We start from the raw sequence: 229277 nt of genomic DNA, 5'->3' as shown, positions 1-229277 counted from the left end.
AGCACCCGCGGTTTCGACACCCGCTGCGTCGAGCAACGCCCCACCCCGCGCCCGCCCGGCACTGTCGACGGGATCCTGGCGTTCGCCGCCGACCTGGCCACCGCCGCGGGCCGCCCCGACGCGGTCGGCCTGGCCGTGCCGGGCATCGTCGACGACGAGCACGGCGTGGCCCGCTACTCCACCAACCTCGGCTGGCGCGACCTGCCGTTGCGCGACATCGCCACCGACCGCCTCGGCCTGCCCGTCGCGGTCACCCACGACGTGCGCGCGGGCGCCATCGCCGAACACGAGTACGGCGCCGCGCGCGGCGTGGACGACTTCCTGTTCCTGCCGATCGGCACCGGCATCGCCGGAACCGTGTTCACCGGCGGCACGCCCTACCGCGGCGCCGGCGGCATGGCCGGCGAGATCGGCCACGCGCCCGTCCCGGTCGGCGACGAACCCTGCGCGTGCGGGCAACGCGGCTGCCTGGAGACCTACGCCTCCGCCGCCGCGATCGCCCGCCGCTACGGCGACCCCGCCCTCACCGCCGCCGACGTCGTCGCCCGCGCCGCCACCGACCCGCACGCCCAGCGGGTCCTCACCGACGCGATCACCGCACTGGGCCACGCGCTCACCACATACACGATGCTGCTCGACCCCACCCTGATCGTGCTCGGCGGCGGACTGGCCCAAGCGGGCGAAACCCTCCTCGGCCCGCTGCGCACCCACCTGACTGACCGGCTCACCTGGCGCACGGCGCCGCACCTGGCCCCCGCCCAGCTCGGCGCCGCCGCCGGCCGCCTCGGCGCCGCCATCCGCGCGTGGAGCCTGCTGTGACCGGCATCCTGACCGTGACCCTCAACGCCGCCCTCGACGTCACCTACCGCGTCGAGGCCCTGCGTCCCGGCCACGCCCACCGCGTGCACGACGTGCACACCCGCCCCGGCGGCAAAGGCGTCAACGTCGCCGACGTGCTCACGCAGCTCGGCGAACCCGTCACCGCCACCGGGTTCGCCGGACCCGGCCTCGCCGCCGAACTGCCCGGGTTCGTGCCGGTCACCGGCCAGAGCCGCCGCACCGTCACCATCGTCGCCCCCGACACCGGCGCGACCCTGCTCAACGAACCCGGGCCGGTGATCAGCCCAGGGGAGTGGCAGGCGTTGCTCACCCGCTTCGACCACCTCGCCGCGCACGCCCGCGTGGTGGTGCTGTCCGGCAGCCTCCCGCCTGGCCTGGCAAGCGACGCCTACGCGCAGCTGATCACCCGCAGCCCCGCGCCGGTCATCCTCGACACCGACGGCGACCCGCTGCGCCACGGCCTGGCCGCGCGTCCCGCGCTGGTCAAACCCAACCTCGACGAACTGACCCGGCTGCTGGGCCGCGCACCCGACCTGCCGTCCGACTGCACGACACTGGGCGTCGCGGTCGCCGCCACCCTCGGCGCCGACGGCGCTGTGCTGGCCACCCCCGAGGGCACCTGGCGCGCCCGCCCACCCGGGCCGCTGACCGGCAACGCCACCGGCGCCGGCGACGCGTTCACCGCCGCGCTGGCCCGCGGCATGGCCCACCACCGCCCGTGGCCCGCCGTCCTGGCCGACGCGGTCGCCCTGTCCGCGGCCGCCGTCCTGAGCCCCGCCGCCGGCTCCTACGACCCGGCGGCCTACCACCGATTCACCACAGCAGTGACCGTGGAGGAGAGCTGATGCTGGTACCGACATCCGCGATCGTCGAAGAGGCGATCCGCACCGGGACAGGTGTCGGCGCGTTCAACGTCATCACCCTCGAACACGCCGAAGGCATCGTCACCGGTGCGGAAACCGCGGGCAAACCCGTCCTGCTGCAGATCAGCCAGAACTGCGTCCGCTTCCACGGCGGCAGGCTGCTGCCCATCGCCCGCGCCGCCGCCGCGGTCGCCGCCGAGTCGTCCGTGCCCGTCGCACTGCACCTGGACCACATCGAGGACGAACTGCTGCTGCGGCAAGCCGCCGACGCCGGATTCGCCTCCGTCATGGTCGACGCCTCCACACTGCCCTACGCCGAGAACGTCGACGCCACCCGCCACGCCGTCGCGTGGGCCCACCGCGCCGGACTGTGGGTCGAGGCCGAACTCGGCGAAGTCGGCGGCAAAGACGGCGCCCACGCCCCCGGTGTGCGCACCGACCCCCACGACGCCGCCACATTCGTCGCCGACACCGGCGTCGACGCTCTCGCCGTCGCCGTCGGCAGCTCTCACGCCATGACCACCCGCACCGCCGCACTCGACCTGGACCTGATCGCCCGGCTGCGCGGCGCCGTGCCCGTGCCGCTGGTGCTGCACGGCTCCTCCGGCGTCCCCGACGACCAACTCCGCGCCGCCGTGCGGCACGGCATGGTGAAAATCAACATCGGCACCGCGTTGAACGTCGCCTTCACCGGCACCATCCGCGACGCCGACCTGCGCTCCTCCGATCCCCGCAAATACCTCGCGCCCGCCCGGGACGCGATCGCGCACACCGTCGCGCACCTGCTCGGCGTCCTCGCCGGCGACTGAGGCCCACGCCGCCTTACCCATCGAGGTCAGGCGAACCACGAGGTCAGATGTCGCCCTCCCACAGACCGGCCGGGTCCGCCAGCACCGGCACTGGTGTGCCGGTACTGGCGGGGAGGAAGGCCAGTCGCGCGGCCGAGGCGGTGCTCACACCGTCGGCGACGAGGTCGCGATGCCGCGCCCGGAGGCTCGGTCAGGCGTCGGGGCGGTCGACCTGACCGCGCCAGCCGCCGGTCTCGGCGCCGTCGCGGTTTTCGATGAAGTCCTTGAACCGCTTCATGTCGCCCTTGACGCGGCGGTCGAGAATGCCGAGCTTGTCGGCGACGTTCTCCACGAACCCGTCGGGGTCGATGTCCATCTGCGCGGTCACCCGGGTCTTGTTCGCGTCAAGGCGGTGGAAGGTGACCACACCGGCGTGGGTGGGGCCGTCGTCGGAGCGCCACGCGACGCGCTCATCGGGCAGTTGTTCGGTGATGGTCGCGTCGAACTCGCGGGTCGCGCCGGCGACCGTGATCTTCCAGTGGGTGTGGGTGTCGTCGAGCTGCCTGATCTCGTCCACGCCGTCCATGAAGCGCGGGAACTCGGCGAACTGGGTCCACTGGTTGTAGGCGGTGGTGACGTCGACGTCCACGTCGACGGACTCGGTGATCGTGCTCATCGTGGGTTGTTGCCTTTCCTGTGCGGAGGGAACTGGCGGGTCAGGCGCGAGTGGGTGTGCGGCGGGTCGCGGCCAGGCCGCCGGTGATCAGGCCCAGCGCGATCATGCCGACGGCCAGGCCGAGATGCAGCCAGTTGTCGGCGGTGTTGACCGGCACGAAGTTCGCGGCCGAGTCGTGGTCGATGACCAGCCCGTAGAGCCAGAGCACGAGGTAGACCACGCCACCGCCGACCAGGAAGGCGCGGGCGCCGCGAGGTGTGCGGGCCAGTACGAGACCGGCGATGCCGAACAGCAGGTGCACGATGTTGTGCAGGATCGACACCGCGAACACGCCGAGCAGCATCGCGCCCGAGTGGTGCCCGGCGAAGGAGAGCTGGTCGATGCCGGTGGTCAGGCCGGGGATGAACCCGGCGATCCCGACCAGCAGGAACACCACTCCGACCACGGCGGCGGTCACCTGCCCGGGGCTGCGGGTGATGGTGGGTGTCGGTGAGCGAGTCATGGTCGTGCCTCCCGATCGATGCTCCAGAAAGACAAAAGGTGACGGGCCCTGGCTGGACGCCGGGTCGCGTAGCTCAGCGATACCCCGAGAATCGATGACAAAACGATTCATCCCCGCTGGATTTCGCTCAACGGCCGCTCATCGGCCTTCGAGGAACAGTGAAGGCGGTACTGGACGGGACTGCATGATCACCCGAACCACGCTCGGCTCGCCCGGACTCACCGTCAGCGCGATGGGCCTGGGGTGCATGGGGATGAGCGAGAGCTACGGCCCCGCCGACTGGGACGGCGGCCTGGCCACCATCGACCGGGCTCTGGAGCTGGGCGTCACGTTCCTGGACACCGCCGACGCCTACGGCACCGGGCACAACGAAGTGCTGGTGGGCCGAGCCATCCACGGCCGCCGGGACCAGGTGCAGCTGGCCACCAAGTTCGGCATTGACCGCAGCGCCGGTGACCGGGCACGCCGCATCCGCGGTGCCCGGGACTACGTGCTGCGCGCCTGCGACGCCTCGCTGTTGCGGCTGGGCGTCGAGGTGATCGACCTGTACTACGCCCACCGCCCGCCCCAGGACGTGGAGATCGAGGAGACCGTCGGGGCGATGGCCGAACTGGTCGAGGCGGGCAAGGTCCGTCATCTGGGCCTGTCCGAGGTCGACGGCGGACTGCTGCGCCGGGCGCACGCGGTGCACCCGATCACCGCGGTGCAGAGCGAGTACTCGCTGTGGACCCGTGACGTCGAGACTCTCACCCCGGTGATGGCCGAGCTGGAGGTCGGGCTGGTGCCGTACTCGCCGCTGGGGCGGGGGTTCCTGACCGGCACCCTGGACCGCTCCACGCTGGGCGAGAAGGACTTCCGGCGCACCAACCCCCGCTTCGCCGGCGAGGCCAACGAGAAGATCGCGCGGACCGTGCGCGAGGTGGCCGACCGGCTGGGCGCCACCCCGGCCCAGGTGGCGCTGGCCTGGGTGTACGCCCAAGCCGAGCAGCTCGGGGTGGCGGTGGCGAGCATTCCGGGCACCCGCAGCCCGGCCCGGCTGGAGCAGAACGCGGCCGCGCTGGAGCTCACCCTGGACGCCGAGGCGCTGGCCGCCCTGGACCCGCTGAGCGACCAGGTGACGGGCGAGCGCTACACCCCCGCGCACACCGCTGAGGGCGCCCGGGGGTAGCCGGTGACCTCGCCGTAGGGGAGACCAGCACCCGGTACCCGTCCGCGCCCAACGCGACCACGCCGACCGAACGCCCGGACACAGCCGCCCCGGCCAGGGGAGCGAGGCGGGTGTCGAGCTGGCGGCTCACGCGTGAGTTTCGCTGGATCGAAGCAGCCCCGGATCCCCGGCAGCGACCGCCCGCCGCCGCGACGGCCACCACGCCCGGTCACCCAGCAACGCCAGCAACGCGGGCAGGATCAGGATCCGGACCACCGCCGCGTCCAGCAGCACCGCGAAGGCCAGCCCGAACCCGATCTGCTTCATCTCCAACTGGTCGATGAACACGAAACTGGCGAACACCGACACCATCACCACCGCCGCACTGGTCACCATGCCCGCCGAACCGGTGATCCCGTCGACCACCGCCTCCCGCGTGGACAGACCACGGTCCCGGGCCTCCTTGATCCGGCTGAGCACGAACACCTGGTAATCCATGGACAAACCGAACAGGATCACGAAGAAGATCAACGGCAGGTGCGCGCCGACGAACCCGGCCGAGGTGAACCCGAGCAGCCCCTCGGCCCACGTGTTCTGGAACACCGCCACGATGACCCCGAACGCGGCACCGGCCGACAGGATGTTCAACCCGGTGCCGACCACCGCCAGCACCACCGACCCGAACGCCACCAGGAGCGTCAGGAACGTCAGCAGCAGCACGAAACCCAGCACCCACGGCAACTGCTCGGACTGGTTGCCGACATAGTCGACGTTGCGCGCCACCCCACCCGACACCGCGTACTCGGCCCCCGGCACCCGCCCGACCGTGTCCGCCAACAACCCGCTCCGCAACCGCCGCAACGACGCCGCACCCTCCTGCGAACTGGCCGCCGCGGCGATCGGCAACTCCAGCGTGGCTACCGCGCCATCCGCGGAAACCCGAGGCCGCGCCGCACCGGCGAGATCCCCGCGCGCCCGGTCGGCCAGCGACACCAACGCCTCCCGCACCGCACCGGCCTGCGCCGCCGGCGCACGCACCACGACCAGATGCGCCACACCCTCCGCCGGGAACCGCGCCACCAGCCGGTCATAGGCCTGCATCTGCGGAATGGCACGGGAAAACGTCTCGTTGCCCTCCACCTTCAGCCGCAACCCGGCCGCCGGCAACGCCATCAGCACCAACCCCGTCACCCCGACCAGCAACGTCACCGCAGGCCGCCGCACGACCGCCCGGATCATCCTCGGCCACACCCGACCCGCACCCGGCCGAGCCCACCGCCGCGCCAGCCGCCCAGGATCCGCCCGCCGCCCGAACACCGCCAGCAACGCGGGCAACACCGTCAGCGAACTGGCCACCGACACCAGCACCACGATGATCGACCCCGTCGCAATGGACGAGAACACGATGTCCCCAGCGAGATACAACCCGGCCACCGCCACCAACACCGCCACACCCGACACCACCACCGTGCGGCCCGCCGTCGCCGCCGCCAACTCGACCGCGGCCCGATGCGTCAACTCGCCACCCGCACGCGCCCGTTCCTCCCGGGCACGCTTGAGGTAGAACAACGAGTAGTCCACACCCACCGCCAGCCCGATCATCAGGATCACGTTGGCCACCGCGCCACCAGCGTCCGGGAACACGTGCGACGCCACCGTGTACAACCCCATCGACGCCCCGACCGACGACAACGCCAGCAACAACGGAACCCCGGCGGCCACGATCGACCCGAACACGACGAACAAGATCAGCAACGTCACCGGCAGCGTGATCATCTCCGCGTGCAGCAGCCCGTCCGCCAACTGCTTGTTCACCCCACGCGAGTTCGACGCGTTACCCGTCTGCTCCACCCGCAACCCCGGGTGAGCCGCCGCGACCGCCTGGACCTCGCTCTCGATCGCCGGGAGGTCGACCTTGGCCCGCGTGATGTCCCCGGCCATGGTGATCGCCACCAACAGCGTGCTGCCGTCCGCCGAACGCCGCGGCGACGCCACCTCGGCCACCCCGGGCAAGGCCCGCACCCGGCCGGTGACCTCCGCCGCCGCCACCCGCGCCGCGGGCTGCTCCGCCGGGCTGATCAGGACACGTTCCACCGGCGACGGCAACATGCCCGCGTCCATCGCCATCGCCTCGGCCCGCCCGGCCTCCCCGACGAGGAAATCCCGATTGTCCGGCGCCCTGCCACCGACCCACGCACTCACCCCGAGACACAACGCGACGAAAACCACCCACCCGGTGATCGCCCGCCAAGGGTGGCGTGCGCTCCACCGCGCAGCCCGCACGGTCAACGGTGGTGACGTCATGGTCCCGCTCCTCGTGATCAACAACGTGTGACCACGAGCCTGTCGCGTCCCCACACCAAGATCACTGGTACGCGCAGGGCACTTGACCGTAGGGACAGCCCTACCTCGACCGCCCGGAAACCCCCGACTCGGCGGGCACCGGAATCCGCCGCACCACCAGCACCGCACACAACCCGATCAACACCAGGAAACCCGCGTCGAACGTGCCCGTCGCGTCCCTGAGCGCCCCCAACGTCCACACCGCCGCGAACCCACCCAGATTGGCCCAGAAATTCCCGAACCCGCTCACCGCACCCGCCACCTCCCGCCCCAGATGCTGGATCGGGATCGCGAACAACGGCCCGAAATACACCTGGATGACCACCGCGTTCACCGCCACCATCGCCACGATCACCGGCAACGACTCGGCCAGCATCAACCCCGCCAACGACGCGGCCACCACCGTCAACGACACCCCCACCACCGCCAGCGGCCGCCCGGTCCGATCGGCGACATACCCGCCGATGATGTTCGACGGCGCCGTCAACGCCGCCGCCACAGCCACCAACACCCCCGCGGTCTGGATCGAATAACCCTTCTCCACCACCACGAAGCTCGGCAGCCACATCACCACCCCATGCGTGGCCGCCAACCGCACGAACTGGATCACCGACGTCACCACCACCACCGGATGCCGCCACAACCGCGGCAACTCCCGCAACGGCAACCGACGCCCCACATCCCGCGCCCGCCCCGCACCACCCACCAGCCAATACCCCACCAACGCCACCACACCCAACCCCGCGCACACCGCGAACACACCCCGCCACCCCAACGGACCCACCAACAACGGACCCACCACATTCAACACAATGCTCGACGAAAACCCGCCCGCCACATACAACCCCATCGCCGTCGCCTGCTTGCCCGACGAAAACTCACGACTGACCAAAATCAAACCCGGCGCGAACGCCAACGACCGCAACACCCCCGACACCGCCTGATTCACCACCAACCACCCGAACGAATCAATCACCGCGAACCCACACGCCAACACGTTCACACCCAACAACCCCGTCAGGAACAACACCCGCGGATCAACCCGATCCGCCAACACCCCCACCGGGATCTGCATCAACGCGTACGTGAACGTCGACGCCGCCGCCACCGCCCCACCCTGCGCGAAACTCAACCCCACATCCTGCCGGATCAACGGCAGGAACAACGCGATACCACCCGTCACCAACGCCTGCGAACTCTGACACACCACGATCAACGCGACCGTGACGCCCCGACGGACGATCATCCCGCCAGCCTGCCCCACCCCACCACACCACGTCGAGCACCGATCGACGAGTCCGGACCGATGAGTTCCCCCGCGCCGACACGTCACGAGTCACATGCTCATCATCACCGGATACGTCACCATCGACCCCACCCGACGCGACACCCAGATCACCGCACACCACGACCTCATCCGCCGCGCCCGCCACGCACCCGGCTGCCTCGACGCCGCCATCACCCCAGACCCGACCGACCCCACCCGCATCTACATCCACGAACGCTGGGAAACCCGCGAACACCTCACCACCTGGCGCGACACCTGCGACGCACCCACCACCGGCATCCCCATCAACGCCGAACACGTCCGCGAATACACCGTCACCCACGAACGCCCCGTGTTCTAACCGTTCCAAAGGGACTGAGCGGGAATGAGTCCTGGTGTCGGGACCCATGCTCAGCCGAACGCCCCGAACGGTCTTGGGCGTTCTGGTCGGCCGCGTTCCTGCCGCGTTCAGCGCCGACGGATCGTGTCCGTGGTCCGGGTACGCGGGGGCGGTGTTCCTCGTGCCCGTGGCCATCGGGTCGGGCCTGGGCGATCCGATGCCCGCCAGCATCGCTCTGGTGCTGGCGGGGCGGTGCCGTCCGTCGCCTGATCCGATGGCCGAGGGCGCGCCTGCCGATCGCCACCGAGGCCGCGTGATGGCGGCTTACGTGGCGATGACGAGTGGTGAGGGGCTTTCGCCAGTGCTCGGCACCCCATATCGAGGTGTAGGCGGGATCAACGGCGATCACGCCGATACCGGCCTCCGCGCACATGCTGACCAGTCGTGCGCGGAGTCGGCCGGTGGGAATGCCCGAGATGAGCTGCCTGATTTTCTTCTTCCGGCCGTGTTTCTCACGGGTTGTGGAGTCGGTGAAGTCGAGGTCTTCGATCGCGATGGCCCGCATGTTGGTGTTCTTGGCCCAGTGCAGAAGCCTGGTCAGGGCGTGGCGGAGTTGGGCGTCACGATGGTTGGCGGTGCCGGTCAGCGCGTAGTCGAAGCGGCGCGGGGCGCCCATTGGGGTTACCGTGCTCGTCCAGCAGCCACGCGGCCAGGTGGTCGGCGTTGGTGTCCACGCCGATCACGCCCCCAGCCTGCAGCACGTCCAAGGGGATGACTGGCAGGTCTTTGCGTGTCCAGGACGCGTCCAGGCAGCTTGATACTGACCTCACCGTCGAGAGTGACGCGGACCGTCTCGTTGCCGTACCGCTTGCCAGACTCGCCATCCGCGGTCAAGAACCAGCGCGCCGCTTCCCACTCGGCCCGCCACGCAGCCTCAGTCCGGTTCGCGGCAGCCAGGTTGTGCCGCTGGTTGAGCAGCCGACGGCCACCCCGCACGACAGAGACCTGGCCCGCATCACGTTGCGCCGATACGTGTTCGTAATCGGTCTCAAGAATCGCCAGTCGCCGCGTCTTGTGGAACCACTCTCGTTCACAGCGGTATCCGCCGGGCTCGCTCCGGGTACCTTTCTGCCCGATGGGCAGCGACAGGCGGTGACGAATCGTGCGGATACCAGCGTCCAGCGACTGCAGATGCCGCCATTGCGCACGGCGCGACAGCCCCCACTGGTCGTGGGTGTTGGAGGTGATCGACCCGGCCCAGCGAGACGATGCCTCGGCGGTCAGCCCCCGTTTACGCTCGGCCCACGTCTCCGCGGAGTGCTCCAGGCCATCCCGGCACCTACGGGCCAAGTCACCGGACGCCAATCGTCCCAGATGCCCACCCACCAGCCGCAGAACCTTCTCGTCCCGAAGTGTCAACCCCTTGAGCCGGTCACGGATCGACACGCCTGACGGCCCATCAGCGACGAACGGACGGGCGATCCGCCGCAGCGGCTGCCCGCGGGTGTCAGCCATCCTCAGCGGCCGCCAACGCCTTGCGCGCACGGTTCTTCGCCGACCGGCGTCCATAGCGGCGGGCGCAGAACGAGGTGTCAGCATCTCGGCCGTGTCCCGCACCAGATCGTCGACTCACACCACCCGATGACCGGCCTTTACCACGTCGCCAGCCAGGCAGTCTGATGCTCAAGGTCCACCGTGCTTGTCGCCATCGACGGTCCCGTCGCGACCGAACAACGCCGGAATCAACAACAACACCGCACCGCAGAACAACGCGATGTCCGCGACATTCCCCACGAACCACCCGTTGTAGTCGATGAAGTCCACCACATGCCCCCGCGCGAACCCCGGCGCACGAAACAACCGATCCAACAGATGCGTGACCGCCCCACCCAACAACAACGACAACGCCACCGCCTGCACCACCGACGCCGGCTTCAACGCGAACCGCACCAACACCACCACCGCGACCGCCGTGATGATCGTGAAAATCCACGTCGACCCCGCACCGATCGAGAACGCCGCACCCGAGTTGTACAACAACCGCAACTGCAGCAACTCACCCAACACCGGCACCGGCGCACGACCACGCAACGCCGACTCGGCCCAGAACTTCGACCCCTGGTCCAACGCGACCACCAACACGGCCACGGCGAACACCACCGGCACACGCGCCACGAACGGACGGGAAGCTGACGTATCCATCACCACCACCCTATGCGCCCCACCCACCACCCACGACACAGGGGAGTGCACACCCCCGCAACAAAACGAGTCGACCACCACACACCACCGGGCTATAACCAACCCGTGCTCCGCAAATACCCCCGAACCCACCACCTCGAATCATCCCGGCTGCAACCAGGCGACGAAGACATGAAAGCCGTCGCCTTCACCCACATCCGCGGCCGGCACCTCGTCGTGGAGGAAAAACTCGACGGAGCCAACACCGCCATCAGCTTCAGCCCCGACGGCGACCTCCTGCTGCAAAGCCGAGGCCACTACCTCACCGGCGGCCCCCGAGAACGACAGTTCACCCCACTCAAAGCCTGGGCACCCACCATCCACCACGCCCTGCACAACCGAATAGGAACCCGATACGTCGTCTACGGCGAATGGCTCTACGCCAAACACACCGTCTTCTACGACGCCCTCCCGCACTATTTCTGCGAATTCGACATCCTCGACACCCACACCGGACACTTCCTGTCCACCCCACGACGCGCGGAACTCCTCGACGGCCTGCCCATCCACTCCGTGCCCGTCCTACACACCGGCCCACTCGACACCCGCACCGACCTGCTCGCCCTCGTCGGCCCCTCCACCTGCCGCACACCCCACTGGCGCGACACCCTCGAAGCCCACGGGAGTGACACCGCCATCGCCGAAACCGACACCCACGAACACATGGAAGGCCTCTACATCAAAGCCGAAGAACACGGCACCGTCACCGAACGCTACAAATGGGTCCGGCCCACCTTCCTCACCGCCGTCCTCGACTCCGGCACCCACTGGATGAACCGGCCCATCCTGCCCAACCAACTGCGCGACCCGGCGGTGATGTATGGAACCCTTTGACCGGCTCTGCCCGGCCGCACCCACCTGGACCCTCGACTGGCCCGCCATCCGCGACACCTTCTGGTGGATCCGCCGCATGACCGGCGTCCCCCAAGACCCCCAGCACCACGCCGAAGGCGACGTCGAAACCCACACCCACATGGCCTGCCAAGCCATGGTCGACAACCCCGACTGGCGCGCCCTCCCACGCCACGACCAAACCCGCCTCTTCGCCACCGTCCTGCTGCACGACGTCGCCAAACCCGACTGCACCCACCACACCGACGACGGCCACATCACCGCACACGGCCACTCCCGCCGCGGCGACCTGCTCACCCGCCGCATCCTCTGGGAACTCGACACCCCACCCGCATGGCGCGAACACGTCGCCGCACTCGTCCGCCACCACCAAATCCCGTTCTGGGCACTGGAACGCCCCGACCTGCAACACATCGCGTTCCGCGTCAGCCTGCTCGCCCGCAACACCGACCTCGCCACGCTCGCCACCGCCGACATCACCGGCCGCGTCTGCCACGACACCGACGACATCCTCGACAACATCGCCCTCTACCGCGACTACTGCGCCGAAACCGCGTGCCTCGACACATCCCGCGCGTTCCCCTCCGACCACGCCCGGTTCCTCTACTTCCGCACACCCCACCGCGACCCGGACTACAACGCCTACGACGACACCCGCCTCACCGTCACCGTCATGTCCGGCCTCCCCGGCGTCGGCAAAGACACCTGGATCACCACCCACCGCCCCAACCTGCCCGTGATCAGCCTGGACGCCCTCCGCACCACCATGCGCGTCAAACCCACCGACAACCAACGGCCCGTCATCAGCGCAGCCCAAGAACAGGCACGCAGACACCTCCGCGCCGGGGAATCGTTCGTGTGGAACGGAACAAACGTGTCCAGGCAGATCCGGCAACAATCCATCGGACTCGCCGCAGCCTACAAAGCACGGGTGGAAGTGATCGCACTGGAGGCACCGCTCACAGTGATCAAAAACCGCAACGCGGCCCGCCCACAACCCGTGCCCACCGCGGTCATCGACCGCCTCGTGAACAAATGGGAAGCCCCCGACCCAACCGAAGCACACACCGTGCACTGGCTGAGCACGCAGTAGGGGAGACCTACTCCGGCTTGCCGGTCAGCAACGCCAGCACCTTGTCCACCTTCGCGTCGAGGTGATCGAACTTGCCGTCCAGCTGAACCAGCTTCTCGGTGTGTTGGCGCTGACCGCCTTCGAGTCGCACCAGCTTTTCGGTGTGTTGGCGCTGACCGCCTTCGAGTCGCACCAGCTTTTCGGTGTGTTGGCGCTGACCTTCTGCCAGCGAGACCAGCTTCTCAGTGTGCTCGCGCTGACCCTCTTCCAGCGAGATCAGCTTGGCAGTCTGTTGCTCCTGCACCTTCTCCACGCGCACCAACCGGTTCGTGTGCTCCTGCTGGCCTTCCTCCAATCGGTTCAGGCGACCCACTGCGAGGTCCTGCGCGGTCTGAATCTCGTCCAAACGGTTCGTGTGACGCATTTGCGTCGCCGCTACCGTGTTGATGTAACTCCGGACGTCCAGGACATTCTTGTTCGTCGTGGTCAACAGGTGGTAGCAGCCGTCGAGATCAGCGCGCATCTGACCGAAACGAGGCTCTTGTATCTCAGGTGAGGACATGGCGGCGAGCCTATCGCAACAGCAGCCCGCTGAAACGTTTCAGGCGGCAGTCCCGCCAAGGACCACACGACCGTGTTGACCTGCGGTAATCCGGAAAAACGTACTCCCGGGGGAGTACCCACAACTACCACCCACAGCCAGACGCGAACACCCACCCCGAACCACCACAGTGACCCCATGACCACCTCCACCATTCCGGCCAAACACCACCCCCAACCCAGCTATGTTCGCGACACCACCCACCGCGAGCCAACCATGGACACCCGTGCATAACCACACCATCCGACCCCGAGACACACTGCTCGGCCTCGGCCTGCTCGCACTCGTCCTCACCTGGGGCTACCTCACACCCGACGACCGCCCCCTCGACACCCAAGGCGCACTCCTCGCCACCGCCGCCACCCTCCCCATCATCGCCCGCCGACGCTGGCCCATCACCATCCTCGCCACCCACGCCACCCTGTCCATCTCCTACCACACCCTCGACTACCCCCACGACGCACTCATGCCACCGGCACTCGTCGCCCTCTACACCGTCGCCACCACCCACCACCGCCTCCACGCCCTCATCGCCAACGGACTCACCTGCACCCTCATCCTCTGCGTCCGCGCCATCGACGACAACGGACTCGGCATCGACGCACTCGGCACCCTCGGCTGGCTCACCACCGCCATCGTCCTCGGCGAAACCACACGCCAACGCAACACCACCCACGCCAAAGAAACCCGCCAACAAGTGACCGACGAACGGCTCCGCATCGCCCGCGACCTCCACGACCTGCTCGCCCACACCATCACCACCATCCGCGTCCAAGCCGGAGTCGCCGCACACCTCGTCACCGACACCACCCAACCCCTCGACCGCACCACCATCGCCACCACACTCGACACCATCACCCACGCCTGCGACACCGCCCGCGCCGAACTCCGCGCCACCGTCGAAGTCCTCCGCGACCCCATGCCCGTCCTGCCCAACATCACCGACCTCGGCACCGTCGTCCGCGCCACCGGCATCGACATCACCTTCGAACACCACGGCACCCCACACCCACTCCCACCCGACGTCGAAGTCGCCGCCTACCGCATCGTCCAGGAAAGCCTCACCAACATCGTCAAACACTCCAACGCCACCACCGCAGCCGTCCGCATCGACCACACACCCACCGCCCTCACCGTCACCATCACCGACAACGGCACGAACACAGGCACAACCACCGGCGGACACGGCATTCCCGGCATGACCGAACGCGCCCACGGCGTCGGCGGACACCTCCACATCCAGACCGACAACGGCTTCACCGTCACCGCCCACCTACCCACAGGAACACCATGACCACCCGCATCGTCCTCGCCGACGACCAGACACTCGTCCGCAGCGCCTTCGCCCTGCTCATCGCCTCCGCACCCGACATCGACGTCGTCGCCGAAGCCGCCACCGGACACCAAGCCATCACCGCCACCGCCACCACCACACCCGACGTCGTCCTGATGGACCTCCGCATGCCCGACCTCGACGGCATCGACGCCACCCGCCACATCACCAGACACCACCCCGACACCCGCGTCCTCGTCCTCACCACCTACGACACCGACGAAAACGTCGCCGCCGCCCTCCGCGCCGGCGCCAGCGGTTTCGTCGTCAAAGACATCCGCCCCGCCGACCTGCTCGACGCCATCCGCACAGTCGCAGCGGGGGAGCAGCTGCTCTCACCAGGCCCCACCGCCACCCTGATCGCCCGCTTCCTCCGCGCACCCGACCGCGCACCCGTGACGAAACACCTCCAGGTGCTGACCAGCCGCGAACGCGAAGTCCTCACCCTCATCGCCCAAGGGCTGTCCAACCACGAAATCGCCGAAGCACTCGTGCTGAGCCCACTCACGGTCAAGACACACGTCAGCCGGATCCTGACGAAACTCAACGCCCGCGACCGCGTGCACCTGGTGATCGCCGGCTACGAATCCGGACTCGTCGTCCCCGGCTCATAACTCCGCAAACCGACAGCCGCAGAGGGCGACCTCGCGCCGGGCACCAGACTCAGGAATCGCGGGCCGTCTCCGGATCCAACCCCGACAACGCCCGGTAGGTGCGATTGCCCGCCGCGGCCGCCCGCCGCTCCCGCCCGGTCGCCTCGATGTAGTTCTGACTCGTGTTCAGATTCGCATGGCCCAGCAACGCCATGATCTCCGCGGCGTTCGCGCCGTCCTCAGCCAGCCGCGTCGCGAACGTGTGCCGCAGCGCGTGCAGATTCGCACCCGTCGGCACCTGGTCACGGATCCCCGCCCACCGGTAACTGGTCTTCACCAAGTAGTCCAAGGCGCCCCGGCCGATCGGCTTGCCCCGGTAGTCCAGCAGCAGAGCCGAAGTCGAGCCGAACCGCTGATGCGGGAACCGCACCGCGCAGGAGCCGAGGTACGCGTCGATCACCCGTTCCAGCGGCGCCTCGATCGGGATGGACCGCTCCCTGCTTCCCTTGCCCTGCACGTGCAGCCGCTGCTCACCAGGCCTGCCGACGATCGAACACCGTTGCAGCGCACGGACTTCCGCCGAGCGCAGCCCGGCGACCAACCCCAGCGCGATCACCAGGACATCCCGTTCCGGCCACGGATCGCGTGCCTTGCGAGCCCCGGCGGCGGCCGCGGCGATGAGCTTCTCCGGGGTGTCCTCGCCGCGCAGCGGCTTGGGGGAGGGAAGTGGCGCCTTCGGCCGGACGACCGCGCCCATCGGATTGCCCTCCAGCAGACCGTCGGCCACGCAGAAGTTGAGGAACTGGTTCCACGTCGACCACGCGCGGGCCACGGAACTCTTGGCGTGTCCATCGGCGAACTCACCGAACGCTGTTCGGAGCGCCTGCACGGTCAGGTCCTCGACGGTGAGCTGTTCGACGGCCCTGCCGGTGGTGTCGGACAGCAGGGTAGTGATGCCGGTCAGGTCGCGGCGGTAGGCGGCAGTGGTGTGCGGGGAGTCCTTACGGGGTTTGCGGGCGAGGAAGAACGCGGTCTGGGCGTCGAGCAACAGCTGCACGTGATCTTGATACCGGTAACCACCGACAATCCGCATTTCTACACACGTTGAATTCATGCATAACAGTCATTATGCATGAAACCGGACAGAACCCCGCTCAGGAACGCCCGGCGACCTTGCCTAGAAACGTCACGGTGACGTTTAACGGTGAACAGGTGAGCCGTTCGAGTCAGGGGCGAAGACCGCCTCAGGGCCACCTGGCTGACTGGCTGGCTGATTGGCTGACGCCCGGACGTCACCTGAACCCAGCGAGCCATGATGACCGACTGTCAGATGATGAGCTTCGCACCGAGTGTCACCGAGACGACAACCCGGTTGGCGGACAGGTCGACGACCACGCCGATACAGCTGAAAACGACGCCTGACGACCTCTCTCGGCGATCTTCACCTCGATATCGCCAAGTTCGATAATCTACATTATGTCAAGTAACGGGTTTGGGGTCGCTCTCCCGGACGCCTCAGTCCTGCAAGCTTGCGGGCACCTGTTCTTCGCGCGCCACGTCGTGTCGGGGTGTGCCGCCGCTGACAGTTCGCTTGTTGTCATGGCGAGGGTCGCGGCTCCTGGTTCGGTACGGCGGCAGCCGCGTACGCCGAGCACCGTCCGGATTACGCGCAGGACGCGGTGCGGGTGGGCGCTGGAGCGCGCGCCGGGCGTGCGAGTGCGGGATCTTGGTGCTGGGACGGGCAAGTTGAGTTCACGCTTCCGTTGTTGACCGGTGTGGTGCGTGTCGTTCGGTTGTGAGGCCACTTCCCCACTGCTGGTCAGGCGTCGTCGTCGAGTTGTTCGGTGGCGAGGTCGAGTGAGGCTTTTTGCAGGAGGGCGGGGATGTCGGCGTCGGGGCAGTCTCGTTCGTAGGCGGTGGCGACTTCGACGAAGGCTTTGACGCATCCGTTGACCATCTGCTGGGCGCGTCGGCTGAGTTCTTCGGCGACTTCCTGGGCGACTTGGCGGACGACGGTGTCGCATTCGCCGGGGACGTCGCTGATGTCGATGTGGAGGTCGAGTACTCCTTGACGGAGGACGGTGAGGGCTTCTTTGATGTCGGCGATGGCGGTGCCGTGGGCGGCTCCGTGTGCGACGGTCAGGATGCCGACTCCGGCTTGCATCGCTTCGGTCCTGCTGATCACGGGGACAGCATCGCATGTGTTGGGGGCGGGGACCTGGTGTTGGGGCCATATGGGCGCCGGTGAGTCTACTCCGTGGTAACTTACTGGCGGTAACGTTGAGGAGGGTGTGATGACCCTGGTTCGCCGTGTCGACTCCTTCAGTCATGACGGGCTCACGTTCGATGTGCGGGACACGGGCCCGGCGGATGGTGCTGTGGTCGTTTTGCTGCATGGGTTTCCGCAGACCGGGACGTCGTGGGCGGCGACGGCGGCGTTGCTGAACCAGCGGGGTTTCCGCACGGTGGTGCCCGATCAGCGGGGCTACTCCCCTGGCGCGCGTCCGCGGGGCAGGTTCGCGTATCGGATGAGTCGTCTGGTGGGTGACACGGCGGCGTTGGTGCGGGCGGTGGGTGCGGGGCCGGTGCATCTGGTCGGGCATGACTGGGGTGCGGCGGTGGCGTGGTCGACGGCGGCGCGGCGGCCGGAGTTGGTGCGGTCGTTGACGTCGGTGTCGGTGCCGCATGGGTTGGCGTTCGTGCGGGCGATGGTGTCGAGTGATCAGTTGCTGCGGTCGTATTACATGGTGTTGTTCCAGGTTCCGTGGGTGCCTGAGTGGTGTATGCGGACGTTTCCGGGGGTGTTGGCGCGGTCGTTGGGCAGGACGGGGATGACGGCGGCGCAGGTGGAGCGGGTGGTGGCGGAGGTTGTGCGTGGTGGGGCGTTGACGGGTGCGTTCAACTGGTATCGGGCGATGATGGTGCAGAGCCCGAGGTATGTGGGTGCCCGGGTGCAGGCGCCGACGACGCATGTGTGGAGTGATGGGGATCTGGCGTTGTCGCGGCGGAGTGCGGAGTTGGCTGGGGATTATGTGCGTGGGGCGTATCGGCTGGAGGTGTTGGGCGGGGTGAGTCACTGGGTGCCGGAGGAGGTGCCGGAGGTGTTGGCGGACATCATTCAGCGGACCGCGGATGCGGGGTCTTCCGGCGCGGTGTAGTCGCCCGCCGGGGTGGCGCGCACCCTGTGTACGGGTCAGGGTGTGCGGGTTTTCCAGGCGCTGACGCCGAGGGTGGTGGTGTTGCCGAGGTCGACGCCGCCGTGGGGTTCGACGGTTTGCGGGGCGGCGTCTGGGGTGGGCGCGATGACGAGGTAGGCGCCGAGGGTGGCTTTGCGGTCGGTTTCGGTGACGCGGTTGCGCCACAGCAGTGCGGCGTGGGCGGTGCCGCCGGGCTGGAGGGTGACCGGGTGGGGTGGGGTGTCGAAGCTGTCGACGACTGCGACGCCGTTGGTGCCGTGGCCGATGGTGGTCTCGATCGGGGCGAGGTTGGTGTCCAGGACGCGGCGGATGTCGGGGTAGCCGTTGATCTGGGCGGGGGCGCCGGTGTTGTTGGTCAGTTGGATGTCGAGACTGCGCAGGCCCATGGCGGCGTCGGTGGCTCCGAGGGTGATGACCAGGCCGGGAGGGGGCGGGGTGGGTGTGGTGCTGGGTGGGAGGGGCGGCAGCGGTTGGGGCTGGGGTGTCGTGCAGGCGGTGAGGGTGAGCAGGGCCGTGAGGGTGGTCAGGAGTCGCACATGATCATCCTTTCAGGCGATACTGTCCGTTTACATGTGACCACCGTTCGTAGGTTCTAATCACAGGCATGTCACTCCATACTCGCGTTCGGTGCGGCGGCCGCGATCTTCCTCCCTGCCCAGGCCGTCGGCCCCCTGTGGAGGTGTGTCGATGAAGCTCCGGATCGGTTTCGTCGCCGCTGTGCTGGTGGCACCGTTGGTGGTGTCCGGCACGACGTCGGCGGCTCAACCCGACCGCACGCCGTACTACTGGCAGGTGCCCGACGCCGACGAGCGTGTGCTGGCGGATTTGGGTTTCGACGTCGAGCACGGTGTGGGTGGCGCGGTTCAGGTGGTGGGTGACGAGCGGATCGCGGCGCGGCTGCGTGGCATGGGTTACCGGCCGTCGAAGTTCGACACGGTGTACAAGGAGGTCCTGCCCCGTACGCAGGGTGTGGGGGTGCAGTCGTTCTACGGCGGGTATCACACCTCCGCGGAGCACGCCAAGCACGTGACGGATGTGGCGGCGGCGTATCCGGCGTTGACGCAGGTGTATGACATCGGTGACAGTTGGCGTAAGACCAAGGGCCAGGGTGGGCACGACATCCGGGCGATCTGCATCACCAAGAAGCAGGCCGGGGATTGCGCGTTGAGCCCGAATTCGGCCAAGCCGCGGTTCGCGATGATCGCGCAGTTGCACGCGCGGGAGTTGGCCACGGGTGAGGTGGCGTGGCGGTGGATCGACCACTTGACCAAGGGGTACGGCTCGGACGCCGAGGTGACGTCCATTTTGGACACGACGGAGTTGTGGGTGGTGCCGATCGCCAACCCTGACGGGGTCGACATCGTCGCTTCGGGTGGGAACTCGCCGTTGATGCAGCGCAAGAACGCCAACAACCCGACGGGGTGTTCGGGTGCGACGGGTGGCGTGGACCTGAACCGGAACTCGACGTTCAAGTGGGGCAAGGCGGGTACGAGCCGCTGCGGGGAGACCTATCAGGGTCCGTCGGCGGGGTCGGAGCCGGAGACGCGGGCGTTGGAGGCGTGGTTCAGGCAGTTGTTCCCGGATCAGCGTGGCCCGGGTGACACGGATCCGGCGCCGGTGACGACCAAGGGTGTGATGATCACGGTGCACAGCTACGGCAACCTGATCATGCCGCCGTGGGGGTGGACGTGGAACGCGAACCCGAACGCGGCGGGGTTGAGGGCGTTGGGGCAGAAGATGGCGGCGTTCAACGGGTACACGGTTGTCGCTGAGGGTGACACGACCGGGACGACCGACGACTTCACCTACGGCAATCTGGGTATCGCGAGTTACACGTTCGAGTTGGGGACGGGCAGCGGCAGCTGTGGCGGGTTCTTCCCGCAGTACTCCTGTGTGGACAGTTTGTTCTGGCCGCGCAACAAGGGTGCGTTCCTGACTGCGGCGAAGGCGGCGAAGGCGCCGTACGCGAGTTGAGCGGAATTGACCTCGAGCTGGGTTGAGGTTGCACGCTGGGCGGTATGAGGACACACGCGATTCGGCAGTACGAGTTCGGCCCGGCAGAGGTGTTGCGGTTCGAGGAGGTGCCTGCCCCGGTCGCCGGCCGGGGTCAGGTGCGGGTGCGGGTGGCGGCGGCGGGTGTGCACCTGCTGGACACGTCCATCCGCAGTGGGCAGTCCGGTGGGCCGATGCCGTTGCCGCGGCTGCCGGTGACGCCTGGCCGGGAGGTGGCCGGTGTGGTGGACGCGGTGGGCGACGGTGTCGATGCGGGGTGGTTGGGCAAGCGGGTGGTGGCGCATCTGGGGATGACCAGCGGTGGGTACGCGGAGTTGGTGTTGGTCAACGCGGAGTCGTTGCATGAGCTGCCTGGTGAGGTGGAGTTCGACAAGGCGGTGGCGATGATCGGCACTGGCCGTACGACGTTGGCGGTGCTGGAGTTGGCGGATCTGACCGAGCGTGACGTGGTGTTGGTGCCTGCGGCGGCGGGTGGGATGGGTGCGTTGCTGGTGCAGGCGGCGCGGAACGCGGGGGCGTTCGTGGCGGCGTTGGCTGGTGGTGCGGAGAAGGTCGCGCGGGTGCGGGATCTGGGTGCGGATGTGGTGCTGGATTACCGGGTTGAGGGGTGGGTGGGCCGGTTGACGGAGGCGTTGGCCGGTCGGGAGTTGACGGTGTTCTTCGACAGTGTGGGTGGTGAGACCGGCCGGGCGGGGTTCGATCTGCTGGGGCTGGGTGGCCGGATGATGATGTTCGGGTACTCCGCGGGTGAGCCGACCCGGTTCGCCGCGGCGGAGGTGATCGGCCGTGGGTTGACGGTTTCGGCGGCGTTCCGGGCGCGGATCCTCAACCGGCCGGGTGGGTTGCGTGGGCTGGAGACGGAGTCGTTGGCGGCGTTGGCCAAGGGTGAGCTGGTGCCGTTCACGCAGACCTTCCCGTTGGCGCAGGCGGCGGCCGCGCACCGGGCGTTGGAGACACGCGGCACGGTGGGCAAGGTGGTGTTGGTGTCGTGATGGGATGATGTCGCGCATGTCTTCCGCTGAGTTTCAGTCGTTGTCGATCGAGGTCGGGCAGGGCCCGTCGGGGCCGGTGTTGTCCGTGCGGGGTGAGGTCGACACGGTGACCGCGCCGGAGTTGCAGGCTGGGGTGGAGCAGGCCATGCCCGGGGCCGGGCAGGTGCTCGTGGTGGATTTGAGTGGTGTGACGTTCCTGAGCTCGGCTGGGCTGTCGGTGCTGGTGCAGGCGCACCAGCGGGCCGAGGAAGCCGGGTGTGAGGTGCGGATCGTGACCAACTCGAGCACGGCGCGGGTGTTCCAGCTGACTGGGTTGACCGAGACGTTGCGGTTGTTCGATTCGCCTGACGCGGCTCGGGAGGCCTGAGCCGGTGTCTGTTCCGGTGGTGGTGAGCCGGGAACGGTCGCGGGATGTGGCTGGGGCTCGGGCGGTGCAGGTGGCGGCGTTCGGGCGTGAGCTGGAGGCGTCGCTGCTGGACGCGTTGCGGGAGTGCGACGCGTGGCTGCCGCAGTTGTCGTTCGTGGCGCGGACCGGTGACTGCGACGAGGTTGTCGGGCATGTGGTGTGCACGCGGGCGCATGTGGCCGACACGCCGGTGGTGGCGTTGGGGCCGATCGGGGTGGCGCCGGGCTTGCATCACAAGGGTGTCGGTAGTGCGCTGATGCACACGGTGCTGGGTGCGGCGGACGCGTTGGGTGAGCCGCTGGTGGGGCTGCTCGGTGATCCGGGGTTCTACCAGCGGTTCGGGTTCGTGCTCGCCGACTCGGTCGGGGTCGTGCCGCCGGTGGCGCAGTGGGCGCCGCACTTCCAGGTCCGTGCGCTGGCCGGTTATGACGCGGGCATCCGCGGTGGGTTCCGGTACGCGGCGCCGTTCGACGATCTCTGATCACTCTTCGGCGAGCCACGTCCCGACGAGGAACTGTTCGATCGAGTCGGTGCGTTGGTGCGTGGCGAGCAATGACCAGACCTCGTCGCGGGTGAACCAGCGGGCGTCGTCGAGTTCACGGTGGTCGACGGCGATCCGCGGGCCGGCGGCCTGTGCGCGGTAGCCGATCATCAGCCCGGCGGGGAACGGCCACGCCTGTGATGCCTCGTACCGTAGGTCCGCGAGGCGGACTCCGGCTTCCTCGTGGACTTCGCGGTGCACGGCGGTTTCGAGGTTCTCCCCCACTTCCACGAACCCGGCGAGGGTGGACCAGGCGGTGGGCGCCGCGCCGCGGTGGCGGGCCAGCAGGCAGCGTTCCTGCCAGGTGACGAGGGCGATCACGGCGGGTTCGATCCGGGGGAACAGCAGTTTCCCGCAGGTGCGGCACTGCCGGGTGTGGCCGCCGTCGCGGGCGTCGGTCGGGCCGCCGCAGGCGCCGCAGTGGCGTTGGTTGCGGTGCCAGTGCAGGATGCCGCGGGCGTAGGCGAGGGTGGCGGCCTCGGCCGGGGCGAGGCTGGACACCAGGGCCCGTACGTCGTGGGGTTCGCCGGTGGGGTCGGGCAGGTCGGCGGCGAACACCGCGGTGTCGCCGTCGAGGCCGAGGAACACCGCGTCGGCGGTGGCGGTGGGGTGGGCGTCGGGGAGGAATTTGTCGTGCCAGAAGGCGATCACGCGGGTGGCGGGGTGTGCTCGCCGGGCGGTGATCCAGTCGGTGTCGGCGCGCCGGTCGGGTGCTCGGTCGAGGGCCAGGCCGTTGTAGGCGAGCATGGTGGGCACGCTACCCGCTGTCATGATGGCTTTTATGGCGTTTCTGCAGCTGACCGCGATCGTCGTCGAGGACTATGACGAGGCGATCGCGTTCTTCACCGGGGCGTTGGGGTTCGAGTTGGCGGAGGATTCGCCGTCGCTCACCAATGATGGCCGTGTCAAGCGGTGGGTGGTTGTGCGTCCGCCCGGCGCGCAGACCGGTCTGCTGCTGGCTCGGGCCGACGGGGAACGTCAGGCTGCTGTGGTCGGTAACCAGCACGCGGGCCGGGTCGGGTTTTTCCTGCGTGTGGAGGATTTCGATGTCAGCTACCGGCGGATGTGTGATGCCGGGGTCGAGTTCGTCACCGACCCGCGCTGCGAGCCTTATGGGCGGGTGGTGGTGTTCCGGGATGTCGCGGGTAACCGCTGGGATCTGCTCGGGCCTGCCGGGGATGGCTGACCAGGTCGTGGGTCGTGGTCGCCGCCGTCATGCGTCTGCTGGGCATTCGCCGTGCCGCTCGGACACGACCGGCGCGGCCCGCACGGGTTGTCCGTTGAGCAGCACGAGCCAGGCCCCGCAGACGCAGCGCCGGTAGCGCAGCACGCCTTGGGAGGTGTAGTGGGTCGACACGGTGGGCAGGTCACGGGCGGGCCAGCCGCACGTGTCGCAGGTGGAAGTCACACCCCCACCCTGCTGTAATGAGTCAATGCATTTCAACCCTTACGGCGGGCCGGCGGCGGAGCTCGCCGCCGCGCTGGTGAACATCGACCCGGCACAGGGCGGGCCGGACGAGGTGCGGCGGATCGTGCCGCTGTATCACCGCAGCCCGGAACCGATCACCGCGGCCGCGGCGCCGCTGATCCTGGCGTGGGCGGCGCGCCTGTCGGGGGCGTTCGGGGAGCGGGACCTGGACCGGCAGGTCGACACGGTCAACGCGTTGCTGGCCGATTCGGCGTCACGGCCCTACGTCTCCCGCCACGACGGGTTGGAGCCGCATATCCACTACGCGCACGAGCGCGACGGCATCGTGACGCGGGTGCGGGCGTTCACCGCCGCCGGCCTGGCGCACGTGGTGTGCCAGGACCCGGCGCGGCTGGGGCGCTGTGACAACGAGGGGTGCGACGTGGTGTACGTGGACACCTCACGCAACGGGCGGCGCCGGTTCTGCTCCGCCCGTTGCGCTACGCGTGTGCACGTCGCCGACCACCGGTCACGGGGTGCGCGGGTCGTCTGACAGTTCGGGCGAGTCGGTCAGGTCGACGCCCGGGCCGGGCAGTTGCGGCGGTGCTTGCGGCGCCTCCAGTGGCTGACGCAGTCCCGGGGTGGCGGGCCGCACCTGCAGGGGGCTGGGGACCTCCTTGCGGGCTACCGCTTCCGCGGCGCGCACCGCCTCGGCCACGTGCGGGTCGGGCGCGGTGTCGAACCAGTCCTTGATCTCCTCGTCGTCCTGTTCGGGCTTGGACACCGGGATGTCTTCCTTGGGCGGCTCGTAGCGGAACACCCCGTCGTCGCCGGGTGCGCCGAGCATCTTGGCGAACCCCTCGAGGGCTTTGCCGAAGTCGGTGGGGATCATCCACACCTTGTTCGCGTCGCCCTGCGCCATCTGCGGCAGGGTCTGCAGGTACTGGTAGGCGAGCACCTCCGGCGTGGGCTTGCCCGCCTTGATCGCGGTGAACACCTTCTCGATCGCCTTCGCCTGCCCCTGCGCCTGCAGGTAGCGGGCGGCGCGTTCACCCTGCGCGCGCAGGATCCGCGACTGCCGTTCGGCCTCCGCGGCCAGGATCGCGGCCTGCTTGGCGCCTTCCGCGGACAGGATCTGCGACTGCTTCTGGCCTTCCGCGGTCTTGATCGCCGCTTCCCGCTGCCCCTCGGCGGTGAGGATCATCGCGCGCTTCTCCCGGTCGGCGCGCATCTGCTTCTCCATCGAGTCCTGGATCGACGGCGGCGGGTCGATCGCCTTGAGCTCCACCCGCGCCACCCGGATCCCCCACCGGCCGGTCGCCTCGTCCAGCACACCCCGCAGCTGGTTGTTGATCTCGTCGCGGGAGGTCAGGGTCTCCTCCAGGCTCATCCCGCCGACCAGGTTGCGCAGCGTGGTCGTCGCCAGCTGCTCGACACCGACGATGTAGTTGGAGATCTCGTACACCGCCGCGCGGGAGTCGGTGACCTGGAAGTACACGACGGTGTCGATGGACACCGTCAGGTTGTCCTGGGTGATCACCGGCTGCGGCGGGAAGGACACGACCTGCTCGCGCAGGTCGATGCGGGCGCGGACCCGGTCGACGAACGGGGCGAGGAAGTTCAGCCCGGGTTCGGCGACCTTCGTGAACCGGCCGAGCCGTTCGATCACCGCGGACTGCGCCTGCGGGATCACCAGGATCGACTTGGCCACGATGGTGAGCACGAAGATCACGATGACCGCGACGATAATGATCGTGACGGCGTCCAAAGCGGGTACCTCCACCCTTGCGCGCGCTGATTGATGTTGGTTCTACTCGCTGCCGCGCGACCGCGTCCGTGAAATCGGCGGATGTCGGGTCACGGTTCGGGTGCGACGATGGCGGTGGCGCCGGAAATGGCCATCACGATCACCGGTGTGCCCGGTTCCGGGATGGTGTCGTCGGGGCTGTGCGAGCGGGCCGACCAGATCTCGCCACCGATCTTGACCTGGCCCTGGTGGGAGTCCACGAGTGTCACGGTCAGCGCCCGCGCACCGATCAGGGCCTGCGTGTTGGTCTTGTGGTCGGGGCCGGTGAGCATCTTGCGTTTCAGCACCGGCCGCACTCCGGCGACCAGGGCGATGGTGGCCAGGGCGAACACGATCGTGGAGATCACCAGGCCCGCGCCCAGCGCGGCCGCGGCGGCGCCCCCGAGCGCGCCCAGCCCGATCATCAACAGCCACAGGTCGCCGGACATCACTTCGGCGGAGATCAGGATGAACCCTGCGATCAACCACACCAGCCAGGCCGCCATGGTCACATCCTGTCAGACAAAGCGGGCGCGACCACGCTGATGTCACCCGAAGTGACCCACGAAGTCGATCAGTCGCTCGACCGAGGAGATCAATGGTGTCTCCAGGTCACGGAAACCGCGCACTCCGGCCAGCACCCGCCGCCACCCGTCGGCCGGTTCACCCCACCCCAGCCGCGCGCAGATGCCGTCCTTCCACGACTCGCCACGGGGCACGTCCGGCCACGCCGGGATGCCGACGGCGGCGGGTTTCACCGCCTGCCAGACGTCCACGTACGGGTGACCCAGCACCAGGACCTCGGGGTGGGTGACCGCGGCGACGATCCGGGTTTCCTTGCTGCCCTCGACCAGGTGGTCGACCAGCACACCCAGCCGCCGCCGCGGGCCGGGCCGGAACTGCCGCACCCGGGCGGCGAGGTCGTCGATGCCGTCGAGCGGTTCGACCACGATGCCTTCCACCCGCAGGTCGTGGCCCCAGACGCGTTCGACCAGCTCGGCGTCGTGGATGCCCTCCACCCAGATCCGGCTGGCCTTGGCCACCTTGGCGGGGACGTGGTCGACCTTCACCGACCCGGACGCCGACATCACCGGTTTCTTCGGCGCCCCGACCGGTTTGACCAGGGTCACCGGGGCGCCGTCGACGAGGAACCCCGCGTCGGTCATCGGGAACACGCGGTGGCGGCCGTGCCGGTCCTCCAGGACGACGTTGCCCTGCTCGATCCGCACGACCGCGCCGCAGAACCCGCTGGCCGGATCTTCGACCACCAGGCCTGGCTCGGCGGGCAGCCGCGGGATCCGGCGTTTCGGTTTGCCGGCGAGGATGTCGCCGTAGTCCTGGGATCGCACGGCTGGCCACGCTAGCGGGTCGTGCGGTCCCAGGACCGCACGACAGGCCGTGCTCACGTCGATGGGTCGTCACCCAGCAGGAGGTCGCCCAGCAGGTGCTCACGCAGCCAGTCCACGGCGGCGGTGTCGACGTCGTCCCACTCGTCCCGGTCGGGGGTGTGCCCGCCGGTCAACCGGATCAGCCGCACCGGGCGGCCCAGTCCGGTCAGGATGGCGTGCAGCCGGTCGGACTCGTCGATGGCCACCCGGGTGTCGTTGACGCCGTGCGCCAGCAGCAGCGGCGCCCGGATGCGGGCCGCGTGGGTCAGGGGGCTGGCCTGGGCCAGCCGGGCCCGCTCGGCGGGGTCGTCCACGTCGCCCACCCAGTCCGCGGCGCGCCGACGCCAGGTCGGCGGGAACGCGCGGGTGTTGGTTTCCAGGTCGCTCGGCGCGCAGATCGCCACCCCCGCGCGCCACAGGTCGGGCAGTCTGCTCAGGCAGCTCAGTGTGGCGAACCCGCCGTAGGAGGCGCCGTAGACGCCCAGCCGGTCGCCGTCGATGCCGTCGTGACCGGCCAGGAACCTGGCGCAGGCGGCGAAGTCGCGCAGGTCCCCGCCGCCCCAGTCGCGGTAGATCAGCCGCTGGTAGCGCATGCCGCGGCCGGTGGAACCGCGGACGTTGGGCGCGAGCACCGCGATCCCGGCGCGCACGAGCCGCTGGATCAGCGGGTCGTACACCGGCAGCGCCTGGTCTTCCGGTCCGCCGTGGATGTGCAGCACCGCGGGCACCGGGCCCCTCGCGTCCCGGGGCAGGTAGAGCAGTCCGGTGATGTCCAGGCCGTCGTCGCTGGGGAATCGCACGGTGTCCGGGGTGACGAGGTCGTCGGGCAGGCCGTCGCCGAACCGGGTGAGCTGGCGGACTGCGCCGGTGACGGGGTCGGCGAGGTGGATCTCGGTGGCTCGGTCGGCCCGGCCGACCTGCACCAGCAGTTGGTCCCCGGCTGGTCGCGGCACGAACCCCTCGGAGCCGAACCGCAGCGACACCACCCCCGGGACACGGGCCGCGCCCAGCAGGGTGTGCCCGTCGCCGGTGTGCACCGGCCACAGCACCTGCGGGCCGGTGATCACGGTCTCGATGTCGTACTCGGGTGTGGCCAGCCACTGCGGCGGTTGCCCGGGGACCAGGCGCGCCACCCCCAGGTGATCGCGGCCGTGGGTGGTGCACAGGTAGATGCCGTCGTGCGCCCACCCACCGGGCTGGTACTTCGCCGCCCCCTCGTGCGGGGTGAGGTGCTCGACCTGCCCGGTGCGCACGTCGCAGGCGTACAGGTCGTGGTCGCTGTTCTGGTGGAGTTTGAGCACCAGCAGCCGCCGCGAGTCCGGGGAGAAGAACATCGGCAGGTACCGGTCGTCGCCGCGCAGCAGCATCCGCGTGTCGCCGTCGGCCAGGTCACGGACGTACACGTCGAAACACGTCTCGTCACGGGCGGTGCTGGCGTAGGCCAGCAGCCGCCCGTCGGGACTGTAGGGCTCGCTGGCGGTGGAATACGGGACGCCGATCTCGTGGCGCACGTCCTCGGCGCGCGTGATCCAGTCCACCGCGCCGGTGACGGGGTCGATCTCGGCCAGCTGGTAGTCCTCGGTGCCGGTCAGGTCGGTCTGGGCCAGCAGCCGCTCGCCTCCGGGCCGCCACGCCAGGCGCAGCACCGACCCGTCGACCGGCAGCGGCCGCGCGGGCCCGTCCCAGGTGCGCAGCCACGGCTGGGGACGGCCGGACTCGTCACTGACGTACGCGAACCCGCCCGTGGTGGGCCAGGCGCCGGTGATGGTCACAACTGTCCTCCCAACGCGAGCTGGATCGCCGCGGCGGCCACGATGCCCCGGCGGTACCAGTCCAGGTCGAGGTTCTCGTCCGGGGCGTGGTTGGCCTCGTCGACGTTGGCGAACGGGACGCCGTAGCAGGGCACGCCGAGCACGTCGGTGAGGGTGGCGATCGGCAGGCTGCCGCCCAGCGCGGGCACCAGCAGCGGCGACTCCCCCAGCCCGGCCGCGGCGGCGCGCAGGATCGTGTCGGTGTACGGGGTTTCCGGCAGTGTGGTCGACGGAGCCATGCTGCCGGACACGGTGAACTCCACGTCCAGGTCGTGCTCGGTGGCGTAGCGGGTGACGTGCGCGCGGATCGCGTCGGCGGCCTGCTCGGGGCGCTGGCCGCCGACCAGTCGCGTGTCGCAGCGGGCGACGGCGACCGCCGGGATCACCGTCCGGTGTTCCCCGCCGTCCTCGCAGGTCAGCGAGTTGATGGTGAAGGTGGGGGCGGTCAGCCGGTCGTAGAAGCCCGGCGCGGCGGAGGGGTCCATGCGGGTGGCGCCGATCCCGGCCAGCGCGGCGGCGACGTCGACCGGCAGCGCGTCCAGCGCGGCGCGCTGTCCGGCGGTGAGCGGGGTGACGGTGTCGGCGAACCCGGGGATGGTGAGGGTGCCGTCCGGGCCGCGCATGCTCGCCAACAGGTGCACCAGCGCCCACGCCGGGTTGGGTGCGACGCCGCCCCAGTTGCCGGAGTGCAGCACCCGGTCGGCGCCGCGGACCCGCAGTTCGAACGTGAGGATGCCGCGCACCCCGAGCACGACACAGGCCTGGCCGGTGTCGTGCACCGGCCCGTCGCTCCAGATCGCCAGGTCCGGCCGGTCGAGCCCGCGCACGGCCGTGGCGAGGTTCGGGCTGCCGATCTCCTCCTCGCCGTCGAGCAGGACCGTGACCCGGCACGGCAGGCCCCCGGTGAGCTCGCGCACCGCCCGCAGCCCGAGCAGTTGCGCCAGGTGCTGGCCCTTGTTGTCGCCGGTGCCGCGCCCGTACATGCGGCCGTCGCGGAGGGCGGGTTCGAACGGCGGGCTGGTCCACTGCTCGAGCGGCCCGGCGGGTTGCACGTCGTAGTGGCCGTAGATCAGCACGTGCGGACCGGGCCCGTCGGCGGTGCCGACCAGCGCGGGCCACCCGCCCGTGTCGACCGCCCTGGCGTCCAGACCGGACGCGCGCAGCAGGCCCAGGCCGTGCGCGGCGGCCTCGGCCATGCCCTCGCCGGTGCGGCTGACGCTGGGCACGCGCACCCACCCGGCCAGTTCGGCCACCACGTCGCTCCGGTCGACCCACGAACGCAATCGCTCGATCATGAACCCTCCCAGTCGATTGCACAAAATGAAATCGATGGCAGTAAAGCAAACGGCCAGCGGGGCAAGCAAGGTACAGTGCGTGATCATGGAGGCGACGGCCGACGAACTGAAAGCGCTCGGGCATCCGGTGCGGTGGCGGATCCTGCGGCTGTGCCTGGACCGCGCGCTGACCAACAAGCAGCTGGCGGTGGAGCTGACCCTGGCGCCCGCGACCACCCTGCGGCACGTGCGGGCGCTGGTGAAAACGAACTTCCTCGCCCCGGAGCCGGTCCGCACCGGCGAGCACGGCGCGCTGGAACGCCCCTACCGCGCCACGTCCCGCACCCGCGGCCTGAGCATCCTGCACGACGACACCGGCCTCGGGCAGCGGGTGGAGCTGGCGGTGCTCGGCGCGCACCGCGCGGAACTGATCGCCGCCGGGGTCGACTCCGGGCGGGGCAGCCACCGGGGCGTGCTGCGGCTGCGGCCCGAGTCGGTCGCGTCGCTCAACGACCGCATCCGCGAGGTCATCGCCGAGTACGCCGACGAGGACGACGGGGAACCGTTGTCCTACTTGTGGTCCGTGGCGCTGCGTCCACCCGCCACCGAGGGCCCGGTCACGGCGTGAGATGCGTGGTGTCGCCGAGGCTGACCAGGGCGCGGTTGTGGAAGAAACCGTCCTCGCGCAGCACGGTGATGCTGCCGGAGGTGACCGGGAACGCCACCCGCCCGGCGGCGTCGACGGGCATCCCGATCCACGCCGCGACCACGAAGGTCAGCGCGAACCCGTGCGTCACGATCACCAGGTGCTCGCCCGGTGCGGCCAGGGTCGCGTCCATGGCGGCGTAGACGCGCCGCGCGCAGGACTCCCGCGTCTCGGCGCCGGGGATGCCGAAGTCGTGCCGCAGCCGGTCCCCGGTCGCGGGCGGCGGCACGAACCGGTCGTCGAGCCACCGCTGCGGGCGTCCCTCGGCCTCGCCGTAGGAGATCTCCCGCAGCCGCTCGTCCCGGGTCGGTGTCGTGCCGAGCGCGTGGCCGATCGCGGCGGCGGTCTGCGCGGCGCGGGTCAAGTCCGACGTGAACACCGGGGCCGCACCGGGGATGCGGGCGCGCAGGGCCCGGGCGATCGCGGCCGCGGCGGTGTGCCCGGCGGGGGTGAGTTCGGAGTCGTGCCAGCCGCCCACCACCCGGTCGACGTGATGGGTGGCCTCGGGGTGGGTGACGACGTGGATGGTGCGTGCCCGGGAAATGATCGACATAACGACCCATGGAATCGCACATTCCCGGTACGCACGAGCGGAATTCGTGAGGTTCGCCGGTCACGGCGCCGCTGTCAGTGGGCGGGCACCGACACGCAGACCATCGTGGTGTCCTCGAGGGCCTCCACGATCCCGGGCGCCTGGTGCGGAACGTGCACGAAGTCGCCCGCGCGCACCGTCACGGCGTCGCTGCCGACGCCCACTCGCAGCGCTCCGCTGAGCACCACCCAGACCTCCGCGTAGGGGGCGGGCAGGTCGGCACGTGCCCCCGCGTGGAAGAACGACGTGTAGGCGCTCATCGACTCGCCGGACTCCGCGCCGAACGCGGGCGCGATGAGGATCCGGTCACCGAAGCGGACGGCGTCGTCGCCGATGGCCGAGCTGAACCGGCGGGCCCGTGCGGGCGGGACAGACATGCCGGGATCACTCTCCCCTGGTTGCGGCCGTCGGGCGTCGAAGACCTCCAGGAATCAGCCGGGGGACGGCTTTCCTGGCGGTCGATCACCACCGTAGAACGTCACCTTTGGTTGAGGTCAAGTGCCGCGGCGGCGACCCTCCGCTGGTCGGGGGTGGCCTAGAACGCGGGCCACGGGATCGGGCGGCCGTCCGGGTTCGGCTCGGGGAACCGCGGCACCCGCAGCAGCGCGTCGGCCCGGTCCCGCAGCGCCTGGATCTCCCGGCGCGTCAGGTGCGGCCGCAACTGCCGTTCCAAGTCCCCGTCGAGTTGTCCCCGCAGCCGGGACACCGCCTCGACGGCTTGCTCCGGTATCGGTTCGCCGAGGAAGCCCCACAGCACGGTCCGCAGCTTCGGGTCGGTGTGCAGGCAGATGCCGTGGTCGACGCCGTAGACGTTGCCGTCGGTGCCGTGCAGGACGTGACCGCCCTTGCGGTCGGCGTTGTTGATCACCACGTCGAGCGCCGCCAGCAGCTGCACGCTCGGGTGGTCGGCGTGCGTCAGCACAGCGGGATCGCCGTGCCGGTCATGGGCGCGCAGCACCATCCGCCACCCGTCGGGGACGTCCCCGGGCGCCAGCACGTCGACCAGGTCGTCGCCGTCCTTGGTGTCGATCCACAGCTGGACCATGCCGCGGCCGAACGGGCCCGCGCGCAGCACCGTCGGCGGGATCAGGCCCAGCCCGGCCGCCTCGGACACCAGGTAGGAGGCGACTTCCCGGCCCGCGAGGGTCCCGTCGGGGAAGTCCCACAGCGCGCGTTCGCCGTTGATCGGCTTGTACACGCAGTGCGCGGAGATCCCGTTGTGGCTGATCGCTCCGTAGAGGGTGGCGTTGGACGCGTCGACCATGCGTCCTTCCACGTCGATCTCACCGTGGGTGATCAGTTCGAGTGCGGCTGGGTCACCCGGGTGCACGGTCAGCCTTCTTCGTTTCTGCGGTAGCCGTTCTGGCGTGGGCAGACGTGACCGCTGGGTTCCAGGGGTTCCCCGCACAGCGGGCAGGGTTTGCGGCCGGCGCGCACCACCCGGTCGGCGCGGTCGGCGAAGGCCTTGGCGTGCGCGGGGGTGAGGAACACGCGGACCGCGTCCGGGCCTTCCTCGGTGTCGTCCAGGACGACCGCTTCGTCCACCTCGGCCTCGCTGACCGCGAGCAGTTCGATCACCACCGCGCGGGTCTCGGCGTCCCAGCCCAGCCCCATCGTGCCGACCTTGAACTCCTCCTCGACCGGGACGGTCAGCGGTTCGGAGTCGACGAGGTCGTCGGGGGTGTCCGGGGGGACCTCGGCGCCGAAGCGGCGGCCCACCTCGTCCAGCAGTGACCCGATCCGCTCGGCGAGCACCGCGACCTGTTGTTTCTCCAGTGCGACGCTGATCGTGCGGGCATCCTGGGAGGCCTGCAGGAAGAACGTGCGATCACCGGGCTGCCCGACTGTCCCGGCGATGAACCGGTCGGGCTGACGGAAGACATGAATGACACGAGCCATGGCACCTTCGACCCTAGGGCACGCGCCCGGCAACGAGCAGCCCGGCTCACCCAGTTGACATTGACTGACGACTATCCGCTCATCCGCGCAACCGGGCCAGGATCCTGCCCAGCGCCCGCCGCGCTGAGGCCTTCCACGATGGCGGCCGTGATCTCCCCGGCGCCGACGAACCCCTGCACGCGCGGGGTTCTAGGCAGAGCCCGGTGCGGGGACGCGGCAGCGGACGAACCCGCCGAACTCCCACATCGGTCCGGCGACCGAGCCGTCACGGCGGGTGAGGTACCGGGCGGCCTCGTCCACGCCGTGGTCGTCCTGCACCCGCAGGCCCCGGGCGGCCAGGTACGCGGTCGCCTGCCCGCGGGGGATGCCCCACCGCAGCGGTTCACCCTGCCTGGCCAGGGTCCGCGCCAGCGCGCGCGACCGCGCGGAGGTGGCGGTGCCGTCGACGACTTCCTGCCAGCAGTAGTCGAACACCAGGCAGCTGTCCGCGGCTTGCCAGGCCATCCACCGTAGCGTCGCGTCCACGGCGGGCGGGGCCAGGTAGGGCGCGACGCCCGACCAGACCACCACCGACCGCGCGTGCGGGTCGTAGCCGTGCCCGGCCAGGCGGGTGGCCAGGTCCTCGTGGTTGAAGTCGATCGTCACGTACCGCACCACGCCCGCGGTCACCGCACGCAGCCGAGCTTGTTTGCGGGCGGCGGTGACCGGGTGGTCGACCTCGTACACGGGGATGTCGCCGAGGGTGTCGGTCATCCGGTAGGCGCGGGTGTCGAACCCGGCGCCGAGGATCACCACCTGCCGGGCGCCCGCCGCGATCTCCTCGCACACGACGTCGTCCATGTACTTGGTGCGCACGACCTCGAACCACAACGCGCCGGGCAGCACGCGTTCGATCCCCCACGGCACCAGCCGCCGCAGCACCGGCACCTTGACCAGTGCGCTGATCCTCGGCGCCCACGGGATCATCGCGGCGGCCAGTGTGTCCGGGCCGCGTAACCCCGGGTCGGTCAGCAGGGCGCCCGCGGCCCGCAGCAGGGCGGCGGCCTCGGCGGTGGATCCGGCCACGAGGGTGCCCCGCGCGCGGGCCAGGCCGGACTGTGGTGGTCGGTCGGTCATCCGCGATCCACTCCCCGACGACATTTACGTTTCCGTAGCTGTAAAGATAAAGTCGTGGCCGTCATGCCTGTCAACCCGTCCTCACCCCGCCGGGGCAGACCGCCCAAGACCAGCGACCAGCACGAGCGGCTGCGGCGCCGTGTCCTGCGCGCCACCGCCGCCACCTACGCCGAGTTCGGGTTCCGCGCCGCCACCGTGGCCCGGATCGCCGCACGCGCCGGGGTGTCGAAACCGACCTTCTACACCTGTTTCCCCAGCGTGGAGGCCGCGCTGGAGGCGGTCGTCGCCGACGCGGGCGCCCGCCTGGTCGAGCACCTGCGCCCGATCGCCGCCCACGCCACGGACTTCCGGGCGGGTCTGGCCGCGGGCATCACGGCCTACCTGGACTGGGCCGACCAGGTCGGGGACGGGCTGCGGGTGTTCCACGCCGAGCAGTACGACCCCGCCTCCCCCGCGGGCCGGTTGCGCGCGCAGGCCACCGAGGGGCTGCGGGACCTGCTGCGCCAGGCCGTCACCGGCAGCGGACGGCCCGCGCCGAGCCCGCAGGCACTGGACCTGCTGATCGGCGGCCTGCAGGTGGGCTGCTACCAGTACCAGCACAACCCCGGCCGGGACCGGGACGCCAGCCACGCCGCCATGCTGCGCCTGGCCACCGCCCTGCTCGACACCCGCTCCGGGTGACCCCCGGCCGAGCGAGCGGGCCCGTGCCCCGGTAGGCACCGACCTGCGGGATCCGGTCAGAGGTGAATCCGACTCACGGTCGATGCCCCGGCCGGGGCGCGACCAGTAGGGTCGTGCTGGTGGAGATCGCTTCCTACGGGACCTGGGTATCGCCGATCACCGCGGCGGCGGCCGCGGCAGCGGGCGGAGGCCCGGACTGGGTGGACCTGTACGGCACCGACGTGTGGTGGACCGAGAGCAGACCGGCCGAGAGCGGCCGGGTCGCGTTGATGCGCAAGCCCGCCGACGGCGACGCCCACGAGGTGCTCGACGCGCGGTGGAGCGTGCGCAACCGGCTGCACGAGTACGGCAGCCGCTCGTGGCTGGTGCTGCCCGACCGGGTCGTGTTCACCAACTGGGCCGACCAGCGCGTCTACCAGGCCGGGTGGGACGGCGCCGACCCCGAGCCGATCACCCCCGCACCCGAGCGGGAGCACGGCTGGCGCTACGGCGACCTGCTGGCGGGCCGCGACGGGCAGGTGTGGTGTGTGCGGGAGACCGTGACCGGCGACGCGCCGACCGACATCCGCCGCGACCTCGTCGCCCTGGCGGGCGGGCAGGTGCGGGTGCTGGGTGCGAGCCACCACTTCCTGTCCGGCCCGAAACACAGCCCGGACGGGCGGCACGCGGCGTGGATCGGCTGGGACCACCCGGCGATGCCGTGGGACGCGGCCGAGTTGTGCGTCGCGCCGATCCGGCCCGACGGCACGTTCGGGCCGCACCGGGTCGTGGCGGGCGGGCCGAGGGAGGCGGTGTGCCAGTTCGAGTGGGAGGACAGCGCGTCGCTGCTGGCGCTGACCGACCCGGACGGCTGGTGGAACCTGCACCGGATCGGCATCGACGGCACCTCCCGCAACCTCGCCCCGGCCGACCTGGAACTGGGCGGCCCGTTGTGGCGGATGGGATGCCGCTGGTTCACCCCGCTCGGGTCGGGCCGGTTCGCGGTGCTGCGCTCCGGCGGGCAGTTGGCGATCCTGGACGAACGCAGCCGCACCGTCACCGACGTCGACACCGACCTCACGGCGTGGCGCCCGGACCTGGTCGCGGCCGACGGTGTGCTGTACTCGGCGGCGGGCAGCGCGTCCCTGCCGGTGGCGGTGGTCGGCCTGGACCTGTCGCGGGGCGAGGTGACCACGTATTCGCCGCAGGTCCCGCCGTTCGACCCGGCACTGCTGCCGCAGCCGCGGGAACGCGTGTTCGGCAAGGTCCCGGCGTACGTGTACCCGCCGACCAATCCCGGCTACACGGCGCCCGACGGGGAAAAGCCGCCGTTCGTGGTGTACGTGCACGGCGGCCCGACCGGCAAGTACACGCCGACGGTGAACCTGGACGTCGCCTACCTGACCAGCCGCGGCATCGGTGTGGTCGCGGTGAACTACGGCGGGTCGACCGGCTACGGGCGGGCGTTTCGCGAGTCGCTCAACGAGCAGTGGGGCGTGGTCGACGTGGACGACTGCGCCACGGTCGCGCTGGCACTGGCCGAGGAAGGCGTCGCCGACCCGGCGCGGCTGGCGATCATGGGCGGCAGCGCGGGCGGCTGGACCTCGGCGGCGTCGATCACCAGCACCCGCGTGTACGCGTGCGCCACGATCCTCTACCCGATCCTGGACCTGGCGGGCTGGACCGCCGAGGGCGGCGAGGTGCACGACTTCGAGTCGCGGTACCTGGAAGGCCTGGTGGGGCCGTGGCCGCAGCAGCGGCAGCGCTACGCCGAGCGGTCGCCGATCCACCGGGTCGACCAGCTGGCCGGGCCGGTGCTGCTGATGCAGGGCCTGGAGGACCGGATCTGCCCGCCGGAGCAGGCGGACCGGTTCGTGGCGTCGCTGTCGGGCGGCGGCATCCCGCACGCGTACCTGACCTTCGCCGGTGAGCAGCACGGGTTCCGCAAGGCCGAGACCCAGCGCACGGCCCTGGAGGCGCAGGTGTCGTTCTACGGCCAGGTGTTCGGGTTCACGCCGCCCGACGTGCCCGCCCTAGAGTTGCGCGTGTGAAGATCCACCCCGCCCGGCTGCGGCCGGGCTCTCGTGTCGTCCTGGTCGCCCCCTCGGGCCCGGTCTCCCCGGCGTTGCTGGCGGCGGGGATCAAGCACCTGGAGTCGTGGGGGCTGGCGGTCGAGGTCGCCAAGCACGTCACCGACCGGCACCCGCGGCTGCCCTACCTGGCCGGGACGGACTCCGACCGGGCCGCGGACCTGCAGCAAGCGTGGTGTGACCCGCAGGTGGACGCGGTGTTCTGCGTGCGCGGCGGCTACGGCACGCTGCGCATGACCGATCTGCTGGACTGGGACGCGATGGCCGCGGCGCGGCCGAAGGTGTTCGCCGGGTCGAGCGACATCACCGTGCTGCACGAGGCGTTCGCCCAGCACCTGAACGTGGCGACGCTGTTCGCGCCGATGGTGGGCACCGACGCGTTCGTCAACGACACCGCCGCGCGGGAGCATTTCCGGCGGACGCTGTTCGAGCCGGAATCGGTGCGGGTGCTGACCGGCCCGGACAGCGCGACCATGGTGCACGGCGTCGCCCGGGGCGTGGTGGTCGGCGGCAACGCGAGCCTGCTGGGGTTCTCCCCGCCGCCGCGGGAGGCGATCCTGCTGCTGGAGGACGTCACCGAGGACACCTACCGGCTGGACCGGATCCTCACGGCGCTGCTGCGCGCGGGCTGGTTCACCGGGGTGAACGGGATCGCGCTCGGGTCGTGGACCGACTGCGGTTCCGCGGAGGTGGTGGAGGCGATCCTGCACGACCTGGTGGGGTCGCTGGGGATCCCCACGGTGTGGGAGCTGGGGTTCGGGCACTGCCCGGCGCAGCTGACCGTGCCGCTGGGGGTGCAGGCCGAGTTGGACGCCGACAACGGGACGTTGACGATCCTGGAGCCCGCGCTCGGCCCCGTGACCTGACCGGGTGACCTGACCGATCGGCTGACCGGGCGGTCAGGCCGATCGGACGGCGCGGGTCAGCAGAGCGGTCAGCTGCCGCAGTTCCTCGGCGCTCAGCGCCGCCAGTGGTGTGTTCTCCACCGCGACGCGGACGAGGTCCGCGCGGACGTCGCGCCCTTTGTCGGTCAGGACCAGCACGCGTGCGCGGCGGTCGGCCGGGTCGACGCCGCGTTGCACCAGGCCCCGGTCGGCCAGCTGGTTGGTGAGGAACGTGAGGTTCGGGGCGTTGCAGTACAGCCGCTCGGTCATCACCTTCATCGACGGCGGCGGTTCGGCCGGGTCGATCACCCACAGCGCCTGGAACGTCGCCGGGGTCAGCTGGTGCCGGGCCAGCGCGGGACCGAGCTGGTCGGTGGTCCGCATCCAGATGTCGTGGGTCGCCGCGAGTGCGCCGGTGAGCGCCGCCAGGGATGCCCCTGTGGATGTCGCTGTGGATGTCGCTGTAGATGTCGCTGTGGATGCCGCCGGGGGTTCGGCCATGCCCCCCATCCTACTGGTGTTTCGAGTCTCGAACTATCTGCTACCGTCGAGGTAGTTCGAGACTCGAAGCGTATGGAGGTTGTGGTGGACCACGGCTATGACAGGGTGACCGCGCTGGTCACCGGCGCGTCCAAGGGCCTGGGCCGGGCGTACGCGCTGGAGCTGGCCCGGCGGGGAGCCCGGGTGATCCTGCTGGCCCGCTCGGAGACGGCCCTGCGGCACCTCGCGGCGCAGATCCGCCAGGGGGACGCCGCGGCGGACCCCGAGGTGCTCGTCGGCGACCTGGCCACACCGGAGGGCCCGGGGCGGATCGTGCGGGAGCTGCGCGAGCGCGGTCTGGAGGTCGACCTGCTGGTCAACAACGCGGGCGCGGGCGACGCGGGCCCGTTTCTCACCCGTCCGCTCGACCCGCAGCTGCGGTCGGTCGCGCTGAACGTCGACGGCCTGCTCGCGCTGACCCACGCGCTCGGGGCCGGCCTGGTCGCCCGCGGCCGGGGCGGGATCATCAACGTCTCGTCCACCGCGGCGTTCCAGCCGCTGCCGTACCAGGCCAGCTACGCCGCGACCAAGGCGTTCGTGCTGTCGTTCACCGAGGCGCTGGCCGAGGAACTGCGCGGAACCGGCGTGCACGTGATGGCCGCGCATCCCGGGCCGATCGCGACCGGGTTCTTCGACGGCATCTCGGCCGAGATCGATCCCCGCCGGGCCGACACCCCGGAGATGATCGCCGCCCGAACCCTCGATGACTACGCCCGGCGCCGCGCGGTGTCCTACCCCGGCCGGTGGCTGTACCGGGCGCTGACGTGGCCCGCGCGGCTGCTGCCCCGGCCCGCCGTCGCGCGGATCACGCGCGGGTTCAACCGCAGGCTGCAGCTGCACGAAGTCGTCGACGTAGCCTGATTTCTCATTTCCGTAGTACGTACGGTATTGTTTCCGTACGAGATACGGAAATGGGGTGGGCAGGGTGGCCGTCGAACGCAGCGGCGGCGCGGACGCCGCCAGGACCCTCGCGTTGTTGTGGCGCACGCCGCCGTCGCCGAAGCTCGGCCGCAAGCCGAAGGTGACCGTCGACCAGATCGTCACGGCGGCGGTCGCGGTGGCCGACCGCGAGGGCCTGGGCGCCATGTCGATGGCCCGCGTGGCCCACGAACTGGACGTGGGCACGATGTCGCTGTACACGCACGTGCCCGGCAAGTCGGAACTGGTCGACCTGATGGCCGACTGGGTGCTGCGCGAACGCGATCTCGTGGCGGCGGGGACCTGGCGGGAGCGGATCAAGCACTACGCGGACCGCACTCGCGCGGTCTACCACGCGCACCCGTGGATGCGGGACGTCTCGATGGCACGCCCGCCGCTCGGGCCGGGGTTGATGGCCGGGGAGGAGTTCGTGCTCGCCGCGCTCACCGCCGCCGGACTGCGACCGCACCAAATCCCGATGGCACACAGGGCCATCGAGGAGTTCGTGCACGGCGCCGCCGCGTCCGAAGTGGACGACCAGCGGCTGGCGGCGGCCACCGGCGAGTCCAGTGATTCCTGGTGGCGCGCGCGGCAGACGTTCTGGGACGACTACTTCGACCCGGAGCGGTACCCGGTGATGACGAGCCTGTGGCACGCCGGGGCCTACGAGGTGCAGGGCACGCTCGCCGACGCCGCGCGCACGGCGTTCGACTACGGGCTGGACAGGATGCTGGACGGGATCGAAGGGGGCTTGTGATGACAATCCTGGTGACCGGGGCGACGGGCAACGTCGGGCGGCACGTGGTGCGCGGACTGGCCGAGGCCGGTGCGCGGGTGCGGGCGATGACGCGCGATCCGGCTGCGGCGGTGTTCGGCGAAGGCGTGGAGGTGGCGCGCGGTGATCTCGGCGCGCCGGATGACATCCCGTTCGACGGGGTGGAGAAGCTGTTCCTGTTCGTGCCCTCCCCGGATGTGCGTGACGTCGTGGACGTCGCGGCGAAGGCCGGGGTGCGGCGGATCGTGGTGTTGTCCTCGGGCGCGGTGACCCATGGTTACGACACCACCTATCACCTGCCGGTCGAGCAGGCGGTCGAGGCGTCCGGGGTGGAGTGGACGCACGTGCGGCCGGGTGAGTTCGCGACGAACAAGATCGACCTGTGGGGGCCGTCGATCCGCGCGGACGGCACGATCGTGCACCCGGAGCCGGACGAGTACGGCCAGCCGATTCACGAGCGGGACATCGCCGAGGTGGCGGTGGCGGCGTTGCTGCAAGACGGCCACGCGGGCCGGGCGTACACGCTGACCGGGCCCGCGCAGCTGACCCAGCGCGCGATGGCCGCCGACATCGGTGCGGCGATCGGCCGTGAGCTGACGTTCACGACGGTGTCGCGACAGGAGGCGCTCGAGTATTACGTGAGCGTGGGGTGGCCGGAGGAGTCGGCCCGCTACCTGGTCGGCCTCGGCGGCTACGAAGGCGCTGAGGCCGACGACTTCTCCGACTACCAGTTCACCGTCTCACCGGACTTCGAAGCGGTCACCGGCAGGCCGTACCGCACGTTCGCGCGGTGGGCGCTCGACCACGCCGCCGACTTCACCCCGGCCAGCTGAGCGGGGTCACCGCTCGCGTGGCCGGGACCTCGGACTCGCGGCGGGTGAGCACCAGGGCGGCGTCCTCGGTGATGGCGACGGTGTGTTCGGAGTGGGCGGTGCGGGAGCCGTCGGCCGACCGGATGGTCCAGCCGTCGTCGTCGTAGACGATCCGGTCGGTCGTGCGGGCGAACCAGGGTTCGAGCGCGAGGGTCAGGCCCGGCCGGAGTGTCAGGCCGCGCCCGGCCCGGCCGACGTTGGACACGTGCGGCGCCTCGTGCATGGTGCGGCCGATGCCGTGGCCGCCGAACTCGTCGTTGACCGGGTAGCCGTGGTCGCGGGCGACCGCCGAGATCGCCGCGGAGATGTCACCCAGGCGGTTGCCGGGCCGCGCGGCCGCGATCGCCGCCTCCAGCGCCTCTTCGGTGGCGCGGATGATCCGCAGGTCCTCCTCGGCGGCGGCGCCCACCACGACGGTCCGCGCGGAGTCCGCGACCCAGCCGTCGATACCGACCGCGAGGTCCGCGGTGAGCACGTCGCCGTCACGCAGCGTGTAGTCGTGCGGCAAGCCGTGCAGGACGGCGTCGTTGACCGACAGGCAGATGACGTTGCGGAACGGGCCCCGCCCGAAGGACGGCGCGTAGTCCCAATAGCAGGAGTCCGCGCCGCGCCGGGTGATCATGTCCCGCGCGTGGCGTTCGAGGTCGAGGAGGTTGACGCCCACGTCGGCGAGGTCGGCGACCTCGGTGAGCACCTCGGCGACGAAACGCCCGGCGACGTGCATGCGGCCGATCTCCGCAGGCGTCTTCAGTTCGATCACGACGACCCCTCAGCATTGGTATTTCTATACCGGCACAGTAGCACTGGGCGGTATAGAAATACCAATCCGGGGGTGGTCGGCGTCGCCCGGTGTGCTCAGCCCAGCCGGTAGTCCAAGGTGATCTCGCCGTGCTGGACCCGGCAGGTGCCGGTGAGCGCGGTCAACTCCCCCGTGCCGGTGTTGGGCACGATGAACCCGTACTGCTCGGTGCCGTCCGGACCGCCGCACGCGCCGTGCTGCAGCACGAACGTACCGGTTTTCCCCTCGAGTGACCCGATGACGCGTTCCTGGGCCATGTACCCGGCGCCGTCGGTGGGGCCGTCGCCGGTCTGGCAGGCCAGCATCCGCACGTGCCCGGTGCCGTCCAGCGCGCCGGTGTAGGCCTTGGTGATGGTGGCCTCGCCGAGCGGCGGGCCGTCGGTGGGTTCGTCGTAGGTGACCTGGTCCCAGCCGGTGATCTCGAACTTCGCCGTGATGTGCATGCCGCCATCCTGCGGGTGATACCCGGCATGTGCTGTCAGGTGGGTGGTGGGGATGCGTAGCGCGACTCTGTTGGGCCGGTCGTGTCCATTGGTAGTGAATCCGCTACGGCCCGCGATGGGTTTCTGTCACGATGTGCGACGCGCCCGTGACGGACGCACACGAGGAGGGGAGTCACGATGACCACACCGGATACTGGCAGGCCACCGGACTTCGCGATCGACCCGGACGGCATGCGACGCAAGATCACCTTTCTGCTGGCGCCGGTCGTGCAGAAACTGGACGGGCTCAACGGCAAGTACACGGCGGCGCACGACGAAATCCAGGCCGCGCACGCGAGCCAGTCGGCGGGGTGGTTCGGCGGGGTCGGCAACGGCGATGTCCGCTCGGCGAGCAGTTCGTTCCTCAACACGGTGGAATGGCAACTGCGCCAGTTGGCGTCGGACCAGGCTGAGCTCGCGAGTTCGTTGCTGGGCTACCAGACGGCGTTGCTCCAGATCATTGACCACGCTGTGGAGACCGACCGGGTGATCGCGAACCGGTTCCGGTCGATCGAGAATCAGATCGACGGAATGGGCACTGAACGATGACACTGCCCCCAGGTCACGGGCCGGTGGCCGTGGCCGGCATCGATCCCGCCGTGGACCCGGAACTGGCCACCGCCGCAGCGGAACTCAACTCCTGGATCCAGTACCTGCTAAGCCCGAACGGGCACGACGGGCCGCGGATCTATCGAGCTGTCGGGGTCGATGACAGCGGTTCGGTGCCCCAGGACGCCGAGATGCCGCAGCGGATGCCGAACCTCGACAGCGATCCGCAGTATCGCACCGTGTCGGTGATCGATGGGTACGCGGCCGACCCCGGTGCGCTGCTGCGCCCGGCGGAGGCTGTGGCCGGTATCCAACAGGCGCTGGTGGACGCGACGTACAGCAAACTCGTCGCTGGTTGTTTCACCTGGCGCACGGGAGACCACACGTCGGCAGGGACCAAACCCGACACGGGTGAACCGGTGTCGAACGTCAAGTACAACGAGCGGTATCCCGTCCGGCAGGACTGGGCGGAGATGCGCGACGGGTGGCACGGCTCCGCGCGTTTCGCGGCGTACCGCTACGAACGCGAGTTCATCCCGTACCAGGTGTATACCGAGAACTGCAGCTATGTCATCGCTGAACACCTGGTGCGTTACCGGGCGATCTTCCAGAAGGCGAGCAGTGACATCGCCGCCCTGATGAACGCGCTCACCAAGACCTTCGCACAGCACAACTGGTACGGCGGTGGGGGAATCACCATCGACATCGCCTCTGTCGTGGTCACCGCGCTGGTTGCCGCGGCGACGACCGTGCTCAGTGGCGGCGGCGCTGGTCTGACCTCGGCCGTGGTACTCACCGAAGCCGTGGGAGAGGCGATCAAGACCGCGGAGTCCAAGCAGGAGAACCGGACCACGTCGTTGATCGAGGATCGCGACTATCTGCGGGACTCGGTCAAGCAGTATCTCGACGCGGTCAACCGGATCGAACAGGAGACCGCAGAGGCGATCATAGGGTTGGCGCAGTCGCTGCCCGCCGCGATGGACCGGATCCGCACCGAACGCGAGTACCGGACAGGGCCGGGTGAATCCGGACCGGTGCAGCGGTCGGTCCCGCAGTACCGGGACTTCTTCGACCAGTGAGCGGTCCGGTCATGCACCCGCTTTGACGGTCGTGAGCACCGCCGACGCCACGTCTTTGGCTGCTGAGCACTTGTCGGCGCCAGGTTTGTCGTCGGCGGTGACCCAGAAGTACAGGGAATCCGTGACCGCGATGGCGAAGTTGCAGACCTGCGGGGTGGGGTCGCCGACGTAGGTGGCCTGGAACCCGAGCGCGGGATAGCCATCCACGACGGTGGGTTCCCAGTAGGTCCACATCCCGGTCGAGTGTTCGTGGTATTTCGAGTTCAGGCCAGTGGGCACCCGGGTGGCGTAGGTGACGGTGGTGGCGGTCGGAACACCACCGGGATACCGGTAGAAACAACTCGTGCCCTCACGCGCGGCGTCGACCAGGTCGCCCGCGCTCACACCGAACTGCCTTTGCTGGGCGGCGGTCAGACTGCGGCAGGGGTTCGCCGTGTAGGCGGCCGTCTCCAGTGGTGTGGGTACGCGTGGCGCCCGCGCGCTGTTCGACGTAGTGGGTGTTGTGGTGCTGGTTGTTGTGGGTGGTGGGGTGGTGGTGGTGCTGTTGTCGCAGGCGACGGTCAGGGTTAGTGGTAGTAGTGCCAGGGCCGCGAGGCGCCTCATGTTTCTCCCCCGTCAGTGGACCGTCGCACAGCGTAGCCGACCCAGGGTGATCGACAGGCCCGTTTCGTACAGTCCGCATCGTGGACTGGGACGCGCTCAGCGGATGGCGGGGGCTATTTCAATCGCTGAGGGTCACCGCGTTGCCTTGATCGTTGCCAGGACCGCCGACGCCACCTCTTTGGTTGCCGAGCATTTCGCGGCGCCGGGTGTGTCGTCGGCGGTCACCCAGAAGTAGAGCGTGTCGGTCAGCGCGATGGCGAAGTTGCATGTCCGGGGGTTCGGGTCGGCTGAATCGCTGGCGCCGTATCCCAGCGCGGGGTGGCCGTCGACGGTGTCCGGTGCCCAGTAGTTGAAGAATCCCGCCGCGTGCTGGTTGTACCGGGAGTTGAGCCCGGCTTGGTCCTTGGTCGCGTACGTGACGGAAACAGCGCTGGGCGTGCCGCCGGGATATCGGTAGAAGCAGCTCACGCCTTCTCGGGCGATCTCGGTGACTTCGCCTTTGTCGACGCCGAGTCGCTGGCGTTGGTTGTCGGTGAGACTGCGGCAGGGGTCGGTCGTGAACGCGACCGCGTCGAGCGGTGTGGGTACGCGTGGGGCCTGCGGGCTGTTCGGTGTGGTGCGCGGTGTTGTGGTGCTGGTTGTTGTGGGTGGGGTGGTGGTGGTGCTGTTGTCGCAGGCGATGGTCAGGGTTAGTGGTAGTAGTGCCAGGGCCGCGAGGCGCCTCATGTTTCTCCCCCGTCAGTGGACCGTCGCACAGCGTAGCCGACCTGAGGTGGTCGACAGGCCCGTTTCGCGCAGTCCTCGTCGACAGGGACGGCGCATCAGATAGCGGGGACGGCCGTCGTACCTCGCCGAATGGCGGACCGTTGCGGGGGTGATACCCGGCATGTGCTGTCAGGTGGGTGGTGGGGATGCGTAGCGTGATCGTGCTGGGCTGGTCGTGCCCTTTGGTAGTGAATCCGCTACGGCCCGCGATGGGTTTCTGTCACGATGTGCGACGCGCCCGTGACGGACGCACACGAGGAGGGGACTCACGATGACCACACCAGAGGCAGGCAGGCAAGCTGACTTCGCGCTCGACCCGGTAAGCATGGCGAAGGCCATCGAGTGGTACGTGACGCCTGTCGTCCACGAGCTCACCGCCATCGCCGAGGGATACGCGCACGCGCACGGCGAGATCGCCGCGGCACACGCCAGCCACGCGGCGGGATGGTTCGGCGGCGTCGGCAACAACATCGTCCAGGATGCCAGCGGTTCATTCCTCAACGAGGTTGAATACCAGCTGCGTTGGTTGAAGCAAGACCAAACCGACCTCGTCGAGTCCATGGCGGAGTACAAGGGTGTGCTCCTCGATGTCATCGCACGCTCGCAGCAGAACGAGCAGCGGATCGCGACCAGGTTCCAGTCGATCGAGAATCAGCTGGAAGACATGGGGTACTAGCCATGGTGCTACCACCTGGTCAGCAGCCCAGACCGGTCGCCGGAATCAACGCCGCCACCGACCCCGAACTCGCCGCGGCGGCCGCCGAACTCAACGCCTGGATCGACTACCTGCTGCGCCCCGAGTCGCACGACGGCCCTCGTATCTACCGTGCGACAGGCCCGGATCGCAGCGGTCACGTCCCCACGGACGCCGAGATGCCCCAGCGGATACCGAGTCTGGACCAGGACACCGCGCAGTACGTGACGGTGTCGGTCATCGATGGGTACTCGGCGGATCCCGGCGTGTTCTTCAGGCCCGCGCAGGCCGTCAGCGGTGTCAGCGACACTGTCATCGAGCCGACCTACCGGAAGATCGCGAAGGGCTACTTCACCGGCACCGACCCTCAAGGCAAGACCGCGGGCAAGGCACCGGACGTGGAGTCACCTGTCGACGCCACCCGGTACAAGGAGATGCACCCGGTGCGCATGAACTGGTTCGAGGTCCGCAACAGTTGGCTTGGCCTGGGACGACTCGCGGCGAACGAGTACGAGAACGACGTCATCCGCTACCAGGTCTACACCGAGAACTGTTTCTACGTGTTGGCCGAACACCTCGTGCGATATCGAGCGATCTTCCACAAGGCCAGCGAGGACATGGCCGCGTTGATGAGGGCCATGACGAAGACCTTCGCGCAGCACGACTGGTATCACAGCGGCGGCGGGGGCGTCATCCTCGACTTGTTCTCCGTGGCCGTGACCGGCTTGGTCGCGGGCGTGACGATGGTGATCAGTGGGGGCGCGACCGCCCCCACCGCGGCGAAGCTCCTCCAGGTGGTGGTCGTGGAGGCGATCGGAGAGGCGATGAAAACCGCCAAGGAAGGTGACAAGAAGAACCAACTGCTCATTGAGGACCAGCGTTACCTGCGCGACTCGGCCAAGCAGTATCTCGACGCGGTGACGAAGATCGAGCGTGACACAGCACAGGCCGTCACGGACCTGCATGCGAAGCTGCGCACCAAGCTCGACGAGCTGCGCTCCGGACGGGAGTACAGCACGGTGCCCAACAGCGCGGCGACGTCCATGTCGGTTCCTCGGTATCACACGTATTTCGAGGCTGCCGGCAAGTAGGTCAGTGACCGGTTCGGAGCGTGGACAGGACCGCCGACGCGACATCCTGGGACGTCGAGCACTTCGCGGCGCCCGGTTTGTCGCCGGCGGTCACCCAGAAGTACAGGGTGTCGGTGATACCTACGGCGACGTTGCATTCCCCCGCGGGCACGGCATAGGCGACTGCCGGGTATCCGTTCATGTCGAGGACCTGCCAATGGGGCCACCGGCCCGCGGCTTTCTCGGCGTACCGGGAACTGAGGCCGGTCGGGACCTTCACGGCGTACACCACCGCGACCGACCCTGCTGTGCCGTTGATGTACTCGTACAAGCACGTGTTGCCTTCCTGGGCGACGCCGCTGGTCCGTCCTGGGTTGAGGGCGAACTGTTTCTGCTGCGGGTCGGTGAGGCTTCGGCATGGGGCGGCGGCGAACTCGGTGGCGTCCAGTGGTGTGGGTACGCGGGGCGCCTGCGGGCTGTTCGGCGTGGTGCGCGGTGTTGTGGTGCTGGTTGTTGTGGGTGGTGGGGTGGTGGTGGTGCTGTTGTCGCAGGCGACGGTCAGGGTCAGTAGTAGTGCCAGGGCCGCGAGGCGCCTCATGTTTCTCCCCCGTCAGTGGACCGTCGCTCAGCGTAGCCGACCTGGGGTGATCGACATGCCCGTTTCGCGCACACCGACGGCGGGTCAGTGGATGGCGGGGACGGCCGCGGTGGCGGTGGTGAAGGTGCCGACGAGTTCCCGGGCGCATTCGTCGAGGTCCAGGCTTGGGTTGGCGACGTATTGGCGGGCGATCTCGTCCAGGGCGGCGCGGATGGTCCAGGCCATCAGGCGGGGGGAGAACTGGCGGAACTCGCCGTCGCGTTGGCCTTGGCGCAGGCGTTCTTCCAGGGGTGTGGTGTCCGCGTCGAGGGCGGTCTGGGTGCGGTGGTAGATCAGGATTTCGGCGACTGCGGCGACGTGGTGGGGGTGGGTGCGCATGAAGTCCAGGTGGCACTGGATGTAGGCGCGCAGCATCCCGGCCGAGGTGGTTTCCGCCTGCACCTTCGGCCACATCGCCGCCGCGGCGGCCTGGTTGACGTCCGCCAGCACTTGCTGGATCAGTTCGTCCTTGCCGGTGAAGTGGTAGGAGATCACGCTTTTGGAGATGCCCGCGCGCTCGGCGATCTGGTTCAGCGACGCCTGGGCGTAGCCGAGGGCGGCGATGGTTTCGATGGCGCATTCGACGATCTGCGCGCGCCGGGCCACCTCGATGAACGACGGACCGTCCCGGCCGATCGTGCGGGTCTTCGACTGCATCGCCGCAACCTAACACCCATGATCAACCACCCTGTGTGCGGGCCCGGTCACAGCCCGGCACTGACCGGGCGGCCGGGTTCCCGGCCGGTGGGCCGAGCGGGGTGACCGGGCCTGGACCTCGGGCCGCTCCCCCGCCTCCACCGGACGCCGCCGGAGGCGGGGGTCACGACCGGGTCGTTCGAAGATCATCCGAACGTGTTCGCGGTAGCGGTAGGTGACCGCAGAGACGCGTCAGGCCCGGTCGGCACTGTGCCGACCGGGCCTGACGCGCAGACAGTTCAGTCCGCGATGGGGTCTTTCGGTTCACCCGCCGCCGGTTTCGGTGCCGGGCCGACGTCGACCAGCGCGGGCCGTTTGTGGCCGAACATGTTCAGCGGGTCGATCGTGGTCAGCGCCTTCGCCGCCAGGATGGACACCAGGATCGCGGCGGCCATGAACGGGTAGTTGTACAGCTGGTCCTCACCGGCCGGTGAGTAGGTCAGCACGAGGAACACCGCGAGGCCGACCACCATCGGCAGCCGCTTGGGGTTCCACGGCAACGCCGCGGCGATGACGAAACCCCACGTCAGATACCAGGGCAGGGTCGCTGGGGACAGCAGCGCCACCGCCAGCAGCACGATCGCCATCCGGCGGACCGCGTCGGCGCCGCCGTCGCGCGCCGCCCACCACTGCTTGACGAAGACATACCCGAGGAGCAACGCACCGATGGTGCGGGTGACCAGGACGAACGGGTCCTTGGACACGTTGAACACCAGCGCGGTCAGCCAGTGCAGGAACTCGCCCACCGCGGTCGGCGGCGACATCCAGTTCACGATCATCGCCGGGGCCCGCAACGCCGGGAACCAGCCCAGGTTCACGCCCGCGGCCAGCGTCACCGCGGTGAACGTCACCGCGAAGATCCCGATCGACAGGGCCGCGGCGCGCACGAAGTTCCGCCAGAACGTCGACGTCAGGTGTTTGGCCCACACCCACACCAGGAACGGCAACGCGGGCGCCGCCGAGGCTTTGACCGCCATCGCCAGCGTCGCCAGCACGATCCCCAGCACGTGTTTGCGGTTGAGCACACACAGCGTGCCCGCCGCGAGCAGGCCCACCATCAGGATGTCGTTGTGCGGGCCGCCGAACAGGTGCACCACCGTCATCGGGCTGGCCACCGCGAGCCACAACGCCACCGGCAGCTTCCCGCCGAGGTGCCTGACCAGGCCGGGCAGCGCCCAGATCAGCAGGCCGAGACCGATCGCCAGGGCCAGGCGCATCAGGATCACACCGAGAATCGCGTCACTGCCGGTGATCGACACGACACCCTTGGCGACCAGGATGAACATCGGGCCGTACGGCGCGGGCGTGGTCTGCCAGAACGAGTGCACGTTCTGGGAGATGTCCGGCATGTTCTCCAGCTGCGCCGGGCCGACCATGTACGGGTCGAACCCGTGCAGCGGCAGCATGCCCTGCCCGAGGTAGGAGAACACGTCCCGGGTGAACACCGGCGGCGAGAACAGCAGCGGCGCCATCCAGCACAACGCCGCGGTCAGCACCGCGCGGGCGTTCACGCGCCCGGCCAGCACATGCCGGCCCAGCCGCACCCACGCCCACACCACGAGCGCGAACCCGATGTACAGGACCGCCGTGGCCAGCATCTTGCCGTGGCCGTAGCGCAACCACGACAGGGGGCCGTTGCCCAGGATCGGGTCACGAACGAGGATCCCGGCCGCGCCGACGGCCGTGAGCAGGATCAGAACGGTGCCGAGCGTGCCGAGCGCGATCGTGCGCACCGGCATGCCCGTCGCGGGCTTGCCGGATTCTGCGGTCTTGTCGGTGTCAGCACCCAAAGCGTTGTCCAGGTTCGGCGCCGGATCTGTGGTGGTGGCCATGGCGTCTAGCAGGTTACACACCGTGCCCCGACGTGCGGTGAGGGCCACCCGTGGTTCAGATCACTGCCGGGTCGGTGGTATTGGAGTCGATCATGTCCGTCGGTCATGTCACCGGAGCCACTTCCGGCAACGCCGCCAGCAACGACTGGGTGTACTCGTGCCGCGGCGCCAACAGCACCTGCTCCACCTCACCGACCTCCACCAGCTCACCCCGGTACATCACCGCGACCCGGTCGGCGATGTTCCACGCCAGCCCCAGGTCGTGCGTGATCACCAGCGCCGCCAGCCCCAGCTCCGCCCGCAGCCGCAGCAACAACGCCAGGATCTCGCCCCGCACCGACGCGTCCAGCGACGCCACCGGCTCGTCGGCCACCAGCAACCGCGGCCGCAACGCCAACGCGCCCGCGATCACCACCCGCTGCCGCTGCCCACCGGACAAACGGTGCGGCAACACCGGCATGTACCGCCCCGCCGGGCGCAACTCCGCCGCCTCCAGCGCCGCTGCCACCAACTCCCGCTCATCACCCGGCATCCGGTGAATACGCAAACCCTCCGCGACCGCCTCGTACACCGTGTGCCGCGGGTTCAACGCGCTCGTCGGGTCCTGCAACACCAACTGCGCCTCACGCCGGTACTCCCGCAACCCCCGCGAGCCACGCGGCAGAGGCCTGCCGTCATACAACACCTGCCCGCCGCTGGGCTGCTGCAACCCCAGCACCGTGCGCGCCAGCGTCGTCTTGCCCGACCCCGACTGGCCCACCAACGCCACGATCTCGCCGCGCCCGACCTCCAGCGACACGTCGTTGACCGCCCGCATCCACCCGCCGCCGCGCTGCCGGAAATCCACCCGCAGCGCCTGTGTCCGCAACAACGGCTCCCCCGCCCGCGGCACCACCTTCGGCGGCACCCCCGCCGGGTTCGTCGTCGCCGGCGCATACCGCGACGCCGGGTCACCCACCGTCGGGAACGCCGCCGCCAACGCCTTCGTGTGCGCGTGCTGCGGGTCATGCACCACCGTCGGCGCCGACCCCAACTCCACCACCTGACCCTCGTACATCACCGCCAGCCGCTCACACACCGACCCCAGCACCGACAAGTCATGGCTGATCATCACCAGACCGATGCCCTGCTCGGCCACCAGACGCGTGACCAACGCCAGCACCTGCGCCTGCACGATCACGTCCAACGCCGTCGTCGGCTCGTCCGCGATCACCAGCCGCGGCCCACACGCCAACGCCATCGCGATCATCACCCGCTGCTTCTGCCCACCCGACAGCTCATGCGGATACGCCCGCGCCTTCTCCGGCGGCAACTCCACCTGCGCCAGCAACTGCGCCACCCGCGCCTCGACCTGATCCTCCGGCAACGACGCGTGCAACCGCATCGGCTCCGCGATCTGCGTCCCGACCCGCCGCACCGGGTTCAACGCGTGCATCGCGCCCTGGAACACGATCGACGCCGACGCCCACCGCACCGCCCGCAACCGGCCCCAGCTCATCGCCCGCGTGTCCTCCCCGTCCAGCAGGATCTCCCCGCTGACCTGGGCGTCCTTGGGCAACAACCGCAGCACCGACATCGCCAGCGACGACTTGCCACACCCCGACTCCCCCGCCAACCCGAGCGTCTGCCCTGGCAGCAGCGTCAGATCCACGCCCCGCACGGCCGCATGCCCACCCGCGTAGGTCACCCGCAGGTCACGAAGTTCCAGAACAGGGGTCACCGGCGCTCCCGCAGCTTCGGGTTCAACACAGTCTCCAACGCGCGTCCCACCAACGTGAACGCCAACACCAGCAACACGATCGCGATCCCCGGCGGCAACAGATACCACCACGCCCCGTACGTGATCGCGCCGCTGCTGCCCGCCGAGCGCAGCAACCCGCCCCACGTGATCTCGTTCGTGTCCCCCAACCCCAGAAACCGCAGCGTCGACTCCGCCACGATCGCCGTCCCCACCGCCAACGTCGTGTTCACGAACACCAACGGCAACACCGACGGCAACACGTGCTTGAAGATCACATGCCCGTGCCCACCGCCCAACGCCCGCGACCGCTCGATGTACGGCCGCGCCTCCACCGCCAGCGTCTGCGCCCGCACCAACCGCGCACTCGCCGGCCACGACACCACCCCGATCGCCAGGATGATCGTGCCCGCCCCGCCGTCCAGCACCGCCGACAACGCGATCGCCAGCACCAGCGACGGCATGATCAGGAAGAAATCGGTGAACCGCAGCAGCACCGCCGACAACCAGCCACCGAAATGCCCCGCCAGGATCCCCACCGTCGTGCCGATCACCACCGACAACAACGCCGCGGCCAACCCGACCACCAGCGACAACTGAGTCCCCCACAGCGTCAACGCCAGCACCGACCGGCCGTTCTCGTCCGTGCCCAGCCAGAACTCCCCACTCGGCGACCGCAACCGATCCCCGGTCGCCCGGGTCACATCCAGGTCCGCGTCGTCGATCAGCACCGGCCCCAGCGCCGCGACCAGCACGAACACCGCCAGCACCACCAAGCCCACCAACCCGCCCCGGTTGGCCGCGAACTCCCGCCACGCCCTACCCGCCGCATCCCGCCGACGAGCCCACGCCGGTGACGTCATGACGCACGCACCCTCGGATCCAAAACCCGCAACAGCAGGTCCGCGAACAAATTCATGACCACCACCGCGATCACCAGCACGATGAAGATCCCCTGCAACAACGGCAGATCCTTGGACGCCAACGCCTCCGCGGTCAACTGGCCCAACCCGGGCCACGAATACACCGCCTCCACCGTGATCGCCCCCGACACCACCATCCCCAAATGCAGGAACACCAGCGTCGCCGTCGGCAACAACGCGTTCGGCAACGCGTGCCGCCGCCGCACCAGATCGTCGCGCAACCCCTTCGCCCGCGCCGTGGTCAGATAATCCGAGTTCATCTCCTCCAGCAGCGACGCCCGCATCACCAACTGGTACTGCCCGTACAACGCCAACACCAGCGTGAACACCGGCAACACCATGTGATGCGCCACATCCAGCGCGTGCGGGAAGAACGCCGCCGGACTGTCCGGGCTCTGCATACCGCCCGTCGGGAACACCCCACCAGCGATCATCAACAACACCACACCCAACCACCACGGCGGAATCGACCAGAACACCAACGCCACACCGCTGCTGCCCCTATCCAGCGGGCCGTTGCGGTGCCACCCGGTCTTCGCACCCAGCCACAACCCCAACGCCGCCGCCAGCACCGTCGCCGTGCCCGTCAACAACAACGTCGGACCCAACCGCTCACCGATGATCACCCCCGCGGGCGCGTTGAACGCGTACGACTGCCCGAAATCCCCGTGCACCAACCCCACCAGGTAGTTCCAGAACTGCACCAGCAACGGCTTGTCGAACCCGTGCTGCGCCCGCAACGCCTCCAACTGCGCACCCGACACCGGACGACCCCGCGTCATGATCGACACCGGGTCACCGGGCATCACCCGGAACAAAAAGAACCCCAACACCACGACCATGAGCACACTCATGACCGCGCCACCGACCTTCGCGAGCAGATAGCGAACAACCCCGCCGCCGCGTGACGGCGGCGGGACCTCCGCGATCGACTCCTCGACAGGCGCGAGGGAATCGGTCACCGCCAGCTACCTACTCTCGCTCGTCCGCCGCGCCACGCCGACGCGACCGCCCGACCAGCAACACAACCCCGCCGACGACCACCACACCCGCCACCACCAGGCCGATGATCAACCCGGTGTTGCCGCCGCCGCTGCCACCCGCCGCCGCAGGCGCCGCCGCGTCCGTCGTCCTGCCCGGCGTGGCGCTGTACAGACCCCAATAACCCTGCTGGTTCAGAATCACGCCACCATCGGCCGGCTGCGTCTGGAACGGCGCCCACCGATCCGCCCGGTAAGCCTCCAACGGGTTGTCATACCCCAGGATCACCAACGTCGCCCGGTCGGCCAGCACCTGCTGCATCTTCTTCACGATCTCGACCCGCTTGCCCCGGTCAGTCTCCTGCAACTGCTCGGTGTACAACCGGTCGTACTCCGGATCACACAGGAACGAATCCGGCGTCGCACCCTTACCGTCCGCGTTCGGCCGCGCCCCACACGTCTGCAACGACAACACGTAATCCGGATCCGGGTTCGCGTTCCACCCCGAGAACGCCAGATCGAACGCCGCGCCCGTGGTCGCGTCGTTGACCTTCTGGTCGGACACCATCTGCGGCTCCACCGCGATCCCGATATCCCGCCACCAGTTCGTCAGGTACTTCGACGCCTGCTCGTCCAGGTTCGTGCCCGCGTGCCCCAAAAGCCGCAACCTCAACGGCTTGCCCTGCTTGTCGGCACGCACCCCGTCCGCGCCCTTCGCGTACCCCGCCGCGTCCAGCATCCTGTTCGCCTCAGCCGGATCGAACCGCGTCCGCTCCGGCAGGTGAAACTCCGAGAACCCCGGCGGAATGTACCCCGCGGCCTGCGCCGCGTACCCGCCCCACACCTTGTCCACCAACGTCCTCGAATCGATCGCCAACGCGATCGCCCTCCGCAATTGCGGATCCTTCAACGCCGGATTGCCGTCCCCGATCGGCCTGCCGTCCGCCGACGTCGCACCCGGGTTGATCAGGATCTCGTTGAGCCTACGCCCCGCCCCGGTGTTCAACTTGATGTTCGGGTCCTTCTTCAACGTGTCGTACTGCGCGGGCACCAGGCGGTTCATCACATCGATGTCCCCCTTCACCAACGCCTGCACCTCCGCGTCCACGTTCTTGTAGTACACGAAGTCCAACCCGTCGATCTTCGGCGCGCCCCGCCAGTAGTCCTTGTTGGCCTTCAACTTGATGAACTGGCTCGCCTTGTAGTCCTGCACGATGAACGGACCCGACCCCACCAACGGCAACGGCGGCTCCGCCTTGAAATCGGTCACCTTCTCCCACACGTGCTTGGGCACGATCGGCACGTCCAACGCCAGCATCGTCGACCGCGGCTGCTTGGTCCTGATCACCAACGTCCGGTCATCCGGCGCCGACACCGACTCCCACCCCTGCGTGAAGTTGCCGTTCGCGGTCGCCGCGGCCGTGTCCGACATCATCTTGGAAAACGTGAACGCCGGGTCCTGCGCCGTGATCGGCTGCCCGTCCGACCACTTCGCACCCGAACGGATGGTGAACGTCCACGTCAACTTGTCCGGCGAGGTCTCCCACTTCTCAGCCAACCCCGGCACCGGGTGGTAGTCCTTCGGGTCGTACGTCGTCAAGAACTCGTAGTTCAACCGGGTGAGCTCAGTACCGATCCGGGTGACCGTGATGAACGGGTTCAGCGAATCCAGATCCTGCGTGACCCCCGCCCGCAACACCTTCGCGTCCTGAGCCTGCGCGACACCGGTCACCCACGGTGCCATGACCGCCACCAGCGCAACCACCGCCCCAGCCCCAGCCAAGCGACGTCCGACCAGCACGACGTACCACCTCTCCTCCACAATTGGGAAAGAAGTAACCATTCATCAACCAGAGAAGTCAATGAGTACCGGCAGATACTGCCAAGACGTAACTTAAGCCTCTACGGTGGCCTACGTGCGGATCATGATATCGGCCGACATGGAAGGCGCCACCGGGGTCACCCACACCCAGGACGTCATCCCCGGCACCGAACAATGGCAGCGGATGCGACGCCTCTTCACCTCCGACGTCAACGCCTGCGTCGCAGGCCTCCACGACGGCGGCGCCACCAGCGTCCTGATCAACGAAGCCCACTCATCCCAACGCAACCTACTGCTCGAAGACCTCGACACCCGCGCAACCATGCTCACCGGACGCCACAAACCACTGTCCATGATGCACGGCATCGACTCCCAAATGGACGCCGTCGTCTTCCTCGGCTACCACACCGGCGCGGGCACCGACGGCGTCCTCGCCCACACCTACCTCGAAAACTCCATCACCGGCGTCTGGCTCGACGGCACCCACGCCAGCGAAGGCAGACTCAACGCCGCCATGGCACACGAACACGGCGTCCCGGTGATCCTGGTGACCGGCGACGACAAAACCTGCGACGACGCCCGCGACTACGCACCCCACGCACGACTCGCCGCCGTCAAACAATGCGTCAGCCGCTACGCCGCCATCTGCCTCCCACCCGCCAAAACCGCCGAACTCATCCACACCGAAGCCACCCACGCCATGAACCAAGCAGGCCCCTACGAAGCAACCACCACACCACACCACATCGAAATCGAATTCGACGCCACCCACCTCGCCCACGCCGCCGCGGTCATCCCCACCGTCGACCTCACCGGCGAACGCCGCGTCGCCTTCGACGCCGCCACCATGACCGACGCCATGAAGGCATTCAAAATCGTCACCGCCATCGCCGCAGGAGCCGTGGAGGGAATCTATGGATGACGTCGCACACCTCTGCTCACGCCTGATCCGCATCGACACCACCAACCACGGCGGCGGCCACTCGGCAGGTGAACGCGAAGCCGCCGAACTCGTCGCCGCCGAACTCGCCACCGCGGGCATCGAGTCCAAACTGCTCGAACGCGCCACCCGCCGCAGCAACGTCGTCGCCCGAATCCCCGGCACCCACCCCAGCCTGCCCGCCCTGCTCGTCCAAGGACACCTCGACGTCGTCCCCGCCGACCCCGCCCAATGGACCCGCAACCCCTTCTCCGGCGACATCGCCGACGGCTACGTCTGGGGCCGCGGCGCCACCGACATGAAGGACTTCGTCACCATGGTCCTCACCGTCGTGAGCACCTGGGCCCGCGACAACCGCACACCACGCCGCGACATCGTCCTCGCCTTCGTCGCCGACGAAGAAGACACCGGCGCACACGGCGCCGAATGGCTCGTCGACGAACACCCCGCCCTCTTCGACGGCTGCGGCGCCACCATCAGCGAATCCGGCGGCTACTCCTACCACGTCACCCACGCCGACGGCACACCACGACGCCTCTACCCCATCGGCACCGCCGAACGCGGCACCGCCCACCTCCGCCTCACCGCCACCGGCCGCGCCGGACACGGCTCCCGCCGCAACGACGACAACGCCGTCACCAAACTCATCACCACACTCGAACGCATCGCCCACCACACCTGGCCCGTCCGCCTCACCCCCGCCGTCACCGCATACCTCGAACGCACCGGCCACGCCCTCGGCATCCCCATCGACCTGACCGACATCGACACCACCCTCACCCGCCTCGGCGCAGCCGCACCACTGGTGGAAAACACCGTCCGCAACTCCACCCGCCCCACCGTCCTCAACGCCGGCTACAAGGTCAACGTCATCCCCTCCACCGCCACAGCCGAAATCGACACCCGCACCCTGCCCGGCACCGAACAGGAACTCCTCGCCACCATCGACGCCCTCCTCGAAGACGGCGTCACCCGCGAATTCGTCAACCGCAACCCCGCCATCCAAGCCCCCACCGACTCACACTGGTTCGACGCCATGACCGCCGCCATCCGCTCACAAGACCCCGACGCCATCGTCGTGCCCTACTGCATGGGCGGCGGAACCGACGCCAAAGCCTTCGCCCGCCTCGGCATCCCCGGCTACGGCTTCGCCCCGCTGTCCCTACCGCAAGGATTCGACTACCGCGCCATGGCACACGGCGTCGACGAACGCGTCCCCATCGACGGACTGCACTTCGGCACCCGCGTCCTCGACCACTTCCTGTCAGTCGTCTAGGGCAGCGTCACCGAGGAGATGTCGAGATCGACAGCTCGCCCTGGTCATCAATGATCTTGACGTACACGGTCTCCGGGTTCGTTTTGCCCCAAACCCGGCAGTCGAACTGCCTGCCCACCTCGACCACCACCGAGGTGGGACACTCCACGCTGCCCAGAGCATCCTTCCGCAGACCTTGGACCTTCTCGGCCACCTGGCGCTCCAACGACTGCTGGTCCAACACCCGTAGCGGCCTGGCCGAGGCGATGTCCGTGCTCAACACCTTGATCGTCACCGCCACCGCGCACGCCGCGACCACCACCGACGACCACGCCATGACCGTCCGCGCGGTGTCGCGCTGCGCACGATGACCCGTTTGATCCGTTTGACCCTCTCCGTCAGTCACGCCGGAAGTTCTACCAGCCGGACACCGGCGACCCGACCGGACCGGCGCGATAATCCAGTTGAGTCTCCAGTCACTGGAAGGTTGAGGCTGAGTGCTGTGACCGAGATGTTCAGCATCGGGCAACTCGCCCGAACCACCGGCCTGCCGGTGCGCACCGTGCGGTTCTGGTCCGACCTCGGCCTCGTCCCGCCCGCGGGACGCACCTCCGGCAACTACCGGATGTACGACGCCGAAGCCGCCGCCCGCCTCGACCTGGTGCGCACCCTGCGCGAACTCGGCATCGACCTCGACACCGTCGAACGAGTCCTGCGCGACCAGGTCACCGTCGCCGACGTGGCCAAAGCCCACGTCCGCGCGCTGGACACCGAGATACGCACCCTGCGGCTACGCCGCGCGGTCCTCAGCTCGGTCGCGGCACGAGGCAGTACGACCGAGGAGATGAAACTGATGCACGAACTGGCCAAGCTGTCCGCGCAGGAGCGGCAGCGCATCATCGACGACTTCGTCGACGAGGCCTTCGCGGGAGTCGAACCACGGCCAGAAGGGGCACGCATCCCCGAGGGCATGCGCATCATGCCAGCCGAACTGCCCGACGACCCCACACCCGAACAAGTCGACGCCTGGATCGAGCTCGCCGGACTCGTCGCAGACCCGGCCTTCAAGGCCCGCGTCCGCGAAATGGCCGTCGCCGGATCCACCGGCGCCGACCAACCCGAAGTCGGCGACCCGGCACTCGTGTTCGAACACGCACTCCCCGCCGAAGCCGCGGGCATCGACCCGGCATCACCCGAAGGACAGGAGATCCTGCACCGGATCATCCCCGCCGAAATGCCCGTCGACGAGCGCCGCACACTCGCCGACACGATGGCCACCTTCACCGACCGCCGCGTCGAGCGCTACTGGTCCCTGCTCGGCACGATCAACGGCTGGCCCCAGCGCCCGCCCGCGGTCCCGGCGTTCGAATGGGTCATCGACGCACTGCGCGCGTAACCCCATGTCCGCCTCCGCAGCATGTACGCCGCGGAGGCGGACTACCTCGCCCCGTACTTCTCCCCCGACGACGTCCTGCACCAGGCCGACGCTCTCCCCTACGGTGGAACGGCCGGATCACCGAGATTCACCCGTTTCACTGAGGCCGGCGTTTGTCGGGGCTTTGATTTCGTTTATTTCGTCATGATGAATTCAACAAAGTCCGTAGTATAAGAACTAGTCATCGAGACGCGCCGCAGCTCACAGCGACGCCAGCACGATCGCCCTGAGCTGCGGCTCGATCTTGGCCGTGGTGTGCGCCATCACGACGACACCCAGATCCTCACTCGGATCCGCCCACCACGTGGTGCCACCCGCGCCCGGCCACGTCACCTCCCCCACCGACCCCGGAGCGGGAAAACCGCCGATCCGCCGCCGCACCGCGAGCCCGACACCGAAACCGTGCCCCGGGTTCCACCCCGGCTTCTCCAACCGGCTGGTGTCCGTGCCCGGCGCCAACTGATCCGACAGCATGTACTTCACCGTCTTGCGGCCCAGCAGCGGCTTCCCCTTGTCCAGCAACATCTGGACGAACCGCAGGTAGTCAGCCGCCGTGCTCACCAGCCCCGCCCCACCGGAATGGAACCGCGCGATCGACAGATCAGGCAGCACGTGCTGGGGCAACGGGCGAGCGAACCGGTCCTCCTGCCCGGCCGGAACACCGAAGGTGGTGTCCGACATGCCCAACGGCGTGCACACCTCGTCCCGCAGGAAGTCACCCAGCGACGCGCCCACGATGGACTCGATGATCAAACCCGTGAGATCCAACCCCCAGCCGTAATGCCACATCGCACCCGGTTCGTGCAGCAGCGGCAACGCGCTCAGCCTGTCGACGAACTCCGCACCGGTCAGGTCCGTCATCCCATTGCCCACCGCGTCCGCGTACAACTTGTGCACCGGCGAGTCACCGAGCAACCCCTCTGGCATACCCGCCGTGTGCCGGAGCAGATCAAGCACGCTCGGCTGCACCGGCCGCCCGGCGAACTGCGGAAGATACGCACCGATCGGCTCATCCAGCACAAGCTGACCCCGCTCGACCAGCAACAAAGCCCCTGCCGCCGTGATCGGCTTGCTCATCGACGCGATCCAGAACAGGGCGTCCCGCGTCATCGGAACACCGCGGGCCTTGTCCCGATGCCCGAAAGCCTTCAAGAAGACCACCTGCCCGCGGTGCACGACCCCCACCACAGCGCCCGGCACCCGACCGGCCGACACCTCGGCCTCGACGAACTCAGCCACCCTCTCCATGGTCAACATCCTCGCACCGGCCCGGCCACACCCGGGAAACCCTGCCCCATCACCCTTCCAGTGCGTATCGGGATGTCGAGCCGATGCGGCATCATGGAAAGGCCGGGGCGCTGGCGGAATCGCTGATGCCAATCACGCAAAGCCGCACCCATAGCGCCCCGGCCCTGTGGTGCCCGCTAGAGATCCCGCCCGGCGAACTCGGGCACGGGCATCTGGATCGTGTTGTGGAACGCCACGATCAACCCACCGCTGACCAGCGTCGTCTGCGTCGACTTGGTCTCCCCCGCACGCGGACCCGCCGGCACCTGAAGCGACGAGGTGCTGTGCACCAGCACCAGATCCGGCCCCACCACACGGCTGGACAACACACGGAACTCGACGCGACTACCCCGGTAGATGGTGTCCAGGATCTGCCGCGTCGACGCCGCCACCGCCGCGCGCCCCCTGTGCAACCGCCCGAGCACGTCGACGAAGTCCGTGTCCTCGGCGAACCTCGCCGCCAACGCGTCCCCGTCACCCGCGTTCCACGCCCGCGTCAACTCCTCGAAAATCCCGTCCAGAGTCACGATCCCTCCCCAATTGGAATGCTAATCTACTCACTAGAACGACGTTCCAAATGGAGGATACGTGACAACGGACCTGCCCGGCATCGTGCGACTCAGAGACCGGCGCGAAGCGCTGACCCTGCGCACGATCCTCACGGCGGCCCGCACCCTGTTCGCCGAACACGGCTACGCCCGCACCCCGATCCGGCTCATCGCCGAACGGGCGGGCGTCGCCCCGCAAACCCTCTACGCCCACTTCGGATCCAAAGCGGGCGTCCTGACCGGCCTGGTCGACCTCCTCGACGACGAAGCAGGCATCCCCGACCTGCTCACCGAGACCGAGCACGTGACCGACCCCGAACAACTGCTCGGCGTCCTCGCCCGCATCACCCGCCAGGTCCGCGAACGCTGCGGCGACATCGTGACCATCCTGCGCTCCGGCGCCGCGGTCAGCCCCGACATCGCCGCCACCCAAGCCGAAGGACTACGCCGCCACCGCCTCGGCGTGGAGATGTTCCTCGAACGCATCCGCGCCACCGACCGCCCCGTCGTCCCCCGCGCCGCGGACATCGCGGTCGCCCTCACCAGCGTCGACGTCCACGACAGCCTTGTCGTCGACGCTGGCTGGACCTACGACGACTACGAGCAATGGCTCACCCAGACCCTCGTCACCGCACTCCTGCCCCACGACAACGGTCACATCTGAATGCAGCGCCTGGAAACACGCTCGGTGTAGTCGGCGAGACGGCCGACGCAGTGCTCCAGCCGTTCATCGGCCTCGGTGGCGGCGGGCGCGCCGCGTCCGACTCGACGCGGCCAGTGGTGCCCAGCACCAGCACTTCGCGTTCGCCACGCTGAGCCAGCTCGAGCACTCGCGCGTCCGGCGCCACCCACGCCCCTTCCCCCAAGGACAACGCCCGACCCGACGCAACTCCCGCCAGACCGCCACCCGGTGCCTGCTTGGTTCAGCGGGCACCCGCACCACCAGCACAATTCATCGCCGATGTACCGTCGGCCGGGTCGATCGCCTTTGTCATGGCGATGTGGTGTTATTTCGTCACAGTTGATGATAACTAAGGTCGTAGTACTGATATGAGTGCGCAGCTTTCCTATGCACCGAGTCGCTGGAAATCGCTCGTGAGTCCGCCAACACCGAGGCAGGGCTGGCCCTACACGCCACGCTGGCGAGCCATGGGCATCAAGTCCAGCCAGACCCCGCGGTCGGCCTGATATCCAGATGGTCAAGACGCGTCGTCCGGGTACGGTCGGCCAGTGCCTGAGCTGAAGCGGCTGACCCCGGAAGACGCCCCGGCGGTGCTGGCCTTCGAGGTGGCCAACCGCGCCTACTTCGCCGCTGCCGTCAACGACCGGGGCGACGAGTACTTCGACCAGTTCGCCCACCGGTACAGCGCCCTGCTCGCCGAGCAGGACGCCGGTGTCTGCGCCTTCCACGTACTCGCCACCGAAGACGGCGCAGTCCTGGGCCGGTTCAATCTCTATGACCTCGAGAACGGCACTGCGGAACTCGGCTACCGCGTCGCGCAGCACGCCGCCGGTCGCGGCGTGGCAACCGCTACCGTCCTGGAGCTGTGCGAGCTGGCGGCGACGCGGCACGGACTACACACGCTGCGGGCGGCTGCCTCGCATGAGAACGTCGCGTCCCAGCGGGTGCTGACCAAGGCCGGGTTCGTCGCGACCGGCCCGGCCGATCCGGCCCACCTCGGCGGCAAACCCGGCACCTGGTATCAGGCGGCGTTGCAGGACGTGATCGGACGTCGGAGAGATCGGCCATGATGCTGGGCTGTCTTCGCGGCTTCGGCCATTTACGTCACTGAACATCAAACAACGTTCGTAGTACTGAACGTGGTCAGGAGAGCGCGGCTTAGGCGCGTCCGAGAACCACCTGCCTTTTCACACTACGACGTATGCCCGGAAAGCCTCCGAGTCGCACTGTCCACAATGTGACCGCGGCTACGGCGTAGACCGCCGCGAAGCCCCACCACGGAAGCAGTGTGCTGCCGTCCGGGTGGCAGGTGAGCACCAGCCACACCGACATGCCAGCCACGGCAGCGTTCCAGGACGGCGACCACCGCACGGCCGCACCCAACGCCAACGGCCAACTGAAGTACCACGGGAACGTGACCGAACAGCACAGCACTGTGGCCAACAGGGCAAGCGTGGCGCACCGCACTGCCGTGGCGCCACCGTCGCGGGATCGCCACCACAGCACGGTGACGAGGACCGCGAGCAGCACCCAACCACCCAACCTGGTCACCGCGAGAACCTGGGCACCGGTGACGAACGACAACAACTTGCCGATGGCCGTCGGCACGGACAGCCACGAATCGACCCACGAGTTCCCGCCGAGCGCGGACAACCACCCGAGGTCGACGCCCGTCACGACTGTCCACAGTGCGAACGTGCCGACAACGGTGAAGACCGCGGCGACCAACACCCGCACCGGCTTGGTCCGGCGACGCGCGATCCAGATCCACACCAGGAACGGCAGGGCCACGACCGCGGTCACCTTGACGGCGGCGGCCGTGGCCACCAGCGCGACGCCGCGCACCGGTGCACCGTCCACAACGAACACCGCGCCCATCGCCAGCAGCCCGACCATGAGCAGGTCGTTGTGTCCGCCCGCCAGCAGGTGCAGCAGCACGAACGGGTTCGCCGCACCGATCCACAACGCGTGGGCCGGTTGACCACCCAGATAGCGGCACAGACGCGGCAACGCGACGCACAACAGCACCAGTCCCACAGCAAGCATGAGCCGAGTCAGCAAGACCCCGGGCAGCAGGTGCCCGCCTGTCACCGCCACCGCGGTCTTCACGACCAGGATGAACACCGGCCCGTACGGCGAGATGGCATCGAGCCACCGGCTACCCGGTTGGCTGTCGATGATCGGGTGCGACACCGACGACGGCACCGTGACGTACGGATTGGCGCCGGACTGCGCGACCACACCCTGTGCCAGATAGCTGTACAGGTCCGTGCTGAACAACGGGAGCGCCACCAGCAACGGCACCGCCCACCACAGCGTGGCGCGGCGAACCTCCCGCGTACCGGCGGTTCCCCGGCGAATCGCCCAGCCCAACCGCACCCATGCCGTGACCAGCAGGCCGACCCCGAGGTAGACCGACACGGTGGACAGCGTGGCGCCGGACAGGACCGGATCCAGCCGCACCCTGGCACCGGCGCCGTACGAACCGGCGGTGATCGCCACGGAACCGAGCAGGCCCCACCACAACGTGACACGACTCGGCATGCTCACCTCGAACGGGCTTGGGGACGAACTGACCCGGTCGAGCCTGATCACGGCCGGTGAGCGGAAGCTGAAACACCATGAAGGAAACTTCAGGTTCGGGGAACGCCATCTGCGATCATGGGTGGTGTGCGGGTGCTGGTGATCGAGGACGAGCAGCAGTTGGCGGATGCCCTGCGTTGGGGGCTGCAGGCCGACGGCTACGCCGTGGACGTGGTCGGCAACGGCGCCGTCGGGCTGGAACAGGCCCAGCTCCAGCCGTACCAGGCGATCATCTTGGACATCATGCTGCCCGGCATGAACGGCTACCGGGTGTGCGCGGAGCTGCGCCGGGCCGGAGTGACCACGCCGATCCTGATGCTGACGGCGAAGAACGGCGAATACGACGAAGCCGAGGCACTCGACACCGGCGCCGACGACTACCTCACCAAGCCGTTCGCGTGGGTCGTGCTGACCGCGCGGCTGCGCGCGTTGCTCCGGCGGTCACCGGCCGCGCGGTCGACCACCATCCAGGTCGGTGACCTCGTGCTCGATCCCGCACGCCGCCGCTGTCACCGCGCGGGCCGCGAGATCCACCTGACGAGCAAGGAGTTCAGCGTCCTGGAATGCCTTGCCCGGCAACCGGGTTACGTCGTGTCCAAATCAGAGATCCTCGACCAGGTGTGGGACGGCGCGTACCAGGGTGACTCCAACGTGATCGAGGTCTACGTGAGCGCGCTGCGCCGCAAGCTCGACAGCGACTCGATCGTCACTGTGCGCGGTGTGGGCTACCGGCTCTTCGCCGATGCGTAGGTGGCGGCCCCTGGCGACCAGGGCCCGATCGGCGATCACCGCGGCCGTGGCGTGTGCGCTGGTGTTCACCGCGGGTGGCTTCGCCGCGCGGCACTTCGTCCAGGTGCGGATGACCGAGCAGGCGCGGTTCCTCACCACGGTGGCGCTCTCGGGCTTCAGCCAGACCCGGTTCAACGGTGGCCATTTCGAAGGCCCTTATCGCGGATCCACCAGCGTCGACGGCCACACGTTCGAAATCGTGCTGGACTCGGGCGAGGTCGTGATCCGCAGTGCGAACCTGGCGACCTACTACCCCACCCGCGCGCCGCTGCCCCCGGCACCGCCGGACGGCCTCGGACCGTCGACCCGGTTCGCCACGCAGACCTTCGGGCCAGGTGCTGTTCCCGGACCCGACAACAACCTCGCGAACCGCACCTTCCAGGTCCAGGCCGAGGTGGTGGACCTGCCCGTCGAGGTGGTGAGACCACTGGGACGGGCCGGGCACTTCTTCTTCAGCGGGCTCCCCGACCCGCTCGTCGTGCCCGACCATCCCACCTATGTGCGTGCCACGGTGTGGCTGTTCGTCGACCCCTACAGCACGGAACGAGCGGTCGGAGGTGTGGACGGGGCGTTGGCCGTCGGCCTTCCCCTGTCGGTGTTGTTCGTCGCCTTGGTCGCCTGGCTCGTCGCGGGTCGTGCGCTGCGTCCGGTTGCGGCGATTCGTGCCGAGATGGCCACCATCAGCGAACACGCGCTGCAGCGCCGGGTGCCGGTCCCCGTCGCGCGCGACGAGATCGCCGACCTGGCCGCGACGACCAACGCCACCTTGGACCGATTGCAACGCGCCATGCACCAGCAACAACAGTTCGTCGCCGACGCCAGCCACGAACTGCGCAGCCCACTGGCCAACCTGCGCACCTGGCTCGACGTCGCCCGTGCCCATCCCGAGCACACCGACTGGCTCGCGGTCACCGAACGCGCCGGTCAGGACATCGACCGGATGCAGGCACTGATCACCGACCTCTTGCTGCTGGCACAGCACGACGCGCAGCAGCGGCCCCTACCCGACCGCCTCGTGGACATCGCCGCGCTCGCGGAAGAACAGGTCGCCGAACGCCGTTACGTCGTCGACGGCCTGACCATCCACGCCGACACACCTGCGGAAGTCCTCGTGCCAGGCCATGCCGAGCACTTGGAGCGCGTGCTGCGCAACCTGCTCGACAACGCGGTCCGGCACGCGGAATCCAGCGTGTGGGTCACAGTCACCAGCGACGCCCCGGACAGGGTCATCCTCGAGGTCCGCGACGACGGCCCCGGAATCTCACCAGCAGACCGCGACCGCGTCTTCGACCGCTTCACCCGGCTCGACGACGCACGCACGCGCGACACCGGCGGAACCGGACTGGGCCTGGCCATCGCCAGCGTCATCGTCCACCGCCACGGCGGCACACTCACGGTCGCCGACGGACCCGGCGGTGCGCGGTTCGTCGTCACATTGCCCCGCGCCAACAAGGAGTGAACGTGTTCCTGGAGACAGACCGGCTGGTGCTGCGGCGGTTCACCGAGGCGGATGTGGACAACCTGGTGTGGCTGGACAGCGATCCCGACGTGATGCGGTACCTCACCGGCGAGCCGACCCCACGCGCGGAGATCGAAACCGAGGTCCTGCCCAAGATCCTGCACGACTACACCCTCGGCCAGGCCGGGCGCTGGGCAGCGATCGAACGGTCCACAGGGGACTTCGTGGGCTGGTTGTCCCTGCAACCACCGGACGACGGCAGCACCGCGTCGGTCGAGCTCGGCTACCGGCTCACCAAGTCGGTGTGGGGCCGTGGGTACGCCACCGAAGGCGTGCGTGCGCTGATCCGGAAGGGTTTCACCGAGCTGGACGTGCACCGGGTCTGGGCGCAGACCATGGCGGTCAACACCGCTTCCCGCCGTGTCATGGAGAAGGCGGGCCTGAAGTACGTGCGCACCTTCCACGTGCACTTCGACGACCCGCTCCCCGGAACCGAGCACGGCGAGGTCGAGTACGAACTGCTCCGCACCGACTGGCGACCGTCCACTGTGCACGAAGGAGACTCGATGAGGGAACTCGACGCCTGAGTGGTGCCATGCGCGGAGCCAGAAAGCTGGTGGCGCTGTTGTCGATCAGCTTGGTCACGACCGCGGCGGCGTTGGTGGGCACCGCGTCGTCATCGCGGTAGAGGGCATCCAGTGTGCTGACCAACCGCGGGCCGGTGGCGGGCCTGCCGGTCAGAGGGTGCCCGAGATCCCCTGTCCTTAGTGGACTTCAAGCTGAGTAGCATCGCTGCTGCACTGCCGGGACCGAGGCGTGAGGAGAACCGGTGGCGTTCAGTAGCGTGGTTCAGGCCCTCGACCCGGACGTCGTCTGGTTGTTGGTCGAGCAGCACTTCGTCTTCGAGCTGGTCGAGGCCCTGAAGGACGGCGGGGCGGGCTTTCCGGTGCTGGTGGCCGCCTGCGCCGGGGTCAGCGGTGGTGACGAGGCGACGATCAGCGTGTTGTTCGGCGAGGTGTCGACCGCGTTGGACGCGCCGGGCGAGTTGGACGCGGTGCTGGACTCGGCGGAGGGGCCGGCTGTGGCGTTGGCGGGTCGGGTGCGGGCACGTCACGACGTGTGGCGGGCCTCCCGCTGCCGATCGATAGTCACCCTGGCGCGGGCGGACCGGTGGACGGTCACGCGGCCGTGGCGACACGGTTCCTGTGGCGGTGGGCGGTCCGGGTGAGGCGGCGGGTCATGAGGGTGATCGCGGTCCAGGTGAGGGCGGCTTCGCTGTGTTGCGGGAGGCGTTCGTAGTCGCGGACGTTGCGGCGTGCGCGGAGCAGCCAGGACAGCGACCTCTCCACGACCCAACGACGCGGGAGGACGACGAACCCGGTGGCCCCGGGAGGTCGGGCCACGACGGTGATGGTGAGGTTGAGGAACCTCTTGGCCCAGGCGACCAGTTCGCCGCTGTAGGCGGAGTCGGCGTAGACGAGCGTGATCTCCGGGTGGGTCAACCGGAGTCGCCAGAGCAGGTCGCGGGCGAGGTCGCGGTCCTGAACGTCGGCGGGGACGACCATGACCGTCAGCGGCAGTCCGCCCAGGCTCTCGACCCAGTCCGCCGCCGCCCGCACCCGGGACACGGCCCGGTGCACGGTCGCGCGCTCGTCACCGGTGAACGTGTGCCCGCGTAAGGCGGGGACCGCGCGGCCGATGCCGGCGACGACCGCGGTGCAGGCGCCCACCAACGCCACGAACTCACCGGTCCGCGCCAGGCGGTCCAGCTGCGGGGTGCGTTGCCGGACGACGTCGGCGACCTGCCGGGACTGCTCGACCTGGGCGGAGTTGACCGCGTGCTTGGCCGTCGCGTCGGTCATCGTCTTGAACGCCACCGCCGGGTGGCGCAGGAAGTCCGTGGTCACCCGCGTGGCGACCTCGCCTGCGACACGCTCAGCAGCGTCTCCTCCATCGCGAGCCGCGCCCCGCCGCGCTGCTGCAACGGCTCGATCTCCAACGCCGCGTCCCCCGATCGCGAACTGCGCCCGCGTCGCCTGGGCCACCATCTCCCGGGCACGGGCGACCAGCTCCTCGTAACGGTCCCGGGTGACGTGTCCGATCATGGTCGCGGTCATCGCCTCGTCCCTTCCTCCGCCCGGCCGAACCCATGCGGCGGACAGTGTTCGCCCGACCGCGCACCGCTGTCAGCCTCCATCCGGGCGAAGCGTTTCCGCAGCTCAAGACCGACTCTCAGGCGCTCACCGAGCCGTTCGGACAACCGTCACGGTGACGGCAACGCGAACGGATCACCGCCCTCCCGACGCCGCCGCCAGGCCCGCGTCCGGCACTGCGGCGAGCAGAACCGCGCGTCCGTCCGGTGCTCCACCCCGCGCACCCACTCCGTCCCGCACTCCGCGCACCGCGCCCGACCGTGTTCCGAGGCGTCCCGGATCGCCGCCACCCGCACCCTGCTCGCGCGTTCCCACCGCCAGTGCCGCGCCCGACACGCCGTCGAGCAGTACACCGCGTCCCGCCGCGCCGACCCCGGCAAACGCCCACCGCACGACGGACAACGCCGCGCCCCGAGCCCGGCACCGGACACCACGGCCAACACGCGGCCGGTCGACGTCGACCGCCGGCCACGACCCTCACGCCCAGGCATCCGACCGACGCTACGAGCACACCACCCACCCCCACGACGGCCACCAGGGCGACCCAACCGGCACCTTTATGGAGGACATGCCAACACCTCAGAGCATCCGCCGGTCATCTACCTACGCAAACACAGCATTCCGTCAGCAGAGCCGTTGGCGCACAAGGATGTTCCGGATTAGAGACGCGCACTGAGGTCGAGAGAGTGGTGTCCCCGGCTCCCGCGCCGGGGTTGCTCGCGCCGGTGACCGCATCGTAGGACGTGGCCGAACCCGTGGTGTCGCCAGCACCGGTCGCCGCAACGTCCCAGACCTCGCCTGCCGCCTTGCTGTAGCCGACGACCTGGGCCACGGAGGGGCTGGGGGCTGCCGAGAACGCCCCGGTGCTGGGGTCGGCTCGTCAGGTCACCAGAGCTGCCGGTACAGAGCAGCGGCGTTGGGGCTCGTGGTGGTGGGCTCCAACTGGTAGGTCTCCGGCCAGAGGTTGAAGTAGTTCTCCATCTCGATCTTGCCGGGACCCGTGCCGCCGTGCTTCACCAGCTCGTCGCGCACGTACTGGACGAACGCGGTGTCGTCCTCCTTGACGCCCCACTCCTGGATGATCAGGGGCTTGCCGAGCGCAGCGGCCCGAGCCACCCAGTCGGAGATCCCCTCACCGGCGCCGTGCGGGTGGTGCATCGAGTACATGTCCAGACCCAGCACGTCGAGCTGGCTGGCCGGAGGGAACATCTGCTCCGGGGTGTACCCACCACCCGGCGGGACGTGGTCGGCGTTCAGGGCCAGCATCAGGCGCGCATCCGGCAGGATCGACTCCTGGAGGGCGCGGAACCGTGCCCACGCTGCCTTGAAGTTGGGCAGGTCCGCCTGCGACACCTCCCACGGGTACCAGTCGCCATTGCTCTCGTGGAACAGCGAGATCGTGAGCATCGACTGAGGCCGGGACCCGAGGTTGGCCTTCATCTTCTCCAGGCAGGTGCGCCAGACGGAGTCCATGCCACCAGTGGCCGCCGTGGACCACGACTGCTCCCACTTGCCGCCGATGACGACGACCAGCGGCTTGTTCCAGTTGGCGAAGCCCATGCCGAGCTGCCACTGGTTCTCACAGGCCGACTGACTGTCGCTCCAGGTGGTGGCCGAGTCCTGCTCGTCACCGCGCCACGAGCTGAACGGGTCACCGGCCTCGTCCGTCGATCCCGAGAGCCACGCGCCGGGAGCGGTGCAGGCCGACCCGGCAGTCAGGATCGTGCCGTTGCTGGTCCGGCCCTCGCGGATCACGATCGTGTTCCCGGTGCTCGCCGTGTTCTTCTGGCCCAGCACCGTCACCTTCACCGTGTGACACCCCTGCGGGAGCGTCGCCGAGGTGAACCAGTTGGTGTCGCCCCAGGTCGAACGGTAGGTGTCCACGTTCACCGCAGTGCCACCGTCGACCGACACGGACGCGCGACCCAGACCGGGGCCGACGCTGCCGTACACCGAGAGGGTGCCACCACCTGCATCGACGTTGACGGCCATGGTGGCGGTGGAGCCCGCCGACCACGACTGCCGCCCTGTCGTGTCCTTCGCAGACCACGTGCCTGTGTAGGCGAACGCGGTGTCTGCCGTCTTGCTGGCCGGAGCCGCACTGGCGGGGGACATGAGCCCCAGCAGCAGGACAGGGGCCAGCAGGATCAGCCATCGGAACTTCGTCATGATCACCCCAGTGCTGTCGTGAGCTGACCCGAGGGCACCGTGACGGTGTCCCCGGCGTTGACCGTCTTGGCCGTTGCGAGCTTGGCGTACCACGTGGCCTTGGGCACGTTGTCGAACACCGTGCAGCCGTCCCAGGTACCGGCGGGAGCGTTGGTGACCGTGACGGCGCTGGAGCTGGCCTGGGAGCCGCCGGTCGAGCCGGAGGTGGCCGCCGCCCAGGTCGGCCCGGTCGCGCCCGCCGCCGTGGTCGTGCCGCCGGTGTAGCCACCACCGGTGGCCCACTGCGTGTCAGCACCGTCGTTCGCCGTCCGCTGCGTGGTGTTGAAGCGCACCTTGTGCGGAGTCGGGAACGTGACCGCCGTACCACCGTTCATGGCCGCCACGATCAGTGCAGCGGTGGCTGCGTCGATGCCGTTGGTTCCGGCCATCTCAGACCTCCTCGTGCTTCATGCGCTCGATCTTCCGCAGCAGCTCTGCGCCGCGCGTGCCGCCGAGCGCGAGATCACGGATGGCGAGGGCTCGCTTTACCGGCGCTGCCTGCTCGGTGTCGGGGATCTCGGGACCTTCGACCCAGTCACCACGCTGGGCCACCACCTCGCCGTCGCGCTGGACCATGAACGCTCGTGCAGCGGCGGCCGCCGTTTGATCATCGCCCACCGGTCCCGGTCCACCGGGATGACCGCCAGGATCCGGTGGATCTCGTAGGACACCCCGTCGCGGCGGTGCTCGGCCGGCCACCGGGAGGCCACCCACCGGTGCTTTTCCACCGTGGCCGGCGCCAGGCCGATGTCCTCGGCGAACATCGTCAGCGACTCGGTGACGTTGAACAGCTGCTCGTCCGGCCCGGGATGCCGGCCCCCCGACCGAGCGCATCGGCTCCAGCTCCAGCGCCAGGTCCCCGATGCGGAACTGCGCCCTGCCGACCGCGGTCACCAACCGGCGGCCCTCGCTGACCAATTCGTCGTAGCGGTGCTGGGTGACCTGTCCGATCGTGGCGGGCATCTCGGCTCCTCCGATGCGCTCAGTTCCTGCTGCTCTCCTCGGGTAGTCGCGCTGCGCGGCGGCCAGTGTGCTCGCGAACCGTTCGGTCGCGTCAGCCGCCATCCGGGGGACATGTTCCGCAGGTCAAGCTCGCAAATCAGTTGCGGGCGAAAGCGTTCGGGAACTCGTCACCGTGACGGCTGTCCGAACGCTTTCGTGCCCTCCAGGCTCTCGTTCGGCACTTCGCCGAGCAGTAGACGGCATCCGCGCGGTGCTCGACACCGGCCGACCACGACCGGCCGCACTCCGGACAACTGCGCCGGGCCTGCCCGGAAGGGTCCTTGATCCGGGCCACCCGCTGCCCCACCGCGGCCCGCAACCGCCAGTGCCGCCCGCCACGCCGAGGAACAGTAGACCGCATGCGCACGCGCCGACACCGCCAGCGCACGCCCGCACGCCGGGCATAACCGCTGGTCAAAACCCTCGGCACCGACCACCCGCAGCGTGGTCCCGGCCGACGTCGCCCGCCGGCCCCGACCTCCAGCAGCCCGCCGCCGCCCGGCCACCACGCCAGGCTAAAGCCGCTCCACGGACCACCACGACGGCCGCCAGGACGACCCGACCAGCCGCTTCGCACCCCATGCGAACCACGCCGAACCTACCACCGCACTCACTCAACCCGCTGAACTGCACAAACCAGCCTGCCCAGCAGCAGAACCATTGACAGACAACGACTTTCGACTATCAAGACAGGCACTCAGCTCGCGCAGCCAGTCGTCCACCGGAGCCATCTGATCTACTGCGCCTCGGTTGATCCGGCGCATGGAGAGGGACACAGATGGGCGTGCTGACCGACTACTTCCGCGCTCCCGACGGGGCGTCTGTCGTGCGGGAACTGGACCGCGCCGATGCCATGTCCCCCGTGGGCCCCTTCCCCGGCGTGGAGACCAAGGGCGTCGACCCGGATGTGGTACTGGGGATGCTGATCGCGGCCATCCGGCAGGTGCCGTGGGAGGTGAACCTGGTCGGCAGCGCGGTGGTGTGGCCGACCACGCCGCCCGGTCCCCAGGGTCCGGAGGACGAAGACGACCCGTGGGCCACCGGACCGTGGGTGATGGAGCTCGACGACGCGGTCCGGGACACCCTGGCCGCGGTGCCCGACGCGGACGTTCCCGCGGTGGTCACCGAGTGGGTGCGGGCCGAGGAACTCCACGGCACCACCGCGGAGGACATCCGGCCGTTCGCCGACGACCTGATCCAGCTCGCCCGGCAGGCCCGGGACAGCGGTGAACGCGTCTACTGCTGGACGTGCCTGTAGTGGGAAGCCCGGGATGATCCCGGGCTTCCCACGTCGTGTCACGCGTCGGGAAGGCGTTCCCCGGTGTCCTTGTCGAACAGGTGCACCGCACCGGTCCGTGGCCGGACTCCGAGCACCTGTCCCCTGCTCCACTCCGACATGCCCGGGGTGCGGACCACGACCGGGTGCGGGGCTTCCTTGTGCTCCGTGCTCTCCCCCGCCGCGACCACTTCCGCGTCCGAGGAGCCGTAGAGGTACTGGTCCGAGCCGAGTTCCTCGACCGCTTCGATGGTGATCGACAGGCCTTCGCCCGCTTCGACGATGTCCCAGCCCTCCGGGCGGATCCCGACGACCACGTCGGTCCCCGTCACCGCCGCCCGCTGCTCGCGGGTCAACGGGATCGTCGCGCCGCCGAGCACCACGCCGGCGTCCGACACCCGTGCCGGGATCAGGTTCATCGCGGGCGAGCCGATGAACCCGGCGACGAACACGTTGCGGGGCTTGGAGAACAGCCCGACCGGGGTGTCGCACTGCTGCAGCAGGCCGTCGCGCATCACCGCGACCCGGTCGCCCATCGTCATCGCCTCGACCTGGTCGTGCGTGACGTAGATCGTCGTCGTGCCCAGCCTGCGCTGCAACGAGGCGATCTGGGTACGGGTCTGCACGCGCAGCTTCGCGTCCAGGTTGGACAGTGGCTCGTCCATGCAGAACACCTGCGGCTGGCGCACGATCGCGCGGCCCATCGCCACTCGCTGCCGCTGGCCACCGGACAGCTTGGCCGGTTTGCGCTCAAGGTACTGCTCCAGGTCGAGCAGTTTGGCCGCTTCACGGACCCGCTCGTCGCGCTGGTCCTTGGGCATCTTGGCGATCTTGAGGTGGAAGGCGATGTTCTCGTGCACCGTCATGTGCGGGTAGAGCGCGTAGTTCTGGAACACCATCGCGATGTCCCGCGAGCGCGGCTCCATGTCGGTGACGTTCTTGTCGCCGATCCAGATCTCCCCGTCGTCCACGCCTTCCAGACCGGCGAGCATCCGCAGGGTGGTGGACTTGCCACAGCCGGACGGGCCGACCAGGACGAGGAACTCGCCGTCGGCGACCTCGAGGTCCAGCCCGTCGACCGACGGCTTGTCGTTGCCGGCGTAGTACCGGGTCGCGCCCCGGAACGAGACCGTAGCCATGTTCTCCCTACTTTCCGGCGCCGAGCGTGAGGCCGGTGATGATCCGACGAGCGAGCAGGATGTACATCACGAGCATCGGCAGCACGATGATGGCCACACCGGCCAGCAGTCCGCCGTACTCCGACTGGTAGGACGCGGCGTTGTAGAAGGTGAACAACGCGCGCGCCAGCGTGAAGTTCGCGTTCTCCTGCAGGAACACGATCGCCAGCAGGGTCTCGTTCCACAGGCCGATCGCGTTGAGGATCAACGCGGTGATCAGCCCACCGCGGGCCAGCGGCAGCATGATCGACCAGAACGTGCGGGTGGCCGACGCGCCGTCGATCGACGCGGCCTCCTCCAGCTCGTCGGGCAGCGACCGGAAGAACCCGGTCAGCAGGAACACCGTGAACGGCAACGACAACGCCACGTACAGCAGCGCCAGTCCGAACAGGTTGTTGGTCAGGTGCACCTTGGACATCGCGATGAACGCGGGGATGACCACCGTCTGGAACGGCACACCCATCCCGATCGCGATAAACCCGGTCAGTGGCCCCGAGCCACGCACACCCAGCCGCGACAACGCGTACGCCGCGGGCGCGGAGATCAGCACGATCACGACCGAGCAGATCGCCACCAGCAGCACGGTGTTGAGGAAGGCTGTGCCGAACTCGGCGGTGTCCCACGCGTAGATGAAGTTGCGGAACGGCGTGCCGCGCTCGAACAGCGTGCTGGGCAACGACAGCGGCTCGCGGAAGATCTCCAGCGGCGTCTTGAACGCCGCGGTGATCAGCCAGTACAGCACCAGCAGGTTGAACAGGGTGAACGCCCACACGACGATGAGCCCGATGACCCGCATGGGGCTGATCCGCTTGGTTCCCGGCGCCGGCTTGGGCCGCCGCGGCGGCTTGCGCGTGGGCCGCGAAGCGGGCGTTGACCCGGTTGACGACGATGACAATGCGGTGGTCGACACTGCTGCCTCTCAGAACTGGATGGCGTCGCGGCGCATCAACCTGCGCAGCGCCACCACGAACACCGACACCAGTGCGATCATCACGACCGCGCACGCGCACGCCGTGCCGAAGGCGGGCGTGTCGCCGAAGGACCGGTCGAACACGAAGATGCCGAGCGTCCACGTGTGGATCGGCGGCGCGTACGTGCCGGACCCGGCCATCACGAACACCAGCTCGAAGATCTTCACCGCGTTGATCGTCCACAGCACACCGGCGATGCCGACGACGTCCCACGTCAGCGGCAGCGTGATGTTGCGGAACTTCTGCCACGGCGACGCGCCCGCGATCGACGCGTCCTCGTAGAGGTACGGCGGGATGCGGTCGACGGCGGCCATCAGGATGGTGATGTAGAAGCCCGCGGACGCCCAGATGATCGAGCCGAGCACCACCCACGTGACCGAGTCGGCCTCGAGGAACTTCGTCGCCGACAGGCCGACGCTCTCCAGCAGGAAGTTCGCCAGGCCCTGCCGGTTGGGCTGGTAGCGGTAGATCACGCCGAAGAACATGCCCAGCGCGACCGGTGCGACGATGTTCGGGAAGAACAGGATGGCGCGGACCATCTTGTTGCCGCGCATGTCGCGCAGCACCATCGTGAACAGGAACGCCAGCACGAACGTGCCGACGCCGCCGAGCGTGATGTAGATCAGCGTGTTGACGAACGCGCTTTGGAAGCCGTCGTCGGCGAAGATCTGCGCGTACTGCTTGAAGCCGTTGAACTGGGGCGTGTCGCCCGCGCCCTTCCAGTTGGAGAAGCTGAGCACCACGGTGGCGACCGTCGGGACGATCAGGAACAGCCCGTACAGCACCAGCGTGGGGATCAGGAACGGCCAGAACAGCTTCTTGCGCCTGGTGATGTGGGCGGCTTGTGTACTGCCGCCTGCCCCCGGCTTGCGACCGGAGGCAGGCGGAGTGGTCAAACTGGTCGTCATCCCTGGTTTTTCCAGAAGTCGGCGGTCTTCGGGCCGATCTGATCGATGAACTGCTGTGCGGTGATCTTGCCCTTGAGCAGGTCGTTGTTCAGCGGGTAGAAGACGTTCTTGACGTACGTGCCGCCGACGAGGGAGTCGATGGAGTCCATGAAGACCACCTTCTCCTTCTTGGTGTCGGTGAACGCCGCGTTGAGCTGCTTCAGGTCGTCCGGCACCGGCAGTTCGGCCCGCGGGTGCAGGTTGTCACCGACGGCGGGGATGCCGCGTGCGAGGTCCTTGTTGGTGAAGTACGCGATGAACGCCTTGGCGGCCTCGGGGTTCTTGGCCTTCTTGGTCACCGACCAGACCACCGGCAGGAACTCGATGGTGTCGTGCGTGGCGCCCTCGGGCAGCGGGAACTGGAACGAGCCGTAGTCGATGCTCGCGCCACCGCCCTGCTTGCCGAGGTACTCGCGGGTCTCGCTCGGTGCCCAGGAGCCGACGAAAAGGAACGCGGCCTCGCCGTCCGCCCAGCGCTGCTGGATCTGCGGGAACTTGCCCGCGTCCCAGCCGTCGATGAAGTACTTGCCCTTGGCCAGCTTCTCGACGTACTGCGCGGCCTTGAGGAAGCCGGGCTCGCTGGCCCACTTGGCGCCGGTCTTGTCCTCGACCGCGCCCTGGATGCCGCCCTTGCCGACGTACTTCTCGGCGATCTGGGTCAGGAAGTAGGCGTTGTAGAAGTCGATGTCGCCGTCCTGGGCGATCGCGCCACCGGCGGCCTTGGCCTTGTCCAGCGCCGCGAACAGCTCGTCGGTGGTCTTCGGCTCCTTGAAGTCCTTCTGCTTCTTCTTGTCGTACCACCAGCCGTTGGACAGCAGCTCGTACGGCACGCCGAAGAACTTGCCGTCCTTGTCCTTGTTCTGCGGGATGTCGTAGAGCACGGACGGGATGACGTCCTTGACGGTCTTGTCGCCCTCACCGATCTTCATGGTGTAGACGTCGTCGAGGCCCTGCGTGCCGCCCGCGTCGACCACGGCCGCCTTGACCTGGCTGGTGTCCTGGTCGATCAGGTCGGGCACGGTGTCGGTGTTCAGCGCGGGCGCGACGTTCTGGGTGAGGAACTTGCGGCCGAGCCACTGGACGTTGACCTTGACGCCCGCCTTCTCCTCGAAGCACTTGAAGGCCTTCTGCAGCACCCGGCCCTGTGGCTCGTCCTTGGTCCACATGGACCAGTAGGTGAACTCCTTCTGGGTGGGCTTCACGGCCGGCTCGGGGCACGGCGCGCTCAGGTACTCCTGCTCGCCGACGAGCTTGCCGTCGTCACCAGCGGGAGCGTTGCGCGAACCGCCACCACCGTCGTTCGACGAGCCACAGCCCGCGAGCACGAGCGAGACGGCAGCGGTCAGCACGAGAGCGGACGTGCCTCGCCTACCGCCATAGATCGATCGCATCCAGTCACCACCTATGAAGCTTTGTTGGACAAGACGAACCCAAGGCGCCTTGCGCGGTTGTGCAACTATTCCGGCAGTTTCAATCAGAAGTCAACACAAAGATGCACTCTTGTTGCATTGGTCTGTACCAACCTAACCCGGGGGCAGAGCATGCCCGGCCGGGCCCCTCCGTGTCCAGTCCCGGCCACCCGGGCGCCGACGAGCCGAATCGTCCCGTCATGTCCGGTGTGCACGCCATCTTCACGGCACGATCCTGGCCGCTCGCCCCGGTCGCGGCCACCGGACACGGCAAAAGCGGCCTAATCGTGAAGATTCACGCACCGAGCCGCGCAGTCCGCAAATGTCTCACCTACTAGGGAGATCCCCAGAGACCGATATGAAAATGAGGCCTTGTCACGTTTCAGCGGGGGCGTTCGCCCTGTTCCTCCGCCACACGGGCGAACGGCAGACTTGGCCGTCGACCGGGACGGGTTCACCGGCGCGAGCCCCCACGACGTGTGCGCCCGCGCCGAGGTCAGCTAAGGCGGGCTGTACTGCCACTTCCCGTCCGAGAACGCGCTGGCGCTCGCGGTCATCGAGCGACAGTCGCCCATCCCGACGCTACGCCTGCGGCTCATCCCGCATTCGCGCACGGGCCGTTAGGCGTTCTCCGCGCGGGCGCGGTTCTGCTCGGCGGCTTCCTCCATCGACTGCGGCCGCTGTGGCCAGCCGACGTTCGGACGTGACAGCAGCGCGTTCAACGGTTCCGGCCTGCCCAGGTGGAATCCCTGCGCCACCCGCACACCCAGCCGTGACAACGCCTGCACCTGCGTCGGCCGCTCCACCCACTCGGCCACCACCGACAACCCCAGGCCTCGCGCGATGTCCACGATCCCGCTCACCAACACCGTGTCGCGGCTGCCGTAGTCGATGCCGTGCACGAACTCGCCGTCGATCTTCAGCCCCGTGATCGGCAGCTGTTTGAGGTGCACGAACGAGCCGAAGCCCGAACCGAAGTCGTCCAGGGTGATCCGGCAGCCGCTGGCGCGCAGTTGCTGGGCGAGGCTGCGGGCCGCGTCCAGGTTGGTCACCGCCGCCGTCTCGGTGATCTCGAACCCGAGCCGTCCCGGCGCCACCCCGGCGGCCGCGATCCGGTCGAGCACGAAGTCCCCGAAGTCCTCGTCCTCCAGCGTCCTGCCGGAGACGTTCACGTTGAACCGCAGCCCCGGGTACGGGTGCTCCACGAGCGCGTCGATGGCCGTGCCCGCCACCCACCGGTCGATGTCCAGCACCAGGTCGCTGCGCTCGGCCGCGGGCAGGAACTCCCCCGGCCCCAGCCGCGGGTGCTTGTTGTCCTCCAGGCGCAGCAACAGCTCGTGCCCCACGACACGACCGCTGGCCAGCTTCACCATGGGCATGGCGTGCAACGCGAACCCGCCGTCCTGCAACGCCCCGCGCAGCCGGTCCAGCACCGACACCCGCAGCGCGGTGTCCGTGTAGTGCCCCTGCTCGTACACCGTCACCCGGTTGCGCCCGGCGGCCTTCGAGGCGTAGAGCGCCAGGTCCGCGTTCGCCAGGATCGCCTGCCAGCTCTCCCCGGTGTCGAACCGCGCCACGCCCGCGCTGATCGTCGTCCGGGTCGCGCCCGAGCCACCGCTCAAGGGGACCGCCGCCACCGCTGTGCGCAGCCGGTCGGCCACGGTCACCGCTTCACGCTCGTCCGCGCCCGGCAGCACCACCGCGAACTCGTCACCGCCGAGCCGGCCGACGACCTGGCCGTCGGTCAGCCGGTCGCGCAGCAGGTTCGCCAGCGTGCACATCACCCGGTCGCCCGCCGGGTGCCCGCGCAGGTCGTTGATGTCCTTGAAGTTGTCCAGGTCGAGCAGCAGCAACGCGCCGCGCACGCCCAGCGCCAGCTGGCGCTCGAGCTCCCTGGTCAACGCCCGCCTGTTCGGCAGGCCGGTCAGCGGGTCCTCCTCCACCATCCGGAGCAGGTCCTCGTGCCGGTGCCCCAGCTTGGCGGCCCGCAGCTCCTGGTCACGCCAGCGGGTCACGTCCACCGCGCGGAACAGCAGGTCTGCCTCGGCCACCGCGACACACGAGACCTCCAGCCACCGGTGGTCGTCGTCGGGCGAGCGCCACGAGACGACGACCGCGTCGTCGGTCGGCGCGTCAGGCGCGCCGGCCAGCAGGGCGGGCAGGGACCGGCCCACGCTCTGCTCGGTGCTCAGGCCGAGCAGTCCGGCCATCCGGGGGTTGGCCCACTTCACCCGGCACCGCTGGTCGGTGACGGCAAACGCGATATCGCTGGCCGCCAGCACCTCGCCCAATGAGGCGCTGTCGTCGGTCACTAACACCCTCGCAGGATCTCAACAAAGCAGGTTGTCTTGTCACGCGCGCACGAAGCGTAGCCGACCGCTCCGGTCAGCGCAGACGCTCCAGCGCATCGGCCGAACGCAGGATCTGCGCCGCCAGCCGCCCCAGTTCCGCCGCGTCCGCCCCGTCCTGCGCCGCGGTCACCACATCTTCAGCCGCACACCGCAATTGAAACAACCTGTCCTGCAGATCCGCCAGTTCCGCGGTCGACAACACGACGGCGTCGTCAGGAAGGCCACTGCGTTGCAGTGCCGAGCGGCGCTCGTAGGCGCGTTGCCGACAAGGCTGGGCGCAGTAGCGCCGCGGCCTGCCGACTCTGTCCTCCTCCGGCAGTCTGCGGCCACACCAGCCGCAGTGCCTCGGGTCTCCGCGCAGCGGATCACGCTGCACAGGAGACTCGCCGGGCGATTCCGTCCCGGTAACCACTGTCATGGCAATTGACCGTATCTGGACATCGTGTTGCCACCCATCCGCCACGCCGCCGGTGCACACTCATTATGTGCGCGACCACGACTATCTGGCCGGACCATACCCGCGGGCGTTCGCCCACCGGGGGTGGCACCTCGGCGACCTCGAAGACATGGAGAACTCCCTCAGCGCGTTCAAGCGCGCGGTGCAAGAGGGCTACCACTACCTGGAGACCGACGTGCACGCCACGTCCGACGGGGTCGTGGTGGTGCATCACGACGACAAACTCGACCGCACCACCGACGGGCGGGGATTCGTCGCACGGCAGCCGTGGCGCAGTGTCCGCACCGCCAAGATCGGCGGCCGCGAGGAGGTCTGCCGCCTGGAGGACCTCCTCGAGGAACTGCCGGGCGCGCTGCTCAACATCGACGTGAAGGCCGACTCCGCGGTCGAGCCCGTGGTGCGGACGCTGCGGCGGACCGGCTCGCTCAACCGGGTCTGCCTCGCGTCCTTCTCCGATTCGCGGCTGCAGCGGCTGCGCACCCGCATGGGACCGCGGCTGATGACGTCGATGGGACCGAAGTCGGTCGCCGCGCTGTGGGCGGCGGGCCGGGTGTGGGCGCCGAGGGCGTGGCGCGCGATTCGCGGTCGGATGGCGCAGGTCCCGGTCAACCAGGGCCGGTTGACGGTGGTCGACCGGCGCCTGGTCACCGCGGCTCACCGGCGCGGCATGGAAGTCCACGTGTGGACGATCGACGACGCCCCGCAGATGAACCGGTTGCTGGATCTCGGAGTCGACGGCCTGGTCACCGACCGCCCCGAGATCCTCAGGGACGTGCTGCGGGCTCGTGGGTTGTGGCCCGCCGCCGCGTAGTTTTCCGTGCAACCAATGTGGCCTTCGTTGCGTTTTTGGCTACGAAGGCCACATTGGTTGCCAAGGGGCGTGGTGGGAGGCGGCGCGCGGCTGTCAGCCGATGTAGGCGGCTTCCGCGTAGGTCGGGACGCGCTTGCTGCGCGCGTCCCGGTCCTCGCGCAGCTTGAGCTTCCGCGCACAGCTCCACGGCTGCCAGCCGCGCATCCGGTAGAGGTACAACGCCCGGTAGTCCTGTTCATCCGGAGTGGCCTGGTGCGGGTAGCCCGAGCCACCCACGCTGCGCCACGTGCCCAGGGTGAACTGGTACGCGCCGTAGTGCTTGCCTTTCGCGTCGTAGCGCCCATTCGATTCACACTTGCGCAGCCGGCCCCAGTCGTCGACGGGCGGGTCGGCCCACGCTTGCGGTGCCATCACGGTTGCGATCACCAGACAGACAACAACGAGCCGTTTTGTCATGGTCCCCGAAGCTAGATCACATCGTTATCGTTCGCCCGGCAAGTCACTCGCACGTGAACATCCGATACCGCATCCTGCCGCCGGTCACCCGTCCGGGAAACCGACCAGTACAGTCCGCGTACCAACCGACGGGGAGGACCTGCGTGAGCACGATGCAAGACGCCCAGACCCGCAAGCGGGAACAGCGGGGCTGGGTGTGGTACGACTGGGCCAACTCGGTCTTCCCCACCTCGGTCACCACCGTTTTCGGCTCGCTGTACCTCACGGCCGTCGCCGCCACGTCCGCGAAGGCCGACACCGCGCTCAACGGCCCCAACCCGTGCCCGGCTGACGACAAACTGCGCGACTGCGACATCTCCCTGCTCGGTCTGCAGTTCCCCGCCGGGTCGCTGTGGGGCTACCTGCTGTCGTTCGCCACCGTGATCCAGGTGCTGATCGTGCCGCTGATGGGCGCGATCGCCGACCGCTCGCACAACAAGAAGCGGATGCTGGCGATCTTCGCGTTCGCCGGGTCGGTCGCCACCGCGCTGATCGCGCTGGTCGCGGGCGGCAACTGGCAACTGGGCGCGCTGCTGTTCATCCTGGGCAACATCTGCTACGGCACGTCGGTGGCCATCTACTACTCGTTCATCCCGGACATCGCCGCCGCGGACGAACGCGACGACCTGTCCACGAAGGGCTGGGCGTTCGGCTACCTCGGCGCCGGTGCCGCGCTGGCGCTGCAACTGGTGCTGGTGCTGTTCGGCGACAGCTTCGGCGTGGACGCGTCGACCGCAGCCCGCATCGCGTTCCTCACCTCGGGCATCTGGTGGGCGCTGTTCACGCTCATCCCGTTGCGGCGGCTGCGCAACCACGAGCCGACCCACAGCCTCCCGGAAGGCACGTCGGTGGTGTCCGCGGGCTTCAAGGAGCTGTTCGACACGCTGCGCAGCGCCAAGGCGTTCCCGCTCACCCTGGCGTTCCTCGGCACCTACCTGATCTTCACCGACGGCATCGCCACGGTCGCGAACGTCTCGGCCCAGTACGGCAGCGAGGAACTCAAGTTCGAGCAGGACGTGCTGATCACGACCATCCTGATCGTGCAGTTCGTCGCGTACGTCGGCGGCGTGCTGCACGGCATGGTCGCCCGCCGGATCGGCGCGAAACGGACCATCCTGGCCAGCCTGGCCGTGTGGGTGGTGGTGATCGGCGGGGCCTACTTCGTGCAGGCGGGCCAGCAGCTGCAGTTCTACGCCGTCGCGGCGGGCATCGGGCTGGTGCTCGGCGGGACGAACGCGCTGGCGCGTGCGTTGTTCAGCCACATGATCCCGCCGGGCAAGGAGGCGCAGTACTTCTCGGTCTACGAGGTCGGCGAGCGGGCCACGTCGTGGCTCGGGCCGCTGCTGTTCGCGTTCATGGCCCAGAGCACCGGCTCCTACCGGTACGCCATCATCTCGTTGGTGATCTTCTTCGCGGTCGGCTTCGTGCTGATGATCTTCGTGCCGGTGAAGCGGGCCATCGAGGCGGTCGGTAACACCGTGCCACGGACCCTTGAAAGCAAGGCGTGACAATGGATAAACGCTGAGTGTCGTCCGTATTCGAGTACGAACGACTACGCGAAGTCATGATTTTCTCACTCGTCCGATCGACGTTTAGAGTTCCCTCGGACCGGGTACCTGCACATCCTGGACTGACCTGTGAACTAACTCCTCCGAACGGGTGAGATGTTGGTGTCGATTGTGGGATAACGCGTCACTTTCCCGCGCCGATTGCCTCCCTTAGGAGGAAGCTGTTGTTGACGGGTGAAACATGTCACTGTGCGCGACGAAGTGCCGGGCGAAGGGAATCTTCCGGCCGTTCCGTTCGTTGCGCTCAGTGAGCACCACCCTGGTCCGAGGGGACTCGGGCCGAACGAAAGGACACCGCCATGGCCGACCGTGTTCTCCGTGGAAGCCGGCTGGGAGCGGTCAGTTACGAGACTGACCGGAACCACGATCTCGCGCCGCGTCGTACGGTCAGGTATGCGTGCCCGAAGGACCACGATTTCGAGGTCCCCTTCTCGGACGACGCCGAAGTGCCGCCGGTGTGGGAGTGTCGGCTCCACGGGCTGGAATCCAAGATGATCGACGGCTCCCTGCCCGAGCCGAAGAAGGCCAAGCCACCCAGGACCCACTGGGACATGTTGCTCGAGCGCCGGACCATTCCGGAGCTGGAGGACCTGCTCACCGAGCGGCTTGAGGAACTCCGCGGCAGGCGCAGCCGGACCGCGTAGTTCATCTCCCACCACGAACGACCCCGCCCAGACCTCCCGCCTGGGCGGGGTTCTTCACGTCCGAGGGTGAAGTCCGGTTGCAGGTTCCTGCACGGCTTCATGACCCAACTTTAGTGGGACGACATCCGTGGGGGAACCGTGCCACTCCGGGGAGTGACGACTTTCCGGACGACTATTCGAACAAACCACACGACAGGTACTTCAGGCCGCTGTCGACCTGCACTGTCAGTACGCGGTGCCCACGGCCCAGCCGCCGTGCGAGCCGTGCGGCTGCCACCAGATTCGCCCCGGTGGACGGGCCGGAGAACAAGCCGTGCTCCGCGGCCGCCACCCGAGCCATGTCCCGGGCCTCGTCGGTGGACACCGCGATCACCTCGTCGAAGTCGTAGGACTCCAGCAGCGGCGGCCAGAAGCCGATTCCCATGCCCTCGATGCGGTGCGTGCCCGCCTGTCCCCCGGACAGCACCGGCGACTCGGCGGGCTCCACCGCCACCCGCAGCATCGACGGGAACCGCTGCCGCAACGCCCGGCCCGCGCCGATCAGGCAGCCGCCGGTGCCCACCGACACGCAGAACGCGTCGATCCGTCCGGGGACCTGGGCGGCCACCTCGTAGCCGAGCGGCTTGTAGGCGTTGATCACGTCCGGGTTGTGGAACTGGTCGGTGGCGAACCCGTCCACCTGGTCGGCGACCAGCCTGGCCAGTTCGATCAGCTGCGGCCACAGCTCGGGCCGGAACCCGCCCGGCGGGCTGGTCACCAGGTCGACCTCGGCACCGAACGCGCGCATGGCCGACAGCTTCTCCGCCGCGAACGCGTCCGAGGTGACCAGCCGCAGCGGGTGCCTGGTCACCGCGCACACCAACGCGAGCGAGGCACCGGTACTGCCACCGGTCGCCTCGACCACGATCTGCCCCGGCCGCAACCGGCCGGTGTGCTCGGCGCCGCGGATCATCGCGAGCGCCATCCGGTCCTTGTACGAGCCGGTCGGGTTGGCCGCTTCGAGCTTCAGCCACACCTCGGCGTCGGCGTCACCGGTCAGCCCGTCCACCCGCACGGCACGGGTCCAGCCGATCCCGGCGAGCAAGCCCTGCTCGGCCATCGCCCGTCAGCTGGACTTGCCGCCCTTGACCACCGACTTCAGCTGGTTGCCGCGCACCCGCACACCCCACTTGAACACGCGCCACAGCGCCTCGCGGACGATCGCGCCGTCCATCTTGGACACGCCGATCTCGCGCTCGGTGAACGTGATCGGCACCTCGGAGATGGTGAACCCGGACTCGAGGGTGCGCCACGTCAGGTCGATCTGGAAGCAGTAGCCCGCCGAGGCGACGTTGTGCAGCTTGAGCTTTTCCAGCACCGGGCGGCGGAACGCGCGGAACCCCGCGGTCATGTCATTGACCTTGGCGCCCAGCCACATCCGCGAGTACACGTTGGCCATCTTGGACAGCACCCAGCGGCGCTTGGGCCAGTTCACGGTCTTGCCGCCGGGCACGTACCGCGAGCCGATCGCCAGGTCCGAGTCGTGCAGCGCGTCGATCACGCGGGGCAGGTCCTCCGGCGCGTGTGAGCCGTCCGCGTCCATCTCGACGATGACGTTGTAGTCGCGCTCCAGCGCCCAGCCGAACCCGGCGACGTAGGCGGCGCCGAGGCCGGCCTTCTCGGTGCGGTGCATGACGTGCACCCGCTCGTCCGCCGCGGCGAGCTTGTCGACGATCTCCCCCGTGCCGTCCGGGCTGCCGTCGTCGACCACCAGGACGTGTGCCTTGGGCAGCGCGGCGTGCAGCCGGGTGATGATCGGTGTGATGTTGTCCTTCTCGTTGTACGTCGGGATCACCACAAGCACCGGCTCGAGCTCCGCCATACGTTCCTCTCCTAGTCCTGTTCTGTCCGGCCCGAGTCCGTACCGACCCGACGCTGCTGGATCCGCGAACCGATGGCCCACAGCAACGCCGCGAGGCCGCCGACGACCATGACCCCCTCCGGCCAGGCGCCGATCCGGGTAGCCAGGGTAACGGTCGACCTTTTGGGCACGGCGGCCACCAGCGTGTCCGCGGTGTACAACTCAGTCTGACGGGTGACAGATCCGTCCGGTTGCACGATCGCGCTGACGCCTGTTGTGGCCGACACCACCACCGCGCGCCCGTGTTCGACGGCCCGCACCCGGGACATGGCCAACTGCTGGTAGCTCATCTCGGTGCGGCCGTACCAGTTGTTGTTGGTCGGCACGGTGAGCACCTCGGCGCCGTCCCTGACCGCCTCGGTCAGCACGTCGTCGTAGGCGACCTCGAAGCAGATGCCCACGCCGAGCGTGGTCCCGGCCGCGGTGAGCACCGGCGGCTGGGTGCCGGGCCGCATGTCGACCTGTCCGTCGACGAACGGCGTGAACATCCGCGCGACCGGGCGGATCGGGACGAACTCCCCGAACGGCACGAGCTTGCTCTTGGCGTACTCCTGGCCGGGCCCGGAGCGCGGATCCCAGACGATCATCACGTTCTGGTCGCTGCCGTCGGCCTGGCGCTGGCGCGCCCCGACCAGCACGGGCACCCCGAGGTCCTCCACCATGCGGTTGAGCTGGGTGTCGTTGGCGGCGTTCCGGCTGAGGTCGGTGAACGTCTCGGGCATGAGCACAACGTCGGGCCTGGGCACCCGGCCCGCCTTGATGTCCCGCGCCAACTGCTCGCCGCGCTCGATGTGGTTGCGGCGCATCTCGTTGCCGGATCCCAGTGCACCCAGTCCCTCGGGCGCGTTGCCCTGCACGACGGCGACGGTGATCGTGCCGTTCTGCGCGTCCGTGCCGACGAACGGCAGCGTCGCGAACGCGACCGCCAGCGGAGCGACTGCCAGCAACGCCGGGGCTACCCGCCGCCGAGCCGTGAACTGGGCCACGAACTGGGCGACCGCGCATCCAGTGAGCACCACGGCGAAGGTCACCAGTGGCGCGCCGCCCAGCGCCGCCAGCGGCAGGTACCACCCGTCCGGTTGCCCGAATCCCACCCGCGACCAGGGAAAACCACCGAACGGGAACCGCGACCTGGTCGCCTCGGCGACGACGAACACCGCGGCCATCCACAGCGGACCGCCCGGCAAGGTGCTGACGACGGCCATCCCGGCCCCGGCCAGCGCGACGAACAACGCCAGCACCGCCGACAGCCCGACCCACGGCGCCGGCCCGAAGCCCTCGCCGAGGAAGTTCTGCAGCCAGTACAGCGACGTCATGAAGAACGCCAGCCCGAACAGGAAGCCGTACCCGAAACCGGCCCTGGCCCGCCTGCCGCGGATGACCGCGGCGAACAACGCGAACGCGACGACCGCCAGCCACCACGTGGTCCGCGGCGGGAAGCTCAGGCACAGCAGTCCCCCGGCGGCCAGTGCCGCGAGAACACGCCAGATCACCGCATACCGCCGCACGAGCGAAACCGGGCGCCCGCCGGGGCTCGGTTCGGGCGATACGGGGGCCGCGATCACCCCGTCAGCCTACGGCTGTGCCGTGAACGCTCCGTGACGGCCATGCCGCAGCTCGGTACGGACGACTCTCAACCTCGAGTTCACCCTCAACCTCAAGCACACCTGGAGGGTGAGAATACGGCCATTGGCACAGGTCAGCGCCGATCGGCACACGCCGTGGAAAGCAGGCACAACGTCATGCGAGACGTCCCGGACGAGCTGCTGAAGATCCTGTTCGACGCCGCCTGACGACCCGGCCCGTCAGACAGGGGGTGTGCACCCAGGCACGCCCCTCGACCTCCTTGACGGCCACGTGCACCGGGAAGTACTCGGCGGGGTTGATGCCGCGGTGGCCGTGCCGGACCACGGCCTGGTGGATCACGTCGGAGACGATCACCGCCATGTCCGCGTCCCGGCGGCGCGCGAGTTCCCGGTAGAGCGGTCCGCTGTTGACCAGGCGGAAGGCGAGGTTGAGGTCGTTGCCGACCCATCCCGCACGGCCACGCAGGACTTCGCCCGCGTGCACCGCCACCCGCAGCCTGATCCGGAGCGTCTGCGCGGTCATCGAATTGTGCTCGTACAGGGCTGTCGTCAACGACGGGACCACCCGGTCGAGCACGTCGACCTTGGACACCGTGGGCGGCACGAGCATGATCATGCCGTCGCCGCGGTCCTCCACCACGAGCGTGTGCCAGGCGATGTCCGCGGCACGGAACGCGGCACGGACCATCTCGTCCAGCGCGGCCCTGGCGCGCAGTTGGGCGAGGTCGTCCCACCAGCCCGACCCGGCCATGTCGATGACGACGATCGACCGGTACTCCGGGTCCACCGGAATCCCGGACCGACCGTGACCCGGGCGGCGACCCCGGACGGCGACCGGTCAGCCACCGCAGGCCCCAGAGTGCCGAAACGGTGAACAGGAACCGCGAACTCCCCTGTCGCACGATCATTCTCCACCTCCGTCGACTCGATACCGCGCCATCACGGTGAGTGACGTTAGGGATGACGCGCCTCGGCCGGAACGTGGCGTGGTCGCACGGCGTACTAGAAGCCAACCCCGGGGCAGGTGCGTGGCCCACCACGTGGACGAGCCGGTCTGCCACGGCCGACAATTTTCCCGTGTCCAACTGGTCCAGGATCACCCTGTACGCCCTGGTGTCACTCGGCGGCGCAGGGCTGCTGGTGTCGGGCTGGCGTGCGGTGGTCGAAGGGCACGCCACGTTCGTCCACGGCCCGCACGAAGCGCTCGGACCGTTCGGCTGGCTGGCCTTCGGCGTCATACCCGGTTACGTCGTCGGGACATGGGTCGCGATCAAGCGCCCGGACCACCCGCAGGCCCGCCGGATGCTGGTCACGGGTACGGTCACACCGGTCGCTCTCGCGCTCGCCGGACTCCTGCGAGCCGCCGACCAGGGGCCATGGTTCTGGCTGGCGAACACGGTCTTCCAGTTCGCCTTCACCCTGACGGCGATCACCATCGCGCTGGCGCTCGCATCGTTTCCGGAAGGAACCGTCGAGCGGAACTGGCAGCGCTGGGTACTGCGGGCAGTGTGGCTGCAACTGGCGATACCGCCGATCCTGCTGCTCGCCACCCCCACCTCGACCGACGAGCCGTACCTGCTCAAGCCCTATCTGGCTGTGCCACCGCCGGAGGTGGTCAATCCGTTCGCGGTGCCGTGGCTGGCCTGGCTCGCCGAACCGCTCCAGGTGCTGCTGCCTGGCTATCTTTGCTCCGCGATCCTGGTCCTGGTCCTGACCGCACGCTTCGTACAAGCCGACCGCGCCCGCCGGGCACGGATGCGGCTCGTGGTGTACCTGCTGGGCGCCACCAGCCCGTTCTTCCTGGGCTACACCGTGCTTTCGCCGTGGTACGGCGACGGGAACCCCTTGTGGTACCGGTTGCTGACCGCGGTCCTGGCCATCCTGTTGTCGCTGTTCCCGGTCGTCATCGTGATCGCGATCGTGCGGCACCGGCTGTACGACATCGACCTGGTGGTCCGCCGTTCTGTCACCTACGGAGTGCTGTCGCTCGGCATCGCGGCGCTGTACCTCGCACTGGCCGCCGCGCCGGGGCTCGCGCTGGGCAACACCGTCCCGGTGGAACTGGCCGTGGCGCTGACCATCGTCGCGGCCGCCGTTTTCCACCCCTTGCGCCGCGTGCTCGAACGGCTGGCCGACCGGCTCGTGTTCGGCGAACGGGTGAACCGCTACCAGCTGCTGACCGCGTTCGGCGCCCGCCTCGAACAGGCGGTGGACCTGGGCGAACTGCTGCCGCACCTGGCCGACACGGTGTGGCGCGGACTGGCCGCGGAGTGGGTCCGGGTGACGCTGCCCAACGTCGTGGTGGTCGCCGGGTCCACGGCCGGGCCGGACGTCGCGGCGCTCCGGGTCGGGCTCGAACGCGGCGGCGAGGTCGTCGGCCACATCGAATGCGGTCCCAGATCCGGCGGCTACCAGCCGGGCGACCGCGAACTGCTGGACACCCTCGCCGCGCAGGCCGCAACCGCGATCGCCAACGTCCAGCTCACCACCCAACTCGCCGAGCAGGTCACCGAACTGGCGCGGTCCCGCAGCAGGATCGTCGCGGCACAGGACACCGAACGCCGCAGGATCGAACGCAACATCCACGACGGCGCACAGCAACACGTCGTCGCCCTGATCATGAAGCTGCGGCTGGCCCGCAACCAACTGGCCCGCGGTGACCGGTCCGCCGACAACGTCCTCGACGAGCTGCAGCACGACGCCAGGGAACTGCTCACCGATCTGCGCGAACTGGCCCACGGCATCCACCCGCCGGTGCTCAGCGACCAGGGACTGGTGGCCGCGGTGCAGGCACGGGCCGACCGGATGCCGCTGGAGGTGCACGTCCACGCCGAACCGGCGCTCTACGATCAACGCCTCGGCACCGAGATCGAAGGCGCGGCCTACTTCGTGATCTGCGAGGCACTGACCAACGTGGTCAAACACGCCGAGGCGGCCACGGCCCACATCGACTTGTCCACACAGGACGGAAAGGTGGCGGTGCGGGTGCGTGACGACGGCGTCGGCCTCGGCCCGGACGGCAGCGGCGGCAACGGACTGACCAACCTGCGAGACCGCGTGGAGGCACTCGGCGGCCGCGTCCGGGTGGACAGCGTTCCCGGCGCGGGCACCAGGGTGTGCGCCGAACTCCCCGTCCAGGCGCACAATGGCTGAGCGGCTCCGAGTGGTGCTCGCCGAGGACAACTATCTCGTGCGGGAAGGCACCCGCAGACTCCTCGAGGACTCCGGCGCCGTGGACGTGCTCGCCGCTGTCGGCACCGCCGACGAACTGCGCGACGCCGTCCGCAGGCTCCGCCCGGACGCGGTGCTCACCGATATCCGCATGCCGCCGAGTCACCACATGGAAGGCATCGACGCCGCGCACGCGATCCGGGCCGAACACCCCGGCACCGGCGTCGCGGTGCTGTCCCAGCACACCGACGCGAGCTACGCCCTCGCGCTGTTCCGTGACGGCACCGCCGGCCTCGCCTACCTGCTCAAGGACCGGCTCGACGACGTCGAGGACCTGGTCCGTGCCCTGCGCGAGGTCGCGCAGGGCGGTTCGGTGGTCGACCCGCTCGTCGTCGAAGCACTCGTCACCCGGCGCACCCGCACCGCCGACTCCCCCTTGGCCACCCTCACCCCACGCGAACTCGACGTGCTCAGGGAGATGGCCCAGGGCAAGACCAACGCGGGCATCGAGCAGGCCGTGCACCTGTCCGCGTCCACTGTGGAGAAACACGTCAACTCCATCTTCACCAAACTCGAACTCGCCGAACAACCGGTGCACCGCCGGGTCGCGGCCGTCCTCGCGTTCCTGCGGGAGCGCCCTTCCGAGTGACGTTGCACATCAGGTAGAACAGGTGTTCGATACACCTGTGCCCCGCACCCGATGGGCACCGTCCGGCAGTCGGTAAGGAAGGATCGCCCGGTGCACACCGCCCCTCGGACCCGTTTCTCACACCGAGCCACGGACTCCACGAGCGTGCGCGTCTTCGGCACCAGGGCCACCATCGTGCACAGCACGCACCAGGCCGAGCACGAACGACGCCAGGCGGCCGGGCTCCGCCAGGTGGACAACCTGGAACTGCTCGACGTCCTGATGGACCTCCCGGCGAACGCGCCGGTGCCGGTCTCGTCGATCAGCGGGCCGGATCTGCGTGTCCTGCGGAAAGCACCCGGTGGCGTGGTGCGCTTCTCCGCCACGGCCGTGACCAGGGTCCTCACGCCGGTGCTCACCCCGGTCCTGGCGGTGGTGTACGCGTCGCAGTGGCGTGACGGCCTGGCCGACGCGTCGGAGTTCGCGTCCTACCTGCCCCGGATGTTCGTCATCGACGAGCTGCCCGCCAACGCGGACGAAGCCATCGCCGAGGCCTCCTGGTACGGCATCGGGGTCGCGGTCGGACCGCCCGCGTCGCCCGCGATCGTGCTGGAACCCGAACCGTTGCCCGACTGGCAGCCGACGGTCGCGTGGTGGCGGTTCTGCGAACGCGTCTACCGGCATCACGTCCAGGGCGGCAGCGTCGCCCACGCGTGAATCGACTTGTGTGGCACGAGTGGCCGCACACGTCGCAGGTGCTGCGTGAACATGGCGTGGTAGCCGACCGCGTTGCGGCACAGGTTGCGCCAGTACTCCGCCCGCCCCCGCATGGTCTGCTGCCCCAGCATGTCCCCCGCGTACGAACCCCAGGTCGCGACCGCGTGACACATGGCTTCTTCCGCGTGGTGCGCCCTGACCAACCGTGTCAGGCGCTGGTCGTCGCACACGACGCAGGGACACCGCGGGGCCAAGTTCTCCCGAGCGCCGAACAGGTCCACCAGTTCGCTGGCCTTCCACCACGCCATGAACTCCGGGACCAGCACGTCCGGCGACGCGTCCGCGGTCCGGCGAACCGGCCCCCCGCCGCGCAGAGCACCGGCGAACGCCCCGTGCGCGACCAGGTCGAAGGCGGTGAGGTCCGTCCGCAGCGGCATCAGGTCGACCGTGGCCGCGAGCAGCCGCAGATGCCGGATGTACGGGACCACGCGGTCCGCGGTCTGCGCGAGCGATCCGAACCGCCTGCCCAGCACCAGCGCGACCGGGCAGCCCGCGTCGGCCAGAATCGCGATGACCTCGTCGATGTGGGCCCGGCCCACCAGGGAGATGTCCAGCGGAGCAAGCAACAGCACGTCCTGACGGCCCAGTTGCGCGACTTGACGGGCCGCCGCCTTCAGCGACTCCGTGTCACCCGCGGCGATGAACTTGGTCGGCGTGATCGCCGCGATCGCCCCGGCCGCCAACTGGTCGTCGAGCAGTTCCGGCAGACCGATCGACAGCAGACCACCACCGGTGGGGAGCAGGAACGGCGCGTCGGGCGTGGCGACGTGCTTCTCATACGCAGCGGGATCGATCAGCACCGGACGGTCCGTGGCAACACCGCCCCGGGCGCCGTGCAGAACGAAACCTCCGTGCTCGGAGCTGACATACGGCTGGAGCGCCAAGGCCTGCGCCGGGCTGGCATACACGAACATGCGGTTGAGCAACGCCCCGGCTACACCGGCGGGGCGCCGTGGCGAGGCGTGATCGGCGAGGTCAGCTGGTAACGCACGCCCGGCCACCAGCGGTTTCCAATGACCAGTCACATACGGACTGTTCATATCAAGCAGAGTATGGACAACTATTCCGACAATCCAGGCCCAGGAGAGTTAACCGAGCCGACCGTACGGCGCGCGTCGCGCCACGCGATCAGGGCTGTTCGCAGCCGTGGCGAGGTCAGCTCGCCACCTCGGCGGCGGGCCCGTAGCTGCTCGATCAGCCATCCGGGGGCATCGGCCTGTTCGACCGCGTCACTTTTCGTGAGGAGCGTGCCGGTCCGCAACGCGTGGCGGGCGCGTGCCATCGAGGTGAGGCCCAGATCCGAGAGCGCCGGGTTCAACCACATCCACGGGCGTCGCACGGCCCACGCCCAGTACCCGCTCAACTCGGCCCTGGCCGCGGCACGGACGTCGTCGTCGCTGACACCTGGCAGCACCTCCTGCGGCGAACGGCCACGAACCGCATAGCCGTGGCGTACGAGTTCCGCCCTGGTGACGCCCGAAAGGATGCGCTGGGCGAGCAGGCCGTGGGTCCACGTCGGGTGTTTCGTCCCGACGTCGAGGAGCGCCGCCGCGTCGACGTAGACGCAACCAAGGTTGAGGCCGGGATCGGCGTTCGCATCGATATCGCGGTGGATCGCCGCGAGCGCCGCCTGCCGGTGTTCGTCCACCGGCCCGTCCGTGATGGCCACCAGGTCCAGGTCGCTCACGCCGGGAACGTAGTCGCCGGTGGCCAGCGACCCCGCGACGAGGACGTCGCTGATCCAGCCGAGTTCTGCCAGCGTCGCAGCGAACTCCTCGACGACCGGTGGCGTCTGCCCCACGATCTCCAGCCTAGGCTGTGGTTATTTCGTCACTGGTTAATTCACCACATCCGTAGTCGTGTCCGCAGTCCACAGGGAGGTGGGAAGGCCCTTGGCCACGTCGGCACCGCGGATGATCTGGATGCGATACGGCCGCAACTGCCACGCGGCGAAGTCCGGCGACGAGGGACCGTCGGGCCACAGGGTGGTCGGGTCGTAACCGGCCGCGAGGCGGTCCCACGCCTCCGACCCGACCCAGGTCACATGGCAATCCACGAACGCGGCGTCGTGGTCGGGCGACCAGTACGCGCAGGTCACCCACGGCGAACGGGCGATGTGCGCGACCTTCACCGGCGTCCGGCGGGTGCCGACGAACCCGACCACGGACTCCGCGGTGATTTCCCAGACCGGGTGCATGACCCGGGTTCGCGGACGACCGAGCCGATCGGTCGTCGAGACCGTGCTCCAGATGATCCGGGTGACGATCTCGGCGAGATCCTCGGTCACCGCGTCGAGCGTGACTGGCTTTCCGGCAACCACCGCGCACCTCCGTGGATGTTCAACCCAAGTTGCTCAACCATGGTTTCATATCGGAGGCTGAAGAGGTGACCGCGCCCGAGCCCCTAAGTGAGGACTTGGTGCTGCTCTTCGCCGCACTGTCCGCGACAACCCAGGCACAGGTGACGGCCACACTCGCCCAAGCGGGCTTCGGCGACTTGCGCCCATCGGACGGGTTCCTGGTCCAACATCTGCAGCATGGCCCTGTGACGATCGGCGAACTCGCGGACAAACTGGGCATCTCCGCACAGGGCGTGTCCAAGACCGTCATCGAGATGGAGCGCAAGGGTTACGTCACCCGTACCGCGTCCTCGGGCGACCAGCGGATCAGGCTGGTCGACCTCACCTCCCGGGGCTGGGAGGCCATCTACGCCAGTCGCCGTGCCCGCGCGGAGGTCAACCGCGGGCTCAGGGCGACACTCGGCCCCGGCGCCCCGGCCTTCCTCGACCAGATCCACCACCTCGCCGAGGCCACCGGCGCCGTCGCCGCGCTCACCGAGCGCCGCCTGCGTCCTTGACACCACTCGTTGACAGTTAGAACTCTAACCATTAGAGTTCTAACTATGGATGCGGCGCTGCCTGAGTTCTCCACGCTCGACCTGATGCGCGGGATCGGATGGGCTCAGCGAAAAGCGGGCGAGGACTGGATGCGGGAGCGGGAGCTCAGCCACGAGCAGAGTTTCGCGCTCGGCTACCTGGTCCAGCACCCCGGTTCGATCCAGCGCGACATCGCCGAGATCACCCGCACGAGTGCGGCGAGCGTCTCGAGCCTCCTGCAAGGGCTCGAACGCCGCGGCCTTGTCGAGCGCCGCACGGAGGGCGGCAACGAACGCAGCAAACGCGTGTACGCGACACCGGTCGCCGTCGAGCTCATCGCCGGGTTCGACAGCGTGATGACCGCCGTCGAGGACACGATCCTGGCCCCGCTGGACCAGGACGAACGGGCAACACTACGCGCACTGCTCACGAAGATCACCGCGGAACTCCCGCGACCCACGCGGTCCTGACCGCACATCCACACCAGTTCCCCAGCCGCGTCGGCCGTTCGCCGCCGCGCGACGGAGCCTGCCCGGAAAAGGACGCACCACCATGAACACCCATGTCACGATCATCGGCGCCGGGCTCGGCGGTCTCACGCTGGCCCGCGTCCTGCACGTCAACGGCATCCCGTCCACGGTCTACGAGGCGGAGCCCTCACCCGCGGCCCGTGCACAGGGCGGGATGCTCGACATCCACGACTACAACGGCCAGCTCGCCATCAAGGCCGCGGACCTGGTCGACGAGTTCGACAGCCTCATCCTGGAAGGCCGCCAGGCCATGCGCATCCTTGACAGGGACGGCACCGTCCTGTTCGACAAGGGTGACGACGGCACCGGTGGACGGCCCGAAGTGCAACGCGGTGAACTGCGGCAGATGCTGCTGGACGCGCTTCCGGCCGACACCGTCCGGTGGGATCACAAGGTCACCAGCACACGCGCCTCCGGCGACGGCCAGTACGAGGTGGCCTTCGCCAACGGCACCACCATCGTCACGAACCTGCTCGTCGGCGCGGACGGCACCTGGTCCCGGGTACGGCCACTGCTGTCCACCGCCACACCCGAGTACGCCGGCACCTCGTTCATCGAGACCTACCTGTACGAGGCCGACACGCGGCACCCGGCCACCGCCCAGGCAGTCGGCGGTGGGTCCATGGGCGCGCCGATGCGGGGCAAGGGAATCCAGGCGCACCGTGAGCGCGGCGACACCCTGCACACGTACGTCATGCTCGCCGAGCCACTGGAGTGGTTCGCTGCCATCGACTTCAGCGACGCCGACGCGGCCGCCGCCCGGATCGCGCGGGAGTTCGACGGCTGGGCACCGGAACTGACCGCGTTGATCACCGACGGCGACACCGGGGTCATCCACCGCCCCCACTTCACGCTGCCCATCGGCCACCGGTGGGACCGGGTGCCCGGAGTGACGCTCGTCGGCGACGCCGCCCACGTCACCGCGCCCAATGGCGAAGGCGCCAACCTCGCCATGCTCGACGGCGCCGAACTCGGCCAGGCCATCGCCGCGCATCCCGACGACGTCGAAGCCGCCATCACCGAATACGAGCAGGCCATGTTCCCGCGCAGCACCCGGGAAGCGTTGGACGGCGCCGAGTACTACAAGATCATGCACAGCGAGGACCCGGCCAAGGATCTGATCGGCATGCTCAGCGCAGGCGGCTCGGCCTCCTGATCGGCCGACCCGGATCACCGCGGTGGCACCACGCCCCGGCCTCCGGCGCCGACACACACCAGCCAGGCCAGGACGCCGAGCAGCAGCCACTCGGCGGAGTAGCGAAAATTGCTCGGGAAGTCCCACAGGTTCGAGTACTTGTCCCACAGCGGCGGCGCGATCGTCGTGACCAACGCGCCGCTGAAGACCACGAAGCCGACGGTCAGCCGCAGCACCAGGTTCGGCACCCACGTCGACGTCGTCCGGCAACCCCGAGTCCACTCAGGACGCGTCGTGGAAGACCAGGCCGAGGGTGTGCCGGATGCCGGAGCGGACCACGCTCACGCCGTGCCGCACCGGCGAGGCCGACCAGCCGCGGACCGAGCGGACCGGACGATCCCTCGTAGTGAAGACCAACCCGTGTCCCTGCGGCAGAAGCGTTGCCATGCCACGGGATTGGGCGCGGGGCCGCTGTTCGACGAGCATGAACTCGCCGCCGGTGTGGTCCTCGCCCGGCACGTTCAGGCCGATCACCACCTGCAGCGGGAACACCAGGTCGCCGTACAGGTCGCGGTGCAGGGCGTTCCAGTCGCCCTTCTGGTAGCGCAACAGGATCGGCGTGGGCTTGGTCTGCCCGGCCCGGTGGCACATGTCGATCCACTCGGCCAACTCGTCCGGCCACGGCGCGGGCTGGCCGAGCTTCGCGGCCCAGTCGCGGGCGATCGGCAGCAGGTGCGGGTAGAAGGCCTCCCGCAGCCGCGCGACCAGTTTCGGGAAGGGGGACCTGAAGTACCGGTACTGACCGGCGCCGAAGCGGTAGCGCTCCATGTCTATTGTGGACCGGAACTGGGCGGCGTCGTCGTACAGCGCCGCGATCGACTGGCACTGGTCGGCGGTCAGGATCCGGGGAGTCAGCGCGCACCCGTAGGTGTTCACCTCATCGGTGAGCGCGGACCAGTCGGCTGTGGACACAGATCGCATGTCCCCAGCCTGACGCGATACCCGCCAGACCGCTGGCGGGTATCGGACAGCGCTGTCACACGACCTACACGACAGTCTGCGGTACCACGACAGTCCCCTGGGCACGGGTGACCGGGATCGGCGGGTCGAGCACGTCCGCCGCCGACGGTCCCCGGTCGGGGTTCGCCCGGCACACGACCCGCGCCTCGAACACGATCTCCCGTGACCGGTTGCCGATCCGCACGATCGTGCCGGTCGCCTCGATCACGTCACCGGCCTGGACCGGCGCGAGGAACTCGACGTTCGAGTAGCCCGCGAACAGGCCTTCGTCGCCGTCGGTCCAGATCATCATCTCCGTGGCCACGTCCCCGAACATGCCGAGGCCGTACGCGCCGTCCACCAGGCTGCCGCCGTAGTGGGCGTGCGAGTGCGGCACGTACCGCCGCTGGGTGACCGCGAATCCCTCGACCAACGCTCCGCTCAAACTCCCGCTCCTGTCTTCCGCCGCATCGCGTGCACCAAAAAGCTCGCCACTTCACCGGGAGTCGTACCACGGCCGAAAACGCGGTCGACGCCCAGTTCCCCCGCCATCAGCGGGTCGAACCGCGGGCCGCCCGCGATCAGCAGCGGCCGCCGCTCCCCCATCGCCTCGCGGAACGCCGCCGACATCTCCTGCGTGTTGAGGATGTGCGCGTCGCGCTGCGTGACCACCTGGGACACCAGGACCGCGTCGGCCTTCTCCGCACGGGACCGTTTCACCAGCTCCGGCACCGAGACCTGGGCGCCGAGGTTCACCACGCGCAGCTCGCGGTAGTACTCCAGGCCCTTCTCCCCCGCGAAGCCCTTGATGTTCAGGATCGCGTCGATGCCGACCGTGTGGGCGTCCGTGCCGATGCAGCCGCCGACCACGACCATCTTGCGGCGCAGGTTCCGTTTCACCGTCGAGTTCACCTCGGTCGGTGACAGCATCGGGTACTCCCGTTCCACCACACGGACCTCGGCCAGGTCCACGATGTGCTTGACCGAGCCGTAGACCACGAAGAACGTGAAGTCCGGGCCGATCGGCTTGGAGTGCACGACCATCGCCGGGTCCATGCCCATCTTGTTCGCCAGCTGCAGCGCGGCGCCGTCGGCGCGGGGGCCGTGGGGTACGGGCAACGTGAACGACGTCTGGATCATGCCGTCACCGGTCGTGTCCCCGTACGGCCGGACGTGGCGCTTTTCCTTCTCAGTCATTCTGGCCCTCCTCCAGCAGGTCCGTGGCCGGGTTGCGGTAACCGCCGGTTTTCTCGATCACGCCGTCGGCGCCCTTCCCGCCGGTCGGCGGGCGTTTCATCAGCCCGAACGTGCCGTCGGCGATCGCGTTGAGCAGCCCGTCGTCCACGATCCGCTCCAGCAGGTCGACCGCCTCGCCGAGGACCTGGTGCGCGCGTTTGACGATGAAGCCGTCCGGTGCGGGCCGGAAGTCCTCACGCAGGCTGCCTGCCGCGTTGAGCACGTACCGCACGTTGGCCAGCGCCAGGTCGCGGTCGGACAGGAACGGCGTGACCACGGCCTCGGTCATCATGCCGACGAGCAGGATCGACTGTCCGGTGAGGACACCGGCGAGGTTGAAGAACCCGTCCAGCAGGTGCCCGTTGAACACGTCGCCGGTCATGTGCTTGGTCGGCGGCATCCACTTCAGCGGCGCGTCCGGGAACAGCTCCCGCGCGAGCAACGCGTGCGCCAGCTCCAGCCGGAACGAGTCGGGGATGTCCGGGTTGATCTCGAACGCGTGTCCGAGGCCCAGCAGCGGGTCCGGCAACCCGGCCTCGTGGGCGAAGTGCTCGTTGAGCAGCTGGGAGACGGTGACGGTGTGTGCGGCGTCGACCGCGTCGGCCGTGGTGAGGTAGTTGTCCTCGCCGGTGTTGATGATGATCCCGGCGCGGGCGTGCACCTGGCGGGAGAACCGCTGGTCGACGAACGTGCGGATCGGGTTGATGTCGCGGAACAGGATGCCGTACATCGAGTCGTTGAGCATCATGTCCAGCCGCTGCAGCCCGCCGAGCACGGCGATCTCGGGCATGCACAGGCCGGAGGCGTAGTTGGTCAGCCGGATGTAGCGGCCGACCTCTTTGGACACGTCGTCCAGCGCGGCCCGCATGATCCGGAAGTTCTCCTGGGTGGCGTACGTGCCCGCGAACCCGTGGTGCGTCGCGCCTTCCGGCACGTAGTCCAAAAGGGACTGACCGGTCGAGCGGATCACGGCGATGATGTCGGCACCCGCCCGTGCGGCGTTGCCCGCCTGGATCACGTCCTCGTCGATGTCGCCGGTGGCGACGATCAGGTAGATCCACGGCCGCTGCGCCGGATCGCCGAACCGGGCGATCAGCTTGTCGCGCTGGGCCCGGTTGCGGTCGACAGTCCTGAGTCCCTTGCCGACGGCGGTACGAGCCAGCTTGTGGGCCCGATCGGCGTCCCTGCCGGTGGGGACCGTGTACTGGACCTGCCCGGCCGCGGTCGCCTCGGCGAGTTCGGTCAGCGACGTGAAGTCGTGTTCCCGCAAGGCGTGGAACGCGGGCAGGACGGAGCCGTGTTCCAGCCCGCAGTGGTCACGGATGGTGTCGACGACCCGGTTGACCCACGGGACGTCCCCGGCGCGGTGCGCGGTGTCCGCGCCGGTGATGCCCGCGAGCCGGAGCGTCGCGCGCTCGACCGCGACCGTAGTGTGCGCCTTGGCCAGCGCGATCACCGGTTCGCTCGCGCGCGCCGCGAGCTGCCGAGCCTTGGCCACGACGCTGGGGTCGAGGTTCAGCAGTTCAGCCATTCGGCTACCCCTTCTCGAAGATCGTCTTTCCGCTGAGGACCGTGCGCACGCACGTCGGCAGTTCGGTGCCCGGGTCCAGTGCGGGCAGCCCGGGCACACCCGAGCGAGGATCGGTGGACCAGCGCTGGACGCGGCTGTCGCTTCCGGCGACGACGAGGTCACCGGTTTCCCACACCGCGTACGTGGCCGGGGCGCCGGGCACGAGCATGCCTGTCACGCCGTCGTCCACGCCCGCCGCGCGCCACCCGCCACGGGTGTGCGCGGTGAACGCGGCCCGCGCGGACACGCCGGAGCCCGGTGTCCTGTGGTGGACGGCGGCTTGCACCGACCGCCACGGATCCACGGGCGTGACCGGGGCGTCCGACCCGAACGCCAGGACCACCCCGCTGCGCGCCAGCATCGAGAACGGGTTCAACGACGTGCCCCGCTCCCCCAGCCGCTGCGTGTACATCCCGTCCGGACCGCCCCACGCGGCGTCGAACATCGGCTGCATCGAGGCGATCACGCCCCATGACGCGAGCCGCTCGGCCTGCTCGGCGGTGACCATCTCGACGTGTTCGAGGCGGTGCCGGGCCGCCGCGAGCGCGTCCCGGCCGACGGTTTCCGCCGCTTTGGCGAAGCCGTCGACGACCGCGGCCACGGCCGCGTCGCCGATCACGTGGAATCCCGCTTGGAGTTCGGCGTTCGTGCAGTCGATCAGGTGCTCGGCGATCTGACCGGGTTCCAGGTAGCGGTGCCCGCTGGTGTCAGCGTCGGCATATGGCTGGTGCAGCGCGGCGGTGCGTGACCCGATGGCGCCGTCGACGAAGAAGTCACCGGCCAGGCCTCGCAGGCCCAGTTCCCGCGCCAGTTCGATCGCCCCGGCCTCGCCCCAGTAGCCCACCACGTCCGGCAGGTCGTCGGCGCGGCCCAGGGCCAGGACGTCGGTCAGGTCCTGTTTCCCGGAGATCTCCGGACCCGCGCACTCGTGCACGCTCGCCACGCCGCGCGACGCCGCGTGCCGCAGGAACGCCAGCGTGGCCGCACGGCGCTGCTGGTCCGACAGCTCCTGCAAGGCCACGCGCCGGACGCGGTGATGGGCGTCGCGGGACAACGGCCCGACCGGATCCCACCCTTGCGCGCCAACCGCGTCCGGCGCGTGGCCCACGGCCGCCGACGACACCAGTGCGGAGTGCACATCGATCCGCGACAAGTAGACGAGCCTCCCGCCCGCGGCCGCGTCGATCTCCGCTCGTGTCGGCGGCCTGCCTTCCGGCCAGGCTGTCTCGTCCCAGCCGTGGCCCCAGACCGTGTTTCCCTCCGCTGTCCTGACCGCTTCGAGCAGGTCCGCCGTCGTCGCGCAGCCGGTCAGGTCCAGGCCGGTCAGCAGCAGCCCGGCCGCGGTGGCGTGCACGTGCGGGTCGACGAACGCGGGCGCCACGAACGCGCCGTCGAGACGCACCACCTCGGCGTCCGGGTACAGGGCTTTCGCCGGGCCGTCCTGGCCGACCCACACCACGGTGCCGTCCTGCACCGCCATCGCGGTGGCGTCCGGCGCACCCGCGGCGTGGATCCGGCCGCCCAGCAACAACGTCGTCATGCCCCGGAAGTCTGCCGTTCGCGCGCTTCGAACAACTCGCGGACCCCTGGCTCGGCGCGCACCAGGTCGAGCGCGAACGCGGCGTGACCAGGCACGTACCCGTTGCCGATGATCATCTCCACGTCCGCGGCCAGCCCTTCGGCGCCAAGCGCGGCTGCGGCGAACGACGTGGCCATCGAGAAGAACACGATGGTCCCCCCGTCCGCGGTGGCCAGCACGGCGCCGTGCTCGCAGCCGGGCACGTCGACACACACGATCGTCACGTCCACCTGGTCGCCGACCCCCTCGGCGACGGCGACCGGGTCGCGGGCGTCCGCGATCACGACCTCGTCCGCGAGCCCGGCCGCTTCGACGGCCGCGGCTTCCTTCTCGGTGGGCACCAGGGCGACGACCTTGCTCGCGCCCGCCCGGCGCGCCGCTGCCAGCGACAGCGACCCCGACTTGCCTCCTCCGCCGATGACCAGCACCGACGGGCTGCCGTGCCGCCGGACCACGCGGTCGGTCAGCGCGGGCGCGCCGCACACGTCCATGACCGACAACGCCAGGCGGTCGGGCATGTCGTCCGGCAGAACCGCCGCGATCGACCGGCCGAACAGGATGGCCGTGCCCTCGCAGGGGACCTGCTCGCTCGTGCCGTCCCAGTTGGCCAGGCCGTCGGTGATGCGCAGCGGCGTCAGGGTCAGCGACACCAGGGTGGCGATCCGGTCGCCGCGCTTGAGCCCCAGCGGAGACTCAGGCCCGGCCTCGCGGACCGTGCCGAGCAGCATGCCGCCGGAGCCGGTGACCGGGTTGTGCATCTTGCCGCGGGTTTCGACGATCGCCAGCACGGCGGCGCGGACCGCGTCCCCATCGCCGTGCTGCTCCCGCAGTTGCCGGAAGGACGCGGCGTCCAGGTTCAGGCACTCGACGTCGACGACTACCTCGTCCAGGCGCGGTGTCGCGTCGGCATCCAGCCGATCCGCCTGCTGGGGAAGCACGCCGACAGGCTCGACCACCCGATGCAGTCCGTACACCGACATGCACGCCTCCGAAAGATTTACGTTGTACTGTCGTTCTGACAGTATATCTTTACGCGACGTTGACAGCGAGGAGGAGATATGACTGCAACTGTCGGTGGGGACCCCACCGTCGCCGCAGCGATCCAGGCCAACGCCGAGCAGCCGTACTCCTACACCCGGCACGAGCTCGTCGAACCGGACTGGCGTCGATTCCCCGGCTGGCGAGACGTCACCGACGCGCAGTGGCGCGACGCCCAGTGGCAGCGGGTGCATTGCCTGCGCAACGTCAAGCAGCTGCGGGCCCTGATGGGGGATCTGCTCGAGGAGCGGTTCTACGACGACCTGACGGCTGACCAGCAGCACCTGGCGACGATGTCGATGCTGCTGCCGCCGCAGATGCTCAACACGATGGCCACGGACGCGGGCGACGACCCCGCGAAGTTCACCGAGGCGTTCTACGCGGACCCGATCCGCCGCTACATGCTGCCAGTCCGCAGTGACCGCGACCCGGTGTGGCCGAACCACCCGTACTCGTCACGGGACTCGCTGCACGAGGCGGAGATGTGGGTCGTCGAAGGCCTGACGCATCGTTACCCCACGAAGGTGCTGGCCGAACTGCTGTCGACCTGCCCGCAGTACTGCGGGCACTGCACCCGGATGGACCTGGTCGGCAACTCCACCTCGCAGGTGGACAAGCACAAGCTGACGCTCAAGCCGGTCGACCGGCAGGACGAGATGATCGCGTACCTGCGCAAGACCCCGGGTGTGCGCGACGTCGTGGTGTCCGGCGGTGACGTGGCCAACGTGCCGTGGCACCAGCTGGAATCGTTCCTGATGCGCCTGTTGGACATCGACACCGTGCGCGACATCCGGCTGGCCACCAAGGCACTGGCCGGGCTGCCGCAGCACTGGCTGCAGCCGAAGGTCGTCGAAGGGCTTGAGCGGGTGGCGCGGACCGCGCACCGCCGTGGCGTGAACCTGGCCATCCACACGCACGTCAACCACGTGCAGTCGGTGACGCCGCTGGTGGCCGAGGCTGCGCGGACCGCGCTGGACGTCGGCGTGCGCGACGTCCGCAACCAGGGCGTGCTGATGCGGGGCGTGAACGCGACCCCGGCCGACCTGTTGGATCTTTGCTTTGCCCTGCAAGGGGAAGCCAACATCCTGCCGTACTACTTCTACATGTGCGACATGATCCCCAACGCCGAGCACTGGCGGGTCGCGGTGTGGGAGGCCCAGGAGTTGCAGCACGCGATCATGGGCTACCTGCCCGGCTACGCCACGCCACGCATCGTGTGCGACGTGCCGTACGTCGGCAAGCGCTGGGTGCACCAGTTGCACGAGTACGACCGGGAACGCGGAATCTCCTACTGGACGAAGAACTACCGCACCGGAATCGAACTCCAGGACCCGGACGCCCTTTCCAGGCAGTACCCGTATTACGACCCGATCGGCTCGTTGCCGGACGCCGGTCGGGAATGGTGGTCCCAGCAGGCCTGAACGGCCACCGCCCATGTTGACGGTGACCGTTCAAGCTGACCCGGATTACGGGCCGGTGTAAAGCAGGCGGTTCGGCGAACCGGTGCCCGGGGTCTTCACGAGTCCGGGCGTCGCTTTCGCCACCAGCGCCTGGGACACCTGCGCGGGTGTCGCGCCGGTGTTCGTGGACAGGTAGAGCGCCGCGGCACCGGCCGCGTGCGGCGCGGCGAACGACGTGCCGTTGCCGGTGTAGTTCGCGGTGTCATTGGTGTTCCAGGCCGAGGTGATGCCGGAACCCGGGGCGAACAGGTCGAGCGCGGCACCGTAGTTGGAGTAGCCGGCACGGGTGTCGGTCTTGTCGGTGGCGCCGACGGTGACCGCCTCACGCACACGGGCCGGGGAGAACGAGTCCGCGTTGGTGTTGGAATTGCCCGCGGCCACGACCCAGGTCACGCCGGACGCGACGGACTTGCGCACGGCGTCGTCCAGCGCGCCGGACGTGCCACCGCCGAGGCTGGCGTTGGCCACCGCGGGCTTCTTGGCGTTCTGGGTGATCCAGTTGACGCCCGCGATGACACCGGCGGTGGTGCCACCGCCGTCGTTGCCCAGGACGCGCACCGGGTAGATCGACGCGCCCTTGGCCACGCCGTACTGCGAACCCGCGATCGTGCCCGCCACGTGCGTGCCGTGGCCGTAGCCGTCGTCGGCGTTCGTGTCGTTGTCGATGAAGTCGTAGCCCTGCTTGACCCGTCCGCCGAAGTCCTTGTGCGTCGCCCGGACACCGGTGTCGATCACGTACACGTTCACGTTCGACGCCGTGTTCGCGTACGTGTAGGACTTGTCGAGCGGCAGTTTCCGCTGGTCAACGCGGTCCAGACCCCATGACGGCGGGTTGGTCCGGGTCGCGGTGACCCGGACAGCGCGGTCCTGCTCGACGTACGCCACCGACGGGTCGGCGGCCAGCCGCTTGGCCTGGCCTTCGCTGGCGTGCACGGCGAACCCGTTGATCGCCGGGAAGGTGAAGCCGAGCCGGCCGCCGAACCTCCCTGCAAGGCCGGCGGCCGGCGTGGTGGCGCCCGGCTTGAGCACCACGATGTAGCTGTCGCGGATCGCGCCGTCCGCGCCAGCTCCGACGACATTTCCTTCCGCCGCCTGCGCCGGACTGGCGATGACCGCGAACGCGGCAATACCGGCGACGCCAATCCCTAATACTGTGCGCACGATTCTTTCTCCCTCGCTGATGACCCCTCGGGTTGGGCCCCACCACGAAGTTATGTGCGCTTCCGAAGCGATTCCAGGCCGTCCCATTTACAGACGACCGCGTTTTTCACACTATTTTACGTGTTAATCGCCGGTTACCTCTTCGACGAAGTCGACGAGCACTTTCCACACGTCCTCGCGGTCGATCTCGTTGAGGATGTTGTGCAGGTCGTCCGGGAAGACCACCGCGCGGGCATTCGGCAGCAGCCGTGCCGCCTCCCGCGCGCCGACGGCGGGCGCCATGTCGTCCTTCTCGCCGTGCAGCAGCAACACCGGCACGTCGAGCACTGCCGACTCGATCACCGCCGACAACCGGGCAGCGCCGATCCCCAGCGCCTGCAACGTCTCCAGGCGAATACCGCCCTGCCAGGTCAGCGGGTCCTCGCGCAGCTGTTGCGCGTAGGCCTCGTTGCGGCTCATCTCGCCGGGGTCCTTGCGCAGGTCCATCGGGTCGATGCCGGACGCCAGCAGCTCCACCAGCGCGCTGTCCGCGCCGGGCACGTGCACCAGCGACGACCCGGCCAGTACCAGTCCGGTCGGCGCGTGATGTGCGGGCAGCAGTCGTTCGGCGGTCAGCAGGGTGGCCACGGCGGAGCCCAGCGAGTGGCCGCTGAGCACCACCGGCAGGCCAGGGTGTGCGGCTTTCGCCAGGCCCAGCAGGGTTTCCGCGTCGTCGAGCAGGTGGTCGACGTTGTCGATCAGCACTCGGACGCCGTCGCTGCGGCCGTGGCCGAGCTGGTCGTGCGCCCAGACCGCGATCCCGGCCTCGTTGAGCGCGGCGGCGAACGGTTCGTAGAGGCCGATGTGCTCGCCCAGGCCGTGGTAGTGCACCAGCAGCGCACTCGGCTCGTCCGGCACCCAGGTCCGGTAGTGGATCGTGCCGGTGCTTCCCGCGAACTCAGGCATGCAGCCCCCGATTCAGATCAGCGATCAGGTCGTCGACGCCTTCCAATCCTATGGACAGCCGCACGAGTCCGGGCGTCACGCCGCTGGCGAGTTGTTGCGCCGGGGTGAGCTGGGCGTGCGTGGTGGAGGCGGGGTGGATGACGAGGCTGCGGACGTCCCCGATGTTGGCCAGGTGGCTGAACAGCTCGACGCTGCCCACGAACTTCCTGCCCGCGGCCACTCCCCCGGTCAGCTCGAAGGCGAGGACCGCGCCGACACCGTCGGGCAGGTACTGTTTCGCGGCCTCGTGCCAGCGGTTGCCCGGCAGGCCCGCGTAGTGCACCTGCTCGACGGCGTCGTGCTCCCGCAGGTGGTGCGCGATCGCCGAGGCGTTGGCGACGTGCCGTCGCATCCGCAGCGACAACGTCTCGATCCCCTGCAGCAGCAGGAAACTGTTGAACGGCGACACGGCGGGCCCGAGGTCGCGGACCAGTTTGGTCCGCAGCCGCAGCAGGTAGCCGAGCTCGCCGAACTCCGCGCCGAACACCAGGCCGTTGTAGCTGGGATCCGGCTGGGTCAGCTGCGGCCAGCGCCCGGCGTCGGCGGTGAAGTCGAACCGACCACTGTCGACGATCACACCGCCGATGCCGGATCCGTGGCCGGACAGGAACTTCGTGGTGGAGTGCACGACTATGTCGGCACCGTGGTCGATCGGCCGGGTCAGGTAAGGGGTCGGCACGGTGTTGTCCACGATGAACGGCACGCCCGCGGCGTGCGCGATCTCGGCGACGGCGGTGACGTCCAGGACGTTGCCGAGCGGGTTGCCGACGGTTTCGGCGTAGAACGCCTTGGTGTTGGGCCGCACCGCCGCGCGCCACTGGTCGAGGTCGTCCGGGTCGGTGATGAAGTCGACCTCGATGCCCATGTCCTGCAACGTGTACGCGAACAGGTTGTACGTTCCGCCGTAAAGGGTGGCGGCGGACACGACGTGGTCGCCCGCTCGTGCGATGTTGAGGATCGCCAGCGCGGACGCGGCCTGGCCGCTGGCGACCGCGACGGCCGCGACGCCGTTCTCCAGGTCCGCCAGCCGTGCCTCCACGACGGCGGTCGTCGGGTTGGACAGGCGGCTGTAGGCGTGGGTTTCCAGGTCCCGCAGCGCGAACGCCGCCGCCGCGTGGTTGGCGTCGTCGAAGACGAACGACGTCGTCTGGTAGATGGGTGTCGCGCGGGCACCGGTCGTGCGGTCGGGCTTGGCACCGGCGTGGATCTGGCGTGTTTCGAAAGACCAGCGGGTCATGCGGTGACGTCCGCCCACCAGCGCTCGGCCACCTTCGGGTGTGACCGCAGCCAGCCGACCAGGGCGTTCGCGCCGAACTCGGCGTGCAACGGGTTGTCCTTCTCGTCGCTGACACCCCGCGCCTGACCGGCGAGCTCCGCGGGCAGCGTCAGCGGCTCGACGACCGCGTCCAGGCGCGGGCCGAGGAAGAATGGGATGGAGAACCGTTCGACACCGGCGGGCGGGCTGATCACCCGGTGGCGGGTGGCGGTGAGGTAGCCCTGGGTGGCGATCTCCAGCATCTCGCCGATGTTGAACACGAAGCTGCCGGGGATCGGGGTGGCGTCGATCCAACCGCCGTCCTGGGCCTGGACCTGCAGGCCGCCGATGTCGTCCTGCTGCAGCAGGGCGAGATAGCCGTAGTCCTTGTGCGCGCCGACGCCCTGTTCGCTGTCGTCGCGGCCGGGATAGCGGACGATCTTGACGTGCGTGGACGCTTCCTCGTCGAACCAGGCGTCGAAGTAGCTCTCGTCCTGACCCAGCGCCACGGCCAGCGCCCGCAGCACCTCACGGCTGACCCGAAGGGCCTCGTCCTGCCAGGCCAGGACGGTGTCCCGCAGCTCAGGCAAGGCTTCGGGCCACTGGTTGGGGCCGATCAGCCGCTGCCACGCCGGGGCACCGCCGGTCACGGGCAGCGCGGCGCGCTCCGGGCCGATGTCGATCTGCTCGCGCCAGTCCTGCTTGCCGCCGGTGTACTCGTAGCCGGTGCGGGTGTAGCCGCGGAACTGGGGTGAGTTGATGTTCTCGATGGCCAGCCGGTGCTCGAGCGGCAACGCGAAGAACCTCTTGGCGACCTGCTGGATGCCGGTGGTCAGCGCGTCGGGCACACCGTGCCCGACGACGTAGAAGAAGCCGACCTCGTGGGCGGCGTACCTCAGCTCGGCGAGGAACGCGGCCCGGTCGGCCCCGGGATCGCGGAACCGGGACAAGTCGATCAACGGCAGCGGCGTACTGGTCACCCCTGCAGCCTATTGGCCCAGCGCAACCGCAGTCCCAATCTCTGGACCTGCGCTCCGGAACGGCGCACAGGGCTGATGCGCGCGTGACCGATCTCCGCCCGCGTCGCGGTGGTGTCCGGGAACACGCCGGACACCACCGACCGGCCGGAGGATCGCTGCGGGGAGCCGGCGACGACGGGCCGGCGGAACGGAAAGGGGCAGGAATTGTGGCACGAGCCCGATGGAGCACGGTACTGGCGGCGACCCTGCTGGCCATGGGAGGCGTCACCGGCGCCGGAGTGCCGGCCGCGGCCACGCAGTCGGGGTCCGGCGGCCGTGGTGACTTGTTCCAGACGCAGACGAGGCTGATCGCCGCGGCGGACCTGATCAAAGGCGCGGGCGGCGACGGCTACGCGGGCATCGCGCTGTCGCCGCAGAGCCGGGAGTTGACGCTGTACTGGAAGGGCACCCTGTCCGCCGGAGTCGCTCGCGCGGTGGATCAAGCCCGGCGGGAGGTCGGCGTCCGGGTGCTGCCGGCGGCGAACTCGGAGCGGGAGCTGCTCGCCGTCGCCGAGCGGTTGGCCGCCGAGCCCGGCGTCACCAGCGTCGGCCCGAAGGTCGACGGCAGCGGCGTGACTCTCGGGTACGCGGGCGACGCGGCGATCGCTCAAGCCCGCCCGGCGATCCGTGACGTCGGCGTGGCCGTCGAGGTCCGGCGCGGCGAGTACGCCCGCATGACCTCCCAACGCATCCCGCCGGTGTCCTGCGTGCCTGTGGTGGGGTACAGCCGGCAGAACGACGCGTGCCCGTACGGCGGCGGGGCGACGTTCACCTTCGCGGCCGGAGGTGGCACCGGCCGGTGCACCACCGGCTGGCCGGTCAAGTGGACCAGCCCGTTCACAGGCAACGTGTCGGAGTGGTTGCTCACCGCCGGGCACTGCGGCAGCGACGGGCTGGTGGTCAACACCGGTGGCGGTCGCCGGATCGGCACGGTCGAGCACGACGACGACAACCGTGACACCATGCTGATCCGGTCCGACGCGATGTCGGCGATGTACGTCGGCAAGTGGAACTCCTCGGTGTTCAAGCCGGTCCGGATGCCGATCGGCAACTACGTCAACACGCTGGTGTGCACCTCAGGCGCGATGAGCGGCCAGAACTGCGACCTGCGGATCGACGCGGTGAACGTGCGGATCAACGTCCAGGACAACGGGACGATCCGCAGCGTGTTCCCGATGGTCAGCGCCTGGAGCGACAAGCAGACGACGGCGGTGGCCCAAGGCGACAGCGGCGGACCGGTCGCGGCGCAGGACTCCTACAGCCCGGTCACCGGCGGCGGCATCGTGTACGTGTACGCCGCCGGAACGATCACAGCGGGCAACAGCCCAGTCCCCTGCCCGCCGGGCAGCGTCGCACAGTCCAACACCACCTGTTTCAAGCACGTGTTCTACGCGCCGCTGCAGGAGTCGCTGGCCCGCTACAACGTGACCGTCATGACGTAGCGACGTGGATGGGGAGGGGAAAGGTAGCGGATCGTCATCCGCTCCGAGGGTCCGGTGACCGCGCACCGGGCCCTCGGTCTCGCACCCGGTCCAGCTTGGTCCGGACTTTTCCGGCGTCCGGGTGGTCGAGGTCGATGATGATGTCCAGGGCCTGCCGCCAAGCTGTCTCCGCGGCGTCGGCATCACCCGCGGCGTCGTACGTGTCGCCGAGGTGGTGCAGCGTGTCCGCCTCGTAGTAGCGGTCGCCCAGTGACCGGTACAGCGCAAGGGCCTGCTGGTACCGGGCGACCGCCTCGTCGTGTCTGCCGAGGCTGTGCTCGACGAAGCCGATGCTGTCCAACGAGCCTGCCTCGCCGTCGCTGTCGCCCAGCGACCGGAACAGCTCCAGCGCCTGACCGCAGTGGTTCAGCGCCTCCTCGTGCTCGCCGAGTTTGGCCTGGCACCACCCGAGCGCATTGAGCGTGCGGGCCTGCCAGGAGACGTCGGCGGTGGTCTGGAACAGCTCAAGCGCCTGCCGCGCGTGCACGGCGCACCCGGCGTAGTCCTCTTGACGCTCGCACACCCAGGCCAGCGCGAGGTGTGTGCGGGCCTGCCCGGCGACATCGCCGAGGGCGTGCCAGTGCGCCAGCGCCCGCTGGTGATTGGCCCGTGCCTCGGAGAACTCACGCAACAGCGTGCAGGCGCGCCCGAGTTGGCGGTGGGCGACGGCCTGCGCGGCGACGTCGCCGAGCCGTACCGCGGCCGCGACGGCGGTCCGCTGGGTGTCCAGGTAGTCCGGCCAATGTCCTTGGCGGTAGAGGAAAGTAGCCACCGCCAGCGGCAACTGCCATGCGTGGGTGTCGAATCCGTCCACGGCGGCGCGCTCGATCGCGGCCAGCAGAACGGCCCGCCGCGCGGTGAACCAGTCCATTGCCTGCTGGTGATCGGTGACCCGGTGAACCGTGGTGCCCGGCGACGGCGTCTGGAGCGTCATCGGTTCCAGCGACGGGTCCAGGAAACCGGCGGCCGCGACACCGGTGTGCAGGTAGCCGTCCAGCACGCGGTGCAGCGCCGCACGCCGATCCGTTGCGCTGTCGTGGATCCGCGCCTGCTCACGGGCATAGGCGCGCAGCAGGTCGTGCAGCCGGTACCGGCCGGGAAGGTGTTCGCCGAGCAGGTGCGCCCGGGTGAGCTCGGCGAGCAGGTGCTGGGCGGTGGCCACCGGCATGCCAGTGAGCGACGCGGCGGCGACCGGATCGGTGTCCGGGCCAGGATGCTCGCCCAGCAACCGGAACAGCCGGGCGGCGCCCGCCCCGAGCGTGCGGTAGGACCAGGAGAACACGGCCCGCACATCGGTGGTCGCGTCGCCACCGACGAACGCGTCCAGCCCGCCGTGCGCGTCGCCCAGTTCACCGGCCAGCACGGACAGCGCGAACCGCGGATGGGTTGCCGCCCTGGCCGCGACGATCGCCATCGCCAGCGGCAGCCGGGCGCACCGGTCGATGATCTGGTCGGCGGCCTCGGGTTCGGCGCGTACCCGGTCGCCACCGATCCTTCCGGCCAGCAGCTGCCGGGCCTCCACGACGGACATCGGGCTCAGTGTGAGCGGGTCGGCGTTCTCAGCGGCGACGAGGCTGGCGAGCTGGTTGCGACTGGTCACGACAACCACACAACCGGGCGCGCCGGGCAGCAGTGGCCGCACCTGCTCGGCGTCGCGGGCGTTGTCCAGCACGATCAGCACGCGCCGGTCGGCGAGCAGGCTGCGGTAGAGCCCGACCTGCGTGTTCGGGTCGGATGGAACCCGTTGTGGCGCAACGCCGAGACTGTCGAGGAAGCCGCGTACCGCCTCGGCCGGGTGCACCATCGGTCCGGTTGGGTCGAAGCCGCGCAGGTTCACGTACAGCTGCCCGTCGGGAAACCGGTCGCGCACCTGATGCGCCCAATGCAGCGCCAGCGCGGTCTTTCCCACGCCTGCGGCACCACCGATGACCACGATCGGCACGGTGCCGTCCGGCGACGGTTCACCCGTGGGCAGTGTGGCGGTCAACCGGTCAAGCTCAGCGGCCCGGCCCGCGAAGTGCCGCACCGCGGCAGGCAACTGCCGCGGCACCGGCGCCGGGACACCGTCAGTGCCGGAGCCGGTGGCCTGGGTGCCCCTGCGGTGGATCTCGGCGCGAACGGCCAGCACGAGCCGGTCCTCGCTGCGGCCGGCGTCGACGGCCCGCAGCATCCGCCAGTGCAGTTCGTCCCACCGAGCCGCGTGCACCAAGCTGTCCGCCAGCGGTGCGCCGATCTCCTTGGCGTGCGCGGCGCATGCGGCCAGGTAGCCGACGACGAACTCCCATTCCGGTAACGACTTGGCATTGAGCTTGTCGCTGATGGTCGAGCGAGCCAACGGGCGTCCGGCGGCGGCGGACAGTTCCACCAACCGGTTCAGCGACGGGGTTCCGGCCTGTTGCCGCAACTGGATGAGTTCGGCCACGAACCGAACCAGCGCCTGTCGTCCCGCACCGGTCACCGCCGCACACCCCCTCGCGCCCGGCACCGGACCACGCCGGATCCCCGGCGAAGTTTACCGCCGCGACAGCCGCCCGGCCCTGCCCGAACGGCCGGCCGCCAGTGCGGGAACTGCTTCCCGACAGCCCCGCACCGATCGACCGCGTCAGTCCGCGTGCGCCCATGCCTTCTTCAGCGCGACCTTGCCGCCGGTCTGCAGCAGCGAGCCCGCGTAGAGGCGACTGGCCAGCAGTACGATCGCGACGACTGTCCCGGCGAGCAAACCCAGTGACACCAATGCTTCCCACGCCTGCGCGTCGCCGGTGAACAACCGCACCGGCATCGCGACGGCCGAGGAGAACGGGATGTACGACAGGACGGTCATCGCGGACGTGTTGTCCGAGGCGAACACCACGCCGAAGTACGGGCCCATCACCAGCAGCATCACCGGTCCCATGCTGGCGCCCAGGTCCTCCTGGCGGCTGACCAGCGCGCCCGCCACCGCCCACAGCGAGGCGACCAGGACGAACCCGACGCACAGGAACGGCACGTACCAGCCGAGCGCGGGCGCCACCATGTCCAGCAACGCCGAATGCCCGCCCAGTTTCAACGCGATCGGCGCGGCCACCGCGAGCACGAGCAACTGGCCGACGGTCAGGATCCAGTGACCGAAGATCTTGCCAGCCAGCAACGCCCGCACCGGCACCGTGGCGACGAGGATCTCCACGATCCTGGTCTGCTTCTCGGTCACCGTGGACTGCGCGATCGCCGCGCCGCCCATCCCGAAGATCAGGAAGATCACCGCGAACAGCTGGATCACCAGGATCCGCACGCCCTTGCCCACCGTCGCGGGCGCGAGGAGATCGACCGGGGGCGCGGTCGTCAGCGCGGCGAGAACCCCGGTCGGCGGGTCGTCCAGCGCGATCACGCGTGGTCCGGGCACCACGGCCGCGTCCACCTCTTCCGAACGCACGAGCTGCTCCGCCGTCGCGACATCCGGCACGTCACGGATGTCCAGCTCGGCGCCGGTCAGCAGCTGGCGGGCCTCGGGACCGACCGCGGCGACGCTGGCGTTCGAGCCGCCGATCAGCGTCGGCAGCAGGGCCGCCGCGAACACGCCGACCAGGAGCACCGCGATGGTGATCCAGAACCCCTTCAGCCGGACGAACGTCTTGATCTCGCGTTCGGCGACCAGTTTCGTCGCGGGCCAGAATCCGGTGGCAGCCACGTCAGATCGCCTCCTTGAAGATCTCTTCCAGCGACGGCACCACCGGCGCGAAGGCGCGCACGGCGCCCCGGCCCAGCGCCGAGCGCAGCACCTGCTGGTCGGTGTCCACACCGTCCACTTCGAACACCGCTCGGGGTCCGTCCACTTCGACCACGCGGACAGCCGGGTGGTCACGCAGCCAGCCCGCGTCGGTGTCCACGACGAGCTCGAACCGGGTCGAGCCGTACCGGGACCGCAGTTCCTCCCGGCCACCGCTCGCCGTGATCGAACCCCCGGAGAGGATCACGAGGTCGTCGCACAGCCGCTCGACCACCGCCAGCTGGTGGCTGGAGAACAGCACCGGCACGCCCGCCGCCGCACGGTCGCGCAGCACCCGCAGCACGGTGTCCACGGCGATCGGGTCGAGACCCGAGAACGGTTCGTCGAGGATCAGCATGGCCGGGTCGTGCACGAGAGCGGCCGCGATCTGCGCACGCTGCTGGTTGCCCAGCGACAGCTCTTCCAGCTTGTCGTCGGCGCGTCCGCTGAGCTCGAGCTCGCCGAGCAGCTTCGCCGTGTTGGCCTGCGCTGTCGACGACGACAGCCCGTGCAGCCTGCCGATCCACATGATCTGCTCGGCCACCTTCATCTTCGGGTACAGGCCGCGCTCCTCCGGCATGTACCCGAAGCTCTGCCGCACCTGCTGCGTGATCGGCTCGCCGTGCCACGTCACGGTTCCGCTGTGCGCGGCGAGCACCCCCAGGATGATCCGCATCGTCGTCGTCTTGCCGGATCCGTTGGCGCCGAGGAACCCCGTCATCCGTCCCGGGTGGACGTCGAACGAGATCCCGTCGAGGACCCGGTGGTCGCCGAAACTCCGGCTGACCGATGTCACCTTCAACATGCGCACAAGGCTAGGAACCACTGCTCACCGGCGCGTCCGGCGCGCGACCCAGTTGGCCATCCTCCGCGCGGAGGACCCCGGCGAATGACACTGGGCTACGACCGTCCAGGCGCGACGATTCCGTTCTCGTACGCGTACACGACCGCGTGCGTACGGTCACGGACGCCGAGTTTGGTGAGGATGCGGGACACGTGGGTCTTCACCGTGGTCTCACCGAGGAACAGCTCCTTGGCGATCTCGGCGTTGCTCGCGCCGCGCGCCAACTGGATGAGCACCTCGCACTCGCGGTCGGTCAACTCCGGCGGGCGGGTCAACGGCGCCGGAGGCTCGTTGCCGCTGAACTTGGCGATCACCCTTCGGGTGACCTCAGGCGACAGCAACGCGTCGCCACGAGCGACCACACGGACGGCGTCCACGAGGTCCTCGGGTGAGGCGTTCTTGAGCAGGAACCCGCTCGCGCCCGCCCGCAGCGCCTCGAAGAGGTAGTCGTCCCGGTCGAACGTGGTCAGGATGACGACCTTGGCCACGTCGACCACCCGCCGGGTCGCTTCGAGACCGTCGATGCCCGGCATCTGCACGTCCATCAGCACCACGTCCGGGCGCAGCCGGGTGATCATGTCCACCGCGGCCAGCCCGTCACCGGCCTCGCCGACCACCTCGATGTCGTCCTCGGCGCCGAGAATCACCCGGAACCCGACCCTGACCAGGTCGTGGTCGTCCGCGAGGACTACCCGCAGCGTCACTCGTACTCCTTCACCCGGTCGGCAGGCTGACGCGGACACGGTAGCCGCCGGCGCGGCGTGGCCCGGCGTCCAGCTCACCGCCGTGCACCGCGACCCGCTCCCGCATCCCCAGCAGGCCGAACCCGGTCGCCCCTGCCGCCGCGCCCCGGCCCGGCACGCCCCTGCCGTCGTCGGTGACCTCCACCTCCAATGCGGTATCGAGGAAACGGACCCGAACGTCAGCCGTGCGGGCGCCCGCGTGTTTCACCACGTTGGTCAGCGCCTCCTGCACCACGCGGTACGCCGACAGCGCCACACCCTGCGGAACCACACGGACGTCGCCGTACACGCCGTAGGCCACCTCGATTCCCGAGGCGCGTGCGGCGGTCACCAGTTCCGGCACCTTGTCCAGGCCTGGGGAGGCTTCGTGCGTCTCGGGCACGTCGGTGTCCTCGGCGCGCAACACTCCGAGCAGGCCACGCAGCTCGTTGATGGCCGTGCGCGCGGTCTGCTCGACTGTGCGCAGCGCATCGCTGGCCACCTCGGGGTCCTTGGTGAACACGCGGCGCGCGGCGCCTGCCTGGACGCCCATCACCGACACGTAGTGCGCGACGACGTCGTGCAGGTCACGGGCGATGCGGACGCGTTCGGCGACGATCGCGCCCCGGGTGTTCTGTTCCTGCGACAGCCGCAGTTCCTCCGCGCGCTGCACGAGCTCGGCCCGCCGCCGTGCGGCCAACCAGGCCAGGTTGCCGAAGAAGTACGCGCCCAGGAAGTACATCAGGTTGTAGGCGATGCCGTAGATCACCGAGGCCACCACGGGGTCGAGCGGACCTGCCGCGTGCTCGAACGGTGAGATCGGCCGGTTCATCGCGACCACGATGCCGTACGCGAGCCAGATGAACATGGCCACGATCACGCCGATGCGTGACCACCGCGCCCAGGTCCGGTGCCGCTCCCACGCGCCCACGGTGTAGATGGCGATGAACAACGCGACCGACGGCATGACGTTGTCGCCGACATGTCTGGCCTGCGCCGCGATGAACACGGCGCCCACGACGAGCAGCACGGCCAGGGGAAAGCGGCGTCGGACGGCCAGCGGCACGGTGAGCGCCGCGGCCCAGAGGAGTTGCTCCCACAGCGCGGGGGCCTTGCCGAAGGCGAACGCGCCGATGCTGTTGGTCAGCACCATCGCCACGACCGCACCCGCGAGCACCAGCAGGGCGATCCACACGTCGTGGCGTTGCTCGGCGGGGGTGGGGCGAGGCCGTCGCCAGTTGCTCCAGGCCAGGTCCTCGCTGCTTACGTCACCCATGACGGGCAACGTAGCCGAGCGGGCCGGTGTCGTCGTCCTGACCTGCCATTCCAGCCCGGTCATTCCCTGGGGCTATGACATGGCTTCCTGCTGCGGGGTACCGCGATCGGCCGCCGACCACAACCCTTCTCACTATGTGGGTGGTATTGACAGGTGCCGCGGTGGCGTTGGCGATCAACTACTTCGTGCCGGTGCTGAGCGCGTTGACGGTGGCGGTCCTGCTCGGTGTCGCGGTGCCGGTGCACGCGGACCTCAAGCAGGTCACGCGGCGGTTCCTGCGAGCCGGAGTGGTGCTGCTCGGGTTGCAGCTGAGCCTGTCCGAGGTGACCAGCCTGGGGTTCGGGACCGTCATCGCGGTCGTGGTCACGGTGCTCACCGCGTTCTTCGGCACGCTGGGGCTGGCGCGCCTGCTCGGGGTGTCGCGTGGGTTGGGGCTGATGGTCGCGACCGGGTTCTCGATCTGCGGCGCGTCCGCGATCGTCGCGATGGACAGCGTGGCGCGGACGGACAAGGAGGACGTCGCCGCGGGCGTGACGCTGGTGACGCTCTACGGCACGTTGGCGATCGGCCTGGTGCCGTTGATCGGCAGCGGGATGGGCAGCGAGTTCCTCGGCAAGTGGGCGGGCCTGAGCGTGCACGAGGTGGCGCAGGTGGTTGCCGCCGCGTCACCAGCGGGCGCGGCGGCGGTCGGCATCGCGGTGGTCGTGAAGCTCACCCGCGTCGTGCTGCTGGCGCCGATCGTCGCGGGCGTCGGGTTCTTCCAGCGCCAGGACGGCCCGAAGCCGCCGGTCGTGCCGCTGTTCGTGGCCGGCTTCCTCGTGATGATCCTGGTGCGGAGCACGGGAATCCTGCCGCCGGTCGTCCTGGACGGCGCCAAGCTGGGCACGACAGTGCTGCTCGCGGCCGCCATGTTCGGGCTCGGCACGACAGTACGGCTGCGTCAGGTGTTGCGGTCCGGCCGCAAGGGCCTGGTCCTCGGCGCACTGTCGACAGCGCTGGTCGGCGCGGCGGCCTTCGGCACGCTGTTGCTGTCCGGCGCGGCGTGACCCCGTAGCGTGCGCCCGCCCTCGCGAGGAAGTGCACCGGACCGCGGGCTCCACCACACCCCCCGTGCTGGAGCCCGCCGTACTGACAAGTGCGTCAGTGTGCCGATCGTGCACGGCTCATCCGTAGAGGTCATGCTGGCATGCCTGTCGTCCGGTTTTGTCCGTAGCGGGCAGCGGACAGCATTCGGTCAGGGCATCATGTGGTGGTATGGGAGCGAGGGCGGGAGTCGACGATCCAGTGGCGTCGTTTCGCGCGCGCCTCAATGCCCTGTACAGACATGTGCGTACTCCGACGTACGCTCAGCTTGAGGCCAGCGCTGCGCGATCGGGTAGAAAACTCGCGCGATCGACCACGGGAACGTTGCTCACCGGTTCGGGCAGGCCCCGTTGGGACACCGTCGAAACGTTCGTGACGGCCTGTCGGCACCATGCCAACACCCGCCGGTTGTCCATACCCGAAGCGAAGTTCGACCTCACCGCCTGGCGCGAGGACTACGAGCGGACCGGGAACTCACCGCGCTCCACCGGCCAGGACCCGGACATCCCGGCGGTTCCCGCCGACCACGTCGTACCGCGCCAACTGCCGCTGCCGGTGAGCGCGTTCGTCGGGCGGGTCACGGAACTGGACGTTCTCGACGATTCCCTGACAGTTCCCGCACCGATGGTGGTCATCGGCGGAGCCGGTGGCATCGGGAAGACCTCACTGGCCCTGCACTGGGCCCACCGCAACGCCGACCGTTTTCCCGACGGGCACCTTTTCGTCGACCTGCACGGTTTCAGCCCGGACAGCAGACCGCTCAACCCGCAGTCCGCGGTACGCGGATTCCTCACCGCGCTGGGTGTCAGCCCGGAACGCGTGCCCGCTGATGCCGATGCGCAGGCCGCCTTGTACCGCAGCGAGATCGCGGGCAAACGGATGCTGATCCTGCTGGACAACGCCGCGAGCACCGATCAGGTGGTGCCTCTGCTGCCTGGTACGACGACCTGTTGTGTCCTGGTCACCAGCAGGAACAAACTCGCCGCCCTGATCGATCGTTACGGCGCACGGCACCTGCAACTGGACACGCTTCACCCCGACGAGGCACACGCCTTGCTGACGCGGCGTCTCGGCTCGGCGCGCGTGGCCGCCGAACCTCACGCGACCGGCGACCTGATCCGGCTTTGCGGGTACTACCCGTTCGCCCTGGCCATCATGGCCCGGCACGCGCACACTCGGCCACACATCCCGCTCAGCGAGTTCGTCGCCGAACTGGGGGACCTCGGCCTGGCGGCGCTGGACAACGAGGATCCCACCGCGAGTCTGCCCACGGTGCTGTCCTGGTCCCTGCGTGGTCTCAGCACCGAACAGCACACGGTGTTCGCGCTGCTGAGCATCACTCCCGGGGTGGACATCGGTCTGCCTGCCGCCGCCAGCCTCACCGGTCTGCCTGTCCAGCGGACACGGGACACGCTGCGTGTTCTGGAGGACGCGTCCCTGCTGGATCGCCACGCGCACGGTCGTTACGCCATGCACGACCTGATCCGCGACTACGCCACCGCCGCCGCCCGGCGCATGGATGACCGCACCCGAGATGCGGCGCTCCGGCGGGTGGTCGACTTCTACATCCACACGGCCCTTGCCGGCCTGCGGTTCCTGGCACCCGCACACGCCAGGCAGATCCGGCTCGAACCGCCCGCGGCCGGTACCCACCTCCATCCGATACCGGACGCCGAGGCGGCGCTGGCCTGGTTCAACACCGAACACCTCAACCTGCTCGCCGCCGATCTGCTCGAACGCGTGCTGGCGACGATCGGGCCGCACGACCCGTCTCGCGAAGTGCTGCTCGTGGCACTGGTGCGGGTGCTGTTCCGGCTGACCCGCAACCCGGAAGCCCAAGCCAGACAGGCACTCACCGCGTCGACCGACCCGGCGCGCACCGAAGAGTTGCGGCAGTTGCTCGCGGCGATCGTCTACCGCAACGGCAGACGCGACGAGGCCATCCGCACCCTGACAGAGTCCACAGTAGACGATCTGGTACCCGAGGCATGGCGGCAGCGGCGCAAAAGCCTGCTGGCACACCTGCGCCGGGACGTCTCCGACGTCGACGAGGCCGAGGTGGACGCGAAAGCCGAGTACGCCGAGGCCGTCCGCGACGGCGACGACTACCTGGCGGCACACGCGCTGCAGACCCGGTGGCTGGTCGACTCGATCCGGCGGGATCACGAGGCCGCGCTGCGGCACGTCGACGCGGCCATCGCCATGGTCCGCGGTTCGCCGGAGTTGGCCGACAAACACGTCAACCTGCTGGACAACCGGCTGTTCACGCTGCAGAACCTCGACCGGATCGCGGACGCGGACGCGACCCTGCGCACGGCCGCCGCACTGGTCACCGACCACCGGCTGCCGGTCGGACCGCAGGTGTCGGCCGCGGTGCACCACTACTGGACCGGCCGGTGGGACGACGCGCTACTGGAGTTGCGGACCATCACCGAGGACGGCCCGGCGATCACGTACTCCGGGCTGATGGACGCCGGACCGGAGGGCCTGTTGCTGCACGGTGTCTCCGCGCTGATCGCAGGCAGGCGCGACGACCGCGCAACCGTGGCCGCGAACCTCGACGCCGCCGAGAAGTACTCGCTGATCACCGAATCGGCACGGGAGAACTGCGACTTCCTGCTGGTGGCGCGGGCGGTCGCCGCCATGCAGCGTGGCGATGCGCTCGGAGCGCTGACCGAGTTGGCGCCGGTGCTGGACCCCGCGTACGCCGAGATGATGCTCCGGCACCAGTGGTTGCCGGATGTGGTCCGGCTGGCCCTGGAGGTCCACGACACCGAGCGGGTCGACGAAGCGCTGGCCGTTGCCGAGATGGAGGCCGCGCGGGAGCGGGTGCCCGCGCGGGCTCAGGCCGCGCTGCACCGTTGTCAGGCGCTCATCACCGGCGATCCGGAACCGGCGCTCACGGCCGTCTCGCACTACCGGTCCGTCGGCCGTTCGGTCGAACTGGCGTCGGCATTGGCGGAAGCGGCGACTCTGCTGGCCAAGCGGGACCTGCCCCGGGACGCGGCGGTGGCGTACGAGGAAGCGATGCGATCCTTCGCGTCATTGGGCGCGCACTGGGACATGGCCAGGACCGTCGCGCACATGAGCAGGCTCGGTATCAGTGAGCCGAAAGCCACAGCGCCGCCGGACCGTCCTTCGCCGGGTGGCGCCTGACCCGCTCGGCGATGCCGACACACCTCAACCGATCACCGGGAAACGCCGCTCCGCGGCCATTCCGGTCAACGCGGCCTGCATCCGCCCGGTGATCTCCCGGTAGGCGGCACGCGGGTCGTCGCCGACGGTCATCGGTGGCAGCAGCTGGATGACGATCTTGGCCGGGAGCGGGATGTGGCCGAGGAAGTCGCCGACGTTCAGGCCCCACGGCAGCGCTATCGACAGCGGCAGTTCCCGGATGCCGAACAACCGGTCCAGCCGGAGCGCCCGCGCCAGGGTCTCCCCGCGGGTGAGGAACAGCGCGGTTTCCTGTCCGCCGATGGCGACCGCGGGCACGACCGGGACGTTGTGGTCACGCGCGAGCCGCGCCCAGCCGTGCCTGCCGCCGAGATCGATGCGGTGCCGGTGCCAACTCGGCCGGTGGACCTCGTTGTTGCCGGGGTAGACCAGTACGACGGCGTCACGGTCGAACGCGGCCTTGGCGTGTCGCGGGCTCGGGCTGATCGCACCGAACTTCCGGAAGAACGACGAGCGGGTCGACGTGGGCCCGATGTCGTCGGTCAGCGCGTACGACGGCCGCTCCGCGCCGGCGTACTCGTTGTACGCCAGCGCGAGGATCACCGAGTCCGGTGTGAGGTTGCCGCCGGAGTGGTTGCCCACCACCAGCACCGGACCGTCCGGGATCAGCTCCAGCCCGCGCACCTCCGCGCGGAACCACCGCCGCACCAGCGGCCACGTGTCGGCCAGGCGCCTGCGGATGAACTCCGGATCGCGCTCGTCCAGCGCCGCTTCGACATCCCCCACGGCACACAGCGTAGCCGAGAACCGATCATGGAGTTCCTAGATCAGCCGACGCCGTGACACCACCGCGCCGGCTCCGAGCACACCGGCGCTGATCACGAGCAGCAGTCCGAGTTCGGTGAACTGGAACGGCCAGAACTGGCCGGGCATGTGCGCCCGGACGAACTCCGTGACCGCGCCTTTCTCCTTCAGGCACACGACGATGCTTTGTTCCCCGTGGCGCGGCCGGTCACAGGGTCGTCGACCTCGCGACCCGCCGCGTCCAGGTAGCCGTAGTCCACGGGCCACGACTCCGGCGGCACGGGTGTGCTGTCGCGCGCCACGAGTGGCCTCTGAATGGTCGTCGGCTCAGCATAGAGCGGTCGCACGGCGTTGCCTACGACGATGAAGAGCGCGGAGTACACGACCAGGGTCAGCACCATGGCCGCCAATGTGTTGCGCAGCAGCAGTCCGGCTGTGACACCCAGCGCGAAGGCCAGGATCGCGTACGCGCCGACGGCCACGCCCTGGATCTCGAACAGGGTCGGCGCCTCGACGCGCCCGCGCGCAGCATCTCCGCGACGGTGAAGCCGACCAGCGCCGCGATCCGCCCTTCGGGCAGTGGGAAGGCGCAGTCCCGTAACGCCCAGCCCCGGCTGTACCTCTTGCCGAGGTTCACCGCTTCCAGTTCAGCGGTCACCTATCCCCTTGTAGTTCTCGTCCAACGTGGCCTTCACCAGCGCCTCCACGTCCTCCCGCGCCAGCCCGGCCGCTTGGGCCCGTCCGACCCAGTGCACGAGTTCGTCGCGCAGCGGGCCCTCAGCCGCCGCGCGGGGCATCGCCAGCGACCGGGACACGAACGTGCCCAACCCCCGCTTGCCCTCCACCAGGCCTTCGCGTTCCAGCTCGCGATAGGCCTTGAGCACCGTGTTCGGGTTGATCGCGGTGGCCGCCACCACCTCCTTGGCGGTGGGCAGCCGGTCGCCCGGCCGCAGGATGCCCATCCGCAGCGCGTGCTTGGCCTGGTCGACGATCTGCTGGTAGGTGGCCGTGCCGGAACGACGGTCGATCCGAAACTCGATCACCCAACACCCTTTCACTAATTAATTAGATAAAACATGTCACGGGTCACGGCCGGGGTCAACAGACGTATCGGGCACTGTGCAGAATGGAGGCATGAGCAAAGTCAAGCTGCACACGTCGCACGGCCCGATCGTCCTCGAGCTCGACGCGGCAAAGGCCCCCGAGAGCGTGGCGAACTTCCTGCAGTACGTGAACAGCGGGCACTACGACGGCACGATCTTCCACCGCGTCATCCAGACCTTCATGATCCAGGGCGGTGGCTTCGAGCCGGGTCTGCGCCAGAAGCCGACCGGCGCGCCGATCAAGAACGAGGCCCAGAACGGGCTCAAGAACGACCACTACACCGTGGCGATGGCCCGGACCTCGGACCCGCACTCGGCCACCGCGCAGTTCTTCATCAACACCGCGACCAACGACTTCCTCAACCACACCGCGCCGGCAGGCCAGGGCTGGGGTTACGCGGTGTTCGGCAAGGTCGTCGAGGGCACCGACACCGTCGACTCCATCGCAAAGGTCCCGACGGGCAACGCCGGTGGCCACCAGGACGTGCCGAAGCAGGACGTCACCATCGACAAGGCCGAGGTCATCGACTGAGCCGACCCGTCCGGGTTTCCTCGATCGAGTGACGCGGGCCTGCGGAACCTCGTGTTCCGCACGGCCCGCGTCTTCGTGAACTCACTGCCGATCAGGGGCAGCCTTCACCGGGCGTTCCGGGCGCGTGGTCAGGTACAGCTCGATTCCGTCGAGCACGCGCCGCAGCCCGAATTCGAAATCCGCGTCCAGGTCGAACTCACCCTCGCCCAGGTCGCCCACGATGGCCTCCAGCCGGTTCAGTCCGGTTCCCAACAGCCGTTCGGTCCAGTACTGCCGCACGCTCTCGCCGTCGCCCTGCGGCGTCCAGGTCAAGGCCAGCCCCTGCACATAGGAATAGAGCACGGACAGCAGGCGCAATTTCTCGTGCGGTTTCACGTCGACGTCGTCGAATGCCGCCAGCGCCCACTCCATTGACTGCAGCATGCGCGGTCCGAGCACTGGACGGCATGTCGCCGTCGCGACGAGGAACCAGGGGTGCGCGAAATAGGATCGCCAGTCCTGCCAGGCCATCGCGGCGAGCGCGTCCCGCCAGTGCGCCGGACGCGGCTCCGGGTAGCCGAACTCCCCCGCCACGGCGTCGATCATGGCTTCGAGCAGAGCTTCCCGGTTGGCCACATGCCGGTACAGGGCCATCCCGCTGGCGTTGAGCCGCTGTCCCACCAGTCGCATGGTGACCGCGTCGAGACCACCGTCATCCGCCACCTCGATGGCGGTGGCGACGATCTGCTCGCGACTCAGTGTCGGGCGTGCCATGCCTCTCCCTATCTCGCTTGCCTCTACTCCCCCCAGCCGAGTATACCTTGTAAACATCGCCATGTTTACGTTGTAAGCACCACAAGGGGGACCTGATGGAAACGCACGTGCCGACCAGGGCCACACGCCGCGAATGGCTGGGCCTCGCGGTCATCGTGCTGTCGAGCCTGCTCGTGTCGATGGACTTGTCCGTGCTGTACTACGCGCTGCCCGCGCTCAGCGCGGACCTGGGTCCGAGCAGCACCCAGCTGCTGTGGATCCTGGACCTCTACGGCTTCGTGCTCGCCGGGCTGCTGATCACCATGGGCACGCTCGGTGACCGCTTCGGCCGCCGCAGGATCCTGCTCGCGGGCGCCGCCGTGTTCGGCGTCGCCTCGGTGATCGCCGCCTTCTCGACGTCCACCGAGATGCTCATCGCCGCTCGCGGCCTGCTGGGTGTCGGCGGCGCGACGCTCGCACCGTCCACCCTGTCGTTGATCCGCACCATGTTCCACGACGCGGGCCAACGCCAGGTCGCGATCAGCATCTGGACCATGGGCTTCGCGGGCGGCGCCCTGCTCGGGCCGATCGCGGGCGGCGTGCTGCTCGAGCACTTCTGGTGGGGCTCGGTGTTCCTGCTCAACGTGCCGGTGATGGCGCTGCTGCTCGTGCTCGGCCCCGCCCTGCTGCCCGAGTTCCGCGACCCGCGGCCCGGCCCGTTCGACGTGCTGGGCGCGCTGCTCTCGCTCGCGGCGATCCTGCCGGTCATCTACGGGATCAAGAAGGTCGCCGCGGACGGTGCCGAGTGGCAGTACTTCGGCTGGATCGCGATCGGCCTCGCACTCGGCGCGCTGTTCCTGCGCCGGATGCGGCGGGCCGAGCACCCGATGATCGACATCCGGCTGCTGCGCCGGGCGCAGTTCAGCGGTGCGATCGTGACCGGCGCGATCACGTTCGCCCTGATGGCCGGGCTTGGTCTGTTCATCTCGCAGTACCTGCAGCTCGTGCTCGGATTCGGTCCGCTGAAGGCGGCGTTGTGGAACCTGCCGGGCATGGCCGGGATGGCAGTGGGCGTCACCGCGGCGACCACGTTGTCGGCACGGATCCGGCCTGCCGTGCTCGTCGGACTGGGCCTGTTGATCGCGGCCGTCGCCTACGTCCTGCTGGCCCAGGCGGACACGACCGGCGGACTGGGCTGGGTGGTCATCTCCCAGGTGCTGCTGGCCGTCGGCATCGGCGGTGTGGCCACGATCGCCACCGACCTGGTGATGGCCACGGCGCCGAAAGACCGCGCGGGCTCGGCGGCGGCGTTGTCCGAGACCGCCAACGAGTTCGGTGGCGCGATCGGCATCGCCGTGCTCGGCAGCATCGCCGCGGCGATCTACCAGGCGGGCCTGCCCGAGCACATCGAGGGCCCGGCACGCGACACCCTCGGCGCGGCACACCAAACGGCCGCGTCCCTGCCCGCCGACCTCGCCGCCCCGCTGATCCGCGCCGCCAACGAGAGCTTCGTGGGCAGCATGCAGTGGATCGTGTGGCTCGCGGCGATCGGATCGGTGCTGATCGCCGCGTTCGTGATGCTCGTGCTGCGACGAGTACCTGCGCGAACGTCCACCCCGGAACCGGCCGCGAGCCAACCGGCCTAGCGGACGGCGGTCACATCAGTACCGTGCCAGGGGGAGGTGCGGGTGAGTGACACACGAATTCGGCGCCGAACTACGGCGGCGGCGGGTGCACGCCGAGGTCTCGCTGAGCGAACTGGCCCAACGGCTGAACTTCAGCAAGGGCTACCTCAGCAAGATCGAGACCGGCAGGCAGGCACCGACCGAACAACTCGCCCGCCTCGCCGACGCCGAACTCGGCGCCGACGGCGACCTGGCGGCTCTGGTCGAGCACCCCGGACAGTCGGCCCACACCCCGGCACACGCCAAGGCGGTGCACGCCAGCAGACGTGAAGTCCTCGCCTTCGGCAGCGCGTTGTTCCTCCCCTTGGGAATCAGCGACGGCGACGCGGAAACCGCGGGCGAGGACCCGCAGACACGGCTGTACTACCGCGACCAGTTCGAGCAGCTGCGCAGACGGGGCCAGCAAAGCGCACCCGGCCTCGTCCTGCGCACAGTCGGCGTCGAGTACTGCACGCTGCTCGAGCTCGCCAACGCCGCCCACGCCCCGTCGACCCGCTCGGCGTTCGAGGTCCTCGCCGCCCGATATGCCGAGTTCGCCGGCTGGATGGCCCAGGAGGCCGGCGACAACGAGGCCGCACTGGCGTGGACGAGGCAGTCCGCGAACCTCGCCACCCGCGCGGGTGACACCGCACTGGCCGCGTACACCCTGGTGCGGGAAGCCGAGCTCGCCATGTACGCGCACGACGCCTCACGAACGATCTCCCTTGCACGACAAGCACAAGCCCAGCGGGGAACAGGCACCCGAGTCCGTGCGCTGGCCGCGCATCGGGAGGCCCAGGGCCACGCCATGCTCAACAACGGCCACGACTGCCACGCCGCGTTGGACCGTGCACAAACCTTGCTGGCCGACGGCTCACCCGATGGCCCAGGCGGGTCGCCGCTGGGCTCCACCAGCGTCGCCGACCTGAACCTGGCCGTCTCCGGCTGGTGCACCTACGACCTCGGCCGCCCCCGGCAGGCCGCTGAGCAACTGGAACGCGCGCTGTCCCAGACCGCGCCGACCGCACGACGCGCCCGCGCGATGTACGGCGCCCGGCTCGCACTGGCCTACGAGGCCACCAGCGACCTCGACCGGATGTGCGAGGTCGCGGCGTACGTCATCGACATCGCCCAGCCGATCGGCTCGTCCACCGCACGGACCGAGCTGCGCAGGCTCACGCGGGCCATGGCGCGCAGGCACAACTACCGCCCGGCGAAACAATTGCACGTCGAAATCACCGCAGCGCTGTTCGGGTTTCCTGTTTCCTGACCGACAGGAGATCAGGAAACGCCTTCCTCATCTCCGCGACCGCGGTCATTCTTGGCGTCACCACCGGTGACACATCCCACGAAGGTCGACGTCTTCCTTCACGCATGGCTTCCTGAAGGAGGAAAACCATGGAGCCGCACTGATGCGTCCGTGAGGGCGGTGATGTCCGGATGTCGTGATCTCCGGACATCACCGCCATTGAATTCCGTACGCACACCCGTTAATCAGATCCCGGAACTGCGTGCTCACCTCGTACGCCTTGTCCGGCACCAATTCCGCCCCCGGCACCGGGTCGTCGTGCACCGCGCTGTACGGGGCACCGTCGTGCCGCCAGATCGTGCCGGGCACCCGGTCGGGGTGGAACCGCACGACCAGCGTGAAGAAACGGCATTGCCGATAGGGGACGTAGACGTACCTCGTCGCCATTCGCTGGCCCGGGGGAATTCGCTGGATCAGGCCGTAGGTGTGCCGTTCGCCGCGGTGCAGCGTCCTCGGCAGGGTGATGTCGGTGCTGAAGTTCGTGCTGGAGCCCTGACCGGTCGCCGCCAGCAGGCCGCCGAACATCATCTCCGGGGCGACGCCGACCGGCCCGCTGCCGTTCGACGGGTCCTTCGGGATGTCGATCGAGGTCACGATCTTGTCGAGGGAGTCGGCGGTCACCACGATCGTGCGCCGCTCGACCGCCTCGGGGCTCGGCAGGTCCAGCCGCACCACCGCCTCGAACATGTCGACGTACCAGCCGGTGCCGCCGTGCCCGACGCCCGGCATCGGCGCCTGGCCGCGATCGGCGTTGGCCACCATCCGCTCGAACGCGTCGTCCATCCGCCTGCGCGCGGTTCTCTCGTCGTAGAAGAATTCCCCCGCCAGGCCGGTGAGCCGCTGCCGCAATGTGTCCCCGTCGGGCGCGGGCGGGACGTTCAACGCGCACCGCGCGACCCGCTCCAGCGATTCGGGCAATCCGGTCATCAGCTCGTTGAGATAGGCGACTACCCTGACCCGCAACGCCGTCCCGGTGTCCACCGATGTGCCGATAAGCGCGGCGAACTCCGGGTCGATCCGGGATTCCAGGTCCTTCGACTGCACGCCGCGGCCCTTGCGCAGCTGGACAAGGCTTTCCTTCACGATCTCACCGACAGTGCGCACGGTACGGAATTCTTCCCTCAGATGGCCGGTGTGTGAAAAATGGGCGGCGACGGCTGATCTGTCGATCCTGTCGGCGACGGAAAGGTACCATTACGCCAACAGATGGTACAGCGGTTCACCCGTCCGGGAAACGGCAACGAAATCCGGCGTCACCCGGATGGACCAGCTCCGGCCACACCACTCCACCGGCTAGAGTCGGGCAGGTGAGCCAGAAGAGCTTCGCCTCGTCGGCCGACCTCGCCGACAAGGAACAGACGTTGGAGATTCTCGGCGACGGCGTCTACGCGCTGACCGCGGAAGGCGACCCGAACGTGGGCGCGATCGAAGGCGAGGACTTCCTCGTCTGCTTCGAGGCGCTGGCCACGCCGGTCGCGGCGCGGGAGTGGCTCGACAGACTCAGGGAACACACCGGCAAACCCGTTCGCTACCTGGTGCTCTCGCACTACCACGCCGTCCGGACGCTCGGCGCCTCCGCGTTCGACGCCGACGTGATCGTGGCGCACGAGAACACCAAGGCGCTGATCGCCGAACGCGGCAAGCAGGACTGGGCCAGCGAGTTCGCGAGGATGCCGCGACTGGCCAAGTCGCCGGAGTCGGTGCCCGGCCTGACGTGGCCGACGCTGACGTTCACCGACCGGCTGACCATCGACCTCGGCGGCGAGCGCGGCGACCTCGTGCTGCAGTACTGCGGCCGCGGGCACACCGAGGGCGACATCGTCGCATGGCTGCCGCGCAAGAAGGTCCTCTTCGCCGGCGACCTGGTCGAGGCGCAGGCGGCGCTGTACACCGGCGACGCGTTCCACACCGACTGGGCGACCACCACGTTGGACACCGTGCGGACGTTCGACGCGGAGGTGCTGATCGGCGGCCGCGGCGCGGTCACCCACGGCCGGGACGCGGTGCACGCGGCCATCGACCAGACCCGCAACTTCCTCGACGTCATGCGCCGCGAGGTCTCGGCGGTGTTCGAGGCGGGCGGCACGCTCAAGGAGGCGTTCGAGCGCACGCACGCCGCACTGTCGCCGCAGTACGGCAAGTGGCCGATCTTCGAGCACTGCCTGCCGTTCGACGTCTCCCGGGCGTGGGACGAACTGGCCGGGATCGAACGTCCGGTGATCTGGACCGCCGAGCGCGACCGCGAAGTCTGGGACCAACTGGCGTGACTGTCCTGGTCGTCGGCAACGGACCGGTCGGCCAGACCACGGCGCTGCTGCTGGCCCGCTGGGGTGTGCCGAGTGTGCTGCTCGACGGGCGTCCGGCCCGTGATCCCGTCGGCTCCAAGTCGATCTGCCAGCAGCGGGACGTGCTGGACATCTGGCACTCGGTCGGCGCGGGCGCCCAGATCGCCGCCGAGGGCCTGACCTGGCGCACCGCGCGGACGTTCTACCAGGACACCGAGCTGTTCGCGGTCGACCTGCCGTCCGACGGCGTGCTGCCGCCGTTCGTGAACCTCTCCCAGGCCCGCACCGAGGAGATCCTCGACTCGTGGATCGCCCGGCAGCCGCTGATCGACGTGCGCTGGGGTCACCACGTGACAGGTCTGGAGCAGGACGCGGACGGCGTGACCGCGACGTGCGCGGACGGCCAAGTGTTACGCGGATCCCACATGGTGTTGTGCGCGGGGGCTCGTGCCGAGGACCTGCGCACGGCGTTGGGCGTGACGTTCGACGGGCGCTCCTTCGACGACCAGTTCCTGATCTGCGACATCCACGCCGACTTGCCCGGCTGGGCGCACGAGCGGCGGTTCTACTTCGACCCGCCGTGGAACCCCGGCCGCCAGGTGCTGATCCACCCGTGCCCCGGCTCGGCGTTCCGCATCGACTGGCAGGTGGTGGGCGACTACGCGGTCGAGGACGACGACCTGGACGGCCGGATCAAAGCGATCATCGGCGACGCGGACTACTCGGTGATCTGGCGGTCGGTGTACCGGTTCCACTCACGGGTGGCCTCGCGGCTGCGGGTGGGCCGGGTCCTGCTGGCAGGCGACTGCGCGCACCTGATGGCCCCGTTCGGCGCGCGTGGCCTGAACTCCGGCGTGGCCGACGCCGAGAACGCCGCGTGGAAGATCGCGTTCACCGTGCAGGGCAAGGCATCGACGGATCTGCTGGAGACGTACCACGTCGAACGGCACGCCGCCGCGACGGAGAACCTCCGCGTCACCGGCGAGACGATGGACTTCCTCGTGCCGCGCGACGAGACGCGACGGCGGCACCGAGTGTCCATATTGGAGCAGGCCAGGCACGACCCGTCGGTGCACCCGCGGGTCAACTCGGGACGACTGTCCCAACCACACCCGTACCGCGATTCCCCCCTGACCTACGGGACACATCCCGCCGCGGGTCTGCTTGTTCCCGAACAGGTTCGCGCGGTCGCCCGTGACGGGCTGCAGGTCGTCCGGCACGGCGACCCGATCGCGGAGAAGCTCGGTGTGCGGCCCGGCGAGATCTGGGTGATCCGGCCGGACGCCTACGTCGCCGCGGTGGTCACTTCCGAAGCCGACGCGGAGTCCGCGCTGTCCCAGTTCTGACGCCGCCACGGCAGCAGCACCGACGTCAGCACCATCAGCACGCCCGCGATCGCCATCGCCGCGCTGGCGCTGGTGAACGCGGCCAGCACACCCCAACCGGCCGTCAGCACGGCGATCCCCGTACGACTGGTGATCGTCCACGCCGTGAGGATCCTGGCGACCTTGTCGTCCGGGGCGCGTCGCAGGCGGCAGGTGGCGAACACCGGGTTGAACACCGCGATGCACGTGATCATGCTGAACTGCACCGCGATCACCATCACCAGCCCGGCCGCACCCGTCCCGATGAACCCCAGGCCCATCAGCCACACCGTCCGCGCGACGCCGAAGCCGAGCAGGATCGCGCGCTGGCCGAACCGGCGGGTCAGCGGCTGTGACAGGCGCGCGCCGAGCAGGCCGCCGAGACAGGAGATCCCCAGCGCCAGGCCGTATGCCAGCGGAGTGAACCCCAGTTCGTGCACCATCCGGTACAGCAGCAGGGGCCCGGTGGCCATGATCAGCGAGTTCGCCAGTACCCCGTTGGCCAGCATCAGCCGCAGCCAGGTGTCGCGGAAGATGGCCCGCCAGCCCTCGGTGACCCGCCCCTTGTGTTCGCGCACGGCCGGAGGCGGCGGTTCCGGCGCCTTGATCATGCGGATTCCCAGTGCGGACAACAGGAAACTGACGCCGTTGAGCAAGGTGGTGGCCGCCGGGCCGAGTGCGCCGACGAGCCCGCCGCCCAGTGGCGGCCCGACTGCCGCGGAGATCCACAGGACGTTCTCGAACCGGCCGTTGGCGGTCAGCAGGTGTTCTGGGGGCACCAGGCCTTTCAGGTGTGCCCCGCTGGCGCCGACGAAGACGATGTCGGCGAGCGCGACCACGATCGCCACCGCGAGCAGGTGGTAGTAGGTCAGCGCGTGCAGCGCGTACGCGGCTGGAACCGTGGCCAGCACGGCGAACCGCAGCACGTCGGCGCTGATCATCAGCGGCCGTTTGCGCCGGGACTCCATCCACGGACCCAGCGGCACGGCGAGCAGCGCGCCGATCGCCAGGCTGGCCGCCGCGATCAGCGACACCTGCGCGGCACTGACGTGCAACGCGAGGATGGCGATCAGCGGGAAGGCGTCCAGCGCCAGATACGTCCCCAGTGTGCTGGCCGTGTACGCCCGCCACAGCCACCCGAAGTCTCGCCCCACCCCGGTGATCCAACCATCCGGGCGAGCGGCACACCACGAATTGATCAAGAAACACGCCAGGCCATGGCGGGCCGCCCCGGCGCGGTGCATGATCCACCGATCCAGGGTGGACCTCCCGGTCAGCGGTCCATCGCCCCCAGTCGACGAAAGCCCTCTGTGCCAAAGACAGCAGCTTCCAGGACCGCACTTCCCGGCCGGTCGTGGATCATCCTATTTTCGTCACTTTCATACTCACTGTGGACGTAGTCATGGCTGTCGAAGCCGGCAGATTGGCCGTGTCATGAACCAATCCCGCTCGCAAGACGGCTGTCTTGCGAAAATGACAGAAGACTGTCTCGTCCGTTAGGCCGTTTGGTCCTTAACTTTTGTCTGCGGAATGCATAAGTTGCACGGGATCGAACCGAAAGAACCTGGCCCCGTCGGACTGAGGCAAGACAACAACATCAGCAGCCGTCCATGCAAGCGCGGCATGGGCGCCACTTGCGTGATTGCTGGGGATGTGCGAGCCGCCACGCTGGAGTCGCGGTGTGCCGCCATGCCCTCGTAGCGGTGTCGAAGACGCTTCGAGGACCGTTCGGACCGATTCGCCGTTGACCCGAATGGAGAAGGATGGACAAGCACGCCCAGACCGGCTGGTTGCAGAAACTTGTCACCCGTCGCTCTGTGCTCGCCACAAGCACCGTCGGCCTGGCCGTACCGGCCGCCATGACGCTGGGCGCGGCCGCACCGGGCGGATCGGCCGCACAGGCACAGACCGGTGTGGTCAAGAAGATCACCATGTACGCGGAGTACCTGCCGGGTCAGACCACCAACTACTTCATCGGCTACGGCCTCGAAGAGGGCAAGCCGTCGATCCCCGGTCCCCTGCTGCAGATCTACGAGGGCGACACGCTGGAGATCACCCTGGTCAACAAGACCGACCAGCGGCTGTCGATCCACCCGCACGGCGTGGACTACAGCACCGAGTCCGACGGCAGCCCGCTCAACGACTCCTTCAACGCCCCCGGCCAGACCCGGGTGTACACCTGGCGGAGCAACGAGATGTCCGCCGCCGAAGGCAGGCGGTTCATGCCGGGCAGCGCGGGCTACTGGCACTACCACGACCACGCGTACGGCGACCACGGCACCGCGGGCCTGTTGCGCGGCATGTACGGCGGGCTGATCGTGCGCCGCCGCGGCGACATCCTGCCGGAGAAGACCTTCGTGGTCGTCATGGACGACACCAGGATCAACCACAAGAAGGCGCCGGACACCCCGATGTTCGAGGCCAACCTCGGCCAGCGCGTCGAGTGGCTGGCGATCGGCCACGGCAACCTGTACCACACGTTCCACCTGCACGCGCACCGCTGGGCCGACAACCGCACGGGCATGCTCGAGGGGCCGTCCGACCCCAGCCGCGTGATCGACATCAAGGACCTCAACCCGGGCACGTCGTTCGGCTTCCAGGTCATCGCGGGCCAGGGTGTCGGCCCGGGCGCGTGGATGTACCACTGCCACGTGCAGAGCCACTCGGACAGCGGGATGTCCGGGATCTTCCTCGTCCGCAACGCGGACGGCAGCATGCCCCCCGGTGCGCAGGAAGCGATCGACCGCTTCCACGGCCACGAGCACAAGCCCGCGGCAGCCGACACGGCACCGCCGCCAGGAGAACCGGCGACGCAGGGGCACGCGCATCACAACTGACCTCCTGGCCTGCCTACGACAAAGGAGTTAGGGATGGGGCGACGGCTTATGACTGGCCGATTTCGCAGGAGAACAGGGAGACAAGCCTTATTGGTGCTGACCGCCGCGGCGGCCATGGTGGGCGGAACGCTGACATCCGCCGCCGCGGCACCGCAGCAGCAGGCACCCGCGGCTGCTGTCGCCGACACCGGCGTCAAGGTCCTGGTGTTCCACGGTCCGCTGGCCGACCAGCAGGACCCGGTGGCCAAAGCGGCCACCACTGTCAAGGAAATCGGCGCGGCCAACGGCTTCTCGGTCGACACGACCTCGGACCCGAACGCGTTCACCGCGCAGAACCTCGCCGCCTACCGCGGCGTGGTGTTCCTGTCCGCGGAGAAGGCCGCGCTGACCCGCGACCAGGAAGCCGTGCTGCAGGCATACATCAAGGCGGGCAACGGGTTCCTCGGCGTCGGCGACGCGGCCAAGGCGCAGCCCGACTCGGCGTGGTTCACCGGTCTGATCGGCACGCGTCCGGTCAACACCTTCTCCACACCGGAATCGGTCGGCACCGTCACCGCGAGCGCGGAGAACGCGCCGAACGAGACCGCGGCGAAGGCGGCCGACAACAACCCGGGCACCAAGTGGTTGACGTTCAACCCGACCGGGTGGCTGGCCTACCAGATGAAGTCGGCCTCGGCGGTCAACCGGTACTCGCTCACCTCGGCCAACGACTACGTCGGCCGCGCGCCGAAGGACTGGACCCTCGAGGGCTCCAACGACGGCACCACGTGGACGAAGGTGGACCAGCAGTCCAACCAGGTGTTCACCGACATCTTCCAGACCAAGCTGTACCCGATCGCCTCGCCGGTGTCGTACACGAACTACCGGCTCACCATCACCGCCAACAACGGTGACCCGATCATCCAGCTGGCCGACCTGAGCCTGTTCGCCGGGGACCCGACTCCCCCGCCGCCGCCCGGGGTCAACCAGGCGGTGGTGAACATCCTCGACCGGCAGCACCCGGCCACCAAGGGCCTGCCGCTCAACCTCACCCGCTCCGACCGGTGGTACAACTGGTCGCCGAACCCCGTCGGCACCGTGCACACGGTCGCGCAGGTCGAGGAGCGGCACTACGACCCGGGTCCGGGCGCCAACGGCCCGTTCCACCCGGTGTCCTGGTGCCGTGACTACGAAGGCGGCCGGTCGTTCTACACCGGGATGGGCCACACCGAGGGCAGCTACAGCGAGCCCGCGTTCCGCAGCCACCTGACCGGCGCGCTGCAGTGGACGACCGGTGTGGTGCGCGGTGACTGCCAGGCCACCATCGCCTCGAACTACAAGATCGAGCGGCTGACCGCGGCCAACAAGCCGGGCCAGCTCGACCAGATCGGTGAACCGCACGGCATCACCACCGCCCCCGACGGCACGATCTTCTACGTCGGCAAGGCGGCGTGCCCGTCCGGCGAGATCTCCGACTGGGAAGACCCGAACGTCGGCCTCGGTTGCGGCACCATCCACCAGTACAAGCCGGACACCAAGCAGGTCAAGCTGCTCACGACCCTGCCGGTGATGGGCAACCGCGGTGGCGGCGGTGAGCTGCAGAAGAACGAAGAGGGCCTGCTCGGCATCGTGCCGGACCCGAAGTTCACCGAGAACGGCTGGATCTACGTCTACTGGATGCCGCACGACACGGTCGACCGCGTCAAGCACACCGGCAAGCGGACGATCTCGCGGTTCACCTACGACCGCACCGCCCAGACGATCGACCAGAGCACGCGCAAGGACCTGCTGCAATGGTTGACGCAGGAGCACAGCTGCTGCCACGCCGGTGGCGGCATGGCGTTCGACGCCAAGGGCAACCTGTACGTGGGCTCCGGTGACAGCAACTCCTCGGAGGGGTCGGGCGGGTACTCCGGCAACAACTGGACCAAGGACTTCGAAGGACTGTCCTTCCAGGACGCACGCAGGACCGCGGGCAACACCAACGACCTGAACGGCAAGATCATCCGCATCCACCCGGAGGCGGACGGCACGTACACCATCCCGCAGGGCAACCTGTTCCCGCCGGGAACGGACAAGACCCGCGCGGAGATCTACGTGATGGGCGTGCGCAACATCTCGCGCCTGCAGATCGACCCGGTCACGCAGTGGCTGACCGCCGCGTGGGTCGGCCCGGACGCCACGAAGCCGAACCCCGAACTCGGCCCGGCCAAGTACGAGACCGCCACGATCATCACCGAGGCGGGCAACCACGGCTGGCCGTACTGCATGGGCAACAAGCAGCCGTACCGCGACCGCAGCAACACCGACGCCAATGTGTTGACCGGGTGGTACGACTGCAACGCGCCGAAGAACAACTCGCCGCGCAACACGGGTCTGGTCGACCTGCCGCCGGTGAAGAACAACATGATCTGGTACACGCCGGACGGCGGCGGCCCGGTCTTCCCGGCCCGGCCGGACGGCAGCGGCCTGCCGACGTACAAGGACACGGACGCCACCTACACCCAGCCGTACCTCAAGGGTGGCAACCAGGCCGTCATGACCGGCCCGACCTACCACCGCGAGCTGATCAACGCCAACAGCGGTGTGGCGTGGCCGGAGTACTGGAACAACAAGTGGTTCATCGGTGACCAGGGCAACGCACAGAACCGCATCGCGGTGACGGCGGACCCCGCCGGTGTCCCGACCGGCCAGCCCCCGGCGTTCGCCGAGTCCCTGCGGGCGATCATCCCCGGCGGCAACGGCAGCACGCAGCTGCAGAGCTGGATGGACGCGAAGTTCGGCACGGACGGCGCGCTCTACCTGCTCGACTACGGCGGCGGGTTCTTCACGCTGCACCAGAACCAGAAGCTGATCAAGATCAGCTACACGGGCGGCGCACCGACGCCGCGGCCGACGGCCACGTCGACCGCCGTGCAGAACAAGCCGCTGACCTACGGGTTCTCCGGTTCGAAGTCCGGTGGCGTGTCCTACCGGTGGGACTTCGGCGACGGCACGCAGTCGACCGAGGCCAACCCGATCCACACCTACGCCCGCATCGGTACGTACAACGCGAAGCTGACGGTGACGTACGCCAACGGCGAGACCCAGGTCCTGCCGGTGACCGTGAACGTCGGGTGCGCGGTGCCCGACAGCCGCGGCACGGTGTTCATGGGCGGCACGGACTCCGGTGTGGCCAACAAGCCGGTCGGCGGCGGCTGCACGATCAACGACATGGTCGACGACGAGAGCCCGTGGACCGACCACGGCGCGTTCGTCCGGCACGTCGAGGCCCTGGCCGGGCAGCTGCAGAAGGACGGTGTGATCAACAGCCGCGAGAACGGCGCGTTGGTGCGCGCCGCGGCCGGATCGGACATCGGCACGGCGGCCAACACCGGCTACCAGTCGATCTACAACGGCACCGAGGCGTCGCTGAAGGACTGGGTGCAGGCACCGGGCGGGTCGTTCTCGATCCAGCCGGACGGCTCACTGCGTTCCTCCGGCGGGCTGGGCATGCTGTGGTACGCGGGCAAGCAGTTCGGCGACTTCTCGGTGAAGATGCAGTTCCGGGATTCCTCGCCGGGTGACACCCGCGCCAACAGCGGCATGTTCACCAGGTTCCCGGATCCGCGCACTCCGCTGGAGCAGCGTCCCCCGGGCAGCTGTGGCACGGTCGGCAGCGCCCGCACCTCGCAGGCGTGGGTCGCGATCTACTGCGGACACGAAGTCCAGATCTACGACGGCACGACCGGTGAGCCCCAGAAGACCGGGTCGATCTACAACTTCGACCCGAACACCCTGGACAACGCCGGTGCCACGCCGAAGGGCGTCTGGAACGACTACGAGATCCGGGTCGTCGGACAACACTACACGATCATCCGCAACGGCAAGGTGATCAACGAGTTCGACAACACGCCGGGCAAGCAGTCGTCGCGCGAGGGCGACCCGCCGACCGACATGCGGCAGTTCGCCAGTGGCTTCCTCGGTCTGCAGAACCACGGCAACTCCGACGTGATCGATTTCCGCAACATCCGAGTGCGGTCGCTCTAGAACCGCATGGACCGGCCGGTGCGTCCTGCTTGCGCGGCGCACCGGCCGGTCCCCGCACTCACCGGAAGGTGCAGCATGTTTCGACGCTTGATCGCCGGGGTGGCAGGCGCGCTGATGGTGACGTCCATCGCCATGGCCATACCGGCATCCGCAGTTCCGACCCCCGCCTCCGCCCCCGTTCAGGCGCAGGCGCAGCAGGTGCTGAGGTGGACCGCCAGCCAGGCGACCGACCAGTACACGTCGTTCCCGACCACGGCTGTCGCGGGCAAGGCCACCATCCAGTTCGAGAACAGCAAGGCCACCCAGAGCATCGACATGACCCACACCCTGACGTTCGACCGGGACACACCCGGGTACAACACCGACGTCAGGCTCAACATCACCGCCAACCCGGAGGACGAGCAGCAGGGCAAGTGGGAGGCGGAGGTCACCCTCACCCCGGGCAAGTACCGCATCCACTGCACGTACCCCGGTCACCAGACCATGGTCACCGAGTTGACGGTGCTGCCGGACGGTGAGGACACCACTCCCCCGACGGTCAGCGCGGCGGTGAAGGGAACCAAGGACACCAACGGCAACTACGTCGGCAAGGCGACTGTCGAGGTGACCGCGTCGGACTCGCAGTCCGGTGTGGACAAGGTCGAGTACCAGATCAACGACCAGAGCTGGCAGCCGTACACCGCACCGGTCGACTTCACCACCGAAGGCGACTACTCGGTGCAGTACCGCGCGACCGACAAGAAGGGCAACCAGTCCGAGGTCGGCTCGACGCGGTTCAAGGTCGTCCCAGGGCAGACGGACAAGACCCCGCCGACAGTCAGTCACGCGATCACCGGTGACAAGGACCCGCAGGGCAACTACATCACCAAGGCCACTGTCGCGGTCACCGCGACGGACACCGAGTCGGGCGTGAAGTCCACGGAGTACAAGCTCGACTCGGGCAACTGGACCGCCTACACCGCACCTGTCGTGGTCTCGACCGAGGGCATGCACATGCTCCACTACCGGGCCATCGACAACGCCAACAACGTCTCGCCCGAAGGCATGGCCCACTTCACGGTCGTGGTCCAGCAGCCGGACACCACTCCCCCGACGGTGACCTCGGCGGTCGCGGGTGACAAGGACCCGCAAGGCAACTACATCACCAAGGCAACCGTCACCCTGACCGCGACCGACACCGGTTCGGGTGTCAAGTCGACCGAGTACAAGGTGGACGCGGGCAACTGGACCGCCTACACGGCGCCAGTCATTGTCAGCACAGCCGGTGCGCACACGGTCAAGTACCGCGCGACCGACAACGCCAACAACGTCTCACCGGAAGGCACAGCGAGCTTCACGGTCGTGGCTCCGCCAGACACCACACCGCCCACAGTCACCTCCGCCGTCACAGGCGACAAGGACCCCCAAGGCAACTACATCACCAAGGCGACCGTCACTCTGACCGCGATCGACACCGGTTCGGGTGTCAAGTCGACCGAGTACAAGCTCGACTCAGGTGCATGGACCGCCTACACCGCACCGGTTGTGGTCAACACGGCTGGCGCCCACACGGTCACGTACCGGGCTACGGACAACGCCAACAACGTCTCCGCCGAAGGCACGACCACCTTCACCATCGTGGCTCCGCCAGACACCACACCGCCCACAGTCACCTCCGCCGTCACAGGCGACAAAGACGCCCAAGGCAACTACATCACCAAGGCAACCGTCACCCTGACGGCAACCGACACCGGATCAGGTGTCAAGTCGACCGAGTACAAGCTCGACTCCGGCAACTGGACCGCCTACACCACACCAGTCGTCGTCAGCACAGCCGGTGCGCACATGCTGCACTACCGGGCCACCGACAACGCGAACAACGTCTCCCCCGAGGGCATGGCCAACTTCACGGTGGTGGTCCCGCAGCCTGACACCAACCCGCCGACGACCAGCGCGGCCGTCACGGGTGACAAAGACCCGCAAGGCAACTACCTCGGCAGCGCGTCCGTCACGATCACCGCGACCGACGCCGAGTCCGGGATCCAGTCAGTCGAGTACTCGCTGGACAACGCCGCCTGGACGCAGTACCTGAACACCATCTCGGTCGCCACCAAGGGCGCGCACACCGTGAAGTACCGGGCCACCGACAAGGCGGGCAACGCCGCGGCGGAGAAGTCCGTGTCGTTCACCGTGGTCGAGTCCGGCTCGGACAAGTGCCCGAACTCCGACACCAGGGCGACTGTGATCATCGAACGCGACGACACCGGTGTCGCGAACCCGGACACCGGCAATGGCTGCACCGTCAGCGATCTCGTGGACCAGTACCGCAACTGGGAAAGCCACGGGGTGTTCGTCAGGCATGTCGACACCGTCACCAGCGAGCTGGTGGCCCGCGGCGTGCTGTCCCGCCGGGACGCAGGCACCATCGTGCGCGCGGCCTCGCGATCCGACATCGGCAGTTAGTTCCTTTCAACGCAGCAGGGAGAAAACAGATGGCTAGACGGACCGCATCCGCGCTCGCGGCTCTGAGCGCCGTGGTCACCGCGTCCGTGATGATGGCCGCGCCCGCCAACGCCGGCTTCGTCACCTACTGCGAGGGCGAAGGCGGCCCTGTGACGCTGCCGACCGACCTCGCCGTGGCGCCGGGCAAGTCCTGCACCTTGGACAGGACGGTCATCACCGGGAACGTGAAGGTCGGCGAGGGCGCCAACCTGATCGTCAAGGGCGGCACCATCAACGGCGCGGTCGAGGTGGCCTCGGACGGCTACTTCGACGCGACGGCCACCCGGGTCGACGGTGACGTCACGCTGGCTCCCGGCGGGTTCGGGCTGTACCTGAGGAACACGGGCACCGCGAAGGTGACCGTGCAGCCGAAGACCGCGTCGCAGAGCTTCCTGTTCGTCGAGGGACAGTCGAAGATCGACGGCGCCCTCAGCTCGAGCGCGGGCGAGGTCAAGGTCGTCGACAGCGAGGTCCTCGGCAACGTCACCACGAACGGGTCGCTGTACACCGACCTGACGAACGCGTTCGTCGACGGCACCGTGTCCGTGCTGAACAACAGCGAGGGCAGCGTTGTCTGCGGTGGTGCCGTGCAGGGCAAGGCCACCTTCGCGGGCAACCGCGGCGGCGTGCAGCTCGGCCCGAACGGCGGCCTGGACTCGTGTGCCAGCGGCGGCTACTTCGCACGCGACGTCAACATCAACAACACCACCGGCAAGTCGTCGGTGGACGACACCATCATCAACGGCAAGCTGGAACTGTCGGCCAACAACCCGGTCGCCCAGCTCGCCGCGAACAACCGGATCCGCGGTGGCGTCGTCGGTGAGTCGACCTCCCCGGCAGCCGCCCGCGCCCTGGCCTCCGCCGAGCGCCAGAGCGCAGCGGAACAGAAGGCAGCTGACCGGACGGCAGCGGCCACCAGCGCCGCCGCCGCGAAGGGCAAGGCCCGTCTCTGACGGGTCCGCATGAAAGCGCCCGGGGACCCGACAACGACGTCGGGCCCCGGGCTTGTCACCTTCTGGAATGATTTCGGCCCGCGAGTAACACCGAACGTCACCACTCGATCTAGAGTTGCCGGGGCGCTGCCCCATTGCTGACTGGTCGAGATGAACGAGGGTGTGGATGCAGGCTAGTACGCTGACTCCCCAGAAACTGTTCGAGCCGCAGGTGCGGTATGTCATCCCGGTCTTTCAGCGTCCGTATGTGTGGAAGATCGAGAAACAGTGGGAACCGCTCTGGGCAGACGTCCGGGCCGTGGCGGAAGAGCTGCTCGACGCCGCGGGGGGTTCCGGCAGTCAGGCTGTGCCGCCGCATTTCCTCGGGGCTGTCGTGCTTGACCAACAACAAAGCCCATCCGGGTACATCGCGGTACGTCACGTCATCGACGGACAGCAACGGCTGATCACTCTTCAGCTCCTGCTCAATGCCACCCGGCAGGTCACCGAACACCACGGGCGCTCACGGGACACCGCCTTGCTCGCCACGTTGGTGCGCAATCCCGAGCACGTGGTCGACAGCGACGACGAGCTTCTCAAGGTGTGGCCGATCTCGGCGGATCGAGGCGCCTTCCAGTCGGCCATGGACTCCGATCGCGAAAACGACGGGGGTGAGCACCTCGTCAGCCAGGCGATCGCGTTTCTGCGCGACCGGATCACGGCGTGGGCGCTCGACTCGAACGGGCAGACCACCCCGGAGCAACGGCTCCAGGCACTGACGATGACGCTCGCGCAGCACCTCAAGCTGGTGGTCATCGACCTGGAGCCCGGCGACAACGCCCAGGCCATCTTCGAGGCGCTCAACGACCGGGGCAGTCCGCTGCTGGCCGCCGATCTCATCAAGAACGCGGTATTCCAGGCCGCCGAACGGCAAGGGGCTGGACGCTGAGGCATTGAATCAGCGGCATTGGGCGGCCTTGGACGCCCCCTACTGGCGTGAAGAACAGCGACAGGGACGACTCAACCGGCCGCGGATCGACGTCTTCCTGAACTACTGGTTGACCATGCGGCGTGCCCACGTCGTGCCTTCGGACCGCATCTTCACCGACTTCCGTGATCACGTGCTCGCAGGCAGTCCGGACGTCCGGCCTGTGCTCGACGAACTCAGCCGCGACAGCGCGTGCTACCGGCAACTCGCTCAGCAGCCACCCTTTTCGGTGCCTGGCACGTTCTACTACCGGGTCATCGAGGTCCTGGACATCGCGGCCACCATGCCTGTGCTGCTGTGGCTGATGCGCCCGGCATCGGGGGTTGCGGCAGCAGCCCGAGATGAGGCGTTGCAGGCTGTGGAAAGCTGGGTGGTGCGACGAACGCTGAGCCGGGTGACGCTGGCCGACACCAACAGCACCATGGTGGAGTTGCTGCACCAGTTGCACGCCGTCGAACCGGCGATGGCCGGGCAGGTGGCGAGGCGTTTCCTCGCCGCGCAAACAAGCGAGACCAGGCGGTGGCCCGGGGACGACCAAGTCGTGGAGAGCCTGACGGGCATGCGGTTGTACACGGCCCTGGTGCCGCGAAGGCGGGCCCGCATGTTGCTCGAAGCGCTCGAAGACGACCTGCGCTCGCCCAAGACGGAGGAAGCACACTGCAGGCGTGGCGTTCTGACCATTGAGCACATCATGCCGCAGAAATGGAGGGCCCATTGGGGCGCTGACATTGCCGGCGACCCCGCTGCCGGACACCGGCGTGCCGAACTCGTCCAGACACTCGGCAATCTGACGCTGCTGGCCGGGAAGATGAATCCCTACGTCTCGAACCATCCATGGCTGTCAGTCGAGGTCGACGGCAAGCAGATCCCGGGCAAGCGCGGATCCTTGTTCGACCACAGTGTGCTGCTGCTCAACAAGCGCCTGATCGACGCTCATCCGAACGCATGGACTGACGAGGACATCCTGAGTCGTACTCAACAGCTGGCGAAACGAGTGACGGCCATCTGGCAACGGCCGTGAGCGAGGTCGAGATCTGGAGGCGCTCCGGCCGAGGTCGGAGCGCCCATCCTTGACAGGTTTTGCCCGCTCCCCTAGCCGAGGCCGAGCACGGCCACCATCACGGGCAGGCCGACGAGGATGAGGATCGCGCCGACCACGTCGAACGAGATACCGGACCGGATCATCCGGGTGATCGAGACGGCGCCGGAGCCGTAGACCACAGCGTTCTGGGGCGTGGACACCGGCAGCATGAAGCCGAACGACGCGGCGAACGTGGCGGCCAGCGCGGGCACGAACGGATTCGCCCCCGCCGCCACGGCGATCGGGATGACGATGGGCACCACGACCGACGCCGACGCGGTGTTGCTCGTCGTCTCCGAGACCACCACCGCCAGCAGCACGGCGAAGATCGTGATCGTCACCGTGCTGCTCAGCCCCAGCGACTGCGACGCGGACTGCCCCAGCGTCTTGGCCAGCCCGGTGCTCGCCAGCAGCGAGCCGAAGATGATGCCGGTGCCGAACAGCACGATCGTGCCCCAGTCGATCGCGGCCGCGTCCCGCCAGCGCAGCGTGAACTCGCGGTTGGACCAGTCGGTGGGCAGCAGGTACAGCAGCGCCGCGCCCAGCACTGCCACGACGCCTTCGTTGAGACGGCCGCTGACGGCGTCGTACACCGCGGAGTCGTTGCCGAAGCCCACTGCGACGATCCCCGGCGCGATCCAGAGCGTCACCGTCACACCGAACGCGATCAAGGTGTTCTTCTCCGCGCGTGACAACGGGCCCATCTCGGCGCGCTGCTGGGCGATGTAGTCGCTCACGCCCTCGATGCGGCGGATCTCCGGGCGGTTGAGCAACAGCAGGATCACCACGAGCACGACGAACATCAGCAGGCAGATCGGCAGCGCGACCAGGAACCACTGGGCGAACGAGATCCGCTCCCCCGTCGCCTTCTCGATCAGGCCGCGGCCGATCAGGTTCGGCGGGCTGCCCACCGGGGTCAGCAGGCCGCCGACGCTGGCGCCGTACGCGAGCATCAGCATCAGCGCGGCGCCGACACGCAGCCGCAACGGGTCGAAGTCCTCGGCGACCATGTTCCTGTCCTGCAACAGCTTCGCGATCACGGCCAGGATGCCGACCGCTGTGGGCAACAGCATCGCCACCGTCGCGGTGTTGGACACGAACGCCGAGAGCAGGCACGTGATCCCGCCGAACGCGATGATCACGCCGAACGTCGACGAGCCGACACGGGGCAACGCCAGGATGCGGAACGCGAACCGCCGCGCGATCCCGTGCTTCAGCATGGCCTGGGCGAGGATGAACGCCCCGATGAACGTGAAGATCGTCGACGACCCGAACGGTTCGAGCGCGTCGTCCGCGGGCACGACCCCGAGGAGCACGATCAGCGCGACGCCGATCAGGCCGCCGACCGGGATCGGCACGGCCTCGGTGATCCACAGCACGATCACGCCGAGCAGGATGCCCGCGAGCGTCTGCTGGTTGCCTGCCAGGTCAAGGGGTAACGCCAGGAACACGACGGTCACCAGTGGGGCGAGCCATAACCCGACGGTGCGCCGTGCTTTCTCGAACCGTTCCTCGGCCGGGGAGAGCTTCTGCTCGCCGAGGCTGCGATAGGTGCTGTGGCCCAGCAGCGCGCTGTCCACATCGGTGCGATTGCGGGTCCGATCGTCCATGATCGCCTCCCATCCGCGTGGAGCCGGAACACGAATCGTGACACAGTCCACGGACCGACAGGACCACTCGGTCGATGACAGAATCTATACCTGTGATCACGGTTTCGAATGTGCTGGAGCAGCAACTGCGGTCGGTGGACCCGATGCGCGGCAAGGTGCTGTCCCTGGCGTTCGCCGAGCACGTCGTCCAGGTGTGCGCGGGCGAGCTGACCCCGGACCAGCAAGACATGGCACGTGTCTACCTGGGCACGGCGAAAGCCCTGTTCGCCGGTGAGGCCAGCATGACCGCGCTGGCGGACGCCGCCGCCGCGCACGCCAAGGTCCGGGTGGCGGGCAGCAGGCTCGCCGAGGAGATCCTCTGGGTGACAGTGCTCGCGGTGTCGGTCTGCTGGCAACGGGATCTCGTGCGTGAGGGCCTGAGCCGCGGTGAGCTGAAGAACGTCACGGTGCGGACGGTCGCCGCGGAGGCGCAGACCGTGGTCCGGCGGTACACGGGTGGGCGGGAGTCGGTCTGGCAGTTGACGCACCTGCTGGAGACGGCGGACCGGATCGACCCGCAGCTGATGATCAACCTGGTGGACGAGGTGGACGCCGAGCGCGCGTCGTCGTTGGCCGCGGAGTTCGCGCGGCACGCGTTGCTGACGCACCCGGGCGCCCGGTACTTCCAAGCGGTGGTGGATGATCCGGACCATCTGCCGTTGGCGGTGGTGGCGCGACAGGCACAGCACATGGTCGGGGGAACGGAAGCGACATGGCAGTTGATCAGGTTGGTCGAGACGATGCCCCGGTGACCAGAGCGGCGGTCCGGGTCGCGGGCGACGCGGATTTCGCCGGGATCATGGCGTTGGCCGCCGAGGTGGAGCACTGGTTCGGGCCGATGGTGGACGAACCGGGGTTCCACCGGGCCGTGCGGACGCACATCGACCGCGGAACAGCGTTGGTGGCCGGCGACGGTGTGTCGGGTGGGCTGCTGTTCGACCCGGCGGGGCCGAAGTACCACATCGACTGGATGGTGGTGTCCGAGCAGGCACGCGGAACGGGCATCGGCCGTGCTCTGGTGGACGAGGCCATGCGCCGGTTCGTCCAGGCGCCGTCGACGATCGAGGTGGTGACGTTCGGACCGGACCACCCTGGCGCCGAGTCCCGCGCGTTCTACGAACGACTCGGCTACACGGCGGGCCCGATGACCGATTCCGGCCCGGAAGGTGGATCCCGGCAGATCTTCACGATCGACGTGCGATGAGCGCTTGCCCCGGCGCTACTGGGCGCACGCGGCAAGGAAATCCCGGGTTTTCCCTGGTGTGAGGGCTTGCGTTGCGAGCGCCTCCGCGATGGCCGTGTAGCGGGCCGTGTCCGCGGGGCGCTCCAGGTAGACCGCGCCGTTCTCCTGCTCGACGTACACGAAGTTCGGCGACGGCTCATCGGGCAGCGTGACCAGGTCAAATCCCCCCGCCATCGCGGGATGGGGACCGGAGTCGAAGGTAAGCACCTGCAGGGTGACGTGGTCGCGCTCGGACATCTCGATCAGGTGCCTGACTTGCGCTCGCATGTCGCCGATCGAGCGTCGCACAACGGCCTCGTTGAGCACGACGCGGTACGGGGTGCGCTTCTCGACCAGCCGCGCCTGCCGGGCTTGCCGGAACGCGATCAGCTTCTCCACCTGCGTGTCCCGCAACTTCCCCAGCGGCGTTCCCTCGTTCACGGCCCGCACGTAATCCGGGGTCTGCAACAGGCCGGGGAGTCGTTCGGCGCTGTACGCCGAGATCTGTTTCGCGTCCGCCTCGAAACCGACGTACATCTCGAACCAGTCCGGTATCGCGTCCGCATAGGACAGCCACCAGCCGCGTTCGTTCGACTCCTCGGCCTGGCGGAGCAGCGTGTCCACCTCGGGCGCGCCGACGTCGTAGAACTGGCAGAGGAACTTCACGTTCTTCGGCAGGATGGCCTGCCTGCCCGTCTCGATCCGGCTGATGGTCGGGCGCTTCACACCGATGTACGCGGCGGCCTGCGACATCGTCTTGCCCGCGTCTTCGCGCAGGCTCCGCAGTTGCCTGCCCAGTCGCCAGCGCCGCACCAGAGAGCCGGGGCTGAGGTCGTCGGTGTCCGTCATGGTGAACAGTCTGCCCGACGTCATGTACGTACCTGAAGTACACCATCAGGTGATGTCGTCGATGTACGTACATGGACTAGATTCCCGCCTGCCGGGACACCGACAGGCGAAAGACAAGGCACATGGCAGGCATGAACCAGGACCTGAACTACTACGGCAAACAGCTGCTGCGGGCACTCAGGTTCCTGCGTGAACAGGCAAGGCTCACGCAGGAGGAAGCGGGCCAACGCGTCCACATCGAGTACAAGAAGCTGAGCCGGATGGAACGCCGCCAGCTGCCCACCTACCACGAACTGATCACGCTGCTGGACGCCTACGGAGTCCCGAGTTGCGACTACGGCCCCTACGTGGCGCTGTGGGAGCTGGCGCGGCGGCGGCCGTGGTGGCGGGACTTCCAACTCGACGACGCCCGGTACGTCCGGATGGAGGACGAGGCCGCGTTGAAGTACGAGTTCCAGCTCGGGCACCTCCCGACGCTGCTGCAGACCGAGGACTATGCCCGCGCGACCATGTCCGGCAGCAAGCAGACCGTCAAGAAGTTCACCGATCTGCGCATGCGCCAGCAGGACAGGCTGGACACCGAACCGTTCCTGCACGTCCACGCCCTGATCCACGAACCCGTCCTGCGGCAGGGCATCGACCGCACCCAGCGCGACATGCTGATCAGCCGCGCGGAGATGCCGCACGTCACGATCCAGATCGTCCCGCAGCGCAACTACCTGCACGAGGGCCTCAACGGCTCGGTGGTGCTGCTGTCGTTCGACGATCTCTTCGAACCCGACGCGGCCTTCACCGAGACCATGCTGGGGCTACAGGACACCCAGGACTTCGCCCAGACCGCCGCGATCCGGCAGTCGCTCGACCACCTCACCAGGCTCGCGCTGAGCCCGGAGGAAACCCTGCTCGTGTTCAAGACACCGCGCTTCGGCCGCTGATCACCCCGTCATCCCACCCGTGCCAGGGCATCGGCTGCCAGCTCCAGTGTGGACAGTGAAGGCGTGAATAGTGGCAACTGGTGATGGCGTCCGGGTGCTCCGGACACGCCGCGGAGTGCTCCGTCCGGCTCTTGTGGACGTGCCGGACGGCGGATTACTGTCCGCGACACGGTGATCACATGGAGGCACTCGTGCGCGGTCGACATCGAGGCCAGGCGGCTGGAGCCGTCGCTTTTCTTTGTGCAGCTTCGCTTCTCGCGCCGGTCACGGCTCAGGCGGCGCCCGGTGCCGGGCCGACCGAGCCGGACGCCGTCACGTTGCTCACCGGTGATCAGGTTTTCCTCGGCGCACGGGGAACTCCGCGGTATCTGCGGCCCGCACCCGGCCGGGAGCGGCAGGGTTTCTCGATGTACCAGGCGAAGGGGCACAGCTTCGTTGTGCCGGCCGACGCAATGCCCTTGCTGGCGAAGGGAGTACTCGACGAGCGGCTTTTCGACGTCACGCGACTGCGCGACAGCGGCTACGGCAGGACCGGTGTGCCGGTGATCGTGCAGTACGCGGCCGGGCGGAAACCGTTGACCGCGCACGTCACCGCCGAGCTGCCGAGCATCGGGGCGGTCGCGCTCGCGGCGACGGGGACCGATGTCTGGACCACCGCCGTGTCCGGGGGGATCAAGAAGGTCTGGCTGGACGCCAAGCGGTCCGTGTCGCTCGACCGGAGTGTGCCGCAGATCGGGGCGCCCGCCGCGTGGCAGGCCGGCCTCACCGGCAAGGGGGTCACGGTCGCGGTTCTGGACACCGGGGTCGACCAGACCCACCCGGATCTCGCGTCCCGTGAGATCGGCGAGAAGAACTTCTCCGCCTCGCGCGACAACGTCGACCGCTACGGGCACGGTACCCATGTGGCGTCGATCGTGGCGGGCACCGGCGCCCAGTCGGGTGGCCAGTTCCGCGGTGTCGCACCGGACGCCCGGATCCTGGACGTGAAAGTCCTCGCGGACAACGGGAACGGGTCGGACTCCGGGATCATCGCAGGCATGCAGTGGGCGGCCGAGCAGGGCGCGGACGTGATCAACATGAGTCTCGGCGGGTTCGACGACCCCGGTGTCGATCCGGTCGAGGCCGCCGTCAACCGGCTCTCGGCCCAGTTCGGCACGCTGTTCGTGGTCGCCGCGGGCAACTACGGCCCGGCCGACGGCACGATCGACTCCCCGGCCAGCGCTGACGCGGCGCTCGCGGTGGGCGCGGTCGACCGGAACAACCGGATCGCCGACTTCTCCAGCCGCGGCCCGCGTGAGGGCGGCGGCGTGATCAAACCCGACATCACCGGACCTGGCGTGGGCATCGTGGCCGCCCTGCACTCCGACGGACGAATCGGCGAGCCGGTCGTCGACGGCTACACGGCCCTGTCCGGCACGTCGCAGGCCACGCCCCACGTCGCCGGAGCAGCGGCGTTGCTCGCCCAGCAGCACCCGGAGCTTTCCGGCGCGCGACTCAAGGCGTTGCTGATCGCGTCGAGCACGCCGACGCCCGGGCTCACGCCGTTCCAGCAGGGCGCGGGGCGGGTGGATTCAGCGGCGGCGATGAAGCAAGCGGTGAGCGCCGAACCGAGCAGCGCGAGCTTCGGTGCTCACCGGTGGCCGCACGCCACTCAACCCGACGTGCGCAAGGAGATCACGTACTCCAACGACGGCCCCACACCGGTCACGCTCGACCTGCGGGCGGAAACCAACGGCCCGGCCAACCTGTTCACGGTCGAGCCCGCGCGGCTTGTCGTTCCCGCAAAGGGAAAGGCCACGGCCGTCACCACGGCCGCGATCAGCACCGCGGCCGACGGCGGACAGTTCGGTGGCGCGATCGTGGCCACGGGCGGCGGACAGCGGGTGCGGACCGCCATCGAGGTCGATCTCGAGGTGGAGAGCTACGACCTGGTGCTCAACGCGATCGGCCGCAACGGCGAGCCCGCGGACTTCACGTCGGCCTACCTGATCAATGTGGACACCGGTGAGCGCGTCTTCCCCGACGCCACTCTGGACGGCAGGCTCACCCAGCGGCTGCGCAAGGGCCGGTACCTGCTGACCAGTTCCGTGCTCGGCAGCGACCCGCACACGCACGACGTGATCAACTACCCGAACCTGACGATCACCGGTCCCGCCACGATCGACCTCGACGCGCGGGCCACCCAGCCGATCTCGATCAGGCTCCCCGCCGAGCCCGCCCGGCTGGCGATGCTCCAGGTCGGGTTCGAGCGCACGTCGGCGACCGACCGGTACCTGGTGTCCAATCTGTCCTTCGGCGGCAACGCCGACCACGTCGGGCTGGCCACCCTCGGGCCGGACTCCGAGGAGGTGGTCGGCCAGCTCAGTACGAACTGGACAGTCGGGGACGAGTTCTACGGGCTGGCGTGGTACGCCAAGGGCCGGGCGCCGTCCGGGATCACCAAGGAGATCCACCACGGCGACCTGGCGACCGTGAAGGTGGACGTCGGACCGCTGCTGCCCGGCCAATCGGCGGAGATCGGCGCCACGTCCTCGCCGCGCGGCCGAGGGGACTGGGGCCTCGGCTCGATCACACCGTTCACACCGGGCGTCCGGACCGAGTACTACGGCGGCGAGAACGCCGACTGGGCACGGCGGATGAACGTGCTGGGCACCAACGGCTACCAGGGCGGGCTCAACGGTCCCCCGAAGAACTACGAGCCGGGCAAAACATACACGGAGTCGTACTACCGTGGCGTGTTCGGACCGTCCTTCTCGGACAACCACGGGGATCCGTGGGTGCAGCAGCGTGGCGAAACGCTCGTCGCGTACCTCCCGTTGTTCGGTGACGGTGCGGGCAACGCCGGTTTCGCCACGGCCGACAAGGCGTCCACAAAGCTCTACCGCGACGGCGAACTGCTCAGCGAGAGCACGGAAGCCGGGTATGTCCGGCTGGCCGTGCCACAGGGCTCGGCGAGGTACCGGCTGACGGCGGAGGCGACGAGAACGGGCTACGCCAAGGCCAGTTACGTCTCGGCGGCGTGGACCTTCCAGTCCGACCACAGTCCCGGGGTGACCGCACTGCCTGTCTCGGCGATCCGGTTCACCCCGAAGCTCGACGACTCCGAGCACGCCCACAGCGGCGGCCTGTTCGCCGTCCCGGTTCACGTGCAGCCCCAGGCCGGCTCGCGGTCCAAGCCGACGCTGACGTCGGCCGAGGTCTCCTACGACCGCGGTGTCACGTGGGAGAAAGCCGCGCTGTACGGCGAGTACCTGCTGCTGTACCACCCGCTCGGCGCGCCGTCGGTGTCGTTGCGAGCCAGTGCGTCTGACGCCGAGGGCAACACAGTGGAGCAGACGATCATCGACGCCTACCCGCTGAAGCGAGGGTGCTCAGCCGGGACGCGGTCCTGTTGACGTGCCATTGACCAGATACTACGGAAAGACTCCGCCGTCCTAAGCGACCGCGGGCACCCTCACCGGCGTGGACCGTTGGGTGAGCGCGGTGAGCAGCAAGGTGACCACGATGGCAGCAGCCGCAACCAACAGGCACGTGACGAACCCGCCCCGCAAGTCGTGCGTAGCGCCGAGCAACGGGCCGAACGTGGCCACGCCGACGGCGGCCCCGACTTGGCGGGACGTGTTGAACACGGCCGACGCCGCGCCGTGCAGTGCCGGTTCGACGGCGGCGATGGTCTGCGAGGTCATGGTGGGCACGAGCAGCCCGGAGCTGAAGCCGACAGGGATGAGCGCGACGACCAGTGGCCAGAGCGCGTCCGCGGTGCTGGCCCACGCCACCGCGAGCAGGGACACGACCAGGAGCACCTGGCCGATGCCGAGCACAGCGGGACGGCCGAAGCGGTGTGCGAGCGGGGCGGCACAGACGTTGGCCAGCGAGATGAGGCCGGTCAGCGGGAGGAACAGCAGGCCGCTGGCGAGTGCGCCGAGTCCGCGGCCTTGCTGGAGCATCAGGCTCAGGGCGAACAGCAGTCCGTAGAACGCGAAGTTGAACAGCGCTCCTTGGACCGCGACTCCGGCGAATCCGCGGTTGGCGTAAGTGCCGACGGGCAGCAGGGGTGTCCGGGTGGTCCGTTCGATCCAGACGAACGCGACGATCCCGGCCAGGGCGAGGACGACGGCTGTGGTCACCTCACGGCTGAACCACCCGTGCGTGGGGGCTTCGATGAGGGCGAACACGAGTCCGCCGATCAACACGGTGGCGGCGATCATGCCGCCGGTGTCGAGTCGCCTGCCGCCGCGTCGCACCACCGGCATCGAGCGGATGCTCCAGACCACGGCGGGCACGCCGAGGATGACGTTGACGGCGAACACCGCTCGCCAGTCGGCGAACGTGACCAGCACGCCGCCCAGCAGGGGCCCGGCGGCCATGCCCACGCCACCGGCCGCGGCCCACCAGCCGACGAGACGGTGCCGGGCGCGGTCGTCGGGAGCTGACGCGGTGGCGAGGACGAGCGCGCTGGGCAGCAGCAGGGCGGCACCGGCGCCTTGGACGAGCCGGGCGATGTTGAGCACGAGCATGGAACCGGCGAACGCACAGACCGCCGACGACACCGTGAACACCACCAGGCCCGCGATGAAGGCCCGTTTCGCACCGAGGGTGTCGGTGACAGCGCCCGCGCCGAGCAGGACGGCGGCGAAGGACAGCGTGTAGGCGTCCAGTGCCCACTCCAGTTCGGCGCGGGAGGCGTGCAGGTGGACGGTGAGCTGGTCGAGCAGCAGATTCACGATCGTGCCGTCCACGAAGACCATGAACGCGGCGATCAGGGCCAACGCCACGACACCCCGACGGTGTTCGATATCCATAGAACTACCCTACGATCTGTTCGACGATTATCGAACACCGGATATGCTGGACGCCATGACCACGACGTACCCGTCTCCCCCGGCCACCCTGGAGGTCACCGCCGTCCTGCACGCACTGGCGGACCCGGTACGCCTGCACCTCGTCCGCCAGTTGCGCGAGGCGGACGGAGCGATCGCGTGCGGCCGGTTCGACACGACGGTGGCCAAGAGCACGCTCAGCCACCACTTCAAGATCCTCCGGGAGGCGGGCGTCATCGCCACGCACCGCGAAGGCGGCAACGCGTTCAACGTGTTGCGCACCGAGGAAATGGACGCCGCGTTCCCCGGCCTGTTGAACGCGATCTTTCCCTAGTCCCGCACGCCCAGCGCGGACAGCCGGGGCATGACCTCCTGCGCGAAGTAGCCGAGTTCGTCGGCGTAGTTGAGGAACGACAGCCCGATCCCGTCGAAGCCCGCTTGGGCGAACGCGGCGATCGCACCGGCCACATCGTCCGGATCGCCGACGAGCGGGCACGAGCCGTGCCCGGCGGCGAAGCGGTGACGGAAGGTCGCCAGCATTTCCCGGGTGAACGACTGCGCGTGCAGTCCTTGCAGCCGCATGACTTCGTCCACCGCCGACCAGTCGGCGCGTTCGTCGGCGTAGTAGCGCAGGTAGTCCTCAGCCTCGGCACGGGTCGGTCTGCACACCACGTGCCCGATGGTCAGCACGCCCACGTCCCGGCCGTACGACCGTGCCTCGGCGCGGATACCGGCCACCACGTCGGCGCCGTCATCGGGCCCGGCCACCACGGTGAAGGCATGATCGGCGTTGCGGGCGGCGAACGAGCGGCCCTGCTGCGACGATCCGGCGTTGATGATCGGCACGCGGTTTCCGTGGTACGGCTTCGGCATGCCGACCACCCGGCCGAGCCGGAAGAACTGTCCACTGTGGTCGAAAGGTTCGGCGCTCGACCAGATCCGGCTGACCACGTCCCACCACTCCTGTGCCAGCGCGTACCGGGTGTCGTGGTCGTCGGGCAGGGTGAGCCCGAACATCTCGTACTCCGGGGCGTGCCAGCCCGCGACGATGTTCAGACCGATCCGGCCTGAGCTGACGTGGTCGGCCGTGGCCAGCTGTTTGGCCGCGACGACGGGGTGGTGGAACGCGGTGTGCACCGTGGTGTACACGCGGATCCGGGTGCTGTGGGCGAGCATGCCGGTCGCCCAGACCAGCGGGTCGAGGACGTTGCGCTGGAACTCGCTGTCCCGGCCCCAGTCGGTCCAGCGGGCGACCGGCAGCAGGAAGTCGATGCCCACCTCGTCGGCCAGCCGGGCGAGACGGAGGTTGTCGGCCCAGGTCCCCGACCACCGCTCGGGGGCGGTGGTGATCGCCAAGCCGGATTCGGTGTTCGCCGAGAAAAGACCGAGCTGAAAACCCATGGCACGTCCCCGTTCCAGCGTGTGACGCTCTCCTTGATAGAGCGCACACGCCGGAGGTGTCAACGAACAGCGGTCGAACGAACGGGGGTCACCGGTGGTACCGGCTGGGATCCAGCCCCAGCCACCAGTTTCCCGGCACTTCGGGGTCGTCGCTGGTCTGAGCCGGTGAACTTGACGGGGTTCACTCGGACCGGTGACTGTGTCGCCATCGTGGCCGGAACTCGGATATGGCTGGGCCCTGCGAGGGAGGCCGTTCCCTCTCGTGCGGGAGGATCGCGGCCGGTCGGAGCGGCATCGTTGCGACCATGTTGACACGACGAACCCTGCTCACCACAGCCGCGGCCGGAGTCGCGGCGCTCGGTACCGGGGCTCCAGCGTGGGCCGCGGTCACCCCGGTTCTGACGGCGCCGACCGGGCCGCACGTCATCGGACGCACGGACATGCACCTGGTCGATCGGTCGCGGGCGGATCCGTGGTTGCCGGATCGGCGTTACCGGGAACTGATGGTCAGCGTGTGGTATCCGGCGCGGGATGTGCGCGGACGTCCCCGCGCGCTCTACCAACCTCCGCTGGTCGCCGCGGAGTACCAGCGCCAGGTGCTGGGCAAGATCTCACCGTCCGCGCTGAACTGGGCGGGAATCCGGACGCACGCGCACGTGGACGCGCCGGTACTGCCGGGCCGCAGGCCGTTGATCCTGTTCTCCCCCAAGCACTTCGAGATCCGGTCGTACGCCACCTTGCTGGCCGAGGAGCTCGCCAGCCGCAGGTACGTCGTCGTCACCACCGAAGGCACGCACGAGGCGCTGGCCGTCGAGTTCCCGTACGGACGGCTCGAAACCGTGAAACCGCAGTCGATTCCCGCACCGGGCGATCCCGTGGACCTGTTGGACAAGCAGAAACGAGCCGTGCGCAGCCGGGCTGACGACCTGGCGTTCGTCCTGCGGTCCGTCCGCTCCCGGTTCGACGTGTCCGCTGTGGGCGCTTTCGGAATGGTCGGCGGCGCCGTGGCCGCGATGCGCGCCGCCGCCCGCGGCGCCCGGATCGACGCGATCGCAGGGATGCCGGAAGTCGTCGGGCCTTGGGTGACCGACGTGGCGCCGGTGCCGTTCCTGCAGTTCGCCGAGCCGGGCAACAACCACCGGGACAATCCGGCGTGGCGCGAGTTCTGGCCGGACCTGACCGGCTGGAAGCTCTCCCTGCGGCTCACCGGCTCCACCTGGGGCTCGTTCTGCGACTACCAAGCGCTGTTCCCGTCGATCCGGGCGGGCTGTCCGGACTACGACTACGGCAACGAGATCGGCACCATCGCGCCCGCACGGTCGATCGCCGCGCAACGCGCCTACCTGACGGCGTTCTTCGACCTGCACTTGCGCGGCCGCGACAACGGGCTGCTGCGCGGACCGTCCACCGAGCACCCGGACGTCGGTTTCATCGTTTGACGGCGACGACGGCGGTTCCCTGCGCGACAGCGCACAGTTCGTCGTCGGAGTAGATCTCACAGCGGCAGGTCGCCCGAGACTTGCCCGCCTGGACGACCTTGGCTTCCGCCCGCAGTGTGCGTCCGTCGGCCGGGCGCACGTAGTCGATGGTGAAACCCGCCGTGAGCAGCGACGGCCCCAACACCGAGCCGGCGGCGAAGGTGAGCGTGTTGTCGGCGGCGTAGGAGACCACCCCGCCGTGCAGGTACCCGTTCTGCTGTCGCAGGTCGTCGCGGGCGTCGAGCTCGATGGTCGCCGCGCCGTCCCCGAACGCCGTCAGCCGCGCCCCCAGCAACACGCTGAACGGCTGCCGCGCCAGGCCCGCGCGGGCGTACTCGATGTCCATCCCACTCCCCTCACTTCACTAGTGAAGTGAGGATGTGCCGCGCGGCGTTCTTTGTCAAGATCTGGGGTCATGGCGGACCAGCGGCTGTACTTCCTGCTCCAGCGAGCGGCTCACCAGCTCCGGCTCGCGGCCGACCGGCTGTGCACGAGCACCGCCGGGATCACGACCGCGCAACTGGGTGCCCTGTTCGCTGTGCGGGACAAGCCGGGCATCACGCAACAGGAACTGGCGCACACACTCGGGCAACGCGAATCGGCGATCACGTCGATGGTGACGCGGCTCGTCGACGCCGGGCTGATCACCAAACGCACCCATCCCCGCCAGTACCGGGCGATGGCGCTCGAGCTCACGCCGGTCGGCCGCAAGGCGCTGGAGAAGGTCCGGCCGGTGATCGACAGGTTCAACGAGGAGATGCGCGCGGTGATCGGCGCGGAGGCGTTCGACGCCACCGCCGAGGCGATGGCCAGACTGGACCGCTGGCTGGCGGCGAACGATCCGGGCTGACGTGTTTGAATCACGCCCGTGACCGACAACAATGCCAGAATCGTGAGTGTCGATGGGGAGATCGCCGCAGGCGCGGCCCGGATCTTCGAGCTGATCGCCGACCCCGCACAACAACCCTTGTGGGACGGCAACGACAACCTCGCCGAGGCGCCGACCGGTCAGCGCGTGCACGCCACTGGCGACGTGTTCTCGATGACTCTCACCATCGGCGAGGTCCGGGACAACCACGTCGTGGAGTTCGAGGAAGGTCGCCGGATCGCATGGCGTCCCTCGGTACAGGGCCAGCAGCCGCCCGGCCACCTGTGGCGGTGGGAACTCGAGCCGATCGACGACACCCGCACCCGCGTGACCCACACCTACGACTGGACCCAGTTGACCGACGAGACCCGTTTGGTGCGCGCTCGCGCCACGACTGCGGACAAGCTGCGGGCTTCCCTCGACAGGCTCGCCGCGCTCGCCGAGTCTTGATCCTCGGCGCGACAGCCTGAACCCGCCCCGCGCTTCGTCGCGGGGCGGGGAACGCCGATGCTCAGTTGCGGACCAGTTCTCCGGCGGGTTCGGTGTTGGCCGCCGTGCGGCGCAGCAGGATCATGCCGCCGACCGCGAACACCACCACGATCGCGGCCGCGATTCCCGCGACGGTGTGCAGACCAGTGGTGAACGCCTCCCTGGCGACCGCGACCAGGTCCTGAGCGGCGGGGCCGGGCTGCTGCGCCGCGGATTCCAGCGCACCGGCCAAGCTGTCGGGTGTGCCAGCCGGTACACCGCCGCGGTAGATGGCCGTGGCCACGCTGCCGAACACCGCGATGCCCATGGCGATCCCGAACTCGCCGCTGGTTTCCGACATCGCCGACGCGGCACCGGCTTTCTGCGGCGGCACGGAGCTGACGACCATCTCGGTGCACAGCACGCCCTGCGGGCCCATACCGAACGCGGCGACGCACAGGCCGACCACGATCGCGAACAGCCCGCCCTGACCCTCTGCCTGCGTGAACAGCAGGATCCCGCCCGCCGCGATCAGCATTCCGAAGCCCAGCACGAACTCCGGGCGGAACCGCTGCGCCAGCTTCGGCGCGATCAGCGAGCCGATCACCACCGCGATCGCCTGCGGCACCAGCCAGATCCCGGCCTGCACCGCGCTCAGCCCCGCCACCAGCTGAAGGTACTGGCTGACCAGCAGGAACAGCCCGCCCATCGTGGTCGCGCCGACCAGCATGATGCCCAGCGCGGCACTGAACTCGCGGACCTTGAACAGGCCGAGGTCGAGCATCGGCGTCGCCAGGGTCCGCTGCCGCCGCACGAACACCGTGCCGACCACCAGGCCCGCCGCCAGCGCGACGACGTTCACCAGACCGAAGCCGTCCTTGGCGATCTCCTTGAGGCCGTAGATGATCGGCAGGATCGCGCCGAGCGACAACGCCACGCTGGCCAGGTCGAGCCGTCCGGCTTCCTCGTCCTTGTACTCCGGCAGCAGCTTCGGCGCGGTGGCCAGCAGCAACACCATCACCGGGACGGCCAGCAGGAACACCGCGCCCCAGCGGAAGTTCTCCAGCAGCACGCCGCCCACGACCGGGCCGATCACCATGCCGCCCATGAAGCAGCTCATCCACACCGCGATCGCCGTGCCGCGCTGCTTGGGGTCCTGGAACATGTTGCTGATCAGCGCCAGCGTCGACGGCATCAGCGTCGCGCCCGCCACGCCCAGCACGGCACGCGCCGCGATGAGCATCTCCGGGCTGGTGGCGAACGCCGCCGCGATCGAGGCCAGCCCGAACGCCGCGCCGCCGATCATCAGCAGCTTCCGCCTGCCGACCCGGTCGCCGAGGGTGCCCATGGTGACCAGGAACCCGGCGACGAGGAACCCGTAGATGTCGATGATCCACAGCAGCTGGGTGCTGCTCGGCCGCAGGTCGGCGGCCAGGTGCGGGACTGCGAGGTGCAGCACGCTCATGTCCAGCGACAGCAACAGCGTCGGCAGTGCCAGTACCGCCAGTCCCCACCACTCACGTCGTCCTGCTCGCATCGCCTGTCTCCCTCTGTGCTGATCTCTCGTGTCCGTCACCCAGGCGTCGAACCCGCCCCGGCCGGATCGACATCCCGCGCCAAGAAGATTGAGAAAGTTTTTTCCCGGGAACCCGGCACGCACCGAAAAAGCACGCACCGAAACCAACCGACGACAAGGAGTTCCCATGCGGCGGCTGATCGTCGTCCTCGCGCTGGCAACAGCGGCCACCACGGCATGCGGCGGAGGCCAGCAGTCCGGCGGATCCGGCCAGGCGACAACCACAACGCCCTCGTCGACCGCGGGCGCCCCGGACCGGGCCAAGGTCGACTTCGCCGACGACATCTGCGGGGCGGTGGCGAAGTTCGTCGCACCGGCTGCCGCGTTCCGCCCCGACACCAGCAGCCCGGCAGCCGCCATGACCTCGCTCAAGACCCAGCTGTCGTCCCTGTCGGGCGGGCTGGCCGAAGCGGGCAACGACCTCAAGGACGCCGACACCGCGGGCGTACCCGACGGGCAGGCGGCCGTCGACAAGCTGCGCAACACGTTCAGTCAGATGAAGCAGGCGGTCGACGACGCCAAGGCCAAGCTGGACACGGTCGACCCGAACAACCAGCAGGCCGTGACGACCGCGGTGCAGAACGCCACCAAGGAAATGGGAACCTCCCTGAGTTCGATGCAGAACCCGATGGACTCCCCCGCCATGTCAGGGCCCGAGATGGAAGCCGCGGCCGAGCAGTCCGAGGAGTGCAAGAAGATCAAGCAGGTCGTCGCGAACCGGTCGACCGGGTCGACCACCCCGACGTCCTGACCTGGTGGACATGAGTACTCCGGATAGGCGACAGTGGCCCGATGGGGAGAAGGCGGGTTCGACTTCGTAGGGTTCGGTGAGCCGGACGTCGCCGTTGCGGCGATTGCCGGGATTCGGCCGGTTCTGGGCCGCGTCCACCATGTCGTCCTTCGGCACGCCGGTCACCACCTTCGCACTGCAGATCGTCACGTTGAACACGTTGCACGCCAGTACCGCCCAGCTTGGTCTGCTCAACGCGGCGCGCTGGGCGCCGTACCTGGTGCTGGGCCTGGTCGCCGGTGTCCTGGTGGACCGGTATCGGCGCAAGCCGGTTCTGGTGGCGACCGATCTCGGCCGGGCCGCGCTGCTGTGCGTGATCCCGGCGCTGGCGTTCGCGGACCTGTTGACGTTCCCGGCGCTGGCTGTGGTCGTGTTCGCGTTCGGGGTGTTGTCCCTGCTGTTCGACGCGGCCGACCAGTCGTTCCTGCCTCGGCTCGTGCCCGCGGAACTGCTCACTTTGGCCAATGCGAGGCTGGAGCAGTCCGATGCGGCCGCCCAAACCGCGGGTCCGGTGCTGGCCGGTGGTCTGCTCAAGGTGGTCGGTGCGCCGGTCGCGTTCCTGTTCGACGCGGTGTCTTACCTGGTTTCCGGCCTGCTGCTCGCGTCGATCCGGGTCACCGAACCGGCGCCCCGCCACCACGAGCGGCGGCCGATGTTGGCGGAACTGCGTGAGGGCCTGGCATACGTCTATCAGCATCGGATGTTGGCCCCCGTGGCGCTGTCCAGTCACGTGTGGTTCCTGGCCCACAGCATGCTCGGCACGGTCTACATCGCTTACGGTCTGTTCGAGCTCCGGCTCGGGGAGTTCTGGCTCGGCGTGACCGTGGCCTGTGCGAGCGTCGGCGCGGTGCTGGGCGGGGCGTTCGCGGACCGGGCCGGGCGACGGTTCGGCGCGGGGCCCGTGAGCATCGCGGCGCATGTCGTGATGCCGGTGGCCTGGGTGTTGGTACCGCTCGCCGAGTCCGGCGCCGCGGCGGTGGTCCTGCTCGCCGCGGCCCAGTTCATCACCTGGCTGACGATGGGCGCCGCGAGCCCGAACGAGATGAGCTACCGGCAGTCAGTGACGCCCGACCGCTTGCAGGGCCGGATGAACACCACGATCCGCTCGTTGAACCGCGGGATGATCGTGATCGGCGCGCCGCTGGGCGGGATCATCGCCGACACCGCCGGTTTCCGCACCGCGTTGTGGACCGGTATCGCCGTGCTGGTCGGAGCGGCACTCATCCTGATCTGGTCCCCGTTCCGGCACGCCAGGCTCCAGACAGCCCCTGGCGAACTAGCGGCTCGATCCGATGGCCAGAGTCCGTAGCTGCGCCAGCAGTTCGCTGCGGTTGGTGGCGCCCAGGCGTTGCCGAATGCGCGCCATGTGGTGCTCCACGGTCTTCGCCGAGATGAACAGGGTGTCGCCGATCTGTTTGTAGGTCATTCCCCGCACCACGAGTTCGGCGACTTCCTGTTCCCGATCGCTGAGCGGGCAGGCGGTGTCCGACGACTGCGCGGACTCGTGGACCTGCAGTTGACGGGCGCACTCGAGCAGGCTGACCATCGCCTTGCGGTCACCGGTGCGCAGCGCGGCCTCGCTGGCCAGCCGCCCGCTTTCCCACCAGTGGCCCGCGTCCCGCAGGCCCCGGGCACACCGCGTCACCTCCGTCAGGTCGACGTGGCCCGAGTACACGGCGGTCCAGCATCGTGCGGCGCGTGCCAGCGCTGTTCCGTACCGGGTCGGGTTCAGTTCCAGTGCGCGGATGTGGGGATCGGCGGCGGCCGGGTTGTCGGTGAGGATGGCGGCGTGGACGGCAGCCCAGTGGATCGGCGCCGACCACAGCGGCGGGTTGCCGAGCTTGTCCAGCAACGTGAGGGCGTCGGCGAACAGCGCGTCACCGTGGTCACGCAGCCGTGCCGACGCGAGCGCCAACTCGGCGACCGGCAGCAAGGTGAACAGGTCGACTGGTTGGCGGAACAGGCACGCTGCGGCCTCGGCTCGCACCCGTCGCAAGGTCACGGTGTCCCCGGCGCGCCGGGCCAGCCCGGCCGCCAGCCCGGTCCGGAACAGTTCGTCGCGGGGTTCGCGCACGACGAGGCCGTCCATGAGATGGGCGGCTTCGCCGACCTGGCCTCGTGCCATCCGGGTCCAGGCGAGCAGCAGCCTGTGCCGTGCCCGCATCACGTCGCCGCCCATGCGGGCGGCCAGCGCGTTGTCCAGCAGCGACGACGCGATGTCGATCTCCCCACGGTGCAGGGCGACGAGTGCGCCCAGCGCGGCGGGCGTGTCGGGGACCAACGCGTCCTGGCCCGCCGGTTCGAGCAACGCCGCCGCCTGGACAAGCGACGACAACGCCGCCATGGGATCCCCGGAGACCGACTGCCGGATCCCGTCGGCCATCAGCCCGGCCGCGCCGTCCAACGCGGTCGGTGGTCGATCGGCGCGTGCGGGCGGTGCGACGGCGAACGAACCGACGGCGTACGAGGCGATCTGGGCGAAGGTGGGCTCCTGCGCCCAGCTGTACAACCGGGCGCTGCGTGCCCATTGGCCTCGGTGTGCCAGTGCGGCGGCGCTGATCGAGGCACCGGCACCGTCCTGGTTGGCGATCGCCTGGTCGGCCAGGCGCAGCGCGGTGTCGAGGTCTCCGGACAACGCGGCCGCGTGGGCCCACCCGGTGGCCACGTCCGGCAGTGGCTGTCCAGCGGACACGGCCGCGCCGAACATCTCCGCGGCGAGCACGGAGTCGTGCGACGCGGCTTCGTGGGCCGCTGTGGTCAACACCGTGGCCACTGTGGACCCGATCGCGCCGCTGCCCAGCAGGGCTCGGGCGAACGGCAGGACGGGTTCGGCCCGGTCGAGCTGGAGCCTTGCGAGCTGTTGCAGCACACCGAGATACAACTCCGCGGGCACCACAGTGGACAACGCCAGGTCGCACAGCGGGATCACCGTGCCGTCCGGGTTGACCAGGCCGGTCGCCCTGGCGGCGCGCATCACCTCGCCGACGCTGTGCCCCGGCATCTCCAGGAGCGCGATGAGCAGGTCGATCCGGTTGCCGAGACCCGAGCGCGCCGCGATCAGGTAGCGCACGACGTCCTCGTCCAGCGTTTCCAGCTCGTAGCGCATCGCGTCGGACACCGCCGCGGTGACCTGGCCGCCGGCCTGGGCCAGCCGGACAGTCCACCTCGGCACTCCGCCGGTCAACGAGTGGATCGTGTCGGCTGCCGAAGGGCACATCCGCCGGACGTCCGCGACGTCGCATGTGGACAGGGCGACGCGGTCGAACGGCGCGAGCAGTTCGACGAGTTCCGGCGAACGCGGCCACGGACGGCACGCCACCACCAGTCGCGAGCAGGGGATCTCGCGCAGCATCCGGAGTTGTGTGTCCGGCAACAGGTGTGCGTCGTCCACCAGCATGACCGCGCGGCGCCAGTCGTCCGCGCCGGTGGTCGGCCAGTCCGTGACCACGGGGACACCGGCGTCGCGGTACGCCTGCCACAGTTCGCGCAGGAGCCGTGTTTTGCCGTAGCCGCCGGGGGCTACCACCGCGAGCCGCAGCGGCGCCGACGGATCCGAGGACACTTTGACCGACAAGGTGTGCATATTCCCGCCAATCCGAGAATTGAGCACGAGTTTTCTATCGCACCGCAAGTGAATTCGCCATACGGCGATGCTCGATCGTAATCACGCCAACCGCGCGACCATACCTTCACATGTCCGCACAATCACCTGCGCCGCCTCGACGAACTGCCGCCCGGCCACGGGATTCCCGGCCCGCGCGCGCCATTGGCGGAGTGTCAGCAGCGCGGCGTGGCGCTGCTCTCCGGCATCGCCGCGCACGCCCAGTCGTGACGTGATCGTCGCGCCGTCGCCGCCGAGCAGCCGCACGGCCTCACCGGCCACATCGGCAGGCAGAGCGATCTGACCTGCCCGGACGGCGTCGAGCACCCGGATCTCGACGAACTCGTGCGTGCTCGCGGCGAGCCGTTCGACCTCCGCGTGCAGCGCCCGGTCCCGCGCACGGCGAAGGAATTCGTCGAGAAAGACCAGTGCGGACCGCGCTTTCAGCACATGAGAACGTTCACGGAATCGCGTGTCGATCTGCGCGAGCAACTCGCCCAGTCCGCTTCTGGAGACGAGTTCGGCCGCGAGGGCGGCCCGGTCGGAGAACCCCTGGCGCACGAGCGTCACGCCGATCCTCATGCCGAACAGACCGAAGCGGTCGAGCAAATCGGGCGCTGTCGATCGAATACGGTCGACTGAGAGCAATGCCGAATCGATCACGGCACGCGGCCGTGCCGCCAGTTCGCTGAACCGGTCCATCTCGGACTGTGTCATGCTCGTCGCGGCGCGCGCCAGCAGTCCCGCGACCGGCACGACCGTCTGGCACACCCCGCGCAGCCGTGGATCAGCCGTGTACCGGCGTGCGATCTGCCGTGCCGAGGTCAACGCGTCCAGCCGTCCTCCGCCGATCTCGTCGGCGTGGGTCAACACACCGATCACGCCCTGGTCGCGCACCTGTACCGGGATGTGGACCTCGGGCGTGTGCGGGAACAGGTGGATCACGGCGTCCGCGTCTGGTTCGATGTGGAACCACTGGCCGGCGAGAACCGCGCGGACCGTGGACGCGCCCGGCCCGCCTGTGATCGCGATGCGCAGCGGCGCGCTCATCCTGGCCAGCGCGTCGTCGAGGCCGGGCTCGTCCGGGTGGGCGTCACGGGCCCGCCGCAGCAACCCCCGTACTCGGTGCTCGAGGTTCATGCGACCAACTCCCGTGCCATCCGTTCCAGGTCGCGCACGCGCGCGAGTTCGGCGTTCAGGTCGCGGATGCGGGTTCTGCGCTGCGCCGCCGCGTCCACCAGCGCCCGGTGCACCTCTTCGGCGTGGCCGACGAAGTGGTCACGCAGGGTGCGCTGGATCCCGCGCAGCATGTCCCGGCTTTGCTTGCCCGCCTGGAAGATCAGGTCGTCGACGTGCTTGCGCAGGGACGCCTTCGCCTCGGCCTGGCGCCGCTGCAGCAGCCGCTTGCGTTCTTCCTGCACGGTCTTGCCGCCGAGCAGCAGCCCGGCGCCGACGGACAGCGGGTTGATCATGGCGACGCCGACGATCGTGCTGGCCATGCCGATCATCAGGGTGCCGCCGTACCCACCGCGCATCCCGACGATCAGTCGCTGGCCGACCCCGAACTTCTCGCCCGCGGCCAGCTCCAGGTCACCGACCGCGAGGTCGCCGGCGTCGGGGATCTCCGGCAGGGCGTGGTCGTCGCCGAACTGCTCGGCGACGTGCCCGGCCAGCCAGCGGGCCCGGGTCATCATCCACTCGAACGTCTCGGCGGTGCACCGGGACTCCCTGGTCCGCAGCCACTCGGCGAAGTCGTCGCCGACCTTGGCCGGGTCGACCGCGTCCAACTCGGCCTCGGCGACCTTGAGCACGTCGCGCAGCCGGTCGCGCAGGTCGTGGTCGATGTCCGCGATCAGGTCGGTGATGCCGTCGTTGAGCACCTGTTGCCAGCGGATCCCCAACTGCTCGGTCTCTTCGGCCCGTAGGCCGTCCACCTCGCCGGTCATCGTCGCCGTCAGGTCGCCTGTCACCGCCAGGACCTCGTACGCCGCCGACCGCCGGGTGCCCCGGTGTGCGCCCAGTTCGGCGCGCAGGACCGCGGTCAACGCCGGGAACCCGGACTCGTCGTTCACCCCGGCGTCCGCGGTCGCCATCGCGTGCCACCGCAGCTCCGCCGACACCGGGACCACCGGCAGACCGGTCGATGCCTGGTTGCGCTCGGCGACCTCACGCCAGCCGGGGTGGAGGTCCACCTTGGACAGCACGCAGACGACGATCGGTGCCAGGGCGCGTGCCTGGTCGATCAGGTCCAGCTCGGCCTGGGTGTAGGGGGCGGACGCGTCGGACACGATCAGGATCGCGTCGGCCGGTTCGAGTACCGGACTGTCCACCAGGGTCAGTCCACGCAGGATCCCGCTCGGCAGGCCGATCTGGCCCGTGTCGTCCCCGATGGGCCCGGCAGTGTCGGCGTACCGCAGGGTGATCGCCTTGGCCGGTGTGGTGTCGTCGGCGACCGGGCAGGCAGGGGCGCCGACCAGCGCGTTCACCAGGCGGCTCTTGCCTTGTTTGAACCCGCCCGCGACCAGGACCCGCACCTCGCCGGACAACGCCCGCGCCCGGCTCTGGCGGAGCCGGGCGGCCAGGTCGTCGCGGTGGTAGGCCTCGGCCGCCGTGATCGCGGTGTCGATCACTTCGACGACGGTCGACATGCTTCCTCCCCGCGTGTCGGACACGAACACCTCTACGGAGCGATGACGAGAGTGTCGTTGTGGGACGCGACGTCCGTGTGGGTGCTCAGGTCGTTGTTGGAGTTGACGTCGTTGTGCGAGGCGACATCGACATCGTTGTGGGACCCGATGTCGTCGTGCGAATCGATCTGGTTGTTCGAGTTCGCGGTGGCCGTTGTCGTGGTCGTTGTCGTTGTCGTGTTGTGTGAGTCGATGTCGTTGTGCGAGTTGACATCGTTGTTGGACGCGATGTCCACGTCGACGTCGTTGTGCGAGCCGATGTCGTCGTGCGAATCGGAGTCGTTCTGGGTCGCGGTTCCGCCCGTGCCCGCCACGGCGACTTCGCCCGAACCGAAGTTGTGGACGTTGGCTTGTGTGGAGTTGTCGTCATTGGACCCGGTGGCGTTACCACCGACCGCGACCGCGGCGCCGTCGTCGGCGTCGATGTCCCCGGTGTTCACATCGTCCACGTCGTCGCCTGCCGCGACGGCACCATCGCCGGACGCCACCACCGGATCGTTGTCGAACTTCTGGAACACGTCACCGTATGCCCAGATGTTCTGGTTCACGGAGTTGTCCAGCACGGTGTCGTGGCTGTCGTTGTAGACGTAGGTGTTGGTTATGTAGTCGAACTGCCGCACCACGGAGTGCAGTCCTGGCTCACCGGGCATCGGGTGCGGGGACGGCGGTGGCGGCACGACCATCACGTGGTTGTTGCCGGTCTCGTAGGAGCGGTCCAGTGACACGCGGCTGTTGTCGACGACCAGCGGCAGCACGTCGGCGACGTCCTGGCCGCACAGCCCTTCCAACCCGTGCTTCTCCAGCGTTCCGGCGGGGTCGTCGCGGAACTCCTGCTTAAACTCCGGGTCGCGCAGCAGGGAGAGGATGAACTGGAGCAGACTCGTCATGACTGTTCCTTTCATGGGGACCGGGGTGAGCCACCAACGTAAGGACAGCGGCGCCATGGGCTCATCGGGGCGGATCACCTGTTGCCGACAAGCCCGATCCCCCAATGCCGATGCGGGCCATAGGGGAATTCCCCTCGTTCGTGTCCCGGCGGCTAACACCCGCTGCCGTGGTGCGATCACACGCACGCCCCACCCCCGACGAGGAGGAATTGGCATGCCGTATCGACTCGGGATCGACCTCGGCACGACGTTCACGGCCGCGGCGATCTGTCGCCAGACTCCGGATAGGACAGTCCATACCGAACTCGTCATGCTCGGCGCGAGGTCGGCCGCTGTGCCGTCCGTGTTGTTCTTCGGGCCGGACACGGTGCTGGTCGGTGCCGCCGCGGAACGACGGGCGGTGACCGACCCCGATCTGGTGGTGCGGGAGTTCAAGAGACGCATCGGCGACGAGGTTCCGATCCTGGTCGGCGACACCCCGCACGAGGCGCACGACCTGGCGGCCACGCTGGTGCGCTGGGTGGTCGACCGGGTCATCGAACGTGAGGGCGGACCCCCGGATGCCGTCGCTGTCACCCACCCCGCCTCGTGGGGGCCGCACCGGATCGCTGTCCTGCGTGGCGCGTTGGGCGACGTCGAACTCGAGGAGGTCGTGTTGCTCACCGAACCTCAGGCCGCCGCCGTGCAGTACGCGTCCGCCGCCCGCGTCTCGCCGGGCGCCACGATCGCCGTCTACGACCTCGGCGGCGGCACGTTCGACGCTGCGGTGGTCCGCAAGACCGCAGGCGGTTTCGAGTTGCTGGGCAGTCCGCACGGCCTGGACCGTGTCGGAGGCATCGATTTCGACGACGCGGTCGTCTCGCACGTGCTCGGTGCGGAATCCGGCTGCGACGACCCGATCGCGATGGCCCGGCTGCGCCGTGAATGCACCGAGGCCAAGGAAGCCCTGTCCACCGACACCGAGGCGACCATCCCTGTGCTGTTCCCGGGAGCCACCTCGCAGGTCACCGTGACACGTACGCAGTTCGAGTCGCTGATCTCGCCCGTTCTCGCCGACACGGTCGATGCCCTGGCACGCACCATCGCGTCGGCCGAGGTGGCCGCCGACGACGTGGACGCGGTCCTGCTGGTTGGCGGATCGTCCCGGATTCCCCTGGTCGAACAGGTGATCTCGACGAAGCTGGGCCGTCCGGTGGCGGTGGACACCGATCCCAAGAGCGTCATCGCGCTGGGTGCCGCCCTGGCTGCGCACCAGTCCACGGTGCCCGATCCGGACGGTCTGGTCCCTGTGCCTCGCAGGCCGGACCACGACTGCACGCCCCCGGAGCTGACCAGGCCACGCAGGCGCCTGCACCGCACCAAGGTGTTCCTCGGCACGTTCATCATGCTCGTCCTGGCATTGGCGGTTATTCCCTCACCCTTCACCGCCGACACCTCGCCCCCGGCACGCGACAACTCCGCTCCGGCCCAAGCCGACCAACCTGGAGCACAGGCAGGAAATCCGGCGCAACCGGGAACGACCAAGAAACGCCCACCGCGTCCCACCGATGCCACCAACCGCGACAACCCCGGCCAACCCAACGGCGACATCGACGGCGACAACAGCACCGACGGCACCGGCGCCTCGCCCCGCGCACCGGGTCCGGCTTCGGCGACGTCTCAATCCGGTGGGACGGCCAGCCCTTCGGCGGCGCTCCGCAACGAACCCACGGCCGAATCGGCGACTACCCCGGACAGCACGCCGTCCACCGGCAACCCGACTGGATCAGCACCATCGGAAGGCGACGCCACCGTCGCCGAAGCACCACCGCCACCGCCACCGGCGGTATCCACCGCCGACGCGCCCGCACCCACCGCGACCGAGGAACCACCGCCTCCACCGGCACAACCAGCCCCAGCCCTGGAAACCACCGCCCCCGCCCCTGCCAACTGACGCAACCAAATGCGGCCGTCGTTGCTTCCCGCCCCCGGCCGGGTTCGGTCACCGCGCCGACCGAACCCGGCCGCCCGTCCTCAACCGACCGCGTTCAGGTTGCCGTCGCTGCCCGCCAAGCACCGCGCGCTGTTGGTTCCACTCAGGACGAACTGCGTGACGCACCTGCCCAGTTGCGCGTGCCCGGACGCGTTGGGGTGGAAGGATTCCTGAGCCAGGTGGATGCCGACCGCGTCCAGTCCGCCGAACACCAGCGCGTACGGATCCACTGTCACCCGGCGTTGCCACTCACGGGACGCGTCAGCGCCGCCACTGCACGCCTCACGGCCTTCGGTGGCACGGGAGAAGTCCAGGAACCGCACGCCCGCACGGGTGGCCACGTCCCGCAGTGCCTCGTTGAACTGCGGTACGGCCTCCGTGCGGCCGTACTTGCCGTCGGCCAGCTTGAACGGGCACCCCTGTGGACCGTGCAGCAACGGGTCCATCTTCTCGGTGATCGGAGAGGCGTAGGAAGTCAGCACCAACGCGTACGAGGAATCCGCGTACCCGGCCTGTCGCATCGCCGACCTGACGTCGGCCAGCGCGGTTTCCACACGGGGAGCCATTGCCGCGAGACGACCGGGCCATTGCTGACGCATACGCGGGGCGCAGCCCGGGCTGAACGGGTTGAACCATTCCTTGATGCAGGAGACCACAGTGTCCGCGAAGGCGGGTTCGTCATTCGCGCCGACCTGCACGATCACTGTGGTTACGCGGTTCAGCTTGGCGATGTCGATCAGGCGTTTCGCCTGTGATCCTTCGGTGTAGTGGGTGGTGTCCGCCAACGACACGTTCGCCGAGTCCGCGCCGGAGCACGCGAGGTTGATCGTGCGGTCGGCGAGCTGGGTCCGGTGGATCATCGAGCGGGTCGAGCGATGGCACCAGTTGCCGTTCTCGCCCCGGGTGCCGGGTTCGTAGTCGCCGGCGCCTTCGCCGGACATCGCGCTGTCCCCCAGGGAGACAACCGCCGTCGGCCGGGGGTCGGCCGCGGCTTGCGTGGGTATCGCCAACGCGCCCACCAATGCGGATACAAGACCGATTTTCCACCTGTGTAACGGCATCCGTCCACGGTACGAGCCGAGGGCGGCCGACTCGATCAGCCGAACGGGTCTTGGGCGCGGCGGTGATCCACTGCTAGCCTGTCTGTGACAAACTAACCAACTATGATCGTCTTACGAAAACCCAGATGAACCATTGCGTGACAATCTGAAACCAACTTAAACTCACACCTTCGTCAGGCGAGTGCGGGTGGGTGAATTCCGCCATGGGCGAGAGCGGTCAGCTCAGTGGCTTGTTCTTCGGGGGCTGGGGTGATTACCAGACATGGGCCGACCATGATTTCCAGCTGCGTTCGTCGACGGAGAAACCGGTGTCAACTCAGGACGATCGGGCATCGGAGCAACCGGTGACCCAGCCGTACATGGAGCCGGTCGACCCGGACGACCTGCCTTTCGCCGAGCCGGTCGAGGAGGACGAGCCGCGCACACTCGTACGGCCGTACACCCGGACCGGCGGGCGCACGCGGCCCCAGCACACCCTCGAACTCGAGACGCTGCTGTCCTACTCACCCGGACGGCAGACGGACCTGACTGCGTTACGTGCCGACCACCGGGCGATCTGCCTGGCCTGCCAGGCCCCGCAGTCGACCGCGGAGCTGGCGGTCCGGCTCGGTCTGCCGCTCGGCGCCGCGCGGGTGCTGATCGCGGACGTGGTCGAGCTGGGCCTCATCCACGTGCACGAACTCGAACTCGTGGACAACCGCCCCTCCATGGACCTGCTGGAGCGAGTCCACGCGGGGCTTCTCCGTCTTTAGGCCGAGCCCGCCGCTGGCCGCACCCGAGAACGCGAGGAGCAGGGCCAGCACGAGCAGCGGAATCCGTTTCCTGAGGATCGCCGCCGCCGCCACCGCGATCGCGCCGACCGACAGCACGAGGCTCGCGATGACCAAGCCTTTGGTGAGGTCTCCGTAGGCCAACACGAACACGACCGTGAAAATCGCGAGCGCCATGCCCAGCAGCGCCGACCAGGTTCGCGCGAGATTGCGGACCGAATTGCCGACTGTTTGCGTCACGACTTCTCCCCTGACGGTTACCCGTGGTACTGCACGGAGTTGAAGACGTGCATCGCCCACGCGCGTTCCGTTTCCGAGGGGTCGTCGTGAACGAACACAACCCGCAGAACCGCCCCCGGCCACGCCACGAAGCAATAGACCTCATTCTGCTGCTTGCCGTCGACGGTATTGGCGAGCCAGAAGCAGTACCGGACCTCGACGCCTGTTTCCTGCCTGCTGGACTGCGACACCGGTACGTCCGGCGCGCCCTTGAGCAACGTGTTGAGGAACTCCTCGGCCGGGCGGTCGCGCCCGGCGGTGAACTGGTCGATGTGGACAGTGCGGCCCGGTCCGGTGAACGTCAGGGTCGTGCCTTCGACCCTGGCCGCCAACCCGGCCGTGCGCTCGATGGTCCAGTCGCCGCCGATGGACTCCCGGAAGGTCACCGGCAGCGCGACGCCGAAGAAGCCGAGCACGTAGTCCCGGTTCCACGGCTCGGTCAGCATCCGGTGCAGCAGCGGGTGATCCGAGGCGTCGACGTACGGGATCTCGTCGACGTTGCGCACCACGGCGGTGAGCGGCGCGTCGAGGATCTCCTCGCCCCACGGCTTGATCACGTTGGCGAAGGTCCCTTGTAGCACAAGGTCCTTGTACGCGTCCTCGTGCCACACCGACGCGGCGCGCTCCAGGTCGGCGTCGCTGATCTTCATCCAGGCACCGAACACCATGGTGACGCCTTCGGTCAGCGCGATCGGCAGCAGACAGCGAGCGAACGCGCCGACACCGTCGACCCGCAGCAGACCGGGGTTGACAGCGTGCACGGCGTCGCGTGGCATGTCGATCGCGACTTCCGGCCGGTAGAGGCGGAAGTCGATCTGACCGCTGGTGGTGATGGTCTGGCCGCAGCAGTTGCACCTCTCCGGCGTCCACGGTCGCCACGGCAACGCCTCACGCCAGCCGTCCCGCTCGAACGCCCACTGCGTGATGACTCGTGAGACCAGTTCTTGTGCGGCGAACTCGTTGTCCCGGTCCACCACGGCGGTGAAGTGCGTGTCCGGGCTGCCGTCGCGGTACTCGATGTCGTAGAAGTCCAGTTCGTCACTGATGCGCAGCTGGATGTAGTACTGGTCGTTGGGTGCGCCGACCCGGTCGACGATCATGTACTGGTTCCGCAGGTTCAGCTCGCTGATCAGGTCGAACAGCTGCTCCTCGGACGGATCGGCCCACGCCTGCTCCATCCCCTCCACTCGTACCAGGATCCGCTGTGCCACGGCGGTCACACTATCGGAGTCATTGCCGAGCAGTGGCCAGTTCCCACGGCCAACGCCCCCGCCGGGCCGCCTCGATCACCTGGATCGCGGTGAGCGACTCGTCGGAGCGGCCGTGGAAGGTGATCCACGGCCACTCCGGCTCCGAACACCCACAGTTGGCTACGTAGTCGGTTGTCCACCATCTGTAACGAGCGACGCCCGCTGGCAGGTCGACGCTCTCCGACAGGAACGGTCAGATGCCCAACTGGTCCAGCAGGAACGCCAGTATCTCGGCGCGGGTCTCCGCGGCGATCGCGGGGTCGATGCTGCCGTGGCCGACGTCCCGCCACACCCGCAGCAGGACCGGGTGATCGCTGGTCGACGCGTGTTGCAGGGCAGCGGTGAACTTCCGGCCCTGCACGGGCGGGCAGCCGATGTCGTGCTCACCGATCACCTGCAGCACGGCCGGATAGGCCACGCCCGGCTGGACGTTGTGGTACGGCGAGTACGCGGCGAGGACCGGGGCGTCGCCCGGATCGTCGGGATCGCCGTAGTCCTTGGCGTACACCGCGCGGATGGCCTCGGCGCCATCCACACCGGCCAGCGGTTCGAGCACGTCGAGCACGGGAACCTGGGCCACGACCGCACGCCACAGGTCCGGCTGCTGCGTCGCGGCGACACCGGCGACCAGGCCGCCGTTCGACGCGCCGTGAAACGCCAGTGTGCTCGCGATGCCACGGGCGAGCAGGTCTTCGGCGACCGCGCGCAGGTCGTCGAAGACGTTCTGCTTGTGCTGCCTGCGGCCGGATTCGTACCAGTCACGGCCGTATTCGCTGCCACCGCGCAGGGTGGCGCGGACATAGATGCCACCCGCCTGGACGAACGGGGTGTTGTCGCCGAGGAACACCGGCAGCCAGGGGATGTTGAAGCCGCCGTAGGCGTTGACCAGCGCCGGTTTCCCGCGGTTGCCGCCCGGTCCGGCCAGGACGAAGTACGGGATGCGGGTGCCGTCCTTCGACGTGGCGAAGAACTGCTCGGACGTGATGCCCGCCAGTTCACGACCGGCCTGGAGCACGTCAAGGCGGAGGTCGGCCACGTCCAACTGGTACAGCGTGTCGGCGGTGGTGAATGTGTTGGCGTAGAAGGAGAAGTTGTCCGACCGTGGCCTGACCCGGTCGAGCACGAGCCCGTAGGACGCACTGGCGGGCGGCAGCGGGGCGGTGCCGACGAGCGTGCCGTCGGGTTCGTGCACGCTGATGTCCAGCGCAACGTCCTTCAGCGCCGAGACAACAATCCGGCCGCCTACGATGTCCAACGACCGCAGCACCCTGTCGCCAGCGGGGATGATCTCGGTCCAGGTCTCCTGGTCGGTGGAGGTGGCCACCGGGATCGCCACGACACGCCCACGGGGTGTGTCCGTGACGATCGCCAGGTAGGTCTCGTCGTCGAGCCAGGTGCCGTGCAGTTCCTGAGTGAAGTCCACCGGTGTGAACCGCCGCCAGTGCCCGGTGGTCAGGTCACCGATCACCGAGGCGACGTACTCGTGCGGCACGGTGACGCCGAGGACGAACCGGCCCGACGGCGACACCTGTGGGGTGAGCCCGAGGGCGGTCGGTGAGACGTCGCCGAACTCGAAGATCGCCTCGGGGTGGTGCACGTCGCCGGTCACGGCGGCGAACCGCAGCGCGTGACGGCCGTCCGCCGTACGGCCGTGCAGGAAGAACCCGGAGCCGTCGGGCAGCCACTCGACGCGCAGCATGTTGCCCTGCATCGCCGGTTCGGCGACGTCCAGCAGGTGCCCGGAGTCCACGTCGACCACGCCGTAGTGGCCGAACGGTTCGCCGCCCGCGGAGTGGCTGAACGCCAGCCGTCGCCCGTCAGGTGACGGGATCGCGTAGAGGAAGGTCGTCGGCCTCCCGTCACCTCGCCGTGCGGTCACGTCGGCCGCGTCGAGCAGGACGCGTTCACCGCTGCCGTCCGTGACGCGGATGGCTTGCGCGGTCCCGTCGCCGTTGCGTCCGATCCGGAATTCCCTGCCCGCCACCGCCACTGGCGCTCCCAATGCGCCGTCGACAGCGGATGGCAGGTCACGCAGCGCCCGCAACGTCGGCTCGAAGTGCGGAGAAGCCCGGATCGCGGTGACGGCCGCGTCGACCTGCTTGTCCTGCCAGGACCGTACTTCCTCGGTGTCCGCGCCGAGCCAGTCGTACGGATCGGTGAAGGCCACTCCGCCGATGGTCTTGTTGACCGGCCGCCGTGGCGTATCGATGGTCACCCGTCCCCCACTTTCAGATGTTCTGATCATCCAGATGATGACATCATCTTGAATTCGGGGACGTCCGTGTGTCAAGACGCTGCGACCCGGAATACTCACGCTCGTGGAGGAACAGGACGCGGTGCGGTGGTGCGTGGTCGCCAACGTGGCGCCCCTGACCTCACACGGCCCTGGTGGTGCGGAAGTGCGAGCCGGCCTGAAGCACTTCTCCCCCGGCACCAAACTGTGGCTGGTCGAACCGCTCTGGGGAAGCGGCGGAGACCAGGTCGAGGTCCTCGGCAGGCACCGCGGCGCCCGCGGCCTGGTCCGGATGATCGTGCAGCGGCGGCACCTGACCGATTTCCGGGTCCAGGGCGTCCACAGTCCCGCCGTGCGCGAGCACCTGGGCTCGGCCTGGCCGACGAAGGAGAAGGCCGAGGAGATCGCGCGGGGCTGGAACCGGATCAGCGACGCGCAGACCGGCGTGCGCTACCAGGCTCGCCGCATCGAAGTCGTCCACGCGCTCGACGTCATCGGGCAGACCACCGATCCCCCGCGGTTCAACCACGCCCTGACCTACCGGATCGGCTGGATGCTGCGCGACGACATCCTCGGTGACCCCGGATCCACCATCGGCACCCTCCTGCGCGACCACGCCGAGGCCGAGGTCATCCACAGGCTGCTGGACCTCGCACGGGCGATCCCCGCCGAGTCCGACACCGACTACGTCCGCCATCCGCACTGGCCACGAGTCGCCGCGGCCGCACGAGAAGCCGCAGCCACCCTGACCCAACCGCAGCACGACCGGGAAGGCACACCATGACCGACGAGTGGCACCAGCCGTTGCGGCACATCCGGGGCGCCGAGCTGACGGGCGACACCAACCAGACCACCGGGATGACCCGGCTGGAGGCGGTGTCCGGCAAGACAGTCGGGTCGTCGAAGATCTGGATGGGTGAGACGCACGTCGGCCCGAACACGAACTCCGGCGACCACCACCACGGCGAGGCGGAGACCGCGATCTACGTCAAGTCCGGCCATCCGGTGTTCGTGTTCGCCGACGGTGACAAGGAGATCCGGCTGGAGACCGAACCCGGCGACTACATCTTCGTCCCGCCCTACGTGCCGCACCGCGAGGAGAATCCCACGGGCGAACCCGCCGTGGTGATCATTTCGCGCAGCAGCCAGGAGGGCATCGTGGTCAACCTGCCCAGCCTGTGGGCCCCGGTCGAGGTCCCACAGCAGCCCGGCGAGTGAGCGGGCGCAGCCCTCACCTGACCGCCGGTTGCACGGTGAGAGTCCCCGCATCCGTGTCCAGGACAGCGATCGGGCCCAACGGCACGGACAACGGCTCCGAGCCGTGCCCGACGTCGATGCCGCCGAGCACCGGCACGTCCAGCGCACCCAGCCGGTCCCGGAAGACGTCGACCAGGTTCCAGCCTCGGTCGACGTAGTCGTCGAAGCCGGGAAAACGGCCGAGTGCGACGCCGCGCAGTCCCCGCAGACTCCCGGAGCGGATGAGCTGGGTCAGCTGACGATCGATCTGGCCGATGCCGATGGCCCGTTCCGCCTCGGCGAACAGGATCGCACCGGCCAGACTGGGCAACCCCACGCCGACGGCGTGCGCGATCGTCCCCAGGTGCCCGCCGACGAGATTCCCGGTGGCCGTGCCGGGTACCTCGGCGGCGACCGCCATCGCCCCCGGATCGCGGTGGAGCGTGACGGGTTCGCTGCTCATCAGCAGGCTCCGGGTCGCGGCCGCCGAGCGTCGCCCGGCCAGGAACCCGTGGATCCCGGCGAGACGGCAGTGCCGCCAGAGCGCGAGGTGCACGTTCGTGATGTCGCTGAATCCCACGACCGGCTTCGGATCGGCTCGCACAGCGTCGAAGTCGATGCGGTCCGCGATGCGGTACGCGCCCGCGCCACCCCGGGTGGCGAACACCGCGCGGACGCCGGGATCGCGGAACGCGTCGTTGAGGTCTCTGAGCCGGTCCTCATCGCGGCCCGCCATGTAACCCCACTGGTCGAGCGCGTGGTCGCCGACCTCGACCACCAGCCCCCACCCGCGCAGGACCTCGGCGGACTCGGCGAGCAGCTCCGGGCTGGGGAAACTGGCCGGGGAAACCAGGCGGACACGATCACCGGGACGCACCCGGGGCGACAGCAGCACAGGATGATCTTGTCACTCGTCGGTGAGCCGGTAGTGCACGCGTGGCGGCACGGTCGGTTCCACCCGGCGTGCCACGAGGCCGTCGCGGACCATGCTCCGCAGGGTCACCGACAGCATCTTCTGCGAGACGCCGGGCATCCGGCGCCGCACCTCGGCGAACCGCATCTCGGCGGGCGCGGCGTCGGCGAGCGCCTTGACCGCCATCGAGGTCCATTTCGTCCCGATGCGATCCAGCAGCTGACGGGTCGGGCAGGCGGGTTCGAACAGGTCGCCCCGCTCCGGTCGGGCAGTCACCTGGACCTCACCACCTGTCGACGAGGTCATCGCACCGGACCTGCGCGGGCTGGGCGCGAGCACTCGCGCCCAGGACGGCTACGACGCGGCCACGCTGGCCGCCGATGTCGAAGGCCTCCTCGACGCCGTCGGCGAACCCACCGCCGCCGTGGTCGCCATCGACGCCGCCGTCCCGGCCGCGTTCCTGCTCGCGGTGCGGCGCCCCGACCGGGTCCGGCGGCTCGTGCTGATGGAGTCGCTGCTGGGTTCACTTCCCGGTGCCGAGGACTTCCTCGCGAGCGGCCTGCGCGTCAAATCAGCGATGCCGTGAGCCGTGGCCGACTCACCGTGCCCACCCTGTCGATCGTCGCCCACCCGGTCGGCGACGCACTGGAACGGCAGCTGCGTCCGATCAGCGACGACCTCACGGGACATCTCATCGCCGACTGCGGGCACATCATTCCCCTCGACCGCCCATGAGAACTGCTCAGCCTGCTTGCGCCATTCCTGGGCCGCTAGGCGATCTTGCGGCGGTACGCGGCCGTGGCGAACGCGTAGGTGACGATGAGGATGCCGACGCACCAGCCGAGCGCGATCCAGATGTCGTTGCCGAGCGGGGATTCGGTGAACAGGGCGCGGATGGCGTTGACGATGGACGTCACCGGCTGGTTCTCGGCGAAGGCGCGGAGCGGTCCGGGCATGGTGCCGGTCGGGACGAACGCCGAGCTGAGGAACGGCAGGAACATCAGCGGGTACGCGAACACTCCCGCACCCTCCACCGACTTCGCGGTCAGCCCGGGGATGACGGCCAGCCAGGTCAGTGCCAGGGTGAACAGGATCATGATGCCCGCGACCGCGAGCCACGCCAGGATTCCGGCGCTGGAGCGGAAACCCATGATCAGGGCGACGCCGACGACGACCACGAGCGAGATCAGGTTGGCCACCAACGAGGTCAGCACGTGCGCCCAGAGGACGCTCGACCGTGCGATCGGCATGGAGTGGAATCGCTCGAAGACCCCGCTCTTCATGTCGGTGAAGAGCCGGAACGCCGTGTAGGAGATCCCGGAGGCGACCGTGATCAGGAGGATCCCGGGCAACAGGTACGTCACGTACGAAGGCGACCCGGTGCTGATCGCGCCGCCGAACACGTAGACGAACAGCAGCATCATGGCGACCGGCATGATCGCCGTCGTGATGATGGTGTCGACGCTGCGCGTCACGTGCGTCATGGAACGTCCCAGCAACACCGCTGTGTCACCGAGGAAATGCTTGCGCATCGATGGTCCTTAGTGGTTCGTGCCGACGAGGGAGAGGAAGACGTCTTCGAGACTGGGCTGTTTCTCGACGTACTCGACCGTGGCGGGCGGGAGCAGTTGCTTGAGTTCGGCGAGGGTGCCGTGCACGAGGATCCGGCCCTCGTGCAGGATCGCGATCCGGTCGGCCAGGTGTTCGGCCTCGTCCAGGTACTGCGTCGTGAGCAGCACGGTCGTGCCCTGACCCGCGAGTTCCCTGACGGCGTCCCACACCTCGATGCGGGCCTGGGGGTCGAGCCCGGTCGTGGGCTCGTCGAGGAAGATCACCGGTGGGCTGCCGATGAGGCTCATCGCGATGTCGAGCCGTCGGCGCATGCCACCGGAGTACGTCGACACCTTGCGTGCGCCCGCATCGGCCAGCGAGAACCGGCCCAGCAGGGTGTCCGCGATCGTGCCTGGGTCTTTGAGGTGCCGCAGTTTCGCGACCAGCACCAGGTTCTCGCGTCCGGTGAGGATCTCGTCGACGGCCGCGAACTGCCCGGTGAGGCTGATGGACTCCCGTACGTTCTCCGGTTGTGCCGCCACGTCGAAGCCGTTCACGGTCGCTGTCCCCGCGTCGGCCTTGAGCAACGTGGACAGGATCTTCACGACGGTCGTCTTGCCCGCCCCGTTGGAGCCCAGCAGGGCGAAGATGCTGCCCTTGGCGACTTCGAAGTCCACGCCGCGCAGCACCCGCAGGTCCTTGTAGGACTTTTCCATGCCCTGCACGCGGATCACTGTCGTCATCCGGCCACCCCTCAACTACTCGGTGATACTGACTACCGGTACATAGTGACACGTACTACCGGTACTCGGCAACACCGAGTAGCGCTCGTTATCGGCGGATCAGGCCGAGGTCCGTGGCGGTGGCCACGGCAGCGGTGCGCGAGTCGACGCCGAGTTTGGTGTAGCAACGGGCAAGGTGCGATTTCACGGTGCCTTCGGTGAGATGCAGCCGTTCCGCGATGCCCCGGTTGGACAGACCACCGGCCACCAGGGTGAGGACTTCGATCTCCCGCCGGGTCAACGCGATGTCCGGCATGCGCATCCGGTTCAGCAGCCGGTCGGCGACGGTGGGCGCCAACGTGGTGCGCCCCGCCGCCGCGGTGCGCACGGCGGCTGCCAGGTCTTCGGGAAGCGCGTCCTTGAGCAGATACCCGGTGGCGCCCGCCTCGATGGCGGGCAGCGTGTCGGCGTCCGTGTCGTAGGTGGTGACGATCAGAACGCGGGGCGCATCGGGGTGCGCGGTGATCGCCGCGGTGGCTTCGGCGCCGGTCATTCCCGCGCCGAACTGCAGGTCCATCAGGACGACGTCGATGTCACCTTCGAGGGCACGGGCCACGGCGGCTTCGGCCGTCGCGGCCTCGGCGACCACGACGAGGCCGGGTTCGGTCTCCAGCACCGCGCGAAGCCCGGCGCGCACCACGGGGTGGTCGTCAGCCAGGAGAAGGCGGATCGGGGTGTCTGTCACGGGCGAGTCCCGGATCGTGGCAGTCGAGCGGCCAGAGCGGTGCCGTGGCCCGGGATTGACTCGACGGTGAGGGTGCCACCCAGCGCTCGGGCCCGGGTGCGCATGGCGGCCAGCCCGAATCCGCCCTCGCCGGGATCGGGCGCCGGAAGCCTGCCGAGGTCGAAGCCGGTTCCGTCGTCGACGACGTCGAGCGCGATCTCGTCACCGAGGTAGCTCAGGGTGACGTCGACGCTGGCGGCGTCGGCGTGGCGGACGGTGTTGGCGAGGGCAGCCTGGGCGATACGCAGCAGTGCGACCTCCTGGGCCGTCGGCAACGGGGCCGGGTCGCCGGTGAGGTGGAATCGCGCGGTGATCTGGTGGCGGGCGCTCGTGGTGGTGCACAAGCGTTCCAGTGCGCCCGCCAGCGTGGTGTCGTCGAGGGCCGGTGGGGTGTGGGCGGCGACGAAGCGGCGGGCTTCGGCGAGGTTGTCCACGGCGGCCTGGCGAGCCTGGTCCACGTAGCGGGCAGCGTTGTCCGCAGTCGCGGGCAGGGACCGTTCGGCTGCGCGCAGCAGCAACTGGATGCTGGACAGCCCCTGGGCGAGGGTGTCGTGGATCTCGCGGGCCAGGCGTTCGCGTTCGGCCAGGCCCCCGGCGGTGTGCTGGGCCTCGGCGAGGTCCGCACGGGTCGCTGTGAGCTCATCGATCAGGCGTCTGCGCCGCTCGCTCTCCCGGTACAGCGCCTGATAGCCCCACACCACGGCGACTGCCACGGCAGCACCGATCACCGGGCCGATCGCGGCGACCAGGCTGAAGGCACCCTGGTGCACGGCGAAGCCGATGACCGCTGCCAGCGCCGTCGCCGTCACCGCGACCAGGCCCACCCGACGCGGCAACAGGTGGAGTTGGAGGAAGTACAACGGGAAGGCGACCCACACCCCGTCGGCGGTCAGGACCACCAGGACCAGCCACACGGCGCTGACGGCACCCAGCCACCCCGCGGCAACCCGCCTGGACGTGCGGACGTGCGGCAGGAGCGGTCCGGCCGCGTACACCACACCGCACACCGCTGCCACGGCGACGACCGCCCCGGCCGTGGACCGGGCGGCTGCCAGGACGAGCAGGGCGATGAGCAGCAGGTGCAGGCACCAGGTCAGCACCCGGCTGGTCGGTGTCAAGGCAGGAGCGGCGGCGTTCACAGTAGACCCAGGCTACGGAGCGCCGACGGGAACCACCTCTATCGAAAGAGGGAACCGGCGCGCCGCCTTCCGGCTGGTGAAGTGCCATCCCCGGCCAGATGCCCCACCGGGGTGCCGACGGCGACTGTGGGAACCATGTTCGTCGCCTGGAGAGACCTGAGATTCGCCAAGGGACGGTTCGCCCTGATGGGCGCCGTCATCGTGCTGATCACCCTGCTGGTCGGCCTGCTGTCCGGACTGACCGCGGGCCTCGGTCGGCAGAACACCTCCGCCATCACCGGCTTGCCCGCCGACCGGATCGCCTTCGCGGCCCCCAGTGGCGACCAGGGCCTGTCGTACGCCGACTCGACGGTGACCGAGGCACAGTGGCGGCGATGGGCCACCGCTCCCGGCGTCACCAGCGCCGAACCGCTGGGCATCACTACCACCAAGGCCACCGCGGGCCGGCGCAGCACCGGTGTGTCGGCCTTCGGCGTCCAGACCGGGTCCGTCCTCGCCCCGGACAGCGGCAAGCTCAACGAGCACTCCGCCGTGCTGTCCGCCACGGCTGCCGCCGACCTGGGAGTCCAGCCCGGTGACAGCCTCACCCTGGCCGGACGGCAGCTGACCGTGGCCGCCGTGTCCGGCGACGCTTCCTTCAGCCACACCCCGGTCGTCTGGATCACCCTCGAAGCCTGGCGAACGGCAACCAGCGGCACGACTGCGACCGTGATCGCACTGACCACCACTTCCGAAGCCGACATCACCGACACCGACCGCGCCGTAGGCACCACGACAGTGTCCAAGGACGACTCCTTGTCCGCGATCGGCTCCTACACCTCCGAAAACGGCTCCCTGCAGCTGATGCGCGGCTTCCTGTTCGTGATCTCCGCCCTGGTCGTCGGCGCCTTCTTCGCCGTCTGGACCATCCAGCGCAGCGGTGACATCGCCGTCCTCAAGGCACTGGGCGCCACCACGGCCGGGCTGTTGAAGGACGCACTGGGCCAGGCTGTCGTCCTGCTCGCGGGCTGCGCCCTCGTCGGCACCGGCCTCGCAGCGGGCCTCGGCGCCGCCATCGCGGGCACCGCTGTTCCCTTCGTCCTCACACCCTCCACTGTGGTCGTCCCGGTCACCGTGATGGTCCTGCTCGGCGCACTGGGAGCCGCGCTCGCCATCCGCCGCATCACTGCTGTCGACCCGCTGACCGCCTTGGGGAGCACCCGATGAGTCTCACCCTGACCGGCGTCACCCTCACCTATCCCGACGGCGACGCCCGTCTCACCGCACTCGACCAGGTCACCCTGGACGTTCCCCGAGGCAGCCTGACCGCCGTGATCGGCCCGTCCGGCTCCGGGAAATCCAGCCTGCTCGCCGTCGCCGCCACCCTGATCGCTCCCGACGCAGGCACCGTCACCATCGACGGCACCACGACCACAGGAATGAGCCGCGGCGAACTCACCGACCTGCGTCGCCACAAGATCGGCATCGTCTTCCAGCAGCCCAACCTGCTGCCCGCTCTCACAGCCGCCGAACAGCTCCAGGTCATGGCCCAGATCGACGGCCGCTCCCCGGCCAAGGCGCGCACCCGGGCTCTGGAGCTGCTCGACACTGTCGGCCTGGCGCCTCAGGCACGGCGTCGGCCGCACCAGCTCTCCGGCGGCCAGCGCCAACGCGTGAACATCGCCCGTGCGTTGATGAACAACCCCACTGTCCTGCTGGTCGACGAGCCCACGAGCGCGCTCGACCACGAACGCGGAGCGGCCGTCGTCGACCTCATTACGCGTCTGACCCACCAGCAGGCGACCGCCACCGTCCTGGTGACCCACGACCGCACCCACCTCACCGCGGTCGACCAGATCGCCGAAGTCCAAGACGGACGCCTACACGTCCGGGGTCACTCGATGTGACGGCCACGGGCGTACGTGTACGACTTGAGCAGCACCTGCCACACGACCTCGATCTCGTCGCGGTCTGGCACGCGCGGCGGTTGTGCGTTCCGGTGTGCGGCACGCTGCCCGAGGCGGTGGCCGCCGCGTTGCTGTTGGTCGCGCAGCGCTGTGGTGGCATCCCTCGTTAGTAGTGGTCGGTGTTCACCCGGCTGTCGCGTGCGCGCGGTGGCGTGGCGGCTGAGGTGGAGGGGTCAGGGTGTTGATCTGTGGATGGAGGGATGGGCCGATGAGGGTGTCGCGGCGGGTGTTCGCAGGTGTCGCGGCGGTTGTGCTGGCCTCCGCGATCCACCCTGAGGCCGGTCGCGTTGACGCGACCCAGTCGGATCTGGGCTGCGGTTCAGGCAGGGCGTGTGTTCTCCCGGCGGGCCGCGTCGATCCCTCGGTGGAGCACTACGCGCGCGACGACCCGATGCACCGGACCTGCCACCGCCCAGAGCAGGCGGCCAGCCGGTTTGTCGAATCGGACCAGCGTGGAAACCTGAATCTTGGCAGCAGTCGCCGAGACCACGAGCCGGAGAACCAGAAGCGTGCCGTCCACGCCGTAGACAGCCTCGTCGGGCTCATCACGTAACCGCTTCCAGCCCGACAGTGGCGCGCTCGAGGAGGCATCGAGCCGCAATCGCAGCACACATCGCTGCAGCGCGGCGACCACACCACGCAGGCGCGGGACGCTGCCGAAGGCCAGCGCGGCCAGCGCGTCGGCGGACCGTCCTGCCCGCAGCCCCGGTGACCCGATGACGACATAGGAGTCCTGGTAATCCACGACGTCCAACAACCCCATGCCGAGTATCCGGCCCGGCACCGCGACCCGGCGTACCACACACACCTCCGCTCCCGCAGTGAGCCAAGAAACATGGTATCGCCTCAGCACAGCAGCGCCAGACGGAACACCGCGACATGATCGGTATAGCCGAGGGAATCCTCATGCACCGCCACGACATCGGCCCCGTCGCAGCGTTCCGGCTGCTGGTCGAGCGCCTACGGCGACGTGTAACACGGGGCCACGTCAGCTCGCACAGCAGGTCGTAGCCGTAGGAACGGCAGGACGCTGGGCTGTTTCCACACGCCAACAGGTCACGCAACGGCCCGGTGCACCGCCTTGTCGGAGAACGACAGCCGCAACGCGAACGGGAAACAGGTCACCATCGTGCCGCGCAGCTGGACCACCTGATACGACACGTCGACCATGGCGTGCTCGTCGATCAACCGGTCAAAGATCCGCTTCACCGTATGCCGCTGTTTCCGCGGCGCGTCCAGGTCCACGCGTAGGGATTTCGTCGATCACCGGTTTGAACGAGTCCAGCTTCGACGGACGAGGCGGTGGCACCTCTCCCTGTTGTCCACTGTTGTACTACGACTCCGAGCATGAAGCGTTCTCCGTCGGCGCGGGCGCGAAGCTGCAGGGCGTCTACGAACGGCTGTACCGCAACTGGGGCGTGACAATCCCCGGCGGGCTCTGCTACTCAGTCTGCTGGGATCCCCGGGGACACGTTCCGCCACCGCCAGTCGATCCGCTTGCCTTGACGGCTCACGCCGGGCCCCGGTCAACCGGGCAGTCCCAAGTGGAATCGCAGGAGGCGTGTCTGTTCCTGGCCGAGGACCGCTTCGGCGCCGGTGACCAGTGCGGACAACTCGTCCGCCCGGGATCCGCTGGGGAACGAGTACGTGGTCGCCGCGTCTCGGGTCAGCCAGTTGGCGAGGTCGGCGCGGGCGTCGGCCCGGATGGCGTGCTCGGGGTCGTTGATGAGACGCAGGTCGACGCTGATCCGCGTCCACGTGTCGCGGGCACGCAGAAGCCGGTGGGCCGCCTGCCGTACGTGCCGCGTCTGTGACGGGTCGAGCAACGGCCGCAGGGCCCGCTCGTCCAGACTGCTCGCGTGGGGGCTGAGTGACAGCGTGACCTGTCGTGTCACCGAGGACACGGCGTCGGTCAACCGTGGCAGCAACAGATCCGGCGACGTGCATCCACGCCGTCGCAGTGCTCGTACCGTTTCGGCTCGCCCACGTGACGACGGGTGAGCCAGCCACGGCCGTAGCAGGTCGATGTCCGAGTCGATGCCGGTCTCGCCCAGACCCGCGATCACCGCGGGGTTGGGTGGCCGTTGTTCGGCGAGCAGTGCTCGGTACCGTACGGCCGGGTCCGTGCCAGCCCGACGTGCGATGGTCTGCGCGGTCGCGCGCACCAGCGCACTGCGGTCGTCCAGAGCTTCGATGGCTGCGCCGACTTCGCCGAGGACGCATACGGCTTCGGCACGGACCGCCGCGGTGCCGCTGCCGAGCAGTCGGCGCGGGGTCTCATGATCGCCCATAGCCCGCGCGGCGCGGATGGCGGCCTGCGCGCACATGATCCGGACGGGCAAGTCGCCGTCGGCGGTCGCCGCGTGCACCATCTGCTCGACGCTGAGCCGCCCGGCGCCCAGGACGATGGCGTGGGCGTTTCGCCTGACACGCCAGTCCTCGCTAGCCAACGCGGCGGCTATTGCTTCGGGCGGACCGTCGCGCAGCAGGCCGTCGATGGCGTCGGCGAGCCAGGCGCCCGCTTGCCGGGCTCGCAGGGCAAGTGCGACCGGTGCCAGGGACACGATCGCCTCCGCCGGTGCGCGGTTGAGGTACCGGCGGCACACCTGCCGGGCACGGTCCCGCAGCTCAGGCACCCAGTCCGCGGCACGCAGGGCCAGCGTCGGCAGCACGACCATGGTGTCGTCGTCGAGCGCGGCTTCCCTGACAAAGCCGTCCGGGTGGCACGCCGCGAGCAGCAGATCCAACGGCCCGGCGTGGCCCGCGCCCAGGCGGTCGGCGACGGCCTCGGTCCATTGGGGCGCATGCCACAGACTCCGTCGAGTGGACACGTCCACCATGAGCCACAACCGTGGCTTCGCCCCGATCAAGGCCCGCATCGTGCCCGCGATCAGTTCGGCGTCCCCGCGGTGGCTGATCGCGAGCAGCAACGACGCGAGGTCATCGGCTGCGGACGTCCGGCCGGTTGTGGCACGGTCGACAGCACGGTGGATTCGCTCCAGGCTGAGCATGTCGGCAGGCGCGTCGTCGTAGACGTGCGTTGCGTTCGACGCCGGTCCTAGGCGCGCACGCAATCGCTTGATCAACCATTCAGTCACCGCAGCTTCCCCCTCCTCGACGGCAACGCAGTCTTCCCCACGGGCGCGCCGGAGAGCACGCGATTTCCGAAAGGTCAACCACGTCCGGCTGAATCTGTCGGCGAGGCATGGTTCGAGCTCGTCGCGACATTGGCGCAGTTCGCCGGCGTGCCCCTCAGAGGTCGCGGCTGTGGCAATTGTCGTATCGCTGATCGGCGTGCCGGGGTTCACGAGCGGCGCGCCGAAGGCCGGCACGGCGGACAAGCCCGCGGGCGTGACGGTCGGTTGTCATCACGCCAGGAACAGATCCGGCCGAGGCATGCGCGGTACACCTGGCCGCGCTCACCGGCGACTCCGCCGCGTCGTGGCACGCGGACCTGACCGCCGACCCGACGAACCTGCACCTGCGCATCAGGCAGGCGATGAGTCAGGACGCCGATGACCTCCTGCTGGTCATCGACCAGTTCGAGGAGGTGGTCACGTTGTGCGGCCACCGCGAACGCGCGTGGCTCACCGAGGCCGTTCTCCTCGCCGCGGCCGCCGAGACCAGCCGGGTACGGATCGTGCTGGGAATACGCGCGGGCTTCTACAGCCACGCCGAGCTGAGCCCGGACCTGGTCGACGCCCGGCGGCACGGGTATTTCCATCTCGGTCCCTTCACCGCCCAGCAATTGCGGGAGGCGATCACCGCCCCTGCCGTACGGGACGGGTACCAGGTCGAAACCGCCCTGGTGACGCGGATCGTGGCCGACGCGACCGGGCAGCCCGGGATTCTCCCGCTGGTCTCGCACGCGCTGCTCGAGACGTGGCGGCGACGCCAGGGCATGGCGCTCACCCTGGCGGGCTACGAGGCAGCAGGCGGAATCGAACACGCGGTGGCACACACGGCCGAAAACGTCTACAGCACGTTGGGTCCCAGCCAGCAGGAGGCAGTCCGGCGCCTGTACCTGCGGATGATCACGGTCGGCGAGGGCACCGCCGACACCAAACGACGAATCAGCACGGACGAACTCGACGAGGACCCGTCGTTCGCCCGTGGTCGCGCGCCTGACCGAGGCGAGATTGCTGGTCGCCGACCACACGGGCGTCGAGATGATCCACGAGGCGCTCACCTACCAACCGATGTCCGTCGTCACCTGGGACCTCGCCACCCGGCAGCAGGTCTCCGAGTTCAACGCCGGAACGCACGGCTCGCCGCGGTTCAGCAAGGACGGCACGCGCGTGGCCATCGCGAGCCACGGCCGGGCGGAAGTGTGGGACCTCCGGGATCCGCGTCGGGTCGCCCAAGTCGAGACCGTGAACGAGTCGCGGTTCGCGGCATTCGGCGACCTGAACCCCGACGGCACGCTGCTGGCGTCGGTCGACCGGGACGGCAAGCTCTCCCTCTGGGATGTCGCGGCTCGAACCCGTTGGGCCGTGCTGACTGGGCACGGGCAAGCCGTCCAGCAGCTCGCGTGGAGTGCCGACGGCGCATCGCTGGCGTCAGCGAGCACCGACGGGACGATAGCGTTGTGGACAGTCGACATCGGCCGGGCTGTCAATCAGCTCTGCCATTCCCTCAACCTCCACAGACCCCGCCGAACCACAACCGAAACCGGCCCTGTGTCAGTGACGGGCGAGGTGTTCCCTCGGACTCACCCCACGCACCCGCTTGAACGCGGCACTCAGGGCGAAACCGCTGCCGTACCCGACTTTCCTCGCCACCGAGCCGACCGTGGCCGCGGGCTCCCGCAGCAGGTCGGCGGCGAGCGCGAGGCGCCAGTCGGTCAGGAACGCCATCGGCGACTCACCCACCAACTCCGTGAACCGCCGGGCCAGTGTGGCCCGCGAGACGCCGGTCGCGTCCGCCAGTGACGCCACCGTCCACGGGTGTGCGGGGTCGTTGTAGATCATCCGGAGCGCGGCCCCCACAACAGGATCGCCATGTGCCCGGTACCAGGGCGGGGTTTCGGCGTCCTCCCGCGCGAACCACGCCCGCAGGACCGTGATGAGCACCAGGTCGAGCAGGCGGTCGAGGACCACCGCCTGCGCCGGTTCGTCCTTGGCGATCTCGTCGGCCAGTACCGGGATGATCGGCGACTCCCCCGTGCCCGACGGCACGACCAGCATGGGCGGCAACGCGTCCAGCAGTCTTCGGCTCACCTCGCCGGACATGTGGTACGTGCCGATGAGCATCATCGTGTCGCCGTCGAGTTTGTCGCCCCAGGTGCGCACGCCCAGGCCCAGTTTCTCCTCCAGCGGTTCGCCGCGCAGCGTCGTGCACCGGTCGCCGGGGTGGATCACCACCTGCGGGGGCGTCGCCGGGTCGTTGGCGACGATGTACGGGGTGGTGCCGCGGGCGACAACCACGTCGCCGGTGTTCACCTTGACGGGCTCGTCGCCATCGGGGATGACCCAGCCGCTGCCGCGGGCCATCGTGACCAACGCGAGCGGGGCCTCGTCACGGACGTGGATGCTCCACGGCGGATCGAGGACGACCTTCATCAGGAACGCGCCGCGGGCGCGTGGGCCGTCGAGGAGGTTGGCGAGTGCGTCCACTCCCCCACCTTAGACGCACGCTTATGGAAACGAGATTTTCGACCATGGCCCGTCTCATCCGGTTCGCCTTTACTGGGTGTCATGACAGAGCAGCCAATCCTGGTCCTCGGCGGAACCGGCAAGACGGGCAGCCGCGTCGCGGCCCGCCTGACCGCACTCGGCGTTCCGGTGCGGATCGGTTCACGATCCGCCGAGATTCCGTTCACCTGGGAGGACGACCAGACCTGGGGCCCCGCGCTTCGAGGCACCTCGGCCGCCTACATCGCGTACTACCCCGACCTCGGCGCGCCTGGCGCCGCGGCCGCCATCGGCGCGTTCTGCCAACTGGCCGTCTCACTGGGCGTCACACGCCTGGTGCTGCTGTCGGGCCGTGGCGAGGAGGAAGCCGAGCGCAGCGAGCAGGAGCTGCGCAAGTCCGGCGCGGACTGGACGATCCTGCGGGCGAGCTGGTTCGCGCAGAACTTCAGCGAGAGCTTCCTGCTCGACCCGGTCCTCGACGGATCGGTGATGCTGCCCGCGGGAGACGTCGTCGAGCCGTTCGTCGACGTGGAGGACATCGCGGACGTAGCCGTGGCGGCGCTGACCGATGCCGGTCACGTCGGCAAGCTGTACGAGCTGACCGGTCCGGAGGCGTTGTCGTTCTCCGACGCGATCGCCGAGATCGCCGTCGCGGCCGCTCGTGACGTCCGCTACCTGCGGATCACGACCGAGCAGTTCGCGGCGGCGCTGGCCGACGAGGTCGGGCCGGAGTACGCCGGGTTCCTGACCTACCTGTTCACCGAGGTCCTCGACGGCCGCAACGCCAAGCCGACCGAGGGTGTCCGGCAGGCGCTGGGCCGTGAGCCGCGCTCGTTCCGCGAGTACGCCAGGAGGACCGCCGCCACCGGGGTGTGGGCATCGGGCCGGTGAACCCGGGTCAACCACGACATTCGCTCTGACAGCGCGTGATCGCCGGTCGCCGCACGTGACTAGGCCGAGCAGATATCTCCCGTTCACCTTCTCGTCATTTTCGCGTCATCCAATGACACCGAAGGCGCGCCGACGAGAGGACCGAAGGCCATGGCAGGGCAGAACGGTATCCACCTCGACCAGATCGAAGACCGCCTGATCACCCGCTACCAGAACGATGTCCCGGCGGAGGACGTGCGGGAGTGCATGCGGGCCGAAGCCGACCGCTTCGCCGCCGCTCCCGTTCGGACTTTCGTCCCCATCTTGGTCGAACGAGCGGTCCGCGCACGACTGGACCACACGGCCTGACATCTGACAGTCTCCCCGCTGGGCGGCACCAGCGGGGCAACTCTCAACGGTCACCTTTCGTTGGGCCTTCCCGGCCCGGCTGTCCACTCCGGTGTCACCTGTGCGGCGCACTCTCGCAAGTAGCTTCGAGAGGCTCGCCATGGATCTCACCGCACTGGCCCATCTCCCTTCGCTGGCCGATCTCGCGCACACCAGAAGAGTCAGCCTGTACCGCCTGCGGGCAGGTGACGACCTGCATTCCCTGCGGGCTCCCAAAGTCGTCCACGACGACCACGAATTCGTCAGCCTCAACGCGGTTGTCGGTGGCATGCCCGCGCTGCTCGTGGCCGGACTGTCCGATGACGACCCGGTCGAGTGGGGCGCGATGGTGCGCAGCCTCACCGGAACCGACCTGGATTTCCGCAGCCGCACGGCCTCGGCCGCGTTGTTCGTCCGCAGTACCAGCGACAGTGGCGACGAGGTGTACGCGGTCACGTTCGGGCAGGGGTGGCGGCTGATCCGCGACAGCAGCGTCGACCGGATTTCGGGCTGCGGTTCGCGGTGCGCGTGCTCGATCCCGACGAGATCCGGCAGATCACCCGGTGGGCGTTGAGCGCACGGTCGCGAGTGGACCGCAGTTCCGTGCCGGGCGGGCAAGGGTTGTGGGCGTTCGGGCTACGTGAGCACGCCGAGTTCGTGCGGCAACTGACCGGCTACGTCCGTGCGGAGCTCCCCGTCGAGTTGACGCACGTGCGCCGGATGCGCAACCGCCAGAACTTCCGGCTGCGCCTGGAGTTCGGCGACGGCGTGCGGATGCCGTTGAGCAGTGACGGCGCCGGGCTGGCCGCGGATCTGGCCGAGATCACCCGGATTCTGCGGTCCGACGCGGTCGATCCGCGTCTGCGGCCGTTGACGTGGGTGCGCCGGATCCCGCCGTACGACGATCGCCGCGCGGCACTGGAGCGTTGCGTGCTCGCCCTTCTGGAAGGCAACGGCGTCGGCGAGGTCGGGATCGCGTATCCGGCCCGGTACCACGACGGCCCGAGCGCGGACCACTACCGCGGCCGGATCAACGGCACCGAGATCGACACTGCCGATCTCACGCTGGCCGACCTGACGCGCCCGCTGCTGGACCCGTTGTCCACCGGACGCCTGGACGCCCTGCGCATGGGCCGCATCGCCGGTTACGACGAGCACGGTCAGAGCGTGGGCGGTGACGTCCCGGCGCTGCACTGGATCGCCGCGGAGGTCGAGCACGAGGAAACCCGCTGCGTCCTGCTCGACGGCGAATGGTACGAACTCGGCGACGAATATCTGCGGCATGTGCGGTCGGTCACCGAACGGGCTTTCTCGCACGCACCTGACTGGGTGCTGCCCCCGTGGAACGAGTCGCGGGTTCACCCGAACGATCCCTCGCCGCCCGAGGACACCTACAACCGGTACGTGGCGCGGACCGATCCGCGCTTTCTGCTGATGGACAAGAATCTGGTGTTCACCCGGGCGCATCGGCGTGGTTTCGAGGCCTGCGATCTGCTCGGGCCCGGCAATGAGCTCGTGCACGTGAAACGCACGAGCTCGCGAACCGGTTCGGCGCCGTTGAGCCATTTGTTCGCCCAAGGACTCGTCGCCGCGGAAACGCTGACCGATCCGGTCGCCTGGCGGGACTTCACCGCCCTGATCGCCGCGCAGTCGCCCGAACGGGCTGCTCAGCTGGGGCGGCGGCCGTCGGCCATTGTCTACGCGATACACCGTTCAGACCGTTTGCTGACGCCCGACACGCTGTTCACCTTCGCGCGTTCGGCACTCGTGTCGGCGTGGGTGACGCTTACGACATACGGAATACCCGTACACGTCTACGTCATCCCTTGATACCGTGCGGCAGTGCTCGCGGAAATGGTGTCCGTTCAGTGGATCACGAGTGTCCGCGACGATGACTCGGGCCATCGCGGAGAACAATTCTCACTTTTCGCTCGTCCGGCGTAACACCGCCCGGTCCTTGCGCCATCGGTGTCATCCCCCGGCCGCCGCGGTTTCGGGCGGTGAGCACTCCTCGCCGGAGAAACCGGGTGGTCGGGCCGTTCAGGCCGGATTGCGGCGTTCGCGATACACCGGGTAAGTCCCTAGGCTTGCGGGGACAGTTCCCGTCTTCCCACACCGTGAGGGCAGCATGGAGGCAGCACTACCGGCGTTCTCCCACGGCGAGCCCCTCACCCGCCGGGATCTGGAGTCGATCACCGATGAACGTCACCGCTATGAACTGGTCGACGGAACACTGATCATGAGCCCCTCACCGCGCCCGCTGCACCAGCGCGCGGTCGCCCGCGTGCTGGCCGCGCTGGCGAGAGTGTGCCCGGCGGGCTGTGAAGCACTGCCCGCCCCGGTGGACGTGTGGATCAACGACGACACCGTGCTGATCCCGGACGTGGTGGTCGGCAGACGGGAAGCGTTCACCGAACGGGCACTCATCGGCGCACCGGAACTGGTGGTCGAGGTGGTCTCGCCGTCGAGCGACTACATCGACCGCTTCCTCAAACCCGCGCGGCTGGCCGCCGCGGGATGTCCGCACTACTGGCTGATCGACCCCCGCACGCCCAGCATCTCCTGCTATGCCCTGGAAGACGGCGCGTACACGTTGGCAGCCGATGCGCACGGCACCGACGCGATCACCCTCACCGAGCCCTATCCCCTGACGCTGGTACCCGAAGACCTCGTCACGCCTTACTGAGCGCGGTCAGCACGAACGACGGCGCGGCCCAGTAGTCGATGAGGGTCTCGGCCCGCACGTCCTGGTAGCCACACGCGGTGAACTGCTCGACCCATGTCCGCATGGGCTGTTCGTACGTGTTGCGCTTCGCGCCGGGCTCGAGCTGACCGGTCAGCACGGGCATGAGGAAACCTTGGGCGACGAGGTCGCGGTCATCGCCGTATTCCGCTATGCCCCGTTCGAAGGTGTCGGCGAGGGTTCGCCGCCGGTCTTCCGGGCATTCCTCGGCCACGTCGAACTCGATCACGACGAACCGCCCGACGTGGGGCCGCAGCGCGGCCAGGAAGTCCGACCGGTCCTCGTGCGGCATGGTGTGCAACGCGAACGTGGACTCGCCCAGGTCGAACCGGGCGTCCAAGCCGGCAACGAAAGCGGCCCCGGTCGTCGCGGCCACCGTCACCTGCTGGTCGCCCAGCCGCGCGAGGGCCTTGTCCAGCAAGGCCTGGGACGGCTCGACCAGGGTGACCGCCGGGACCGGCGTCTCGGCCAGCGCTGGGACAAGGGCCTTTCCGCTGCCGCAGCCGATGTCCACGAGCGACTTCACGCCGTGAGTCCGGTACTGGTCGGCCAGCGCGGCGCTGACGGCCTGGTAGAGCGGGACGTTGCCGCCGCCGTCGATGAACGCCTCGAAGGCCGCCGGTTGGTCGTAGACGGACTTCGAGGCGTCGCCATCGAGGTACTTCGCCAACGCCGCCCGCAACAACGGGTGCCGCGGCGCGGGGTGGTCGAGTAGTTGCCTTGCCTGCTCAGGGTTTCCCGCGGCCAAGGCGGCCAAAGCGTCGTAGACGGTCACCCACCCGAACCTAGTGGGTGGATCATCGGCTACGCCTGTTGCGCGGCGATCGAGGCGCGGACCTCGTCCATGTCGAGCTCCTGGACCTTGCCGATCAGCTTCTCCAGCTCCGTCGCGGGAAGCGCTCCCGGCTGCGAGTAGACCACCACACCGTCGCGCACAGCCATCAGCGTGGGAATCGAGGAGATCCCGAACGCCTGCGCGAGGGCGGTCTGCGCCTCGGTGTCGACGGTGCCGAACGTGATCTCGTCGTGCTGCTCGGACGCGCTCTCGTAAACCGGCGCGAACATGCGGCACGGGCCACACCAGGACGCCCAGAAGTCGACGAGCACCGTGCCAGGGGCGCTCACGACCTCGTTGAAGTTGTCCTCTGTCAGTTCCACGGTCGCCACCGGGATCTCCTTTGTTCGCGGACCTGACACGTTCAACCGCGCAACACGCCCGGATGTTCCGCACCGGTCACCGCGCCTTGCGCAGCCACTGCTCGGATCCGGCGAAGGTCGCCTGGTAGACGGCGTTGGCCAGGCGTCGGCCCCACTGCGAACGCGGGCCACCGTAAGCCTCGTCACCTTCCTGCGGGCAACAGACGACGAGGGCGTCGCTGGGCGTGCCGGTCCCCGCCACTCCCGCGTCGTGCAAGGCCTGGACCTTGGCCTCGGTGGCCGTCACCACCGTGTTGACCAGGGCCGCGTCACTCAGGCCGACAGGCACCCAGCAGACGGTGTTGATGGTGCCCGGCGACCAGGCGACGCTCGGTTCGGGCGCGGCGGCGCGGACCGGGTGTGTCAGCCCGACGGTGGTCACGCATTCCGCGTCGCCGTCGGTGCCGGTGGTGAAGTCGGTGAGCCCGGCCGCGGTGAGCAGCCCGGTCCCGGGGCCGGTGAGGTTCCACTCGGCGGCCAGTCCGGTGAGGTGTTCGACGGGGTCGCGGTGGTACTCGTACTCGACCCGCACGTTGACCACCCACCGGCACGGGTTGATCCCGCCACCGACCACGCCGGTCGAGATCGCGCGTGTGCGCTCGGGCATCGACCACATGAGCATCGGGTATCCGTTGGCACGCTGGTCGGCCACGGCTGGCTGAAGGATGGAGAACACGCGCTACCACCTCGTGAGTATTTCCCGGGTTCCAACCCCGGAAAATACTTACGCGGTCCACATGGGTCGCTCAGGTGGTTACCAGCGGGCCGAACACCAGGGTTCCGGGGGCGTCGGCGTTGTTCCCCGCCCAGAACTCGAACCACAGCGTCGCGAACTCCGCGCGGGAAAGCCGTCCGTCGCCGTCGGTGTCGAGCGCGGGGAAGATCGTGTCGGTGTCGGTCTCGGTGCCGTTCCAGGCTTCGATCATCTGGCGGTACTCGCTCGCGGTGACGTAACCGTCCCCGTCGGCGTCGATGGCCTTGAACATGGCGTCGGCGGTGGCGATCACCGTCTCGGGCATCTCGGGCAGCTGGTCGACCACGAGCAGGACCTCGTCGATGGTGACCTTGTTGTCCCTGTTCTGGTCGGACGCGGCGAGCAACGTGGCCCACCAGCCCAGCATGATCGAGGTCAGCCGTTGCTCGTCCGCGCCCCGCAGTGCCGTCCACCGGTCGGCCAGCGCCCGGAAGTCCCGCTCCTCAAGGAAACCGTCACCGTCCACGTCCATGGCGTCGAAGACACCCGCTACTTTGCGCCGCTGTAAGTCGCTCGCCATACCGCCGACAGTAGGCTGAACGGCCGAGCACGCGCGTCGGCCATTCAGGCGACCGCCCCTACCGGAACAAGGCGAGCACGAGCACTCCGGACACGACGCCGATCACGATCCCGGCGAGGCCGAGCGTGGCGCGGTGTTCGCGCAGCACCGGGATGCCACGGTCCAGCGCCAACCGGCCCGGCCCGGTCAACGCGACACCGGCGGTGGCGACGATGAGCAGCAGCTCGTACTCGATGCCGCCCTTGGCCGCGAAGAACCCGGAACCCCACATCACCGCGACGGCGTTGATCATCGTGCCGATGATCGCGGCGCAGGCCAGCGGCGTGAACAGGCCGACGGTCAGCGCGAGGCCACCGAGGATGTGGCTCAGCCCGGACAGGACGGCCATCAGGGTCGACGCGGAATACCCGCTGGCGGCGAAGAACGCCGCCGTGCCGTCGACTCCGCCGCCGCCGAACCAGCCGAGCAGCTGTTGAGCGCCGTGCGCCGCCATGATCAGCCCGAGTGCGGCCCGCAGCACCAGCAGTCCGGTGTCGGTCCCGCGCTTGACGTCCACTTCGGCCACGACAGCCATGAAAGGTCCCTCCACACGTTGGTTCAAATTCGAACGAAGCGTATCCCGGCTTGTTCAAATTTCAACGACCACGGCGGAGGTCGACAGGGAACCGACAGGGTCGGCCCGCGATGAATAGGCTTGGTCCCATGACCGACGACAGATGGTTGACCGAGCCGGAACTGGCCGCCTGGAAGGACTTCCTCACGGTCACCGCGACCATCCACCGGCGCATCGAGCAGCAGCTGAAAGACGAAGCAGGCCTGACCCACCCGCAGTACGAGGTGCTCACCCGGCTGTCGGACGCGCCCGAAGGCTCACTGCGGATGACCGAACTGGCCCAGGCGGCCGTCACCTCCAAGAGCGGCCTGACCTACCAGGTCACCCAGCTGGAGAAGGCCGGTCTCGTCGGACGCCGGACGTCCACACACGACGAACGCGGCGTCGTGGCCTACCTGACCGACAAGGGCTGGGCCAAGATCCGCCAGACCGCCCCCGGGCACGCGGCCCTGGTCCGCGCGTTGTTCCGGGATGGCTTGTCGGAGCGGCAGTTCACCGGGATGGCCACGGCGATCGCCGCGCTCAACGACCACCTGCGCTGACCCGCTGGCGATTATCCGTTGGAACGTGTCCTTTTCGCCAATGGTGCCCCGGCGAGCCCGCTGAATAGCGTGACCCCGTTGATCCCACTGGACACCGAGGACACCCGTTGACGACTGCGATCATCTTCGCCCTTGTCCCCTTCGCCTACATCGCGGCGATGTCGCTCGTGCGCGAGCCGCATCGCCGCCGCCTCAACGCCGTCGCCGTGGGCGGTGCCGGAGCGGCCTACCTGAGCGGCGGCGGCATGGGCGGCTGGGAAATCGCCTTCACCGTGGTCATGACGTACGTCGCCTACCGCGGCCTGGAATCGTGGACCTTCATCGGCATCGCCTGGCTGCTGCACACCGGATGGGACATCATCCACCACGTCAAGGGATACCCGATCATCCCGTTCGTCGAGCACTCGTCGCTCGGCTGCGCCGTCTGCGATCCCATTCTCGCCATCTGGTGCTTCGCCGGGGGCAGATCGATCCTGCCCGTCAACCGGCACAGTCCCGTGTAGACGGTGGAACCCTGTGGGTGGCCACCCGATCCAGGCCACCCACAGGGAGTTCTCACACGGCGACGAAACTCAACCGTGTCGCGTTGGCGGTGGCGTCGTCCGGCTGCTGCTGCGCCGAACGCTCGGCGTCCACACGGGACAGGTAGCTGTCCACCTCGTGCTGCCGCTTGGCATCGTCCCAGCCGAGCACCGGCGCGATCAAGGCGGCCACCTCGGCGGCCGCGGCCACACCACGATCCGGTTGCTCGATGGAGATCCGCGTCCGCCGGGTCAGCACGTCCTCCAGGTGCAGGGCACCCTCGTGCGAGGCGGCGTACACGGCTTCCACCTTGAGGTAGTCCTGCGCGCCGGTGATCGGATCGGCCAGCGCGGGACGTTCGCCGACCAGGGCCAGCAGGTCGTGGATGGCGGTGCCGTACCGCTGCAACAAGTGCTCGATCCGGGCCAGCGGCAGTCGTGTGTGGACGGCCAGGTCCTGGCGGTCGCGCCACAGCTCGTGGTATCCGTCCGCACCGAGGATCGGTTGCCGGTCGGTCGTGGACGGCCGCACCGGCCGCGACAGGTTCTCGGCCGCGACATCCACCGCGTCCTGCGCCATCACGCGGTAGGTCGTGTACTTCCCGCCCGCGATGAGCACCAAGCCGGGTGCGGGGTTGGCGACGGCGTGCTCACGCGACAGCTTGGTGGTCTCCGCTGCCTTCGCCGCGAGCAGGGGCCGCAGTCCAGCGTAGACGCCTTCGATGTCGTCACGGGTGATCGGCGTGCGCAGCACGGCGTTGACGTGGTCGAGCACGTAGTCCACATCGGCCTTGCTGGCAGCCGGGTGGTTGCGGTCGAGCTCCCACGGGGTGTCGGTGGTGCCCACGATCCAGTGGCGGCCCCAGGGGATGACGAACAGGACGCTCTTCTCGGTCCGCAGGATCAGCCCGGTGTCCAGGTCGATCTTCTCCTTGGGCACCACGAGGTGGATCCCCTTGGACGCGCGGACCGTGAACGGCGCGGGAATCCCGGCGGCCTGGGACACGTCGTCGCTCCACACCCCGGTCGCGGCGATCACGACCCGGGCCCGCACGTCGAACTCGGCGCCGCTTTCCCGGTCGCGGACCCGGGCACCGGTGATCCGGTCGCCCGAGCGCAGCAGTTCGGTCATCCGTGCCCGGGTCAGCACCGACGCGCCCAGCTCCGCGGCGGTACGGGCGATCATCATCGTGTGCCGGGCGTCGTCGACCTGCGCGTCGTAGTACTGGATCGCGCCGATCAACGCGTCCGGCGCCAGCCCGGGAGCGACCTCGAACGCGCGGCGCCGGCTGAGGTGCTTGTGCCGCGGCAGCGCCCGCGCGCCGCCGAGCGTGTCGTAGAGCATCACGCCCGCGCCGATGTACCCGCGTTCCCACACCCGGTGCGTGAGCGGCACCAGGAACTTCACCGGGCGCACCAGGTGCGGGGCGAGTTTCGTGAGCAGCAGACCCCGTTCCTTCAGCGCCTCCCGCACCAGCTTGAAGTCCAGCTGCTCCAGGTAGCGCAGCCCGCCGTGGATCAGCTTGCTGGAGCGGCTCGACGTGCCCGCGGCGAAGTCACGGGCCTCGATCAGCCCCACCGACAGGCCGCGTGCGGCGGCGTCCAGCGCGATCCCGGCACCGGTCACCCCGCCGCCGATCACCAGGACGTCGACCTCCCGCGTGCGCAGGGTGCGCAGCGCGTCCTCGCGGTACTGCGGGGAAAGGCGTACAGCAGACACTTTGACCATCTCCTAGTGGTTGCGAAGGGGAGTTCGTTGGGGGTATTCGGCGGATCCAGGTTTTCGCTGGGCGTGCCGGGCGAAGGAGCCGGTACCGGGGTTGTACCGGCGCCTTTGGCCGGTGCGTCCAGCGGGAAGCTGGGCCGTCGAGACCCCCGACAGACTTCCGTTCGTGACCACTAGTTCACGTCGACCCAGTCGAGCGTCCGGCCGACGGCCTTCTGCCAGCCCTGGTAGCCCCTGCTCCGTTGTTGCTCGGTCCAGCTGGGCTGCCAGCGCCGGTCCTCGTTCCAGTTCTGCACGAGTTCGTCGGTGGACTTCCAGAACCCGACGGCCAGCCCGGCGGCGTAGGCGGCGCCGAGCGCGGTGGTTTCCGCGACGACCGGCTTGGACACGGGCACGCCCAGCACGTCGGCCTGCATCTGCATGCACAGCTGGTTCGCGGTCACGCCGCCGTCCACACGCAACACGTCGAGCGTGACGCCGGAGTCGTTCTGCATGGCTTCCACGACGTCGCGGCTCTGGTAGCAGATCGCCTCCAGGGTGGCCCTGGCGACGTGCGCGTTGGTGGTCGCGCGGGTCAGGCCGACGATCGCGCCGCGGGCGTCGGAGCGCCAGTACGGGGCGAACAGGCCGGAGAACGCGGGCACGAAGTAGATGCCGCCGTTGTCGGCGACCTGGGCAGCCAGGGTCTCGCTCTGCGACGCGCCGCTGATGATGCCGAGCTGGTCGCGCAGCCACTGCACGGCCGAGCCGGTGACGGCGATCGAGCCTTCCAGTGCGTAGACGGGCTTGTCGTCGCCGAACTGGTAGCACAGCGTGGTCAGCAGGCCGTGCTTGGAGCGCACGGGTTCGTGGCCGGTGTTGAGCAGCAGGAAGTTGCCGGTGCCGTAGGTGTTCTTGGCCTCGCCGGGCCGGAAGCAGACCTGGCCGACGGTCGCGGCCTGCTGGTCGCCCAGGTCGCCGGTGATCGGCACCTCGCCGTGCAACGGGCCACCCGCCCGGGTGACGCCGAGGTGCCCGGACGACGGCTTGATCTCCGGCAGCATCTGGCGCGGGATGTCGAAGAAGGACAGCAGCTCGTCGTCCCACGCGAGAGTTTCGAGGTCCATCAGCATGGTACGGCTGGCGTTGGTCGGGTCGGTGACGTGCGCACCGCCGTCCTTGCCGCCGGTCAGGTTCCACAGCAGCCACGTGTCGGTGGTGCCGAAGAGGGCATCACCGTTCTCGGCGTCCTTGCGCACGCCGTCGACGTTCTCCAGGATCCACTGGAGTTTGCCGCCGGAGAAGTAGGTGGCGGGCGGCAGCCCGGCCTTGCGGCGGATCACGTCGCCCTTGCCGCTGCGCTCGAGTTCGGCGGCGATCCGGTCGGTGCGGGTGTCCTGCCAGACGATGGCGTTGCAGTACGGGCGGCCGGTGCGGCGGTTCCAGACCACTGTGGTCTCACGCTGGTTGGTGATGCCCAGCGCGGCCAGGTCGGCGTGGGTCAGCGTGGTCCTGGTGAACGTGGACTCGATCACCGAGCGCGTGCGCTCCCAGATCTCGGTGGGGTTGTGCTCCACCCAGCCCGGCCGCGGCAGGATCTGCTCGTGTTCCAGCTGGTGGCGGGCGATCTCGTTGCCACCGTGGTCGAAGATCATGAACCGGGTGCTGGTGGTGCCCTGGTCGACGGATGCGACGAATTCCGGCATCGGTCACTCCTCCTTCAGGCCTTGACGGCCGCTGGCTCGTCGGCTGGCAGGAACTTCTCGATGAAGACCTTGTAGATCCCGGCGCCGATCAGCCCGCCGAGAACCGGGGCCACGATCGGAATCCACCAATACGAGTGACCGTGCTGGTCCTGGAACGCCGTGTCGTAGCCGGTCAGCCAGGACGCCAGCCGCGGCCCGAAGTCACGGGCGGGGTTGATCGCGTACCCGGCGTTGGTGCCCCACGCCATCCCGATCGCGACCACGGAGAACCCGACGACCACCGGGCCCATGTTGGCCAGCGGCGCAGTGTTGCGCAGATCCGTGATGGCGAAGATGACCAGGACGAGGATGGCGGTGCCGATGATCTGGTCACGGAACGCGCCCCAGTCACCCACCGGAAGCGTGCCGTTACCCGGAAGAGTGGAGAACACGCCCTGCGTCTTGATCGTCAGGCCGGGGTCGGCGGCGTTGAGCACCTCGGTGTAGTTCCACCGCACCAGCAGTGCGGCGAGGAACGCGCCCGCGGTCTGCGCGAGGGCGTACGGCGCGACCTTCTTCCAGGAGAAGCCTTTGAACACCGCGAGCGCGATCGTCACGGCGGGGTTGAGATGAGCTCCGCTGACCCGGGACGCGACGTAAACCCCCAGGGTCACGCCGATTCCCCACGCCCAGGCGATGCTGTCGTGATCACCGATCCCGGCGGCCGCCACCTGGGCGACCACCCCGCATCCGAACAGGATCAGGATCAGCGTCCCGACGAACTCGGCGGCCATCTCGCCGCCGAGCCCCCGGGATTTGAGGTTTCGCACCATTGCATTCCTCCACAAAGGACACCCAAGGCCCCGACTTGCCCGAACGTTAAGATCGTGGAAAGAACAGGTCAACGAGCACCGGTCGGCATTGTCGAACGACGCGCGGAGGCTGTTCGACGATGTCGAATCGGAGCCGGTGAGGAGGTCGGGCGAGCGGTGCCGGGACCCATCCAGTCGATCGAACGAGCCGCCGCGATCCTGCGGCTGCTGGCCCGCGGCTCCGGCAAGCTCGGCGTCGGCGAGATAGCCGAGTCGCTGGAGCTGGCCAAGGCGACCGCGCACGGCATCCTGCGCACCTTGCAGGGCGTCGGGTTCGTCGAGCAGGACCGCGACACCGGCAAGTACCAGCTCGGCGCGGCCCTGCTGCACCTGGGCACCAGCTACCTGGACGTCAACGAGTTGCGGTCACGCGCGATCAACTGGGCGGACGCGTTGGCCGCGCGCAGCGGCGAGGCGGTCCGGATCGGGTCGCCACTGGACGGCCGGGTGCTGGTGGTGCACCACGTGTTCCGGCCGGACGACTCGCTGCAGACGCTCGACGTCGGCGCCCTGCTGCCGTTGCACGCGACCGCGCTCGGCAAGGTCCTGCTGGCCTACGACACGACGCTCGTGGCCGCCCTGCGCGGCACGGACATCGCGGCCTACACCCGACGGACGTTGTCGTCGCTCACCGCGATCAAACGTGCACTGGCCGGCGTGCGCGAGGCCGGTTGGGCGAGCGAACTCGGCGAGATGACGCCCGGCGAAGCCGGGATCGCGGCGCCGATCCGGGGACACGGCGGCATCGTGGTCGGTGCGTTGGGGATCTCGGGAGCCGTGGAACGCCTGATGGATTCGCACGGCAGTCCGAAGGCGACACTGCTCGGGCACGTGCGTGACGCCGCCCGTGCGGTGTCCCGTGATCTCGGCGCGTCCCGGTGGTGAGGGGAAGATGACGCATCGTTACGTGATGTCGGTCGACCAGGGCACGACGTCGACCAGGTGCATCCTGTTCGACGCGCGCGGCAGGCTGGTGTCGGTGGTGCAGCGCGAACACCAGCAGCACTTCCCCCGGCCGGGCTGGGTGGAGCACGACGCGGCGGAGATCTGGCGCAACCTGGCCAGGCTGATGCCGGAGGCGCTGACCCAGGCCGGGGCGAGTGCGGAGCAGGTCGTCGGGCTGGGCATCGCCAACCAGCGTGAGACGACCGTGCTGTGGGACCGGCGGACCGGGGCGCCGATCGGCCGGGCGGTCGTCTGGCAGGACACCCGCACGGACCGCGTGGTCGAACAACTGGCCAGGGAGCCGGGCGCGAAACGGGTGCGTGAGCTGTGTGGGTTGCCGTTGGCCACGTACTTCTCGGCGCCCAAGATCCGCTGGATGCTCGACCAGACGCCCGGCTTGCAGGAGCGGGCCGAGCGCGGCGAGGTGCTGTTCGGCACGACCGAGAGCTGGCTGATCTGGAACCTGACAGGCGGCCTGCACATCACCGACGTGACCAACGCCAGCCGCACCATGCTGATGAACCTGCGCACGCTGTCGTGGGACGACGAGTTGCTGGAGTTCTTCGACATCCCCCGCGCGATGCTGCCGGAGATCCGGTCGTCCACGGAGGTCTACGGCACCACGACCACGGTCGTGCCGGGGATCAGGATCGCCGCGGCGCTCGGCGACCAGCAGGCGGCGTTGTTCGGGCAGACCTGTTTCGCACCGGGCGAGGCGAAATGCACGTACGGCACCGGGAGTTTCCTGTTGCTCAACACCGGCCACACCCCGGTGCTGAGCGCGCACGGCATGCTCACCACGGTCGGGTTCAAGATCGGTGACGAGCCGGCGGTGTACGCGTTGGAAGGCTCGATCGCGGTGACCGGCTCGCTGGTGCAGTGGTTCCGCGACAGCCTGGAGCTGATCGGCACCGCGCCGGAGATCGAAACCCTGGCACGCACAGTGCGGGACAACGGCGGCTGCTACATCGTGCCCGCGTTCTCCGGGCTGTTCGCGCCGCACTGGCACAGCGAGGCCCGCGGCGTGATCGCCGGGCTGACCTCGTACATCACCAAAGGCCACCTGGCGCGGGCGGTGCTGGAGGCGACCGGCTGGCAGACGCGAGAAGTGGTCGACGCGATGAACGCCGATTCCGGCCTGGCCCTGTCCACGCTCAAAGTGGACGGCGGGATGACCGCGAACAACCTGCTGATGCAGATCATCGCGGACGTCCTGGACGTGCCGGTGGTGCGGCCGATGGTGGCCGAGACGGTGTCGCTGGGCGCGGCCTACGCGGCGGGCTTGTCCGTCGGCTACTGGCCGGACCTGGAGGGACTGCGCCGCAACTGGCACCGGGCGGGCCAGTGGTTGCCCACGATGCCGCCGCCCCGGCGTGCGGCCGAGTACGCGAACTGGCGCCAGGCCGTCGAGTTGACGTTCGGCTGGATGCGCCCGACCGAGGCGGCCCGGCCGACCGGGACGGACATCGTCGACGTGATCCTCGACGACCACCGCCGCATCGAGAACCTCCTGCGGGAACTGCGCAACGACGACGCCGACCGGGCAGTGGTCCTGCTTGAACTGACCGGTCAGGTCGAAGCCCATGTGGCCGCGACCGAGCGGATCCTGCACTCCCCCACTGACATCGACTCGGACGACCTGGAGAACGCCGTGCTCCAGCACATCCGCGAGGAGGAGAGCACGCTGCTCAACGAACTGCGCCGCACACTGTCCCCTTCGGACAGGACGGCCCTCGGCCGGGCGTTCACCGCCGAACGCGGCAAGCACCTCTCCGCGCAGCGCTCACCGTGACCGGCGGCCCCGTCTGCCCGGCTTCGGGGCGCCCTGCCGTCGAACCGGTTTCGCAGCCACACCCTTCGAGGCAGCTTTCTTCGGTTCAGCCTTCTTGGCGGCAGGTTTCTTCGGCTGCGGCTCGGCCTGCGGGCGGCCACGGGTGCTGTTCACCGTCCGGCCCCGCACGATCCCGATGAACTGTTCCATCAGGTCGCTGGTCTCCTCCGCCAGCCAGGACAACGCGACCCGGGACTGCGGGGCGTCGGTGAGCGGCCGGTAGGTCAAGTCCCGGCGGTGGTGCAAACGGGCCAGCGACTGCGGCACGACCAGCAGCCCCACCCCGGCCGCGACGAGTTCGATGGCGTCGGCGGTGGTGTCCGGACGCTGTGACGCGGGCTGCCCCGGCGGCCGCGTCCAGTCGAGCGTGTCGTCGTGCGGGTGCAGGACGGTCTCGTCGGCGAGTTCCTCGGTGGACAGTTCGTCGGCGGCGGCGATCGCGTGGTCCTTGGGGATGACGACCACAGTGGTCTCGGTGTAGAGCGGGATGGCGTGCAGACCGTCCCGATCGGTCGTGAGCCGCAGCAGGACGGCGTCGAGGTCTCCCCCACGCACCTGGTCCGCGGCCTCGGCGGCGGCGACACCGATGAGGTCCAACGGCACATCAGGCTCACGTTCCGCCCAGATCCGCGCCCACTTGGCCGGGGTGGCGCCGGGCACGTACCCGAGCCGAAACGAGCCTGTCACCAGGCCAGATTACCGGGTGCGGTTACTCTGTTCGCCATGACGTCGCGCAAGACCGTCCAGACCATGAAGCCCGCAACGGCGGCCAAGAAGCTGGGTGTCTACCTCGAAGCCACGCCCGCGGACTTCCAGGAGGGCGTGGTGTCCCGCGACGAACTCAACGAACTGCAGGCCTCGCCGCCGGAGTGGCTGCGTGATCTGCGCCGCAACGGCCCCCACCCGCGCCAGGTCATCGCGACCAAGCTCGGCGTGTCCATCAGCGGCCTCGCCCGTGCGGGTGTCACTGCCGCGCTGACCACCGACGAGATCAACGAGATCAAGGAAGCCAACCCGGAGTGGCTGGTGCGGGAACGCGAGGTCCAGGCGGAGGTCCGTGCCGAGGAAACCCGGCTGAAGGAACGCCCGGTCAAGAAGTGAGCCTGCCGTGGAGATGCTGCACCTCCGCTATTTCCTTGCGGTCGCGGAAGAACTGAACTTCACGGCGGCGGCACGCAGGCTGCACATGGCGACGTCGCCGTTGAGCCAACGGATCCGGGATCTGGAACACGAACTGGGCCAGCGGCTGTTCGACCGCGACACCCATCACGTGACGCTCACCCAGGCCGGTGAGACGCTGCTGCCGATCGCCCGGGATGTCCTCGATCAGGTGAATTCGATCCCCTGGCGGCTGCGGGAGGCGACCGGGCCGCAGCGCGGCACGATGTTCCTCGGCATGCCCGCCGGTGTCCACCCCGACCTGCGGACGCGCGTCAACACGCTGGTGGAACGCGTACGCGAGCGGGTGGATCTGAAACGCTGGCCGGGCGTCACCTCGGCGCTGATCGACGCGGTGCGCGAGGGAAAACTCGCCCTGACGTTGGCCCGGTTGCCCGTCAGCGATCCGGCGCTCGACCAGTTGCCGGTGATGTCCGAGCGGCTGGGCGCGGTGGTGTCGGCGGACCGGTTCGCGGGCCGGGACTCGGTGACGCTGGCCGAACTGGCGGATTTCACGTACGTGAGCGCCCCGCCGGAAGTGCTGCCGCCGTATTTCGACGTATTGGAACGAGAACTCGCCGACCGGGGCATCAGAAAACGCATAAAATTGTCGGGAACCGACTACAGCGGCGTTTCCGAAGTCATATCAAGCAGTATGTCCTTTTCGTTCTCCATGCTGGACGAGGACAGCCCGATGCGGGGCTACCGGATCGCCGACGTGACCGTGCTCCCGGTCACCGACTTCGCCGCCCACATGGACACCGGCCTGGTGTGGCTGCGTGAGCGGGCCGACGGCGGTGACCTGGACGACATCGTCGCCATCGCCCGCGAGGTCTTCGCGGAGCCCATTGTGCGGTAAGAGAATGGTGTGACCGCTGCGGTCACACCATTGTTCGCCAGACGGTGATTCCCTTTCCATCCGCACGTTCCTACTGTTGATGTCAGAGGAACGAAGCGAAATACGGGAAAGGACGACAACAATGGCTGTCACAGCCGGACCGCTCGCCGGGGTGCGGGTGATCGACCTTTCGACCGTGGTGATGGGCCCGTACGCGGCGCAGATCCTCGGTGACCTCGGCGCGGACGTGATCAAGATCGAGTCGCCGTCGGACACCATCCGGGTCGGCCTGTACCGCACCACCCCGGGCATGACCCCGCTGGACCTCAACGTCAACCGCAACAAGCGCAGTGTGGCGCTCAACCTCAAGGACGACACCGAACGCGCACAGGCGTTCGACCTGATCGGCACCGCCGACGTGCTGATCACGAACATGCGGCAAGGCGCGCTGGCCAGGCTCGGACTGACCTATGCGGACATCGCCGAACGCTTCCCACGCCTGGTCTACGCGCACGCGCAGGGATTCCGCGCCGACTCCGACCGGGCGGGCATGGCCGCGTACGACGAGAGCGTGCAGGCTTCCTCCGGGCTGGTCGACATCGCCAACCGGGCGCTGGGCGAGCCGGTGTACCTGCCGACGATCATCGCCGACAAGGTGTCCGCGCTGACGATCGTCTACAGCGTGCTCGCCGCGCTGGTGCACCGCGACCGGACCGGCCGTGGCCAGCAGGTCGAGGTCCCGATGACCGACACGCTGATCGCGTTCAACCTGGTCGAGCACCTCGCCGGGCACGTGTTCGAGCCGCCGGAGGCACCCACCGGGTTCCCCGCCTCGATGACCAAGGGGCACAAGGCTGTCCGCACCAAGGACGGCCTGGCGTGCGTGATCCCGTACGGCCCGCAGAACTTCCGTGACTTCTTCGCCGCGGCCGGCCGTCCCGACCTGGCCGACGACCCCCGGGTCAACGGTGACGCGATCGACCGCGCGGACTACCCGGCGCTGCTGGCGTTGCTCGAGGACTGCGCACCGGCGTTGACCACCGACGAGTGGGCCGAGGTGTGCGCCAAGCACAGCATCCCGATGTCGCCCGTGCTGGACCTGGAGCAGGCGCATGAGGACGACTACGTCCGCGGCGGCCACCTGCTCGACACCTACGAGCACCCGACCGAGGGCCCGGTCCGCACGATCGGCATCCCGGTGACGTTCTCCGCCACGCCCGGCTCGATCCGCCGTCTCGCGCCGCTGCCGGGCCAGGACACCGCCGAGGTGCTCGCCGAACTGACAGGAGCCCAGTGATGAACCCAGTGATGACCCCAGTCGTGAACGCGGTCCGCACGGAACGCATCGGCTCGATCCTGTTGATCACGATCGACCGCCCGGAGGCACGCAACGCGGTGAACGCCGCGGTCGCCACCGGTCTCGCCGCCGCACTCGACGAACTCGACGCCGACAAGCAGCTGCGAGCAGGCGTGCTGACCGGCGCACAGGGCACGTTCAGCGCGGGCATGGATCTCAAGGCCGCGTTGAAAGGCGAGTCACCCGACGTCCCGGGCAGGGGTTTCGGCGGACTGACCGAGGCCACCGTGACCAAGCCGTTGATCGCCGCGGTCGAGGGCTGGGCGCTGGGCGGCGGGTTCGAGCTGGCCCTGGCCTGCGACCTGATCGTCGCGGCCGACGACGCGCGGTTCGGCCTGCCCGAGGTCAAACGCGGTCTGATCGCCGCGGGTGGTGGTGTGATCCGGCTGCCCAAGCGCCTGCCGTACCACCTGGCGATGGAACTGCTGCTGACCGGCGAGCCCATCGACGCCCGCCGGGCCAGCGAGTTCGGCCTGGTCAACCGGGTCACGGAGCCCGGTGAAGCCGCTGCGGTCGCGATCCAGCTGGCGGAGTCCATCGCGGCGAACGCCCCGCTCGCGCTCGCCGCCGTGAAGAAGATCGCGCGCGTGCCCGAAGCCGAGATCTTCGAGCTGCAACGCAAGGAAATGACCACCTTGATGGCGTCCGCGGACGTCCGCGAGGGCATGACCGCCTTCGCCGAACGGCGAGTTCCCCAGTGGACGGGAGAGTGACATGAAGATCCAGGATGTACGGCAGCACCCGACCACGCCGCTGACCAGCCCCGCGTTCGCTCCGGTCGTACCCCGGTTCACCGACCGCGAGTACCTCAACATCGTGTACCGCACCGATCCTGACGCGTTGCGCGCGGTCGTGCCGGAGCCACTCGAGATCGACGAGCCGTTGGTGCGGTTCGAGGTCATGAAGATGGGAGACGTCACCGGATACGGCCCGTACACCGAGGCGGGTCAAGCGCTCCAAGTCGTCTTCGACGGCGAGCACGGCGAATACCTGCACGCGATGTACCTGGACAACTTCCCGGCGACGGCGTCCGGGCGTGAGGTCAGCGCGTATCCGAAGGTCATGGGCCAGCCACGGCTGTACGTCGACAGCGGCGCCCTGGTCGGCACAGTGGACTACGGCACGCTGCGCGTGGCCACCGCGACCATGGGATACAAGCACCACGCGCTGGACGCCGGTGACGCCGAAGCGCAGATCACCGTGCCGACGTTCATGCTCAAGACCATCCCCGGCTACGACGGCACGCCCCGCGTGCAGGAGCTGGTGCGGACCGAGATCACCGACGTCGTCGTCAAGGAGGCCTACACCGGCCCGGCGCGGCTTCAGCTGTTCCAGCACGTCCTGGCCCCAATGGCGGATCTGCCGGTGCTGGAGGTCGTGTCCGCCAGCCACATCCGTACCGACCTGACGCTCGCCGGAGTCAAGCCGGTCTTCGACTACCTCAAGGAGGCGTCATGATCGTCGCAGTGATCGGCGCGGGCACCATCGGCCTGTCGTGGGCTCGCCTGTTCGCGTCCTATGGAATGACCGTCCGGGTCAGCGACCCGCGCCCGGACCTCGCCGAAGCCGTCGCGGACATCCCCGGTGACGTCCAGATCGCCGCGTCCGTCGCCGACGCTGTGCGGGGCGCGGACGTGGTGCAGGAGAACGGCCCGGAGAGCCTGGAGTTCAAAAAGGACCTGTTCACGACGCTCGTGCGCCTGGCTCCCGCACACGCGCTGCTGCTGAGCTCGTCTTCGGCGATCCCGTCGTCGGCGTTCACCGAGGACATCGAGGACGCGAGCCGAATCCTGATCGGCCACCCGTTCAACCCGCCGCACGTGCTGCCCCTGGTCGAGGTCGTGCCCGGTCGGCGCACGAGCGAGGAATCGGTCCAGGCGGCCGTGGCCTTCTACCGGTCGGTCGGCCGCACGCCGGTCGTGGAACGCAAGGAGATCCCGGGGTTCGTCGGCAACCGCCTGCAGAGCGCGTTGAGCCGTGAGGCGATCTTCCTGGTCGAGCAAGGCGTGGTCACGCCGGAGGACCTGGACGCGGTCGTGATGAACTCGCTGGGCATCCGGTGGGCCGCGACCGGCCCGTTCCTCGCCTCCCACCTGGGTGGCGGCCCCGGCGGTTACCGGCACCTGATGGAGCACATCGGCGCGTCGATGCGCGAGATCGACCTCGGCGAACCGTCGACCGACCCCGAACCGCTGATCGAGGCGGTCGAGAGGGCCTACGGAGCCGCCACGTACGAAGAACTCACCGAAACCCGCGACCGCAGGCAGCAGGCCGTGATGTCCGCATTGGAGCAGAACTGATGGACGACCAACTGATCGCCGACTTCTACGACTACGAAGCGCTGTTGTCCGACGACGAACGAAAGATCCTGCTGCGGACCCGCACCTTCATGCGTGACGAGATCAAGCCGCTGGTCAACGAGTACTGGGCCAAGGGCGAGTTCCCGAAGGAACTGATCGCCAAGTTCCGCGCGAGCGGCCTGACGGGCCTGCCGTACGAGGGCTACGGCGAGCACCAGCCTGCCGTCAGCCACCTGCTGACCGGCATGATGGCCATGGAGATGAGCCGCACGGACGCGTCGGTGGCGACGTTCTTCGGCGTCCACAACGGACTCGCGATGTACTCGATCCACTCCGGCGGCAGCCAGCAACAGCGCGACCGCTGGCTCCCGTCGATGGCGGCGATGGACAAGATCGGCGCGTTCGCGATGACCGAGCCGCTCGGCGGCTCCGACGTCGCGGGCGGCATGCGTACCACCGCAAAGCGCGACGGTGACACGTGGATTCTCAATGGCGCCAAGAAGTGGATCGGCAACGCCACCTTCGCCGACTACGTCGTGGTCTGGGCCAGGGACGTGGACGACAACCACGTGAAGGGCTTCGTCGTCGAGAAAGGCACGCCCGGGTTCGACCCGGTGAAGATCGAGGGCAAAGTGGCCTTCCGAATCGTGGAGAACGCCGAGATCACCCTGACCGACGTCCACGTGCCGGAGGCCAACCGCCTGCAGAACATCGACTCGTTCCGCGACGTGGCGGAGATCCTGCGCGCCACCCGCGGCGGCGTCGCCTGGCAAGCCCTGGGCGTGATGATCGGCGCGTACGAACTCGCCCTGGACTACGCCAAGCAACGCAAGCAGTTCGGCCGCCCGATCGCGAAGTTCCAACTGGTCCAGGACCTGCTGGTGAAGAGCCTCGGCGACATCACCGCCTCGTGGGGCATGCTCGTGCAACTGGCCCGGCTGCAGGACGCCGGGGTCTTCCGCGACGAACACTCGTCGCTGGCCAAGGCGTTCGTCACCTCCCGGATGCGGGACGTGGTCGCCCGCGCCCGCGAGATCTTCGGCGGCAACGGAATCCTCCTGGAGCACGACATCGCCCGGTTCTTCACCGACGCCGAAGCGATCTACTCCTTCGAAGGCACCCGTGAGATGAACACCCTCATCGTCGGCAAGGCCATCACCGGCGAAAGCGCGTTCGTCTGACCAGAACCCTCGGACCTGGCCCGCGCGGCCAGGTCCGCTGTTTCGCGGCACCAGCCGCTACCACGGGAACACCGCCCGGAGGGCGACTGAGATCGGCTCGAGGTCGGCGACGAGGCGATCGAGTTCGCTGGGGCTCAGTGCGTTGTACGGTGCCTCGGCGAGCCGGTCGGTCAGCGCCTCGACTCGTTCCTTCGTGGCCCGACCGGCGGCGGTCAGCCAGCCGTCGGTCCCGACAAGACCACGGGCACGCATCCCGTCGATGACCGCGGTCAGCTGCGCGGCAGGCAGATGGTGGACCCGGCCGAACTGCTCGGCGGGCATGTCCACGGACAGCGCGTGCAACACGTGTGCCTCCGTCCCGCCGACACCCTCGGCCACCAACGCGACGGTGTGGCCGTCGCCGCGGTGTTCGCGCAGCAAGGTGGCCGCGTGCCACAGCCGGGCCACAGGCTCCTGCGGTACGGGAAGCGCACGCAGGGCGGCGTAGAGGGCGCGTCCCTCCATAGGCGCGCTGGTCGCCGCCCTCACCAGGAGGTCGCTGGCGCGCGCGACACCGGGGGCGTCGGCGAGTTCACCGAGGATCCGCCGCATCCCCGCGACGCAGCCCCGCTCGCGGGCGGCCAGCGCCGCCTCGGGCGTGGTCAGGGCCCAGACCCGCGGGAGGTGGCGTGCCACCTCGCCTGGGGCGAAGTTGTAGAAGACCGCGTGGACCACCTCGGCGGGCACCGCCCGGCCGAACGGCGCGGCCCGTCCGGCGAAGTAGGCGTCCCACTGGTTACGCAGGCCCAGCGCAATCAGGGCCTCGTCCGACTCGTCGGCAAAGTAGGGCACCATGCCGATCGGCTCGACCAGGTCGTACATGCGGCGGGCTACGGGTTGCGGGTGCGACATCTCATCCCCTGTGTTCCTGGCGGCGCCCTCGCGGCGGCCGCTCACCCACACCACGAACGGCGCACGCAGGATCCGACATCACTACTGAGCCTTCGCCACCGGATCACTCAGGGGAACACCGCGCGGTTCCTTCACGAACAGGGTCGTGACCAGGCCGACGAGCGTCACGACCGCGAGGTACACACCGACCGCGTACACCGTCCCTGTGCTTGTCTGCAAAGCTTCGGCGATGGTCGGCGCGAACGCTCCACCGAGGACCGCGCCGAGGGCGTACGAAATCGCAGCGCCGCTGTACCGGACCCTGGTCGGGTACAACTCCGCGTAGAACGCGGCCTGCGGTCCGTACGTCAAACCGAGTCCCACGGAGAACAGCAGCAGCGCGAGGATCAACAACCCGACGTTGCCGGTGTTGATCAGGGCGAAGAACGGGAACATCCACGCCAGTTGGATGACGAACCCGACCTGGTAGACCCGGATACGGCCGTAGCGGTCCGACAGCCAGCCGCCGACCAGCGTGCTCACCAGCCACCCCAGCGCCGAGATCATCACCGCGATCAACACGGTCGAGCGATCCAGGTGCAGCGCGCGGGTCGCATACGATTGGACGTACCCACCTGTGGTCATGTAACCGACGGCGTTGTTGGCCGCGAACATCAACGCGCCCCCGATCACCAGCGGCCAGTGGTTTCGAAACAGTGGCACGATCGGCACGCTGGACTGGGCGCGCGACTGCCGTACCTCCTCGAAGACCGGGCTTTCGGAAACCCTGGTGCGGATGAACATGCCGACGACGATCAGCACGACACTGGCCAGGAACGGGATCCGCCAGCCCCACGCGAGGAACTGCTCGGCCGTGGTCAGCCCGGCGACCAGCGCGAGCACACCGTTGGCCAGCAGCAACCCGATGGGAACACCGATCTGCGGGAACGCGCCGTAGAGGCCACGGCGCTCGGCCGGCGCGTGCTCGACGGCGAGCAGCGCCGCCCCGCCCCACTCACCGCCGGCGGACAGGCCCTGCAGGATCCGCAGAAGCACCAGGATGATCGGGGCGGCCACACCGATCGACGCGGTGGTGGGCACGAGGCCGATCAGCACAGTCGACACGCCCATCAGCAGCAACGTCAGGATCAGCATGGCGCGTCTGCCGATCCTGTCGCCTAAGTGGCCTGCGATGATGGCGCCGACGGGGCGGAAGAAGAAGCTGATGCCGATGGTGGCGAACGACAGCAGCAGCGCGTCCTTGCCCAGTGCGGCGAAGTACTGCGAGGCGAAGACCAGGCCCGCGCAGATGGCGTAGATGAAGAAGTCGAACCACTCGATCGTCGTACCCACCATGGCCGCCAGGACGACCCGGCGGTGCTCGGCGTCGACGTGCTTGGTCAATCGCATCATCGCGACTCCCCGTGCGCTGGAGGAAAACCGACCCAGGATCGTATACAGTCACACCCGTTCAGGTACGACATTGTCCGACCCCTGGGGGATATATCGGCTAGTAGCTGCGAAATCTTTACCGAATGGTGTACCTTTTCATATATGGTTTCGGGCGAAGAGCTGGCGATATCCGACCAGGCCACGGACGGGCTGAGCAAGGCCCAGAGGACCTACCAGGCCATCCGGTCCCGGATCGCGGACGGCACCTACAGCCCCGGCCACCGCCTGGTGCTCGGCGCGCTGGCCAAGGAGTTCGACGTCAGCCCGGTACCGGTCCGTGAAGCGATCCGCCTGCTGCAGGCCGAAGGCCTCGTCCACTTCGAACGCAACATCGGCGCGACAGTGGCGGCGATCGACCCGCTGGAGTACCAGCACACCATGCAGATGCTGGCGATCGTCGAAGGCGCGGCGACAGCGCTGGCGGCGCCACACCTGACCGCGGACGCGATCGCGCACGCCACCGACGTCAACGACCGCCTGCGGGCACTGCTGAGCACGTTCGATCCGGTCGCCTTCACCCAGCTCAACCACGAGTTCCACGAGACGCTCTACCTGCCGTGCCCGAACCCGACGCTGATCGACCTGGTCCAAAAAGGCTGGTCGAGGCTCGCCACGATCCGTGATTCGACGTTCTCGTTCGTGCCGGGCCGCGCGGAAGCCTCCGTCGCCGAACACGACCAACTGCTCGACCTGATCCGGACCGGCGCAGGCCAGGAATGGATCGAACACCGAGCGCGGACCCACAGGACCGCGACGATCGACGCATTCCTGGCCTGGGAGTCGGCCAAGCACAGCTAGCAGTCGCGCAGGAACCGGTCGAGCACCCGCGTGCCGAACTTGAGGGCGTCCACCGGCACCCGCTCGTCGACGCCGTGGAAGAGCGCGGAGAAGTCCAGGTCGGCGGGGAGCTGAAGCGGGGCGTACCCGAAGCACCGAATCCCCAGCTGAGCGAACGACTTGGCATCCGTCCCACCGGACAACATGTACGGGAGAGCCTTCGCGGCGGGGTCCTCGGCGAGGATCGACGAGGTCATGTGGTCGACGAGAGCACCGTCGAAGGTCGTCTCGACGGCGGGAAGGCCGGTCCACTCCCGCTCGATGTCCGGACCGAGGATCTCGTCGAGCTCCCGCTCGAAGGCCTCCTGACGACCGGGAAGAACCCGGCAGTCCACAGTGGCCTCGGCAATCGACGGGATGACGTTGGCCTTGTAACCGGCCTTGAGCATGGTCGGGTTGGCCGTGTCGCGGAGGGTGGCACCGATCATCCGGGAGATGTTGCCGAGCTTGGCGACGGTGCCCTCGAGATCGTCCTCGTCGACAGCGAGCCCGGTGATGTCACTGATGCCGTGGAGGAAGTCACGAACGGAGTCGGTCAGCACGATGGGGAACCGATGGGTCCCCAGCCTGGTCACGGCCTGCGTGAGCTTGGTAACAGCGTTGTCGTCATGGATCATCGACCCGTGCCCAGCCCGCCCCCGGGCCCGCAGGGTCATCCAGGCGATGCCCTTCTCGGCGGTCTCGATGAGATAGGCCCGCACACCGTCCTTGACGGTGATCGAGAAGCCCCCGACCTCGGAGATGGCCTCGGTGGCGCCCTCGAAGAGCTCGGGCCGGTTCTCCACCAGCCACTGGGCGCCGAAGTGCCCGCCGGCCTCCTCATCGGCGAGGAAGGCGAAGATGATGTCCCGCTTGGGCACGATGCCATCCCGCTTGAAACGCCGGGCAAGCGCAAGGCTCATCCCAACCATGTCCTTCATGTCCACGGCACCCCGGCCCCACACGTAGCCGTCCTGAACGGCACCGGAGAACGGGTGAACAGACCACTCGGAAGCATCCGCGGGAACAACATCAAGATGCCCGTGCACCAGCAACGCCCCACGACCAGGATCACTACCGGCCAACCGCGCGACAACATTGCCCCGCCCAGGAGCCCCCGACTCGACGTAGGTGGTCTCGTACCCAACCTCAGCCAGCTTCTCCGCGACATACTCAGCGGCAGCCCGCTCCCCCACGAGGGTGTCCGGATCACCGGTGTTGGTGGTGTCGATCCGGATGAGCTCAGAGGTGAGGAGAACGGCCTCCTCCTCAGCGAAGGAGGTGTCCGGAACCTGACGGGCGGTGGGTGGCAGCTGCTCAGTCACAAGGCCTTCCTATCACTGATTTCACCGAACCCACCCCCCGATTTGGGATGATCATCAACCATCCGCTAAGCTGTTGCCACAACAGAAGAGAGCAAGTCCGGGTGGCGGAATGGCAGACGCGCTAGCTTGAGGTGCTAGTGCCCTTAACGGGCGTGGGGGTTCAAGTCCCCCCTCGGACACCGCAGTACGTGATATTTCCCCAGCAGCGCAAGGTACTTGAACACCTTCACGGTGACCGCGCACGAAGCTGGATCACCCCCACGATGTGGGGGCAGCCATGATCGACCGAGTCGTGGCTCCCGTCATTCCATGGTCAACAAGCACGTCTCCGTCTCGATCGTCGGCCCCTGCCGGGGCAGGTCGAGCGAAGACGTTGCCGTTGGCTGTCCCTCCGGCCCCGCCCGTGGCGGCACCGGTGGATGTGATTTACGGCATGGGCCGGATCGACTCCTCCGGCCGGATCTCCGACCGAGCAGTGACCGAGGCGCTGGGCTGGCAGATCGGTGACCGCCTCACCCTCACCGGCACCCCCGGCGTGGTCATCGCCCGCCGTGACCCGACCGGCATGATCGCCTTCGGCCACAAGCCCTACCTCACCATTCCCGCCGTCCTGCGCACACGGTGCGGACTGTCCACAGGCGATCGGGTGTTGCTGGCCGCCACCCCGGATGAAGATCTGCTGACGGTGTACCCGCTCGGCACGGTCCATCAGGCCATCCGCAGCAGCGCCTCAGGTGAGGGTGGTGAGTCACGATGACGACCTCGCACCCCGACAAGACGGCCGCGCTGGACGCCGCGAAGCTCGTCTTGGCCGGGATGGGCCTGTCCCCGCAGGACCTGCTCACCCAACCCGACACCCGGCCACCGGCGCCCACGTTCGCCGAATACATCCCCACCGTGTCCGCTGCGGTCACCGCAGGCACCCGGCGGGTTTACGGCTCCTACTGGAACCGCATCACCGACCGGTGGGGCGACCGCCGCCTGGACGAACCCACCCCCTCCGAGATCCGCGCCCTGGTCGAAGACGTCAAAGCCAACGTGGTGGCCCGACGCAACTCCCGCGGCGGACGCAGCGCCGCCGAACACCTCATCGCCGCCCTACGCTGCGTCTACCGACACGCCGAAGACGACAACCTCATCACCAAGACCGACAACCCAGCCCGCAAGGTCGACAAACCACGCCGTCTTCCTTCCACTCGCCGCGCGGTCGCCGACACCCGCCTGGCCGAGATCAACACGGCAGCGGCCACCACGGGCAACGACCCCGCACTGGACACGCTGTTGTTGCGGCTACACACCGAGACCGCGTGTCGCCGGGGCGGAGCCCTCGCCCTGCGACCCCAAGACCTCGACCCGGACCAGTGCCTGATCTTCCTGCGCGAAAAGGGCGAAACCGTACGCTGGCAACCGGTATCACCCACCCTCATGACCTACCTGGTGCACCACGCCGACGAGCGCCACGCACCTCACAACGGACAGCTGCTGCGGTACCGCAACGGCCACCCGATCACCAGCCGCCGCTATGACCACCTCTGGCTGCGCATCGGCCAACACCTGCCCTGGGTCCGTATCCAACAAATCTCCACCCACTGGCTCCGCCACACCACCCTCACCTGGGTCGAACGCAACTTCGGCTACGCCGTCGCCCACGCGTTCGCCGGACACACCGACAGCGGCACCGAGCCCGGCGCCACCGCGACCTACGTCCGCGCCACCCTCGCCGAAATCGCCGCCGCCCTCGCCGCACTCACCTACGTGCCAGACATTCAGCTACAAGGCGCCCAGAGTGTGAGCAACCCGGTGCGGTACGTCAATACGCGAGCGACTAAGAATGTCGTGTTCACTGGAGACCTGCTGAATTCCGCGCCAGGTGTGGAAGGTGACGCGATAGAAGGTAAGTGGAGTATCTACGGTCCCATCGGCAGTATTCCCGCCAACGCCAGTCACTCCTGGGGCCCGAACGGCTACAAAGCCTACGACAACACGATGTGGGATCACAGTCTGGTCCACCAATTCTCGTTCGAAGCAGAGGGCTATCCCGGGTACTGGTACCTGTACGTCAAGAGCACCTGTACACAGACAGACGACAAACAAATTTACCGGTACTATGACGTACGTCAGGTCCCTGCGAACTCGGACGGCGGAGGCTGGCGTCGTTGACAGATACTCCATCACCGCGATATCGCGACTACCTCACCAGGTCCGGAGCGCAGCCGCCTCAGCCTCCTGGCCCCCCGAGTCCTGAGCATCAAGACTCAGCAGTCGTGATGAAGATGCGTGATGGAAGCTGGCGGGCGACCTGGCAAGGCCCGGCCTCCGTACTCGGCGAGTTCACCGGCAACAGGGACGACTCGATCGCGTGGGCCCACCAGCGGTCCCGCCGATGTTGGATCTACTCGGAACAACACGGCGACGTCGTGCTTCACGACGCCGACGACGCAGACCACGACTAACACCCCGTCATCGGACGTGCGAGGGCTGATCGGACCAGCGCCAACCCTCGCGCACACGCACGGGGCCGCCCCTACGACATCGACTTCACGGCGGCGACATCGCGCGGCTCGTTTCCCGGTGTGGCCGGGTACCCGGCCACACCGGGAAACGATCAACGTTAGCGTGGCCGCTCAGGGACAACCAGGACAAGTCGGTGCTGGTCAGCGGATTCTGTCGGCAGCCCGAGACGCGCCGGAGCCGGCGGGGTTGACTGCCGACGCGCGGGCGCGGCGGGATCAGTGGGTCGCGGACCAGGCGCGGCGTTCCCCACCCTCGCCGGGCGGACGCCGAGACCCAGTGAACGAGGCGATCAACCGGTTGGACGGGCGGCGGAACTGACCGTCCATCGCCGGTATCGGGTCAGCGGCGAAGATGTTCCCGAACGCACCGGAGTTGACCTGACCTCGAGTGCGACCTCGAGCATGGCCTCAACCCGGCCCACGTGAGAGCGCCGGAAGCAGGCGCTGGAATATTCCTGCGAGACTGCGGTGGCAGCGATGTCGCGCGGCGTGGTTCGGCACGGGATGTGGCCGGTTACGCGCTGCACGGCTCTACCTCTGTGTCGTTGTGCCACGGGCACCAGGCGTAGTAGCTGGTGTCGAGGTTGCTGCTGGGTGTGGCGCGCCCGTGCTGGGGTTGCCACCCGCGCCAGTGGCGGGTGTTGCAGGTGTTGCACAGCGGTGCACGGACGAACCCGTGCGCGTGGCAGTGATCCCACACGCGAGCTCGCGCGCTCATGCAGCACGCGCACATGAACTGGATCGCCAGGGGCCACCCATGGCGGCCTGCGCGGTCGGCGCGGTAGTCCAGGCCGCTCAGTTGGCCGTCGTAGATGACGGGGTCGGTGTTGTTTGCCTTGGCGCTGTAGAGAATGGCAGTTCGTTTGACTTCGCCGAGATCGGCGACCATCACGTCCCCAACCCGTTCGAACCAGCCGAAGGAGTCCGCGCCGTGGTAGGCGCCCAGGCAGGAGCAATCGCAGTCTGATCCCGCTGCCTCCAGACACGTCCTGGTGCGCTTCGAGAGCCGGGACATGTCCCGGCAGACCACGATGTAGCCGTACCGGTCGATCGCCGCGGTCACCAGCTTGGTCAGGCAGTTGCGTGGCAAAGTCCACTTGCCGCTGTCCTTATCCAGATGCGGAGAACGGATCCGGACCGACTCATGCAGCCATCGACGATTGCCTTTTCGAGCGGGGATTTTCGCGATGACCTGTCCATCGCGTGGCAGCCAGACCAGCGCTACTCCGGGCGCGGTCTGCACGCGCCCGTCGACGATGCTGAACTCAGGTACACCGCACCGCATTCCACGATGACAGAAGGGTCTGACATATTCTGATGGACCAAACCCCAAGCCCGACAAGGAATCGAGATCAACTCTGATGACCGAGCAGCCCCGTATCGAACCGGGCCGCTGGCTTGCCCTGCGCACTGCCGACGGTGAGGTCATCGAGCGGACCGCGATCAGTGGCATCCAGCGGGGCGCGAAGACCATGGTGGTGTGGATCTGCACGGAGCAGGAACGGGCCGCGCCACCAGGACCAACACGCGGACGGCCCTGGCCACTGGACGCCGTCGAACGTGTCCTGGACACCACCGCGCCCAGATAGCTCCCTGCCACCGAGGTGGCACCGTTCGCCTCGCCGATACGATTCGGTGCGTGCTCATCGCCGAGGCCCGTGACCTGCTCAGCCAGACGTTCACCGCCACGGTCCGCCGGGCGTTCATCTGGAGCGTCGAGCACCACAGCGACGGTGTCCGCGCCTACTACGCCGACAAGATCGCGCAGAGGCCGCCGCGCAACCCCGGACACAACCCGCTGGCCGTTCCCGACGTGCCGCCCGCGACCGTGAACATCCGCCGCCAGCCACGGGAAACGGCGTCGATTACCTTCACCTACCCTGTCCGCATCGCCGAAGGGGATTGTCCGGTACCAGCGGATCAAGTGGTTGCTCGGTGACCGCGCCACGTGGCGGGAGCTGTTGTGGCTGCTGTTCGACCCGGTGGTCGGCGTGCTGATCGTGGCGCCGCCGGTGCCGTGCTATCTCGCTGTCACGGTGCTGTTCTGGTCATGGGTGTGGTGCCTACCTGTAATGGTCTTCTTTGACCCCTGGTGGGGCTGGCACGGGGTGACGTTGAGAACACCGCACCGAGGTAGCCACAGAGGCATCGGCGGGGCCGAAACCTGTCTCAGAACCCTGTTCTCACTCAAACGGCGCACTGATGGGCAGCCCCTCCTTCTCTGTCTCAATGACTATCTCTTTGCGAGGGGGCGAGCCCACGGTCTTATGCAGCCGTGACAACACCTCACAGCTTCTTTCCCTGTCCATGAAAAGGGGGGAACTCCTTCCCGTGCAATCTGGCCAATCTCATCCAACGGGTCCAGATTGCACGCGCTCGGCCCCAGTCTCGGTACATCAAACCGCACCGTCTGGGACGGAGACCCCCGATGTTCGCTCACGTGAGGTGGCACCGAGAGAAGGACGCGGCTCAAGAGTTCGTCCGCACCGACGGAGTCAATCCCGGCCGCGTCGCTCCGACATCGACGCGGTCAACGTATCTGGAAGAACGTGCCGCTTCCTCACAGGCTGGGCGAGCGCTCCGTCACGTCAGGTTGGACAGTTCGCGCTACCTTGACTCGTCGGGGAGAGTTTGTTGTCGAGAACCCACCCTGCTGTGCCCCGATCGAATGCGGACACGTACGTCCAGATTGCATTGTCGGAGCCCACGGTCCAGCAGTAGTAGTCCAGCCGGTCGCCGTGGTAGATGGTGGCAAGATCGGAACACGAGTATGCCGAGCCGCTCTGCGGGGCCAGGTCCCTGATCGCTTTCGGCCATACGCCATTGGAACCCTGAGTGTCCCGGTTCGGCGGACGGGAGCTGCCACACGGGTAGTGCTGGATTTCTACGTCACTCGCTTGTTCCGCACTAGCGGCCGTTCCCGCAGCACTGAAAGCGATAAGTGCGGCAACCCCACTGACTACGACGGTCTTGGTCGTGCGCATGTGCATCGTGCCTTCCTGATTCGGTCCAGTTACGGACGTGTGCCTACCCAGCGCCAGGATGTGCGGCCGATCGTGTGATTTGCTGCAGGATTGCTGCAAGCACAGTTGAGGGCGTGAGGGGCAGGACAACCATGTCGAATGGATGACGGGGGTGGCAAGGGGTGTCGGTCCGTTCGCCGTCCCGACATGCACAAACCCGTGTTGAGCAGGTATTTTACAGGGGCTTGGGACGCCTGCTGTCATGCTGGCTCGCGGCACCGAACGACTGGGGAGGTCGATGGTTGTGTCCGACACGGGCAGCGAGCTTGCGAGACATCTCGCCGAGATGAAGAACCGGAGCGGATTGAGTTATTCCGATCTTGGCCGCAAAACGCATATGAGCAGTTCCACTCTGCATCGATACTGCACCGGGAAAACGGTCCCGCCGGATTATGACGCTGTCGTCAGAATCGCCACAGCGTGCTCGGCGACAGATAAAGAACTGATCGAGCTGCTGCGACAGTGGCGCCTGGCCACCGACCCGGACACGGCGCTGCCAGTCGCGGACCCGGTACCCGTTTCAGGGAAAAAGAGACGTCCGCAGCGCCTTCTCAGAACCGCTGCGGCTTTGCTTGTCATAGCTTTGGCGGTGGCAGCGGCCAGCGTTCCGTACACCCAGCACCTTGGCGTCCCGCAACACATCGACGGTCCCTCCTGGCAAAAAGAAACTCCGGTCGACCCGAAGTTGTTCGGCGTCACGGCATCCTCACGGAGTGGTTCGATGCCGGCCTTCCGGGTCGGCAGTGTGCGGTTTTGGGACAGCGGAACCCGGTGGGCCAGCCTGCAGCCGCAACCGGGTGCGTACGAATGGACCGTCCTGGATCGCCTGGTGGCCGGGGCGCAGCAGGCCGGTCTTCCGGCGACGCTCGTCTTCGGCGGAACACCAGCATGGGCGGCACCCCACGGGCCCAAGGCCCCGTACAGCGACGGATCACGCAGCGCGCCACCCGACGACCTCACGGTCTGGGACGACTTCGTCCGCGCACTCGTGTCTCGGTATCGGGACCGGATCGAGGCGTACGAGGTGTGGGTGCACGCCAACGACGCGCGCTACTACACCGGTTCGACAGAGACGCTGGTCGAGATGACGCGTCGCGCCAGCCGTGTCATCAAGGCAACGGACCCCAAGGCTGTCGTGGTCTGTCCCTCAATCACCGGGTTGTGGACTGACGAAGGCCGGCGGATGCTGCGCCGGTTCGCCGAGCTCCGAGGTTACGACCATTGCGACATCGCCGGCCTGAATCTGCATCAGCGACAAGTACTTGACCCCCCGGAGACCATGCTCGACCTGCTGCAGCAGGTCGACCACGCGATGCATGACGCCGGTGTGCACCCACCGCTGTGGAACACCGGCGTCACCTATGAGTACGTGCGGGAAGAACCTCTCGACCAGCAACGCGCCGTCGACTACGCGACGCGCTTCTACCTCGTCGCGCTCTACGGCAGCAACTTCGGACTCGCGCGCACGTACTTCTACAACTGGGGCGGCGGCGAGCGACTGCCGATCGCGCTCCAAGCAGTCGGCGGTCCGCCCACTCAAGCCGCGCTCGCCGTCGAGGAACTGCAGCGCTGGCTGTCGCACACCATGAGCCACTCCTGCGGTCAAGGCGTGGCGATCAACCTACCGGGCAACGTGTGGCAATGTCAGTTCACCACCGCAGACCACCGGTCGCTGGTGATCCGCTGGACGCACGGCGGCTCCGCGACCACCACCGCTGGCCCACACGCCGACGAAGTACGGCACCTCGACGGAACCAGCAGACCCCTACACCCTGGCGACACCGTTCACATCACCGAAACCCCAGTGCTCATCATGCACCGCCAGCCCTAAGCTCATTCCGTCGAACACAGAACCCAACGTGGGCATGCGCCACAAAGCGTTAAAACGCTAGCGCCACAAAGCTTTGACTGTCACATCCAGAGTTGTGAATGTTCGAAGTCGTTTGCACGTGCCCCGGCACGACTCCCTGGCCAGTTTGCGAACTAATCGATCGCGGTATCGAGGGAACCTGACCGACTGGATTGCTTCGGGCCGCTCGTAGCGCGTGTGTTTGCCGGTTTCCGACCAAGATCGGAATAACTTGGCGCGCGTCAATCTTTGGCCTCGTGAGATGCCGCGCGAGCTGACTCGCAGTGCCGGGCAAAGCCAGCGACTTCCCCAAGCCGCAGGCGCCCCGAATCGGTAGGCCATGTCCCACGCCAGCGAGAAATGCCTGCTTGACACGGGTCCGTGCATCTCGGGACAGCGACCGCGCCCGAAGTCCTTGCGCCGTCAACGCCCGCTTGGCATGGTTGCCACGAGATTTTTCGTCAGGATCGGGCTGCGCTCACCGGCCGGCAGCAGTCGCTTTGTTCCGTGACCGGACCTGACGCGTCCGATATCCGCACATTCTCGCGAACGGCACTCACAGGAGCGGTCGATGTTACGAAGCGCTCGGGACGAGCTCCGCGCACTGTTGGCATATCGCAAGGAAATTCAAGCATACGACCGTGACCGCCTCGGCTACATCCAGAAACGCCGGAAGGCCGACGGCAAGAATTTTCGCCTGGACGACTACGAAGTCGTCATCACAGACGGGCCGAGTGCGAAGAAGATCCTCGCCGACACCAATCGGACGAACTTCGTCAACCCTGACCTGTATGCCGCCAGGTGCCCGCTGGACGCCGCCAAGCAGTACACGAGTGACTGGATGCCCGCCAGGCACAACGCGCTCCAGCACATGAAACGCCGCCGCGCGGCCGAGCACGCCACTGCGGTCGAGGAAGCGTTTGCCTCGTACCTGCGCACCGTCGAAGGCAGTCGAGTGGACGTGACAGAAGTGCTGAAAATGGCGTCCGGGCAGGTCATGGCCGAACTCACGTTCGGCAGGCACGGGTCCCAGGTCGCCGAGATGGTCCGGACATCCGTGCACGCCAACCTGCCGATCATGAACAGTTCACAGGTTCTGCCAGGATGGCTGCCGCTGCCACGAGTACGCAGGCAGCGCAGGCGATCCCGTGCGCTGCGGGCCCGCGTCGACGAGATTGTCACCAACCGCCAGGGTTCCGGGAAGACCGAGTCCGAAAATCTGCTCGATGCGATAGCCAACGGCACGGGTGCCAGCCGCAAGCAGGTCGTAGACGCGGTACAAGTCTGCTTGCTCGCCTCGTTCGGAGTACCTGGCGCGGCGCTTTCGTGGTCGCTGGCGATGCTCGAGCGCGACGACGAATTCGCGGCCATGGCGAGAAAGGAAGCAATCGGCGCGCCGATCACGTCGAACATCCTCGAGGACGCGCCAATCATCACCGCGATGGTGTACGAAGTGCTCCGGTTGTACCCGCCCGCCTGGCTGATAGCCCGCGTGGCCGGTTCGGAAATCCGGCTGCCGGATTTGACGGTGGCACCAGAAACCACGATCAACATAATCCTGTTCAGCATACATCGTGACGCTAAAGAATGGGACATGGCCGACTCGTTCGAGCCGCGGCGCTGGCTCGAGGCCAACGGCATGCGCAAAGGCATCTTCCTCCCGTTCGGAGCAGGCCCTCGCGTGTGCATCGGGTCGCACCTCGGGATGATCGAGATTGTCACGATGCTCATCGTGTTCCTGCGTGCACACAGGTTGACGACCGTGGAACTGGACGCGACGCCGGACGTGCGAACCCTGTTGGTCCCTCGGCATTTCGAGGCCGGTATCACCAAGCTGGGGTGAAGGACTTGGCGAATCGAGTTGCGTATCTTTGTCGCGGGTTCGGTTACGGCCACGCAGTTCGAGCGACGCACGTCCTCGAGTCGATGCGAGGCATAACCACGGCACCCGCGACAACAGAACTGGTGACTGGTGGCAGCGGAGGCGAATACCTCCGCAGGTCTGGCGTAGGGCACATCGACGCGAAGTGGACAGACGACAACGACCATTCGTGGTCGACGCGCCGCAAGGTCGCCCGCATGCTGGCCCGGCGCGCCGACAGCATCGATCTTGTCATCGTCGACGAGCTGTTCTACGTACCCGCGCTCTGCGTCGAGATGGAACTGCCCTGCCTGTTCATGGCCTGCACCTTCGCCACATCCCGTTACTTCCGCTTCATCCGCGGTGCGATCGGACAGTCGCAGATGCGTTTCGCGGTCCCGGACTGGTACTCGTTGCATCCGACACCGCCCGAGATCGCGCCGCATGTCGACTTCCTCGGTCCGTTGGTCGCGGTCGAGACCTGCACGCGGCTCCAGGCACGAGCCGCACTCGGCCTGCCTGCCGACGCGACGATCACAGTCCTGCTTCACGGATCACCGCACACAAGCAAGGGCGCGATCCGCTTGCGGATGCTCCAGGAGGCGGTCGATCACTGGCGGACCGGATCCCGCTCCGACTCGCTCCTCGTCGTAGTTGGTGAGAAGCCAGCCAATTGGTCTGACGCCACCTCAGCCGGTGAGGTGAAGTGGATCCTCTTCACCAACCACACGCGTCTGCTGGCAAAGGCCGCCGACCTCGTTCTCGCCTGCGCCGGGACGGTGGCGCTGGAATCGTTGCGCGCCGGAACCCCGACCATCGCCTACACATCGCGGGCGGACTGGCTGGCACACGCGCGAATGAACTACCTCGCGGGCTTGAACGTGGCAGTGCACAGATGCGTCGACGACGACGTCGATCGCGCATTCGCCGACGACGTAGCCGCTTCGAACGACCTTCGCGACGTCAACGACCTCGGCCTTTCCTGGGCCGATCCCAGCAAGATCGCCGCACTGGCGATCGGTCTCGTCAGGTGAATCCACCGACGGCTCCCGAGGGGAGGTGAACCTGCAATGGCAAGAACCGTACTGAGGAAGATCCGCCGCACGCTCCGCATGGGCGGACGCTACACGTGGACCTGCGCGCACTAGTTAACGCGATGTCCGCAGCGTGGTGGAGCGACAGGACTGTTCCTCCACCACGCCGTTCCTCCACACACGCCAACCCGGCATCATCCGCACGAAACCTCGGGGAGACACCGTGTTCACCCTTGGCATCAACTGGAAATGGCACGACCCCTGCGCGGCACTGGTCATGGACGGACAGGTACTGGCAATGGCCGAGGAGGAGCGGTTCACCAGGCAAAAGCACGCCAGGAACAGCTACCCGGTGAACGCGGCCCGTTATTGCCTCGACCTCGCGGGAATACACTGGCGAGATCTGGATGTCCTGACGGTCGGCTGGGACATCCCGGCCGTAGTCCACTGGACCGACAACACCCGCCGTGAGCTGTTGTGCGCGCTGTTCGGCGACGACGCGGCAACCAGCCCTCTCCCGGTGGAGTTCGTGCAACACCACGTCGCGCACGCGGCGTCGGCCTTCTACGCGTCGGGGTTCGACAGTGCGGGCGTGCTTGTGGTCGACGGCAGCGGAGAACGTCAGTCCATCTCGATTTTCCGCATGGACAGGCAGCAGCACGGCCCGCACCTTCTCCGGTCCTGGCCGACGAGCTACTCGATTGGCGCGATGTACGAGGCAGCCACGACCACTCTTGGTTTCAGCACGCTGGAGTGCGGGAAGACCATGGGGCTGGCCCCGTATTCGCCGGGCAGGCACAGCGAGGTGTTCCCGCTCGGTGACCTGCTCCCCGGTACCAGCCGTCCACTTGCCGCCCTGCAGGACAACATGGCCTATGTGGAGCTTCTTCACCGGTGGGAGGAGTACTTCGGGCGCACGTTCACCTCCATCACAAAGGATCGCGATCAACTGTGCGACGACCAGATTGCGACGATGCTGGCCGCGTCCGCGCAGCGCACGGTGGAAGAGGTGTATCGCCAGCTGTACACAGACGCCGTGTGCCTCTCAGGTGAGCAGAACCTGTGCGTCGCCGGCGGCGTGGCGCTCAACTCGGTGGCCAACGGTCGGTTGCCGGAGCCAGTGTTCATCCCGCCGTGGCCGCACGACGCCGGAGTCGCGCTCGGTGCGGCCTGGATCGTGACGCCACCAGCGCATGGCAGGGTTGAACACTCCCCTTACCTCGGCCCCGAACCAGGGCCGGTGCCCTCCTCCGCCGAGTTGGCCAGCAGGAACCTGGTCATCAGCGACTTCACACCGCCGGACGTGGCGCAACTGCTGCTGGCCGGGGGAATCGGCGCGCTGGCAACCGGACGCGCGGAGGTGGGGCCCCGAGCCCTCGGGAACAGGTCCATCATCGCGCTGCCGAGACCGACCGAGATGGCGAAGGTAGTGAACTCGCTCAAAGGGCGTGAGCCATGGCGCCCTCTCGCACCTGCTGCGTTGCCGCACTACGCGGATAGGCTCTGGGCACGTCAACCAGCCCGCGAACGCTACATGGTCGGTAATACCGCGACATCCGGGCTCGGACGCGAACTCCTGCCCGCCGCCACTCACATGGACGGCTCCACCCGGCCGCAAGTCGTCGACAAATCGCTGGCCCCGGCTCTCGCGGGCATCCTCGCAGAGCTCGAGGCCGGCGGGCTGCCCCCGATCCTCATCAACACCTCCTTCAACGGACCGGGCGAACCGATCGTGAACTCCGCTGCGGACGCCCTGAACTGCTTCAGCCGCCAGTCGTTGGACTTCATGGTGCTTGGTGACGCACTGGTTACCCACCGGTCCTCGGCACGAGAAGTGCGGCCGTACCAAGTCCAGCCTAACCACGCCTTCGGATGACTGCCCTCGGCTCCACCTTCGCGCGCAGATGGCGGCCATTATTCACGAATCGCCCGTTCATGGTTCTGTGGTCTGCGCGTACGCTTTCGTGGTTCGGCAACGCGATGGCTCCCATGGCCCTCGGTTTCGCGGTGCTGGACGCGATTGGCGGAGTAGCGAGCCTCAGTGCAGTGATCGTGGCGCGTTCCGTGCCGAACCTACTGCTCGTGCTATTCGGCGGAGCACTCGCGGACAGGTCGATCCGCAGACGCGTCATGATGTGGTCGGCTTTCGTGTCAGCGGTCAGCCAGTTCGTGTGCGCGTGGGTCTTCCTGTCCGGTCACGCGACTCTGCCGTTGCTGCTCGCGTTGTCGGTCGTCAACGGATCCTCAGCGGCGTTGGCCGGACCTGCCAGCGACGCGTTGCTCCGCCTTGTCGTCCCTGATCAGCAGTTGCGTGACGCGGGCGCTTTCGCGAGGTTCGGCATGGATATGGCATTGCTCACCGGAACGGGTATCGGCGGCGTGCTGATCGCGACTTTCGGGCCGGCGACGACGCTGATGATCGACGCAGGAACGTTTCTGTTCGCCGGGATCATGTACGCGTGCTTGCCCGAACCTCCGACCACCACGGACAGCAGCAGCGGGATGTGGCGTTCTTTGAGGGAAGGACTCACTCACGTACTCGCGTCACGGTGGATCGCGGGTTGCGTGCTCGTGACGTGGGTCTACATGTCGTGTTTCGCCTGCGGGATCCAAGTCCTGGCCTTGATCGTTGCCGACGACACCTTCGGACGCGCGGGCCTGGGGCTGGCCAACGCTTTCCAGATCGCGGGCAGTATCACCGGGATCATGGTCTTCACACTGATGAAGGACCGAGTCCGCCTGTCCACCGCCGTGGCGGCTATGGGGTGTTCGCTGGCGGCTCCGCTCGGTGTGCTCGCGTTCGGCGCAGCGAACCAGCCGCCGACAGCAGGGCTGCTCATGCCCATGTCGATGGCCATGCTGGTCGCCGGCGTCATCGGCCAGGTCGCGGCATCTGTCCAAAGCGTCACCCTGCAGCGGAAGGTGCCCAGCGACCGGATCGGACGGGTTGGGTCTTACTCGGCGCTCGCGTCGCTCGGGGGAATCGCGGCTGGTGAGATTCTCGCGGCGCCACTCGCGGCGGGCCTTGGCGTTGCAGGCGGACTGGCACTGCTCGCGGGACTGGCGATCGCCGTCAGCGTTGCCGTGGCACTGCTACCATCCGTCCGTATCATCGACTCGGCTGCGGACTGAATCCGCAGATTCAGCCGACGCGCTCAGTGTGGGAGCTGAGGCCGCCGATACACCGCCGCGGCGGTCGGGCTCACCGGTCACGCAGCTCGTCGACACCTCGGCGGGCACCGCTCATTTCGGCCTGGAAGCCAGCGGCCGCGACAGCGGATATGGCGAGAGTTCCTGCACCACGCCCTCGCCCGGTCGAGCTACGCCTGGACCGGCACGGCCGCCGACGATCCTGACCGCTGCCGGTGCGGTCACCGGCTGTGTGCCATCCGATCGTGGACGCGGAGTACGTCGACGACGTCGCTCCTGCGGCACGCTCACCCGTTCGCGCGCGGCAGGCTTGTCCCGGGCCTCTGGCACTGGCAAGGCTACGCGCTTTCACGAAGCTGATCTCGTGATGTGTCAAGAGGGTGTCTCACGTGGTTCATCATGGTGTGTCATGATCATTCAGGTGGTGGATGATCTGTCGCGGCGGTTGGTGCCGGATGAGTTGTGGGCGTTGGCGCGGCCGTTGATTCCAGGGTTTGGTGTACGTCCGCAGGGCGGCGGGACCGCGCCGGTGGATGATCGTGCGGTGTTCACCGCGATCGTGTTCGTGTTGACCAGTGGTTGCGCCTGGCGGCTGTTGCCGTTGTCGTTCGGGGTCACCGTGCCCACGGCACATCGTCGGTTCACCGAGTGGACCAAAGCCGGTTTGTGGCGTCGGTTGCACCGCGCGGTGCTGGACGAGTTGGGCAGCCAGGGCCTGATCGACTGGTCACGGGCGGTCCTGGACGGAGCATCGGTCAGGGCCAAAAAAGGGGACCTATGACCGGGACGAACCCAGTCGACCGCGGCAAGACCGGATCGAAGATCCACGTGCTGACCGACTGCGCTGGGATCCCGTT

Annotated in this window: 219 protein-coding genes, 1 tRNA gene and 9 pseudogenes (1 of these 229 running past the window's edge); 111 read left to right on the top strand and 118 right to left on the bottom strand. The window is 68.6% G+C overall.

The window, feature by feature from the left end:
- The 3 genes in view from ALI144C_RS23845 to ALI144C_RS23835 are tightly spaced (each overlapping or abutting the next) and all read left to right on the top strand, a layout consistent with a single transcriptional unit that may run on beyond the window.
- Nucleotides 1-819, top strand: the 3' portion of a protein-coding gene (locus tag ALI144C_RS23845) for an ROK family protein (RefSeq protein WP_076989355.1). Its footprint begins 66 nt before the window's first position; 819 of the gene's 885 nt are visible here — the last part of the coding sequence; the start codon falls outside the window, past its left edge; it ends in the stop codon at nt 817-819.
- Nucleotides 816-1685: a 1-phosphofructokinase family hexose kinase gene (locus ALI144C_RS23840; protein WP_237774282.1), complete on the top strand. Its 870-nt coding sequence runs from the start codon at nt 816-818 to the stop codon at nt 1683-1685. The genes ALI144C_RS23845 and ALI144C_RS23840 overlap by 4 nt, the downstream gene beginning before the upstream one ends.
- On the top strand, nt 1685-2512 hold the full coding sequence (locus ALI144C_RS23835) for a class II fructose-bisphosphate aldolase (protein ID WP_143230822.1): 828 nt from the start codon (nt 1685-1687) through the stop codon (nt 2510-2512). The genes ALI144C_RS23840 and ALI144C_RS23835 overlap by 1 nt, the downstream gene beginning before the upstream one ends.
- Before the next feature lie 190 nt (nt 2513-2702).
- Here the strand turns inward: ALI144C_RS23835 and ALI144C_RS23830 are convergent, their stop codons facing one another.
- Nucleotides 2703-3167 carry an SRPBCC family protein gene (locus ALI144C_RS23830; protein WP_076989354.1) on the bottom strand — a complete coding sequence of 155 codons (465 nt, stop codon included), beginning with the start codon at nt 3165-3167 and terminating at the stop codon, nt 2703-2705.
- Nucleotides 3168-3207: 40 nt separating this feature from the next.
- Nucleotides 3208-3669: a DUF4383 domain-containing protein gene (locus ALI144C_RS23825; protein WP_076989353.1), complete on the bottom strand. Its 462-nt coding sequence runs from the start codon at nt 3667-3669 to the stop codon at nt 3208-3210.
- Between the two features lie 184 nt (nt 3670-3853).
- Here ALI144C_RS23825 and ALI144C_RS23820 point away from each other — a divergent pair, with 184 nt between their 5' ends.
- Nucleotides 3854-4837 (top strand): aldo/keto reductase, encoded by a 984-nt coding sequence (locus ALI144C_RS23820; RefSeq protein WP_076989352.1) that lies wholly within the window; start codon nt 3854-3856, stop codon nt 4835-4837.
- 126 nt (nt 4838-4963) lie between these two features.
- Here the strand turns inward: ALI144C_RS23820 and ALI144C_RS23815 are convergent, their stop codons facing one another.
- On the bottom strand, nt 4964-7120 hold the full coding sequence (locus ALI144C_RS23815) for an MMPL family transporter (protein WP_076989351.1): 2157 nt from the start codon (nt 7118-7120) through the stop codon (nt 4964-4966).
- Between the two features lie 100 nt (nt 7121-7220).
- Nucleotides 7221-8405, bottom strand: a complete 1185-nt coding sequence (locus ALI144C_RS23810; RefSeq protein WP_076989350.1) for an MFS transporter — start codon at nt 8403-8405, stop codon at nt 7221-7223.
- 94 nt (nt 8406-8499) lie between these two features.
- Here ALI144C_RS23810 and ALI144C_RS23805 point away from each other — a divergent pair, with 94 nt between their 5' ends.
- Complete coding sequence (locus ALI144C_RS23805) at nt 8500-8787, top strand: putative quinol monooxygenase (protein WP_076989349.1); 288 nt, start codon at nt 8500-8502, stop codon at nt 8785-8787.
- Here ALI144C_RS23805 and ALI144C_RS56815 read toward each other — a convergent pair.
- The 3 genes from ALI144C_RS56815 to lspA all read right to left on the bottom strand — a co-directional run bounded on the left by ALI144C_RS56815 (nt 8762) and on the right by lspA (nt 10968).
- On the bottom strand, nt 8762-9442 hold the full coding sequence (locus ALI144C_RS56815) for an IS200/IS605 family accessory protein TnpB-related protein (RefSeq protein ID WP_202819043.1): 681 nt from the start codon (nt 9440-9442) through the stop codon (nt 8762-8764). The two genes, ALI144C_RS23805 and ALI144C_RS56815, sit on opposite strands and share 26 nt — an antisense overlap.
- A gap of 5 nt (nt 9443-9447) precedes the next feature.
- Nucleotides 9448-10212, bottom strand: a complete 765-nt coding sequence (locus tag ALI144C_RS56810; RefSeq protein ID WP_202819042.1) for a hypothetical protein — start codon at nt 10210-10212, stop codon at nt 9448-9450.
- Between the two features lie 237 nt (nt 10213-10449).
- Nucleotides 10450-10968: a signal peptidase II gene (lspA, locus tag ALI144C_RS23795; RefSeq protein WP_076989601.1), complete on the bottom strand. Its 519-nt coding sequence runs from the start codon at nt 10966-10968 to the stop codon at nt 10450-10452.
- A gap of 45 nt (nt 10969-11013) precedes the next feature.
- Between lspA and ALI144C_RS23790 the strand changes: the two genes are divergently transcribed.
- Nucleotides 11014-11841 (top strand): RNA ligase family protein, encoded by an 828-nt coding sequence (locus ALI144C_RS23790; protein WP_202819041.1) that lies wholly within the window; start codon nt 11014-11016, stop codon nt 11839-11841.
- On the top strand, nt 11828-12952 hold the full coding sequence (locus ALI144C_RS23785) for an AAA family ATPase (protein ID WP_076989347.1): 1125 nt from the start codon (nt 11828-11830) through the stop codon (nt 12950-12952). The genes ALI144C_RS23790 and ALI144C_RS23785 overlap by 14 nt, the downstream gene beginning before the upstream one ends.
- Before the next feature lie 7 nt (nt 12953-12959).
- Here ALI144C_RS23785 and ALI144C_RS23780 read toward each other — a convergent pair whose 3' ends face one another.
- Complete coding sequence (locus ALI144C_RS23780; protein ID WP_143230821.1) at nt 12960-13493, bottom strand: hypothetical protein; 534 nt, start codon at nt 13491-13493, stop codon at nt 12960-12962.
- A 265-nt stretch (nt 13494-13758) separates the two neighbouring features.
- On the opposite strand from ALI144C_RS23780, the gene ALI144C_RS23775 reads away from it, so the two are divergent.
- Nucleotides 13759-14826, top strand: coding sequence for a sensor histidine kinase (locus ALI144C_RS23775; RefSeq protein ID WP_076989345.1), 1068 nt, complete (start codon nt 13759-13761; stop codon nt 14824-14826).
- Nucleotides 14823-15479, top strand: coding sequence for a response regulator (locus ALI144C_RS23770; protein ID WP_076989344.1), 657 nt, complete (start codon nt 14823-14825; stop codon nt 15477-15479). The genes ALI144C_RS23775 and ALI144C_RS23770 overlap by 4 nt, the downstream gene beginning before the upstream one ends.
- Before the next feature lie 49 nt (nt 15480-15528).
- Here ALI144C_RS23770 and ALI144C_RS23765 read toward each other — a convergent pair whose 3' ends face one another.
- Both ALI144C_RS23765 and ALI144C_RS23760 read right to left on the bottom strand, forming a co-directional pair.
- On the bottom strand, nt 15529-16551 hold the full coding sequence (locus tag ALI144C_RS23765) for a tyrosine-type recombinase/integrase (protein ID WP_076989343.1): 1023 nt from the start codon (nt 16549-16551) through the stop codon (nt 15529-15531).
- A 726-nt stretch (nt 16552-17277) separates the two neighbouring features.
- The gene (locus tag ALI144C_RS23760; protein ID WP_076989342.1) at nt 17278-17643 is read right to left on the bottom strand and encodes a hypothetical protein; all 366 of its coding nucleotides are present in this window, start codon (nt 17641-17643) and stop codon (nt 17278-17280) included.
- Nucleotides 17644-17752: 109 nt separating this feature from the next.
- Between ALI144C_RS23760 and ALI144C_RS23755 the strand changes: the two genes are divergently transcribed.
- Nucleotides 17753-18616, top strand: a complete 864-nt coding sequence (locus ALI144C_RS23755; protein ID WP_076989341.1) for an alpha/beta fold hydrolase — start codon at nt 17753-17755, stop codon at nt 18614-18616.
- 35 nt (nt 18617-18651) lie between these two features.
- Here the strand turns inward: ALI144C_RS23755 and ALI144C_RS23750 are convergent, their stop codons facing one another.
- Nucleotides 18652-19191, bottom strand: coding sequence for a DUF4232 domain-containing protein (locus tag ALI144C_RS23750; protein WP_076989340.1), 540 nt, complete (start codon nt 19189-19191; stop codon nt 18652-18654).
- 151 nt (nt 19192-19342) lie between these two features.
- Here ALI144C_RS23750 and ALI144C_RS23745 point away from each other — a divergent pair, with 151 nt between their 5' ends.
- From ALI144C_RS23745 to ALI144C_RS23730, 4 genes are read left to right on the top strand one after another with little or no spacing between them, the layout of a single operon-like run.
- Nucleotides 19343-20629 carry a M14 family zinc carboxypeptidase gene (locus ALI144C_RS23745; protein WP_076989339.1) on the top strand — a complete coding sequence of 429 codons (1287 nt, stop codon included), beginning with the start codon at nt 19343-19345 and terminating at the stop codon, nt 20627-20629.
- Between the two features lie 44 nt (nt 20630-20673).
- The gene (locus tag ALI144C_RS23740; RefSeq protein WP_076989338.1) at nt 20674-21660 is read left to right on the top strand and encodes a zinc-binding dehydrogenase; all 987 of its coding nucleotides are present in this window, start codon (nt 20674-20676) and stop codon (nt 21658-21660) included.
- A gap of 16 nt (nt 21661-21676) precedes the next feature.
- Nucleotides 21677-22027: an STAS domain-containing protein gene (locus tag ALI144C_RS23735; RefSeq protein ID WP_076989600.1), complete on the top strand. Its 351-nt coding sequence runs from the start codon at nt 21677-21679 to the stop codon at nt 22025-22027.
- 4 nt (nt 22028-22031) lie between these two features.
- Nucleotides 22032-22547, top strand: coding sequence for a GNAT family N-acetyltransferase (locus tag ALI144C_RS23730; RefSeq protein WP_237774281.1), 516 nt, complete (start codon nt 22032-22034; stop codon nt 22545-22547).
- Here ALI144C_RS23730 and nudC read toward each other — a convergent pair whose 3' ends face one another.
- Nucleotides 22548-23378: an NAD(+) diphosphatase gene (nudC, locus tag ALI144C_RS23725; protein ID WP_202819040.1), complete on the bottom strand. Its 831-nt coding sequence runs from the start codon at nt 23376-23378 to the stop codon at nt 22548-22550. It lies immediately after the preceding gene.
- Between the two features lie 10 nt (nt 23379-23388).
- On the opposite strand from nudC, the gene ALI144C_RS23720 reads away from it, so the two are divergent.
- Nucleotides 23389-23793 carry a VOC family protein gene (locus tag ALI144C_RS23720; RefSeq protein ID WP_076989598.1) on the top strand — a complete coding sequence of 135 codons (405 nt, stop codon included), beginning with the start codon at nt 23389-23391 and terminating at the stop codon, nt 23791-23793.
- 27 nt (nt 23794-23820) lie between these two features.
- Here the strand turns inward: ALI144C_RS23720 and ALI144C_RS23715 are convergent, their stop codons facing one another.
- A complete protein-coding gene (locus ALI144C_RS23715) occupies nt 23821-24015 on the bottom strand; it encodes a hypothetical protein (protein ID WP_076989336.1) in 195 nt (64 codons plus the stop codon).
- Nucleotides 24016-24040: 25 nt separating this feature from the next.
- Here ALI144C_RS23715 and ALI144C_RS23710 point away from each other — a divergent pair, with 25 nt between their 5' ends.
- Nucleotides 24041-24568: a CGNR zinc finger domain-containing protein gene (locus tag ALI144C_RS23710; protein ID WP_076989335.1), complete on the top strand. Its 528-nt coding sequence runs from the start codon at nt 24041-24043 to the stop codon at nt 24566-24568.
- On the opposite strand, the gene ALI144C_RS23705 is transcribed toward ALI144C_RS23710, so the two are convergent.
- The 5 genes from ALI144C_RS23705 to ALI144C_RS23685 all read right to left on the bottom strand — a co-directional run bounded on the left by ALI144C_RS23705 (nt 24545) and on the right by ALI144C_RS23685 (nt 30295).
- On the bottom strand, nt 24545-25783 hold the full coding sequence (locus tag ALI144C_RS23705) for an SPFH domain-containing protein (RefSeq protein ID WP_083753320.1): 1239 nt from the start codon (nt 25781-25783) through the stop codon (nt 24545-24547). The genes ALI144C_RS23710 and ALI144C_RS23705 overlap by 24 nt on opposite strands.
- 89 nt (nt 25784-25872) lie before the next feature.
- On the bottom strand, nt 25873-26307 hold the full coding sequence (locus tag ALI144C_RS23700) for an NfeD family protein (protein WP_076989334.1): 435 nt from the start codon (nt 26305-26307) through the stop codon (nt 25873-25875).
- Between the two features lie 42 nt (nt 26308-26349).
- The gene (locus ALI144C_RS23695; RefSeq protein WP_076989333.1) at nt 26350-27150 is read right to left on the bottom strand and encodes a DUF3097 domain-containing protein; all 801 of its coding nucleotides are present in this window, start codon (nt 27148-27150) and stop codon (nt 26350-26352) included.
- A 53-nt stretch (nt 27151-27203) separates the two neighbouring features.
- On the bottom strand, nt 27204-28961 hold the full coding sequence (locus ALI144C_RS23690) for a S9 family peptidase (protein ID WP_076989332.1): 1758 nt from the start codon (nt 28959-28961) through the stop codon (nt 27204-27206).
- A complete protein-coding gene (locus ALI144C_RS23685; RefSeq protein ID WP_076989331.1) occupies nt 28958-30295 on the bottom strand; it encodes a M20/M25/M40 family metallo-hydrolase in 1338 nt (445 codons plus the stop codon). Before ALI144C_RS23685 ends, ALI144C_RS23690 begins: the two co-directional genes overlap by 4 nt.
- 34 nt (nt 30296-30329) lie before the next feature.
- Here ALI144C_RS23685 and ALI144C_RS23680 point away from each other — a divergent pair, with 34 nt between their 5' ends.
- Nucleotides 30330-30902, top strand: coding sequence for an ArsR/SmtB family transcription factor (locus ALI144C_RS23680; protein WP_237774280.1), 573 nt, complete (start codon nt 30330-30332; stop codon nt 30900-30902).
- Here ALI144C_RS23680 and ALI144C_RS23675 read toward each other — a convergent pair.
- The 5 genes from ALI144C_RS23675 to ALI144C_RS23655 all read right to left on the bottom strand — a co-directional run bounded on the left by ALI144C_RS23675 (nt 30892) and on the right by ALI144C_RS23655 (nt 34587).
- Nucleotides 30892-31533 (bottom strand): histidine phosphatase family protein, encoded by a 642-nt coding sequence (locus ALI144C_RS23675; RefSeq protein WP_076989330.1) that lies wholly within the window; start codon nt 31531-31533, stop codon nt 30892-30894. The two genes, ALI144C_RS23680 and ALI144C_RS23675, sit on opposite strands and share 11 nt — an antisense overlap.
- Before the next feature lie 74 nt (nt 31534-31607).
- On the bottom strand, nt 31608-31949 hold the full coding sequence (locus tag ALI144C_RS23670; RefSeq protein ID WP_076989329.1) for a cupin domain-containing protein: 342 nt from the start codon (nt 31947-31949) through the stop codon (nt 31608-31610).
- A 158-nt stretch (nt 31950-32107) separates the two neighbouring features.
- A complete protein-coding gene (locus ALI144C_RS23665) occupies nt 32108-32902 on the bottom strand; it encodes an SCO1664 family protein (RefSeq protein ID WP_076989328.1) in 795 nt (264 codons plus the stop codon).
- 2 nt (nt 32903-32904) lie between these two features.
- Nucleotides 32905-33471 (bottom strand): DUF3090 domain-containing protein, encoded by a 567-nt coding sequence (locus tag ALI144C_RS23660; RefSeq protein WP_076989327.1) that lies wholly within the window; start codon nt 33469-33471, stop codon nt 32905-32907.
- A gap of 189 nt (nt 33472-33660) precedes the next feature.
- Nucleotides 33661-34587 (bottom strand): class I SAM-dependent methyltransferase, encoded by a 927-nt coding sequence (locus ALI144C_RS23655; RefSeq protein WP_076989326.1) that lies wholly within the window; start codon nt 34585-34587, stop codon nt 33661-33663.
- A gap of 63 nt (nt 34588-34650) precedes the next feature.
- On the opposite strand from ALI144C_RS23655, the gene ALI144C_RS23650 reads away from it, so the two are divergent.
- The 3 genes from ALI144C_RS23650 to ALI144C_RS23640 all read left to right on the top strand — a co-directional run bounded on the left by ALI144C_RS23650 (nt 34651) and on the right by ALI144C_RS23640 (nt 38203).
- A complete protein-coding gene (locus tag ALI144C_RS23650) occupies nt 34651-35268 on the top strand; it encodes a TetR/AcrR family transcriptional regulator (RefSeq protein WP_076989596.1) in 618 nt (205 codons plus the stop codon).
- A 116-nt stretch (nt 35269-35384) separates the two neighbouring features.
- A complete protein-coding gene (locus ALI144C_RS23645; RefSeq protein ID WP_076989595.1) occupies nt 35385-37298 on the top strand; it encodes a S9 family peptidase in 1914 nt (637 codons plus the stop codon).
- Nucleotides 37295-38203 carry a S66 peptidase family protein gene (locus ALI144C_RS23640; RefSeq protein ID WP_076989325.1) on the top strand — a complete coding sequence of 303 codons (909 nt, stop codon included), beginning with the start codon at nt 37295-37297 and terminating at the stop codon, nt 38201-38203. The genes ALI144C_RS23645 and ALI144C_RS23640 overlap by 4 nt, the downstream gene beginning before the upstream one ends.
- 33 nt (nt 38204-38236) lie before the next feature.
- Here ALI144C_RS23640 and ALI144C_RS23635 read toward each other — a convergent pair whose 3' ends face one another.
- On the bottom strand, nt 38237-38722 hold the full coding sequence (locus tag ALI144C_RS23635) for a MarR family winged helix-turn-helix transcriptional regulator (protein ID WP_083753318.1): 486 nt from the start codon (nt 38720-38722) through the stop codon (nt 38237-38239).
- Nucleotides 38723-38794: 72 nt separating this feature from the next.
- Here ALI144C_RS23635 and ALI144C_RS23625 point away from each other — a divergent pair, with 72 nt between their 5' ends.
- The 3 genes from ALI144C_RS23625 (at nt 38795) to ALI144C_RS23615 (ending at nt 41287) form a co-directional block, all read left to right on the top strand.
- Entirely contained in the window at nt 38795-39622 is an 828-nt protein-coding gene (locus ALI144C_RS23625; protein WP_076989322.1) for an SDR family NAD(P)-dependent oxidoreductase, read from the top strand.
- Between the two features lie 64 nt (nt 39623-39686).
- Nucleotides 39687-40436, top strand: coding sequence for a TetR/AcrR family transcriptional regulator C-terminal domain-containing protein (locus ALI144C_RS23620; RefSeq protein WP_076989594.1), 750 nt, complete (start codon nt 39687-39689; stop codon nt 40434-40436).
- Nucleotides 40436-41287 carry an NmrA family NAD(P)-binding protein gene (locus ALI144C_RS23615; RefSeq protein ID WP_076989321.1) on the top strand — a complete coding sequence of 284 codons (852 nt, stop codon included), beginning with the start codon at nt 40436-40438 and terminating at the stop codon, nt 41285-41287. The genes ALI144C_RS23620 and ALI144C_RS23615 overlap by 1 nt, the downstream gene beginning before the upstream one ends.
- Here the strand turns inward: ALI144C_RS23615 and map are convergent.
- A complete protein-coding gene (gene map / locus ALI144C_RS23610; RefSeq protein ID WP_076989320.1) occupies nt 41271-42086 on the bottom strand; it encodes a type I methionyl aminopeptidase in 816 nt (271 codons plus the stop codon). The two genes, ALI144C_RS23615 and map, sit on opposite strands and share 17 nt — an antisense overlap.
- 95 nt (nt 42087-42181) lie before the next feature.
- Complete coding sequence (locus tag ALI144C_RS23605; RefSeq protein ID WP_076989319.1) at nt 42182-42568, bottom strand: DUF3224 domain-containing protein; 387 nt, start codon at nt 42566-42568, stop codon at nt 42182-42184.
- 177 nt (nt 42569-42745) lie between these two features.
- Between ALI144C_RS23605 and ALI144C_RS23600 the strand changes: the two genes are divergently transcribed.
- Nucleotides 42746-43156, top strand: coding sequence for a hypothetical protein (locus ALI144C_RS23600; protein WP_076989318.1), 411 nt, complete (start codon nt 42746-42748; stop codon nt 43154-43156).
- On the top strand, nt 43153-44235 hold the full coding sequence (locus tag ALI144C_RS23595; RefSeq protein WP_143230820.1) for a hypothetical protein: 1083 nt from the start codon (nt 43153-43155) through the stop codon (nt 44233-44235). Before ALI144C_RS23600 ends, ALI144C_RS23595 begins: the two co-directional genes overlap by 4 nt.
- Nucleotides 44236-44244: 9 nt before the next feature.
- Here the strand turns inward: ALI144C_RS23595 and ALI144C_RS23590 are convergent, their stop codons facing one another.
- Entirely contained in the window at nt 44245-44838 is a 594-nt protein-coding gene (locus ALI144C_RS23590) for a DUF3558 family protein (protein ID WP_076989316.1), read from the bottom strand.
- A 132-nt stretch (nt 44839-44970) separates the two neighbouring features.
- Entirely contained in the window at nt 44971-45564 is a 594-nt protein-coding gene (locus ALI144C_RS23585) for a DUF3558 domain-containing protein (RefSeq protein ID WP_076989315.1), read from the bottom strand.
- A 310-nt stretch (nt 45565-45874) separates the two neighbouring features.
- On the opposite strand from ALI144C_RS23585, the gene ALI144C_RS23580 reads away from it, so the two are divergent.
- Nucleotides 45875-46279, top strand: a complete 405-nt coding sequence (locus ALI144C_RS23580; protein ID WP_076989314.1) for a hypothetical protein — start codon at nt 45875-45877, stop codon at nt 46277-46279.
- A 2-nt stretch (nt 46280-46281) separates the two neighbouring features.
- The gene (locus ALI144C_RS23575; protein ID WP_076989313.1) at nt 46282-47388 is read left to right on the top strand and encodes a hypothetical protein; all 1107 of its coding nucleotides are present in this window, start codon (nt 46282-46284) and stop codon (nt 47386-47388) included.
- 1 nt (nt 47389) lies between these two features.
- Here the strand turns inward: ALI144C_RS23575 and ALI144C_RS23570 are convergent, their stop codons facing one another.
- The 7 genes from ALI144C_RS23570 to ALI144C_RS23540 all read right to left on the bottom strand — a co-directional run bounded on the left by ALI144C_RS23570 (nt 47390) and on the right by ALI144C_RS23540 (nt 55917).
- Nucleotides 47390-47965 carry a DUF3558 family protein gene (locus ALI144C_RS23570; RefSeq protein WP_076989312.1) on the bottom strand — a complete coding sequence of 192 codons (576 nt, stop codon included), beginning with the start codon at nt 47963-47965 and terminating at the stop codon, nt 47390-47392.
- An 84-nt stretch (nt 47966-48049) separates the two neighbouring features.
- Nucleotides 48050-48661, bottom strand: coding sequence for a TetR/AcrR family transcriptional regulator (locus tag ALI144C_RS23565; RefSeq protein ID WP_076989311.1), 612 nt, complete (start codon nt 48659-48661; stop codon nt 48050-48052).
- A gap of 278 nt (nt 48662-48939) precedes the next feature.
- Nucleotides 48940-50532, bottom strand: coding sequence for a polyprenol phosphomannose-dependent alpha 1,6 mannosyltransferase MptB (mptB, locus tag ALI144C_RS23560; protein WP_076989310.1), 1593 nt, complete (start codon nt 50530-50532; stop codon nt 48940-48942).
- A gap of 103 nt (nt 50533-50635) precedes the next feature.
- Complete coding sequence (locus ALI144C_RS23555) at nt 50636-52252, bottom strand: dipeptide ABC transporter ATP-binding protein (RefSeq protein WP_076989309.1); 1617 nt, start codon at nt 52250-52252, stop codon at nt 50636-50638.
- Complete coding sequence (locus ALI144C_RS23550; RefSeq protein ID WP_076989308.1) at nt 52249-53133, bottom strand: ABC transporter permease; 885 nt, start codon at nt 53131-53133, stop codon at nt 52249-52251. Before ALI144C_RS23550 ends, ALI144C_RS23555 begins: the two co-directional genes overlap by 4 nt.
- Nucleotides 53130-54155 carry an ABC transporter permease gene (locus ALI144C_RS23545; RefSeq protein WP_076989307.1) on the bottom strand — a complete coding sequence of 342 codons (1026 nt, stop codon included), beginning with the start codon at nt 54153-54155 and terminating at the stop codon, nt 53130-53132. The genes ALI144C_RS23550 and ALI144C_RS23545 overlap by 4 nt, the downstream gene beginning before the upstream one ends.
- Nucleotides 54156-54165: 10 nt before the next feature.
- Nucleotides 54166-55917: an ABC transporter substrate-binding protein gene (locus tag ALI144C_RS23540; protein ID WP_237774279.1), complete on the bottom strand. Its 1752-nt coding sequence runs from the start codon at nt 55915-55917 to the stop codon at nt 54166-54168.
- Between the two features lie 172 nt (nt 55918-56089).
- On the opposite strand from ALI144C_RS23540, the gene ALI144C_RS23535 reads away from it, so the two are divergent.
- Nucleotides 56090-56917, top strand: a complete 828-nt coding sequence (locus ALI144C_RS23535) for a M55 family metallopeptidase (RefSeq protein WP_193441219.1) — start codon at nt 56090-56092, stop codon at nt 56915-56917.
- The gene (locus ALI144C_RS23530; RefSeq protein WP_076989305.1) at nt 56910-58211 is read left to right on the top strand and encodes a M20/M25/M40 family metallo-hydrolase; all 1302 of its coding nucleotides are present in this window, start codon (nt 56910-56912) and stop codon (nt 58209-58211) included. The genes ALI144C_RS23535 and ALI144C_RS23530 overlap by 8 nt, the downstream gene beginning before the upstream one ends.
- A gap of 7 nt (nt 58212-58218) precedes the next feature.
- Here ALI144C_RS23530 and ALI144C_RS23525 read toward each other — a convergent pair whose 3' ends face one another.
- Entirely contained in the window at nt 58219-58596 is a 378-nt protein-coding gene (locus tag ALI144C_RS23525; protein ID WP_143230819.1) for a DUF4333 domain-containing protein, read from the bottom strand.
- 105 nt (nt 58597-58701) lie between these two features.
- Here ALI144C_RS23525 and ALI144C_RS23520 point away from each other — a divergent pair, with 105 nt between their 5' ends.
- Nucleotides 58702-59586 carry a helix-turn-helix domain-containing protein gene (locus tag ALI144C_RS23520; protein ID WP_076989592.1) on the top strand — a complete coding sequence of 295 codons (885 nt, stop codon included), beginning with the start codon at nt 58702-58704 and terminating at the stop codon, nt 59584-59586.
- Nucleotides 59587-59826: 240 nt separating this feature from the next.
- Here ALI144C_RS23520 and ALI144C_RS23510 read toward each other — a convergent pair whose 3' ends face one another.
- Entirely contained in the window at nt 59827-60873 is a 1047-nt protein-coding gene (locus ALI144C_RS23510) for a serine hydrolase domain-containing protein (protein ID WP_076989302.1), read from the bottom strand.
- A 176-nt stretch (nt 60874-61049) separates the two neighbouring features.
- A complete protein-coding gene (locus tag ALI144C_RS23505; protein WP_076989301.1) occupies nt 61050-61439 on the bottom strand; it encodes an SgcJ/EcaC family oxidoreductase in 390 nt (129 codons plus the stop codon).
- A gap of 61 nt (nt 61440-61500) precedes the next feature.
- Between ALI144C_RS23505 and ALI144C_RS23500 the strand changes: the two genes are divergently transcribed.
- Nucleotides 61501-62124: a TetR/AcrR family transcriptional regulator gene (locus ALI144C_RS23500; RefSeq protein ID WP_076989300.1), complete on the top strand. Its 624-nt coding sequence runs from the start codon at nt 61501-61503 to the stop codon at nt 62122-62124.
- 566 nt (nt 62125-62690) lie between these two features.
- The gene (locus ALI144C_RS23495; protein ID WP_076989299.1) at nt 62691-63212 is read left to right on the top strand and encodes a GNAT family N-acetyltransferase; all 522 of its coding nucleotides are present in this window, start codon (nt 62691-62693) and stop codon (nt 63210-63212) included.
- Between the two features lie 88 nt (nt 63213-63300).
- Here ALI144C_RS23495 and mptB (ALI144C_RS23490) read toward each other — a convergent pair whose 3' ends face one another.
- The gene (mptB, locus tag ALI144C_RS23490) at nt 63301-64686 is read right to left on the bottom strand and encodes a polyprenol phosphomannose-dependent alpha 1,6 mannosyltransferase MptB (RefSeq protein ID WP_076989591.1); all 1386 of its coding nucleotides are present in this window, start codon (nt 64684-64686) and stop codon (nt 63301-63303) included.
- Between the two features lie 126 nt (nt 64687-64812).
- Between mptB (ALI144C_RS23490) and ALI144C_RS23485 the strand changes: the two genes are divergently transcribed.
- From ALI144C_RS23485 to ALI144C_RS23470, 4 genes are all read left to right on the top strand, one after another.
- Nucleotides 64813-65475: a response regulator transcription factor gene (locus ALI144C_RS23485; RefSeq protein ID WP_202819039.1), complete on the top strand. Its 663-nt coding sequence runs from the start codon at nt 64813-64815 to the stop codon at nt 65473-65475.
- Nucleotides 65468-66973 (top strand): sensor histidine kinase, encoded by a 1506-nt coding sequence (locus ALI144C_RS23480; protein WP_143230817.1) that lies wholly within the window; start codon nt 65468-65470, stop codon nt 66971-66973. The genes ALI144C_RS23485 and ALI144C_RS23480 overlap by 8 nt, the downstream gene beginning before the upstream one ends.
- Nucleotides 66970-67560: a GNAT family N-acetyltransferase gene (locus ALI144C_RS23475; protein ID WP_076989297.1), complete on the top strand. Its 591-nt coding sequence runs from the start codon at nt 66970-66972 to the stop codon at nt 67558-67560. Before ALI144C_RS23480 ends, ALI144C_RS23475 begins: the two co-directional genes overlap by 4 nt.
- A 242-nt stretch (nt 67561-67802) precedes the next feature.
- Complete coding sequence (locus ALI144C_RS23470) at nt 67803-68201, top strand: hypothetical protein (protein WP_076989296.1); 399 nt, start codon at nt 67803-67805, stop codon at nt 68199-68201.
- Here ALI144C_RS23470 and ALI144C_RS59135 read toward each other — a convergent pair.
- The 6 genes and pseudogenes from ALI144C_RS59135 to ALI144C_RS59130 all read right to left on the bottom strand — a co-directional run.
- Nucleotides 68191-69090: pseudogene (locus ALI144C_RS59135) on the bottom strand (DUF6192 family protein); the annotation flags it as partial. The gene ALI144C_RS23470 and the pseudogene ALI144C_RS59135 sit on opposite strands and share 11 nt — an antisense overlap.
- A 171-nt stretch (nt 69091-69261) precedes the next feature.
- Nucleotides 69262-69519, bottom strand: coding sequence for a hypothetical protein (locus ALI144C_RS23460; RefSeq protein ID WP_168211329.1), 258 nt, complete (start codon nt 69517-69519; stop codon nt 69262-69264).
- Between the two features lie 492 nt (nt 69520-70011).
- The gene (locus ALI144C_RS23455; RefSeq protein ID WP_143230816.1) at nt 70012-71295 is read right to left on the bottom strand and encodes a hypothetical protein; all 1284 of its coding nucleotides are present in this window, start codon (nt 71293-71295) and stop codon (nt 70012-70014) included.
- A gap of 2 nt (nt 71296-71297) precedes the next feature.
- Nucleotides 71298-71723 (bottom strand): hypothetical protein, encoded by a 426-nt coding sequence (locus ALI144C_RS23450; protein ID WP_076989294.1) that lies wholly within the window; start codon nt 71721-71723, stop codon nt 71298-71300.
- 1 nt (nt 71724) lies between these two features.
- Nucleotides 71725-71910 carry a hypothetical protein gene (locus ALI144C_RS54565; RefSeq protein WP_143230815.1) on the bottom strand — a complete coding sequence of 62 codons (186 nt, stop codon included), beginning with the start codon at nt 71908-71910 and terminating at the stop codon, nt 71725-71727.
- 41 nt (nt 71911-71951) lie between these two features.
- Nucleotides 71952-72098 (bottom strand): annotated as a pseudogene (locus tag ALI144C_RS59130) (DUF6192 family protein); the annotation flags it as partial.
- Nucleotides 72099-73114: 1016 nt separating this feature from the next.
- Here ALI144C_RS59130 and ALI144C_RS23440 point away from each other — a divergent pair.
- Nucleotides 73115-73594, top strand: a complete 480-nt coding sequence (locus tag ALI144C_RS23440) for a hypothetical protein (protein ID WP_076989292.1) — start codon at nt 73115-73117, stop codon at nt 73592-73594.
- A 38-nt stretch (nt 73595-73632) separates the two neighbouring features.
- Here ALI144C_RS23440 and ALI144C_RS23435 read toward each other — a convergent pair whose 3' ends face one another.
- The 6 genes from ALI144C_RS23435 to ALI144C_RS23410 all read right to left on the bottom strand — a co-directional run bounded on the left by ALI144C_RS23435 (nt 73633) and on the right by ALI144C_RS23410 (nt 80886).
- The gene (locus ALI144C_RS23435) at nt 73633-74751 is read right to left on the bottom strand and encodes an ABC transporter ATP-binding protein (protein ID WP_076989291.1); all 1119 of its coding nucleotides are present in this window, start codon (nt 74749-74751) and stop codon (nt 73633-73635) included.
- 7 nt (nt 74752-74758) lie between these two features.
- On the bottom strand, nt 74759-75586 hold the full coding sequence (locus ALI144C_RS23430) for a carbohydrate ABC transporter permease (RefSeq protein WP_083753315.1): 828 nt from the start codon (nt 75584-75586) through the stop codon (nt 74759-74761).
- Nucleotides 75587-75709: 123 nt separating this feature from the next.
- Nucleotides 75710-76669: a carbohydrate ABC transporter permease gene (locus tag ALI144C_RS23425; protein WP_076989290.1), complete on the bottom strand. Its 960-nt coding sequence runs from the start codon at nt 76667-76669 to the stop codon at nt 75710-75712.
- Complete coding sequence (locus ALI144C_RS23420) at nt 76666-78099, bottom strand: ABC transporter substrate-binding protein (RefSeq protein WP_083753314.1); 1434 nt, start codon at nt 78097-78099, stop codon at nt 76666-76668. Before ALI144C_RS23420 ends, ALI144C_RS23425 begins: the two co-directional genes overlap by 4 nt.
- A 638-nt stretch (nt 78100-78737) precedes the next feature.
- Nucleotides 78738-80429 carry a putative bifunctional diguanylate cyclase/phosphodiesterase gene (locus ALI144C_RS23415; RefSeq protein WP_237774278.1) on the bottom strand — a complete coding sequence of 564 codons (1692 nt, stop codon included), beginning with the start codon at nt 80427-80429 and terminating at the stop codon, nt 78738-78740.
- A gap of 73 nt (nt 80430-80502) precedes the next feature.
- Nucleotides 80503-80886 (bottom strand): hypothetical protein, encoded by a 384-nt coding sequence (locus ALI144C_RS23410; protein WP_076989288.1) that lies wholly within the window; start codon nt 80884-80886, stop codon nt 80503-80505.
- Between the two features lie 67 nt (nt 80887-80953).
- Here ALI144C_RS23410 and ALI144C_RS23405 point away from each other — a divergent pair, with 67 nt between their 5' ends.
- Entirely contained in the window at nt 80954-81736 is a 783-nt protein-coding gene (locus ALI144C_RS23405) for a glycerophosphodiester phosphodiesterase (RefSeq protein ID WP_076989287.1), read from the top strand.
- Nucleotides 81737-81832: 96 nt separating this feature from the next.
- Here ALI144C_RS23405 and ALI144C_RS23400 read toward each other — a convergent pair.
- A pseudogene (locus ALI144C_RS23400) lies at nt 81833-82192 on the bottom strand (transglycosylase family protein); the annotation flags it as partial.
- Between the two features lie 152 nt (nt 82193-82344).
- On the opposite strand from ALI144C_RS23400, the gene ALI144C_RS23395 reads away from it, so the two are divergent.
- Both ALI144C_RS23395 and ALI144C_RS23390 read left to right on the top strand, forming a co-directional pair.
- On the top strand, nt 82345-83739 hold the full coding sequence (locus ALI144C_RS23395; protein ID WP_076989585.1) for an MFS transporter: 1395 nt from the start codon (nt 82345-82347) through the stop codon (nt 83737-83739).
- Between the two features lie 359 nt (nt 83740-84098).
- Nucleotides 84099-84443, top strand: coding sequence for an RNA polymerase-binding protein RbpA (locus tag ALI144C_RS23390; RefSeq protein WP_076989285.1), 345 nt, complete (start codon nt 84099-84101; stop codon nt 84441-84443).
- Between the two features lie 172 nt (nt 84444-84615).
- Here the strand turns inward: ALI144C_RS23390 and ALI144C_RS23385 are convergent, their stop codons facing one another.
- The 4 genes from ALI144C_RS23385 to ALI144C_RS23370 all read right to left on the bottom strand — a co-directional run bounded on the left by ALI144C_RS23385 (nt 84616) and on the right by ALI144C_RS23370 (nt 88716).
- Nucleotides 84616-85542 (bottom strand): PLP-dependent cysteine synthase family protein, encoded by a 927-nt coding sequence (locus ALI144C_RS23385; RefSeq protein WP_076989284.1) that lies wholly within the window; start codon nt 85540-85542, stop codon nt 84616-84618.
- A gap of 6 nt (nt 85543-85548) precedes the next feature.
- Nucleotides 85549-86304: a polyprenol monophosphomannose synthase gene (locus tag ALI144C_RS23380; protein ID WP_076989283.1), complete on the bottom strand. Its 756-nt coding sequence runs from the start codon at nt 86302-86304 to the stop codon at nt 85549-85551.
- Between the two features lie 11 nt (nt 86305-86315).
- Nucleotides 86316-87908, bottom strand: a complete 1593-nt coding sequence (gene lnt, locus ALI144C_RS23375; RefSeq protein ID WP_237774277.1) for an apolipoprotein N-acyltransferase — start codon at nt 87906-87908, stop codon at nt 86316-86318.
- A 175-nt stretch (nt 87909-88083) separates the two neighbouring features.
- Nucleotides 88084-88716, bottom strand: a complete 633-nt coding sequence (locus ALI144C_RS23370) for a hypothetical protein (protein WP_076989281.1) — start codon at nt 88714-88716, stop codon at nt 88084-88086.
- A 290-nt stretch (nt 88717-89006) separates the two neighbouring features.
- Here ALI144C_RS23370 and ALI144C_RS23365 point away from each other — a divergent pair, with 290 nt between their 5' ends.
- The 3 genes from ALI144C_RS23365 (at nt 89007) to ALI144C_RS23355 (ending at nt 92445) form a co-directional block, all read left to right on the top strand.
- On the top strand, nt 89007-91082 hold the full coding sequence (locus ALI144C_RS23365; protein ID WP_076989280.1) for a sensor histidine kinase: 2076 nt from the start codon (nt 89007-89009) through the stop codon (nt 91080-91082).
- The gene (locus tag ALI144C_RS23360) at nt 91075-91749 is read left to right on the top strand and encodes a response regulator transcription factor (RefSeq protein ID WP_076989279.1); all 675 of its coding nucleotides are present in this window, start codon (nt 91075-91077) and stop codon (nt 91747-91749) included. Before ALI144C_RS23365 ends, ALI144C_RS23360 begins: the two co-directional genes overlap by 8 nt.
- 90 nt (nt 91750-91839) lie before the next feature.
- A complete protein-coding gene (locus ALI144C_RS23355) occupies nt 91840-92445 on the top strand; it encodes a hypothetical protein (protein WP_143230814.1) in 606 nt (201 codons plus the stop codon).
- Here the strand turns inward: ALI144C_RS23355 and ALI144C_RS23350 are convergent.
- The 3 genes from ALI144C_RS23350 to ALI144C_RS23340 are packed head-to-tail and all read right to left on the bottom strand — an operon-like array spanning nt 92412 to nt 94825.
- Nucleotides 92412-93545: a hypothetical protein gene (locus tag ALI144C_RS23350; protein WP_143230813.1), complete on the bottom strand. Its 1134-nt coding sequence runs from the start codon at nt 93543-93545 to the stop codon at nt 92412-92414. The two genes, ALI144C_RS23355 and ALI144C_RS23350, sit on opposite strands and share 34 nt — an antisense overlap.
- A gap of 20 nt (nt 93546-93565) precedes the next feature.
- Entirely contained in the window at nt 93566-94306 is a 741-nt protein-coding gene (locus ALI144C_RS23345) for a nucleotidyltransferase domain-containing protein (RefSeq protein WP_076989276.1), read from the bottom strand.
- Nucleotides 94307-94342: 36 nt separating this feature from the next.
- On the bottom strand, nt 94343-94825 hold the full coding sequence (locus ALI144C_RS23340) for a pyridoxamine 5'-phosphate oxidase family protein (protein WP_076989275.1): 483 nt from the start codon (nt 94823-94825) through the stop codon (nt 94343-94345).
- Nucleotides 94826-94890: 65 nt separating this feature from the next.
- On the opposite strand from ALI144C_RS23340, the gene ALI144C_RS23335 reads away from it, so the two are divergent.
- The 3 genes from ALI144C_RS23335 to ALI144C_RS23325 all read left to right on the top strand — a co-directional run bounded on the left by ALI144C_RS23335 (nt 94891) and on the right by ALI144C_RS23325 (nt 97066).
- On the top strand, nt 94891-95361 hold the full coding sequence (locus ALI144C_RS23335; protein ID WP_202819038.1) for a MarR family winged helix-turn-helix transcriptional regulator: 471 nt from the start codon (nt 94891-94893) through the stop codon (nt 95359-95361).
- A gap of 45 nt (nt 95362-95406) precedes the next feature.
- Nucleotides 95407-95850 (top strand): MarR family winged helix-turn-helix transcriptional regulator, encoded by a 444-nt coding sequence (locus ALI144C_RS23330; RefSeq protein WP_076989274.1) that lies wholly within the window; start codon nt 95407-95409, stop codon nt 95848-95850.
- An 82-nt stretch (nt 95851-95932) separates the two neighbouring features.
- A complete protein-coding gene (locus tag ALI144C_RS23325) occupies nt 95933-97066 on the top strand; it encodes an FAD-dependent oxidoreductase (RefSeq protein WP_076989273.1) in 1134 nt (377 codons plus the stop codon).
- A 14-nt stretch (nt 97067-97080) separates the two neighbouring features.
- On the opposite strand, the gene ALI144C_RS23320 is transcribed toward ALI144C_RS23325, so the two are convergent.
- The 7 genes from ALI144C_RS23320 to ALI144C_RS23290 all read right to left on the bottom strand — a co-directional run bounded on the left by ALI144C_RS23320 (nt 97081) and on the right by ALI144C_RS23290 (nt 103409).
- Entirely contained in the window at nt 97081-97293 is a 213-nt protein-coding gene (locus ALI144C_RS23320) for a hypothetical protein (RefSeq protein WP_076989272.1), read from the bottom strand.
- Nucleotides 97294-97327: 34 nt separating this feature from the next.
- Nucleotides 97328-98026: a 2OG-Fe(II) oxygenase gene (locus ALI144C_RS23315; RefSeq protein ID WP_076989271.1), complete on the bottom strand. Its 699-nt coding sequence runs from the start codon at nt 98024-98026 to the stop codon at nt 97328-97330.
- Between the two features lie 64 nt (nt 98027-98090).
- Nucleotides 98091-98489, bottom strand: a complete 399-nt coding sequence (locus tag ALI144C_RS23310) for a hotdog domain-containing protein (RefSeq protein WP_076989270.1) — start codon at nt 98487-98489, stop codon at nt 98091-98093.
- Nucleotides 98486-99241: an OAM dimerization domain-containing protein gene (locus tag ALI144C_RS23305; RefSeq protein WP_076989269.1), complete on the bottom strand. Its 756-nt coding sequence runs from the start codon at nt 99239-99241 to the stop codon at nt 98486-98488. The genes ALI144C_RS23310 and ALI144C_RS23305 overlap by 4 nt, the downstream gene beginning before the upstream one ends.
- Nucleotides 99234-100811 carry a lysine 5,6-aminomutase subunit alpha gene (locus ALI144C_RS23300; protein WP_076989268.1) on the bottom strand — a complete coding sequence of 526 codons (1578 nt, stop codon included), beginning with the start codon at nt 100809-100811 and terminating at the stop codon, nt 99234-99236. The genes ALI144C_RS23305 and ALI144C_RS23300 overlap by 8 nt, the downstream gene beginning before the upstream one ends.
- 4 nt (nt 100812-100815) lie before the next feature.
- The gene (locus ALI144C_RS23295) at nt 100816-102390 is read right to left on the bottom strand and encodes an amidohydrolase (protein ID WP_076989267.1); all 1575 of its coding nucleotides are present in this window, start codon (nt 102388-102390) and stop codon (nt 100816-100818) included.
- On the bottom strand, nt 102387-103409 hold the full coding sequence (locus ALI144C_RS23290; protein WP_076989266.1) for an L-erythro-3,5-diaminohexanoate dehydrogenase: 1023 nt from the start codon (nt 103407-103409) through the stop codon (nt 102387-102389). Before ALI144C_RS23290 ends, ALI144C_RS23295 begins: the two co-directional genes overlap by 4 nt.
- A 78-nt stretch (nt 103410-103487) precedes the next feature.
- Here ALI144C_RS23290 and ALI144C_RS23285 point away from each other — a divergent pair, with 78 nt between their 5' ends.
- A complete protein-coding gene (locus ALI144C_RS23285) occupies nt 103488-104888 on the top strand; it encodes a KamA family radical SAM protein (RefSeq protein WP_076989265.1) in 1401 nt (466 codons plus the stop codon).
- Between the two features lie 45 nt (nt 104889-104933).
- Here the strand turns inward: ALI144C_RS23285 and ALI144C_RS23280 are convergent, their stop codons facing one another.
- The 4 genes from ALI144C_RS23280 to ALI144C_RS23265 form a co-directional block, all read right to left on the bottom strand.
- On the bottom strand, nt 104934-106088 hold the full coding sequence (locus tag ALI144C_RS23280; RefSeq protein ID WP_237774276.1) for a S8 family peptidase: 1155 nt from the start codon (nt 106086-106088) through the stop codon (nt 104934-104936).
- Nucleotides 106089-106211: 123 nt separating this feature from the next.
- Nucleotides 106212-107033: an alpha/beta fold hydrolase gene (locus tag ALI144C_RS23275; RefSeq protein WP_076989264.1), complete on the bottom strand. Its 822-nt coding sequence runs from the start codon at nt 107031-107033 to the stop codon at nt 106212-106214.
- A complete protein-coding gene (locus ALI144C_RS23270; protein ID WP_076989263.1) occupies nt 107026-108309 on the bottom strand; it encodes a bifunctional o-acetylhomoserine/o-acetylserine sulfhydrylase in 1284 nt (427 codons plus the stop codon). Before ALI144C_RS23270 ends, ALI144C_RS23275 begins: the two co-directional genes overlap by 8 nt.
- Nucleotides 108306-109307 carry an isopenicillin N synthase family dioxygenase gene (locus ALI144C_RS23265; RefSeq protein WP_076989262.1) on the bottom strand — a complete coding sequence of 334 codons (1002 nt, stop codon included), beginning with the start codon at nt 109305-109307 and terminating at the stop codon, nt 108306-108308. The genes ALI144C_RS23270 and ALI144C_RS23265 overlap by 4 nt, the downstream gene beginning before the upstream one ends.
- A 206-nt stretch (nt 109308-109513) precedes the next feature.
- On the opposite strand from ALI144C_RS23265, the gene ALI144C_RS23260 reads away from it, so the two are divergent.
- The gene (locus ALI144C_RS23260; protein ID WP_076989261.1) at nt 109514-110788 is read left to right on the top strand and encodes a trypsin-like serine protease; all 1275 of its coding nucleotides are present in this window, start codon (nt 109514-109516) and stop codon (nt 110786-110788) included.
- Nucleotides 110789-110822: 34 nt separating this feature from the next.
- Here the strand turns inward: ALI144C_RS23260 and ALI144C_RS23255 are convergent, their stop codons facing one another.
- The 5 genes from ALI144C_RS23255 to ALI144C_RS23235 all read right to left on the bottom strand — a co-directional run bounded on the left by ALI144C_RS23255 (nt 110823) and on the right by ALI144C_RS23235 (nt 117411).
- A complete protein-coding gene (locus tag ALI144C_RS23255; RefSeq protein ID WP_076989260.1) occupies nt 110823-113285 on the bottom strand; it encodes an ATP-binding protein in 2463 nt (820 codons plus the stop codon).
- Nucleotides 113286-113429: 144 nt separating this feature from the next.
- Nucleotides 113430-114491 carry an ABC transporter permease gene (locus ALI144C_RS23250; RefSeq protein ID WP_076989259.1) on the bottom strand — a complete coding sequence of 354 codons (1062 nt, stop codon included), beginning with the start codon at nt 114489-114491 and terminating at the stop codon, nt 113430-113432.
- Between the two features lies 1 nt (nt 114492).
- Nucleotides 114493-115374: an ABC transporter ATP-binding protein gene (locus ALI144C_RS23245; RefSeq protein ID WP_076989258.1), complete on the bottom strand. Its 882-nt coding sequence runs from the start codon at nt 115372-115374 to the stop codon at nt 114493-114495.
- Nucleotides 115375-115469: 95 nt separating this feature from the next.
- The gene (locus ALI144C_RS23240) at nt 115470-116117 is read right to left on the bottom strand and encodes a response regulator (protein WP_193441218.1); all 648 of its coding nucleotides are present in this window, start codon (nt 116115-116117) and stop codon (nt 115470-115472) included.
- Between the two features lie 10 nt (nt 116118-116127).
- On the bottom strand, nt 116128-117411 hold the full coding sequence (locus ALI144C_RS23235; RefSeq protein ID WP_076989582.1) for a sensor histidine kinase: 1284 nt from the start codon (nt 117409-117411) through the stop codon (nt 116128-116130).
- Nucleotides 117412-117545: 134 nt separating this feature from the next.
- On the opposite strand from ALI144C_RS23235, the gene ALI144C_RS23230 reads away from it, so the two are divergent.
- Together ALI144C_RS23230 and ALI144C_RS56805 are read left to right on the top strand one after the other, a co-directional pair.
- Complete coding sequence (locus ALI144C_RS23230) at nt 117546-118457, top strand: YeiH family protein (RefSeq protein WP_143230812.1); 912 nt, start codon at nt 117546-117548, stop codon at nt 118455-118457.
- 409 nt (nt 118458-118866) lie between these two features.
- On the top strand, nt 118867-121650 hold the full coding sequence (locus tag ALI144C_RS56805) for an ATP-binding protein (protein WP_237774275.1): 2784 nt from the start codon (nt 118867-118869) through the stop codon (nt 121648-121650).
- Between the two features lie 24 nt (nt 121651-121674).
- Here ALI144C_RS56805 and ALI144C_RS23220 read toward each other — a convergent pair whose 3' ends face one another.
- From ALI144C_RS23220 to ALI144C_RS23205, 4 genes are all read right to left on the bottom strand, one after another.
- Nucleotides 121675-122454 carry a 1-acyl-sn-glycerol-3-phosphate acyltransferase gene (locus tag ALI144C_RS23220; RefSeq protein WP_202819036.1) on the bottom strand — a complete coding sequence of 260 codons (780 nt, stop codon included), beginning with the start codon at nt 122452-122454 and terminating at the stop codon, nt 121675-121677.
- 36 nt (nt 122455-122490) lie between these two features.
- Nucleotides 122491-122649: a hypothetical protein gene (locus ALI144C_RS55690; protein ID WP_168211328.1), complete on the bottom strand. Its 159-nt coding sequence runs from the start codon at nt 122647-122649 to the stop codon at nt 122491-122493.
- The gene (locus tag ALI144C_RS23215; protein ID WP_143230811.1) at nt 122640-122954 is read right to left on the bottom strand and encodes a hypothetical protein; all 315 of its coding nucleotides are present in this window, start codon (nt 122952-122954) and stop codon (nt 122640-122642) included. Before ALI144C_RS23215 ends, ALI144C_RS55690 begins: the two co-directional genes overlap by 10 nt.
- A gap of 165 nt (nt 122955-123119) precedes the next feature.
- On the bottom strand, nt 123120-123515 hold the full coding sequence (locus tag ALI144C_RS23205; protein WP_076989251.1) for a GntR family transcriptional regulator: 396 nt from the start codon (nt 123513-123515) through the stop codon (nt 123120-123122).
- A gap of 91 nt (nt 123516-123606) precedes the next feature.
- On the opposite strand from ALI144C_RS23205, the gene ALI144C_RS23200 reads away from it, so the two are divergent.
- Nucleotides 123607-124107 carry a peptidylprolyl isomerase gene (locus ALI144C_RS23200; protein WP_076989250.1) on the top strand — a complete coding sequence of 167 codons (501 nt, stop codon included), beginning with the start codon at nt 123607-123609 and terminating at the stop codon, nt 124105-124107.
- Between the two features lie 81 nt (nt 124108-124188).
- Here the strand turns inward: ALI144C_RS23200 and ALI144C_RS23195 are convergent, their stop codons facing one another.
- Nucleotides 124189-124860 carry a TetR/AcrR family transcriptional regulator gene (locus ALI144C_RS23195; protein ID WP_076989249.1) on the bottom strand — a complete coding sequence of 224 codons (672 nt, stop codon included), beginning with the start codon at nt 124858-124860 and terminating at the stop codon, nt 124189-124191.
- A gap of 95 nt (nt 124861-124955) precedes the next feature.
- Between ALI144C_RS23195 and ALI144C_RS23190 the strand changes: the two genes are divergently transcribed.
- Together ALI144C_RS23190 and ALI144C_RS23185 are read left to right on the top strand one after the other, a co-directional pair.
- The gene (locus tag ALI144C_RS23190; RefSeq protein ID WP_076989248.1) at nt 124956-126485 is read left to right on the top strand and encodes an MFS transporter; all 1530 of its coding nucleotides are present in this window, start codon (nt 124956-124958) and stop codon (nt 126483-126485) included.
- Between the two features lie 46 nt (nt 126486-126531).
- Nucleotides 126532-127773, top strand: a complete 1242-nt coding sequence (locus tag ALI144C_RS23185) for a helix-turn-helix domain-containing protein (RefSeq protein ID WP_076989247.1) — start codon at nt 126532-126534, stop codon at nt 127771-127773.
- A gap of 189 nt (nt 127774-127962) precedes the next feature.
- Here ALI144C_RS23185 and ALI144C_RS23180 read toward each other — a convergent pair whose 3' ends face one another.
- Nucleotides 127963-128916 carry a hypothetical protein gene (locus ALI144C_RS23180; protein ID WP_076989246.1) on the bottom strand — a complete coding sequence of 318 codons (954 nt, stop codon included), beginning with the start codon at nt 128914-128916 and terminating at the stop codon, nt 127963-127965.
- Nucleotides 128917-129119: 203 nt separating this feature from the next.
- Here ALI144C_RS23180 and ALI144C_RS23175 point away from each other — a divergent pair, with 203 nt between their 5' ends.
- Together ALI144C_RS23175 and ALI144C_RS23170 are read left to right on the top strand one after the other, a co-directional pair.
- A complete protein-coding gene (locus ALI144C_RS23175; protein WP_076989245.1) occupies nt 129120-130079 on the top strand; it encodes an MBL fold metallo-hydrolase in 960 nt (319 codons plus the stop codon).
- Nucleotides 130076-131443, top strand: coding sequence for an FAD-dependent monooxygenase (locus tag ALI144C_RS23170; RefSeq protein WP_076989244.1), 1368 nt, complete (start codon nt 130076-130078; stop codon nt 131441-131443). The genes ALI144C_RS23175 and ALI144C_RS23170 overlap by 4 nt, the downstream gene beginning before the upstream one ends.
- Here ALI144C_RS23170 and ALI144C_RS23165 read toward each other — a convergent pair.
- A complete protein-coding gene (locus ALI144C_RS23165; RefSeq protein ID WP_237774274.1) occupies nt 131383-132615 on the bottom strand; it encodes an MFS transporter in 1233 nt (410 codons plus the stop codon). The genes ALI144C_RS23170 and ALI144C_RS23165 overlap by 61 nt on opposite strands.
- A 609-nt stretch (nt 132616-133224) precedes the next feature.
- Between ALI144C_RS23165 and ALI144C_RS23160 the strand changes: the two genes are divergently transcribed.
- The 6 genes from ALI144C_RS23160 (at nt 133225) to ALI144C_RS23135 (ending at nt 143728) form a co-directional block, all read left to right on the top strand.
- Nucleotides 133225-134298 carry a multicopper oxidase domain-containing protein gene (locus ALI144C_RS23160; RefSeq protein WP_083753307.1) on the top strand — a complete coding sequence of 358 codons (1074 nt, stop codon included), beginning with the start codon at nt 133225-133227 and terminating at the stop codon, nt 134296-134298.
- A gap of 33 nt (nt 134299-134331) precedes the next feature.
- Nucleotides 134332-138306, top strand: coding sequence for a ThuA domain-containing protein (locus ALI144C_RS23155; RefSeq protein WP_076989243.1), 3975 nt, complete (start codon nt 134332-134334; stop codon nt 138304-138306).
- 75 nt (nt 138307-138381) lie between these two features.
- Nucleotides 138382-140748, top strand: coding sequence for an OmpL47-type beta-barrel domain-containing protein (locus ALI144C_RS23150; protein WP_143230810.1), 2367 nt, complete (start codon nt 138382-138384; stop codon nt 140746-140748).
- A 29-nt stretch (nt 140749-140777) separates the two neighbouring features.
- Nucleotides 140778-141740 carry a hypothetical protein gene (locus ALI144C_RS23145; RefSeq protein ID WP_143230809.1) on the top strand — a complete coding sequence of 321 codons (963 nt, stop codon included), beginning with the start codon at nt 140778-140780 and terminating at the stop codon, nt 141738-141740.
- Nucleotides 141741-141906: 166 nt separating this feature from the next.
- Complete coding sequence (locus ALI144C_RS23140) at nt 141907-142668, top strand: DUF262 domain-containing protein (RefSeq protein WP_076989240.1); 762 nt, start codon at nt 141907-141909, stop codon at nt 142666-142668.
- A gap of 4 nt (nt 142669-142672) precedes the next feature.
- Nucleotides 142673-143728 (top strand): HNH endonuclease family protein, encoded by a 1056-nt coding sequence (locus ALI144C_RS23135; RefSeq protein WP_143230808.1) that lies wholly within the window; start codon nt 142673-142675, stop codon nt 143726-143728.
- Nucleotides 143729-143799: 71 nt separating this feature from the next.
- Here the strand turns inward: ALI144C_RS23135 and ALI144C_RS23130 are convergent, their stop codons facing one another.
- Complete coding sequence (locus ALI144C_RS23130; RefSeq protein ID WP_076989238.1) at nt 143800-145398, bottom strand: SLC13 family permease; 1599 nt, start codon at nt 145396-145398, stop codon at nt 143800-143802.
- A gap of 92 nt (nt 145399-145490) precedes the next feature.
- Here ALI144C_RS23130 and ALI144C_RS23125 point away from each other — a divergent pair, with 92 nt between their 5' ends.
- Both ALI144C_RS23125 and ALI144C_RS23120 read left to right on the top strand, forming a co-directional pair.
- On the top strand, nt 145491-146189 hold the full coding sequence (locus ALI144C_RS23125; protein ID WP_076989237.1) for a hypothetical protein: 699 nt from the start codon (nt 145491-145493) through the stop codon (nt 146187-146189).
- On the top strand, nt 146186-146641 hold the full coding sequence (locus tag ALI144C_RS23120; protein WP_202819035.1) for a GNAT family N-acetyltransferase: 456 nt from the start codon (nt 146186-146188) through the stop codon (nt 146639-146641). Before ALI144C_RS23125 ends, ALI144C_RS23120 begins: the two co-directional genes overlap by 4 nt.
- 15 nt (nt 146642-146656) lie before the next feature.
- Here ALI144C_RS23120 and ALI144C_RS23115 read toward each other — a convergent pair whose 3' ends face one another.
- Entirely contained in the window at nt 146657-147508 is an 852-nt protein-coding gene (locus tag ALI144C_RS23115) for a helix-turn-helix domain-containing protein (RefSeq protein WP_076989580.1), read from the bottom strand.
- Nucleotides 147509-147630: 122 nt separating this feature from the next.
- Here ALI144C_RS23115 and ALI144C_RS23110 point away from each other — a divergent pair, with 122 nt between their 5' ends.
- Both ALI144C_RS23110 and ALI144C_RS23105 read left to right on the top strand, forming a co-directional pair.
- On the top strand, nt 147631-148443 hold the full coding sequence (locus tag ALI144C_RS23110; protein ID WP_083753305.1) for a helix-turn-helix domain-containing protein: 813 nt from the start codon (nt 147631-147633) through the stop codon (nt 148441-148443).
- A 179-nt stretch (nt 148444-148622) separates the two neighbouring features.
- Nucleotides 148623-151838 (top strand): S8 family peptidase, encoded by a 3216-nt coding sequence (locus tag ALI144C_RS23105; protein WP_076989234.1) that lies wholly within the window; start codon nt 148623-148625, stop codon nt 151836-151838.
- A 39-nt stretch (nt 151839-151877) separates the two neighbouring features.
- Here the strand turns inward: ALI144C_RS23105 and ALI144C_RS23100 are convergent, their stop codons facing one another.
- A complete protein-coding gene (locus ALI144C_RS23100; RefSeq protein ID WP_076989233.1) occupies nt 151878-153245 on the bottom strand; it encodes an MFS transporter in 1368 nt (455 codons plus the stop codon).
- A gap of 55 nt (nt 153246-153300) precedes the next feature.
- Here ALI144C_RS23100 and ALI144C_RS23095 point away from each other — a divergent pair, with 55 nt between their 5' ends.
- On the top strand, nt 153301-153597 hold the full coding sequence (locus tag ALI144C_RS23095; RefSeq protein WP_076989579.1) for an ArsR/SmtB family transcription factor: 297 nt from the start codon (nt 153301-153303) through the stop codon (nt 153595-153597).
- Here ALI144C_RS23095 and ALI144C_RS23090 read toward each other — a convergent pair.
- Complete coding sequence (locus tag ALI144C_RS23090; RefSeq protein WP_076989232.1) at nt 153594-154664, bottom strand: LLM class flavin-dependent oxidoreductase; 1071 nt, start codon at nt 154662-154664, stop codon at nt 153594-153596. The genes ALI144C_RS23095 and ALI144C_RS23090 overlap by 4 nt on opposite strands.
- A gap of 305 nt (nt 154665-154969) precedes the next feature.
- On the opposite strand from ALI144C_RS23090, the gene ALI144C_RS23085 reads away from it, so the two are divergent.
- Entirely contained in the window at nt 154970-156103 is a 1134-nt protein-coding gene (locus ALI144C_RS23085; RefSeq protein ID WP_083753303.1) for a twin-arginine translocation signal domain-containing protein, read from the top strand.
- Here the strand turns inward: ALI144C_RS23085 and ALI144C_RS23080 are convergent.
- Nucleotides 156093-156488 carry a PaaI family thioesterase gene (locus tag ALI144C_RS23080; RefSeq protein WP_076989231.1) on the bottom strand — a complete coding sequence of 132 codons (396 nt, stop codon included), beginning with the start codon at nt 156486-156488 and terminating at the stop codon, nt 156093-156095. The genes ALI144C_RS23085 and ALI144C_RS23080 overlap by 11 nt on opposite strands.
- A gap of 69 nt (nt 156489-156557) precedes the next feature.
- On the opposite strand from ALI144C_RS23080, the gene ALI144C_RS23075 reads away from it, so the two are divergent.
- Entirely contained in the window at nt 156558-156992 is a 435-nt protein-coding gene (locus ALI144C_RS23075) for a MarR family winged helix-turn-helix transcriptional regulator (RefSeq protein WP_076989230.1), read from the top strand.
- 18 nt (nt 156993-157010) lie between these two features.
- Entirely contained in the window at nt 157011-157460 is a 450-nt protein-coding gene (locus tag ALI144C_RS23070; protein ID WP_076989229.1) for an SRPBCC family protein, read from the top strand.
- 61 nt (nt 157461-157521) lie between these two features.
- On the opposite strand, the gene ALI144C_RS23065 is transcribed toward ALI144C_RS23070, so the two are convergent.
- Complete coding sequence (locus ALI144C_RS23065) at nt 157522-159015, bottom strand: MFS transporter (protein ID WP_076989228.1); 1494 nt, start codon at nt 159013-159015, stop codon at nt 157522-157524.
- A gap of 166 nt (nt 159016-159181) precedes the next feature.
- Here ALI144C_RS23065 and ALI144C_RS23060 point away from each other — a divergent pair, with 166 nt between their 5' ends.
- Both ALI144C_RS23060 and ALI144C_RS23055 read left to right on the top strand, forming a co-directional pair.
- The gene (locus ALI144C_RS23060) at nt 159182-159805 is read left to right on the top strand and encodes a hypothetical protein (RefSeq protein WP_076989227.1); all 624 of its coding nucleotides are present in this window, start codon (nt 159182-159184) and stop codon (nt 159803-159805) included.
- Nucleotides 159806-159881: 76 nt separating this feature from the next.
- Entirely contained in the window at nt 159882-161153 is a 1272-nt protein-coding gene (locus ALI144C_RS23055; RefSeq protein WP_143230804.1) for an MFS transporter, read from the top strand.
- Here ALI144C_RS23055 and ALI144C_RS23050 read toward each other — a convergent pair.
- The 4 genes from ALI144C_RS23050 to ALI144C_RS23035 form a co-directional block, all read right to left on the bottom strand.
- Nucleotides 161121-163418 carry a helix-turn-helix domain-containing protein gene (locus ALI144C_RS23050; protein WP_237774272.1) on the bottom strand — a complete coding sequence of 766 codons (2298 nt, stop codon included), beginning with the start codon at nt 163416-163418 and terminating at the stop codon, nt 161121-161123. The two genes, ALI144C_RS23055 and ALI144C_RS23050, sit on opposite strands and share 33 nt — an antisense overlap.
- Nucleotides 163419-163508: 90 nt before the next feature.
- On the bottom strand, nt 163509-164585 hold the full coding sequence (locus ALI144C_RS23045; protein WP_076989225.1) for a hypothetical protein: 1077 nt from the start codon (nt 164583-164585) through the stop codon (nt 163509-163511).
- Nucleotides 164582-166093 carry a hypothetical protein gene (locus tag ALI144C_RS23040; RefSeq protein ID WP_076989576.1) on the bottom strand — a complete coding sequence of 504 codons (1512 nt, stop codon included), beginning with the start codon at nt 166091-166093 and terminating at the stop codon, nt 164582-164584. Before ALI144C_RS23040 ends, ALI144C_RS23045 begins: the two co-directional genes overlap by 4 nt.
- A gap of 32 nt (nt 166094-166125) precedes the next feature.
- Nucleotides 166126-167019, bottom strand: coding sequence for an IniB N-terminal domain-containing protein (locus ALI144C_RS23035; protein ID WP_237774271.1), 894 nt, complete (start codon nt 167017-167019; stop codon nt 166126-166128).
- Nucleotides 167020-167233: 214 nt separating this feature from the next.
- On the opposite strand from ALI144C_RS23035, the gene ALI144C_RS23030 reads away from it, so the two are divergent.
- Nucleotides 167234-168952: an Hsp70 family protein gene (locus ALI144C_RS23030; RefSeq protein WP_076989224.1), complete on the top strand. Its 1719-nt coding sequence runs from the start codon at nt 167234-167236 to the stop codon at nt 168950-168952.
- 80 nt (nt 168953-169032) lie between these two features.
- Here the strand turns inward: ALI144C_RS23030 and ALI144C_RS23025 are convergent, their stop codons facing one another.
- Nucleotides 169033-170052, bottom strand: coding sequence for a GDSL-type esterase/lipase family protein (locus ALI144C_RS23025; RefSeq protein ID WP_076989223.1), 1020 nt, complete (start codon nt 170050-170052; stop codon nt 169033-169035).
- A 308-nt stretch (nt 170053-170360) separates the two neighbouring features.
- On the opposite strand from ALI144C_RS23025, the gene ALI144C_RS23020 reads away from it, so the two are divergent.
- Entirely contained in the window at nt 170361-170804 is a 444-nt protein-coding gene (locus tag ALI144C_RS23020) for a DUF742 domain-containing protein (RefSeq protein ID WP_168211327.1), read from the top strand.
- A gap of 275 nt (nt 170805-171079) precedes the next feature.
- On the opposite strand, the gene ALI144C_RS23015 is transcribed toward ALI144C_RS23020, so the two are convergent.
- Together ALI144C_RS23015 and ALI144C_RS23010 are read right to left on the bottom strand one after the other, a co-directional pair.
- The gene (locus ALI144C_RS23015) at nt 171080-172312 is read right to left on the bottom strand and encodes a DUF2199 domain-containing protein (RefSeq protein ID WP_143230803.1); all 1233 of its coding nucleotides are present in this window, start codon (nt 172310-172312) and stop codon (nt 171080-171082) included.
- A 232-nt stretch (nt 172313-172544) separates the two neighbouring features.
- Nucleotides 172545-174566: a prolyl oligopeptidase family serine peptidase gene (locus ALI144C_RS23010; protein WP_076989221.1), complete on the bottom strand. Its 2022-nt coding sequence runs from the start codon at nt 174564-174566 to the stop codon at nt 172545-172547.
- A gap of 103 nt (nt 174567-174669) precedes the next feature.
- Between ALI144C_RS23010 and ALI144C_RS23005 the strand changes: the two genes are divergently transcribed.
- Both ALI144C_RS23005 and ALI144C_RS23000 read left to right on the top strand, forming a co-directional pair.
- Complete coding sequence (locus tag ALI144C_RS23005; protein ID WP_076989220.1) at nt 174670-175368, top strand: SCO4402 family protein; 699 nt, start codon at nt 174670-174672, stop codon at nt 175366-175368.
- On the top strand, nt 175365-175802 hold the full coding sequence (locus tag ALI144C_RS23000; protein ID WP_076989219.1) for a cupin domain-containing protein: 438 nt from the start codon (nt 175365-175367) through the stop codon (nt 175800-175802). Before ALI144C_RS23005 ends, ALI144C_RS23000 begins: the two co-directional genes overlap by 4 nt.
- Before the next feature lie 13 nt (nt 175803-175815).
- Here the strand turns inward: ALI144C_RS23000 and ALI144C_RS22995 are convergent, their stop codons facing one another.
- Together ALI144C_RS22995 and ALI144C_RS22990 are read right to left on the bottom strand one after the other, a co-directional pair.
- Nucleotides 175816-176715, bottom strand: coding sequence for a S66 peptidase family protein (locus ALI144C_RS22995; protein WP_237774270.1), 900 nt, complete (start codon nt 176713-176715; stop codon nt 175816-175818).
- Nucleotides 176716-176733: 18 nt separating this feature from the next.
- Nucleotides 176734-177039 (bottom strand): annotated as a pseudogene (locus ALI144C_RS22990) (winged helix-turn-helix transcriptional regulator); the annotation flags it as partial.
- Between ALI144C_RS22990 and ALI144C_RS57645 the strand changes: the two are divergent.
- Nucleotides 177038-177319 carry an alpha/beta fold hydrolase gene (locus ALI144C_RS57645; RefSeq protein WP_330359607.1) on the top strand — a complete coding sequence of 94 codons (282 nt, stop codon included), beginning with the start codon at nt 177038-177040 and terminating at the stop codon, nt 177317-177319. The pseudogene ALI144C_RS22990 and the gene ALI144C_RS57645 overlap by 2 nt on opposite strands.
- A complete protein-coding gene (locus ALI144C_RS57640) occupies nt 177316-177468 on the top strand; it encodes a hypothetical protein (RefSeq protein WP_237774269.1) in 153 nt (50 codons plus the stop codon). Before ALI144C_RS57645 ends, ALI144C_RS57640 begins: the two co-directional genes overlap by 4 nt.
- 35 nt (nt 177469-177503) lie before the next feature.
- Here ALI144C_RS57640 and ALI144C_RS22980 read toward each other — a convergent pair whose 3' ends face one another.
- The 4 genes from ALI144C_RS22980 to ALI144C_RS22965 form a co-directional block, all read right to left on the bottom strand.
- Nucleotides 177504-178265, bottom strand: a complete 762-nt coding sequence (locus tag ALI144C_RS22980; protein ID WP_076989218.1) for an ABC transporter permease — start codon at nt 178263-178265, stop codon at nt 177504-177506.
- Between the two features lie 9 nt (nt 178266-178274).
- Entirely contained in the window at nt 178275-179027 is a 753-nt protein-coding gene (locus ALI144C_RS22975) for an ABC transporter ATP-binding protein (protein ID WP_076989217.1), read from the bottom strand.
- An 88-nt stretch (nt 179028-179115) separates the two neighbouring features.
- Nucleotides 179116-179751: a response regulator gene (locus ALI144C_RS22970; protein ID WP_076989216.1), complete on the bottom strand. Its 636-nt coding sequence runs from the start codon at nt 179749-179751 to the stop codon at nt 179116-179118.
- On the bottom strand, nt 179748-180929 hold the full coding sequence (locus ALI144C_RS22965) for a sensor histidine kinase (RefSeq protein ID WP_076989215.1): 1182 nt from the start codon (nt 180927-180929) through the stop codon (nt 179748-179750). The genes ALI144C_RS22970 and ALI144C_RS22965 overlap by 4 nt, the downstream gene beginning before the upstream one ends.
- A 135-nt stretch (nt 180930-181064) precedes the next feature.
- On the opposite strand from ALI144C_RS22965, the gene ALI144C_RS22960 reads away from it, so the two are divergent.
- From ALI144C_RS22960 to ALI144C_RS55685, 3 genes are read left to right on the top strand one after another with little or no spacing between them, the layout of a single operon-like run.
- A complete protein-coding gene (locus tag ALI144C_RS22960) occupies nt 181065-182135 on the top strand; it encodes an ABC transporter permease (protein WP_076989572.1) in 1071 nt (356 codons plus the stop codon).
- Nucleotides 182132-182815, top strand: coding sequence for an ABC transporter ATP-binding protein (locus tag ALI144C_RS22955; RefSeq protein ID WP_076989214.1), 684 nt, complete (start codon nt 182132-182134; stop codon nt 182813-182815). The genes ALI144C_RS22960 and ALI144C_RS22955 overlap by 4 nt, the downstream gene beginning before the upstream one ends.
- Complete coding sequence (locus ALI144C_RS55685; RefSeq protein WP_168211326.1) at nt 182812-182985, top strand: hypothetical protein; 174 nt, start codon at nt 182812-182814, stop codon at nt 182983-182985. The genes ALI144C_RS22955 and ALI144C_RS55685 overlap by 4 nt, the downstream gene beginning before the upstream one ends.
- Before the next feature lie 209 nt (nt 182986-183194).
- Here the strand turns inward: ALI144C_RS55685 and ALI144C_RS22950 are convergent, their stop codons facing one another.
- Nucleotides 183195-183677: a DUF2867 domain-containing protein gene (locus tag ALI144C_RS22950; RefSeq protein ID WP_143230802.1), complete on the bottom strand. Its 483-nt coding sequence runs from the start codon at nt 183675-183677 to the stop codon at nt 183195-183197.
- Between the two features lie 38 nt (nt 183678-183715).
- Here ALI144C_RS22950 and ALI144C_RS53455 point away from each other — a divergent pair, with 38 nt between their 5' ends.
- Nucleotides 183716-183886 (top strand): ANTAR domain-containing protein, encoded by a 171-nt coding sequence (locus tag ALI144C_RS53455; RefSeq protein WP_269086701.1) that lies wholly within the window; start codon nt 183716-183718, stop codon nt 183884-183886.
- A gap of 45 nt (nt 183887-183931) precedes the next feature.
- Here the strand turns inward: ALI144C_RS53455 and ALI144C_RS22940 are convergent, their stop codons facing one another.
- Nucleotides 183932-184084, bottom strand: a complete 153-nt coding sequence (locus tag ALI144C_RS22940) for a hypothetical protein (RefSeq protein ID WP_193441217.1) — start codon at nt 184082-184084, stop codon at nt 183932-183934.
- A gap of 317 nt (nt 184085-184401) precedes the next feature.
- Nucleotides 184402-185973, bottom strand: coding sequence for a hypothetical protein (locus tag ALI144C_RS56800; RefSeq protein ID WP_202819034.1), 1572 nt, complete (start codon nt 185971-185973; stop codon nt 184402-184404).
- Between the two features lie 269 nt (nt 185974-186242).
- On the opposite strand from ALI144C_RS56800, the pseudogene ALI144C_RS59125 reads away from it, so the two are divergent.
- Both ALI144C_RS59125 and ALI144C_RS59120 read left to right on the top strand, forming a co-directional pair.
- Nucleotides 186243-186914 (top strand): annotated as a pseudogene (locus ALI144C_RS59125) (nSTAND1 domain-containing NTPase); the annotation flags it as partial.
- Nucleotides 186915-187044: 130 nt separating this feature from the next.
- A pseudogene (locus tag ALI144C_RS59120) lies at nt 187045-187488 on the top strand (WD40 repeat domain-containing protein); the annotation flags it as partial.
- A gap of 69 nt (nt 187489-187557) precedes the next feature.
- Here ALI144C_RS59120 and ALI144C_RS22920 read toward each other — a convergent pair.
- Entirely contained in the window at nt 187558-188490 is a 933-nt protein-coding gene (locus ALI144C_RS22920; RefSeq protein ID WP_076989209.1) for an AraC family transcriptional regulator, read from the bottom strand.
- Between the two features lie 81 nt (nt 188491-188571).
- Between ALI144C_RS22920 and ALI144C_RS22915 the strand changes: the two genes are divergently transcribed.
- The 4 genes and pseudogenes from ALI144C_RS22915 to ALI144C_RS22895 all read left to right on the top strand — a co-directional run bounded on the left by ALI144C_RS22915 (nt 188572) and on the right by ALI144C_RS22895 (nt 192451).
- Nucleotides 188572-189399: an NAD(P)H-binding protein gene (locus ALI144C_RS22915; protein ID WP_076989208.1), complete on the top strand. Its 828-nt coding sequence runs from the start codon at nt 188572-188574 to the stop codon at nt 189397-189399.
- Nucleotides 189400-189549: 150 nt separating this feature from the next.
- Nucleotides 189550-189747, top strand: a complete 198-nt coding sequence (locus tag ALI144C_RS22910; RefSeq protein ID WP_076989207.1) for a three-helix bundle dimerization domain-containing protein — start codon at nt 189550-189552, stop codon at nt 189745-189747.
- 139 nt (nt 189748-189886) lie between these two features.
- Nucleotides 189887-191595 (top strand): annotated as a pseudogene (locus tag ALI144C_RS22900) (DUF6119 family protein).
- A 298-nt stretch (nt 191596-191893) separates the two neighbouring features.
- Nucleotides 191894-192451 (top strand): Uma2 family endonuclease, encoded by a 558-nt coding sequence (locus ALI144C_RS22895; protein ID WP_076989204.1) that lies wholly within the window; start codon nt 191894-191896, stop codon nt 192449-192451.
- Here ALI144C_RS22895 and ALI144C_RS22890 read toward each other — a convergent pair.
- From ALI144C_RS22890 to ALI144C_RS22870, 5 genes are all read right to left on the bottom strand, one after another.
- Nucleotides 192438-193283, bottom strand: coding sequence for a class I SAM-dependent methyltransferase (locus ALI144C_RS22890; RefSeq protein WP_076989203.1), 846 nt, complete (start codon nt 193281-193283; stop codon nt 192438-192440). The two genes, ALI144C_RS22895 and ALI144C_RS22890, sit on opposite strands and share 14 nt — an antisense overlap.
- Nucleotides 193284-193312: 29 nt before the next feature.
- Complete coding sequence (gene trxA, locus ALI144C_RS22885) at nt 193313-193675, bottom strand: thioredoxin (RefSeq protein ID WP_076989202.1); 363 nt, start codon at nt 193673-193675, stop codon at nt 193313-193315.
- Between the two features lie 67 nt (nt 193676-193742).
- Nucleotides 193743-194381 carry an adenosylcobinamide amidohydrolase gene (locus tag ALI144C_RS22880; RefSeq protein WP_202819033.1) on the bottom strand — a complete coding sequence of 213 codons (639 nt, stop codon included), beginning with the start codon at nt 194379-194381 and terminating at the stop codon, nt 193743-193745.
- Between the two features lie 70 nt (nt 194382-194451).
- Nucleotides 194452-194979 carry an EF-hand domain-containing protein gene (locus ALI144C_RS22875; RefSeq protein WP_076989201.1) on the bottom strand — a complete coding sequence of 176 codons (528 nt, stop codon included), beginning with the start codon at nt 194977-194979 and terminating at the stop codon, nt 194452-194454.
- Nucleotides 194980-195037: 58 nt separating this feature from the next.
- Nucleotides 195038-195553 carry a DoxX family protein gene (locus tag ALI144C_RS22870; protein ID WP_076989200.1) on the bottom strand — a complete coding sequence of 172 codons (516 nt, stop codon included), beginning with the start codon at nt 195551-195553 and terminating at the stop codon, nt 195038-195040.
- Nucleotides 195554-195681: 128 nt separating this feature from the next.
- On the opposite strand from ALI144C_RS22870, the gene ALI144C_RS22865 reads away from it, so the two are divergent.
- Entirely contained in the window at nt 195682-196134 is a 453-nt protein-coding gene (locus tag ALI144C_RS22865) for a MarR family winged helix-turn-helix transcriptional regulator (RefSeq protein ID WP_076989199.1), read from the top strand.
- Nucleotides 196135-196253: 119 nt separating this feature from the next.
- On the top strand, nt 196254-196637 hold the full coding sequence (locus tag ALI144C_RS22860) for a DUF6010 family protein (RefSeq protein ID WP_269086700.1): 384 nt from the start codon (nt 196254-196256) through the stop codon (nt 196635-196637).
- A 52-nt stretch (nt 196638-196689) separates the two neighbouring features.
- Here ALI144C_RS22860 and glpD read toward each other — a convergent pair whose 3' ends face one another.
- The 3 genes from glpD to ALI144C_RS22845 all read right to left on the bottom strand — a co-directional run bounded on the left by glpD (nt 196690) and on the right by ALI144C_RS22845 (nt 200878).
- Complete coding sequence (gene glpD / locus ALI144C_RS22855; RefSeq protein WP_076989198.1) at nt 196690-198384, bottom strand: glycerol-3-phosphate dehydrogenase; 1695 nt, start codon at nt 198382-198384, stop codon at nt 196690-196692.
- Nucleotides 198385-198554: 170 nt separating this feature from the next.
- Nucleotides 198555-200066 carry a glycerol kinase GlpK gene (gene glpK, locus ALI144C_RS22850; RefSeq protein ID WP_076989197.1) on the bottom strand — a complete coding sequence of 504 codons (1512 nt, stop codon included), beginning with the start codon at nt 200064-200066 and terminating at the stop codon, nt 198555-198557.
- A gap of 14 nt (nt 200067-200080) precedes the next feature.
- Nucleotides 200081-200878, bottom strand: coding sequence for an MIP/aquaporin family protein (locus tag ALI144C_RS22845; RefSeq protein WP_076989196.1), 798 nt, complete (start codon nt 200876-200878; stop codon nt 200081-200083).
- A gap of 156 nt (nt 200879-201034) precedes the next feature.
- Between ALI144C_RS22845 and ALI144C_RS22840 the strand changes: the two genes are divergently transcribed.
- Both ALI144C_RS22840 and glpK (ALI144C_RS22835) read left to right on the top strand, forming a co-directional pair.
- Nucleotides 201035-201802: an IclR family transcriptional regulator gene (locus tag ALI144C_RS22840; RefSeq protein ID WP_076989195.1), complete on the top strand. Its 768-nt coding sequence runs from the start codon at nt 201035-201037 to the stop codon at nt 201800-201802.
- A 7-nt stretch (nt 201803-201809) separates the two neighbouring features.
- Nucleotides 201810-203654, top strand: coding sequence for a glycerol kinase GlpK (gene glpK / locus ALI144C_RS22835; RefSeq protein ID WP_076989568.1), 1845 nt, complete (start codon nt 201810-201812; stop codon nt 203652-203654).
- Here glpK (ALI144C_RS22835) and ALI144C_RS22830 read toward each other — a convergent pair.
- Nucleotides 203646-204380: a LysR family substrate-binding domain-containing protein gene (locus ALI144C_RS22830; protein WP_076989194.1), complete on the bottom strand. Its 735-nt coding sequence runs from the start codon at nt 204378-204380 to the stop codon at nt 203646-203648. The genes glpK (ALI144C_RS22835) and ALI144C_RS22830 overlap by 9 nt on opposite strands.
- Nucleotides 204381-204416: 36 nt before the next feature.
- Between ALI144C_RS22830 and ALI144C_RS22825 the strand changes: the two genes are divergently transcribed.
- The 7 genes from ALI144C_RS22825 (at nt 204417) to ALI144C_RS22795 (ending at nt 210527) form a co-directional block, all read left to right on the top strand.
- On the top strand, nt 204417-204794 hold the full coding sequence (locus tag ALI144C_RS22825) for a DUF5997 family protein (RefSeq protein WP_076989193.1): 378 nt from the start codon (nt 204417-204419) through the stop codon (nt 204792-204794).
- A gap of 7 nt (nt 204795-204801) precedes the next feature.
- Nucleotides 204802-205710 carry a LysR family transcriptional regulator gene (locus ALI144C_RS22820; RefSeq protein WP_076989192.1) on the top strand — a complete coding sequence of 303 codons (909 nt, stop codon included), beginning with the start codon at nt 204802-204804 and terminating at the stop codon, nt 205708-205710.
- 121 nt (nt 205711-205831) lie between these two features.
- Nucleotides 205832-206986 carry a CaiB/BaiF CoA transferase family protein gene (locus ALI144C_RS22815; protein ID WP_076989191.1) on the top strand — a complete coding sequence of 385 codons (1155 nt, stop codon included), beginning with the start codon at nt 205832-205834 and terminating at the stop codon, nt 206984-206986.
- Nucleotides 206986-207759 carry a crotonase/enoyl-CoA hydratase family protein gene (locus tag ALI144C_RS22810; protein WP_237774268.1) on the top strand — a complete coding sequence of 258 codons (774 nt, stop codon included), beginning with the start codon at nt 206986-206988 and terminating at the stop codon, nt 207757-207759. The genes ALI144C_RS22815 and ALI144C_RS22810 overlap by 1 nt, the downstream gene beginning before the upstream one ends.
- 1 nt (nt 207760) lies before the next feature.
- Entirely contained in the window at nt 207761-208504 is a 744-nt protein-coding gene (locus ALI144C_RS22805) for an acetoacetate decarboxylase (RefSeq protein WP_076989190.1), read from the top strand.
- Nucleotides 208501-209346 carry a 3-hydroxyacyl-CoA dehydrogenase NAD-binding domain-containing protein gene (locus tag ALI144C_RS22800; RefSeq protein ID WP_076989189.1) on the top strand — a complete coding sequence of 282 codons (846 nt, stop codon included), beginning with the start codon at nt 208501-208503 and terminating at the stop codon, nt 209344-209346. Before ALI144C_RS22805 ends, ALI144C_RS22800 begins: the two co-directional genes overlap by 4 nt.
- Nucleotides 209346-210527 (top strand): acyl-CoA dehydrogenase family protein, encoded by a 1182-nt coding sequence (locus tag ALI144C_RS22795; protein ID WP_076989188.1) that lies wholly within the window; start codon nt 209346-209348, stop codon nt 210525-210527. Before ALI144C_RS22800 ends, ALI144C_RS22795 begins: the two co-directional genes overlap by 1 nt.
- A gap of 57 nt (nt 210528-210584) precedes the next feature.
- On the opposite strand, the gene ALI144C_RS22790 is transcribed toward ALI144C_RS22795, so the two are convergent.
- Both ALI144C_RS22790 and ALI144C_RS22785 read right to left on the bottom strand, forming a co-directional pair.
- Entirely contained in the window at nt 210585-211418 is an 834-nt protein-coding gene (locus ALI144C_RS22790) for an SCO6745 family protein (RefSeq protein ID WP_076989187.1), read from the bottom strand.
- A gap of 81 nt (nt 211419-211499) precedes the next feature.
- Nucleotides 211500-212810 carry an MFS transporter gene (locus ALI144C_RS22785; protein ID WP_076989186.1) on the bottom strand — a complete coding sequence of 437 codons (1311 nt, stop codon included), beginning with the start codon at nt 212808-212810 and terminating at the stop codon, nt 211500-211502.
- 141 nt (nt 212811-212951) lie between these two features.
- Between ALI144C_RS22785 and ALI144C_RS22780 the strand changes: the two genes are divergently transcribed.
- Entirely contained in the window at nt 212952-213647 is a 696-nt protein-coding gene (locus ALI144C_RS22780; protein WP_076989185.1) for a GntR family transcriptional regulator, read from the top strand.
- Here the strand turns inward: ALI144C_RS22780 and ALI144C_RS22775 are convergent.
- The gene (locus tag ALI144C_RS22775; RefSeq protein WP_237774267.1) at nt 213644-214990 is read right to left on the bottom strand and encodes a M20/M25/M40 family metallo-hydrolase; all 1347 of its coding nucleotides are present in this window, start codon (nt 214988-214990) and stop codon (nt 213644-213646) included. The two genes, ALI144C_RS22780 and ALI144C_RS22775, sit on opposite strands and share 4 nt — an antisense overlap.
- Before the next feature lie 95 nt (nt 214991-215085).
- On the opposite strand from ALI144C_RS22775, the gene ALI144C_RS22770 reads away from it, so the two are divergent.
- The 4 genes and pseudogenes from ALI144C_RS22770 to ALI144C_RS22755 all read left to right on the top strand — a co-directional run bounded on the left by ALI144C_RS22770 (nt 215086) and on the right by ALI144C_RS22755 (nt 217443).
- Nucleotides 215086-215169 (top strand) — tRNA-Leu (locus ALI144C_RS22770).
- Between the two features lie 236 nt (nt 215170-215405).
- Entirely contained in the window at nt 215406-215747 is a 342-nt protein-coding gene (locus tag ALI144C_RS56400; protein ID WP_193441216.1) for an AbrB/MazE/SpoVT family DNA-binding domain-containing protein, read from the top strand.
- Nucleotides 215744-216751 (top strand): annotated as a pseudogene (locus ALI144C_RS22760) (tyrosine-type recombinase/integrase); the annotation flags it as partial. The gene ALI144C_RS56400 and the pseudogene ALI144C_RS22760, both read left to right, overlap by 4 nt.
- 506 nt (nt 216752-217257) lie before the next feature.
- Nucleotides 217258-217443, top strand: a complete 186-nt coding sequence (locus ALI144C_RS22755; protein WP_076989183.1) for a hypothetical protein — start codon at nt 217258-217260, stop codon at nt 217441-217443.
- A 574-nt stretch (nt 217444-218017) separates the two neighbouring features.
- On the opposite strand, the gene ALI144C_RS22750 is transcribed toward ALI144C_RS22755, so the two are convergent.
- Entirely contained in the window at nt 218018-218746 is a 729-nt protein-coding gene (locus ALI144C_RS22750; protein WP_202819032.1) for an endonuclease domain-containing protein, read from the bottom strand.
- Nucleotides 218747-218864: 118 nt separating this feature from the next.
- Between ALI144C_RS22750 and ALI144C_RS55670 the strand changes: the two genes are divergently transcribed.
- From ALI144C_RS55670 to ALI144C_RS22710, 8 genes and pseudogenes are all read left to right on the top strand, one after another.
- Nucleotides 218865-219092 carry a hypothetical protein gene (locus ALI144C_RS55670; RefSeq protein WP_076989181.1) on the top strand — a complete coding sequence of 76 codons (228 nt, stop codon included), beginning with the start codon at nt 218865-218867 and terminating at the stop codon, nt 219090-219092.
- Nucleotides 219093-219142: 50 nt separating this feature from the next.
- Complete coding sequence (locus ALI144C_RS22740; protein WP_076989180.1) at nt 219143-219442, top strand: hypothetical protein; 300 nt, start codon at nt 219143-219145, stop codon at nt 219440-219442.
- Nucleotides 219443-220764: 1322 nt separating this feature from the next.
- Nucleotides 220765-222357, top strand: a complete 1593-nt coding sequence (locus tag ALI144C_RS22735; RefSeq protein WP_076989179.1) for a helix-turn-helix domain-containing protein — start codon at nt 220765-220767, stop codon at nt 222355-222357.
- Nucleotides 222358-222946: 589 nt separating this feature from the next.
- The gene (locus ALI144C_RS22730) at nt 222947-224218 is read left to right on the top strand and encodes a cytochrome P450 (RefSeq protein WP_076989178.1); all 1272 of its coding nucleotides are present in this window, start codon (nt 222947-222949) and stop codon (nt 224216-224218) included.
- 83 nt (nt 224219-224301) lie between these two features.
- A complete protein-coding gene (locus ALI144C_RS22725) occupies nt 224302-225270 on the top strand; it encodes a hypothetical protein (RefSeq protein WP_143230799.1) in 969 nt (322 codons plus the stop codon).
- A gap of 223 nt (nt 225271-225493) precedes the next feature.
- Nucleotides 225494-227146 (top strand): carbamoyltransferase C-terminal domain-containing protein, encoded by a 1653-nt coding sequence (locus ALI144C_RS22720; protein ID WP_143230798.1) that lies wholly within the window; start codon nt 225494-225496, stop codon nt 227144-227146.
- Complete coding sequence (locus ALI144C_RS22715; RefSeq protein ID WP_076989175.1) at nt 227143-228402, top strand: MFS transporter; 1260 nt, start codon at nt 227143-227145, stop codon at nt 228400-228402. The genes ALI144C_RS22720 and ALI144C_RS22715 overlap by 4 nt, the downstream gene beginning before the upstream one ends.
- A 439-nt stretch (nt 228403-228841) precedes the next feature.
- Nucleotides 228842-229277 (top strand): annotated as a pseudogene (locus ALI144C_RS22710) (IS5 family transposase); the annotation flags it as partial.

This window comes from Actinosynnema sp. ALI-1.44 (assembly GCF_001984155.1).
In the GTDB taxonomy this organism is placed as follows: domain Bacteria; phylum Actinomycetota; class Actinomycetes; order Mycobacteriales; family Pseudonocardiaceae; genus Kibdelosporangium.
This window is presented reverse-complemented; position numbering and strand designations above follow the sequence as displayed.

Bases quoted from the DNA above. Each gene is read 5' to 3' on its own strand.
- ALI144C_RS23835 (WP_143230822.1), top strand. From the start codon at position 1,685: ATGCTGGTACCGACATCCGCGATCGTCGAAGAGGCGATCCGCACCGGG.
- ALI144C_RS23830 (WP_076989354.1), bottom strand. From the start codon at position 3,167: ATGAGCACGATCACCGAGTCCGTCGACGTGGACGTCGACGTCACCACC.
- ALI144C_RS23825 (WP_076989353.1), bottom strand. From the start codon at position 3,669: ATGACTCGCTCACCGACACCCACCATCACCCGCAGCCCCGGGCAGGTG.
- ALI144C_RS23820 (WP_076989352.1), top strand. From the start codon at position 3,854: ATGATCACCCGAACCACGCTCGGCTCGCCCGGACTCACCGTCAGCGCG.
- ALI144C_RS23815 (WP_076989351.1), bottom strand. From the start codon at position 7,120: ATGACGTCACCACCGTTGACCGTGCGGGCTGCGCGGTGGAGCGCACGC.
- ALI144C_RS23810 (WP_076989350.1), bottom strand. From the start codon at position 8,405: ATGATCGTCCGTCGGGGCGTCACGGTCGCGTTGATCGTGGTGTGTCAG.
- ALI144C_RS23805 (WP_076989349.1), top strand. From the start codon at position 8,500: ATGCTCATCATCACCGGATACGTCACCATCGACCCCACCCGACGCGAC.
- ALI144C_RS56815 (WP_202819043.1), bottom strand. From the start codon at position 9,442: ATGGGCGCCCCGCGCCGCTTCGACTACGCGCTGACCGGCACCGCCAAC.
- lspA (WP_076989601.1), bottom strand. From the start codon at position 10,968: ATGGATACGTCAGCTTCCCGTCCGTTCGTGGCGCGTGTGCCGGTGGTG.
- ALI144C_RS23785 (WP_076989347.1), top strand. From the start codon at position 11,828: ATGGAACCCTTTGACCGGCTCTGCCCGGCCGCACCCACCTGGACCCTC.
- ALI144C_RS23780 (WP_143230821.1), bottom strand. From the start codon at position 13,493: ATGTCCTCACCTGAGATACAAGAGCCTCGTTTCGGTCAGATGCGCGCT.
- ALI144C_RS23770 (WP_076989344.1), top strand. From the start codon at position 14,823: ATGACCACCCGCATCGTCCTCGCCGACGACCAGACACTCGTCCGCAGC.
- ALI144C_RS23765 (WP_076989343.1), bottom strand. From the start codon at position 16,551: ATGCGGATTGTCGGTGGTTACCGGTATCAAGATCACGTGCAGCTGTTG.
- ALI144C_RS23755 (WP_076989341.1), top strand. From the start codon at position 17,753: ATGACCCTGGTTCGCCGTGTCGACTCCTTCAGTCATGACGGGCTCACG.
- ALI144C_RS23745 (WP_076989339.1), top strand. From the start codon at position 19,343: ATGAAGCTCCGGATCGGTTTCGTCGCCGCTGTGCTGGTGGCACCGTTG.
- ALI144C_RS23740 (WP_076989338.1), top strand. From the start codon at position 20,674: ATGAGGACACACGCGATTCGGCAGTACGAGTTCGGCCCGGCAGAGGTG.
- ALI144C_RS23735 (WP_076989600.1), top strand. From the start codon at position 21,677: ATGTCTTCCGCTGAGTTTCAGTCGTTGTCGATCGAGGTCGGGCAGGGC.
- nudC (WP_202819040.1), bottom strand. From the start codon at position 23,378: ATGACAGCGGGTAGCGTGCCCACCATGCTCGCCTACAACGGCCTGGCC.
- ALI144C_RS23720 (WP_076989598.1), top strand. From the start codon at position 23,389: ATGGCGTTTCTGCAGCTGACCGCGATCGTCGTCGAGGACTATGACGAG.
- ALI144C_RS23710 (WP_076989335.1), top strand. From the start codon at position 24,041: ATGCATTTCAACCCTTACGGCGGGCCGGCGGCGGAGCTCGCCGCCGCG.
- ALI144C_RS23700 (WP_076989334.1), bottom strand. From the start codon at position 26,307: ATGGCGGCCTGGCTGGTGTGGTTGATCGCAGGGTTCATCCTGATCTCC.
- ALI144C_RS23685 (WP_076989331.1), bottom strand. From the start codon at position 30,295: ATGATCGAGCGATTGCGTTCGTGGGTCGACCGGAGCGACGTGGTGGCC.
- ALI144C_RS23680 (WP_237774280.1), top strand. From the start codon at position 30,330: ATGGCAGTAAAGCAAACGGCCAGCGGGGCAAGCAAGGTACAGTGCGTG.
- ALI144C_RS23675 (WP_076989330.1), bottom strand. From the start codon at position 31,533: ATGTCGATCATTTCCCGGGCACGCACCATCCACGTCGTCACCCACCCC.
- ALI144C_RS23670 (WP_076989329.1), bottom strand. From the start codon at position 31,949: ATGTCTGTCCCGCCCGCACGGGCCCGCCGGTTCAGCTCGGCCATCGGC.
- ALI144C_RS23660 (WP_076989327.1), bottom strand. From the start codon at position 33,471: ATGGCTCGTGTCATTCATGTCTTCCGTCAGCCCGACCGGTTCATCGCC.
- ALI144C_RS23655 (WP_076989326.1), bottom strand. From the start codon at position 34,587: ATGACCGACCGACCACCACAGTCCGGCCTGGCCCGCGCGCGGGGCACC.
- ALI144C_RS23650 (WP_076989596.1), top strand. From the start codon at position 34,651: ATGCCTGTCAACCCGTCCTCACCCCGCCGGGGCAGACCGCCCAAGACC.
- ALI144C_RS23635 (WP_083753318.1), bottom strand. From the start codon at position 38,722: ATGGCCGAACCCCCGGCGGCATCCACAGCGACATCTACAGCGACATCC.
- ALI144C_RS23625 (WP_076989322.1), top strand. From the start codon at position 38,795: ATGGAGGTTGTGGTGGACCACGGCTATGACAGGGTGACCGCGCTGGTC.
- ALI144C_RS23615 (WP_076989321.1), top strand. From the start codon at position 40,436: ATGACAATCCTGGTGACCGGGGCGACGGGCAACGTCGGGCGGCACGTG.
- ALI144C_RS23605 (WP_076989319.1), bottom strand. From the start codon at position 42,568: ATGCACATCACGGCGAAGTTCGAGATCACCGGCTGGGACCAGGTCACC.
- ALI144C_RS23600 (WP_076989318.1), top strand. From the start codon at position 42,746: ATGACCACACCGGATACTGGCAGGCCACCGGACTTCGCGATCGACCCG.
- ALI144C_RS23595 (WP_143230820.1), top strand. From the start codon at position 43,153: ATGACACTGCCCCCAGGTCACGGGCCGGTGGCCGTGGCCGGCATCGAT.
- ALI144C_RS23590 (WP_076989316.1), bottom strand. From the start codon at position 44,838: ATGAGGCGCCTCGCGGCCCTGGCACTACTACCACTAACCCTGACCGTC.
- ALI144C_RS23585 (WP_076989315.1), bottom strand. From the start codon at position 45,564: ATGAGGCGCCTCGCGGCCCTGGCACTACTACCACTAACCCTGACCATC.
- ALI144C_RS23580 (WP_076989314.1), top strand. From the start codon at position 45,875: ATGACCACACCAGAGGCAGGCAGGCAAGCTGACTTCGCGCTCGACCCG.
- ALI144C_RS23575 (WP_076989313.1), top strand. From the start codon at position 46,282: ATGGTGCTACCACCTGGTCAGCAGCCCAGACCGGTCGCCGGAATCAAC.
- ALI144C_RS23570 (WP_076989312.1), bottom strand. From the start codon at position 47,965: ATGAGGCGCCTCGCGGCCCTGGCACTACTACTGACCCTGACCGTCGCC.
- ALI144C_RS23565 (WP_076989311.1), bottom strand. From the start codon at position 48,661: ATGCAGTCGAAGACCCGCACGATCGGCCGGGACGGTCCGTCGTTCATC.
- mptB (WP_076989310.1), bottom strand. From the start codon at position 50,532: ATGGCCACCACCACAGATCCGGCGCCGAACCTGGACAACGCTTTGGGT.
- ALI144C_RS23550 (WP_076989308.1), bottom strand. From the start codon at position 53,133: ATGACGTCACCGGCGTGGGCTCGTCGGCGGGATGCGGCGGGTAGGGCG.
- ALI144C_RS23540 (WP_237774279.1), bottom strand. From the start codon at position 55,917: ATGGCACCGTGGGTGACCGGTGTCGCGCAGGCTCAGGACGCGAAGGTG.
- ALI144C_RS23530 (WP_076989305.1), top strand. From the start codon at position 56,910: ATGGATGACGTCGCACACCTCTGCTCACGCCTGATCCGCATCGACACC.
- ALI144C_RS23520 (WP_076989592.1), top strand. From the start codon at position 58,702: ATGTTCAGCATCGGGCAACTCGCCCGAACCACCGGCCTGCCGGTGCGC.
- ALI144C_RS23510 (WP_076989302.1), bottom strand. From the start codon at position 60,873: ATGGAGAGGGTGGCTGAGTTCGTCGAGGCCGAGGTGTCGGCCGGTCGG.
- mptB (WP_076989591.1), bottom strand. From the start codon at position 64,686: ATGCCGAGTCGTGTCACGTTGTGGTGGGGCCTGCTCGGTTCCGTGGCG.
- ALI144C_RS23480 (WP_143230817.1), top strand. From the start codon at position 65,468: ATGCGTAGGTGGCGGCCCCTGGCGACCAGGGCCCGATCGGCGATCACC.
- ALI144C_RS23455 (WP_143230816.1), bottom strand. From the start codon at position 71,295: ATGACGAAGTTCCGATGGCTGATCCTGCTGGCCCCTGTCCTGCTGCTG.
- ALI144C_RS23450 (WP_076989294.1), bottom strand. From the start codon at position 71,723: ATGGCCGGAACCAACGGCATCGACGCAGCCACCGCTGCACTGATCGTG.
- ALI144C_RS54565 (WP_143230815.1), bottom strand. From the start codon at position 71,910: ATGGTCCAGCGCGACGGCGAGGTGGTGGCCCAGCGTGGTGACTGGGTC.
- ALI144C_RS23440 (WP_076989292.1), top strand. From the start codon at position 73,115: ATGGGCGTGCTGACCGACTACTTCCGCGCTCCCGACGGGGCGTCTGTC.
- ALI144C_RS23435 (WP_076989291.1), bottom strand. From the start codon at position 74,751: ATGGCTACGGTCTCGTTCCGGGGCGCGACCCGGTACTACGCCGGCAAC.
- ALI144C_RS23430 (WP_083753315.1), bottom strand. From the start codon at position 75,586: ATGCGGGTCATCGGGCTCATCGTCGTGTGGGCGTTCACCCTGTTCAAC.
- ALI144C_RS23425 (WP_076989290.1), bottom strand. From the start codon at position 76,669: ATGACGACCAGTTTGACCACTCCGCCTGCCTCCGGTCGCAAGCCGGGG.
- ALI144C_RS23420 (WP_083753314.1), bottom strand. From the start codon at position 78,099: ATGCGATCGATCTATGGCGGTAGGCGAGGCACGTCCGCTCTCGTGCTG.
- ALI144C_RS23410 (WP_076989288.1), bottom strand. From the start codon at position 80,886: ATGACAGTGGTTACCGGGACGGAATCGCCCGGCGAGTCTCCTGTGCAG.
- ALI144C_RS23395 (WP_076989585.1), top strand. From the start codon at position 82,345: ATGCAAGACGCCCAGACCCGCAAGCGGGAACAGCGGGGCTGGGTGTGG.
- ALI144C_RS23390 (WP_076989285.1), top strand. From the start codon at position 84,099: ATGGCCGACCGTGTTCTCCGTGGAAGCCGGCTGGGAGCGGTCAGTTAC.
- ALI144C_RS23385 (WP_076989284.1), bottom strand. From the start codon at position 85,542: ATGGCCGAGCAGGGCTTGCTCGCCGGGATCGGCTGGACCCGTGCCGTG.
- ALI144C_RS23380 (WP_076989283.1), bottom strand. From the start codon at position 86,304: ATGGCGGAGCTCGAGCCGGTGCTTGTGGTGATCCCGACGTACAACGAG.
- ALI144C_RS23360 (WP_076989279.1), top strand. From the start codon at position 91,075: ATGGCTGAGCGGCTCCGAGTGGTGCTCGCCGAGGACAACTATCTCGTG.
- ALI144C_RS23350 (WP_143230813.1), bottom strand. From the start codon at position 93,545: ATGAACAGTCCGTATGTGACTGGTCATTGGAAACCGCTGGTGGCCGGG.
- ALI144C_RS23330 (WP_076989274.1), top strand. From the start codon at position 95,407: ATGGATGCGGCGCTGCCTGAGTTCTCCACGCTCGACCTGATGCGCGGG.
- ALI144C_RS23325 (WP_076989273.1), top strand. From the start codon at position 95,933: ATGAACACCCATGTCACGATCATCGGCGCCGGGCTCGGCGGTCTCACG.
- ALI144C_RS23315 (WP_076989271.1), bottom strand. From the start codon at position 98,026: ATGCGATCTGTGTCCACAGCCGACTGGTCCGCGCTCACCGATGAGGTG.
- ALI144C_RS23305 (WP_076989269.1), bottom strand. From the start codon at position 99,241: ATGACTGAGAAGGAAAAGCGCCACGTCCGGCCGTACGGGGACACGACC.
- ALI144C_RS23300 (WP_076989268.1), bottom strand. From the start codon at position 100,811: ATGGCTGAACTGCTGAACCTCGACCCCAGCGTCGTGGCCAAGGCTCGG.
- ALI144C_RS23295 (WP_076989267.1), bottom strand. From the start codon at position 102,390: ATGACGACGTTGTTGCTGGGCGGCCGGATCCACGCCGCGGGTGCGCCG.
- ALI144C_RS23290 (WP_076989266.1), bottom strand. From the start codon at position 103,409: ATGTCGGTGTACGGACTGCATCGGGTGGTCGAGCCTGTCGGCGTGCTT.
- ALI144C_RS23285 (WP_076989265.1), top strand. From the start codon at position 103,488: ATGACTGCAACTGTCGGTGGGGACCCCACCGTCGCCGCAGCGATCCAG.
- ALI144C_RS23275 (WP_076989264.1), bottom strand. From the start codon at position 107,033: ATGCCTGAGTTCGCGGGAAGCACCGGCACGATCCACTACCGGACCTGG.
- ALI144C_RS23270 (WP_076989263.1), bottom strand. From the start codon at position 108,309: ATGACCCGCTGGTCTTTCGAAACACGCCAGATCCACGCCGGTGCCAAG.
- ALI144C_RS23245 (WP_076989258.1), bottom strand. From the start codon at position 115,374: ATGTTGAAGGTGACATCGGTCAGCCGGAGTTTCGGCGACCACCGGGTC.
- ALI144C_RS23235 (WP_076989582.1), bottom strand. From the start codon at position 117,411: ATGGGTGACGTAAGCAGCGAGGACCTGGCCTGGAGCAACTGGCGACGG.
- ALI144C_RS23230 (WP_143230812.1), top strand. From the start codon at position 117,546: ATGTGGGTGGTATTGACAGGTGCCGCGGTGGCGTTGGCGATCAACTAC.
- ALI144C_RS23200 (WP_076989250.1), top strand. From the start codon at position 123,607: ATGAGCAAAGTCAAGCTGCACACGTCGCACGGCCCGATCGTCCTCGAG.
- ALI144C_RS23195 (WP_076989249.1), bottom strand. From the start codon at position 124,860: ATGGCACGCCCGACACTGAGTCGCGAGCAGATCGTCGCCACCGCCATC.
- ALI144C_RS23190 (WP_076989248.1), top strand. From the start codon at position 124,956: ATGGAAACGCACGTGCCGACCAGGGCCACACGCCGCGAATGGCTGGGC.
- ALI144C_RS23160 (WP_083753307.1), top strand. From the start codon at position 133,225: ATGGACAAGCACGCCCAGACCGGCTGGTTGCAGAAACTTGTCACCCGT.
- ALI144C_RS23155 (WP_076989243.1), top strand. From the start codon at position 134,332: ATGGGGCGACGGCTTATGACTGGCCGATTTCGCAGGAGAACAGGGAGA.
- ALI144C_RS23150 (WP_143230810.1), top strand. From the start codon at position 138,382: ATGTTTCGACGCTTGATCGCCGGGGTGGCAGGCGCGCTGATGGTGACG.
- ALI144C_RS23145 (WP_143230809.1), top strand. From the start codon at position 140,778: ATGGCTAGACGGACCGCATCCGCGCTCGCGGCTCTGAGCGCCGTGGTC.
- ALI144C_RS23140 (WP_076989240.1), top strand. From the start codon at position 141,907: ATGCAGGCTAGTACGCTGACTCCCCAGAAACTGTTCGAGCCGCAGGTG.
- ALI144C_RS23130 (WP_076989238.1), bottom strand. From the start codon at position 145,398: ATGGACGATCGGACCCGCAATCGCACCGATGTGGACAGCGCGCTGCTG.
- ALI144C_RS23115 (WP_076989580.1), bottom strand. From the start codon at position 147,508: ATGACGGACACCGACGACCTCAGCCCCGGCTCTCTGGTGCGGCGCTGG.
- ALI144C_RS23110 (WP_083753305.1), top strand. From the start codon at position 147,631: ATGGCAGGCATGAACCAGGACCTGAACTACTACGGCAAACAGCTGCTG.
- ALI144C_RS23105 (WP_076989234.1), top strand. From the start codon at position 148,623: ATGGAGGCACTCGTGCGCGGTCGACATCGAGGCCAGGCGGCTGGAGCC.
- ALI144C_RS23100 (WP_076989233.1), bottom strand. From the start codon at position 153,245: ATGGATATCGAACACCGTCGGGGTGTCGTGGCGTTGGCCCTGATCGCC.
- ALI144C_RS23095 (WP_076989579.1), top strand. From the start codon at position 153,301: ATGACCACGACGTACCCGTCTCCCCCGGCCACCCTGGAGGTCACCGCC.
- ALI144C_RS23090 (WP_076989232.1), bottom strand. From the start codon at position 154,664: ATGGGTTTTCAGCTCGGTCTTTTCTCGGCGAACACCGAATCCGGCTTG.
- ALI144C_RS23085 (WP_083753303.1), top strand. From the start codon at position 154,970: ATGTTGACACGACGAACCCTGCTCACCACAGCCGCGGCCGGAGTCGCG.
- ALI144C_RS23080 (WP_076989231.1), bottom strand. From the start codon at position 156,488: ATGGACATCGAGTACGCCCGCGCGGGCCTGGCGCGGCAGCCGTTCAGC.
- ALI144C_RS23075 (WP_076989230.1), top strand. From the start codon at position 156,558: ATGGCGGACCAGCGGCTGTACTTCCTGCTCCAGCGAGCGGCTCACCAG.
- ALI144C_RS23065 (WP_076989228.1), bottom strand. From the start codon at position 159,015: ATGCGAGCAGGACGACGTGAGTGGTGGGGACTGGCGGTACTGGCACTG.
- ALI144C_RS23060 (WP_076989227.1), top strand. From the start codon at position 159,182: ATGCGGCGGCTGATCGTCGTCCTCGCGCTGGCAACAGCGGCCACCACG.
- ALI144C_RS23045 (WP_076989225.1), bottom strand. From the start codon at position 164,585: ATGAACCTCGAGCACCGAGTACGGGGGTTGCTGCGGCGGGCCCGTGAC.
- ALI144C_RS23040 (WP_076989576.1), bottom strand. From the start codon at position 166,093: ATGTCGACCGTCGTCGAAGTGATCGACACCGCGATCACGGCGGCCGAG.
- ALI144C_RS23035 (WP_237774271.1), bottom strand. From the start codon at position 167,019: ATGACGAGTCTGCTCCAGTTCATCCTCTCCCTGCTGCGCGACCCGGAG.
- ALI144C_RS23030 (WP_076989224.1), top strand. From the start codon at position 167,234: ATGCCGTATCGACTCGGGATCGACCTCGGCACGACGTTCACGGCCGCG.
- ALI144C_RS23025 (WP_076989223.1), bottom strand. From the start codon at position 170,052: ATGCCGTTACACAGGTGGAAAATCGGTCTTGTATCCGCATTGGTGGGC.
- ALI144C_RS23000 (WP_076989219.1), top strand. From the start codon at position 175,365: ATGACCGACGAGTGGCACCAGCCGTTGCGGCACATCCGGGGCGCCGAG.
- ALI144C_RS22980 (WP_076989218.1), bottom strand. From the start codon at position 178,265: ATGCGCAAGCATTTCCTCGGTGACACAGCGGTGTTGCTGGGACGTTCC.
- ALI144C_RS22975 (WP_076989217.1), bottom strand. From the start codon at position 179,027: ATGACGACAGTGATCCGCGTGCAGGGCATGGAAAAGTCCTACAAGGAC.
- ALI144C_RS22960 (WP_076989572.1), top strand. From the start codon at position 181,065: ATGTTCGTCGCCTGGAGAGACCTGAGATTCGCCAAGGGACGGTTCGCC.
- ALI144C_RS22955 (WP_076989214.1), top strand. From the start codon at position 182,132: ATGAGTCTCACCCTGACCGGCGTCACCCTCACCTATCCCGACGGCGAC.
- ALI144C_RS22915 (WP_076989208.1), top strand. From the start codon at position 188,572: ATGACAGAGCAGCCAATCCTGGTCCTCGGCGGAACCGGCAAGACGGGC.
- ALI144C_RS22910 (WP_076989207.1), top strand. From the start codon at position 189,550: ATGGCAGGGCAGAACGGTATCCACCTCGACCAGATCGAAGACCGCCTG.
- ALI144C_RS22895 (WP_076989204.1), top strand. From the start codon at position 191,894: ATGGAGGCAGCACTACCGGCGTTCTCCCACGGCGAGCCCCTCACCCGC.
- ALI144C_RS22875 (WP_076989201.1), bottom strand. From the start codon at position 194,979: ATGGCGAGCGACTTACAGCGGCGCAAAGTAGCGGGTGTCTTCGACGCC.
- ALI144C_RS22870 (WP_076989200.1), bottom strand. From the start codon at position 195,553: ATGGCTGTCGTGGCCGAAGTGGACGTCAAGCGCGGGACCGACACCGGA.
- ALI144C_RS22865 (WP_076989199.1), top strand. From the start codon at position 195,682: ATGACCGACGACAGATGGTTGACCGAGCCGGAACTGGCCGCCTGGAAG.
- glpD (WP_076989198.1), bottom strand. From the start codon at position 198,384: ATGGTCAAAGTGTCTGCTGTACGCCTTTCCCCGCAGTACCGCGAGGAC.
- glpK (WP_076989197.1), bottom strand. From the start codon at position 200,066: ATGCCGGAATTCGTCGCATCCGTCGACCAGGGCACCACCAGCACCCGG.
- ALI144C_RS22845 (WP_076989196.1), bottom strand. From the start codon at position 200,878: ATGGTGCGAAACCTCAAATCCCGGGGGCTCGGCGGCGAGATGGCCGCC.
- glpK (WP_076989568.1), top strand. From the start codon at position 201,810: ATGACGCATCGTTACGTGATGTCGGTCGACCAGGGCACGACGTCGACC.
- ALI144C_RS22825 (WP_076989193.1), top strand. From the start codon at position 204,417: ATGACGTCGCGCAAGACCGTCCAGACCATGAAGCCCGCAACGGCGGCC.
- ALI144C_RS22815 (WP_076989191.1), top strand. From the start codon at position 205,832: ATGGCTGTCACAGCCGGACCGCTCGCCGGGGTGCGGGTGATCGACCTT.
- ALI144C_RS22810 (WP_237774268.1), top strand. From the start codon at position 206,986: ATGAACCCAGTGATGACCCCAGTCGTGAACGCGGTCCGCACGGAACGC.
- ALI144C_RS22805 (WP_076989190.1), top strand. From the start codon at position 207,761: ATGAAGATCCAGGATGTACGGCAGCACCCGACCACGCCGCTGACCAGC.
- ALI144C_RS22800 (WP_076989189.1), top strand. From the start codon at position 208,501: ATGATCGTCGCAGTGATCGGCGCGGGCACCATCGGCCTGTCGTGGGCT.
- ALI144C_RS22795 (WP_076989188.1), top strand. From the start codon at position 209,346: ATGGACGACCAACTGATCGCCGACTTCTACGACTACGAAGCGCTGTTG.
- ALI144C_RS22790 (WP_076989187.1), bottom strand. From the start codon at position 211,418: ATGTCGCACCCGCAACCCGTAGCCCGCCGCATGTACGACCTGGTCGAG.
- ALI144C_RS22785 (WP_076989186.1), bottom strand. From the start codon at position 212,810: ATGATGCGATTGACCAAGCACGTCGACGCCGAGCACCGCCGGGTCGTC.
- ALI144C_RS22780 (WP_076989185.1), top strand. From the start codon at position 212,952: ATGGTTTCGGGCGAAGAGCTGGCGATATCCGACCAGGCCACGGACGGG.
- ALI144C_RS22755 (WP_076989183.1), top strand. From the start codon at position 217,258: ATGAAGATGCGTGATGGAAGCTGGCGGGCGACCTGGCAAGGCCCGGCC.
- ALI144C_RS55670 (WP_076989181.1), top strand. From the start codon at position 218,865: ATGACCGAGCAGCCCCGTATCGAACCGGGCCGCTGGCTTGCCCTGCGC.
- ALI144C_RS22735 (WP_076989179.1), top strand. From the start codon at position 220,765: ATGGTTGTGTCCGACACGGGCAGCGAGCTTGCGAGACATCTCGCCGAG.
- ALI144C_RS22730 (WP_076989178.1), top strand. From the start codon at position 222,947: ATGTTACGAAGCGCTCGGGACGAGCTCCGCGCACTGTTGGCATATCGC.
- ALI144C_RS22725 (WP_143230799.1), top strand. From the start codon at position 224,302: ATGCGAGGCATAACCACGGCACCCGCGACAACAGAACTGGTGACTGGT.
- ALI144C_RS22715 (WP_076989175.1), top strand. From the start codon at position 227,143: ATGACTGCCCTCGGCTCCACCTTCGCGCGCAGATGGCGGCCATTATTC.